The organism is Pseudomonadales bacterium (assembly GCA_024234615.1).
In the GTDB taxonomy this organism is placed as follows: Bacteria; Pseudomonadota; Gammaproteobacteria; order Pseudomonadales; family IMCC2047; genus JAJFKB01.
The window spans coordinates 1,846,615-2,026,570 of record JACKNY010000001.1 but is presented as its reverse complement, the minus strand read 5'-3'; the positions used below and the strand labels follow the sequence as shown (position 1 = coordinate 2,026,570).

146 protein-coding genes, 4 tRNA genes and 1 pseudogene are annotated in these 179,956 nt (G+C 48.0%); 104 read left to right on the top strand and 47 right to left on the bottom strand.

Annotation, left to right across the window (positions count from 1 at the left end):
• The 4 genes from H6995_09160 to H6995_09145 form a co-directional block, all read left to right on the top strand.
• Nucleotides 1-267, top strand: a 267-nt coding sequence (locus tag H6995_09160) for a GNAT family N-acetyltransferase (protein MCP5215162.1), incomplete at its 5' end; no start/stop codon positions are given.
• Between the two features lie 408 nt (nucleotides 268-675).
• Nucleotides 676-1,284, top strand: a complete 609-nt coding sequence (locus tag H6995_09155; GenBank protein MCP5215161.1) for a TetR/AcrR family transcriptional regulator — start codon at nucleotides 676-678, stop codon at nucleotides 1,282-1,284.
• Nucleotides 1,281-2,756 carry an HlyD family secretion protein gene (locus H6995_09150; GenBank protein MCP5215160.1) on the top strand — a complete coding sequence of 492 codons (1,476 nt, stop codon included), beginning with the start codon at nucleotides 1,281-1,283 and terminating at the stop codon, nucleotides 2,754-2,756. The genes H6995_09155 and H6995_09150 overlap by 4 nt, the downstream gene beginning before the upstream one ends.
• Nucleotides 2,753-5,860: an efflux RND transporter permease subunit gene (locus H6995_09145; protein ID MCP5215159.1), complete on the top strand. Its 3,108-nt coding sequence runs from the start codon at nucleotides 2,753-2,755 to the stop codon at nucleotides 5,858-5,860. The genes H6995_09150 and H6995_09145 overlap by 4 nt, the downstream gene beginning before the upstream one ends.
• 35 nt (nucleotides 5,861-5,895) lie before the next feature.
• On the opposite strand, the gene H6995_09140 is transcribed toward H6995_09145, so the two are convergent.
• Nucleotides 5,896-7,272: a tetrathionate reductase family octaheme c-type cytochrome gene (locus H6995_09140; GenBank protein MCP5215158.1), complete on the bottom strand. Its 1,377-nt coding sequence runs from the start codon at nucleotides 7,270-7,272 to the stop codon at nucleotides 5,896-5,898.
• Nucleotides 7,273-7,381: 109 nt separating this feature from the next.
• The gene (locus tag H6995_09135) at nucleotides 7,382-8,116 is read right to left on the bottom strand and encodes a cytochrome b/b6 domain-containing protein (GenBank protein ID MCP5215157.1); all 735 of its coding nucleotides are present in this window, start codon (nucleotides 8,114-8,116) and stop codon (nucleotides 7,382-7,384) included.
• Between the two features lie 326 nt (nucleotides 8,117-8,442).
• Between H6995_09135 and H6995_09130 the strand changes: the two genes are divergently transcribed.
• The 15 genes and pseudogenes from H6995_09130 (at nucleotide 8,443) to H6995_09060 (ending at nucleotide 22,448) form a co-directional block, all read left to right on the top strand.
• Nucleotides 8,443-9,870 (top strand): F0F1 ATP synthase subunit beta, encoded by a 1,428-nt coding sequence (locus H6995_09130; GenBank protein ID MCP5215156.1) that lies wholly within the window; start codon nucleotides 8,443-8,445, stop codon nucleotides 9,868-9,870.
• Nucleotides 9,867-10,277 (top strand): ATPase, encoded by a 411-nt coding sequence (locus H6995_09125; protein MCP5215155.1) that lies wholly within the window; start codon nucleotides 9,867-9,869, stop codon nucleotides 10,275-10,277. Before H6995_09130 ends, H6995_09125 begins: the two co-directional genes overlap by 4 nt.
• Complete coding sequence (locus H6995_09120; GenBank protein ID MCP5215154.1) at nucleotides 10,274-10,576, top strand: AtpZ/AtpI family protein; 303 nt, start codon at nucleotides 10,274-10,276, stop codon at nucleotides 10,574-10,576. Before H6995_09125 ends, H6995_09120 begins: the two co-directional genes overlap by 4 nt.
• Nucleotides 10,576-10,887, top strand: a complete 312-nt coding sequence (locus H6995_09115; GenBank protein MCP5215153.1) for an ATP synthase subunit AtpR — start codon at nucleotides 10,576-10,578, stop codon at nucleotides 10,885-10,887. The genes H6995_09120 and H6995_09115 overlap by 1 nt, the downstream gene beginning before the upstream one ends.
• A complete protein-coding gene (locus H6995_09110; GenBank protein MCP5215152.1) occupies nucleotides 10,887-11,585 on the top strand; it encodes a F0F1 ATP synthase subunit A in 699 nt (232 codons plus the stop codon). Before H6995_09115 ends, H6995_09110 begins: the two co-directional genes overlap by 1 nt.
• On the top strand, nucleotides 11,582-11,860 hold the full coding sequence (locus H6995_09105) for a F0F1 ATP synthase subunit C (protein ID MCP5215151.1): 279 nt from the start codon (nucleotides 11,582-11,584) through the stop codon (nucleotides 11,858-11,860). The genes H6995_09110 and H6995_09105 overlap by 4 nt, the downstream gene beginning before the upstream one ends.
• A gap of 8 nt (nucleotides 11,861-11,868) precedes the next feature.
• On the top strand, nucleotides 11,869-12,639 hold the full coding sequence (locus H6995_09100) for a F0F1 ATP synthase subunit B (protein ID MCP5215150.1): 771 nt from the start codon (nucleotides 11,869-11,871) through the stop codon (nucleotides 12,637-12,639).
• Nucleotides 12,640-12,671: 32 nt separating this feature from the next.
• A complete protein-coding gene (locus tag H6995_09095; GenBank protein ID MCP5215149.1) occupies nucleotides 12,672-14,234 on the top strand; it encodes a F0F1 ATP synthase subunit alpha in 1,563 nt (520 codons plus the stop codon).
• A complete protein-coding gene (locus tag H6995_09090) occupies nucleotides 14,218-15,114 on the top strand; it encodes a F0F1 ATP synthase subunit gamma (GenBank protein ID MCP5215148.1) in 897 nt (298 codons plus the stop codon). Before H6995_09095 ends, H6995_09090 begins: the two co-directional genes overlap by 17 nt.
• Nucleotides 15,115-15,287: 173 nt before the next feature.
• Entirely contained in the window at nucleotides 15,288-15,845 is a 558-nt protein-coding gene (locus H6995_09085) for a transposase (protein ID MCP5215147.1), read from the top strand.
• A gap of 32 nt (nucleotides 15,846-15,877) precedes the next feature.
• A pseudogene (locus H6995_09080) lies at nucleotides 15,878-16,258 on the top strand (enoyl-CoA hydratase).
• On the top strand, nucleotides 16,255-17,466 hold the full coding sequence (locus H6995_09075; GenBank protein MCP5215146.1) for an acetate/propionate family kinase: 1,212 nt from the start codon (nucleotides 16,255-16,257) through the stop codon (nucleotides 17,464-17,466). Before H6995_09080 ends, H6995_09075 begins: the two are co-directional and overlap by 4 nt.
• A gap of 268 nt (nucleotides 17,467-17,734) precedes the next feature.
• Nucleotides 17,735-19,159 (top strand): dihydrolipoyl dehydrogenase, encoded by a 1,425-nt coding sequence (locus tag H6995_09070; protein ID MCP5215145.1) that lies wholly within the window; start codon nucleotides 17,735-17,737, stop codon nucleotides 19,157-19,159.
• 273 nt (nucleotides 19,160-19,432) lie between these two features.
• Nucleotides 19,433-21,811, top strand: a complete 2,379-nt coding sequence (locus tag H6995_09065) for a PAS domain S-box protein (GenBank protein ID MCP5215144.1) — start codon at nucleotides 19,433-19,435, stop codon at nucleotides 21,809-21,811.
• Nucleotides 21,804-22,448, top strand: coding sequence for a response regulator transcription factor (locus H6995_09060; GenBank protein ID MCP5215143.1), 645 nt, complete (start codon nucleotides 21,804-21,806; stop codon nucleotides 22,446-22,448). The genes H6995_09065 and H6995_09060 overlap by 8 nt, the downstream gene beginning before the upstream one ends.
• A 27-nt stretch (nucleotides 22,449-22,475) precedes the next feature.
• Here H6995_09060 and H6995_09055 read toward each other — a convergent pair whose 3' ends face one another.
• The 3 genes from H6995_09055 to H6995_09045 form a co-directional block, all read right to left on the bottom strand.
• On the bottom strand, nucleotides 22,476-22,802 hold the full coding sequence (locus tag H6995_09055) for a carboxymuconolactone decarboxylase family protein (GenBank protein MCP5215142.1): 327 nt from the start codon (nucleotides 22,800-22,802) through the stop codon (nucleotides 22,476-22,478).
• A gap of 72 nt (nucleotides 22,803-22,874) precedes the next feature.
• Entirely contained in the window at nucleotides 22,875-23,675 is an 801-nt protein-coding gene (locus tag H6995_09050) for a 2-oxo acid dehydrogenase subunit E2 (GenBank protein MCP5215141.1), read from the bottom strand.
• A gap of 83 nt (nucleotides 23,676-23,758) precedes the next feature.
• A complete protein-coding gene (locus H6995_09045; GenBank protein MCP5215140.1) occupies nucleotides 23,759-23,917 on the bottom strand; it encodes a hypothetical protein in 159 nt (52 codons plus the stop codon).
• Nucleotides 23,918-24,226: 309 nt separating this feature from the next.
• Here H6995_09045 and H6995_09040 point away from each other — a divergent pair, with 309 nt between their 5' ends.
• The 6 genes from H6995_09040 (at nucleotide 24,227) to H6995_09015 (ending at nucleotide 30,872) form a co-directional block, all read left to right on the top strand.
• Entirely contained in the window at nucleotides 24,227-24,676 is a 450-nt protein-coding gene (locus H6995_09040) for an Hsp20/alpha crystallin family protein (GenBank protein MCP5215139.1), read from the top strand.
• A 59-nt stretch (nucleotides 24,677-24,735) separates the two neighbouring features.
• Nucleotides 24,736-25,239: a hypothetical protein gene (locus H6995_09035; GenBank protein ID MCP5215138.1), complete on the top strand. Its 504-nt coding sequence runs from the start codon at nucleotides 24,736-24,738 to the stop codon at nucleotides 25,237-25,239.
• Between the two features lie 293 nt (nucleotides 25,240-25,532).
• Nucleotides 25,533-27,278 (top strand): phosphoethanolamine transferase CptA, encoded by a 1,746-nt coding sequence (gene cptA / locus H6995_09030; GenBank protein MCP5215137.1) that lies wholly within the window; start codon nucleotides 25,533-25,535, stop codon nucleotides 27,276-27,278.
• 405 nt (nucleotides 27,279-27,683) lie between these two features.
• Nucleotides 27,684-28,472, top strand: a complete 789-nt coding sequence (locus H6995_09025) for an alpha/beta hydrolase (protein ID MCP5215136.1) — start codon at nucleotides 27,684-27,686, stop codon at nucleotides 28,470-28,472.
• Between the two features lie 149 nt (nucleotides 28,473-28,621).
• Complete coding sequence (locus tag H6995_09020; protein MCP5215135.1) at nucleotides 28,622-29,569, top strand: helix-turn-helix domain-containing protein; 948 nt, start codon at nucleotides 28,622-28,624, stop codon at nucleotides 29,567-29,569.
• Nucleotides 29,570-29,870: 301 nt separating this feature from the next.
• A complete protein-coding gene (locus H6995_09015) occupies nucleotides 29,871-30,872 on the top strand; it encodes a carbon-nitrogen hydrolase family protein (GenBank protein ID MCP5215134.1) in 1,002 nt (333 codons plus the stop codon).
• Between the two features lie 113 nt (nucleotides 30,873-30,985).
• On the opposite strand, the gene H6995_09010 is transcribed toward H6995_09015, so the two are convergent.
• Nucleotides 30,986-31,429: a hypothetical protein gene (locus H6995_09010; GenBank protein MCP5215133.1), complete on the bottom strand. Its 444-nt coding sequence runs from the start codon at nucleotides 31,427-31,429 to the stop codon at nucleotides 30,986-30,988.
• Between the two features lie 379 nt (nucleotides 31,430-31,808).
• Between H6995_09010 and H6995_09005 the strand changes: the two genes are divergently transcribed.
• On the top strand, nucleotides 31,809-33,131 hold the full coding sequence (locus H6995_09005; GenBank protein MCP5215132.1) for a hypothetical protein: 1,323 nt from the start codon (nucleotides 31,809-31,811) through the stop codon (nucleotides 33,129-33,131).
• A 15-nt stretch (nucleotides 33,132-33,146) separates the two neighbouring features.
• Nucleotides 33,147-34,106, top strand: coding sequence for a 1-aminocyclopropane-1-carboxylate deaminase/D-cysteine desulfhydrase (locus H6995_09000; protein MCP5215131.1), 960 nt, complete (start codon nucleotides 33,147-33,149; stop codon nucleotides 34,104-34,106).
• Here the strand turns inward: H6995_09000 and H6995_08995 are convergent.
• Nucleotides 34,072-34,971: a DUF1853 family protein gene (locus H6995_08995; protein ID MCP5215130.1), complete on the bottom strand. Its 900-nt coding sequence runs from the start codon at nucleotides 34,969-34,971 to the stop codon at nucleotides 34,072-34,074. The genes H6995_09000 and H6995_08995 overlap by 35 nt on opposite strands.
• Before the next feature lie 111 nt (nucleotides 34,972-35,082).
• On the opposite strand from H6995_08995, the gene H6995_08990 reads away from it, so the two are divergent.
• The 6 genes from H6995_08990 to pepN are packed head-to-tail and all read left to right on the top strand — an operon-like array spanning nucleotide 35,083 to nucleotide 41,688.
• Entirely contained in the window at nucleotides 35,083-35,976 is an 894-nt protein-coding gene (locus tag H6995_08990; protein MCP5215129.1) for an NAD(+) kinase, read from the top strand.
• 10 nt (nucleotides 35,977-35,986) lie between these two features.
• The gene (locus H6995_08985; protein MCP5215128.1) at nucleotides 35,987-36,973 is read left to right on the top strand and encodes a metallophosphoesterase; all 987 of its coding nucleotides are present in this window, start codon (nucleotides 35,987-35,989) and stop codon (nucleotides 36,971-36,973) included.
• Between the two features lie 8 nt (nucleotides 36,974-36,981).
• On the top strand, nucleotides 36,982-37,815 hold the full coding sequence (locus tag H6995_08980; GenBank protein MCP5215127.1) for a rhomboid family intramembrane serine protease: 834 nt from the start codon (nucleotides 36,982-36,984) through the stop codon (nucleotides 37,813-37,815).
• A gap of 35 nt (nucleotides 37,816-37,850) precedes the next feature.
• Nucleotides 37,851-38,132, top strand: a complete 282-nt coding sequence (locus H6995_08975) for a DUF1315 family protein (GenBank protein ID MCP5215126.1) — start codon at nucleotides 37,851-37,853, stop codon at nucleotides 38,130-38,132.
• 52 nt (nucleotides 38,133-38,184) lie between these two features.
• Nucleotides 38,185-39,015: a DUF2797 domain-containing protein gene (locus H6995_08970; protein ID MCP5215125.1), complete on the top strand. Its 831-nt coding sequence runs from the start codon at nucleotides 38,185-38,187 to the stop codon at nucleotides 39,013-39,015.
• A 60-nt stretch (nucleotides 39,016-39,075) separates the two neighbouring features.
• Nucleotides 39,076-41,688, top strand: a complete 2,613-nt coding sequence (gene pepN, locus H6995_08965) for an aminopeptidase N (protein ID MCP5215124.1) — start codon at nucleotides 39,076-39,078, stop codon at nucleotides 41,686-41,688.
• A gap of 25 nt (nucleotides 41,689-41,713) precedes the next feature.
• On the opposite strand, the gene H6995_08960 is transcribed toward pepN, so the two are convergent.
• Nucleotides 41,714-42,025: a hypothetical protein gene (locus tag H6995_08960; GenBank protein ID MCP5215123.1), complete on the bottom strand. Its 312-nt coding sequence runs from the start codon at nucleotides 42,023-42,025 to the stop codon at nucleotides 41,714-41,716.
• Between the two features lie 5 nt (nucleotides 42,026-42,030).
• Entirely contained in the window at nucleotides 42,031-42,621 is a 591-nt protein-coding gene (locus H6995_08955; protein ID MCP5215122.1) for a PilZ domain-containing protein, read from the bottom strand.
• A 124-nt stretch (nucleotides 42,622-42,745) separates the two neighbouring features.
• Between H6995_08955 and H6995_08950 the strand changes: the two genes are divergently transcribed.
• Together H6995_08950 and lolD are read left to right on the top strand one after the other, a co-directional pair.
• Nucleotides 42,746-43,987, top strand: a complete 1,242-nt coding sequence (locus H6995_08950) for a lipoprotein-releasing ABC transporter permease subunit (GenBank protein MCP5215121.1) — start codon at nucleotides 42,746-42,748, stop codon at nucleotides 43,985-43,987.
• Nucleotides 43,980-44,669 carry a lipoprotein-releasing ABC transporter ATP-binding protein LolD gene (gene lolD, locus H6995_08945; protein MCP5215120.1) on the top strand — a complete coding sequence of 230 codons (690 nt, stop codon included), beginning with the start codon at nucleotides 43,980-43,982 and terminating at the stop codon, nucleotides 44,667-44,669. The genes H6995_08950 and lolD overlap by 8 nt, the downstream gene beginning before the upstream one ends.
• A gap of 28 nt (nucleotides 44,670-44,697) precedes the next feature.
• On the opposite strand, the gene H6995_08940 is transcribed toward lolD, so the two are convergent.
• Nucleotides 44,698-45,138 (bottom strand): acyl-CoA thioesterase, encoded by a 441-nt coding sequence (locus tag H6995_08940; protein MCP5215119.1) that lies wholly within the window; start codon nucleotides 45,136-45,138, stop codon nucleotides 44,698-44,700.
• A 246-nt stretch (nucleotides 45,139-45,384) separates the two neighbouring features.
• Here H6995_08940 and H6995_08935 point away from each other — a divergent pair, with 246 nt between their 5' ends.
• Nucleotides 45,385-45,852 carry a MarR family transcriptional regulator gene (locus H6995_08935; GenBank protein ID MCP5215118.1) on the top strand — a complete coding sequence of 156 codons (468 nt, stop codon included), beginning with the start codon at nucleotides 45,385-45,387 and terminating at the stop codon, nucleotides 45,850-45,852.
• 13 nt (nucleotides 45,853-45,865) lie between these two features.
• On the opposite strand, the gene H6995_08930 is transcribed toward H6995_08935, so the two are convergent.
• Nucleotides 45,866-46,846 (bottom strand): AraC family transcriptional regulator, encoded by a 981-nt coding sequence (locus H6995_08930; protein MCP5215117.1) that lies wholly within the window; start codon nucleotides 46,844-46,846, stop codon nucleotides 45,866-45,868.
• A gap of 182 nt (nucleotides 46,847-47,028) precedes the next feature.
• Between H6995_08930 and H6995_08925 the strand changes: the two genes are divergently transcribed.
• The 3 genes from H6995_08925 to H6995_08915 are packed head-to-tail and all read left to right on the top strand — an operon-like array spanning nucleotide 47,029 to nucleotide 51,466.
• A complete protein-coding gene (locus H6995_08925; protein MCP5215116.1) occupies nucleotides 47,029-49,326 on the top strand; it encodes a TonB-dependent receptor in 2,298 nt (765 codons plus the stop codon).
• A gap of 13 nt (nucleotides 49,327-49,339) precedes the next feature.
• On the top strand, nucleotides 49,340-49,885 hold the full coding sequence (locus tag H6995_08920; protein ID MCP5215115.1) for a hypothetical protein: 546 nt from the start codon (nucleotides 49,340-49,342) through the stop codon (nucleotides 49,883-49,885).
• Between the two features lie 27 nt (nucleotides 49,886-49,912).
• Nucleotides 49,913-51,466 (top strand): GMC family oxidoreductase, encoded by a 1,554-nt coding sequence (locus H6995_08915; GenBank protein ID MCP5215114.1) that lies wholly within the window; start codon nucleotides 49,913-49,915, stop codon nucleotides 51,464-51,466.
• A gap of 137 nt (nucleotides 51,467-51,603) precedes the next feature.
• Here H6995_08915 and H6995_08910 read toward each other — a convergent pair whose 3' ends face one another.
• The 3 genes from H6995_08910 to H6995_08900 all read right to left on the bottom strand — a co-directional run bounded on the left by H6995_08910 (nucleotide 51,604) and on the right by H6995_08900 (nucleotide 55,085).
• Nucleotides 51,604-52,770 carry an acyl-CoA dehydrogenase family protein gene (locus tag H6995_08910; protein MCP5215113.1) on the bottom strand — a complete coding sequence of 389 codons (1,167 nt, stop codon included), beginning with the start codon at nucleotides 52,768-52,770 and terminating at the stop codon, nucleotides 51,604-51,606.
• Nucleotides 52,771-52,776: 6 nt separating this feature from the next.
• Complete coding sequence (locus tag H6995_08905; protein MCP5215112.1) at nucleotides 52,777-53,598, bottom strand: enoyl-CoA hydratase/isomerase family protein; 822 nt, start codon at nucleotides 53,596-53,598, stop codon at nucleotides 52,777-52,779.
• A 116-nt stretch (nucleotides 53,599-53,714) separates the two neighbouring features.
• Nucleotides 53,715-55,085 (bottom strand): hypothetical protein, encoded by a 1,371-nt coding sequence (locus tag H6995_08900; protein MCP5215111.1) that lies wholly within the window; start codon nucleotides 55,083-55,085, stop codon nucleotides 53,715-53,717.
• Between the two features lie 624 nt (nucleotides 55,086-55,709).
• On the opposite strand from H6995_08900, the gene H6995_08895 reads away from it, so the two are divergent.
• From H6995_08895 to H6995_08870, 6 genes are all read left to right on the top strand, one after another.
• Nucleotides 55,710-57,983 carry a TonB-dependent receptor gene (locus H6995_08895; GenBank protein ID MCP5215110.1) on the top strand — a complete coding sequence of 758 codons (2,274 nt, stop codon included), beginning with the start codon at nucleotides 55,710-55,712 and terminating at the stop codon, nucleotides 57,981-57,983.
• Between the two features lie 103 nt (nucleotides 57,984-58,086).
• The gene (locus H6995_08890; GenBank protein ID MCP5215109.1) at nucleotides 58,087-59,625 is read left to right on the top strand and encodes an AMP-binding protein; all 1,539 of its coding nucleotides are present in this window, start codon (nucleotides 58,087-58,089) and stop codon (nucleotides 59,623-59,625) included.
• A gap of 27 nt (nucleotides 59,626-59,652) precedes the next feature.
• Nucleotides 59,653-62,400 (top strand): molybdopterin-dependent oxidoreductase, encoded by a 2,748-nt coding sequence (locus H6995_08885; GenBank protein MCP5215108.1) that lies wholly within the window; start codon nucleotides 59,653-59,655, stop codon nucleotides 62,398-62,400.
• A gap of 37 nt (nucleotides 62,401-62,437) precedes the next feature.
• Entirely contained in the window at nucleotides 62,438-62,965 is a 528-nt protein-coding gene (locus tag H6995_08880) for a peroxidase-related enzyme (protein MCP5215107.1), read from the top strand.
• Nucleotides 62,966-63,027: 62 nt separating this feature from the next.
• Entirely contained in the window at nucleotides 63,028-63,678 is a 651-nt protein-coding gene (locus H6995_08875; GenBank protein ID MCP5215106.1) for a 4Fe-4S dicluster domain-containing protein, read from the top strand.
• Nucleotides 63,675-64,538, top strand: coding sequence for a phenylacetyl-CoA:acceptor oxidoreductase (locus H6995_08870; protein ID MCP5215105.1), 864 nt, complete (start codon nucleotides 63,675-63,677; stop codon nucleotides 64,536-64,538). The genes H6995_08875 and H6995_08870 overlap by 4 nt, the downstream gene beginning before the upstream one ends.
• A gap of 105 nt (nucleotides 64,539-64,643) precedes the next feature.
• On the opposite strand, the gene H6995_08865 is transcribed toward H6995_08870, so the two are convergent.
• The gene (locus H6995_08865; GenBank protein MCP5215104.1) at nucleotides 64,644-65,186 is read right to left on the bottom strand and encodes a DUF2062 domain-containing protein; all 543 of its coding nucleotides are present in this window, start codon (nucleotides 65,184-65,186) and stop codon (nucleotides 64,644-64,646) included.
• 42 nt (nucleotides 65,187-65,228) lie between these two features.
• Between H6995_08865 and H6995_08860 the strand changes: the two genes are divergently transcribed.
• From H6995_08860 to H6995_08830, 7 genes are all read left to right on the top strand, one after another.
• Entirely contained in the window at nucleotides 65,229-67,523 is a 2,295-nt protein-coding gene (locus tag H6995_08860; protein ID MCP5215103.1) for a DNA internalization-related competence protein ComEC/Rec2, read from the top strand.
• A gap of 106 nt (nucleotides 67,524-67,629) precedes the next feature.
• Nucleotides 67,630-68,094: a pyridoxamine 5'-phosphate oxidase family protein gene (locus H6995_08855; GenBank protein ID MCP5215102.1), complete on the top strand. Its 465-nt coding sequence runs from the start codon at nucleotides 67,630-67,632 to the stop codon at nucleotides 68,092-68,094.
• Between the two features lie 272 nt (nucleotides 68,095-68,366).
• Nucleotides 68,367-70,217: an indolepyruvate ferredoxin oxidoreductase subunit alpha gene (iorA, locus tag H6995_08850; protein ID MCP5215101.1), complete on the top strand. Its 1,851-nt coding sequence runs from the start codon at nucleotides 68,367-68,369 to the stop codon at nucleotides 70,215-70,217.
• Nucleotides 70,214-71,143 (top strand): 2-oxoacid:acceptor oxidoreductase family protein, encoded by a 930-nt coding sequence (locus H6995_08845; GenBank protein ID MCP5215100.1) that lies wholly within the window; start codon nucleotides 70,214-70,216, stop codon nucleotides 71,141-71,143. The genes iorA and H6995_08845 overlap by 4 nt, the downstream gene beginning before the upstream one ends.
• A gap of 17 nt (nucleotides 71,144-71,160) precedes the next feature.
• Entirely contained in the window at nucleotides 71,161-72,315 is a 1,155-nt protein-coding gene (locus H6995_08840; GenBank protein MCP5215099.1) for a 2-oxoacid:acceptor oxidoreductase subunit alpha, read from the top strand.
• On the top strand, nucleotides 72,308-73,150 hold the full coding sequence (locus H6995_08835; GenBank protein MCP5215098.1) for a 2-oxoacid:ferredoxin oxidoreductase subunit beta: 843 nt from the start codon (nucleotides 72,308-72,310) through the stop codon (nucleotides 73,148-73,150). Before H6995_08840 ends, H6995_08835 begins: the two co-directional genes overlap by 8 nt.
• Nucleotides 73,143-73,748 carry a 2-oxoacid:acceptor oxidoreductase family protein gene (locus H6995_08830; GenBank protein ID MCP5215097.1) on the top strand — a complete coding sequence of 202 codons (606 nt, stop codon included), beginning with the start codon at nucleotides 73,143-73,145 and terminating at the stop codon, nucleotides 73,746-73,748. Before H6995_08835 ends, H6995_08830 begins: the two co-directional genes overlap by 8 nt.
• 18 nt (nucleotides 73,749-73,766) lie before the next feature.
• Here H6995_08830 and H6995_08825 read toward each other — a convergent pair whose 3' ends face one another.
• On the bottom strand, nucleotides 73,767-74,216 hold the full coding sequence (locus H6995_08825; GenBank protein MCP5215096.1) for an NUDIX hydrolase: 450 nt from the start codon (nucleotides 74,214-74,216) through the stop codon (nucleotides 73,767-73,769).
• 5 nt (nucleotides 74,217-74,221) lie between these two features.
• Nucleotides 74,222-74,782 carry a pseudouridine synthase gene (locus tag H6995_08820; GenBank protein MCP5215095.1) on the bottom strand — a complete coding sequence of 187 codons (561 nt, stop codon included), beginning with the start codon at nucleotides 74,780-74,782 and terminating at the stop codon, nucleotides 74,222-74,224.
• Nucleotides 74,783-74,966: 184 nt separating this feature from the next.
• On the opposite strand from H6995_08820, the gene icd reads away from it, so the two are divergent.
• From icd to clpA, 3 genes are all read left to right on the top strand, one after another.
• Nucleotides 74,967-76,226, top strand: a complete 1,260-nt coding sequence (gene icd / locus H6995_08815) for an NADP-dependent isocitrate dehydrogenase (protein MCP5215094.1) — start codon at nucleotides 74,967-74,969, stop codon at nucleotides 76,224-76,226.
• 218 nt (nucleotides 76,227-76,444) lie between these two features.
• Nucleotides 76,445-76,795 carry an ATP-dependent Clp protease adapter ClpS gene (gene clpS / locus H6995_08810; GenBank protein ID MCP5215093.1) on the top strand — a complete coding sequence of 117 codons (351 nt, stop codon included), beginning with the start codon at nucleotides 76,445-76,447 and terminating at the stop codon, nucleotides 76,793-76,795.
• 12 nt (nucleotides 76,796-76,807) lie between these two features.
• Nucleotides 76,808-79,090: an ATP-dependent Clp protease ATP-binding subunit ClpA gene (gene clpA / locus H6995_08805; GenBank protein ID MCP5215092.1), complete on the top strand. Its 2,283-nt coding sequence runs from the start codon at nucleotides 76,808-76,810 to the stop codon at nucleotides 79,088-79,090.
• A 50-nt stretch (nucleotides 79,091-79,140) separates the two neighbouring features.
• On the opposite strand, the gene infA is transcribed toward clpA, so the two are convergent.
• The 4 genes from infA to trxB all read right to left on the bottom strand — a co-directional run bounded on the left by infA (nucleotide 79,141) and on the right by trxB (nucleotide 81,896).
• A complete protein-coding gene (gene infA / locus H6995_08800; GenBank protein ID MCP5215091.1) occupies nucleotides 79,141-79,359 on the bottom strand; it encodes a translation initiation factor IF-1 in 219 nt (72 codons plus the stop codon).
• Between the two features lie 99 nt (nucleotides 79,360-79,458).
• Nucleotides 79,459-80,166, bottom strand: a complete 708-nt coding sequence (locus H6995_08795; protein ID MCP5215090.1) for an arginyltransferase — start codon at nucleotides 80,164-80,166, stop codon at nucleotides 79,459-79,461.
• Nucleotides 80,167-80,181: 15 nt separating this feature from the next.
• A complete protein-coding gene (locus H6995_08790; protein ID MCP5215089.1) occupies nucleotides 80,182-80,868 on the bottom strand; it encodes a leucyl/phenylalanyl-tRNA--protein transferase in 687 nt (228 codons plus the stop codon).
• Nucleotides 80,869-80,948: 80 nt separating this feature from the next.
• Nucleotides 80,949-81,896, bottom strand: a complete 948-nt coding sequence (gene trxB / locus H6995_08785; GenBank protein MCP5215088.1) for a thioredoxin-disulfide reductase — start codon at nucleotides 81,894-81,896, stop codon at nucleotides 80,949-80,951.
• A gap of 189 nt (nucleotides 81,897-82,085) precedes the next feature.
• Between trxB and H6995_08780 the strand changes: the two genes are divergently transcribed.
• The 3 genes from H6995_08780 to H6995_08770 are packed head-to-tail and all read left to right on the top strand — an operon-like array spanning nucleotide 82,086 to nucleotide 84,351.
• Complete coding sequence (locus H6995_08780) at nucleotides 82,086-82,334, top strand: glutaredoxin family protein (GenBank protein MCP5215087.1); 249 nt, start codon at nucleotides 82,086-82,088, stop codon at nucleotides 82,332-82,334.
• Complete coding sequence (gorA, locus tag H6995_08775) at nucleotides 82,334-83,692, top strand: glutathione-disulfide reductase (protein ID MCP5215086.1); 1,359 nt, start codon at nucleotides 82,334-82,336, stop codon at nucleotides 83,690-83,692. The genes H6995_08780 and gorA overlap by 1 nt, the downstream gene beginning before the upstream one ends.
• A gap of 56 nt (nucleotides 83,693-83,748) precedes the next feature.
• Nucleotides 83,749-84,351: a tRNA-(ms[2]io[6]A)-hydroxylase gene (locus H6995_08770; protein MCP5215085.1), complete on the top strand. Its 603-nt coding sequence runs from the start codon at nucleotides 83,749-83,751 to the stop codon at nucleotides 84,349-84,351.
• Nucleotides 84,352-84,376: 25 nt separating this feature from the next.
• Here H6995_08770 and H6995_08765 read toward each other — a convergent pair whose 3' ends face one another.
• Both H6995_08765 and H6995_08760 read right to left on the bottom strand, forming a co-directional pair.
• Nucleotides 84,377-85,108 (bottom strand): UDP-2,3-diacylglucosamine diphosphatase, encoded by a 732-nt coding sequence (locus tag H6995_08765; GenBank protein ID MCP5215084.1) that lies wholly within the window; start codon nucleotides 85,106-85,108, stop codon nucleotides 84,377-84,379.
• Between the two features lie 7 nt (nucleotides 85,109-85,115).
• Nucleotides 85,116-85,616: a peptidyl-prolyl cis-trans isomerase gene (locus tag H6995_08760; protein MCP5215083.1), complete on the bottom strand. Its 501-nt coding sequence runs from the start codon at nucleotides 85,614-85,616 to the stop codon at nucleotides 85,116-85,118.
• A 207-nt stretch (nucleotides 85,617-85,823) separates the two neighbouring features.
• Between H6995_08760 and H6995_08755 the strand changes: the two genes are divergently transcribed.
• The 12 genes from H6995_08755 to H6995_08700 all read left to right on the top strand — a co-directional run bounded on the left by H6995_08755 (nucleotide 85,824) and on the right by H6995_08700 (nucleotide 98,464).
• The gene (locus H6995_08755; GenBank protein ID MCP5215082.1) at nucleotides 85,824-87,506 is read left to right on the top strand and encodes a glutamine--tRNA ligase/YqeY domain fusion protein; all 1,683 of its coding nucleotides are present in this window, start codon (nucleotides 85,824-85,826) and stop codon (nucleotides 87,504-87,506) included.
• A gap of 3 nt (nucleotides 87,507-87,509) precedes the next feature.
• Complete coding sequence (locus H6995_08750; protein ID MCP5215081.1) at nucleotides 87,510-88,910, top strand: cysteine--tRNA ligase; 1,401 nt, start codon at nucleotides 87,510-87,512, stop codon at nucleotides 88,908-88,910.
• Between the two features lie 121 nt (nucleotides 88,911-89,031).
• A tRNA-Pro gene (locus H6995_08745) sits at nucleotides 89,032-89,108 on the top strand.
• 26 nt (nucleotides 89,109-89,134) lie between these two features.
• Nucleotides 89,135-89,211 (top strand) — tRNA-Arg (locus H6995_08740).
• A gap of 39 nt (nucleotides 89,212-89,250) precedes the next feature.
• A tRNA-His gene (locus H6995_08735) sits at nucleotides 89,251-89,326 on the top strand.
• A gap of 109 nt (nucleotides 89,327-89,435) precedes the next feature.
• Nucleotides 89,436-89,520, top strand: a tRNA-Leu gene (locus tag H6995_08730).
• Between the two features lie 39 nt (nucleotides 89,521-89,559).
• Nucleotides 89,560-90,930, top strand: coding sequence for a trigger factor (gene tig, locus H6995_08725; GenBank protein MCP5215080.1), 1,371 nt, complete (start codon nucleotides 89,560-89,562; stop codon nucleotides 90,928-90,930).
• 103 nt (nucleotides 90,931-91,033) lie between these two features.
• Nucleotides 91,034-91,663 carry an ATP-dependent Clp endopeptidase proteolytic subunit ClpP gene (clpP, locus tag H6995_08720; GenBank protein ID MCP5215079.1) on the top strand — a complete coding sequence of 210 codons (630 nt, stop codon included), beginning with the start codon at nucleotides 91,034-91,036 and terminating at the stop codon, nucleotides 91,661-91,663.
• Between the two features lie 112 nt (nucleotides 91,664-91,775).
• A complete protein-coding gene (gene clpX, locus H6995_08715) occupies nucleotides 91,776-93,068 on the top strand; it encodes an ATP-dependent Clp protease ATP-binding subunit ClpX (protein ID MCP5215078.1) in 1,293 nt (430 codons plus the stop codon).
• Between the two features lie 256 nt (nucleotides 93,069-93,324).
• Nucleotides 93,325-95,739 (top strand): endopeptidase La, encoded by a 2,415-nt coding sequence (gene lon / locus H6995_08710; GenBank protein ID MCP5215077.1) that lies wholly within the window; start codon nucleotides 93,325-93,327, stop codon nucleotides 95,737-95,739.
• A gap of 170 nt (nucleotides 95,740-95,909) precedes the next feature.
• Nucleotides 95,910-96,197, top strand: coding sequence for an HU family DNA-binding protein (locus H6995_08705; protein MCP5215076.1), 288 nt, complete (start codon nucleotides 95,910-95,912; stop codon nucleotides 96,195-96,197).
• Nucleotides 96,198-96,571: 374 nt separating this feature from the next.
• A complete protein-coding gene (locus tag H6995_08700) occupies nucleotides 96,572-98,464 on the top strand; it encodes a SurA N-terminal domain-containing protein (GenBank protein ID MCP5215075.1) in 1,893 nt (630 codons plus the stop codon).
• Nucleotides 98,465-98,543: 79 nt separating this feature from the next.
• On the opposite strand, the gene H6995_08695 is transcribed toward H6995_08700, so the two are convergent.
• The 7 genes from H6995_08695 to H6995_08665 form a co-directional block, all read right to left on the bottom strand.
• Nucleotides 98,544-99,335: an enoyl-ACP reductase gene (locus H6995_08695; protein MCP5215074.1), complete on the bottom strand. Its 792-nt coding sequence runs from the start codon at nucleotides 99,333-99,335 to the stop codon at nucleotides 98,544-98,546.
• Nucleotides 99,336-99,445: 110 nt separating this feature from the next.
• Nucleotides 99,446-101,041 (bottom strand): ABC transporter ATP-binding protein, encoded by a 1,596-nt coding sequence (locus tag H6995_08690; protein ID MCP5215073.1) that lies wholly within the window; start codon nucleotides 101,039-101,041, stop codon nucleotides 99,446-99,448.
• 10 nt (nucleotides 101,042-101,051) lie between these two features.
• A complete protein-coding gene (locus H6995_08685; protein MCP5215072.1) occupies nucleotides 101,052-102,080 on the bottom strand; it encodes an ABC transporter permease in 1,029 nt (342 codons plus the stop codon).
• Nucleotides 102,080-103,177: a microcin C ABC transporter permease YejB gene (locus H6995_08680; GenBank protein MCP5215071.1), complete on the bottom strand. Its 1,098-nt coding sequence runs from the start codon at nucleotides 103,175-103,177 to the stop codon at nucleotides 102,080-102,082. Before H6995_08680 ends, H6995_08685 begins: the two co-directional genes overlap by 1 nt.
• 33 nt (nucleotides 103,178-103,210) lie before the next feature.
• Nucleotides 103,211-105,037: an ABC transporter substrate-binding protein gene (locus H6995_08675; protein ID MCP5215070.1), complete on the bottom strand. Its 1,827-nt coding sequence runs from the start codon at nucleotides 105,035-105,037 to the stop codon at nucleotides 103,211-103,213.
• Nucleotides 105,038-105,103: 66 nt separating this feature from the next.
• On the bottom strand, nucleotides 105,104-106,981 hold the full coding sequence (locus H6995_08670; GenBank protein MCP5215069.1) for an ABC transporter substrate-binding protein: 1,878 nt from the start codon (nucleotides 106,979-106,981) through the stop codon (nucleotides 105,104-105,106).
• A gap of 30 nt (nucleotides 106,982-107,011) precedes the next feature.
• The gene (locus H6995_08665) at nucleotides 107,012-107,485 is read right to left on the bottom strand and encodes a MaoC family dehydratase N-terminal domain-containing protein (protein ID MCP5215068.1); all 474 of its coding nucleotides are present in this window, start codon (nucleotides 107,483-107,485) and stop codon (nucleotides 107,012-107,014) included.
• A gap of 168 nt (nucleotides 107,486-107,653) precedes the next feature.
• On the opposite strand from H6995_08665, the gene hrpA reads away from it, so the two are divergent.
• The 4 genes from hrpA to H6995_08645 all read left to right on the top strand — a co-directional run bounded on the left by hrpA (nucleotide 107,654) and on the right by H6995_08645 (nucleotide 114,264).
• Complete coding sequence (gene hrpA / locus H6995_08660) at nucleotides 107,654-111,532, top strand: ATP-dependent RNA helicase HrpA (GenBank protein ID MCP5215067.1); 3,879 nt, start codon at nucleotides 107,654-107,656, stop codon at nucleotides 111,530-111,532.
• Between the two features lie 158 nt (nucleotides 111,533-111,690).
• Entirely contained in the window at nucleotides 111,691-112,410 is a 720-nt protein-coding gene (locus H6995_08655; protein ID MCP5215066.1) for a VacJ family lipoprotein, read from the top strand.
• A gap of 221 nt (nucleotides 112,411-112,631) precedes the next feature.
• A complete protein-coding gene (locus H6995_08650) occupies nucleotides 112,632-113,795 on the top strand; it encodes a SpoIIE family protein phosphatase (protein ID MCP5215065.1) in 1,164 nt (387 codons plus the stop codon).
• Nucleotides 113,782-114,264, top strand: a complete 483-nt coding sequence (locus H6995_08645; GenBank protein MCP5215064.1) for an STAS domain-containing protein — start codon at nucleotides 113,782-113,784, stop codon at nucleotides 114,262-114,264. The genes H6995_08650 and H6995_08645 overlap by 14 nt, the downstream gene beginning before the upstream one ends.
• Before the next feature lie 26 nt (nucleotides 114,265-114,290).
• Here the strand turns inward: H6995_08645 and H6995_08640 are convergent, their stop codons facing one another.
• The 3 genes from H6995_08640 to dusA are packed head-to-tail and all read right to left on the bottom strand — an operon-like array spanning nucleotide 114,291 to nucleotide 116,749.
• Nucleotides 114,291-114,761 carry a TerB family tellurite resistance protein gene (locus H6995_08640; protein ID MCP5215063.1) on the bottom strand — a complete coding sequence of 157 codons (471 nt, stop codon included), beginning with the start codon at nucleotides 114,759-114,761 and terminating at the stop codon, nucleotides 114,291-114,293.
• Nucleotides 114,733-115,722 carry a transaldolase gene (gene tal, locus H6995_08635; protein MCP5215062.1) on the bottom strand — a complete coding sequence of 330 codons (990 nt, stop codon included), beginning with the start codon at nucleotides 115,720-115,722 and terminating at the stop codon, nucleotides 114,733-114,735. The genes H6995_08640 and tal overlap by 29 nt, the downstream gene beginning before the upstream one ends.
• Nucleotides 115,723-115,780: 58 nt before the next feature.
• Nucleotides 115,781-116,749: a tRNA dihydrouridine(20/20a) synthase DusA gene (gene dusA, locus H6995_08630; protein MCP5215061.1), complete on the bottom strand. Its 969-nt coding sequence runs from the start codon at nucleotides 116,747-116,749 to the stop codon at nucleotides 115,781-115,783.
• Nucleotides 116,750-116,975: 226 nt separating this feature from the next.
• Here dusA and H6995_08625 point away from each other — a divergent pair, with 226 nt between their 5' ends.
• Genes H6995_08625 through H6995_08610 form a run of 4 tightly spaced genes read left to right on the top strand, consistent with a single transcriptional unit; the run spans nucleotide 116,976 to nucleotide 121,715 of the window.
• On the top strand, nucleotides 116,976-118,262 hold the full coding sequence (locus H6995_08625; protein MCP5215060.1) for a molybdopterin molybdotransferase MoeA: 1,287 nt from the start codon (nucleotides 116,976-116,978) through the stop codon (nucleotides 118,260-118,262).
• A gap of 47 nt (nucleotides 118,263-118,309) precedes the next feature.
• The gene (locus H6995_08620) at nucleotides 118,310-120,442 is read left to right on the top strand and encodes a TonB-dependent receptor (GenBank protein MCP5215059.1); all 2,133 of its coding nucleotides are present in this window, start codon (nucleotides 118,310-118,312) and stop codon (nucleotides 120,440-120,442) included.
• Between the two features lie 9 nt (nucleotides 120,443-120,451).
• Nucleotides 120,452-121,186: an ABC transporter substrate-binding protein gene (locus H6995_08615; protein MCP5215058.1), complete on the top strand. Its 735-nt coding sequence runs from the start codon at nucleotides 120,452-120,454 to the stop codon at nucleotides 121,184-121,186.
• Nucleotides 121,131-121,715, top strand: coding sequence for a hypothetical protein (locus H6995_08610; protein MCP5215057.1), 585 nt, complete (start codon nucleotides 121,131-121,133; stop codon nucleotides 121,713-121,715). Before H6995_08615 ends, H6995_08610 begins: the two co-directional genes overlap by 56 nt.
• A 95-nt stretch (nucleotides 121,716-121,810) precedes the next feature.
• On the opposite strand, the gene H6995_08605 is transcribed toward H6995_08610, so the two are convergent.
• The 3 genes from H6995_08605 to H6995_08595 all read right to left on the bottom strand — a co-directional run bounded on the left by H6995_08605 (nucleotide 121,811) and on the right by H6995_08595 (nucleotide 126,063).
• The gene (locus H6995_08605; GenBank protein MCP5215056.1) at nucleotides 121,811-122,599 is read right to left on the bottom strand and encodes a hypothetical protein; all 789 of its coding nucleotides are present in this window, start codon (nucleotides 122,597-122,599) and stop codon (nucleotides 121,811-121,813) included.
• Nucleotides 122,592-125,018, bottom strand: coding sequence for an AAA family ATPase (locus H6995_08600; protein MCP5215055.1), 2,427 nt, complete (start codon nucleotides 125,016-125,018; stop codon nucleotides 122,592-122,594). Before H6995_08600 ends, H6995_08605 begins: the two co-directional genes overlap by 8 nt.
• Before the next feature lie 100 nt (nucleotides 125,019-125,118).
• On the bottom strand, nucleotides 125,119-126,063 hold the full coding sequence (locus H6995_08595; protein ID MCP5215054.1) for a patatin-like phospholipase family protein: 945 nt from the start codon (nucleotides 126,061-126,063) through the stop codon (nucleotides 125,119-125,121).
• A gap of 199 nt (nucleotides 126,064-126,262) precedes the next feature.
• On the opposite strand from H6995_08595, the gene hflB reads away from it, so the two are divergent.
• The 3 genes from hflB to H6995_08580 all read left to right on the top strand — a co-directional run bounded on the left by hflB (nucleotide 126,263) and on the right by H6995_08580 (nucleotide 133,703).
• Entirely contained in the window at nucleotides 126,263-128,170 is a 1,908-nt protein-coding gene (hflB, locus tag H6995_08590) for an ATP-dependent zinc metalloprotease FtsH (protein ID MCP5215053.1), read from the top strand.
• A gap of 291 nt (nucleotides 128,171-128,461) precedes the next feature.
• Nucleotides 128,462-132,226, top strand: a complete 3,765-nt coding sequence (putA, locus tag H6995_08585) for a bifunctional proline dehydrogenase/L-glutamate gamma-semialdehyde dehydrogenase PutA (protein ID MCP5215052.1) — start codon at nucleotides 128,462-128,464, stop codon at nucleotides 132,224-132,226.
• Nucleotides 132,227-132,350: 124 nt separating this feature from the next.
• Nucleotides 132,351-133,703: an aminotransferase class III-fold pyridoxal phosphate-dependent enzyme gene (locus H6995_08580; protein MCP5215051.1), complete on the top strand. Its 1,353-nt coding sequence runs from the start codon at nucleotides 132,351-132,353 to the stop codon at nucleotides 133,701-133,703.
• Nucleotides 133,704-133,729: 26 nt separating this feature from the next.
• On the opposite strand, the gene H6995_08575 is transcribed toward H6995_08580, so the two are convergent.
• The 3 genes from H6995_08575 to H6995_08565 all read right to left on the bottom strand — a co-directional run bounded on the left by H6995_08575 (nucleotide 133,730) and on the right by H6995_08565 (nucleotide 137,164).
• On the bottom strand, nucleotides 133,730-134,365 hold the full coding sequence (locus tag H6995_08575; protein ID MCP5215050.1) for a TetR/AcrR family transcriptional regulator: 636 nt from the start codon (nucleotides 134,363-134,365) through the stop codon (nucleotides 133,730-133,732).
• A 99-nt stretch (nucleotides 134,366-134,464) separates the two neighbouring features.
• A complete protein-coding gene (locus tag H6995_08570) occupies nucleotides 134,465-135,682 on the bottom strand; it encodes an MFS transporter (GenBank protein ID MCP5215049.1) in 1,218 nt (405 codons plus the stop codon).
• Nucleotides 135,683-135,838: 156 nt separating this feature from the next.
• Nucleotides 135,839-137,164 carry an MFS transporter gene (locus H6995_08565; protein MCP5215048.1) on the bottom strand — a complete coding sequence of 442 codons (1,326 nt, stop codon included), beginning with the start codon at nucleotides 137,162-137,164 and terminating at the stop codon, nucleotides 135,839-135,841.
• A 395-nt stretch (nucleotides 137,165-137,559) separates the two neighbouring features.
• Here H6995_08565 and H6995_08560 point away from each other — a divergent pair, with 395 nt between their 5' ends.
• From H6995_08560 to H6995_08500, 13 genes are all read left to right on the top strand, one after another.
• Entirely contained in the window at nucleotides 137,560-137,949 is a 390-nt protein-coding gene (locus H6995_08560; protein ID MCP5215047.1) for a MerR family DNA-binding transcriptional regulator, read from the top strand.
• Nucleotides 137,950-137,984: 35 nt separating this feature from the next.
• Complete coding sequence (locus H6995_08555; GenBank protein ID MCP5215046.1) at nucleotides 137,985-139,151, top strand: isovaleryl-CoA dehydrogenase; 1,167 nt, start codon at nucleotides 137,985-137,987, stop codon at nucleotides 139,149-139,151.
• A gap of 79 nt (nucleotides 139,152-139,230) precedes the next feature.
• Complete coding sequence (locus H6995_08550; protein ID MCP5215045.1) at nucleotides 139,231-140,838, top strand: methylcrotonoyl-CoA carboxylase; 1,608 nt, start codon at nucleotides 139,231-139,233, stop codon at nucleotides 140,836-140,838.
• 45 nt (nucleotides 140,839-140,883) lie between these two features.
• Complete coding sequence (locus H6995_08545; GenBank protein MCP5215044.1) at nucleotides 140,884-141,678, top strand: enoyl-CoA hydratase/isomerase family protein; 795 nt, start codon at nucleotides 140,884-140,886, stop codon at nucleotides 141,676-141,678.
• Between the two features lie 7 nt (nucleotides 141,679-141,685).
• On the top strand, nucleotides 141,686-143,704 hold the full coding sequence (locus H6995_08540) for an acetyl/propionyl/methylcrotonyl-CoA carboxylase subunit alpha (protein ID MCP5215043.1): 2,019 nt from the start codon (nucleotides 141,686-141,688) through the stop codon (nucleotides 143,702-143,704).
• Between the two features lie 2 nt (nucleotides 143,705-143,706).
• Nucleotides 143,707-144,609, top strand: a complete 903-nt coding sequence (locus H6995_08535) for a hydroxymethylglutaryl-CoA lyase (protein ID MCP5215042.1) — start codon at nucleotides 143,707-143,709, stop codon at nucleotides 144,607-144,609.
• Between the two features lie 87 nt (nucleotides 144,610-144,696).
• Complete coding sequence (locus H6995_08530; GenBank protein ID MCP5215041.1) at nucleotides 144,697-146,661, top strand: acetoacetate--CoA ligase; 1,965 nt, start codon at nucleotides 144,697-144,699, stop codon at nucleotides 146,659-146,661.
• A 424-nt stretch (nucleotides 146,662-147,085) separates the two neighbouring features.
• A complete protein-coding gene (locus H6995_08525; GenBank protein ID MCP5215040.1) occupies nucleotides 147,086-147,784 on the top strand; it encodes a TetR/AcrR family transcriptional regulator in 699 nt (232 codons plus the stop codon).
• Nucleotides 147,784-148,830, top strand: a complete 1,047-nt coding sequence (locus H6995_08520; GenBank protein ID MCP5215039.1) for an efflux RND transporter periplasmic adaptor subunit — start codon at nucleotides 147,784-147,786, stop codon at nucleotides 148,828-148,830. The genes H6995_08525 and H6995_08520 overlap by 1 nt, the downstream gene beginning before the upstream one ends.
• Nucleotides 148,831-148,858: 28 nt before the next feature.
• Nucleotides 148,859-150,700, top strand: coding sequence for an ABC transporter ATP-binding protein (locus tag H6995_08515; protein MCP5215038.1), 1,842 nt, complete (start codon nucleotides 148,859-148,861; stop codon nucleotides 150,698-150,700).
• Between the two features lie 8 nt (nucleotides 150,701-150,708).
• Entirely contained in the window at nucleotides 150,709-151,839 is a 1,131-nt protein-coding gene (locus H6995_08510) for an ABC transporter permease (GenBank protein MCP5215037.1), read from the top strand.
• A 9-nt stretch (nucleotides 151,840-151,848) separates the two neighbouring features.
• On the top strand, nucleotides 151,849-152,958 hold the full coding sequence (locus H6995_08505) for an ABC transporter permease (GenBank protein ID MCP5215036.1): 1,110 nt from the start codon (nucleotides 151,849-151,851) through the stop codon (nucleotides 152,956-152,958).
• A 182-nt stretch (nucleotides 152,959-153,140) separates the two neighbouring features.
• A complete protein-coding gene (locus H6995_08500; GenBank protein ID MCP5215035.1) occupies nucleotides 153,141-154,538 on the top strand; it encodes an FAD-dependent monooxygenase in 1,398 nt (465 codons plus the stop codon).
• Nucleotides 154,539-154,543: 5 nt separating this feature from the next.
• On the opposite strand, the gene H6995_08495 is transcribed toward H6995_08500, so the two are convergent.
• The 7 genes from H6995_08495 to H6995_08465 form a co-directional block, all read right to left on the bottom strand.
• Nucleotides 154,544-155,233 (bottom strand): peptidase S8 and S53 subtilisin kexin sedolisin, encoded by a 690-nt coding sequence (locus H6995_08495; GenBank protein ID MCP5215034.1) that lies wholly within the window; start codon nucleotides 155,231-155,233, stop codon nucleotides 154,544-154,546.
• Nucleotides 155,226-156,944: an ABC transporter ATP-binding protein gene (locus H6995_08490; GenBank protein ID MCP5215033.1), complete on the bottom strand. Its 1,719-nt coding sequence runs from the start codon at nucleotides 156,942-156,944 to the stop codon at nucleotides 155,226-155,228. Before H6995_08490 ends, H6995_08495 begins: the two co-directional genes overlap by 8 nt.
• Before the next feature lie 80 nt (nucleotides 156,945-157,024).
• Nucleotides 157,025-158,185: a quinohemoprotein amine dehydrogenase subunit beta gene (peaD, locus tag H6995_08485; protein MCP5215032.1), complete on the bottom strand. Its 1,161-nt coding sequence runs from the start codon at nucleotides 158,183-158,185 to the stop codon at nucleotides 157,025-157,027.
• Between the two features lie 11 nt (nucleotides 158,186-158,196).
• Complete coding sequence (gene qhpC / locus H6995_08480) at nucleotides 158,197-158,523, bottom strand: quinohemoprotein amine dehydrogenase subunit gamma (GenBank protein ID MCP5215031.1); 327 nt, start codon at nucleotides 158,521-158,523, stop codon at nucleotides 158,197-158,199.
• Nucleotides 158,523-159,968: a quinohemoprotein amine dehydrogenase maturation protein gene (gene peaB, locus H6995_08475; GenBank protein ID MCP5215030.1), complete on the bottom strand. Its 1,446-nt coding sequence runs from the start codon at nucleotides 159,966-159,968 to the stop codon at nucleotides 158,523-158,525. Before peaB ends, qhpC begins: the two co-directional genes overlap by 1 nt.
• 21 nt (nucleotides 159,969-159,989) lie before the next feature.
• A complete protein-coding gene (peaA, locus tag H6995_08470; GenBank protein ID MCP5215029.1) occupies nucleotides 159,990-161,588 on the bottom strand; it encodes a quinohemoprotein amine dehydrogenase subunit alpha in 1,599 nt (532 codons plus the stop codon).
• Between the two features lie 456 nt (nucleotides 161,589-162,044).
• Complete coding sequence (locus tag H6995_08465) at nucleotides 162,045-162,683, bottom strand: TetR/AcrR family transcriptional regulator (GenBank protein ID MCP5215028.1); 639 nt, start codon at nucleotides 162,681-162,683, stop codon at nucleotides 162,045-162,047.
• Between the two features lie 228 nt (nucleotides 162,684-162,911).
• Between H6995_08465 and H6995_08460 the strand changes: the two genes are divergently transcribed.
• The 10 genes from H6995_08460 (at nucleotide 162,912) to H6995_08415 (ending at nucleotide 178,468) form a co-directional block, all read left to right on the top strand.
• Complete coding sequence (locus H6995_08460; protein ID MCP5215027.1) at nucleotides 162,912-165,134, top strand: TonB-dependent receptor; 2,223 nt, start codon at nucleotides 162,912-162,914, stop codon at nucleotides 165,132-165,134.
• A 163-nt stretch (nucleotides 165,135-165,297) separates the two neighbouring features.
• Nucleotides 165,298-166,923, top strand: a complete 1,626-nt coding sequence (locus H6995_08455; GenBank protein MCP5215026.1) for an AMP-binding protein — start codon at nucleotides 165,298-165,300, stop codon at nucleotides 166,921-166,923.
• 68 nt (nucleotides 166,924-166,991) lie between these two features.
• Nucleotides 166,992-168,662 carry an AMP-binding protein gene (locus H6995_08450; protein ID MCP5215025.1) on the top strand — a complete coding sequence of 557 codons (1,671 nt, stop codon included), beginning with the start codon at nucleotides 166,992-166,994 and terminating at the stop codon, nucleotides 168,660-168,662.
• 74 nt (nucleotides 168,663-168,736) lie between these two features.
• Complete coding sequence (locus H6995_08445; GenBank protein ID MCP5215024.1) at nucleotides 168,737-170,146, top strand: aldehyde dehydrogenase family protein; 1,410 nt, start codon at nucleotides 168,737-168,739, stop codon at nucleotides 170,144-170,146.
• An 89-nt stretch (nucleotides 170,147-170,235) separates the two neighbouring features.
• On the top strand, nucleotides 170,236-171,078 hold the full coding sequence (locus H6995_08440; protein MCP5215023.1) for an MBL fold metallo-hydrolase: 843 nt from the start codon (nucleotides 170,236-170,238) through the stop codon (nucleotides 171,076-171,078).
• Between the two features lie 39 nt (nucleotides 171,079-171,117).
• Nucleotides 171,118-171,933 carry an enoyl-CoA hydratase/isomerase family protein gene (locus tag H6995_08435; GenBank protein ID MCP5215022.1) on the top strand — a complete coding sequence of 272 codons (816 nt, stop codon included), beginning with the start codon at nucleotides 171,118-171,120 and terminating at the stop codon, nucleotides 171,931-171,933.
• A gap of 298 nt (nucleotides 171,934-172,231) precedes the next feature.
• Nucleotides 172,232-174,946: a hypothetical protein gene (locus H6995_08430; GenBank protein ID MCP5215021.1), complete on the top strand. Its 2,715-nt coding sequence runs from the start codon at nucleotides 172,232-172,234 to the stop codon at nucleotides 174,944-174,946.
• A 391-nt stretch (nucleotides 174,947-175,337) separates the two neighbouring features.
• Nucleotides 175,338-176,309: a thiamine pyrophosphate-dependent dehydrogenase E1 component subunit alpha gene (locus tag H6995_08425; protein MCP5215020.1), complete on the top strand. Its 972-nt coding sequence runs from the start codon at nucleotides 175,338-175,340 to the stop codon at nucleotides 176,307-176,309.
• Nucleotides 176,310-176,324: 15 nt separating this feature from the next.
• Nucleotides 176,325-177,329 (top strand): alpha-ketoacid dehydrogenase subunit beta, encoded by a 1,005-nt coding sequence (locus tag H6995_08420; GenBank protein MCP5215019.1) that lies wholly within the window; start codon nucleotides 176,325-176,327, stop codon nucleotides 177,327-177,329.
• An 8-nt stretch (nucleotides 177,330-177,337) separates the two neighbouring features.
• Nucleotides 177,338-178,468, top strand: a complete 1,131-nt coding sequence (locus H6995_08415; protein MCP5215018.1) for an acetoin dehydrogenase dihydrolipoyllysine-residue acetyltransferase subunit — start codon at nucleotides 177,338-177,340, stop codon at nucleotides 178,466-178,468.
• 250 nt (nucleotides 178,469-178,718) lie between these two features.
• Here the strand turns inward: H6995_08415 and H6995_08410 are convergent, their stop codons facing one another.
• Nucleotides 178,719-179,816, bottom strand: a complete 1,098-nt coding sequence (locus H6995_08410; protein ID MCP5215017.1) for a helix-turn-helix transcriptional regulator — start codon at nucleotides 179,814-179,816, stop codon at nucleotides 178,719-178,721.
• Nucleotides 179,817-179,956: the final 140 nt, after the last annotated feature.

Below are 179,956 nucleotides of genomic sequence, written 5' to 3'. Positions count from 1 at the left end.
AAAAGAGCCGCCGAGTTAGCTTTTGCTGTAGACGATGATTTTCAGAGCTTGGGTGTTGGTACAATATTATTTGAAAGAATAGTCACTATTGCACGGGATCAGGGAATTCTTAATTTGGAAGCAGATGTGCTACTGGATAATGAAAATATGTTGGATATATTCAGGCATAGTGGTTTGGAGCTTAATACTACTACCTCAAAAGGCGTGATTCACGTTGAATTCAGTTTAGATGGGCAAGAACTGAACCGATATTATGAGGTGCACTAAGACGATTTATTTAAAACGCGAACTATTTTCTTGAACTCTTTCTATTCCTTCAAACTTATTGTAAAGGTTAGCTTGCTGACCATTCAGTTTGAGTGATAGTGGCAGGCTTTTTACTCAGTACTTTTCGATCGGAAAATATCGCGGATACCAAGTGACAGCCTTCGCGCAGATCGGTCACTGTTACTCAATTTTTTAACGATCAAAGTGCCCCTCTGTATCGATTCTTTAGAGAAGACTAAGTAACTCAACAATCGATGCCATCAATGTAACCCTATGCATGGGGTGAACTATGATCTAAGGAGAGAACGCCCATTATATGATTCAGTTCATATGATCTAATAAAATTATTGACATACTTAGCTCAGAATATGACGATAGTAATTAATTGCTAACATGCTTGAGGGTATTATGTCCGTTCATGGTAAACATCTTCCAGCGCAGGAGCGCCGCACCATCACTGTTGAAACCGTTGTGGAGTTGGCATCGGAGCAGAATCCAAACGATATCACCACGGCCGCCATTGCCAAACGCATGGGATTGACGCAGGGGTCGCTGTTTCGTCATTTCGCCAATAAAGAAGCTATTTTGCAGGCAGTCATGGAGTGGGTGGCTGAGCGCTTGTTGGCCAGAATAGACAAGGCGGCCAAACAGGCTGTTGGTGTGGTTCCGAAGCTGGAAGCAATATTCATGGCGCATGTCGGGTTTGTCTCAGCACATCCGGGTGTCCCCCGTATTTTGTTTGGGGAGTTGCAACGTGCCGAGAACACCGCAGCGAAACGAATGGTGTGCACTCTGCTTAAAAAATACGCTGGTCGATTAACCGTCTTGATGGAGCAGGGCAAAGCCGATGGGGTCATTGATTCAGAGGTTGAAACCGCCTCTGCGGTGATCGTATTTATCGGTACGTTGCAGGGCTTAATTATGCAGTCGCTGCTGGCTGGAGAGGTGGAGCGGATTGCTCGTGATGCGCCGGGTGTGTTTGAAATCTATCTGCGAGGGATTCGGTCCAGCCTGTGAAACAGTTATTACAAAAACCGCTCATTCCAGCCGTTATCGTGCTGGCAGCCCTGCTGTTTGTGTTGTATCAGGTAATGACAAGGCCGCCGATTGAGCATGAGCAGTCATCATTCCCCACACGTAGCGTAGAAGTGATTAGGGTTCAGAAATTACCTTTCAGTAGTCGTGCCATCGGCTATGGTAATGTTGAGCCTGCGGTTTTGTTAAAGGCAAAGACCGAGGTGAGCGGGAAGGTCAGCTATATTCATCCTGCGTTGAAACAGGGCGCGAGCCTGCCCAAAGGTACGTTGGTATTAAGCATCGAGCCGACTACCTTCGAATTTACATTGGCGCAAAGCAAGGCGGGATTAGAAGGCAATCAGTCATTCTTCAAGCAATTGGAAGTGGAAGAGTTAAGTACGCGACGCTCGCTCGACATTGCCAAGCTAAATTTGCAAAACGGTGAAAAGGAGTTGGCGCGGTTGCTGCAAATCTGGGATAAACGACTGATTGCTCGTTCAGCCGTCGATGCGGAAGAGCAAAAGGTATTACAGCTGCGCCAGCAGGTGGAAGAGTTACAGGGAAAGCTAGCCAGTTTTAGCAGCCGTAAGTCCGCGACAAAGTCCCAAATTCAGCAGGCCAAAACACAGCTGGCGCAGAGTCAGGATACCCTGGGTCGAACCGAAATTCGTTTACCCTTCGATGCACGTATCGGCAAGGTGTCGGTCGAACAGGATGAATTTGTCGCGATCGGCAATCAGCTGTTTGAAGCCTTGGGCACACAGGCGGTAGAAATTAATGCGCAGCTGCCCATTAGCCAATTTTATCCGCTGGTCATGGAGCTTGAGCAACGCCAAATTAATCTACAAACCCCGGCCGCGTTTGAGACGATTGTGTCAAAAATTCAATTACAGGCACAGGTCAGTTTGGTTAAGAACGACTGGAACCAAGCAACGTGGCGCGGCGAGTTGCTGCGGATCGGTGAGTCAATTGATCCCGATCGGGATACCATAGGGCTGGTCGTGGTGGTGAATAATCCTTACCAGGATGTGATTCCCGGTATCCGCCCGCCCCTGTTAAAAGGCATGTATGCTGCCGTTGAGTTTTCCTCGCCATTGCGCGAGATGTTAGTCATTCCAAGAAAGGCCCTGCACCAGGGGCGTGTTTATGTGGCCAATGCCGATAATCGACTGGAAATTCGCCCCGTTAGCATTCTTCATAAGCAGGGCCCTTTGGTGGTGATTGATCAAGGTCTAGCGGAGGGTGAAAAAATTATCATCACAGATGTGATTCCGGTGATTGAAGGGTTACCGCTTGCCCCTGTCGTTGCGACTGATTATGAAAGGCAGTTGGCGCAACAGGCGCGCGGAAATGCCCATGCCAAACTGCGCGTGCTCGATCAGATTGAGGAAAACCAGGAACCTACCGAGACAGCTAATCAGAATGAGAGAAAAGCGGCAGCTGAAGCAGTAATCGAAGGTTCCGCGGAATGATCCGCTTTTTTACCAAGCACCCCACGCTCAGTAATATCCTGATGATAGCGATCATCGCTATTGGTTTTTATTCGCTCAGCGAACTGAACAAAGAATCCTTCCCACTATTGAAACCGAGTAGGGTGCAGGTCACGGTCGCTTACCCTGGCGCCAGTCCGATCGACGTCGAAGACGGTATTTGTAATCCGCTCGAGGACGCCACCGATGGCATCAGTTTTTTAAACGAGCAGGAATGCGATGCTCGCGACAATCTGGCAATTTTCACCTTGGAGATGCAGGAGGCCGGCGATATACGAACCTTCACCGATGATATTAAGACTGCCATCGATGCCATCCAAAACTTCCCGGAGCAGAGTGAAGATCCGGTTATTCAACAGCTGGGCAGAATTAACCCGGTGGCTAATATTGCGATCACTTCGGATAACTTAACGACGCCCGAATTAAAAGCCTTGGCGGAACACTACCGTGACCGCCTGATCAGCATGCCTGAGATCCCCATTGTGAGCATGGATGGTTTCTCAGACCATCAACTGCAGGTATTGATACGCCCAGATATTCAACAAAAGTATGGCTTAGGTGTCGAGGATGTCGCCAAGCTGATCGCAGCTCAGGCACTGGATTTGCCCGCTGGCACCCTGGAATCTACGCAAACCTACTATCAGATTCACTTTGATAATACCCGCAGAACAGCTGAGGAACTGGCCAAACTGGTAATTCTCAGCACCCCGGAAAGGGGTGAAATCAGTTTGGGTGATATTGCCAGAATTGAGGATAAATTTGAAAAAGCAGAGGACCGCATTGAGCTAAACGGTAAGCCGGCGGCACTGCTGAAGATTAGTAAAAATACCATCGATGACACCTTGAAAGTGGCCGATGCTCTGACTGAGTTTGTGCATCGGGAGAACAGGATACTTCCCGAGGGGACAAGGTTAACGCTGGTCAATGACACCTCTACCTCGGTGCGGGATCGTTTAAACCTGCTCATAACGAACGGTTGGCAGGGGCTGATCTTGGCAACCGCGATGCTCTTGCTGTTTTTCTCCTGGCGCTATACTTTCTGGATTGCCCTGGGGTTGCCGGTCTCCTTTTTAGGTGGTCTGGCACTGATGGTCGTGTTCGGTGTGAGCATCAATATGATCTCAATGGTCGCCTTGCTGATGGCGATAGGGATATTAATGGATGACGCCATCGTCCTGTCTGAAAATATCGATCAGGAATACCGTAAAGGCAAAGCGCCGCTCGATGCCGCCATTGATGGCACCCGCAAGGTTTTTCGTGGTGTTTTTTCCTCCTATCTCACATCCGCCTTTCTATTTGGCAGCCTGCTGCTAATGAAAGGCGACTTGGGTCAAGTGTTGGGAGTATTACCCGTCGTCTTGCTATCGGTGTTAACCATTAGTTTGATTGAGGCTTTTTTGGTCTTACCGCACCACCTGAAACATACGCTGACACATCAGCGGGAAAAGGCTCCAGCGAAATGGCGCGAACAGTTTGAAGCGCGTTTTCAGCGCTTGACCCACAAAGTGGGCAATGCCGCTCATTTCGCTATTAAGTATCGCTACCTGACGGTGAGTATCGCGCTGGCAATGCTTATTTTTTCGATCGGTCTGATGGCGACAGGAACCATAAAATTTAAAGCCTTTCCTGACCTGGAAGGAAATACGCTGGAAGCCCGAGTGTTACTTGCGCAAGGCACACCCTTGTTGGAAACGGAAAGAGTAGTGGACAAATTGCTGGATGCGTTGCAACAAACCAATACGACGCTGAGCGAAACGGAGTCCCAGCCACTGGTGAAAAATATACAGCTAAGCTATGGTCAGCATGCGGATGTACCGGAAAATGGCACACATTTAGCCACCCTGAGTATCGATCTGCTCAATACTGAATCACGTAAAACCAAGATTTCATCGCTGATTCAGTTATGGCAGAAAAACACCGGTTCGTTACCCGATGTGCTGAGTATTCAATACAAAGAACCCCGATCAGGACCAGCCGGCCGCGCGATCCATATCCGATTAAGTGGTCAGGATTTAGAGCGGCTTTCCAGCGCATCCTGGGAGGTACAGAACTGGCTACGTGGCTATCGTGGCGTCTATAACCTGTTGGATGACCTGCGTCCGGGCAAACCCCAGTACAGCATCAAACTGAAACCCGGTGCGCTGGCTGCCGGAGTGGATTCGCGCAGCGTTGCATCACAGCTGCGTTCAGCCTACCTTGAAGTGGAGATTAGCGAGATTTATCGCGGACGAGAAGCCTATGAAATAGTGGCGAAGCTGGATAGCCAGCAACCGCACGAGCTGCGTGATTTCGACAACTTCAAAGTGTTTGCCAAAAATAGTCGTGAAATTCCCCTATCCAGTATCGCCGAGATTAGAGAGGAGCGGGAGTTTTCCCGAATCGGGCGCATCAATCATCAGCGCACCGTCAATATCTACGGCGACGTGGATTCAGAGCTTGCCAACACTGGCGAGGTCATTACCGGTTTACAAAAACACTTTCTGGCCACTGTGCAGGAACGCTACCCGGATATTACCTTTACCTTCAAAGGCGAAGTGGAAAACGGCACGGAAACACAACAATCCATATTGCGGGGGTTCGGGTTGGGAGCCTTTGGCGTTTTTCTCTTGCTCAGCCTGCAGTTTGGTAATTACCGCGAACCGCTTATTGTAATGACCAATATTCCGCTCGCCCTCATTGGTGCGATCTGGGGGCATTTGCTGATGGGGTTGGACTTTACCCTGCCTAGCATGATCGGTTTTGTTTCCCTTGCGGGCGTGGTGGTCAACGACTCTATCTTGCTGGTGGAATTTGTCAAAATTCGGGCCGAGGAAGGACTGGTGTTTCACGAGGCTGCACAGCAAGCGGTACTGGATCGATTTCGGGCGATATTCCTGACCTCCGTTACTACTGTTGCGGGCATGGCTCCATTACTGTTTGAAACCAGCAGTCAGGCGCTTATCCTGGTGCCGCTTGTCACCAGTATCGTGTTTGGCATGCTGACATCAACATTATTGATCATGCTGGTGCTGCCGGCCATGTATGCCATCATGGAAGATTTGGGTTTTATCAAGCAGGCGGCTGAGTCTGAGACGGTAAATGTTTAGCTGTCGTGGATGCCTTGGCTTTTCACGGTTTAGCGCTATTCCAGTTCTCTGCTGCCGAATTTCCTTGGATCGCCCTCATATCCGAGAGCTTTCCAATTGAGTCGTCCTTTTTCTGCGTGACAATCATGGCACTCAAGCGATTGCTCTTTAGGAACAACCATATGAGTAATCTGCCAATACATTTTCGTTTGGATAAAGTCGTGTTTACCGCTGTAGGGCAGAGCCACGGTCGCCATACCATCGGTGATGGCTTTGTTCCAATCGAAGTGTTGCCAATACCCACCGACTAAATTTGGCACCACCAGGTATTGGTTAAGGGCATCATAGGGCTGCTTGCCCTCCATCACTTTGAAAGGAAAGATTCTGGCATCCACATCCTTGATTGTGCCGATGGGACGGGACAAATAAACAGGTTGATTGGGATCAATTTTATCGCCAAGGATGTAGCGATTTGAACTGCCGTTGTACCATGCGTAGACAGGTGTGATGTTTTTTCCCCACTTGATTTCGCCCTTGTTTTTTGCGTAAAGATCCATACCGTATTGGTCTTTTTCCGGTTTACGATCTGCACCAGCGCTGGACCAATCGCCCCAAATTTTTGTCGGCTGATCCTTTGCGAAGCTCGGAATATGACAAGTCTGACAGGCCACGCTAAGGGCATGCTGGTCTAGCGTTGAACGGTTATGGGGTTTACCGCTGTGACAGCCCGCACACTCGACGCGTTTACCCGCCCCGGTTGATACCGACATAGCCTGTCCGGGAATCTGATGGCGCTTTGTCTGATGGCAGGATTGGCAAGACATATCCAAGCCATCCACACCCATGTGAACATCATAGTCCCGTGACGGATTGATTAGCGAAGTATCAAGATCGCCATGTTTGATATGGTCGCCACCACCGCCAAAAAAGTGGCAGGAGCCACAGGTTTTTCTGCTCGTACGACCTACATGTTTAGCGACTTTTTCCAGGTCAACCCCTGCGGTTGGGATGCCGGCCCCTTTCGGATCTTTGCTGTAGAGCTCAGTGGTGTCGTGGCAGACGAGACAGTCTATATTTTCAATATTGTTAAAATCAAAGGCTGCATTTTTCCAACCATATCCGGTATGACAACTGGTGCATCCCGCCCAATTGGAAGACACAGCTATACAAAAATTGTTGATGCTGTTTTTTTTACCTAGAGCGACAGTTGCCTTGTGGGCAGGGATATAATGCTCGGCGGACCAGGTCCAGTGAACGTCCTTGATAAAATCAGTAGCTTCCTGTTTGTGGCATTTAAGGCAAGCGCGGGTGACATCTGAGCCTTGTTCGAACGGGCCTTCAATTCGATGCAAGTGGCTAGGCTCTGCTTGGCTGCTATTTATTTCAATGGTCGTAGTGAGGAAAATTAATAGAAAAATCAACAGATTATTCATTAGATAACAATCCCGCAGTTGTCATAGCATCAGGCTATCCGTCTCAGCAGTGTAGGCGAGGGAAGCCCGGTAATCCTGATCTATACCTGATTCCGTCTCAATAAACATCCTATCGTTCAGCATTATCCGCTGGCTTTTCACTCAGTATCTTTCGACCGGAAAACATTGCAGATACCAGGCTGCCGCCCTCGCGTAACTCAGTCACCACCACTGCTAGAATATGAATCACAGCGAATATAAGCAGCACATAGAAACCGTAATAATGAACGGTAATGAAGGGTTTGCGAAAGGCGCGCATCGCTTCGTAAGCGACCTTGTCATAGGTTTCCGGCGCATAGGGAAGCAACAGCGCCGGATCAACTTCTGCGGCGGCTACCCAGTTTGCGATCCATGAACCGATGGGCGGATAAAACAGATCCGTGCCCGTCAGTACCAGACCAGTGATGGCCTGTATCACCAACATGAGGAGTAGACAGGTAACTGCAATTCGGCCAAGCGGATTGTGTCCGATAAATTGGCGCGGCCGACCCGCAATAAAATCGGAGATATAGCGACCTAACTCCGTTAAGTAACCACTCCCGCCAGGCAGAATCGCGCGCCAGCGCGCATGCGCTCCACCAATGAAAGCCCAAATCAGTCGCCACAACAGATTTAGCGCAAACACATAACCAATCCAGACATGTACGGTTTTTAGCAGAATTTTACCGTCGTTAGTAACGCCGAGCGCCTTATCGTTAAGAATAGCAACACCGACGGCGATCAGTCCCAGAATACATAACAGATTGAGCCAATGAAACCAGCGTACACTGGCATCCCAGACGGGATAAACTTTTAGGTCGTTCATAAAGAGATTCCTTGTCCAGTTGATTAATCAAAGGCACCTTAGCTTATTAAAATCTTTCGGTAGGTGGTAGGTAATGACAAATATCAACTTTTCCGATAAAGCCTCTATCAGAACTTCAGGTTGACCTCCGCATACTTATCCGGAACTAACCGCTGCCGCTAAAATTGACTTCAACCTTTCGGCGTTTAACGGGTGAAAAGGGGGGCGAGGTCTGGTAGCATTTCGTCACTGCGGATAGTTCCGGATAAGAGCGTAAGAACCCTTAAATTGCTTTGTCAGTAACCCACTGTATTATTTAATAACTTAATCTGTTCAGGCACATTATTATGTCTCGTCAGGTCGCTTACGGTTCCAGCGCTAACAATCCGGATCTGATACTGGACGCTGGCAAAAATGATGTTGGACAGATCGTGGGAATTCGTGGCGGCGTTGTCGATGTAAAGTTTCCGACAACCTCTCCTCGCATTCACGATCTTATCCGCGCCGGTACTCTGGCACTGGAAGTCACCTCGTTGCTCGAGAATGGAGCAGTTCGCTGCATGGCACTGGCACCTGTGCGTGGGCTTGGACTGGGAATGCCTGTGCTGACTACCGGTGCGCCGATTCAGGTACCGGTGGGCGATGCTGTGCTGGGGCGGATGCTCAACGTGTTTGGTGAACCCATTGATGGTAAACCGGCCCCTGCCACCACGGTGCGACGCTCCATTCATCAGCCCGCTCCGGCGCTGCAAGATCGGGTGATACACAGCGGCATTCTGGAAACTGGTATCAAGGCGATCGATTTATTATCGCCCATCGAACGCGGCGGCAAAACCGGGCTGTTCGGCGGCGCCGGGGTAGGCAAAACCGTGTTGATCACCGAACTGATCAACAACACGGTTCAGCACTATCAAGGCGTCAGCCTGTTCTGCGGTATTGGTGAACGCTCGCGAGAAGCTGAGGAGCTGTATCGCGAGATGGGCGACGCCGGTGTGCGGGACAAAACGGTCATGCTGTTCGGGCAGATGAACGAAGCCCCGGGTGTACGGTTTCTGGTGGGTAAAACCGCGCTTACTATGGCGGAGTATTTCCGTGACGACCAGCAGCAGGATGTGCTGTTGCTTATCGACAATATTTTCCGCTTCGTACAGGCGGGCTCGGAGGTCTCAGGGCTAATGGGGCGTATGCCTTCCCGGGTTGGCTACCAACCCACACTGGCCACCGAACTGGCCACACTGCAAGAGCGCATCACCTCTACCCGTAACGGAGCGATCACCTCCATTCAGGCCGTCTATGTGCCGGCGGATGATTTCACCGACCCCGCAGCAGCACATATTTTCTCGCATCTTTCGGCCTCTGTAGTACTTTCGCGCAAGCGCGCCAGTGAAGGCCTCTACCCTGCAGTCGACCCGCTTGGCTCCGCCTCCGTGATGCTGACACCTGCCATTGTTGGCCAGCGCCATTACGACATTGCCCGGGCCGTACGGCGCACCCTGGCCGAGTACGAAGATCTGCGTGACATTATTGCGATGCTGGGCATGGAGGAGTTATCAGCCGTAGACCGCACCACCGTGGCCCGGGCGCGGCGGCTTGAACGCTTTCTCACACAACCGTTTTTCACCGTTGGTGCGCTGACTGGCGACAGCGGCAGGCGCGTGTCCATCAAAGACACTCTGGATGGCTGCGAAACTATCCTGAACCAGACCGAATTCCACGATAACGAAACCGACTATTACATGATTGGTTCGCTGAAGGATCTGGAGAAACAATCATGAGTCTTGCCGACACCATGCAGGTAACGCTGCGGCTGCCAACCCACAAGCTGTTTGAAGGCGACGTGCATCGATTATTTGCCACTGCCCAGAACGGCGCTTTCGGCATGCTACCAAATCATACCGACTTCGTTACAGCGCTGGTGCCCTCGGTGCTGATTCTCACAGCAACAGATGGCACGGAACTATTTTTTGGCGTTGACGAGGGCGTGCTGATGAAAAAAGGCCATCAGGTAGACATCGCAATACGCCGCGGTGTTCAAGGCCAGGATCTCGATTCTCTGAACGAAACCATACAGGACGCGTTTATCGAAGTTGATGAAGAAGAGCGGGTAGCCCGGTCGGCGCTGTCACGGCTTGAAGCGGGCATAGTCCGGCGTTTTGGCGACTTGCGAAAACCAACGATATGAGCTCGAAAAATGATCGCTCTGCAGAACACATTCGCCGCAGTGCCGAGCGCATGAAACGTGCGCTCAGTGAGCCCGACGTAAGCCCTCTGCGGGGACTGGGCGCTTTCGGGATTATCGGCTGGTCGATCGCAGTGCCTACAGTGGGTGGTGCATTCCTGGGATTATGGCTGAACAGGGTGGTGCCACAGAACTTTTCCTGGCCCATTGCTTTGATCCTGGGCGGCGTAGTCGTCGGTGGCATTATTGCCTGGAACTGGATCGACAAAGAAGGGCCGAATCACAAGGGAGATAAAGGGTGATAACGGTAGATTGGCAAGCACTACTGCTGGGATTTTCATTGGGTTTATCCGTCAGCACGTTATTCTTTATGGGGCTGGCTTGGGGGATGCAACGTGCCTTGGGCTCTGATCAGCCAGGGCTCTGGCTGATGGCCAGCTCTTTATGCCGGATTACGATATTGCTGGCTGTTGGTTTTCTGGTAACCGCTGCTACTGAAAGTAGCTGGGCAGTGGCCGGCTACGCGCTTGCGTTTTTCCTGGTTCGGCTGGTTGCTGTACTCTGGGCCAGAGTAAAAAGAACGCCCGTCACCGCCACCGAGGAGGGCGTATAATGCAACTTACCCCCGATGATATTATTGTTTTCACGCTGGCAGGCTGGGAAGTCAACGCCACCATTGTCAACACCTGGATCGTGATGGCGCTGCTGGTGGGAATTTCCATGCTGATTACCCGTAACCTGCGCGCTGATGTACCGCCAAACCGCTGGCGCACGGCGCTGGAAGTGGTCGTGAAGCTGATTCAAGACCAAATCGAAGAGGTAACCCGGAACTCAGCACGCCACGTGATGTACTTTGCCGGCACACTGTTCCTGTTTATCGCATTCGCAAACTTAATGCTGGTCATACCGGGGTTTTCGCCACCCACCTCTTCGTTATCTACTACCGTTGCACTAGCGTTGTCTGTACTGGTAGCAGTGCCGGTGTTCGGGATTGCCAGCGGTGGCGTAGGGCACTACCTAAAGACCTTTATTGAGCCATCGGTCATCATGCTGCCATTCAATATCATCGGTGAATTCTCCCGGGGCATATCACTGGCCATTCGCCTTTACGGTAACGTGATGAGCGGTGCCGTTATCGCAGCCATACTGCTTACTGTCGCACCGTTTTTCTTCCCGGTGGTCATGGACATGCTTGGATTATTAACCGGCATGATCCAAGCGTACATCTTCGCCAATCTTGCTACCGTTTACATCTCATCTGCTACGGCAGACCCAAACCCTTCATCTCCACAGCACGAGGATAAACCATGACCGATCTTGCCATGATTGCGGCCATTTCGATTTTTACCGCAGGCTTTACCATCGCCATCGGCGCTATTGGCCCCGCTCTAGGCGAGGGACGGGCAGCCGCAGCCGCGATTGCCGCCATCGCCCAGCAACCGGATGCAGCCCCGACCTTGTCCCGGACGCTATTTGTGAGTCTGGCGATGATTGAATCCACTGCCATTTACTGTTTTGTAGTGGCCATGATTCTCATTTTCGCCAATCCATTCTGGGACGCAATGCAGGCTACCGCAGGAGGCTAGAACAGATCATGTCCATTGACTGGGTTACTGTTATCGCGCAGATCGCCAACTTCCTGGTGCTGGTCTGGCTGCTTAAACGCTTTCTTTACCGCCCGATCCTTGATGGCATTGATGCCCGCGAAGCTGAAATAACCCGCCGTATGGCCGAAGCCGGAGAGGCAGAGAAAAAAGCGCAGGCGGCCGAAGCGACATATCTCCAGCAGCAAAAACAGCTGCTGTCTGACCAGGATGCCGTGATAGCACGGGCGCTCCGAGATTCGGAAAACCAGCGTGATACATTACTGGCCGATGCCCGCGCCAAACTTGAGCAAGAGCAGAAAGACTGGCACAAACATCTTGAGCGTGAGCGCCAGAAGTTCACCACACAACTACAGCGAGCCGGAGAAGAGACTCTGCTGGAGCTGACCCGCAAAGCGCTGCGCGATCTCGCGGATGAATCACTGGAAGAAGCCATCGTTCGTCATGTCAGCACGCGACTGCGTCCGATTGCGAGCGAGCTTGCAGGTGCCGCTGGTGACAGCACAGAGGCGGTAGCGACCACCCGCGATAGTTTGCCGGAAGCGGCACAGGCACTGCTGCAGGCCGATATCAAAAGCCTGTTGCCAGGTATGACCCTGCGCTGTGAAACCGATTCCAAGCAGGCGCCGGGACTGGTCCTCCGGGTTGGCGGAGCTCAGGTAGCCTGGACAGTCGACAGCTACACCGAAGAGTTCGATGCGCTGTTAAGCGAACGCATGGCTGCCGGTGCTTCCGGGCGGATTCAGTCCGCTGAGGGGTAAACCCGAATGTACACAAAAAAGCTGGGTAAAACATGATGATCGAAACGCCTTCAGCCGAGCAATTCGAGGTATGGCGGGAGGCCCTGCTGGCAACGCCTGCGCCCACCCCGGTAGTGACAGAAGTCGGCAAAGTGACTGAAGTGGGTGACGGTGTTGTGATCGTTACCGGCCTTGCCCGAGCACTGGCGGATGAGCTGCTGGTGTTTGAGAGCGGCGTGCGCGGCATAGTGCTGGATCTGGAGCCTGGCCGACTTGGTGTGATCCTGCTGGGGCCTTCCGAGCTCATTACCCTGGGCGAGGATGTCCGCCGCACACGTAAGGTGGTAAGTGTGCCGGTTGGTGCCGCACTGCTGGGGCGCGTGGTCGATGCCATGGGCCGCCCGAGAGACGGACTGGGGGCTATCGCGGCAGTGGCCGAGCACCCCATTGAGGCGGAAGCGCCGGGCATTCTCAGTCGCTCAGCCATTTTCCGACCGCTGGCAACCGGCATCAAGGCTATCGATGCCGCTGTACCCGTGGGCCTGGGCCAACGTGAGCTGATCATCGGTGATCGTCAGAGCGGTAAAACCTCCCTCGCTATAGACACTATACTCAATCAGGCGCGCTCAGAAGTTACCTGTATCTATTGCGCCATTGGTCAGCGTGGCGATGCCGTTTCCCGGGTAATTGCCGCGCTGAAAAAAGGCAACATGATGGCCCGTAGCGTGGTAATGTCAGCCGGTGATGAAGAGACCCCGGGGTTGGCCTATATCGCGCCTTATGCCGCTATGGCTATGGCCGAGTATTTTTCCGATCAGGGTCGGGATGTGCTGGTGATTTTTGATGACCTGACGCACCACGCTCGCTCCTACCGTGAGCTGTCACTGCTGTTGCGCCGGCCACCAGGGCGTGAGGCTTTTCCCGGTGATATCTTTTACGTTCATGCCCGCCTGCTGGAGCGGGCTGGCCAGTTTACCCAGGAAGCTGGCGGCGGTTCGATTACCGCTTTACCGGTGGTGGAAACCCAGGCCGAGAATCTCGCGGCTTATATTCCCACCAACCTGATCTCCATTACGGATGGCCAGATTTACCTGTCGCCACGGCTGGTGCGTAAAAACCAGTTTCCGGCCGTTGATCTGGGTTTGTCTGTCTCTCGGGTAGGCGGTAAAGCTCAAAGCCGGGCTCTGCGGGAAGTGGCCGGTAACCTGCGGGTTACGCTGTCTCAGTTTGAAGAGCTGGAGGATTTTGCGCGCTTCGGCACACGACTGGATGACGTCACGCGCGCGCGCCTCACCCGGGGTGCAGCCGTTCGCACCGCACTGCGCCAGGCCGAGCGTGATCCGATGCCCGCCGCGGAGCAACTGGCGGTTTTGATTGCGGCACTTGAAGGTCTATTCGATGCTTTGTCAGAGCAACAACTGACCGATATCATGGTCCGCATTCGTGCCGCTGTGCAGAATCAGTTACAGGTCATCGACGAACGTATCAGTGATAACAAAGGATTGAACGAGGAAGACCGGGCGCTGATTATCACGACCGCACGCAATGCGCTTGCTGCAAGTCGTTCTGCCACCACCTCCAATCCAGACGAGGTCAGCCATGGCCCAGACGCTTGAGACGCTTTCCCGACACAGCGACACTCTGACCAGCATTCGTGGTATTGTCCACACCATGAAAACCCTGTCTGCGATTAATGCTGCACCCTATGAGCACGCCGCCCGTGCGATCGAAGCCTTTCACCAGACCATACTCCAGGGGTTCGCTGCCTTCGCATACCGAACCGGCGAGATCGCTCTGCGCCAGGATGACGCGCTTGAGCATCTGACCATTGTGTTCGGCTCTGATCATGGCCTCTGTGGCAATTACAACGAGATTCTTGCGGAGGTGGTAAAGCAACATTTCCAGGTACAAACCACCAGTAAACAATGCCTACTCTGCATTGGTGCGCAGATGAACGATGCTCTGGATGATCAGGGCCTGACGCCCGCAGCCATCCTGTTACCGCCAGCATCTGCCGAAGGCATCGGCCGCCTTGCCGGCGATATCGTCACCCGGATCGATCATTTCAGTCAGGGCCAACCGCTGCATCATCTAGCCGTTACTCTGGCGTTTACCCAACGCGGCGATCAAGGCCTGCGTGAACCGGTGACTCTCAGGCTTCTGCCACTCGAACCTGAGTTGCTGCAGCGGGAGAAACACTGGGATTCACGCTCGTTGCCAGACTACAGCATGGCTGCGGACACCTTGCTGTCATCACTGATTCGCAGCCATATCTTTGCTAGCGTCTTCCGCGCTTCGGCAGAAGCCATGGTCACCGAAAATTCTGCTCGGCTGGCGCTGATGCAGCAGGCCGAACAGTCGGTGGATGAACGCATTGAAGATGTGCAGGGTGAATTAAGATCGGTACGGCAAACCGACATCACCACCGAACTGATGGATGTAATCATCGGTTTTGAGGCATTGAAAAAACCACGAAAACAGCATAGTCCGGGATAATTCGAGCGATGCCCGGAGCCAGTCTGTAGGCCTCCAGATGCCTTTTGGCTTGTTCCCTGCGTCCGCCACGCTACGCCCGTATTTTGACGGTACGTTAAAATAATGCTTATAGGTATGACAGTATTAATCCGGTGTCTCGTCCTGAAATGTGTTTACACATTGAGGACTTTAATATGACTAATACTCCCCCTTCCGGTCGAAAACGCACTCAGCGTGATTATAATCTGGGCTTTAAATTGGCGGTGGTTGAGCAGATAGAAAAAGGCGAAATGACCTATAAACAGGCTCAGAAGGCCTACGGTATCCAGGGGCGGAGCACGGTACTGGTTTGGCTTAGAAAACATGGTAAATTAGATTGGTCAATCCCCACTGAGTTACCCATGAGCCAATCCAAAGAAACTCCCGCACAACAAATCAAACGCCTGGAAAAAGAACTGGAAGATGAGCGCCTTCGTATCCTTGTTCTTGAGGGTATGGTGGATATTAAGCATCATATTCAGCCTTCGATGACGGATGGTTATGATTGTTATCAGAATGCATTGGCTGAACGCGTCAACGGCATTTTAAAACAGGAGTTTTTACTTTATCGCTGTAAAACGTTTGAAGATCTAAGGGTGTTAGTGGCAGAATCCATCGACACCTATAATCGATTGAGGCCGCACTTGAGCCTTGGCATGAAAACACCAGAAGAAGTGCATAAAAAAGCCGGTTGCGAATGGCAACCGGCTTAATCAAAACCGTCAACGTATTTTAGGACGGGACAGAGACGGTACATCCTAAAATAGCTTCCACTGTGGACGCCGCCGCACTGTGCAAAATGGCTGATCGCGGGTAAATCACTGGTGGTATGCTCGACGGACCGCTTGCCTTTGACAATGCTATTTCAAAAACAGCCGCTGAGACCAAGGGCATTGTCTCTGCTGTTGCCGGTGATGCCGATATTCTGGTGGCACCGGATCTTGAAGCCGGCAACATGATCGCAAAACAGCTGGTCTATCTGGCTGGTGCGGATTCTGCCGGTATCGTGCTGGGTGCCCGGGTGCCGATTATCCTGACCAGCCGGGCAGACGGTACGCTTTCACGGTTGGCCTCCTGTGCGCTGGCGCAGCTTTACATTGATAATACGATGAAAATGAGATCATGACTGACACTATCCTGGTACTTAACGCCGGTTCATCCAGCATCAAGTTTGCGCTCTATGCTTCGATGGGGATTGGTCAGCCACCGCTGATTAGTGGCAAGATTACAAGTATCGGACGCGCCCCGGAATTTATTGTTAGTGATTCCAGGGGGAATGCTCTGGCAGAGAGCGGTCTGGGGACGATTGAAAAATCTGCCACCCATGGCGAGTTGACGCTTCGATTTCTGGATTGGCTTAAGCGTCATGATCAGGGAACCCGGCTCGTTGCCGTCGGCCATCGAGTGGTTCATGGTGGCCGTAACTTCACTGGCCCGGTTGTGATCAGTACAGAGGTTGTGGAGGAACTGGAACAGCTGGCATCACTTGCTCCGCTGCACCAACCCCACAATCTGGCGGCGATCAGGGCCATTTCCGACTGGGCTCCCGGGCTCGCCCAGGTCGCTTGTTTTGATACCAGTTTTCACCGCAGCCAGCCGCGCCTTGCACAGCTGTTTGCCCTGCCACGGGCGTTAAGCGAAGAGGGTGTGATCCGGTACGGCTTTCATGGTATTTCCTATCAATACATAGCCAGCCAGTTACCGGATTATCTTGGTGCGCGGGCTGATGGCCGGGTCGTGGTGGCCCATCTGGGTAACGGCGCCAGCATGTGCGCACTGAAACAACGCCGCAGTATTGCCAGTAGTATGGGCTTTACTGCGCTAGATGGGCTGATGATGGGGCAACGCTGTGGTTCGCTCGATGCCGGAGTTGTATTGTACTTGCTGCAAAATCAAGGCATGAGTGTCGACGAGGTGCAGCACCTGCTCTATCACCAGTCCGGTTTACTCGGCGTGTCCGGTATCAGCAATAACATGCAGGTACTACGGGAAAGTTCAGACCCCCGTGCCCGTGAAGCGATTGATCTGTTCTGTTATCGTGCTGCCTGTGAACTTGGCGCACTGATCATCGCATTACAGGGGCTCGACAGCATTGTGTTTACCGCCGGCATTGGAGAAAACGCCGCCGTGGTGCGCCAACTGATTTGTGATCATTTGACCTGGCTTGGCGTTGAGCTTGATCACGCTGCAAATGACGCCAACGCTAGCAGGATTAGCAGCCCGAACTCCAAAGTCGACGTGTTGGTTATACCAACCAACGAGGAGAGGGTTATTGCTGAAGCCACGCACGCACTGGTTGCTAATTCGAAGATTAGGCTGGGAGTAACCAGATGACCATTTCAGGACACATAGAAACATCAGCATAACTATTGTGTTCCCTCATACTTCATTAAAAATAGGCTGATAATTTGTTGATTGGAATCAATTTATGCAGCGGAAATCGGCCCATTTCTATCGCTAAGATAAAGGTTTTAGGCCGGAGCAGAAGCCTGTTTTGAGTAAAGAGAGGGTTGATGCTTTGTAAAAAGGCCAGTCCTCCTAGTAATCGGCTACCCGGCTGTAAAGGTAAATTTTAAGGCGCTTCGCGCCCTGTGGAGAAGTGATGACACGACGCACAAAAGTACTTATTCTTGGCGCTGGAACGGCGGGTCTAACCGCACTCAAGGAAGCGCAACGCTATACCGACGATATCATGCTTGTGAATGCCGGGCCTTATGGTACCACCTGCGCTCGGGTTGGCTGCATGCCCTCGAAAGCGCTGCTCGAAGTTGCGCATGCTGTTGGCCGGCGTGACTGGCTTGCGCAGGTCGGCGTCGGCGGTACTGACGCACTCGCGGTCGATCTGCCGATGGTGATGGCGCATGTGCGGGTGCTGCGCGACCGTTTCATAGCAGGCCCCATCGAACTCGCCAAATCTCTGGGTGAGTGCAGCATTCACGGCAAAGCAACATTTCTCGATCCTCACACGGTCGACGTTGAGGGCGTGCGTATTCAGGCTGAAACGATCATTATTGCGACGGGCACCCGTCCCTTCGTGCCCGATTCCTGGCGAGCTTTTGGATCGCGTGTCGTTACCTCCGACGAGGTGTTTGAACTGAAGGCTCCGAAGCGGCGAGTGGGTGTCGTGGGTCTTGGCCCGATCGGGCTTGAACTCGGTCAGGCGTTTGCGCAGCTGGGCTGCGAGGTGCATGCCTTTACGCGCGGACCACACGTCGCCGGCCTGCGCGATGAAGAGGTCAATGCCAGTCTGGTCGAGGTGCTTACGAAACAGATGACGGTGATTACTGAAGCTGATGTATCTCTTCATGAGGGCGGTGATCACATCATCGTTGAGGGCGGTAATCATCGCGCCGAAGTCGATTGGGTGCTCGCTTCGCTCGGTCGGCGGCCCAATATTGAAGGGCTCGGGCTGGAGTGTTTGGGCGTGGAGCTGGATAGCAGAGGGATGCCGGTTTTTGATGCGGCGACACTGCGGGTAGGTGATTTACCGATCTATATCGCTGGTGACGTGAATGGCCAGCGGCCGCTGTTGCATGAGGCCGCCGACGAGGGTCGTATTGCCGCCTATCACGCGCTTCACCCCGAAGCCGAATGCCTCTCACGACGTGCGCCTTTGGGCATTGTATTCACAGAACCTGGCGTAGGACATGCCGGACAGACCTCCCGCGCGCTCGACGAGGCAGGAGTTGATTTTGTCACCGGCTCTACGCGTTTCAACAAGCAGGGGCGTGCGCTTACGGCGGGGCGTAATTACGGTACGCTCAAGGTTTATGCGGATGCGCACGATGGACGACTACTGGGGGTTGAAATGGTGGCGCCAGACGCGGAACACATGACACAGCTGCTGGCCTGGTCAATCCAACAAAGGCTGACTCTCGATCAGTTATTGCAGATGCCCTTTTATCACCCCACGGTGGAGGAAGGCTTGCGCAGCGCACTGCAGTCAGCGCGACGTGAGCTCGGGAAACGGCGCACACAACCTGATCTGCCACTGTGTCATGACCGCGTCGATTGGGCTTTGGGTTAATCCTTTTGCGGCTCAGCACCCAATAGACGCTAAAGTGCCTATCGACCGCGAGGGGTATGTGGGCTAGTATGTGCCTCTCTTTTCATGCGTTATAAGGTTTTTGTCAGTTATGCAAATTGCACTCAACTGTCCATCATGCCGTTATAGCTGTGAATCAATTCGCGCGCATGTGGGAAAAGTTATTCTTTCCAGGATTATAGATGGTCTGCATTCTAATTAAATCCGGAGCCGCTTTAATCGGCAATAAACTTAAATATGTGCGCGAATTCCAGGTTGGCAAAATTTAGTTATGATTTCGACCATAAAGCAGCAATATTCATTGCGGCACTGGTCGGTATTGTTGCTGCGATTGTCGTTGTGGTGGTGTGGCAACTACTTAATGATCGTGCTCGTGAGCGGATTGATTCAGTCATAGACTATTCCGGACGTGTCGCTGAGCTGCTCATTAATGAAGATATTAATAATCGAATTTTAAGCCTGGATCGGCTCGCACAGCGTTGGAACGCTGCCGGGGGCACGCCGCGTCCTGTCTGGGAAGCGGATGCGGCAGGCTATCTGGAAGACATGCCGGGGTTTCAAGCGATTGAGTGGGCGGACGCCGACTTGCGCATACGTTGGGTTCTCCCTTTCACCGGGTCAACAGCAGAGCGGAGCCTTTTTAAAGGCCAACCGGAATCAGTGCGGTTGGCGTTGAAGGTAGCGCGCGAGCGTCGCGAGATGACCCTGTCTAAACCCTTTGAACTTCCGGAGGGCGGCGTTGCCATTGCGGCATTTACGCCGGTGGAGCGCGACCAGAAATTTGATGGCGTTATCGTTGGCGTATTGCATTTAGAAGCTTGGCTGGGTGATGTCTTCGCACGGCTGAAACACATGGAGCACAATGTGTATGTGTTCGTGGAGGGGCGTGAGGTGTATCGCAACGATCCTGCGCGGCGCTCAATTGATAGTGATTGGACGTCGCGTCACGATTTCAGAGTTCGCGGCATGAGCTGGAGCACGGTAGTGACGCCGACCAAGGAGTTTGTCTCCGCCGTTCACGCGCATGCATCGACATTGAATCTCATCGTTGGTTTGCTGATTAGTGCGCTTATAGCTGCCGTGGTCTATTTGGCGATAACGTCCAGGTTACGCGGGCAACAGCTTCAGAGCACCGCCGGCCAACTTGCCTCATTGCTTCAAAACTTGCCGGGTATGGCATATCGCTGTGTCAATCAGCCGGACTGGCCGATGGGGTTTGTTAGTGAGGGGTGTGAGCGGTTGTCGGGGCATTCGCGCAGCGATTTCCAGGAGCAGCGCGTGTTATGGGGCGAACTAATACATCCTCAAGACAGCGACCGCGTTTGGCGTTCAGTACAGCAATCCGTCGAGGCCAACAAAACAGTCGATATCGAATATCGCATCACCACAAAAAATAAAGAGGAGCGCTGGGTATGGGAGCGGGGGCGAATTGTCCCTTCGGAGCACAATCATGGGGTCTGCCTGGAGGGTTTGATTATCGATATTAGCGACCGAAAGCGCGCAGAAATTGCGTTGCTCGAGGCTCGCAAATTCTCTGAAGCGGTGATAGAAACCGCTGCCGAAGCGGTGATAACGACCGATGTTGAAGGCGAGGTGGAGACCATTAATCGAGCATCGCAGCAGATGTTTGGCTATCCGTTGGCGGAGCTTAAAGGGAAAACTTTCCACCTATTGATAACGCCAGAGTGCTGGGAAAAGTTTGATCAATATATCCGAGCACACACTCAGGAGGAAACGAGTGAGAAGAGGATAGGGAATGGCATTGAAGTTAGTGCGCGGCGAAAGAACGGTTTGATTTTTCCGATTCATCTATCCATCAGTAATGTGCGTTTCAACCCGGTTCAAAAATTTGTTGTCCTGATCAGAGATATTTCAAAGCAACGTGCCGCTGAAATTGAAGCCCGCCAGCACCGGGAGCATTTAGCCCATGTTGATCGTCTGAATATGCTCGGTGAAATGGCGGCGGGCATTGCCCATGAAATCAATCAGCCATTGACCACGATTTCGTTATTCGCGCAAACCGGGGCGCGGCTATACGAAAGTAAGAAATATGACCGTATTCCAGAAATTTTCGATAAGCTGAGTCAACACGCGCTGCGTGCCGGTGCAGTGATTGAGCGCATGCAAACAATGGCGCAACAGCGGGAAAGCACCAAAGAGATGGTCGATTGCAATCTGTTGGTGGATGAAATCGTTAAGCTGGCACAGGCGGAGGCGCATATTCGAGGCGTCGGTATTAGCGTTGAAACGGCTAGCGGGTTACCGAAGGTTGCCGTCGATGTTGTCCAGATACAGCAGGTCGTGCTCAATTTGCTACGCAATGGAATGGAGGCAATGCAAGAAATCAATTATCGTGGTGGCAACACGATTCGTTTGCAAACACGGCTGGTCGATAGCGGCGATATCGAAGTGGTTGTTATCGACAGCGGTTGCGGCGTTTCAGAAGAGGCCGCTAAGAATATGTTCACACCATTTGCGACGACTAAAAAATCTGGATTGGGCCTGGGATTATCTATCTGTCGTGCTATCATTGCGGCGCATGGAGGACAATTGGTCTTTCATAATAATCCACTCGGCGGTGCAACATTTCTTTTTACATTACCTGTCGTAGGGAGCGGAGATCAGGATGGATGACACGCAAACGGTTTTTGTCGTTGATGATGACGAGGGAGTCCGGGAGGGATTATCTATGTTGCTAGAGTCGGTGGGTCTAGCCTGTGAGACCTACGCGTCTTCGCTGGGGTTTTTGGATAAATTTGACCCCCTGCGAAGAGGCTGTTTGGTGCTCGATATTCGGATGCCGCGCATGACCGGGCTTGAGCTGCAGGAAAAACTTAATCAGCTCAAATCAGCCATCCCCATCATTTTTATTACCGGGCACGGCGATGTCCAAATGGCCGTCGAAGCAATGCGGCGCGGAGCGCTGGATTTTATTCGCAAGCCTTTCCGTGAACAGGAGCTTTTGGAGAGTATCAACGAAGCGCTGACGGTTGAAGCGGGCAAGCATAAACGGTTATTCGAAAGAAAGGCAATGTTGGATAAAATCGCGGCATTGTCTGACCGTGAGCGCGAGGTGTTTGAGCGCGTTGCGGACGGTGAGATGAATAAGGTGATCGCCATTGATTTAGGCATTAGCGAAAGAACGGTGGAGGTGCATCGTTCGCAGGTCATGAAGAAGCTGGGCGTGCGCACCTTGGCGCAACTCGTGCGCTTGAATATTGACGCATCCATGCCGCTGCGCGAAAGCGTATCCGGCGGTTCGCCTAAATAGCGCGTTGCATCTCTAGCCGTTTCCGCATTAGCTTATCTGCGCCTCTTGAATTGCTTTGTTGACGAGCGCCTGACAGAGACCGTCAACCCTGGCACCCATCAGGGTTATGATGTTCAGGATGTCGCTAATTTCCTCCGCGCAAGCGCCGGCGTGAATCGCGTTATACGTGTGGAAAGAAATCGCACCCTCATAACCGGCGATGACTGCTATGGTTAACGCGACAATTTCTTCAATTTTGTAGTCAAGTGCGCGACCGCAACTGTGTTGAGTTGAAGGTTGTCGCGTCTGCTGGACAGTGTTGTCGGTTGTAGCCGGTTCGTCAAAGCGATGACAGTTTGTTTGTCCTGTGCTCATGCCAATTTCTCTCCACTCAAGGCTAATTGTCGCCTCAAACAGTTTACGCCGCTTCGCAACGCGCATGTATTCTCAGCAAGCCGTACGGTGTGCTGAAAACTCCCGGTTGAATAGCTCCAGCGGTGATTCTAACCTGTGTCGGAGGTGCGCCATAAAGTGCGCCGCCATGGCTTCGTTAATGGCGCGATAATCATATGAGAGCGATAGGGGTAAGGTGCGGCGCACCAGTAACTCGCCATGACGTGCGACGACTTTATCGATATCCTGGGAGATACCCAGCACCGCCACTTCCGGCGCTTTTATAGTGGGGGAAAAGCCAGTGCCGCCGGCTCCGGTGAGGTTGGTTAAACTGAATGACGCGCCGGCCGTATCGATTACCCTTAGGTTTCCTGATTGGATGCGGGCAGGTAGCTCCGCCGTTGCTTGTTTCAGTTGATCTAGGGTCAAAGTGTCAGCATTTTTGATCACGGGCGCAATCAGGCCGTTTGGCATATCGAAAGCGATGGCGATGTGATAATAGTGTTTAATCAGCAGTGCGTGAGTGGCTTCATTCAGCGCGGCATTAAACTGTGGGAAAGCGCGTAGCGCATCGATAACAACCTGAATGATGAATGGCAGTAACGGGTTATTCCGTTTGCTGAAGTTTTGCACGACCCTGCCTTTGGGCTGGGATTCACTTTGGGCCAGCAGATTATGGATGATGCTGATATCCACCTCGTCATGATAACTGACCTGTGGTACATAGTCTCCCGAGTGCCGTAGCTTACGCAACGTCAGCTTCCTAACTCTTTTAGATGCGGTGTTTTCCGTTTTATTGTCTCGGTTGTCGCCAGATTTCATCATTATGGGTGAACCAGCGGGTGTGTGAGTCATGGCTTCTATTCTCCTTTTTTGTCCACTAATAATGGCGGTCGTCGCCGTTTCCGACGTCAGCCTATTTTACTTAGTCGATGCCGCTAACGCTTTGAAGATACATCTTGCTGCGGGAAATCCACAAGTTCCGTCAGCACTGCAGCGTCGGTTTCCCGGGTTTCCTCCTGTAACTGTTCTTCAAATTCACGCATCGAGGATATTTCTCGGTAGATGTCTAATAACAGTTCTTGGTCGATTTGCATAAATCCGATCCTCCTACAATTGGTGACAGGCGGTGGTGTGGGTGACAGAGCATACAAGGGTGTTAGCGGGTTCGATATAAGGGATTTCCACAGTGAATTGAACGCCCGCGGCAATAGCTGTTATTGATTTCAGGAATGAATAAATTTCCTGAACGGGCACTGCTTTGCTGAGCTATCGTGATGCCTTAAACAAAGGCTATTGGTCAATTGTGGCTATCCACTAGATCGTTGCGGCTATTCCTAATAATAGGCAGGTGTTTTCCCGGTTATGCTGGCGGTTCTAATCAATCATTCTATGGAGATAGCAAAATGAACCTCATTACATGGCGTCCTTTTCAGGAAATGGATGAACTTTTCCGCCGTTACACTCGGCCACTGAGTTCAGGTGTTCCAAAATTAATCGATGATAACGGTCATACGATTGCGTCTTGGACACCCTCCGCCGATATCAGTGAAACCAAGAAGGAGTATTTGGTGAAAGCGGAATTGCCGGACGTGGAAAAATCCGATATTCACATTTCCTTTAATGAGGGAAGCTTGGTGATTGAGGGAGAGCGGAAGTATGAAAAAGAAGAAGAGGACGAAACCTGTCATTTGACTGAAAGTTTCTACGGCAAATTTTCGCGTATGTTTGCACTGCCAAATAATATCGATCAGTCCAATATCAAGGCGGAATATAAAAAGGGTGTGTTACGAGTCCGTCTCCCTAAAACTAAGGAGTCGGAACCCAGCCATCCGATTAAAATTAAGGTCAATTAGCCGCCCGGAAGCGGTATGCTGCGGGCGAATGAAAACAGGTAAAAATTAAGGAGGCAGCAATGAAGTCTAAGTTAGAGTCCAATAAGTTAGTGATCCAGTGGTGGGACAGTCAACAAAAGCTATTTAACCAATGGCTGAATGATAACAAGCCAAACCGCGCATCGCCGTTCGTGGAGATGTTCAATATCGCCACACTATCGCAGGAAAATTTTGTTCATTCTTGTCTGCGGACGCAGGCGGACTGGTCCAAGCAGGTGCGTGAGGCGGTGCAGAAACAGGATCACCTCCCTGAGCTGCTGAAGAATTCCGTTATTCAAGCACAGACAATTAACGATAGTTGGCGGGAACTTCGTGAGACCGTCTGGAATAATTGGTTCGAAATGGTGAAAAGCGTTGATCCGGCGGCTATTGATTCCGGCGTTTCCGAATATGCCAGTAAGACAATCACCGCTTGTCAGGAATCCAGCCGGAACCTGTTTGAAGGCAGCGTCTCGCCCGAGATAATTACTTCGCCACCGGAGACAAAAGCGAAACATAAAGAGAAGGCGAAGGAGGCCGCATAGTTGAACGGCAGATTGTCGGCAAGTTAAAATATTTTAGGAAATAGGCCCTATTGGACGTGCTGCAATGATGAGCGAATCTAATAGGGTCTTTGGTTTATTATGGATTGGCGCCAGTAAATGGATACCTTAAGTCTCAATTTATCAATAACTTATAGCGCCAATTGGCGCCTAAACCAATCGTTAATCTACATGAAGTGTGCGAAGTAAGTGTAAGTAGAGAAACCGGCTTATTAAGGTTGCTTTAAGTAACCCCTGCTACTGTGTAGTACTTGATTTTATTTTAGGTTTTTTCTATGTGCGCATTTGTTCAACGCCACTCGCTGTTATGGGCTTATTTGTTCTTTTTGTACTTTTCACTTGTTTACCAACTGTTAGTTTATTCATCGGGCATGTCAGGGGTAGCGGGCATTCGTCAGTCATTGTTAATGAGTGTGTTATGGCTGCTTCCGCTATTGCTGTGGCCGGCACACAGCAAGTTATTGGCGGCAATCATTGGTTTGGTTCTGTGGGCAGCGTCGTTGGTGGGAGTAGGTTACTGGTTGATCTATGGGCAGGATTTTTCGCAGAGTGCAATTTTTATTATTTTTGAATCTAATCCTGCCGAGGGGAGTGAGTTTATTCTCTCCTATCTGCGTTGGTGGTACCTGTTTGTTTTTTTAGCCTTAAGCATTATTCCGGTATTTATGTGGCGCCTCATGTCGCCGATGATATTGAAACCTCGCCAGCGCGGCATTTATGCCGTGGTTTTTTCTCTGATAGTCGGCTGGCCTTTTTTGAATAGTCTGTTAATTCGACAGCAGGGTGGAGAGGCGGCTCTTTATCACTTAGAAAAACGTCTTGAACCTGCGGCGCCCTGGAATTTGATTGTCGGGTACTTACATTATCGGGATCAGCTTGCCGACATGAATAGGTTGTTGAATAAAAACCGTAGTTTGTCGGAGTTGGAAGATTTCAAACTAAATGCCAGCGCTGCACCTGATACGTTGGTATTGGTTATTGGTGAGTCGACTAATGGGCACCGAATGAGCCTTTATGGCTATGGGCGCGATACCACACCACAACTCAATGCTATTCGTGATGAGCTGGTTGTTTTTAATGATGTTATTTCTCCTCGGCCTTATACCATTGAGGCTTTGCAGCAGGTGCTATCATTCGCTGATTCAAAGCGCCCCGAAGCCTTTTTTGAGCAACCAACATTGCTGAATATAATGAAACAAGCGGGTTACGAAATTACCTGGATCACTAATCAGCAAACACAAACTCGACGCAATACAATGCTTACAACCTTGTCTCAATTGGCTGATCAACAAGTTTATCTAAACAATAATCGAGAGCAGAATGCCAATCAGTTTGATGGTGCCGTTATTGCGCCTTTCCTTGACTCCCTGACAGGCTCTGATGATAAAAAAATGATCGTGGTGCATTTGCTGGGAACGCACCGCGGTTATGACAACCGTTACCCGCTAGAATTTGAAAGGTTTGTGGATCGTGATAGCGCTCCCGGCTGGGTGAGACCGGAGGATTTATACGATTACAACAGTTACGATAATGCCATCAGCTATAACGATTTTGTGGTTGCCGAACTGATAAAAAATCTGCGCAAACAGGATGATAATGCCCTGTTGGTTTATTTTTCCGATCATGGCGAGGAAGTTTACGATACGCCGGGCAAGCCCTTTAGCGGGCGTAACGAAGGAGCGCCAACACCAGCTATGTACACCGTGCCTTTTATTACCTGGACATCGCCTGAGTTCAATGCCAACCATGACTTGAGCCAATGGCAGCGGTCTATTAATCGACCTTTTAGTAGTGCCGATTTTATTTATACGCTCTGTGATATGACGGGCATTAACTTCAAAGGAATGGATTATTCGCGCAGCTTAATCTCCGATCAGTTCGTTCAGCATCCACGCTGGATTGGTAATCCTTTGGCGCCTGACACCCTGCACGATTATGACAAAATTGATTGGGGTACCAAGGTCGTAAAACCATTGTTAGTCGCTAGTAAATTCGCTTTAACAGCCGAAAATAAGTTTTAAACGGGCCTAACGGTGGATTATAAAGATGGTTATTTCGTCCATCAGGGTAAAGCAAAAACAGTTGCAGTTCATCGAGAAAAGATTTACGAGCGGGCTCATAATAATGGGGATTGGCGCCAGCAAATGGACACCTTAACTCTCAATTTATTAATCGCTTACAATTTTACCTGACAAAAACGTAATGTTTTATAGAGAAGTTGATGGAGGCTATTTGGCTCCATTTACTGCGAATAAGTCCAGTCGTTACGGGGCATTTGTATCGTTCATTCTTTTTCTCCATAACTTAGATAAATGTAAGTGACCAAAAACTAGCTGTACTTGTTTATTTAAATAATACTCATTATCCTTTGATTTAATGGTAAAAACGACTAGCAGATACCATAACGAGATGAGAGTAGAGTAAATATGCAAAAGAATAACTTTGAGGTAGAGGGTATATTTGTCGAGCATTACTCTCCAGAAGAATGCTCAAACCGGCCACCCTTAGTCTTTGTGCATGGTGGTTGTCACGGTAGTTGGCATTGGCGCAATTTTCTTGAATATTTTTCCAATGCGGGTTGGGATTGTTACGCGCTAAATTGGTATAACCACTATAAGTCCATGTCATTACCTTTGAATCAATTTATCAACCGAAGCCTTGCTGATGTCACTGAAGAAGTAGGCAAGGTCGTCGAATCTATTGGGGTAGAGCCAATTATAATTGGGCATAGCATGGGAGGCATGGTTGCTCAGCAGTATGCTCAAATCTCACCAGTTAAAGCCTTGGTATTAACAACTTCGGTAATCCCCAAAGAATTAGGTGCGCCCCATATTGAATTACCTGCGCCTATTGATGATACGATCCCTTTTTCACCACCACCTTTTGAATTTGCAAAGGAATTATTTTTCCAGGCAGTAAATGAGGAGCAAGCCCGTCAAGAATACGCGCTCCTTTGCGACGAATCACCTAGGGCCGTGCGTGAGGCGATAGAGCACGGGCTTTCCATTGATAAAAATAAAATTAATTGCCCGGTGCTGGTGATAGGGGCAGAGCTGGATTTGCTGACGCCGGAGGTTTCAATGCGGAAATTAGCTAAATTTTATCAGGCAGAGTACGTTTATGTTGAAGGTAAAGGACACAACCTGCTTACCGTTGAAGGCTGGCAAGAAGTAGCGCAAGCTATCGAGCAATGGTTGCACAAACAGCTGTTCTGAAAGAGCTCAAAATTTTTTTTTGTTAAACCCGGTTAGATGGTTTGTTTAGTGTGGCGGATAATTGTATTGATTAACAAATAGTTGCTGGTGTCTAATAATGTCTTAGTTTGATTGTTGGCATTGTCTTCAATGAAAGGTATAAGCCTACTATGCATAGCTATTTTTCAACCCAAACGGTCCCGGAAGCTGATCGCCTGCAATTTTGGAACGACCTCGTTCGCAAGACTTATGTGAATCTGGAAATTAAACCCAGAAGCCGTGAGCCCTTTTTTGGTTCGATTGAGGTTGAGCCATTGGGTTATACGGAATTATCTATTGTCGATTCCTGTCAGCAATTAGTACGCCGAAAATTTCTGAATACTTCTGCTAATGAAAATGATCTTTACATGCTGGTTCTCCAAGCGCGAAGTTGCGGTGTGTTAAGGCAGGATCATCGAGAGGTCAAACTGACGCCTGGGCATTGGGCGTTGATTGATAGCACACGGCCATACGAAATTTTTGGCAGCGGTCATTTTAGGCATTTGGTGATGTCTATTCCCAAGAGTTACCTGAGCAAATGGCAGCATAACGCGAAGCATATTACCGCCATAGATCTTCTATTAAAATTGCCGCTTGGCACAGTTGTCTCCGAGCATTTAAACCTCCTATTTAAAAACTTAAACAAAGTTTATGCTGAAGAGCGGTTGCTGATAGGTGAATCAGTTCTTAATCTAGTTTCTGGTGCGTTGATGAACGCATTGATAAATAACAAGGATGAGGTTCGTCTTTCAGAAGGTAATAGGGTGGAGGTGATCAAAAGCTATATTCACCGTCATATTCGGGACCCAGAACTCTCCGTAAATTCAATAGCCCTGGCATTGAATGTTTCAAAACGCTACATTCATAAATTATTTGAAGGGCAGGATATTGGTGTGAGCGAGTATGTGCGCAATATTCGTCTTGAGAATTGTCACCGTGAGCTGCAAAGCGCAGCCGCTGACCACCGGGCTATCACCGAAATTGCGTTGAAATGGGGCTTTAACAGCCCCTCACACTTCAGTACGTTATTTAAAAAACGCTTTGGACGGGGGCCGAGAGATGTGCGTAATCAAGCCTGATTTTCAGAGGCTCCCTAGATATATAAAATACTGCGGGTAGTACCGAAACTGACTTCGCTAGTTCGCTTTTTTAAAACTGTTATTCTTTTCTGCGAAAGAATGTCATTCCCTTTTTAGGTAGATTAAGAGTTTGCTTAAATAAGAGCGGGCTCACAGATCCAAGCCAATGCATCCGATGGTAACGGCAGGTGTTATAGCCGGAGTGAGCAGCAGTCCTTTGTCTGTGCAAGATGCCAGATCAAGATCAGCGATATAAGATGCCATTGTTACGACGTGTAAACGTTAAAAGTGAGGTATTGATATGATGGGTGCTCCTTTAAAAGTTGCGGTTGTGCAGGCGGCACCAATTTGGTTCGAGTTGGAGGCCAGTATAGATAAGGCCATTGGCTTAATCGAAGCAGCTGCAAAAAATGGTGCAAAACTGGTCGCTTTTGGTGAGGCGTGGTTACCCGGTTATCCTTTCTGGGTATGGGTTGACGGGCCTTTCACCAATTTTCAGCGATTCGCGCAATATCAGAGCTGTTCTTTGGATTTAAACAGTGAACAGGCGCAGCGCATTAATCAGGCGGCGGCAGACAACAACATATACGTGGTCAGTGGTTACAGCGAATACGATCAGGGTAGCCTCTACCTGGGGCAGGCTATTATCGATGACCAAGGAAAGACCATTGCTTCAAGGCGTAAGTTAAAGCCGACTATGGCAGAGCGCATGGTTTATGGCGAAGGCGATGGTTCGGATCTGAGTGTTTTTGAAACGCCTATTGGTCGTATTGGTGCTTTGTGCTGTTGGGAACATCTCCAACCTTTGAGCAAATATGCCATGTACTCCCAACGCGAACAGATTCATATTGCCGCTTGGCCGGCATTCTGTATTAACCCTGAGCTTGCCTATGCGCTGGGTAAGGAGGTTAACGGTGCAGCAAGTAGGCTTTATGCGGCTGAAGGGCAGTGCTTCGTGCTGGCGCCAACTTCCGTTTTTGATGAGAAAGCTCAGGCATTGATGTCGAGCACTACTGGCGCAATGCAACCTTTCAATCTGGGTGGTGGCTATGCCATGATTTATGGCCCCGATGGCAGGGAGTTGTGTGAAGCACTTCCTGAAACGGAAGAGGGTATCGTTTACGCAGAGATTGATTTAAACGTCATTGATCTGGCGAAAATTGCTGCTGATCCGGCAGGGCACTATTCGCGGCCGGATGTCACCAGACTATGGTTTAATCAAAATCCGGCGCCAGCAGTTCAGACTCCAGCTCAGGCCGAGGTGCTCAGCGACGATCTAGAGGAACCACCGTTTTTTGATTAGGATTGCTTATCGATAATATCGTGATGTGACCGACGAGTCGCATTGGCAACTTTAATTAGCACTCGACCTTAGCCGGTATTCGGTGCGTCATTGGAGCCTCTAGCCGTGCTAGGTTAGTTTTGCAGTAATCGCATTACAAAACCAATCACTAGTACCAGAAAGCCACCCACTTCGCCTAAAATCAGTAAGGATAGAAAAACCAGCTCGCCGGTTGGGTTACTCGGATTCAGATGCTGGTTTTCGGTTTCGTTCTTTATGCCCAGCTGTATATAGCGCAATATCGCCGAAGAAAAAAAGAATAAAAGCACCGCTACTGAACTAAGGTTCAGCCAGTCGGGCAAGGCGCTCAGGCTGGCAAATATCGCCAACAAAATAGCTGAGAAAGAATATAGTAGCGCGGCTCGATGGGCGATGTTCGTGTAATAGGGCGCTTCCGCTTTTGGGCTGGTGCGGATTCCATAATACTTCCACACGCCGGTAATCAGTCCTGTCATAAAAAATACTGCTGCTCCGCACATGGCTAATCGTGCGGCTGGGTCAATGATGAGTTGTTCCATGAAGTGCTCCTTGTTTGCGGGGGCTTAGAGATATCACTATTTAGCTCTTAAAATGGCAAGGTTTTGGTAAAAATTATAATACCTCATGATGCCGCTGAATTACCGGGTAGGTTAATATTTCCAAATGCCGGTAATGAGTTCCGTCATAAAGTAGAGAGCTGCTGTGGGCATTGCCATAGCAGACGCGCGGTTGTTGGTTGATTGGCCCATTTTAAATTTTAATTCTCCGGAACTGAATGCGGTGTCAACAGGTTTAATCGAACGTTATTACCTGTAAATACTAATCATTGATCAATGAAATTTCTTACCTGTTAGTGCATATAACTTTATAAAAGGTGAAGTCAGACTTTTACATATATTCCCAGGTACATTGTTATTCTTGGACTATAATTTGGGAAAGCTCGTGTTAGATACGCGGGCATGGGTATTTGAGTCATTTAGTGTTGGACGTTTGATGGTATTAGGGCAGGATAAATATTTTGCAGAGGCGGTATTTTTCTTTGAGGGCAATCAGGTCGTCAAGGAAATTCTCTATGTTGAGTTTCAAGCGGTTTTGGAAAGCGTCGTGGGTATTCCTGAATATGCGAAAAAGGAATGCCGGGCCGCCTATATCACGGTAGGCTCTTATCTTACGTTAAGTACAGTCGTTCTCTTTAATATTCGGTTTGATAAGCATGGACATGTGATTAAAGAGTGGGACTTGCCGTTACATGCGTTAACGCGCAACGCCGTAGCTGGCCCGGATTTAGGACAAGGCAACATTCTATTGGTAACGCAAAAGACTTGCGAAAATGAATATAAGAACTCTCTTTGGGATGCCGACAAGCATGAACTAGCGGTCTTAACCTCGATTCGTGACTCGGTAAAAAGAAATAAGCTGGGACTTTATGATGGTGGTGACAGGCGTCGTTATGGCGTCAATGCGCACCATAGAGGGGTTCCCAGTCTTGACACCGGAGATGATATCGGCCAATTGTTTAGCGACGATTTCCATCAGGAGCTGATCAAAAATATTGAAGCAACTCTAAGTTTTAAGTACGAGAGTAAGATTAAGCAGTTGCACAAGCAACGGGATGAGATCGTGCGCCAATTGGAGGGTCAAATTGACGCAGTCAAACGGCAAAATATTGAGTTACAGCAGAGTTTGGACAGCATTAAGTTACAAAATAAACAACATGTTGACTTGATTGCAGAAAAATATAAGGCCAAACAGGAAAAAGCATTGGCCGCAATGAGTGATAGCTTTACGGAGCAGCTTGGCGCTAAAGAGTTGGAGTTGAGCTATTGCCAAGAAAATGAGCGCCAATTACAGGAAGAAATGCAACAGTTGAAAGAGAGTGTTGAAGAGGAAAAACAAGCTGACCTGTTAGCCTTTCAGTTGGATTTAATTAACTCAGGAGTAGAGTTGATTGTCACCCAGGCGGGAGTTGGTAGTTACAGCTTAAAGCTGGATCAAATCAGTCGCTATATTGAAAGTCCGACGGAGTTCTGGGCCAAACGCTGTGGCGTCAGCGAAGCGAAATATCTGGCTTGGTACCAGCATTATAAAGATCCGGTTTGCCACGCGGGAAAATCTACGGGGTGTTCCTGTAATGTCGTGATTGACCGTGTCGATAACCCCAAAGAGTTCGTTACAGGCTATAGCGAAATGTGCAAGACGCATCAGCTTAAACAGTCAAAAGATGCGATGAACTCCTACTAGACAGTCAACATACAAATGTTAGATCAAGCTGTTGAGCCAGCGCTAGAGCGGGTCACACATCCATTATTGGAAAAAAAACGCGTTACTTTTTTTGTTCAGCGTGCTGATTTAACGCATCCTCAAATATCCGGTAATAAATGGTACAAACTAAAATACAATCTGCAAGAGGCCAAAGCCCAGGGTTATCGAACTGTCCTGAGTTTTGGAGGTAGTTATTCCAATCATTTGCATGCATTGGCCTTTGCTGGAAATCAATATCAGTTAAAGACCGTCGGTATTGTCCGGGGTGAGGAAAACGAGCCGCTAAACCCAACCTTACAGGACGCCACAGACAGGGGAATGCGATTAATTTATCTGTCGCGTGCAGAGTATAAGCGCCGATTTGAAGCACAATTTCTTGACCGGATAACGCGGGGTTTTGAACCTCATTATCTGGTGCCCGAAGGTGGTGCTAACCAGTTGGCGCTCAGAGGTTGTGCTGAAATCTCTCTGGCGATTGAAAAGCAAATATCAACATTTGATTATCTTTGCGTTCCCTGTGGTACTGGTGCGACCTTGGCTGGTTTAGTGTCTGGGTTAAAGCAATCGGAGGCAAAGGTGCTAGGCTTTTGTGCGCTGAAAGGGTTGCTGGATATTGAAGATAAAGTGATGCGTTGGTTGCAGGACGCAGCAGTTACTCGGCCAGTTCAATGGCAAATTTTACATGATTTCCATTGTGGAGGATTTGCAAAACTCAGCCCTGAATTGGTGCGATTTATGGATGACTGGAGCAGGTTCTCTCCGATTCTGCTGGAACCCATTTATACGGGTAAAATGTTCTATGGTATATTTCGTTTACTGGAGCAGGACTACTTTACGCCTGGGGCTCGCATCGTCGCAATTCATACGGGTGGTTTACAGGGCTTACGAGGGATGCAAAAAAAAATGGCTCGACTACGTGCTAGCTGTGTAAATCCGGCCAATAATCCTGAGTAACAAAATAACGTGCTTGCTCGTTAAAGCACTGCTGCTCAGGAGCCAAAAGCACTAACATTAGAGGAAACTGGTTAACGGCAAAATAAGCGGCTAGATTTTTTTCAAGAGCAGCATGATCTAAAACTTCCCGCTCTTCGACGTGATGAGCGGGAGAGAGCCAAGACGGTTTATCAAGTATTTTCCATAATCCCATTGGCGGCAGGAACTCAAGTTGGCTTCGTTTTAACCAATAGCCACGCAGATGGGTTGTGGCGCATTGCTTGGGTGCCGCACAGTTGGCCTCAAGGGGGTAGAAAAAATAGCCTTTCAGACAAATTTCTGGGCGCAGATTGGTAATGCTAAGCACACTAATCAATTCCGCTCCCTCGGGCGTTAAAGATAACTGACTCTGTTTGCCTAACATATGCGCTAGTTTGATATCGAGACGATCTTTGCAACCAGGACCAATCCATTGCGCCCAGCTTGAAGGGGTTTGACTATTTCCTTGCCTGCCGAGATAAAACTTAACGGCGGTTTCCAGATGGATATAACGTTGGCGTTGTCGGCAATAATAAATAAAATCAAATTCGCCCAAAGTCTGGCCATTGTTGCGCACGGGTAAGTTATGGGAAACTAGTTCAAAAGACGGATGCTGCTCTAGAAAATATCGCCAGAGTATTTCAAAGTAAACACCTAAGCGGGTCGGTTTGCTTTCCGTTAAGTATTGGCTTAGGCGTTCCTTATGCTTGTCGGTAGTAAGCCATTTATACAGTTCAGCGGGTGCGGGGATGGTGGTCAGATTTTGGCTAAGGGCCATGAGGTGAGGGCTGGTGACAGCCCAGACCAAATCATCACACATTTGCTGGGGAGTAATTTGATAACTCATTAATTTTCAAATTTAACAATCGGTTTGTTTTGAGATGAGGGACGCATCGCTATATTATACCGATCAACCAAATTTTAGCCGCACTCCTCTATTGATTAGGCGATTAATCTCATGCATAAATTTAATACGATAGGTATTGTGGGGCGTCGAGAAGCGAATGCGGAAGTTGCCGATACCCTCAAACAGCTGGTGAGCTACCTGAAGGGCCGCAAATTAGCGGTGGTGCTAGAGAGTAACGCGGCAAAAGCATTACCGAAACATGGCCTTCCTGTACATACTCACGATGAGCTGGGTAGTGGATGTGACTTGGCGATCGTGGTCGGAGGGGACGGCAGCATGCTCACTGCCGCACGCGCATTGGCTAAGAACCGGGTGCCGGTAGTTGGAGTCAATAGAGGTGGCCTTGGTTTCTTAACAGATATTTCCCCGGACGAACTTGAATTCCAGTTAGATGAAGTGTTTGCTGGTAAATATACTGTTGAAGAACGTTTTCTGCTGCACACAAAAGTCAGACCCAACGAGCAAAGCCAGCAGCAAAACGGTTATGGGCAAGCGTTGAATGATATAGTGTTGAGTTCAGGAAAATCGGCACGTATGATCGAGTTCGAGCTGTATATCGATGATCAATTTGTCTATAGTCAGCGCTCTAACGGCATCATCGTTTCTACACCAACCGGCTCAACCGCTTATGCACTGTCCGGTGGCGGGCCGATCATGCATCCCAGCCTTGATGCTATTGTATTGGTGCCTATGTTCCCACACACATTGACAGCGCGTCCGGTGGTGGTGGATGGCAATAGCCGGATTAAAATCGTCCCGGGTAATTTGCATGATACTTACCCACTAATCAGCTGTGATGGACATGATAATTTTACCGTAGCGCCTGGAGATGAAGTGTTTATCCGAAAAATGGATGACCCGCTAACCCTGGTTCACCCATTATCTCATGATTTTTATGAAAGCTGCCGCAGCAAACTGGGTTGGGGTAGTCGCTTAGGGGGTTAGTGTCTTAATCGTGAAACAACCAGCCCTAGGATACGATATTATTGGTGACGTCCATGGTTGCTACGATGCGTTAGTGGAGCTTCTTGAACGCTTGGGGTACCAAAAGCAATCAGGGGTTTACCAGCATGCCCGCCGACAGGCGGTATTTCTGGGGGACTTGGTAGATCGAGGCCCGAAGATCAGGGAAACTCTGCACTTGGTTTACAGTATGGTCGAGCGGGGAAGCGCTCAGATTGTACTCGGAAATCATGAAATTAATGTGATTGGATACCATACCAGAGCTAGGCCGGAAAGTGGTCACACTTATTTACGGGAGAGATCTGATCGTCATACACAACAGATTAAACAAACTTTGGAGCAATTTTCCAAATATCCGTCAGAATTGACCGAATTTATTCAGTGGTTTCAAGCACTGCCGTTATTTCTGGAGTTCGAGCATTTTCGGGCGGTACATGCCTGTTGGGATCAATCCCTCATTCACCAATTTAAGGCGACCTACGCAACGCATCGAATATCGACAGAACTATTGCAGCGCACTACGGAACTGAGTAGTTTAGAGTTTTCGCTAGTGAACAGGCTGACCCGCGGCACCAGTATGCTATTGCCTGATAATGAGGTGATTATCGGTAGCGATGGTTTGCATAGACGTTATTTTCGTACAAAATTTTGGGTGCCTGAGCCGAAAACCTATGGCGATTTGGTGTTTCAGCCAGACGCTTTACCAGAACATGTGCACTATCAAGAGCTAAAAGCGCAAGATCGTGATAGGTTGCTCTGTTACGGTGAGTCAGAAGTGCCTTTATTCGTCGGGCACTACTGGTGTTCCGGAAAGCCGCAGTTGGTGCAAAATAATATTGCCTGTTTGGATTACAGTGCTGTGTATGGTGGGCGTTTAATGGCCTACCGTATGGATCAACCCGGCCCGCTTCACCCCCAAAATTTAGTTTGGGTGAATGTTAGCTTAAACGCAGATGAGGCCGCTAATTATAGAGAATGAAAAGTTTAATGATAAAAGCACTTGCTGTACCTACTTCGAAAAACTTACAACCGTTAAGCCGATATTTAGGCGAGCAGCAAGTGACGCACCGCATCAGTGAGCTGGGCTCAAATCAGGTGGTGTGGGTTGCTGATAGAAGTGATGTGGCGCGAGTGAAAAGTGGTTATGAACGATTGCTTTCCGGTGAACTTTGCCATAACGCTGAGGGCCTTTCGTCAAAAGCGCCATCACCATCGGTCAGCTGGTCGCTGTTGCATATATGGCGGTACCTAAAGGCTGCGCCCCTGATTTCAATGCTGATTGTGGCGAGTGTTATTATCAGTCTGCTCAATTACTGGTCCGGGCAGGCGCTCTTTTATGTCCTGCGGGTGGGGTCTCCAGCCTATGTGCTGGAAAGTGGCGAAGTTTGGCGTCTTATTACGCCGATCTTTATGCACTTCAATATTATGCATTTGGTTTTTAATATGCTGATGCTTTGGGTGTTCGGCTTGCAAATCGAAACGCGAGGCGAGCGCTCTCTGCTAGTTATGCTGATCGCTGGTGCTGCTATTTTTTCTAATATTGCTCAATACTATGTCTCTGGTTCTGGATTTGGCGGTATGTCCGGTGTTGTCTACGCGATTTTAGCCTATTGCTGGCTGTGGGATCGACTCATGCCAGATCATGCCTACGGCTTTCCTGCCGCGCTGATGGGCCTTATGATGGGATGGTTAGCGTTGGGTTACACTGATTTTTTACAATGGGCAGGACTTGGTTCGATGGCCAATACTGCGCATTTATCCGGATTGGTATTCGGTATTTTTTTCGCGTTGATGGCGAAAGTGTTGCGCCGATTTAATTAAATCGTACAACCCGATTAAGTGAGTTAAAGGATAATATGGTTAAGCAATTTACTGAGTTTTCACAAAAATTAAGCCCAACAATTTATCAACGTTTAAAGCAGGCGTTAGAACTGGGGAAATGGCCCGACGGCAAACGACTGACTCAGGAACAGCAGGAAACCTGTATGCAGGCGATTATCAGTTATGAAGCCCTGCATGTGCCGGAACAAGAGCGAGCAGGTTATTTAGGGCAGACCTGTAAAAGCCAGGCGGATCAAGTTTCTAATACATCCGTGAATTTTAGTGTCGGTATTTATCCAGAAAAAACAAATAGATGAATGTCTTAGTTAATAATTTTATTAAGTTTAGCTATCCCTTTAAAAGTTACCAATGGAAGCGATAGACACGCGGGGAAGCCTGCATAAAATGCAGGTAGAACTATCGGCGCCGGTTAATTACCAGCTACCCTTGGGGAATCAGCTGGTTCCCCTTAACCCCTATTTGGGGCGAACAATACGGTTATCGTTTAGTGGCGATATAGGCTGTGTTCACTGTGGTAGAGCAACCAAAAAGAGCTTTAACCAGGGCTATTGTTATCCTTGCATGATCAAGTTAGCACAATGTGACCGCTGTATCGTTAGTCCGGAAACCTGCCATTATCATCAGGGTACTTGCCGTGAACCGGAGTGGGGTGAACGCAATTGTATGCGCACACACTATGTGTATTTAGCCAACTCATCCGGCCTTAAGGTCGGTATCACGCGCGCCGAAAATGTTCCGTCGCGTTGGATAGACCAGGGTGCAGTGCAGGCTTTGCCAATACTGGCCGTGCAATCGCGCTACCAGTCTGGCCTGGTAGAAGTGCTGTTTAAGCAGCACATCGCGGATAAAACTAACTGGCGTACCATGCTGAAAGGCCAAGTGGACGAACTCAATTTGATTGAGGCACGTAATGATTTACTGCTCAGGTTGGCGTCAGATATTAGCAGGCTCCAGAATCGTTTTGGGCTGCAGGCAATACAGGCCTGTGATGTCGAACAGCAGACTGAAATTGAATACCCGGTATTGGAATACCCCGTCAAAGTGGCGTCACTTAATTTTGATAAAACCGCCTTAATTGAAGGGACGTTATTGGGTATAAAAGGTCAATACTTGATATTGGATATCGGGGTCTTAAATATCCGCAAATTTTCGGGTTATAAAATTAGTTTTGCCGCCTAGATGAATTAAAAATATAGCTCCGATAAAAAATTAACTTAATGATATAACATATTGATAATTATGAAAAATAATCAACCTAAAGAAGTCCGGTTAGCTGAGTATGAAATCCCCAGCTATCTCATTGATACAACGCATTTACACTTTGAGCTGGGAGAGACAGCTACGCTGGTGAAATCGAATTTACAGATTCGCCGGAACCCAAAATGTCAGGTTGAAGGGAGAGTTCCTTTGGTTTTACAGGGAGTTGATTTAGAGCTAAATCAGCTTACCTTGGATGGACATAAGTTAACACAGTCGGACTTTCAGGTGGACGCCGAAACCCTGGTTATCCCGCAGGTGCCGAGAAATTTTGAACTGGAATGCGTAACGTTAATTCGTCCTGACCAGAATACTTCTCTGGCGGGGCTGTATAAATCCAACGCGCTTTTTTGTACTCAATGCGAGGCCGAAGGTTTTCGTAAAATAACCTACTACCTTGATCGTCCAGACGTGATGTCCGTTTTCACCACCACTATTGTGGCGGAGAAGGGAAAATATCCGGTACTTTTATCGAATGGAAATGATATCGACAGAGGCACGCTCAATGGTGGTCGACACTGGGTTACTTGGCATGACCCCTTTAAAAAACCAGCTTACCTGTTCGCTCTGGTGGCCGGTGATTTGCAATCTATTGATGATGAGTTTATTACCTGTTCCAAGCGGAAAGTTCAGTTACAAATTTTTGTCGAGCCGGAGAACATTGATAAGTGTGCATTTGCGATGGATTCGCTCAAACGTGCAATGTCTTGGGATGAAAAGGTCTACGGGCGTGAATATGACCTCGATAAATTTATGATTGTTGCGGTTAATGATTTCAACGCGGGAGCGATGGAGAACAAGGGCTTAAATATCTTCAATTCTTCCTGCGTGCTGACCAAACCGGAAACGGCGACGGACTCTGCCTTCCAGCGCGTGGAAGCGGTGGTGGCCCATGAATATTTTCATAACTGGTCCGGAAATCGCGTTACCTGCCGTGATTGGTTTCAGCTCAGTTTGAAGGAAGGCTTCACTGTTTTTCGTGACCAGGAGTTTTCAGCCGATATGGGGTCAAGCGTCGTCAAACGCATCGATGACGTGAGTCTGCTGAGAACGGTACAGTTTGCCGAGGACGCTGGTCCTATGGCCCATCCGGTACGCCCCGATTCCTATCTGGAGATTTCAAACTTTTATACCGTTACCATTTATGAAAAGGGCGCGGAGCTGGTGCGTATGATGTACCACATGCTTGGCGAGCAAGCTTTTCGTAAAGGCACGGATTTGTATTTTAAAAGACACGATGGTCAGGCGGTCACCACGGATGATTTTGTCAGCGCGCTGGAGGATGCCAGTGGTGTTGATTTACAACAATTTCGGCAATGGTATCGGCAGCCGGGTACGCCGTTGTTGACGGTGAGTGACAGCTATGATCCGCAAGAACAGGTTTATCGAATGACGGTAAAACAAACCTGTTCAGCCAGTGTCGTTAAGGTTGATTATCAGCCCTTGCACATACCTTTTTCGATGGCGTTGTTGAATGAAAACGGTGACGAGCAGGAAGTTGCGAGCCTGGATATTACTGAGCTGGAGCAAACCTTCGTGTTCGATAAGATTACATCCAAGCCAATACCTTCTTTGCTACGCGGGTTTTCCGCGCCAGTCAAATTAGCGTACCCCTATAGTCGTGATGACTTGATGTTTTTAATGAGTCATGACAGCGACGGTTTTAATCGCTGGGATGCCGGACAAAAGCTTGCGATTGATATCATGCGGGAGATGATTCAAAACCATCAGCAAGGTGATGTTTTAAGGGTTGATCAGCGTCTGATCGTAGCTTTTAGAAAGGTATTGTTGGATAAGTCTTTAGACCAGGCGATGGTTGCACGTATGCTCGTGTTGCCCTCTGAAGCCTATTTAAGTGAACTCTCTGAGCAGGTTGATCCACACGCCATTCATCAGACGCGTCAGTTTGTGCGCACTGAATTGGCGCAGCAGTTAAAGCAAGAATTATTGGACTGTTATCTGAAAAATCAAAACGAAGTCCCTTATGTTCCCCGTGCCGAGGATATTGCACAACGTAGTTTGAAGAATGTTTGTTTACATTATTTGATGCTGTTAAAAGAACCTGACCTATTGGCGCATTGCCAAAAGCAGTTCAGCGATAGCAACAATATGACGGATACCAATGCGGCGCTGACGGCATTAGTACATGCAGGTTATATAAGTGAAGGGCGGCAAGCGCTGGATAATTTTTATCAGCAGTGGCGCAAGGACCCCTTGGTGATTGATCAATGGTTTTCGATACAGGCATCCAGCCCTGCTGATGGTACCTTTGAGCATGTGAAAGGGTTACTCCAGCATGAAGCATTTAGTATGAGGAATCCCAATAAAGTGAGGTCATTGGTTGGCGTATTTTGCAATCAAAATGCGACTGGGTTTCATCGCCATGATGGTGCTGGTTATGCCTTCTTGGCGGATCGCGTGCTTGAGTTAGATTTGATAAACCCCTCTATCGCAGCGCGATTGTTGATACCACTCACCAAGTGGCGGCATTATATCCCTACTCTGAGCGTGCTGATGAAAAAAGAGTTGGAGCGGGTGAGGGCTAAGGAGGCTCTATCAAAGGATGTATTTGAAATCGCCTCCAAAAGTCTGTAGGTTTTTGGGCGTCTGCTTAATGGTATTAATCAGAGGCTTCTGAAGAGTTATCTTTGGCTTGATAGCTTAATACGGTATGAATCACCGTATTAAACTCAAAATAAACGACGTAGTTCTGGTAGCGCCATTTGCTGATTGGTGGGTTACCAACAGGCTCGCTTATTTCCTGCGGCGGGCCGAATTTGGATTCGACATCCTCTTTCGTCATGCCATTGAGCGGACGCTCAAGTTCCTGAAGCTCTGGCGCTTGTTTTGAGATGCTAATCTGTAATACTTCTGCTGAGGCAAGAGGAACAAATACAAGCGCTGCGCTTAGCAATAATACTGAGGTTTTCATACCGATTATTTCTCCGTGGGTTCTTGGTCTTGATTAGAGCGGCGTTCTTTCGCTTGGAATTGCAGCACATGGCGTGCAATCAGTTGTCGATCCGATTCAGCTAAACGTTCAAAGACAAGGTTGATCAAAAAGTTACCGCTAATATGTTCGTTACAGTTGACTACCCGTCCGAGTAATAACAAGCCAATGTAGGAGGGTAGTAATACCAACTTTACTGCTAAGCATGTTGCCAGAGGTATTGATTTTTTATAGGTAAAAGAAATGCCGCCCTCACTGAGAGTGACTTCCTGTGGCGTCAGCTCTTCCAAATCGCTGCTTTTTTGCACGATAGTCTGCGCAATTAGCTCAATTTTATGATTAAGACTTTTCAGGTAGCTGGCAATGCTGCGTTCCCTTTCAGAGATAGAACGCAGTAGTGCGCTGGTTTCATTGTCTATGCCATGCAATTCATTGAGAAGATAAAACTCTGGTGAGATCGGCATGGGGAAATCGATCTGGTTAGCTTCGAGCATCTGCGGGTCTATTTTCGTAAACTCTAAAATAGCCCGATCCTGGATGCGATAAAAATCCCTATTATCCTGTACACCCTGTGTCATTCGGTTAAAATCCGCTAGGTTTGCAAAATTTCCTTAAGTATAACAGTAAAATGAAATCTTTCAGCCCAATCGTAAAATTGCTGAAGGCGGCAAAACTCCTATTTTATTCAGAGATTTATTGAGCATGTTCAAACCTTTATCCCTGTTTATTGGGTTGCGATATACCCGCGCCAAACGCAGGAATCACTTTATTTCCTTTATATCGCTCACTTCGATGCTGGGGATGATTCTTGGCGTTGCGGTGCTGATACTGGTGTTGTCGGTGATGAATGGTTTTGATCGGGAATTACGCGAACGCATTTTGGGGATGGTGCCACATGCCACCATTAATGCCCATGGTCCGATGCTGGATTGGCGGGAAATTGCGGCACAAGCACAACAGGATAAAACGGTCATCGCAACTGCACCCTATATCCAAGGGCAGGGGATGTTAACCCATGCCGGCCGTGTCCACGGGGCAATCATTAGCGGTGTGCTGCCAGAAATGGAAAGAAAGGTCTCCATTATTGGTGATCATATGGTTGCGGGTAGTTTGGATGATTTGCGCGGTGGTGAATTTGGCATTATTTTGGGTGATTTGCTGGCCAGCAACCTGCGCGTAAAATTGGGAGATAAAGTGACTTTAATTTTACCGGAAGCCAGTGCTTCTCCCGCAGGCGTGTTACCGCGACTGAAGCGCTTTGAGGTCAAGGGCGTGTTTAAAGTCGGAGCACAACTCGATAGCAGCATGGCCCTGGTACATCTGGCGGATGGCGCTAAACTTTATCGGCTAGGCGAAGGGGTTCATGGCATACGTTTAAAGTTGACCGACCTATTTCAGGCGACTGATACCGCGTGGCGAATAGCGACAAATTTACCCGGAAGTTATTGGGCGAGTGATTGGACGCGTACGCAAGGGAATTTGTTTCAAGCGATCAAATTGGAAAAAACCATGATTGGTTTACTGCTGTTAATTATTGTTGCCGTGGCCGCTTTCAATATCATTTCGACCTTGATTATGGTGGTCACGGATAAGCAAGCGGATATTGCCATTTTGCGCACCATGGGTGCGAGCCCAGGCACTATTATGAAAACCTTTATGGTGCAAGGAGCAGTAATCGGGATTGTGGGTACCTTTGTGGGAACGCTGTTAGGAATTCTGCTGGCATTATCTGTGAGCGATGTCATTGCCTGGCTTGAGTCTGCACTGAATATCCAGTTCCTTAACGCGGAGGTTTATTTTATTAGCTATATCCCGTCGGAGTTGCGTTTAGGGGATATTCTGGTCGTCATTACTTCCGCCTTAAGCTTGAGCTTCTTGGCAACACTTTATCCCTCGATGCGAGCGGCCAAGGTGCAGCCAGCGGAGGCGCTACGCTATGAGTGATGACATAGTGCTGCGCTGTGAAAACTTGCATAAAAGCTACCACGAGGGACCGCAGGATTTAGCGATAATAAAAGGGGTAAGTTTTTCGGTGCGAAGAGGTGAACGAATGGCGATTATCGGCTCATCAGGGTCGGGTAAGTCAACGCTATTGAATTTGCTGGCGGGAATTGATCGCCCTGATGAGGGGGCAGTCTATCTGGGTGGAAAAAACCTCGCGCAGATCAGTGAAAAAGAGCGTGCGGTGCTACGTAATCGTAACCTGGGCTTTGTTTACCAGTTTCATCATCTGCTGCCTGAGTTTAGCGCGCTGGAAAATGTCTGTATGCCGTTGCTGATTGGAAAAGTAAGCGTCGCAGAGGCAACAAAGCGGGCACGCGAGATATTATTTAAAGTAGGCCTAGCCGAGCGGGCAGAACATAAGCCCGCAGAATTATCGGGTGGAGAAAGGCAAAGAGTAGCAATTGCTCGTGCGCTGGTAACCACCCCAGACTGTGTTTTGTTGGATGAGCCAACCGGAAATCTGGATCGAAAAACAGCGGAAGCGATTCATCAACTGTTGCTGGACCTTAATCATGAGTTTTCAGTCAGTTTTATTATCGTGACGCATGACGCGCAACTGGCAAGCCGTATGGACTGTACTTATGAGCTGGTGGATGGGTTGCTCAACCTGGCAAGTAGTTGATTAGAAAATATAACACCGCTTAAGCCAATTATTCGTCTTTCACCGGGAGTAGGGCTCGTATTTTTTCCGGTAGTGGGATAGAGCGGCCCTTCTCAAAATCCAACCAAACCATTTTGGTGCTCCCGACGGTATAGAGCTGGCCGGTTTTGTCGTCATGCAACTCATAAAAAAGTTCGGCACTTGAGCGGCCTGGGGCGCCACCGTAGAGAGTTAATTTTAGATTACTGGGATAAAGGATTTGCGCCAAAAATTGGCAGTGAGCATCGACAATGGTCGGGCCTTCTGTCAATTGGTTAATTGTCAGAGGGTAGCCTAGTTCAGTCATCCAGTCTGCGCGAATTTGTTCAAAATAGCGGAAATAGATGGCATTGTTGACATGTCCGAAGGCATCAATGTCGCTCCACCGAATGGGAAATCGATTTTCGTGGAGTAATACTTTTTTCGTTGGTTTATCAATTTGGTCTGTCATCAATCGTGTTCCGTTAAATGGATTGAAATAAAATAGTGCTCTTTCGAAAAAGGGTGCCCGTACCTGCCGAAAAGGCCGAGTTTGGTTTTCGTCCTGCAATTCACCGCTTCTTATACAGAAAAAGCCCAATAGAGATTTGATTGGCCGTCAAAGCGCACAAAAATTAGTTTAGCGATAATGCATAATTTATAGTATTCCCTTAAGATGTGCCAAATTTAAACGACAGCTTACTGATGGAAATAAACTATGGCGAAGTATAGCTTACGCAGGTCTCCCGGGCCTCTAATTCGAAGAGTTCACCAGATTGGGGTTTCAATTTTCGCGGACGAATTTAAAGAAAAAGATATTACTCCATTACAATTTTCCATACTCTGGGTACTTACTACCCACTCAGGAGAAGATCAAGCTTCTCTCGCCCAGTATGTTGCGTTGGATAGAACCACTTGCTCCAATATTGTTTCGAGATTGGAGGAGAGGGGGTATCTGCGGCGTGAAGTTGACCCTGAAAACAAGAGGGCTAAATTGGTCTATATTACCGATGCAGGAAGGGAGTTGTTTCGGGAGGTTGAAGTGCTTATGGAAAAAGTATCGAAAAGATTGTTAAAGCCGCTTAACCCGGAAGAAAGAAAAATATTTTTAAACCTTCTGCAAAAACTTGCTGAAAGTAATAATGAATTGAGCCGGGCGCCAATGCGGTATTTACCGCTCAAGTAAACCGGATAAGCTCCTAGACTGTCTTTCTGAGCGATTGCGAAGGAGTTTCACCAAACCTTTTTTTATATTCCTCAGAAAATCGCCCTAAGTGCTTGATGCCACAGTCAAGCGCTATATTTGTAATGCTGGCGTCGGCAGAGGCGCTATTAAGCAGCTTATGGGCCCTATCCAGTCGTTGCATTTTCAAGTAGTACATAGGTGATGTCCCATAGCATCGATGAAAGGCATTACGTAATGTGCGGGCTGTTGTCTTTGCCGCTATCGCAAGATCTTCAAGTGCTATTTCCTTGCCTAGGTTTTCCCTCATAAAGGCTTCGGCTCTTTTTACGTAAGGTGTAACCTGCGTAGGCTTACTGATTTCTAGGAGGTTTGAGTAATTGTGCTGATGAAGTTCAATCAACATGGACGCTAATGTTTGTTCGAAGCAGCGATAGGTGGGAGATGTGCTTGTTTTGTCAGTTATAAGATTGAGTTCGTTGAGTAAAAAGTGGATATAGTAGCGAATGGCTTGGCCGCCACGACTACTGAAATCAAGTACGGATTTAAAATTTAATGCGTTATTTGATCGATCTGGCAGAGAAATCGCTAATTGTTGATCAATTAACTGCTTATCAATTTTTATAGATAAAAAGCGACAGTCTGCCGAAGCGACAATTTTAATAGGTTCGTTCGGATTAATCAGCGTTGCTTCCCCTGCGCTGGCGACGTGCGTCTGTTCTCGGTTCGATACTCTGGCTTGACCCGCAAGCACTAACTGCAGTAAGTAAAAACTCTCTAAACAGCCCGGTGTAATGGAGACCGGTGCGCCGTAGTCCAGGTAGACGAGCGAGAGACTATTCATGTTCAAGTGGTGCAAACGGGTATTCATTTTGGCGTGATGATCCGTTATGCCTAACTGATGTTGGCAAAATAAACTACTCACATAATCTCGAACAGAATTCAGGTCAGTCGATGAAAATACGTTAAATCGGCTGAGAGGTAAATTTGTACTCATTACCATTCCCCTCATGTGTAGTGCTTATTATATTTAGTATGCTGACAATTAGTATGCTGATCAATATTGTATAGATTTTACCCTTTTTGGACAAACTTATTCCGTTACCGGATAGCCGCTTAATCTAGGGCGCGTAGAATTTTCTCGAATATAAAAGAGCACTTTCCAAAGGGGGGAGGACGATGAGTAAAAAAAATCAATTATCGGTAACTATGACGGGCCTAGCCTGTGTTCTCGATATGCTGGTGTCTGCCAGCGGAGTCGCTGCAGCGGAGGAATCAAAAAGTAGGGGCTTTTATGTGTTGGAAGAAATTGTGGTCACGGCTCGCAAACGTCAAGAAAGTCTGCAGGATGCACCTATTTCAATTACCGCCTTTAGTGGAGAAGGGTTAGAACAGCGTAATATCACCGCGTTAGCGGATATCAGCCAGATTACGCCCAATCTAGTGTTTAACGCCAGCGCGCCGATTTCAGGTAGCAGCGCGACGGCGTCCGTATTTATCCGTGGTATCGGACAAAACGATTATACTCTGGTCACCGAGCCGGGTGTTGGAATCTATGTTGATGGTGTTTATATTGCCCGCTCTGTGGGTGGCGCTTTAGACCTGGTTGATATCGAACGAATAGAGGTGCTGAGAGGTCCGCAGGGCACACTGTTTGGTCGAAATACTATTGGTGGTGCAATTAGTATTACACCGAAAAAGCCCAATGAAGAACTAGGTGGCAAGATACAGTTAACCTTGGGAGATGATGAGCTGATGGGTTTTAAGGCTAAATTGAATCTTCCCTTCAGTGAGAGATTGATGAGCAGTATTGCCGTTTCGTCAAAGCAGCGCGATGGCTTTGTGAAGAACGTACAGACTGGGCGCGATCTTGGTGATGATAATTCACTTTCTGGCCGGGCGGCGCTTCGTTGGTTACCCTCGGATAATGTTTCGATAGACTTTAATGTTGATGCAACCAGGGAGCGTGAAGATGGAGCTGCGTCATTTGCCGTGGCGGCAGATGGTCTGTCTCCTCTAGGCGCTGCAAATAATGTCGTATTTTTAGGCCATTTGGGCTGTGCGCCTCCACCGGGGCCAATAGACAATAGCAACTGCTTCAATAGTCAATGGGTAACCAATGGCAAGCGTATTAGCAATGGTACTCATCCCCAATACAGCGAGTTAGATATATGGGGCGCCGGTTTAGCGATCGAGTGGGAGATTTCGGAAAGCTTAACGCTCAAATCGATAACTGCCTATCGGGATTTGGATAGCGCATTTTCGCAAGATGCGGACAATTCTCCGATTTTAGAAGACCATATTACGCACACCTATAATCAAAACCAGTTTAGCCAAGAGTTTCAGCTGTTGGGTAGCTTTATGGATGATCGCCTCAAGACTGTTTTGGGGCTGTATTATTTTGAAGAAGAGGGGGAGGACGTCAATATAGTTAGCTTCCCGGTGGTGCTATTGCATAGCGGGGGATCGATTGATAATGGAAGTAAAGCTATTTTTGGGCAAGCAACCTTTGATATTACCGACGCCTTGAGCGTGACGCTTGGGTTACGTTATACCGAAGATGAGAAGGTATTTTTACCCGATCAGTATGTACTCGATCCACGTTTATCGGGAGCGCCACCTCCCTTTGGTTTCGGTTATGTTCCTGGCACTCGTATGCTACCGCTGGAGGAGGTACCGACCGATATTAACGAAGTAACACCGATGGTGAACTTATCCTATAACATTTCTGATGCAGCGATGATTTATCTGACCTATTCAGAGGGCTATAAGAGTGGTGGGTACGACCAGCGAGTGTTTCCTCGTACCTCTGACTTTAAAGCGCCTTCTTTCGATCCTGAATTCGTTAAGTCCTATGAGTTAGGCTTTAAGTACAATAGCGATGATAACCGCTTGCGCGCTAACGCCGCGCTATTTTTTATGGACTATTCTGACCTCCAGATTGCGGTTGTGAATAACAGTGTTGATGTGGTTACCCGCAACGCAGGAGAGGCCGAGATCAAAGGTCTTGAACTGGAACTGGCTTTTATTCCTGCTGATAATTGGATGTTAGAGGCTTCGGTTGGTTATACCGACGCCGAATACACCCAACTAAGTCCGGGAGCGGTTCTGGCGGGATTGTCTAAAGACCATGAGCTGGTGAACACGCCGGAATGGTCGCTGAGTGCAGCGGTTTCCTATACGCATCCCTTCGATAGTGGCGCATCACTTGCTTTTAGACTCGATGGCAGTCATCGCAGCGAAGTCTTCTTTGATATTACCAATACCGACGTAATCACCCAGGATGATGTAGATCTAGTAAACCTTAGTGTTAACTTCCAAAGTGATGGGGCGTGGAGCCTGGGCTTCGGTATCTCCAACCTGGGTGATGAGGACTATCATGTCAATGCGTTCCAGCATTTGAACCCCTTTGGCATAGCCTACGTTAACCCTGCGCGTGAAAGAGAGTGGTGGGTTCGCGTTGGTTATGAGTTCTAAGTGGCGTCTTGCGATGTCAGATTCCGGAATTAGTCGGCGCCGCTTAATTCAAGCTACGGTTGGGATAACGGTGTTATTAGCAGCGGCAACGGATGGGCAGGTGTTATTGACCGCCAATGCCAATGCCAATGACGATAAAGCAAACGCCGAACGGTTGGTAGTACACGAAGCGGATACGTTACGCCAAATGGTAAAGCGTCTTTTCCCTTATCGAAATCTGAGTGAAGAACCCTACCGGTTAGTTGTCAATCAGGTGCGAAATGAAAAAAGTGTTGCCGATGTGGCGACCCTGTTAAGAGAAGGAGTCGGCGTACTGGATTCCGGTGTGACAGGGAAGCAGTGGTTGGCATTGTCTAAAGCACAACAGATTGAGGTAATGAAGAGAATCGAAACCAGTGCTTTTTTTCAACTGATGCTTAATACCAGTATTCATAGTTTGCATGCTAATCGAGAAGTGTGGCACTTGATAGGGTACCCGGGATCTTCGGTAGAGTATGGCGGTTATATTAACCGCGGATTTAACGATATCGATTGGTTGCCAGAAGGGTCAGTTAATTGATGTTTATCCGGTTTGAAGGGGACAGGTGTGGCGCACTTTGATTTAACCGATTCGTCTGCGGTCGTCGTGATAGGTTCGGGCGCAGGTGGCGGCACCTTGTCCAACGAGCTTGCTCAAAAAGGTGTAAAGGTAGTCTGTCTGGAGGCTGGCCCCAGATTAAGTTTGGCAGATATTGTGAATAATGAAGGCACCATGTTTAAGAAAATGAGCTGGCTTGATCCGCGTAAAGGCACCGGCCAACTGCATCCACAATTTCCCTCCTGGAGCTGTAAGACGGTGGGTGGCACTACCATGCACTGGGAAGGGCAGTGCCCGCGTTTGCAAGAACATGAGTTAATGGCACAAACCACTTATGGAGAGGTGGCAGACACCTCTTTCATCGATTGGCCCTTGGGTATGCAAGAGTTGTCCTCTTTTTATGCTAAGGCAGAGGATAAGATGGGGGTCGCAGGCACAAATGGACGTCCGTTTTTGCCGGGCAATAACAATTATAAGGTAATGGCGGCGGGTGCCAGGAAGATTGGCTACCAGGATGTTGATACCCAACACATGGCGATTAATTCCACAGTAAGGGATAACCGCCCCTCCTGTCAGCAAATAGGGTTTTGTAATAGTGGCTGCGCGATCGGCGCCAAGTGGTCGACGCTCTATACGGAAGTGCCTAAAGCAGAGGCAACCGGCAATTTTGAGCTACGTGCTGAGTCTATGGTGGTGCGAATTCATCATGACGCACATGGCCGGGTAACGGGTGTCGATTATTACGATAAAGGAGGTGTGTTAAGACATCAAAAGGCGAGAGCGGTTTGTGTGGCGGGAAACGCGATTGAAACCGCACGCCTATTACTAAACTCGCATTCGGATTTGTTCCCTGGCGGATTGGCCAACTCGAGTAATCAGGTGGGCAGAAACTATATGACACATTTCACTATCTGTGTCATCAGTCTAATGCCTAAGCCGGTTAATTTTCATCGCGGTACGCAGATGGCCGGTGTGGTAAGAGATGAGATGCGGCATGATTTATCGCGGGGTTTCTGGGGTGGCTATTCGATTAATCCGGTACCTTTCCCCCCCGAGTTTTTGGCGGCTCATATGCAGCATGGCGGTTGGGGAGAGGAACTAACCGCGAGTCTACAGCAATATGATCATTTGGCCGGCCTGATGATGATGGGAGAAGACCCTCCTCAAGCGACTAATCGCATAACACTTGATCCCGAAGTTACAGACCAGCGGGGTATGCCGATCCCTGTGGTTCACTATAGCGACCATCCCAATACGACAAAAATGAAAGCACACGCGTTACGCCAGGGTAAAGCAATTCATTCGGCGTTGGGCGCAACAAAATCCTATGAAATCACCTCGCTCCCAGCTACTCATAATCTCGGAACGGCACGCATGAGTGAAAGAGTAAATGACGGGGTGTGCAACAAATGGGGACAAACTCACGATATCAAAAATTTATTTGTATCTGACGGAAGCCTATTCAGTACTTCTGGCAGTGCAAACCCAACGCTAACCATTGTCGCACTCGCTATTCGCCAGGCCGAATTTATTAAGTCTGAAATAGAGAAGGGCAATATTTAGAGACAAATCACACCGATCATCTCGCAGGATGACCTATCCATCCCTCCCTTTTCCTATCTCAGGAAAATCGGGTAGGTCGTCCTTTTTTCTAAAAATAAGTGCCTACATTGAGCCTTGTTTGTCCTGGCTCATTGGCGTTAAGCAAGGAATTGCCTGGCGATGATTTCTTTCATCGCTTCGTTAGGGCCTCCCCAAAATGCCATGCCACGTACATCTGACCAGAGCTGCGCAATGGGATACTCCGCCATAAATCCGTAGCCTCCGAAAAGCAATGCACACCTTTCGACAATGGCCATGACCATTTGTACTCCCTTTAAACGTGCGATGGAGGCTGCTTCAGACGAAAGCTGTCCATAATGCATTTGACGGATTGCCGACGAGATAAAAGCATCCAGCAAACGCCAATCAGCAACCATATCAGCCATTTCAAAACCTGTGTTTTGTAATTGGCTCATCGGTTTGCCGAAAAGTACTCGGTCATTGACGTAATCCTTAGTCAGTTTGAGCGCACCCTCGCAAATGGCAGACGCACAAATACCGGCATAGCAGCGTTCTCTGGGTAAGCCCTCCATCAACAGGGTGACACCCCCGTCAAGTTCTCCGAGTATGGATTGTTCCGATACGACGACATCGTTTAAAAATAGTTCAGCTGTGTCTGCGGCCTGCATGCCAATCTTAGATAAACTATTGCCGACTTCAACCCCTGGCGTGTTTGCGTCAACCAAAAATAGGGTCAACCCTTTACGGTTCTCGGCAATTGGCGTGGTTCGTGCGGCGAGAATAAAAATATCTGCGAGGTGTGCATTGGAAATGAAGGTTTTCGAACCATTAATGATATAACCGTTATTGACCCGCTTGGCTTCGCAGCGAATGTTTAACAGATCGCTACCGCCTTGCGGTTCCGTCATTGCGAGCGCGGGAATAATATCTCCTGCTGCAACCAGAGTTAAAACCTGTTCTTTGATTTGGGTCGAGACACGTGGGCTATTCAGCATATGGGCAACCATAAGCTGTTGAGAAATCAATAGGCCGCCGTGTACAAAGTGACCCTCACGACAAAAAGCCTTTATAATCTCAGCAGAATAGGCAAAGCCAGCATTGCTTCCACCATAAGCTTCTGGCAGATCGGAGCTAAAGTAACCGGCGTCACCCAATGCCTTAATGTAGGATCTAGGAATCGTTTTTTGCTCAACCCATGTTGGCCAGTTATGTTGTACCTGTTGTTGTATAAAGCGGTTGACCGACGCCTTTATGGCATCAATCTCTTCGCTATTGAGCATCTCATCAACCGCAATATTTGTCATAAGAAGTTAACCCTTTGCTGTATAGGATTCACCCGTACCGGTTTTAATTTCTTTGTTCTTAAACTGCTGTAATGCAATCTTGACCATTTCACCTTCGCTCAAAAAGTAGTTCTCATGAATGTGAGCCATTTCAATTTTGATGGCTTCCCATAACTGCATGTAACGGGTCATACGGCACATACTTTTGGCGGTGGCATAGGCATTGGGATGTTTGTTGGCCAGTTTCGTTACCATGTTCCATGCGCTTTCTTCCAACTCTGCGTGTGGAACAACTTTGGTCACTAACCCCATGCGATAGGCTTCATTCGCGTCAATACGGTCACCGCTCAGGCACAGGTATTCGAAATGTTTCGGTAGCAAGAAATGTGATGCCGCCCAAGTGCTGCCACCAGCGGGAAAGTGAGCGAAATTGATTTCCGGTAGCCCAAACCTAGCTTGATCAGAAGAGATGGCTATATCACACAGCGAGACAGGAACAAATCCACCGCCGTAAGCGTGTCCATTCACAGCTGCTACTGTTGGTTTTGGCAGATCGTAAAGTTTTTGATACCAACCAAGAATTGGATCCATTACCTCACGAAAGTTATTCGAATTAGATTCCTCCATCGTTTGCAAAAAAGACATATCGAGGTCCAGGCCAGCTGAAAAGCTATCCCCAGAGCCAGTGAATATAACACCTCGTACGCTCTTATCTTTGGCAATCTCGGTGACAATCTCCAAAATTTCCGTACTCATTTTCGGTGTGAAAGCGTTTTTCTTTTCGGCGCGGTTGAGCCTTATTATTCCGATATTGTCACTTTTTTCATATATCACTTGTTCATATGCCATGGCATAAACCTCTTTATCTATTTTGGTTGGGGTTAATTACAATCAGTATGCTGACAATAACATTTCAGTCGATAACCATCAAGTCTGTTATTGTTACTACAATTTGGGTGTTGCAATTATTCAGGTTTCATTGCTTGGTTTTCCCATCCTGCCAATAGCCAAGTGCAGAGCACTGCAATGGCAAGACCTATCCAGGGGGTAAAGGTTGCGAGGGCAATTGCCGACAAAAAGACCGCGCCATTGGCAAAGGAAGATCTGGATTTTGCCATGGCGACACCGGCACATGCGATTCCTGTGAGCACAAGCGTTAAGGCCAGCGCAATTGGGAGCAAAGGTTTTAAGAAAGTAATCCAGGGGTAAAACAGCATCAAAATCGGTAAGCCGCAAACATAATACGAACTGATGCCGCTATACAAAGATTGCATTTTATCGGGGCCATCTTTCCAGCGATTAACAATAACAACATGAACACCCGCCCATAGGCATCCCTGGCTTGGGAAAAAAGGTGCGAATATCGACATCACCACATTTCTAATGGCTAGTGAAAAATGCGTGCGATTTGAATTAAAGTCAATAGGATCATCCGGGCGATGAGGGCTGGCTTCCTTGACAATAGCCATACCGGTAATAATATCGCCAAACACGATAATGTAAGCAATAAATGCCAGCGGAAGGGCCGTAAGAAACATATTGACGTCTGGCCACCCTATTGCGAAGGGGGAGGTTTTAGCCCAAAGCGATGCAAATGGAGGAATCAGAAATCCTGGTTTTATGTCGTAAGAAATTTCATTCATGATTGGACCGATAAGCGCGGCCACAAGAAAGCCTGGAAGCAAACCAAATTTCGCAAGATTGGACAGGAGTTTTGAATGCTGTTTGAATCGATTGAATGGGTTGGAGAATGAAAGTAATAGGCAGACGACGATGGCACAGCTTGTAGATACCGGAGCTGACATATACTTGTCGATATCGTCGATAAATACGCGTTGTAACGCAGCTAAGCCAGCGCCCAGGATAATGCCGGCTTTTAATGTTTCAGGCATCCACTGAATAATTCGGCTGCCTATGCCGGTTATGCCAAAAATAAAAAGAATAAGTGCCAGGTCAATGGAAAGCGCCGTCATCGCCTGAAAGCGCTGGGTGGGGTCTTCAAAGGTTCCCATCACATAGGCCAGTGCCAAAGGCAGCGCTGGGGTGATCCAGCCGCCAGCGTAGGGCTCGCCAAATATTATGGGGCTTGCGCTGACAAGTAAGTAGTGTATCAGCGATACGGTAACAGCCTCATCGAAACTCAGTCCAAAGCCTATCATCAGCAAGGGGGTTAAGGCCATTGAGGTGGAGAGTGTAATAGCGACACCCTGAGTGAGTTCAGGCCATTCCAAACGAGTGTGGAGCACGGGGATTCTAAAAGTAAAGGGCCCCCATTTAATACCTGGGTGAGCTTTTTTTCTGGAACTAGCCGTGCTTAAAGATATTTTTTTATCCATAACTAGCGGGCCTCCTTTGTGGTTGACCGGTATTTCGCGGAGTGATCCGGTCTGGTGAAAGCGCGTACAGTTAAGCGAACCTATCTGTGTAAACGCTGTCGTTATGGGTGTTGATATTAGCAAAAAGCATCAGTATACTGATTAATAATTAAGTTAGCGATAATAATTCCAGGTGAGTTTTTAAGTATGTTTTTAAGGGTGCTTTTCATGGAATGCATTATTTGCAGGCTTAAGAGTGATTCTTTGAGCTGTATTATAGAGTGATTTTTACTTAATACTAATCAAGTCTATTGATTAATTTTATCATCGATAAATATTATTAGAAATAGTGCTGATAATCAGTATACTATTCAAAGTATCGACAATGGTTTTGTTTTTGTTGATACGGTAATGAGTTGTCGCAACGTAATTTGTTGTAAAAGTGGGACAGTCTTATTGATGCAGTTGTTATGATGCAGTTGTTATAAAGTCGAATAAGATTGGTGTGGGGTGAATACAAGGAAGTGATATTCGCTGAAGTAAAAGACATGGATGGGGTTGCTGTAGGCTAATACTCAGTATGCTGAAAATAATTATACTGTTTATTGTCTCAGCGTAATGGTTGATTAAAGAGGGTAGGGGCAAATGAAAATTAGTAAGTACAGTAGCTTTGCGTGTAAAAAACAAAAATTTTATTGGCTCGCTTTTGCTATCGGTCAAAGCGTAGCCTTAACCAGTGTTGGTGTGAGTGCAGCGGATGGCGGCTCAAGCAAGCCACGATTAATGTTGGAAGAAGTCGTAGTGACGGCCCGTAAGCGAGAGGAAGGGCTGCAAGACGCACCAATTGCTATCAGTGCATTTAGCGGAGAGGATTTAGAAGCTCGGCAAATGGATGATCTTTCCGGTATAGGTGCTTCCACTCCGAACCTCGTATTTGATACAGCAGCGCCGATCTCCGGCAGTAACGTTGCATCATCGATATTTATACGTGGTATCGGTCAGCTTGATTTCAGTTTTACCACAGATCCCGGTGTTGGTCTTTATGTTGACGGCGTTTATATCGCCCGATCTGTCGGTGGAGTTCTAGATCTATTGGACCTTGAACGTGTGGAGGTATTGCGAGGGCCTCAGGGTACCTTATTTGGTCGCAATACCATCGGTGGTGCTATTAGTTTGGTGAGCAAAAAACCGGCAGAAGAATTTGGTGGGAAAGTGGGGCTGACAGTGGGTGACGATAACCGGATGGATTTCAAGGGAAGTGTGGATATTCCATTATCGGAAACTGTACATTCAAAGTTCTCAGTTGCGACCAAGAAGCGAGATGGTTATGTAAAGCGGCTGTTTGATGGAAAGGAGTTGGGAGATGACGACAGTATATCGGCCCGCGCTAGCTTCCAATGGATGCCTAGCGATGCCCTTGAGGCAAATTTCGCTGTAGATGTGTCTAAAGCGAGAGAAGAAACAGCGCCCAATACGCTAATTGGTATAAATGGAACTGCCATGCCATTTTCAGGGCTATTTAATAATGTCATCGTTGGTGGCAGTTGTGCTCCGGCTCCCGGCTCATTGAGCAATCCGGCCTGTTATAACGAGCAGTGGTTGGTTGGGCGTGATAAAACCTGGGCCTCCTCCGAATCACGCTCAGATTATGACGTGACCGGTGCAGGCTTAACGGTTGAATATGATCTCGGTTGGGGGGCAGTTAAATCAATCACCTCTTATCGGGAAATGGAAGCACAGTTTTATCGTGATGCCGACGGTTCCCCTCATATCATTTTTGAAACCGAAAATGATATGGAGCAAGAGCAATTTAGCCAGGAGTTTCAACTGACAGGTGTCGCTATTGATGATCGGCTTAATTGGATTGTTGGCCTTTATTACTTTGAAGAAGAAGGTACTGATGTTAACGACATCCGCACCTCCATCATTGAATTTCAAAGTGGCGGCGATATTGAAAACGATAGTTCGGCCATTTTTACTCAGCTGACTTTCGATATTACCGATAATTTTAGTGTGACAGCTGGTTTGCGTTATTCCGATGAAACGAAAAGGTTTACGCCGGATACATTCGTAACAAACAGCGGGTTCCTGGGTGTTCCTTTGGGTACAAGATTGTTGCCCTTTGTTGAAGGAGAGGTATCTATCGAGGAGGTTACTCCTATGATTAATTTCTCCTATCGCTGGAGTGAAGAGGTAATGACTTATTTTACCTATTCAGAGGGCTTCAAGAGTGGTGGTTTTACTCAGAGAGTATTTCCTGGGCGTAAAGATATCCCATTTTTTGTTCCAGAGTTTGTTGAAGTTTATGAGTTAGGCATGAAAGCTGACCTGTTTAATCGTCGCGCCCGGCTCAATGCGGCAGTTTTCTTTACCGATTATTCAGATATGCAAGTGTTGGTACAAGACGGTATTGGCTCTTCAACCAGAAATGCTGCCGAAGCGGAAATTAAAGGCTTCGAGCTTGAGTTAAAGGCGCTGTTAACCGAAAACATGGGGCTTGATGCTGGGATGGGCTACTTGGATGCGGAATATACCACGGTATCTGCAGCGGCCAGCGAAATTACCACGGATAAAGAGTTTGCAAACACACCGGAATGGACCGCGAATGCGAGCCTCTATTACGATATTTCATTGGGTGAATTAGGTACGTTAACACCCAGAGTGAATTGGTCTTATCGCAGCAAGGTATATAACAACACCATCAATTCCGCCAATATCGTTCAGGATAGTTTTGATGTCATCAATGCCAGTATTACCTTCCGGGACAATAACGGTGACTGGCAGGCGGTTTTGGGGGTTACTAACCTAACCGATGAAGATTATTTCACTTCCGCCTATAACAACCCAAGTATTGGCTATTCGGAAGCACTGTGGGCGCGACCGCGCGAATGGTCACTCTCTATTACACGTAACTTCTAGTAGATAAGCAGCCCGGCTGGGAAATTAGCAATAGTTTCTCAGCCCTTATTTTTTGCTGGGGTTTTATTCATTTGAAATATAGGGGTTATAAAAAATGCTAACTATGACGTCAGTTTTGGACCGTGCACGAAGATTATACGGTCATCGAACTGCCATCATCGATAATGATCGCGAGTATAGCTGGGCCGAATTTTATGATCGTGTTTCCCGTGCGGCTGCGGCTATTGCTAAGTTGGGAATTGGTCAGGGTGATCATTTTGCGATCATCAGTCATAACTCCTTCAGGCAGGCGGAGCTGATTTATGCCGGGTACTTTTTGGGTGCAGTTGCGGTGCCTATTAATTATCGTCTCGCCGTTCCGGAAGTTACGTTTATTTTGGAAGATTCTGGCAGCAAACTATTGATTGTTGAAGATTCGTTATCTGGCATTCTTCATGATAATGCAATCAAGCCTTGGGCTGATAATGCTATTTATCTGTCTGCAAATTCGGCTGAGGTGCCCTGGCTGCAATACGAGGCGCTGCTTTCCGATGCAGAACCAGTTGCTCCATGCCAGGCTGAAGAAGGCGATGATGCAATACTGTTCTATACCGGTGGCACTACCGGGCGTAGTAAAGGGGTGCGGTTAACCCATCGTAACTTGGCTGGGAATGCTGTTCAAATTGCGAATTGTATGAACCCTGAGTGTGACGACAGGTATCTTCACATTGCCCCAATGTTTCACACTGCGGATATGGTGGCGAATGCTTTTACGCTGAAGGGCGCCGCGCATTATTACATCGCCAAGCCAACCGCGCGTGGCATTCTGGAAGCAATAGACAAATACCAAATTACGGTAACGATGATTCCTCCTACTCTCATTATTATGATTCTCGAGGAGGAGGGTTTCTCGGAATTTGATATCTCAAGCCTTAAACAGTTTGTCTTTGGATCCGCACCAATGACACCAAAGTGGATTAAGCGTGCGTTGGAAGGGTTTGCCAAAACTGATATTTGGCATGGCTATGGGCTCACCGAAACATCCCCCATGGTGACGCTTTCCTGTCTTCGGCGTGAGGGTGAGGAAGATGAATCTGGCTATGTTGAGCGCTGGAAATCGGCAGGGCAACCAGTAGTCGGTACTGAAGTGCGAATACTGGATGATAACGATAATGAAATGCCGATCGGGCAGGTCGCAGAAGTAGTTTGTAAAGGACTGCAAATCGCCAAGGGTTACCTTAATTTACCGAAAGAAACCGACGAAGTCTTCAGTAATGGCTGGTTCCGCACAGGAGATGTGGGCAAGGTCGATGAAGAAGGGTATCTGTATCTGTTGGATCGTAAAAAAGACATGGTTATCACGGGTGGAGAAAATGTTTATACGGGCGAGGTCGAAGCCGTGCTTTGCGCACATCATAGCGTTCTCGAAGCAGCCGTTTTCGGTATTCCCGATGATCTTTTCGGAGAGGCGTTGGTAGCTGCAATAGTACGACGTGCGGGCGATGCGCTAACGGAAGCGGACGTTATTCAACATTGCAGAGGAATGATTGGTGGCTACAAGATTCCCCGCATCGTATTTTTTATCGATGAGCTACCCAAAAACGCCGTGGGCAAAGTATTGAAGCGAGACCTGCGCGGCCACTATTTAGGTTCAGTTGCATAATCACTTTGTATAACGGGAGTTTGCTGTATGGCCAAAATCATTACGTCAACTGAGGAAAATAAAAATCGTCGTAAACAACGAAAATTTGTACCGACGTTTTGTTTTCAGTGCAACGCTGGTCCAGATTTACTCAAAGTCACCGTCGAAGATGGCGTAGCCACCTGCGTGCAACCGAATTTTGATGCAGCGGGAATGCACCCCGCCAATGGCAGGGTTTGTGTTAAAGCCTTTGGACTTGTTCAAAAAAGCTACAATCCGAACCGAATCACTACCCCGATGCGTCGCACCAACCCCAAAAAAGGACGCGACCAGAATCCAGGATTTGAGCCAATTTCCTGGGATGAGGCTTATGAGATTATTGCGGAAAAACTGAATGGGATTCGAGAGAAGGGTTTGTTGGATGAATCCGGGTATCCACGCCTAGCAGCGAGTTTTGGTGAGGCGGCAACACCGGTTTCACATATGGGAACTTTCATTCCTTTTTTAGCGGCCTGGGGTCCGATCGATTACGGTATTGGGGCAGGGCAAGGCATTAAATGCTACCACTCCGAACATTTGTTTGGTGAATTTTGGCATCGCAGTTTCACTGTTACCGCAGATATGCCCTACTGTGACTACGTCATTTCGTTAGGTGCTAATGTTGAAGTCTCTACTGGCGTCATTGGTGTTTCGCGCAATGCCGATGCCCGTGCTCGTGGGATGAAACGCATTCAGGTTGAACCACACTTGTCCGTTACCGGCGGCGTGGCGGCGGAATGGGTACCGATTAAACCGAAAACTGATCCGGCCTTTTTATTCGCGATAATTCATGTGCTGTTGTTCGAGCACGAAACAGCTGAGCTTGACGTGCCTTTTTTAAGAGACCGGACAGCCTCTCCCTATCTGCTAGGACCAAATGGTTATTACCTGCGTGACCCCGAAAGTCGAGAGCCCTTGGTCTGGGACCTCAACACCGGAGGCGCGGTACCTCAAAATATGAAAGGAATTTCACCCGCCTTAGAAGGAGAGTATCAAATAGATGCTATTGAACTGGGGCCGGACGATGAGTGTTGGCAACATAGGCAAGTAAAGTGCGGTACTGCCTTCAGTGCGTTAAAAGAGCATGTTAAGGCGTATACCCCTAATTGGGCTGCCGGCATTTGTGATATCAAGGAAGATGTTATTCGACGGATAGCCAATGACTTTCTTAGCCACGCAAAGATAGGTGAAACTATCGAAATTGACGGTGAAGTCCTGCCGTTGCGCCCGGTATCCGTAGTGCTTGGAAAAAGTGTTAATAACGGCTGGGGTGCTTACCCCTGTGTTTGGGCGCGCACGGTTTTGGCTACTCTGGTTGGTGGTCTGGAAGTACCTGGCGGTACTATCGGAACGTCTACGACGCTGAATCGTCCGGCGAACCGAGTAGATAGTGTCCATCCTGGTGATGATGGCTTTATGAATCTTAATTTTAATCCCACCGATAAGGAGAATTGGACGGACAAGCCAAAATGCCGTAACGCTTACAATGTCTTGATACCTTTAGTCGGTGATGGCGCTTCCAGTCAGGCGTTAGGGCCAACGCATTTGCCCTGGTTATTTCAGGATGAACCAGCGCAGCATTTGCCGCCTTTTACCTTGCCGGGAGTCTGGATTGTTTATCGTACTAATCCAGGTGTTTCTAGCTGGGATACGCCCGGTGTTACTCGAAAAATGGCGGCCTACCCATTTACCGTGGCTTTTGCCTATACGCTTGATGAAACCAATTATATGGCAGATATCCTGTTGCCGGATGCGATGGACCTGGAAAGTACTCAGCTAATTCGCATGGGAAGCACCAATACCATGGAGCAGTTTTGGCGCCATAAGGGTTTCGGTTTACGCCAGCCAGTCGTAAGTCCGCCGGGAGAAGCGAAAGACTTTACAGAGATTTCGCAAGAACTGGCCAAACGCACGGGCTTGCTTCCCCTGTATAACAAAATGATCAATAAAGGCTTGGCGGGTGTCAGGCTCAAGGGGGAAAACTATGATTTTAGTCTCGACGAGACTATTGAGCATAGCGTCGATGAAGTGTGGGACCGAATTTGCAAGGCCGCCAGTGCCGAACTAACCGATGGCACAGAGACCGATGGCCTTGCTTGGTATAAAGAGCACGGCTTTAAGTTTGGGCCATATTCGCAGCTCAATTGGTATCTTTACCCGCGTATGAAGTCCTTAAATTTACGCTTTGAAATGCCCTATCAGGAACGTTACCTACGTGTTGGCCAGCAGTTGGGAAATCGCCTGCATGAAAAAGACATCCATTGGTGGGATGACCAACTGGCAGAGTACGAAGCATTTCCCGAATGGCGGGATTTTCCGAAAATCTGGGAGCAAGGTATTCTGCGCAGCGGTAAAAAACCGGAAGAATTCCCCTTTTGGTTAGTGACAGCAAACTCCATGCAATATGCCTGGGGATCCAATCTGAGTTTACAGCTGATTAAGGAGCTGGCGGACAATGTGGCGGGCCATTCCGGGCTCGTGATGAATGCTCAGGCAGCAGCAAAACTGGGTCTGCAAGAGGGCGATCGGGTTGAACTGACCTCTTCGCTTCGCTCCGCATCAGGAAAACTTGTGTTACGCCAGGGAATTCGCCCAGACACTCTTTTAGCTGTGGGTAAGTTTAATCACTGGATTACGCCGATTGCCAAGGATATGGATATTCCGAACTTGAATGACCTAACACCCATTTCGCTAGAGCTAACCGATGCCATGGGGTCCGGCACCGATTTGGTAAGAGTGAGCATTCGTAAGCTCTAAAAATTTTTACTATTGAAAGAAGTAGGAGAGAAAGAATATGAGTTATTTGAGTTATTTTCCTGATGGTACGGTATTAGAAGACGTTTTTAGCGCTCGGCCTGAACGTTATAAGGGCTTTAAAGACTATTGCCAAGATGTCATGCGAGGGGAGTCCTCCGAACTGACCGCCAATGAGAGAGAGCTTATTGCCGCCATCGTTTCAGGCACAACAGGAAGTATTTATTGCTACAGCGCACACAGCAAAGTTGCTGAGGCCTTTGGTTTTTCGAATGAGGTAGTGGAAGAACTACTCTCAGATATCGATAGTGCACGGGTTGATGACAAACTCAAACCGCTTCTGCACTTTGTACGTAAATTAACGCTAACCCCTCAGAAAATGAGCGCCGAGGATGTAGCGAATGTCGTGGCGGCTGGCTGGACTGAAAAAGCCCTGGAAGATGCTATCGCCGTGTGTGGATTATTTAATCTTGCGAACCGAATGACCCTGAGTTACGGCCTGAGCAGTAAATGGACCGGTAAGCGCGCGCAACATATCGATGACATTGTGAATAAAGGATACGTCTGAGAAACGACGCCGATTAAGGCTCAATAATTCAGCGAATCGATTTTGGAAACGAGGAAGTATTAATGACACGTTACGTAATGGTGGCGGATTTAAATCGGTGTGTGGGTTGCCAAACTTGTACGGCGGCATGCAAACATACCAATGCGACCCCGCCTGGTGTGCAATGGCGGAAAGTACTGGATGTGGAAGTCGGTGAATATCCCGATGTCGATCGGATTTTTATGCCCGTGGGATGTCAACATTGCGCTGAACCACCCTGCATGGAAGTTTGCCCCAGTACCGCGACCGGAAAGCGTGATGATGGCATTGTCACCATTGACTACGATATCTGCATCGGCTGTGCTTATTGTTTCGTGGCCTGTCCCTATCAAGCACGCTACAAAGTCAGCAAACCCAGTTTTGCTTTTGGCGATAAGCCTACCGAAAATGAAGCCGAGCGCTTTGATGAGGCGCGCATCAACGTAGCGATGAAATGTAATTTTTGCTCTGACAAAGTGGACTCCGGTAAAGAGAAGGGGCTCATACCCGGTATTGATCCCGATGCAACACCGGCCTGTGCGAACGCCTGTATTGCCGGAGCACTGCATTTCGGTGATATCGAAGATGAAGAGAGTAATGTGTCCAAATTGGTTGACGAAAATCCCCATTTCCGGATGCATGAGGAGTTGGGAACGGATCCCGGATTCTACTATCTTTGGGATGGAGCGGAATGATGCAACAGCATAGTTTTGGAAAGGTTTTGCAGGATGTTTGGGATTGGCGTGCCGCAGGTAATTTCATGTTTGGTGGCACGGGCAGTGGTTTATTGTTTCTCGTCGCCGCTTTTAGTTTTCCCGGCAACCCTAATTTTATGGTGGGGTTACTGGCTTTGTTTTTTGTTGCGCTGGGCTTAACTCTGGTGTGGCTCGAAATTGGTCGCCCGTGGCGTTTTATCAACGTTTATTTTAACCCCTGGACTTCCTGGATGAGCCGCGAAGCATTTGTTGCAGCGGTTGTTTTTGGTTTGGCGTTTATCGGTATCTTGTTTGAGATTCCGATAGTGACCTTATTAGGTGGGCTAGCAGGCCTCTTTTTCCTTTATTGCCAAGCGCGAATTTTGAAGGCGTCAAAGGGAGTGCCTGCCTGGAGAGAGCCAGCCATTATGCCGTTCATTCAGGTTACGGGGCTTACTGAGGGTGCGGGGCTACTTGCTTTTGCTTATGCTGCTTTAGGGGTTAACGATCAATTTTTGTTAGGGCTTTTTGCCTTGTTGCTCATTCTGCGAATGGTTGCTTGGGTGCATTATCGCCGTCAACTAAAAGTACATGAGGCGCCAGCAGCAGCTCAGGCGGTTCTGGCTCAAATTAATACTTTGACGATGATCATAGGTAATCTACTACCTTTGGCGCTAATCGGCGCGACCATTGCGATAACCGCATTCGAGCAACAGGCATTATGCGCTGTGGCTGGCGTATTAGCTGTGTTAGGAGGATGGCTGGTTAAATTTACTATCGTGACTAGGGCCGCTCATTATCAGGGCTATGCCTTTGCTAAGCCGATAAGAGGAAAAGCGCAGAGAAAGCAAACTGTCTGATATAAGAAAATTCTTAAGGTTTAATGGTTCCCTATTGTAGGGAGCGGGGCTGCATTCAAATAATTTAACGCTGCTTTTCCTTAAGCGGGGCAATATTCTATACCCTTAGGATTTTAATTTTGAGTTCCGGTTGCGTCGTTCTTTGCGTTCTCGCCAACGCGTTGTGACTCGCCAAAACCAAAACAGGTGAATTGCTAAGTAGCTTAAATAACCGAAGACTAAGCCGCAAACAACGGATCCTAAAAGCAGCGGTTTGCCAATGGTATCAAAGTTAGCTAATAATCGACTCCAAATGTCATGAACAACTAATTGTTCGTAGATGACTGGCGCGTTTAACACTAAATTGCCAACCCAATAATTAAAGTAGAATATCGGCGGCATGGTAATCGGGTTGGTGATAAAAACGAGGGCGACGGAAAGCGCTATGTTGCGTTTGAAAATAATAGCTAAGAACGCTGCCAATAAAGATTGCAGCGGGATTGGGAGAAAAGCACAAAAAACGCCGATAAAAAATGCCCCAGCAACTGAGTATTTGGTAAGGTGCCATAATTCGGGGTCGTGAATTCTTTTGCCTAATAATGCGATCCAACGGTTGTGCTTGATTTTTGCCGGATCCGGTAAAAAACGCTTAAAAAATTTGCGTGGCATGATCTAATAGTCTGTGCTCAGTTTGGAGAAGGAACTCTACTAATGCGATGGATGATTGCCTGTTGTTTTGGCGTAGGCGCTGTCAGCTTTTTCCCTGTAATACCTTCGCTTCTCTGGTTGTTGCCATTGGCGGCACTGGGGTTGATTGCCATTAAGTATAAACTATTAAAATTTGTTGGCGCATTAAGTTTCGGTGTTATCTGGGGGATATTGTCTGGCTGGGTTGGGCTTCAGCATCAGTTACCTGAATCTCTTGAAAATATCGATCTCAATGTGGTAGGTCAGGTTGTCGGCCTGCCAGCAACGAGCGAACGTAGACAACGCTTTGATCTTAAAATAAAAACTATTGGTTTAGCCGTTGGTGACAACTTCTTGGCCGCACCTAAACGTATCCGAATCAATTGGTATCAAACTGAAACCTTAGTATTGCCCGGAGAAATCTGGCAATTCACAGTGCGTTTAAGACGCCCTCATGGCTTTGCGAACCCGGGTATCTTTGATTATGAAACCTGGCTATTTCAGCAGGGCATTGACGCCACCGGATATGTTCGTGAAGGTGAGCAAAACCTGCAGCTAAAGCAAGCGGGCTTAGCACGCTTGCTCGACCAAATCCGATTTTCACTTTATCAGAAGTTAAACCAACTTCCCGCAGGATATCAGTACAAGGATGTGCTGATTGCGTTACTCATGGGCGAAAGATCGGATCTTGGCGGTGATCTATGGCAGATCTTTACTCGCACTGGCACTAATCATCTGTTTGTTATCAGCGGATTACATATTGGTTTTGTGGCTTTATGCTGCTATCTGTTGGTTATGCAAATTGGCCGTTGGATACCTCTAGGGGCTCCAGTGATCGCTCTTCAGCAGGTAGCGTCAGTGGCAGCAATTTTGGCGAGCGTGGGATACAGCGCACTGGCTGGTTTTGCGCTACCGACTCAGCGTGCCCTTATAATGCTGACATTGCTGATGTCGGGGAAAATTTTAAAACGTGATATCAACATTGTTACCAGCTTTGTTATTGCGCTGCTGTGCGTATTGCTGCTGGACCCACTGGCACCTCGGACTGTTGGGTTTTGGCTGTCTTTTGGTGCAGTGGGGGCGTTGCTGCTAGGCTTCGCAGGTTATACATCACATCAGGGTTTTTGGTGGCGTTGGGGGCGGCCGCAATGGTTAGTCTTCATAGCATTTATTCCTTTATTGCTTTTTTTCTTCAAACAATTCTCTGTCATATCACCCTTAGCAAATCTGGTGGCGATACCGTTGCTGGGTTTATTAGTCGTGCCCTTATGCTTGCTGGCTGGACTATTGCTCTTAGTCGATGAATCACTGGCGGCGGGTGTTTTGTGGGTAGCTGATAGAGCGATTTGGGGACTGATCACGGGGTTGGAGTTTGTCGCTGAAACGCCTTTTGCCGTGGTGCAACTAAGCCCGAGTGTTGCTGCGGTCGTGGTGGCATCCTGTGGTGCGATTGTGTTGTTGGGCCCGCGTGGATTGCCAGGGAGATGGTTGGCATTATTTTGCTTCATTCCGCTGTTCATCTATCAACCGCCGCTCAAGGTGGGCGACTATCGTGTCAGTTTTTTTGATGTTGGCCAAGGTTCATCGGTGCTGGTGGAAACCAGCGAACACCGTTTGCTTTACGATGTCGGGCCTGCTTACGACGACAAATTCAATGCGGCAACCAGCGTTTTACTGCCTTATTTTCAGCACCGTGGGATAGGGCGGTTGGATCGAATACTCATTAGTCATAGCGATAATGATCATGCTGGCTCACTACCTTATCTGCTCGACCATATTGATTACGGAGATATTGTTTCTGGCTCTGTACTGAAACAATATACCAAACTGCCAATTGATGCTTGCCAGTCGGGGGAAAGCTGGCAATGGGATGGTGTTTCTTTTCAATTAATGCAGGCTAGCCCCGAATATTGGACTAGCGAAAATAACCGCTCCTGCGTACTCAAAATCGATAATGGTAATTTTGCTGTATTGCTCACTGGCGATATTGAGCGAGAGGCTGAGCAGTCATTGCTAGAGCAGTTTGGTGATGGGTTAAAAGCAGATTTTATGTTGGCCCCGCATCATGGTAGTAGAACCTCATCGAGCTTAACGTTTATTCAGCAGGCAGCACCAAGTTGGGTTATTTTTACCATAGGCTATAAAAACAGGTTTGGTCACCCTAAACCTGATATTGTTGAGCGTTATCGACTGGCGCAGATAAAAACTCTGGATACGATCAGTAGCGGGTTGATCAAAGTTACGGTTGCCGCTGAGCATTCACCAGTGTTAATCGAATCTTTTCGCCAGTCCCAAATGGGCTATTGGTATCCTAAGTGACAACCCAATAAATAGTCAGGTCAATACTCTAGAATAGCCATGGATTTCATTTGTTTCGCAGTTTATGCTTATCGCGGAACAGGCCTAAATATTGAAGGAGTAAAAGGTGAACGATGCTTTAGCGCAAAGCGTGCTAGCTTATATCAAAGATAAGCATGTGATGACCCTCGCCACCACTGGTCCAGAAGGCCCCTGGGCTGCGGCAGTATTTTTTGTCAATGATGGCTTCGAGTTTTATTTTTTATCGGCACCCTCAACACGGCATGGCGAAAATATGTCGAAATGCTCGCAGGTCGCCGCGACCATCCAGCTGGATTACGATAATTGGCAGGACATTAAAGGCGTGCAGCTAGAAGGTGAGATTAATGTTCTCAACGGTGCGGCAAAAGCCGCAGCGATGGCGTGTTATGCGAAAAAGTTTCCAGTCATACAAACAGCACTTAAAGCGCCATCAGCAATCAGTAAAGCAATGGCGGGGGTAACTTGGTATAAGCTGGTACCACGACGACTGTACTTCATTGATAATGCCAAGGGATTTGGACATCGAGATAAGGTTAAGTTAAGTCAATGAATAGACCAGAGGTTCCTTCGGTAGAATTTATTTTGTGCCACATCAGAGGACTGGTTTTTCCTGTCATTTGGTACTCAGCATAGTCCTTCGCAACAGCCTCCTTCGCCGTTAGCGGCGATAAAATACGCCCCAACATAGCCAAATATTCATGATACAAATCATGACTCCTACTTTTTGAATTCTGTACCATAGCTGTCCTTTTGAGAGGGTTACGCGCAAGCGTGATAGATCAACGCGGTTGCGATATAAAACAATGAAATGAAGTAGATTATATGTCAGAACTAGCTGAACTGAGCAAAGCATCAAAACCTACCAGTATCACTTCAGGTCCAGAGACTAAACAAATATTACGGCCAATGATGGGCAATGAGGCAATTGCCCGTGGTGCTTGGGAAGCTGGCGTGAAAGTGGCGGCAGCCTACCCCGGTACGCCTAGCACAGAAATCATGGAAAATCTGGCTAAATACCCAGCGGCGGATTTACATGCGGAATGGTCCACCAATGAAAAAGTCGCTTTGGATGTAGCGATTGGTGGTTCTTTCGCAGGAGTTCGTTCCTTTACATCAATGAAGCATGTCGGCTTGAACGTTGCTTCAGACTCGCTGATGTCACAAACCTATATTGGCGTGAATGGTGCATTGGTATTGGTTGTTTGTGACGACCCCGGTATCCATAGCTCGCAAAATGAACAGGACACGCGCTATTTTGGACAGTTGGCAATGGTCCCCATTTTAGAACCAACTGATGCGCAAGAAGCGCTCGATTTTACCAAACTGGCATTTGATATCAGCGAAGAATTTGATACGCCAGTGATTGTACGCAGTACCACGCGATTGTCACATACGCGTAGTTTGGTGCAAACCGGCGAGCGTGTAGAGAACCCCGGTAAAGGTTTTCTCGAGCTGCCAACCAAGAATGTCATGATTCCCGGCCATGCTCGGATAAGACACAGGGCACTGTTGGAGCGGGAACAAAAATTACAGGAATATTTTGAATCTTCGGAGTTGATTCGCTGGGAGCCGAGTAGTGAAGAAATCGGTGTCATCACTTTAAGCACCGCTTATACCTATGTGAAAGAAGTTCTACCCGAGGCCAGCGTATTAAAACTGGGTGTTTCTTATCCATTGCCTGAGGCAAAAATACGTGATTTTTGCGCTTCCGTAAAACGGGTTATTGTTGTCGAAGAACTCGAACCTATGATTGAAAATCAATTAAAGGTGATAGGACTTGGTGTTGAAGGGAAGTCGTTATTTCCGCGTGAGGGCGAATTCTCGACAGAAGTAGTGCGTGATGGCTTTGAATCAGCAGGCTTGCTACCACCGACGCCAAAACTTGAGCTGATTGATATCCAGCCTATGGCGCGCCCACCTTTATTATGTGCAGGCTGTCCACATACCACAGCTTATATGGCATTGCGAGCACTCAATTCACGTGTCTCGGGTGATATCGGCTGTTATACCTTGGCGGCGGTTGAGCCGTTAAAGGCCATTGATACCTCAGTGGCGATGGGATCCAGTATCGCTAACGCAACAGGTATCGCGCTTTCCGGCACAGAAACACGACCGGTTGTCGCAACCATTGGCGACTCCACCTTTTTACACGCGGGGATTCCGCCTTTGATCAATGCGGTTTACAACAACGCTAATATCACCGTAGTGCTTTTAGATAACCATATTACCGCGATGACCGGAGGGCAGGATCACCCTGGAACGGGAAAAAACCTGCGCGGAGAAAAGACGCACAAAGTTGATTATGAAGCACTGATTAAATCGATTGGCGTGAAGTGGTTAAAGAAAATTGATTCCTACAATATGGGCAGTGTTTATCAGTCGTTACGTGAAGCGACGCTATACAAGGGTGTTGCCGTTATTATTCTCGATCGTCCCTGCGTACTGGATCCGGTTAAATTAAAAGGTCCGGCTTTCCAGGTTAAGGCTGAAAACTGCACAGGTTGTCAGGCCTGCATGAACTTGGGTTGTCCAGCTATCTCCTGGAGCGACGAGATGTTTGAGGGGCACCATAAGGTAAAAATAGACGAGGCTGCCTGTATTGGCTGTAGTCTGTGCGCTCAGGTGGGTTCGACCAACTGTATCCAACCCGCCGATGCAGGTCAGCTACAATGAGTGATTCCACCCTAATTCAAGCTGAAGTCTCACCGACGTTGAGACAGCCGCAAGCGATGAAAGTGCCCACTAACGTATTAGTGGTTGGTGTTGGTGGCCAAGGTGTCATCATGGTATCCAAAGTGTTGGCTGCGCTATGCCAACAACAGGGGTTTCAGGTGAAGCAAAGTGAAGTGCATGGCATGGCCAAACGCGGTGGTTCCGTCTTCAGTCATGTACGTTTTGGAGAGCAAGTGTATTCTCCAACTATCCCGGTGGGGCAGGCTGATGTGTTAGTGGCGCTGGAGTGGGCTGAGGGTCTACGTTGGTTGCCATACCTAAAACCTGAAACTGGGATTTTTATCGCGGATACGCAACAGATTGTACCACCCTTTGCTTGTCGTGATCGAAAACACGGGGCGCGCAGTGGTTACGCAAAAGAGTCGGTAGCGGATATCTCAGAATTGATTAGCAATTGCTTTGCCGCCGATGCAGGCCATATGGCGACTGAGCTAGGTAATGCCAAAGCGGCGAATACGCTTTTGCTGGGAATGTTATCTACCGCCTTGGATTTCCCTGCGGATGACTGGAAACAGGTGATCGCACAATTCGTGCCGCCAAAGACCGTTGATATCAACATGGAAGCTTTTACCCAAGGTAGAGACTGGGTGGAACGTTATGATCCGTTGGTACTAAAAGGAGGCAAAGGTAATAACGAGGGGTTGGCGGGATCGCATACACCTCACGAAGTCCAATTTGAGCTACCGGTAATCACCGAGGCTTGGTGTAAAAGCTGCGATATCTGCGTTAAATTTTGCCCGGAACGCTGCCTTAGTCTAAATGAAAATGGCATTGCGGAACTAACCAAACCAGAACTCTGTACCCTCTGTAGAATTTGCGAACGGCTTTGTCCTGATTTTGCAATTTCGTTGAATTATAAAAACTAATTTTTATGGCAATCCCTATGTCCAAATTATCTGAACCTCGCCTGGTTAATATAGAAGGTAATCATGCCTGCGCGATGGGTGCTATCGCTGCAGGATGTCGTTTTTACGCCGGCTATCCGATCACACCTTCCTCAGAAATTGCCGAACGCATGTCTTTGGAGTTACCCAAGGTGGATGGTATTTTTATCCAAATGGAGGATGAAATTGCCTCAATGGGGGCTATTCTTGGCGCGTCCATGGGGGGGCTGAAAGTGATGACAGCTACCAGTGGCCCTGGATTTTCTTTGAAACAAGAAAATTTAGGCTATGCTGCCGGGGCTGAAATTCCCTGTGTCATCGTCAATGTGATGCGGGGTGGGCCGAGCACCGGATTGCCCACGCGCCCCGCGCAAGGCGATATTATGCAGGCACGCTGGGGTACCCACGGTGATCATCCTATTATTGTTATCACGCCAGCCTCGGTACCGGAAATTTATGAGCAAACTATCCGTGCGTTTAACTTGTCGGAAACCCTGCGCGTCCCAGTAATTTTGCTCTATGACGAAGCTATCGGTCACCTGAGAGAAACGGTTGAGCTGAAAGAAAGTGCAGAGATTGAGTTGCATAACCGTAAGTGGGCGGCTGAAGTCTCGGCGGAATTCAAACCCTATGCAGCAGGGGAGGATAAAGTTCCCGAGATGGTGCGTCCTGGTGATGGGTTTCGAACTCATACCACCGGGTTAACCCATGCCCCGGATGGATTCCCCACTCAAGACCCTGTACTGGTAAATGAATACATGCAGCGCCTGCTGGGCAAACTTCAACACCACAATGCGTTGGTGGAGAGCTTCGAAGCAATCAATACGGAGGATGCGGAAATATTGGTGGTGTCCTACGGAATTACCTCTCGCGCGGCACGACGCGCAGTTAAGTTGGCGCGCAATGAAGGTATTAAAGTGGGCATGTTTCGACCCATCACCCTGTGGCCATTCCCTGCCGAACCGTTAAAAGCAATTCTAGGCCCGGTAACAAACCTACTGGTGCCGGAAATGAATGCGGGGCAGTTGATTCAGGAGGTTGAACGTTATCGCCCCACAAGTTGCCGAGTTGAAGGCTTGAACCGGATTGACGGCGAAACTATTACGCCCGAGCAAATCCTACATAGAATAAAGGAGCTAGCATCTAATGAGTGACGTTGATAGCCAATTCAATATACGCGACTATTTAAGAGAACACCTGTTTCCACATTTTCTCTGCCCCGGTTGTGGACATGGTATCGCGTTAAGGGCACTGCTTTGGGCTATTGATGAGCTCGAAATTCCGAAGGATAAGTTGGCGTTCGTATCTGGAATTGGGTGCTCGGGACGTCTCGGGGCCTATATCGATGCTAATACTTTTCACGTCACTCACGGTCGACCATTGGCCTTTGCGACCGGCTTGAAGTTGGCTCGTCCGGACTTAGAAGTTATCGTCATCACTGGTGATGGTGATTGTTTAGCGATTGGTGGCAATCATTTAATCCATGCTTGTAGACGTAACCTCAATATTACTTGCATGATGCTAAACAACGAGGTTTATGGTATGACGGGCGGCCAGGTTTCACCCACCACCAGTAATGATCGTTTTACCACCACCACGCCCAATGGTAACTATGAGCCTACCTTTGATGCCTGCGCCTTAGCGCAAGCGGCAGGAGCTGGTTTTGTCGGACGCGAAATCACGCTGCAAACCCCCGCGTTAAAAAATGTACTTAAGGAAGGTTTAGCTCATTCCGGCTTTTCCTTTGTTGAGGTTATGTCAGACTGCACAGAAGTGTTTGGTCGTAAAAATGAACTAGGCGACTCGGCTGAAATGGTATTGACGCAGAAATCATCGGTGCGACCGGATGTTTATGATAATCAAGTCGATCAGCCATTTCGTCCGAATTTCCTGAAAACGGGTGTCATGGCACGCAATAACCGGCCTGAGTATGCAGCGGCTTATCGTCAGCATATATTAACGATGCGAGAAGGGGAAAATAATGGCTGAGCTAGAAATACGCCTTAGCGGTAGCGGCGGGCAGGGTATTTTGCTGATAGGTCGAATTCTTGGGGAGGCGTTGACACAGAAGAAGTTCAAGGTCGCTCAATCCCAAAGTTATGAACCAACTTCCCGTGGGGGATTAAGCCGATCTGACCTGGTCGCCAGCGATCATGACGTCGACTACCCCTTGGCAACCTCCCTGGATTATCTGGTGGTGTTGCATAAAATCGCAATTGGTGCCTCCGACCAGTTACTGAAACCCTCGAGTTTGATAATTATCGACAGTCCATTGAGTGAACTTTACCGTCCAAATAATGGGCAATGCGTATTCTTGCCTATCAGTGAAACGGCAAAACGTTTGGGCAGTATTCGTTCCACCAATATGGTTGCACTTGGCACGTTGTTGGCACTGTCTGATATTTGCGATGAAGTTACTCTGTTCGCCGCAATTGAACAGGTTGCACCGGCAAAGCTGGTAGAGTCTAGTCTCGAAGCGGTGAAAGAAGGCTATCGGATCGCACAAAATAGCCAAACTGCGGATCAAGCTGACCTTGACCTAGTAGAAACTAGCCTGGCAGAACGAGTACCGTTGGTGTCGTTGTAGATAGCCAGCGCAATAGCGTTATAGTAAATAAGAAATACTATCTAAAGCGAAACGCTGCCCTTTAAGATAGTCTTCGATACAGGTCAGTACCAGAGGACTGCGTAAGTGGTTCTCAATAGCCTTTATTTCTTCATAACTTAGCCACAGCGTACGAATGATGCCATCATCCAAATCCCGGGTGACCTGTTGTTTAACTGTGCCATTAAAGCAACATCGGAAATAGGTAATGTCATTGTGTGGAGAGTGATACTGGTAAAAGCCCGTAATACTTTGTAGCTCGACATGCCATCCGGTTTCTTCAAGGGTCTCGCGCAGTGCCGCTTGAATTAGGGTTTCACCTTTTTCGACATGGCCTGCAGGCTGGTTGATAACCTGCATACCATCCGACCTTTCTTCAATCATTAGAAACTTTCCATCGCACTCGATGATTGCTGCCACGACCAGATGTGGGTACCAAGGTTTTGGCATCGTTTTTATCTCATTCCAGTTGAGTCATTTAATGTTATTTTCCTGTATTCACCCGGCTGTATGTTTTCTAAGGTCCACTTGCCGATGGCGAACCGTACCAGCCTTAGGGTCGGGAACCCCACGGCAGCTGTCATACGGCGTACCTGCCGGTTTCTACCTTCGCTGATTTTTAATTCAATCCAGGAGGTGGAAATATTGGCCCTAAATCGAACTGGCGGATCGCGTGGCCAGAGGCTTGGCTCGGTAATGCCGCTAACCTTAGCGGGGTTGGTCAAGCCGTCTTTGAGGTTGACGCCTGTTCTCAAAGTGTTGATTGCTTCGGCAGTAATTTCACCTTCTACCTGAGCCCAGTAGGTTTTTTCAAGTTTATGCTTGGGGTGGCTAATGCGGTGCTGTAACGCGCCATCATCCGTTAGAATTAGGAGACCTTCGGAGTCGTTGTCGAGTCTGCCGGCTGGATATACGCCGGGAATATCGATGAAAGATGAAAGTGTGTGCTGACCGGGATCACCCGTAAATTGAGATAGGACACGAAAAGGTTTATTAAATAGGATAATTTTTGCCATAGCCTGGATGATTTCACTTAAACCCTATATCATTTGCAGCCCTCGGCAGGGGCGATCAAATGGAAATATTGATTCAAATTTACCTGATATTTATATTACGCAGCCGCTATTCTAATAAAAGTAATGGGGTTCAGGTAGAAAGATTAAAGAAGATAGGTAAAAGTAGTTTTTGACGGAGACCAGTATGTCATATCAGCACATTTCAGTTCCACAAGACGGTGAAAAAATTACCGTCAATTCAGATCATTCCTTAAACGTTCCCAATCGACCCATCATACCTTTTATAGAAGGTGATGGCATTGGTGTTGATGTCACTCCCCCGATGATCAATGTTGTCGACGCAGCGGTTGAAAAGGCCTACGGTGGCCAGCGTTCAATTGCTTGGATGGAAGTTTACTCTGGTGAAAAGGCCGTTCGTGTCTATGGTGACGATCAATGGTTGCCGGAAGAGACTCTACAAGCTTTCACCGAATTTACTATTGGCATTAAAGGTCCTCTGACTACGCCAGTTGGAGGCGGTATTAGGTCGCTTAATGTGGCCTTGCGTCAGGAATTAGATCTTTACGTGTGTCAGCGCCCGGTGCGTTGGTTTGAGGGCGTTCCCAGTCCGGTGAAAGAGCCTGGCAAGACTAATATGGTAATTTTCCGAGAAAACTCTGAAGACATCTATGCGGGTGTCGAGTGGGCGGCTGGCAGTCCAGAAGCAGACAAATTGATCAAAATTCTGCAAGAAGACTTTGGTGTAACCAAAATACGTTTCCCTCAAGAGTGCGGTATCGGCATTAAACCGGTGTCTAAAGAAGGGACGCAACGTTTAGTGCGTCGCACTATCCAATATGCCATCGATCAGAATTTGCCGAGTGTCACCTTGGTGCACAAAGGCAATATTATGAAATTCACCGAAGGTGCGTTCAAAGAGTGGGGCTATGAGTTGGCTCGCGAAGAGTTTGGCGCTGAGCTGCTGGACGGCGGTCCCTGGTGTGTATTGAAAAATCCTAAAACCGGCAAAGATATCATTGTCAAAGATGTAATTGCTGATGCCATGTTACAGCAAATTCTGCTACGTCCAGACGAATACAGCGTCATTGCGACCCTAAATTTGAATGGTGATTACCTGTCTGATGCACTGGCGGCGCAGGTTGGCGGTATTGGTATCGCGCCAGGCGCCAACATCGGCGATAAAGTAGCGATTTTTGAAGCAACTCACGGTACGGCACCTAAATACGCAGGTCAAGATAAGGTAAATCCGGGTTCTCTGATTCTATCTGCTGAAATGATGCTACGTTATATGGGCTGGAATGAAGCGGCGGACCTTATTATCAAAGGTACCGAAGCGGCAATAGCAGCCAAGACCGTCACCTATGATTTTGAGCGTTTGATGGAAGGCGCTTCCTTGGTTTCTGCATCTCAGTTTGGAAAAGAAATTATTAAACACATGGGTTAACTATTACTCTGTGGCGCTATCCAGTCAGCCGGGTTCATTAATATTTGAGCCCGGTTGCCCCCTTCTTTTGAGATGTTTCTCAAATCTTTGTTAAGTCATCACCGAATAAACTATAAACTTATTATCGCTTGCTCTAAACTTGTTTTACAGAGCGGGGTCTAGTGCAATATTATGGTTTTGTATCGATTCCTAAGCGATCAGATTTTTTAACTGAAATTATGAGTAATTCCTTGAAGATTGAACTAACCTTAAATCAAGGCGATCAAAAAGACGATGGCAATTTGGCGCTGGAGCATGCCAAGCCCAAACTTAAGCAGCCTTCGATGTACAAAGTGATTATGTATAACGATGATTACACCCCCATGGAGTTTGTCGTCGAAATACTAGAGACTTTTTTTAACATGGATCGAGAAAAGGCGACTCAGGTTATGTTAACGGTACATACTCAGGGTAAAGCGGTGTGCGGTGTTTATACGCGTGACATCGCGGAAACGAAGGTAATACAGGTCAACCAGTTTGCCAGCGAAAGTGAACACCCCTTATTATGTGGAATTGATAAAGTAGACTGATTGAGGTCTCATATGTTAAGCAAAGATCTTGAAATCACCCTAAACTTGGCATTTAAAGATGCGCGTGAGAAACGGCATGAATATATGACCGTAGAGCATCTGCTGCTGGCGCTGCTGGATAATAGTTCGGCGGTAGAAGTTTTGCGCGCCTGTGGCGTGGACTTGTCAATTCTACGTCGTGAGCTTAATGCCTTTGTCGATGCCACGACGCCAGTAATTCCAGATGCCAGAGCCGAGGTAGAAACTCAGCCGACTTTAGGGTTTCAACGGGTATTACAAAGAGCCGTGTTTCACGTCCAATCGTCTGGTAAAAAAGAAGTTACTGGCGCAAACGTGCTGGTCGCTATTTTTAGTGAGCAGGAAAGTCAGGCCGTTTTCTTGTTGAAACAGCAGAGTATTAGTCGAATTGATGTGGTCAACTACATCGCGCATGGCATTCCCAGCTCTAAGGTGGGAGAAAATGGCGAACAAGATGAAATAGGGCATGACCAGCTTGATACGGATTCTGGTAGAGAGGGCCAAGGACAAAGTGCTTTGGTTCAATACGCGACGAATTTAAATAAGCAAGCGAAGCTGGGCTTGATTGACCCGTTGATTGGGCGCGATGAGGAAATTAGTCGTGTCGTTCAAATTCTCTCACGGCGTCGTAAGAATAATCCTTTGCTGGTTGGAGAGTCCGGGGTTGGCAAAACAGCTATTGCTGAGGGGTTAGCGAAGCTAATTGAAGATGGTCAAGTGCCGGATGTGATTAAAGAAGGTGTCGTATATTCTTTGGATATGGGGGCGTTACTGGCAGGCACTAAATATCGCGGTGACTTCGAGAAGCGCTTTAAAGCACTATTATCTGAACTGAAAAATCAGCCTCATGCCATTCTATTTATTGATGAAATTCATACCATAATAGGAGCGGGCGCCGCCTCTGGTGGCGTCATGGACGCTTCTAATCTACTGAAACCGGTATTAAGTAATCGTGGGATTCGTTGTATCGGCTCTACAACCTATCAGGAATACCGTGGAATTTTTGATAAAGACCGCGCGTTGTCACGACGTTTCCAAAAGGTTGATATCGAAGAGCCGAATGTTGAGGATACTTACAAAATTCTTAAAGGTCTGAAAGGACGTTTTGAAGAGCATCATGAGGTTCGATTTACCGATAAATCACTGCGCACGGCGGCTCAATTAGCGGATAGATACATAACTGATCGTCATATGCCCGACAAAGCCATCGACGTGATTGACGAAGCGGGTGCTTTTCAACGGATGCGGCCTGAAGGAAAGCGCAAAAAAGTGATTGGCGTACATGAAATTGAAAATATCGTTGCTAGTATCGCACGAGTGCCTGCGCAAAGCGTTTCATCCTCTGATAAAAAGCTTTTGAAGACTATTGATCGTGATCTAAAAATGGTTGTCTTTGGGCAAAATGACGCGATAGATGCTATCAGTACCGCGATTAAACTATCACGTGCTGGGCTTAAGGATATCGAAAAACCTATCGGCTCTTTCCTCTTTGCAGGCCCGACGGGTGTCGGTAAAACCGAACTAACGCGCCAATTAGCAAAGGTAATGGGAGTTGAGCTAATTCGTTTTGATATGTCTGAATATATGGAACGACACACTGTCTCGCGTCTGATTGGGGCTCCTCCCGGCTATGTTGGTTTTGATCAAGGCGGTTTGTTAACTGAGGCGATCACTAAACACCCCCACTGCGTGCTGTTGCTTGATGAGATAGAAAAAGCGCACCCGGAAGTCTTTAACCTGTTACTCCAGGTGATGGATCACGGCACCTTGACAGACAACAATGGCCGTAAAGCGGACTTTCGTAATGTGGTCATCATTATGACGACGAATGCTGGCGCTGAAATGATGAGTCGACGTTCCATTGGGTTTACTAATCAGGACCACAGTACCGATGGTATGGAAGAAGTGAAAAAAGCCTTTACGCCGGAGTTCAGAAATCGATTAGACGGTATTATCCAATTTAGTGCACTGGATGAGCGGGTTATTAAAAATGTCGTTGATAAGTTCTTGGTTGAGCTGCAAGCTCAACTCGATGATAAAAAAGTACATATCGATGTCGATGAGGCAGCACGCGCTTGGTTGGCAGAACACGGATACGATGAGAAAATGGGCGCTCGACCAATGGCGCGGCTTATTCACGATAAGCTGAAAAAACCTCTTGCGGAAGCAATCTTATTTGGTGAGTTAGCTGAAAAAGGTGGTTCTGTGCTAGTGACAGTTGAGGATGATGAATTGGTCTTCAGCCTCTGTGCAGAAGAGGCGGCAGCCGAGCACTAGAGTTTTTTGAGCTGTGTGATGAAATGAATTGGATTAATTATACCTTCAGCCTACCTTGCACGATAAGTAATACGGCCTTTACTAAGATCGTAAGGAGTTAATTCTACGGTTACTTTATCGCCGGTAAGAATTCGAATGTAGTTCTTACGCATTTTACCTGAAATATGCGCAGTAACGATGTGACCATTTTCGAGCTTCACTCGAAACATGGTGTTAGGTAAGGTGTCGATGATTTCACCTTCCATTTCAATTTGGCCTTCTTTAGCCATACGGAATGACTGCTCCTGTGTTTTTATTTAGAGGCGTGCATTCTGCCTAAATGCTTCGGCTTAATCAACTTTTTTATGAGAGGGAAAACCAGAGGTTAACTAGCTGAGCAGAGTCCATTGATCATTTACTAGGAGTTCTATTGGGCGGTATTGCAGCTTATAGTTCATTTTGCGGCACTGCTTGACCCAATAGCCCAGGTAAAGGTGATCGAATGCTGCCTTTTTGGTATGTTCGATCTGTGCCAGTACCGAATATACACCTAAACTACGTTGCGTTAGTTCTGGTTCAAAAAAGGTATAAACAGCGGAATAGGCGTTTGTTAGAATATCGGTTACAGCCACAGCAACTAATTTACGTTTTAGCCTAAACTCCAGAAAAAAACTATCCACATAACTCTCTACTAAAAAACTGTGATATTGCTCTTTTGTGGCAGGGTGCATATCTCCATCTGCGTGACGGGTTTCGATATACCTTTGATAGAGGTCGTATATTTCATCTGTAAACTGCGGTTCTGCGAGGGTGATAGCTAAATCCTGGTTGCGCTTCCATACGCGTTTCTGAGTTCGATTTGGAGTGAATAAGGTGACAGGGAGTCGCGTTGAAATGCAGGCGGAACAGGTTTCACAATTGGGTAGGTAAATGTATTCTCCGCTGCGGCGAAATCCGCGTTGGGAGAGGTAAGTCAGAATTTCAGGTGTAACTTTCAATTCAGGGTCAACAAAAAGGGTACTCGCCAGCTGATCGTTTCGATAACTGCACTGGTGTGGAGCTGTTTGGTAAAGCGTAATTTCTTCAATGGTCGACATGAGATACAACCAAGCCTAGCGCCAAAGTGACAGATGGGAGTCTGGTATAGCTTCCTTCAAATGCGCTATAAATGTTTGTCTGGGTATGCAGACCGCGCCAAGTGATTCTAGATGTGGGTTATAAACTTGGCAGTCAATTAAAGTAAAGGCTAACGCACGTAACTTTTCAACTAAATAATAGAGCGCAACTTTGGAGGCGTTGGATTTAGTACTAAACATGGATTCGCCAAAAAACACGCTCCCCATGGCGACACCGTAAACGCCACCGACCAGGCTATCATCCTGCCATACCTCTACTGAGTGGCCGAGCCCGAGAAGATGTAACTCGCTATAAGCAAATTTAATTTCCGGAGTGATCCAAGTGCCCTGGTTCTTTTTACGTTCTCCGGCACAGGCATTTACTACGTGGGCAAATGCCTTATCAAAAGTGACGGTGAAAAGATTTTTATTCAGGGTTCGACGGCGCAAGCTTTTAGAGACATGGAAGTCATCGAGAAACAACACGCAGCGTGGATCCGGGCTCCACCACAGAATCGGCTGGTTTTCCTCATACCAAGGAAAAATACCAGCCTGATAGGCACTGAGTAGCCTCGTATGAGTTAGGTCGCCGCCAACGGCTAGCAATCCATTAGGGTCACTCATGGCGCGCTCAACACTGGGGAAGTCGGTGCGATTTTCGCTTAAAAGCGTTATTTCTGACATTTCAATAGTATCGATATTCTGCAACAGAATCTAAACCGCTGGCGTCAGTCCTGCGGCCGCTTTAGAGCAAAGAATGTTTGTTACTCATCCAAATACTTTTCAGCATCCAGTGCGGCCATACAGCCGAATCCGGCCGAAGTTACCGCTTGGCGATAGACTTGGTCAGCCACGTCGCCTGCTGCAAATACCCCGGGAACGCTGGTCGCCGTCGCATTACCGTTGAGACCGCTCTGAATGTTAATGTAGCCATTATTCATTTCCAGCTGGCCTGCAAATATTTCGGTATTGGGTTTGTGCCCGATCGCAATAAAGACACCCTGTAGTGCGATTTCCTGAGTTGCGCCCGTTTCGGTACTTTTGACTCGCATTCCGGTGACGCCCATATCGTCACCCAGTATCTCATCCAGCGTATGATTCCATAAAAGCTTAACGTTGCCGCTTTTTGCCTTTTCAAATAGCTTGTCTTGAAGAATTTTTTCCGATCTTAATTTATCGCGACGGTGAACTAAGATGACTTCCTCAGCAATATTAGATAGGTAAAGCGCCTCTTCGACAGCGGTATTACCACCACCGATGACGGCGACCTTCTGTTTGCGATAAAAGAAGCCATCGCAGGTGGCACAAGCACTCACGCCTTTACCGGCAAAGGCGTCTTCTGATGGCAGACCTAAGTATTGTGCAGAAGCGCCGGTAGCAATAATGAGGGCATCGCAGGTGTAAGCATTTGTATCGCCAAATAACCGAAAAGGACGGTTCTCTAGATCAACCTTATTAATATGATCGAAAATAATTTCTGTATTAAAGCGTTCTGCGTGGCGTTGCATGCGCTCCATCAAATCCGGACCCTGCAAACCTTCCACGTCGCCTGGCCAATTATCGACGTCGGTGGTGGTTGTCAATTGTCCGCCAGCTTGCATGCCGGTTATTAACACCGGATTAAGATTGGCGCGAGCCGCGTAAACGGCGGCTGAGTATCCGGCAGGCCCGGAACCCAGAATTAGTAGTTTGCAGTGTTTTACTTCACTCATTCCTGTGTCCTAATGCGTTATTGGGTTAGAGTTCGCTATAACCCGCTATGATAATGGAAACCGGTTAGCATGGGCACCTAAGCTAGGATAAAAAGTATGAGTTAATTAATGAAGGCGGGTTAAATAGCAGTTTTAAATACTGAAGTGACTGTTTATAGTAACGCGTTTTATCATTATCGGCCCATTTTAATGCAACTCGTACTTTATACCACCGAATACTGTCAGCTTTGTGAGAAGGCGCAAAGCCTTATTTACAGTGAGTGTGAGGGGTTCGATTACGAGTTAAAGCTAATAGATATCAGTGATAGCGATGAGCTTATGGCGCGTTATGCCATTAGAATACCGGTACTGGCAATGGTGGGCTCTCCAGTAGAACTGGATTGGCCCTTTGATGCCGAGAGTTTGTTGGAATATATCAAAAAGTTGAGGTTAGCTTAATGGCGCAATACGATTATGATCTGTTTGTAATAGGTGCGGGTTCCGGTGGTGTTCGTGCGGCAAGAATGGCGGCGACGCTGGGTAAGCGAGTGGCCATTGCGGAAGACCGATACCTGGGTGGTACCTGCGTGAATGTAGGCTGTGTACCGAAAAAGCTATTTGTCTACGGGGCGCATTATAGTGAGGATTTTCACGATGCGAATGCTTATGGCTGGCAGTTGGAAGGCAGCCCCAGATTTAATTGGACGATGCTAAGAGATAATAAAAATAAGGAAATTGAAAGGCTAAATAAAATCTACGCTGGCTTGCTCGAAAACGCAGGTGCTAAATTGATTAATGGCTATGCAAGCTTGCACGATGCCCATAGCGTCATAGTAAACGGTCAACATTTTACGGCTGAGACAATTTTAGTTGCTACCGGCGGTTGGCCATTTGTGCCCGATTTTCACGGTTCCGAGCATGTCATTACTTCCAACGAAGCCTTTTATTTGGAACGATTTCCAGAAAAGGTGTTGGTGGTGGGTGGGGGATACATAGCCATCGAATTTGCAGGTATTTTTAATGGCTTAGGCGCTGATACCGAGCTGATCTATCGTCGTGATTTATTCTTGCGTGGCTTCGATAAGGATGTGCGCGAGTTTGTGCGCGATGAGGTGAGCAAAAAAGGTGTTAAGCTGGCGTTTAATGCAGATATTGAAAGCATCGAAAAGTTGGCGGATGGGCGCTTGAAGGCGCAGTTGAACAACGGCGAAACTAGGATAGTTGATACCATCCTCTACGCGACGGGCCGTAAACCTAAAATCGAGGGATTGGGGCTAGACCGGGTTGGTGTCGCGACGGGTAAAGATGGCGCTATTTTAATCGATAATCACTTCCAAACCAGCGTGCCATCAATTTATGCGCTGGGTGATGTAGTGGGGCGCATTCAGTTGACACCGGTTGCCTTGGCGGAAGGGATGGCCCTAGTGAAGCATTTATACCAGGGGGATGACAGTTTACTTGATTACAATGCGATTCCAACGGCGGTGTTTTGTCAGCCTAATATTGGCACTGTCGGTCTTAGCGAGGAAGAAGCACTGGAGCAAGGGTTCAATGTTGCCATTTTCAGTTCCACTTTTCGGGCGCTAAAGCATACCTTGAGCGGTAGTGATGAACGTTGTTTAATGAAAATGGTAGTGGATAAATACACGGACAAGGTATTGGGCGTACATATGGTCGGGGCGGATGCGGGTGAAATTATGCAGGGCATTGCTGTAGCAATAAAGGCCGGAGCGACCAAAGCCATATTTGATCAGACCATTGGGATTCATCCAACCTCGGCGGAGGAGTTCGTTACTATGCGTGAGCCAGTTCGCTAAACCAACAGCAAACTGAGTTATAGAGCCTATCAATTATCTAGAATAAATTTAAATAAATGCCGCAACTTTCGGAAATAAAAGAATTTTTAATCTGCGAAACACCACAAGAATGGATCGATAAAGCGCTTCAGAATATTGAGCTCCTGCTAATTGATCATGCTCATTGCGAGAAGAAAGCAGCGTCCACCGCAATGAGTTTGATTTATCGGTATGTTGATCGTGTGGAGATGCTGCATAAAATGGCGCAGCTTGCCCGTGAGGAGTTATTACACTTTGAGCAGGTCATGGAGATTATGCGCGAGCGTAATATCGAATACCGGCACCTAACGCCTTCTCGATATGCCAGTGGCTTGCGTGCCTTGGTTCGTACCCATGAACCGGCGCGCTTTGTTGATATTTTGATTGTCGGCGCATTTGTTGAGGCACGTTCCTGCGAACGCTTTGCTATGCTTGCGCCCCACTTGGAAGCGCCGTTATCTAAATTTTATCGTTCTTTATTACGTTCTGAAGGTCGGCATTACCAGGATTATCTGGCTTTGGCGGAGCTTTATAGTGATGAGCCGATTAAAGATCGAATTGAGTTATTTGCTGAGAAAGAGGGGCAGTTGATTTTAGCGCCAGATTCGGAATTTCGATTTCACAGTGGCACACCCGTGTAAGCAACCGTCGTTGCTATCGATAGGGTTATCCCTGCACAATGTTAAACTGCTCCAGTTGATACGTAGTAGGATCAACCTTTAAAACCCAGCCATGCTTATCCCAGTCACCGAGCACAATACGCTCAGCTGGCGTGTTTGCGATACTCAGTTGGTGCACCTGTGGGCGATGGGTATGCCCATGAATTAATCGCTGCACCTGATGCTCAGACATAACTCTTTCCACTTCAGATCGAGTGACATCCATAATTTGAGCCGTTTTTCCGCCTGTTTTTTCCTTGCTGACATCGCGTAGGTTTTGCGCGATGGCAAGACGATCTGGGATAGATTTCCCCAATAACTCTTTTTGCCAATCAGGATTACGTACCATTCTGCGAAATTCAAGGTAGGCGGTATCATCAGTGCACAGGGTGTCGCCATGCATTAACAGAGTAGGGATTCCGTAGAGATCAATCAATGTCGGATCGGAGAGTATCTGGCAGCCAGTTTGAGTGGCGAATAGCTCGCCGATTAGAAAGTCACGATTACCATGAATCAAAAAAACTGGAACGTCGCGTGCTCTGAGGGAAGACAATGCTGCTTTGATCGCATCGCTAAAAGCGTTATTGAAATCGTCGCCAATCCAGGCTTCAAACAGATCACCAAGAATATAGAGGGCGTCGACCTCCTGTGTTTGAGTCCGGATAAACTGCAAAAAAGCCTGCACAACAGCAGGCTTTTGCGGTTGTAAATGCAGGTCGGATATAAATAACGTAGTCATTTGACTGTTAAAAATCATCCACCAATTCAACGGATTCGATAATTACGTCATCAGCGGGTACATCCTGATGCCCAGATTTTACCGTCGTGTTAACGGCTTTTATTTTATCGACAACTTCCATACCCTCAACCACTTTGCCGAAAACGGCATAACCCCAGCCCTCAGTAGATTTGGAGCTGTGATCGAGGAAAGTATTATCTTCCAGGTTAATAAAAAATTGAGCTGTAGCTGAGTGTGGCTCCATTGTTCTCGCCATGGCGATGCTGCCGCGAAGATTACTTAGGCCATTATCAGCTTCGTTTTGAATAGGGTCATTGGTGGTTTTTTGTTTCATGCCTACCTCAAAGCCACCGCCCTGAATCATAAAGTTTTTAATAACACGATGAAATATAGTGCCATTATAAAAGCCACTTTTTGCGTAGGCCTTAAAGTTTTTTGAGCTGATGGGTGCTTTTGAACTATTCAACTCGATTCGAATATCGCCAAAATTAGTGTGCAAAATGATCATCAAGGACTCCCGTTGTTCGACGTGATGATGTAAACAAAGTTATTTCTTATTTTCTTGTGCTTTGCTCTAGCAGCATTGCGCAAGGCAGTTATAATGTCTGGTCTTATTTTTAAGGTATTTCTGGCGGATTGCTAGGCTGACTGATTCGTTGCAGTCTAGATTTCCTGACTAGAAGACATAGCTGAGACTTTATCGCGTTTATTTATGATGAACAATACTGATACAACAAGCAAATCTAACTTTATTCGCAATATCATTGATGACGATTTGCGCCAAGGCAAACATAACGGAAAAGTAGTCACCCGTTTTCCGCCGGAACCAAATGGTTTTCTGCATATTGGTCACGCCAAATCGATTTGCCTCAATTTCGGTATTGCCAAGGACTACGCTGATGGACGCTGCAATCTGCGTTTTGATGACACTAATCCGGAAAAAGAAAGCACTGCGTATGTGGAAGCTATTGAGAGCGATGTTAGATGGCTCGGGTTTGAGTGGGATGGTGAAGTTAAATTTTCTTCTAATTATTTCGAGCAACTATTTGATTTTGCAGTAGAGTTGATTGGAAGAGGTAAGGCCTATGTGTGCAGTCTAAATAATGAACAGATGCGTGAATATCGCGGTACACTAACGCAACCCGGTAAAGATAGTCCCTATCGAACCCGTAGTATTGAGGAAAATTTGGACTTGTTTAAGCGCATGCGCGCTGGTGAGTTTGCCGATGGCGCACATGTCTTGCGTGCGAAAATCGATATGGCGTCGCCCAACTTGAATATGCGCGACCCCATTATTTACCGCATTCGCAGGGTAACTCACCATCGTACTGGCGACAAATGGTGTATTTATCCGATGTACGATTTTACTCATTGCATTTCCGATGCGCTTGAAAATATCACGCATTCTCTGTGTACCCTTGAATTTGAAGATCATCGCCCACTTTATGATTGGGTGCTGGATAATATCAGCACGCCTTGCCATCCTCAGCAAATCGAATTTGCACGCTTGAACCTCAGTCATACGCTTACCAGTAAGCGTAAACTTAAGCGCTTAATTGATGAAGGCATAGTCACTGGTTGGGATGATCCGCGGTTGCCGACCATCTCTGGTTTGCGCAGGCGTGGTTATACTCCCGCGTCGATTCGCAAATTCTGTGACAATATAGGGGTTACTCGAAGCGATGGTATCGTCGACGCTGCGATGCTGGTGCATAGTATACGTGAAGACTTGGAAGTGAATGCGCCGCGTGCAATGTGTGTGCTGCGACCAATTAAGGTGAGCATCACCAATTACCCTGAAGACAAAGAAGAGTTGTTAGTTACACAAGCCCACCCCGATGACGCAGCGATGGGCGAGCGTACGTTACCTTTTTGCCGGGAAATCTATATTGATCAGGACGATTTTATGGAAGACCCGCCAGCTAAATATTATCGCTTGGCACCCGGTAGAGAAGTACGTCTGCGCAATGCCTATGTGATCCGTTGTGATGAAGTCGTAAAAAGCGAGCAAGGTAATGTGGTTGAGCTGCGCTGTAGTTATGATGACAAGACGTTAGGGGCTAACCCAGAAGGTCGTAAGGTCAAGGGCGTGATACATTGGGTGTCAGCGAAACACTCAGTCGACTGTGAAGTTCGTCTTTACGATCAACTCTTTACCGAAGAAAGCCCGGATAGTGATGACTTTTTGGTACACCTGAATCCGGATTCAGTGGAAATTCTCCAAAATTGTAAAGCGGAGCCGGGATTAGCCAGCGCCGAACCGGAGCAGCGCTACCAATTTGAGCGGTTGGGTTATTTTTGTGCGGACAGATATGATTCGAAACCGGGAAAACTAGTGTTTAATCGAACCGTCGGGTTGCGCGATTCATGGGCAAAAACTCAGCAGAAGCAAGGCTAGGCTGTGCTAAAAATCTATAACTCATTAAGCGGTAGGAAAGAAGCGTTTAAACCACTGGTTCCTGGGCAGGTCAGAATGTATGTCTGCGGCATGACGGTCTATGACTATTGTCATATTGGGCATGCGCGCGGAGTGATGGTTGCTTTTGATGTAATTACCCGTTACTTGAGATATAAGGGTTACCAAGTCACTTATGTGCGCAATATCACGGATGTAGATGATAAAATTTTTAAGCGTGCCGCAGAAAACGGTGAGCCTTATCAACAGCTTACTGAACGATTTATTGCGGCGATGCATGAGGATGAGCGCGCGTTAGGTGTGCTGCCTCCCGACTTAGAGCCGCGTGCCACCGCTCACATGGATCAGATTCTCAATATGATTGGGACGTTAATAGCGAAGGGTTATGCCTATGCGGCTGCTAATGGCGATGTCTACTATCGGATTGATAAGTTTAAGGATTATGGCAAATTAAGTAAGCGCAACCTGGAAGACTTGCGAGCTGGCGCGCGGGTGGAGATTGACGAGGCGAAACAAAGCCCATTGGATTTTGTGCTGTGGAAAGCAGCCAAGCCGGGTGAAGCAGCCTGGGAGTCACCCTGGGGACCTGGACGACCTGGTTGGCATATCGAATGCTCGGCGATGAGCACCTGTTGTCTGGGTGAAACCTTTGATATTCATGGCGGCGGGCCTGATCTGAAGTTTCCTCATCATGAGAATGAGATTGCGCAGTCGGAAGCCGCTACCGGAAAACCCTATGTGCAAATTTGGATGCATGCTGGTGCAGTGCGAGTGGATAACGAGAAAATGTCCAAGTCATTGGGTAATTTCTTTACCATTCGTGATGTGTTAGCAAAGTATAATCCGGAAGTAGTGCGTTACTTTTTAATCTCCAGCCATTACCGCAGCCCAATTAACTATTCTGAAGAGAACCTGAAGCAAGCGCAGCAGTCCTTGGAGCGTTTTTATACTGCGTTGCGTCAGGCGGCTGTTTCAGCTGGTGTTAAAGGTCAGTTCGTGGACGCAGAGCGGTTAGAGGCCTACCGAAACCGTTTTATTGATGCGATGGATGATGATTTCAATACCCCGGAAGCGCTCGCGCTTTTGTTTGAGTTGGTAAAGGAGATCAATAAAGCACCCGATAAAAGTGCGCAACTGGTAGATTTGCTTAAGGATTTGGCCGGTTTATTAGGCTTGTTGCAGCAGTCTCCGGAAGCGTTTTTGCAGGGAACCGCGGCACCGGGAATTAGTGCTGAAGAGGTTGAAGCCTTGATTGCTGCTCGCAACGCGGCTCGTGCGGCAAAAGAGTGGGCGAAGGCTGACCAATTGCGCGATGAGTTAATAGCAAACGGCATATTATTAGATGATGGCAGAGAGGGCACTAGCTGGCGTCGACAGAGTACTTAATGCTCACTAAGTTAAGTCTCAGTTAGTTACCGATAATTATGCGGTGAATAGTTGACTGACCTTGTCTAGCTGAGTAATATGCCGTCCTCCAAGCTGAGACGACTAAGTAGCAGTAGAGAATCGGGGTATAGCGCAGTCTGGTAGCGCGCCTGCTTTGGGAGCAGGATGTCGGGAGTTCGAATCTCTCTACCCCGACCAATTTTTATGCGGCCCCAGGCACTAATGCGCCCGTAGCTCAATCGGATAGAGCATCGGCCTTCTAAGCCGAGGGTTGCAGGTTCGATTCCTGCCGGGCGCGCCATTAGTCGTGGTGCGAATTGGTCTGGAATCAAAGTTTATGGTGAGTGTAGCTCAGTTGGCAGAGCTCCGGATTGTGATTCCGGCGGTCGTGGGTTCAAGCCCCATCACTCACCCCATTTATTGGTTATTCTCCCTGTCGCCGCTTTAGTTTGAATAAGGTATGATGCCAAATTCCAGTTGGCAACGCCAATTACTTATCAACGGTGGAAGCAGCTACCAAATTATGCGGATGTGGTGAAATTGGTATACACGCTAGATTTAGGTTCTAGTGCCGAGAGGCGTGAGAGTTCGAGTCTCTCCATCCGCACCACTTTTCAAACTCAAGTCAGAATTATTCGTAGAGGAAATCATGCAAGTTTCAGTTGAAACCCTAAATAACATTGAACGACGTATTACTGTTGGCGTACCTGCAGAACGTATCGAGTCAGAAGTTGAAACGCGTCTTAAAAAAGCGGCGCAAAATGCACGTATTGATGGGTTTCGACCAGGGAAAGTCCCCTTTAAGGTAATTAAGCAGCGCTATGGCACTGGTGTGCGTCAGGAAGTGCTGGGCGAAGTGATGCAGAAATCTTTCTATGATGCAGTGGTGCAAGAAAAATTAAATCCCGCTGGTATGCCTCAGATCGAGCCGAAAGTGATGGAAGAAGGCAAAGATTTAGAGTTCGTCGCTACTTTTGAGGTTTATCCTGAAGTGGTCATCGGGGATCTAAGTAGCATCGAAATTGAAAAGCAAGTCGCCACTATAGAAGAAAGCGATATAGACAAGATGGTTGAGCAGCTACGTAAGCAACAAACCAAAATGGAGCCGGTCGATCGCGCCGCGCAGGATGGTGACGAGGTCACAATAGACTTTAAAGGGATCATGAATGGCGAATCCTTTCCGGGTGGTTCCGCTGAAAATACGCTTTTAGTATTAGGCTCGGGTCGTATGATTCCAGGGTTTGAAGACGGTGTTGTGGGTATGAATGCCGAAGAAGAGAAAGTGTTACAGCTGTCTTTTCCTGAGGAGTACCATGCTAAGGAATTAGCGGGTAAAGCGGTTGAATTTACTGTCAAAGTGCATGCGGTAAAAGAACCAGTCATTCCTGAAATTAACGATGATCTTTTCTCACTGTTTGGTGTAAGCGAAGGTGGGGAGCCTAAGTTCCGTGAAGAAATTAAAAAGAACATGGAACGGGAGCTGAAAAGCGCCGTCCGGAATAAGGTGAAAAGCCAGGTTATCGTTGGCCTGGTTGATTTGCATAAAATTGAATTGCCGAAAGCATTGCTTGACCAGGAAGTTGATCGCTTGCGTCAGGAAATGATGCAGCAGTATGGTGGTGGGCAAGGCTTTGACGTGTCGATGTTGCCTGCAGCGCTATTTACTGATCAAGCAACACAGCGTGTTTCGATAGGGCTGATTATGAGCCAGTTTATTAAGGATCATAAAATTGAACTTGATGATGCGCGTGTTGAAAAGATGATTGAAGATATGGCTCAGAGCTACGAAAGCCCAGAGGAAGTGGTTGAGTATATTCGAAGTAATGAACAGCAATTGAATCAGTTAAAATCTGTTGCATTGGAAGAGCAGGTGATAGACCGTGTACTGGAAAGTATGAAAGTGACTGAAGTGGCAACCTCTTATGAAGAGGCTGTCAAGCCACCAGCTCCAGCGAAGCCAGCTAGTGCATCAGATGATGATTCAAAAGCTGCAACAGCTGAGGATACTGGAGAAAAATAATTTTTTGCCAAAAAAGATTATTAAAAGTAGGCGCAAGCCCGATCATGTTCTAGTATTTATTAAAGCTGTCCATTAAATAGATGCGCCGTGCGCTGGGTAATAAATGAATAAAGAACTAAATCCTAACTATTCCGATCTTGTCAGTCAGTTAGTGCCTATCGTGGTCGAGCAAACCGCTCGAGGCGAGCGCTCCTATGATATTTATTCTAGGCTATTAAAAGAGCGTGTCATTTTTTTGGTTGGCCAAGTTGAAGACCACATGGCCAATCTAGTCGTTGCACAGATGCTTTTTTTGGAGTCAGAAAATCCTGATAAAGATATCCATCTCTATATCAACTCCCCTGGTGGCTCAGTAACCGCTGGTTTGTCAATATACGATACCATGCAGTTTATTAAACCTGACGTTAGCACTATGTGTATTGGTCAGGCAGCGAGTATGGGGGCATTGCTTCTAGCGGGTGGAGCAAAAGGCAAGCGTTATTGTTTGCCACATTCTCGCATGATGATTCACCAGCCTCTGGGCGGATTTCAGGGGCAGGCGACAGACATTGAAATTCATACCAAAGAAATTCTCTCAATTCGTGATAAACTCAATAAAATCCTCGCTAGCCATACTGGTCAAAAACAGGATGTGATTGCGAAAGATACTGATCGTGACAATTTCATGGATGGAGAAACAGCCATTAAATATGGTCTAATTGATACGATCATGGAACAGCGGACTCAAAAGTAGAACTTGTTTAAGTTTCGCCATGGACAATGGCGTTTAATTTGGATTCGCAGCCTTGTGGATTACAGGGTAAAATAGACGACGAATTTGACAGAGTTAATGACGGGGTAGAAGAATGTCCAACGATAACATCATCGGTGGCGACGAAAGCGGCAAACTGCTGTATTGCTCGTTTTGTGGAAAGAGCCAACATGAGGTTCGTAAGCTAATTGCGGGACCTTCAGTCTTTATTTGTGATGAGTGTGTTGACCTTTGTAATGATATTATTCGTGAAGAAATAGAAGAAGCTAACCCCGAAAGTAGCGAAGACAGACTTCCTTCTCCTAAAGAAATTAAAGCAAACTTAGATGAGTATGTCATCGGGCAGGAACGTGCCAAGGTCGTGCTTTCGGTGGCTGTTTATAATCATTATAAGCGGCTCAAGTCAGAAGATACCAAAGATGACATTGAGTTGGGTAAAAGTAATATCCTGCTCATAGGCCCCACGGGCAGTGGTAAAACATTGTTAGCGGAAACGTTAGCTCGTATGCTCAATGTTCCTTTCACGATCGCTGATGCAACCACTCTGACGGAAGCGGGTTATGTTGGAGAAGATGTAGAGAACATTATCCAAAAGCTGTTACAAAAGTGTGATTACGATGTCGATAAAGCACAACGAGGCATCGTCTATATCGATGAAATAGATAAGATTTCTCGCAAATCCGATAACCCTTCAATTACCCGCGATGTGTCTGGAGAAGGTGTGCAGCAAGCATTGCTAAAACTGATCGAAGGCACCGTAGCCTCGGTGCCGCCACAGGGTGGACGCAAACACCCGCAGCAAGAATTTTTGCAGGTTAACACTTCTAATATTTTGTTTATTTGTGGTGGCGCCTTTGCTGGTCTGGATCAAATTATTCGGGATCGATCTGAAAAAAGTAGCATTGGTTTTAGCGCTGTTGTGAAAAGCAAAAGTGATCAAAAATCGATCAGTGATAGTTTGGCCGAAATTGAGCCGGAAGATTTGATCAAATATGGACTTATCCCTGAGTTTGTCGGTCGTTTGCCTGTTATCGCGACATTACGAGAGCTTGATGAAAGTGCCTTGATGCAAATATTGACAGAGCCAAAGAACGCACTGACAAAACAGTATAAAAAACTGTTTGAAATGGAAGGGGTTGAAATCGATTTCCGAGAAGAAGCCCTGATTGCTGTTGCTCGTAAGGCGATGGAGCGAAAAACTGGTGCGCGTGGACTACGCTCAATTTTAGAGTCCGTATTGCTGGATATTATGTACGAAATCCCTTCTCAGAACGAGGTGTCTAAAGTTGTCATCGATGATTCCGTCATTAACGAAGGGACGGAACCGTTAATGATCTACGAAAATGCTGAGCCGGAAAAGCTCGCTGCGAAAGAATCGTCGCGTTAAAACAGTCTAAGTTGCTCCGCCTGCTTACTATTGGCAGGCGTTGCTAATAATAGGTTGGTGGCTTAATCCTCTGGTTACTAATACAGACTAAGACATTTCTTAAAATCCCCTTTGTATTAGTCATCCTGTCGTTGGATACGTTAATTTTCAGATATTTTTCCGTATTTCCTCAGTGTGCATTCCTTGTAATTTACAGAGCGAATCCCCATGATAGAGCTTGTAGTATCTATTCAATAGCTTTTGTGGATTATCTTTTATGACTTCAGTAAGTAGTACTCAACTGTCTCCCCAGAAAATGCCTCTGCTGCCCTTGCGGGACGTGGTTGTGTTTCCCAGTATGGTCATCCCACTGTTTGTCGGGCGCGATAAATCGATTGTGGCGCTAGAGGAGGCAATGGAGACCGATAAACAGATACTACTGGTTGCGCAAAGAAATGCGACAGAAGACGACCCGAAGGAAAAAGATATATTCCAGGTCGGCACAGTCGCGACTATTTTGCAATTATTAAAACTGCCGGATGGTACGGTAAAGGTGCTTGTGGAAGGGGACTATCGAGCAGAAATTAAACAGTATCTTGATGAAGACGAGTGTCTTAGAGCAATTGTCGAGCCCTGTCTCTGCGAAGTTTTATCTACTGCTGAAGCGAAGGTATTACCAAGAGCTGTGCTCTCACAGTTTGAAAAATTTGTTAATCAAAGTAAGAAAGTTCCCGCCGAAATTCTGACCTCAATTGCCGATATTTCAGAGCCGGGTAGATTGGCGGACACTATCGTTTCCCATTTGGCTATGCCGGTAGAGCAAAAGCAAAAAATACTGGAGATACTCTCAGAAAAGGATCGTCTTGAGCATCTGATCGGAGTGATGGAATCCGAAATGGACGTGCTACAGGTTGAGAAACGTATTCGTAATCGCGTCAAGCAGCAGATGGAAAAAAGCCAGCGCGAATACTATCTAAATGAACAAATGAAGGCAATCCAGAAGGAAATGGGTGACTTGGATGACGCGCCCAATGAGCTTGCCGAACTGGAAGCGCGTATTCATGAATCTGGTATGTCGAAAGAAGCAGAAACCAAAGCTGTTTCTGAGTTGAATAAATTAAAGCTAATGTCGCCGATGTCTGCAGAAGCAACAGTGGTGAGAAGTTTTATCGATTGGATAGTGAGTATTCCTTGGAAAAAACGTAGTAAAGTGCGTCATGATTTAAACCAGGCCGAAGAGATACTTAACACCGATCATTACGGTCTTGAGGAGGTGAAAGAGCGCATCCTTGAGTATTTGGCTGTACAGAAGCGTGTACGTAAACTGAAAGGCCCTGTGCTTTGTCTCGTCGGGCCTCCGGGTGTTGGTAAGACCTCTCTTGGGCAATCAATAGCTCGGGCGACTAACCGGAAGTACATTAGGATGTCTTTGGGTGGCGTTAGGGATGAAGCTGAAATTCGTGGACACAGACGCACCTATATTGGCTCGATGCCAGGAAAAATTTTACAAAAGCTCTCCAAAGTGAAGGTAAAAAACCCACTGTTTCTTTTTGATGAAGTCGATAAAATGGGCATGGACTTTCGCGGAGATCCGGCATCAGCGATGCTAGAAGTTCTGGATCCTGAACAGAATAACACCTTCAATGACCATTACTTGGAAGTGGATTACGATCTGTCTGAAGTTATGTTTGTTTGCACTGCAAACTCAATGAATATCCCCGCGCCGCTATTGGATAGAATGGAAATTATTCGTATCCCAGGCTACACAGAGGATGAGAAACTCAATATTGCCAAGCGTTACTTGCTTCCTAAACAGATAAAGAATGCAGGGTTGAAGCAAGGCGAACTAGAAATTTCCGATGCGGCAATTTCTGATTTAATTCGCTTTTATACTAGAGAAGCGGGTGTTCGTGGTCTGGAACGCGAAATTGCGAAACTTTGTCGAAAAGTGGTAAAACGTAGCGCGATGAATGCCGATGCTGCTGATAAAACGCTGATTGGGCCGAAGGAGTTGGAAGACTACTCTGGCGTGAGAAAATACAAATATGGCGTTGCTGAAGAGGAAAACCGTATCGGTCAGGTCACTGGCCTGGCGTGGACCCAAGTTGGAGGTGAGCTGCTTTCCATTGAAGCGGCAGTGGTGCCTGGAAAGGGGCGGGTGATCAAGACGGGTTCACTCGGTGATGTTATGCAGGAATCTATACAAGCAGCGCTGACTGTCGTTAGAAATCGCGCTAAATCTTTGGGTATTGCTGAGGATTTCTATGAAAAGAACGATTTACATATTCACGTACCGGAAGGAGCAACGCCAAAGGATGGGCCTAGCGCTGGTACAGGAATGTGTACTGCGTTAGTGTCAGTGTTGACAGGTATACCCGTTAAATCACAAGTGGCGATGACTGGAGAAATCACCCTTAGAGGGCAGGTGTTGCCGATTGGTGGGTTAAAGGAAAAGTTACTCGCTGCACACCGAGGTGGCATTAAAACAGTCATTATTCCTGAAGAAAATCGACGCGACCTGAAGGAAATCCCTGATAATATTAAGGCGGATTTGGATATTCGGCCTGTGAGTTGGATTGATGAGGTGTTACAGATTGCCTTGCAGTATATGCCGGAGGCAACCGACGATGTGGCGGGTATTAAGCCTCCATCGAAGAAAAAGAGCGTAAAAAAGTCAATTAGCACACATTAATGGTGATCTCGCTTGACATATATTTTAGCGAGTTGGTATAAATGGTGCGGCAAAGTCGGGCACCACAGATAGGTGGGCTTGCCGAGAGGTAGTTAACATCTTACTTTGCACTACAACCTGCAGATGCAGGAAAATTTATGTAATTCAACCCAAAACGTATTCAACAACATATAAAGGGGAATAGAGTGAACAAGTCTGAACTTATCGATGCCATTGCTTCTTCAGCGGATTTATCAAAAGCTTCTGCCGGCCGTGCACTTGATGCGGTGGTTGGAGCCATCACAAAAGAGTTGAAAAAAGGTGGTCAAGTTTCATTAGTTGGTTTTGGTACTTATTCTGTGAAAAAGCGTGCTGCCCGCACTGGACGTAACCCGCAGACGGGCGCTGCCATCAAAATTAAAGCGGCAAAAGTCCCAAGTTTTAAAGCTGGAAAGGCGCTGAAAGACGCCGTTAACTAGATTATTTTACTTTATCGCGCTAATTAAGGAATATCAGCGAGTAAGTAAGATACGGCAATTATATTTGAATACAAGTGCAGGGAACGCCAAGCCAAGCCTGGCTCATTTGAGTTCAAAAATAATAATGCGCATCTCATTAGATGCGCATTTTTTATTCAGTCGTGGTGAGTCGCAAGGACCATTGCATTAAGGTTAAATAGGCACCAAAATAATTCAGGCGTTAATTTAAACTGTGTTTTAAACCGAAAGTGCTCTAGCGCAAGATCGGGCGATGATCCGAAATAGTAAGATTAAAACTTGAAATGCAACTGAGATCGAATGGCTCCAAACGCCTCTCTACTTTCCTCGTTGTGTTTATAAACTGAGTGGACCCAATGTCAATACAAAGCATTAGAGACAATTCGCAGAGCGTGCTGGCCAAAACCATCGTTGGTGTGATCGTTGTCACCTTCGCACTATTCGGAGTCGATGCCATTATTGGCTATTCCAGTAATGCGAATAATGTAGCGGAAGTGAATGGTAATGAGATATCAACCTATGAACTTAACCGGGCTACAGAAATGCTTAGGCGTCAAATTTTGGATCGTATGGGGGAAAATGCTGACCCATCGCTGCTGGACGAAAAATTGATCAGGTCACGCGCATTGGATTCGCTGCTAGAGCGCCAAATTCTGCTGCAGGATGCGGAAGAACATAACATATATACATCGCAAGGACGGGTTGAATCTACCATAATGACAACTCCGGGATTCCAAGTTGATGGTGTCTTTAACCCGGCCATCTATGAGGCTGCGGTGCGTAATATTGGTTTGATGCCACGAGAATATAAAAGCCAGCTAGCACTTGATATGCAGGTGCAGCAGCCTCAGTCGGCTATTATGCAATCGGCATTTATGGTCTCATCAGAAGTAAAGCAAATTGCCGAACTCGATCGTCAGCTGCGTAATATTGCTTACCTCAAGGTTAAAACTGAGGATTTATTAAAGGATATCGTTATATCAGATATCTCTGCGAAGGAGCATTATGAAGCCAATCAACAGGAATACATGACCCCCGAACTGGTTCAACTTGAATATCTTGAGTTGAATCGATCAGATTTCATGTCGAAGGTTGATATCAATGATCTGGAAATAAAGCAGCTCTATGAGCAGGAGGTAGAGCGTTATAAACAACGTGAAGAACGTAGAGCAGCGCATATATTAATAGAAATAGGAAAAGATACCGACGAAAAGGCTGCCCGAGAAAAAATGGATGAAGTTCTCGAAAAGTTAGCCGCTGGTGAAAGTTTCGAAAGCCTCGCCAAAGTTTATTCACAGGATCTAGGCTCAGCTAAAAATGGAGGGGATCTCGGTTATGCTGAGCGTGGCGCTTATGACGAAACATTTGAGGATACACTTTATTCCTTGAGTGTTGGCCAAACTTCAGAAGTGATTAAAACGGAATTTGGCTTACACCTGATTCGCTTGTTGGATGCCCGTAAGCTTGAAATTCCATCCTTTGAGGATTTGGCCGCTGAATTAGAGCAGGGTTTGCGTTTCCAAAAGTCTGAAGAATTATTCGTTGAACAAGCCGATAAGCTACAAAATGATAGTTTTAGCGCTGGTGATCTGAGGGAGCCTGCGGCACGGTCGGGGCTGCAAATACAAACAACAGAATTGTTTTCGCGAGAGGGCGGTAAAGGTATTGCTGAAAATGCTAACGTTGTAAAAGTAGCCTTTAGTGATGAAGTATTAACTGAGGGTAACAATAGTGATTTGATCCAGCTTGGTAATGATCATGTAGTGGTAGTGCGAGTAAAACAGCACCAGCCTGCGAAGGTAAAGCCTTACGATGAAGTCGCGGATGAAGTCATTGATTTATTAAAACGCCGTAGGGCCTCACAACAAGCTCAGAAATTGGGAGAGCAGCTATTAGTTGAGTTGCGAGAAGGTAAATCCACTGAACAAATTACTAGTGATTATGGGTTTGAATGGAATATTGTGGATAAAGTTGGGCGTGACCAGCAAGAGCTCGACCCTCAAATCAACGAAGCCGTTTTTAAAATGCCAAAACCAGCAGTGGGGGAAAAATCACTGGATGGGCTCATTATGCCAAATGGAGACTTCGCGGTAATTGCCTTGACCAAAGTCTATGAAGGTGGTCTGACCGAAATAAGCCCTCGTGAAATAGAGGTTTTGGGGCGCATGATAGCCAATCAGTTGGGTCGTTATGATTTTCAGGATTACTTGCTGAACCTAAAGCAGCAGGCAAAGATCGAGAAATATTAGTTTGATTGAAAGTTGAAATTGGATTTGATCTTAACAAAAAAAGCCCCGTACTCGGGGCTTTTTTATAGGACTGAGTACATCATTCGTCGTTTAAGTCACCCATAGCGGTAGTATTAAAGCCGCCGTCCACATAAAGGATTTCACCGGTTATACCACGTGCCAAGTTAGAGAGTAAAAAGGCTGAAGCATCTCCGACTTCATCAATAGTGGTATTGTGTCTGAGCGGCGTTTGCTTCTCATTATAATCGAGCATACGTCGAAAACTCTTAATACCTGAGGCTGCTAGCGTACGAATTGGCCCCGCCGACACGCCATTCACGCGAATGCCTTCTGGACCGAGGCTGCGAGCCATATAACGCACATTGGCTTCCAGGCTCGCTTTAGCAAGCCCCATTACGTTATAGTTGGGCATAGTACGCTCTGAGCCAAGATAAGTTAGGGTTAATAACGAGCCATGGCGTCCTCGCATCATTTCCCGGCCGCCTTTTGCCAGCGCGACAAAACTATAGGAACTGATGTCATGGGCGATTCTAAAGCCCTCGCGTGTGGTGACATCCACATAGTTACCATCCAATTCATGTCCTGGTGCAAAACCAACTGCGTGGACGATACCATCCAAACCATCCCAATACTTGGCTAAATCGGTAAATACGGCGTCTATTTGAGCGTCATCTGCAACGTCACAGGGGAGAGTAATCTGCGATCCCCAATTCTCTGCAAAGCCCTCTACACGGCCTTTAAGCTTTTCGTTTTGATAGGTAAAGGCAAGTTCAGCACCTTCACGATGACAGGCTTCAGCAATGCCTGATGCGATAGAGAGCTTACTGGCAACTCCAACAATCAAAATCTTTTTACCAGAGAGAAAACCCATAGCGAATTCCTTAATGTTTATGACTGATTTGGCAACAAATGCGGGCTAGTATAGCGAAAGCATCGATTAAATTCGATAAAGAGTTGCTGCCGCAAACTGTTCAATTCAGATCAGTGGAACGCTGCTTCGAGTAAGGCCTGAGTATACTGATGTTGTGGTTGTTTAAAGATCAGATCGGCACTACCCTGTTCAACGACTTGACCCTCCTTCATGACGATGATTTCATGGCTGAGCGCCTTCACCACTGCTAGATCATGGCTGATAAAAATATAGCTTAACTGATGCTTTAGCTGTAGCGAGCGGAGTAAATCAACAATTTGCGCCTGTACCGTCCGGTCCAATGCAGAGGTTGGTTCGTCGAGAATGATCAGTTTTGGTTTGAGGATCAGAGCGCGGGCAATAGCAACACGTTGCCGTTGCCCTCCTGAAAATTCATGGGGGTAGCGATGTCGCGTGTCGGGATCAAGGCCGACCTCTTTTAGTACATCAATGACTAAGCGTTCATGTTGTTTTTCGTTGCCTTTATCATGAATGGTCAGGCCTTCCCCAATGATCTCTGCAATAGACATTCGTGGGCTCAAGCTACCAAAGGGGTCCTGAAAAACGATCTGTATTTCACGCCGCAGTGGCCGCATTTGTGACTGAGTTAAGCCACTGATGGTACCTTTCTCGAATTGAATTAATCCTTTGCTTTCGATCAAGCGAATTAGCGCCAAGCCCAGCGTAGTTTTCCCGGAACCGCTTTCGCCGACGATACCAAGAGTATGGCCCTGATGCAGGTCAATATTAATGGCGTTGACTGCCCTGACATAATCGACAACACGGCCCAACACGCCTTTTTTAATCGGAAACCATACATCCAAGGCATTGGTGCTCAATAGCATTTCGGATTGCGCTGGCACTGCTGCCGGTTCGCCTTTGGGTTCGGCGCGCAGCAGCATCATACTGTACTCGTGCTGCGGAGCGGCAAAAACTTTGGCGGTATCGCCTGACTCCACGATTTCGCCCTGGGACATTATGCAGACCTGATCACTATAATGGCGCACGATTCCCAGGTCATGGGTGATGAGTAAAATAGCCATCCCCAATTTCTTTTGCAGTTCAGCGAGTAATTGTAAAATTTGTGCTTGGATGGTCACGTCTAATGCTGTCGTGGGTTCGTCTGCGATCAGTAGTTCCGGTTCGTTCGCCAACGCCATCGCTATCATCACGCGTTGGCGTTGGCCACCCGATAGCTCATGGGGATAAGCAAGTAGTTTTTGCTGAGGATCACGTATGCCCACTAAAGTGAGTAGTTCGAGTACCCGTGCTGTAGCTTCTGTGCCCGTCAAACCTTTGTGTAGAAAAAGAACTTCCCGTATTTGTTTTTCCACTCGGTGTAAGGGATTTAGGGAAGTCATGGGTTCTTGAAAAATCATACTGACCTGATTGCCGCGAATCTTGCGGAGCTGGTCAGTATTGAGATTCATGACTTCCTGACCGTTCACTAGAATGCTGCCACTGGGATGGCTGGCAGTTGGGTAGGGTAGCAACTGTAAAATAGATAGTGCGGAAACTGATTTGCCTGAGCCGGACTCACCAACCAAGGCCAGCGTTTTGCCTTTTTCTAATTGAAATGATACGTTTTTGACCGCATGGACCTGTTTATTGTTGATTCTAAAATCAACGCTCAGATTAGTTACGTTAAGCAAGACCGTTGCGTTCATATTGGCACTCTCACAATAGAGTCTTCCTTGGGTCAAAGGCATCACGTGCCGCCTCACCGATAAAAACCAGCAACGTCAGCATGATGGATAACACCATAAAAGCGGATATGCCTAGCCAAGGTGCCTGTAAATTAGATTTCCCTTGAGACACTAGCTCGCCTAAAGAAGGTGAGCCAGGCGGCAGGCCAAAACCAAGGAAATCCAGCGCGGTCAGGGTGGTGATAGCACCAGTCAAAATAAAAGGCAGAAAGGTCATGGTGGCGACCATGGCGTTTGGTAAAATATGTTTGAACATGATGCTACGATTATCCAGCCCCAGTGCTCTAGCAGCCCGTACGTATTCGAGATTACGGCCACGTAGAAACTCAGCACGCACCACATCCACCAGCGCCATCCAACTGAAGAGCAGCATAATGCCGAGCAGCCACCAGAAGTTTGGCACCACAACGCTGGATAAAATAATGAGTAAGTAAAGGCGGGGCATACTGCCCCACACCTCTATTACGCGTTGGCCAAAGAGGTCAACCTTTCCGCCGTAAAAACCCTGTATTGCTCCAACGGCTACGCCTATGATCGAGCTGATAATGGCGAGTGTTAAACCAAATAAAACAGAAATGCGAAAGCCGTAAATGACGCGTGCGCTAACATCCCTGGCTTGATCATCAGTACCCAACCAGTTTTCCTTGGTTGGTGGCGACGGTGCTGGTCGGTCAAGCGAGTAGTTAATAGTGTCGTAGCTGTAGCGGATGATCGGCCAGAGTGCCCAGCCTTTTTCATCAATGAGTCTGGCGACAAACTCATCTCGATATTCCGCTTCGGTTTCGAACTCGCCGCCGAAAGCGGTTTCTGGATAAACTTTGAAAATTGGCATATAGATGGCGTCGTCGTAGTAAACCAGTATGGGTTTATCGTTGGCGATAAATTGGGCAAACAGGCTGAGTATGAACAGACCGAGGAAAATCCATAATGAATAATAGCCACGCCTATTGGCTTTGAAGATTTCCAGTCGGCGGCTGTTGATAGGATTGAGCTTGGGCATCACGCTTCACGACTCTCAAAATCAATACGAGGATCAACCAGACTATAGGTGAGATCGCTCACCAGCTTGATCAACATACCCAACAGGGTAAAGATAAAAAGAGTACCGAAAAATACCGGGTAATCACGGTTAAGAACAGCTTCAAAGCTGAGTAATCCCAACCCGTCTAAAGAAAAGATAACCTCAATCAATAATGAGCCGGCAAAGAATATTTCGATCAACAGGCCAGGAAATCCGGCGATAATAATCAGCATGGCGTTGCGAAATACATGGCCGTAGAGCACTTTGTTTTCAGCTAATCCCTTGGCACGGGCAGTCATTACATACTGTTTGTTGATTTCATCTAAAAAGGAGTTTTTGGTGAGCATGGTCAGCGTGGCGAAGCCGCCGATTGCCATGGCTGTGATGGGTAACACCAAATGCCAGAAGTAATCGGTGATTTTACCCAGCAGACTCAACTCCTCCCAATTGGGAGAGGTAAGGCCGCGCAAGGGAAACCAATCGAAATAACTGCCTCCGGCGAAAAACACGATCAGGAAGATAGCAAACAAAAAACCGGGAATGGCGTAGCCGACAATGACAAAAGTACTGGTCCAAAGGTCAAACCTGGAGCCGTGGCGAATGGCTTTTTTAATGCCCAGCGGAATTGAGATTAAGTAGATTAATAGTGTACTCCAGAGTCCTAGTGAAATGGATACGGGCATTTTTTCCAGAATCAGATCGGTTACTTTGGCATCGCGATAAAAACTATCACCAAAATTAAAGGTTGCGTAGTTTTTTATCATCAGCCAAAAGCGTTCGTGTGCGGGCTTATCAAAGCCATAGAGGCGTTCGATCTTGGCAATTAATTCGGGGTCCAGGCCCTGCGCTCCCCGGTATTTTGAGTTTTGCTGACTACTGAAGGCCCCGCGTACTTCGCTTGAGCTAGTGCCTCCAATGCGGGAGCTGGCACCACCATGATCTAACCCCTGTATTTTCAAGAGGGTTTGCTCAACCGGGCCACCCGGCGCAATTTGTACGATGGCGAAGTTGATCAGCATGATCCCAAATAAAGTCGGAACCATGAGCAGGAGTCGGCGAATGATATAGGCAGACATTCGGCTAGCTATTGAGTGCGTGCGTTAAAGTTTTTATGGTTTCGCCCACCAGGTGTCTATGCCCAAGCTATATTTTGGCATGATTTGTGGCCGCTCAAATTTATTCCAATAGGCTATGCGGTAGCTGCGATTGTGGAATTGCGGTATCACATAATGACCCCAGAGCAGTACACGATCCAGAGCGCGGGTCCGGGCGACTAAAGCTTCCCGGTCCGGTGCGCTAATGATCTGTTCGATGAGCGCATCCACCACCGGATCTTTAATGCCTATGATGTTTCTACTGCCGGGACGATCTGCCTCCGTCGAGTTCCAATAATCTCTTTGTTCATTGCCGGGCGAGTTGGACTGGCCAAAGACGGATACAACCATATCGAAATTAAACTCATTGATTCGGTTGATGTATTGTTGCGGATCGATAGTACTTACGGTCATATCAATTCCGAGTCGAGCAAGGTTTTTCTTAAAGGGTAGCACCACGCGTTCAAATGTTGGGCTGACCAGTAAAATTTCAAAAGCCATTTCCTGGCCTGTTTTTAGATGCGTGAGTTTATTGTTCTTAATTTGCCAGCCAGCCTGCTTGAGAAGGTTCAGTGCATGACGGATATTACTACGAATATTGCCATCACCCTTGGTGGTCGGTGGTTGATAGAGGGTGGTAAAAACTTCCGGCGGCAACTGTGCTTTATAGGGTTCGAGAATCGCCAGTTCTGCGGGGCTTGGCAGTTCTGTTGCGGCTAATTCGGAGTTGGAAAAATAACTATGGGTGCGAGTATAGGCGCCATAAAAGATATTCTGGTTGGTCCATTCAAAGTCGAAGGCGTACGCCAAGGCTTCGCGTACCTTAGGGTCTTTAAAAATAGAGCGGCGGGTATTATAGGTAAAGGCCTGCATACCAGTGGGGTTATGGTCAGGTAATTCGACTTTAATGAGCTGACCGCTGTCGAACTGAGGGCCGGTGTAGGCAGAGGCCCAGTTCTTTGCTGAGTTCTCAGCGCGTAAATCATACTCACCCGACTTGAGTGCTTCGATGGCGACGTTCTCGTCGCGATAATAATCAAATTTAATACGATCAAAATTATAACGGCCTTTGTTTACGGGTAGATCCTTGGCCCAATAATCCGGGTTGCGACCATAGATAATGGAGCGACCTGGGTCGATTGATTCGATGTGATAAGGACCGCTGCCCAGAGGTATTTCTAATGAAGTTTTGCTGAAATCACGCTGTTGCCAAAAGTGTTTAGGTAACACCGGCATTTCCGCAAGAATTAAAGGTAATTCTTTATTTTTGTTGGTACTGAAGGAGAATTTGACGCTATGCGAGTTCAGCGCTTCAACTTTGGCGACATCCTTATAGTAGTTGGAGAAGAGGGGGTGGCCCTGCTGTGTTAATAGTTCGAAGGTATAGATGACATCTTCTGCTGTTATAGGCCGCCCATCTTGAAAGCGGGCTTGAGGATGCAGGTTGAAAGTGATGAAAGAGCGGTCGTCGGGAATTTCCATCGATTCTGCGATCAGTCCATAGATTGAAAAAGGCTCGTCATCAGCATGCACGCCTAGTGAATCGTAGAGATAGCTCTGCCGTAGATAGGTCATGCCCGCTGCGGGTACGCCTTTGATAATAAAGGGATTAAGACTATCGAAGCCGGAACCGCTGACGACCGGTAGTCTTAACTCGCCGCCCTTAGGAGCCGCAGGGTTGACGTAGTCGAAATGTTTAAATTCAGCACTGTATTTAGCGCTGCCATGCATCGCAATCGCATGTGTTTTGGGTATGATTTCGGCGTTGGTTAGGCTGGAGATGAAAGCAAAAAAGACAAGTGTCAGGTGGATGATGTGTTTTGTTAAGTGCGTTTCAGTCATCTACTCAATTCCAGTGCGAAAAATCTATTTCTGATTTAATTTGCGGCCAGGCCTTCTTTCGAGGCCTTATTCAAGGCGGGTCTCAACCCACCAGTCCCTAAAGTTAAAAGTGTATGGAGGTGTGACCTCAGGCATTCCAAATTTGTTCCAATAGGCGATACGGCGATAACCAGCGAACCATTGAGGGACGCTATAATGGGACCACAATAGTACCCTATCCAAGGCTCTAACGGCAGTCACTAATTCTTTGCGAGAAGCCGCCTGTACTACTTTTTTCAATAACGCGTCAACGACAGGGCTGTTAACACCGCAATAATTTCTTGCACCTATTGTCTGCACCTGATCGGAATGAAAGTAGCCTAATAATTCATAACTGGGGGAAAGACTTTGCGGTAAGACCTCCATGATCATATCGAAGTCAAAACGGTCAACCAGAGATTTATATTGAGTATAGTCAACCAGTCGTAAGTTAGCATCAATGCCCGCTTGCTTTAGATTTTTAATGTAGGGGAGGATTAAATTTTGGGCTTTGACGTTGTCGTGTACTATCTCAATTGTCAATGTCTTGCCGGTTTCTCGATGCCTGAGTTTTCCCTGATTGATAATCCAGCCGGCTTGCTTAAACAGCAGCATGGCTTTGCGTCGATTGTGTCGAAAGGAGTTTGGTGGGTCAGTATTCGGCGGTGCAAATGCCTGGTTAAAAAGTTCTGGCGGCAGTTGCTCCCGATAGGGCGTCAGTAGTGCTAGTTCCTCTGCGCTCGGCAAGCCTGAGGAAGCAAGCTCCGTATTAGGGAAATAGCTATTGTTGCGCTGGTAGGCAGAATAAAACAGCGAACGGTTGAGCCATTCATAGTCCATTAGCAAACCAATTGCTTCACGAACTTTTACATCCTGAAACTGAGATCGGCGAGTATTGATAAAATAAGCTTGGTAGCCGTATGCTTCATGGTGATCTATTTTGGCTTTGGTCACCTCACCGCGGTGAATGGCAGGAAAGTCATAAGCAGTTGCCCAGTTTTTTGCGGTGTATTCTAGGAATAGATCAAATTCATGACTTTTGAAGCCTTCAAATCCGACCTCCATATCACGATAAAAATCATACTTTACTTCGTCAAAATTATAGCGGCCTCGGTTAACGGGTAAGTCTTTCCCCCAATAGTCTTTGACCCGCTCGAAGTTGATATAGCGGCCGGCTTCAAAGCTTTTGATACGGTAGGGGCCACTGCCGAGTGGTGGTTCCATCAGCGTTTTAGTGAAATCCCGGCTTTCCCAGAACTTTTTGGACATAACGGGAAGCTCTGCCGCTCTTAATGGCATCGCACGAGTATCTTCACCGGAGAAAGTAAACTTTACTCGATGTTCATCCAGACGCTCAACTTGCGCCACATTGGCGTACTTTTGCTGGTAGCTGGGATTTCCATGCTCCACCAGGGTGTGAAAGGAGAACTCAACATCAGCGGCGGTGATTGGGCTGCCATCGTGGAAGCGAGCTTGTGGATTGATGGTAAAAATGGCCCAGCGACGATCCTCTGGATATTCGATAGACTCAGCGACCAGCGCGTAAGCGGTCTGGGGTTCATCGCCAGAAGGTGCATAATTGGCCGACCCTACCATTAATGGCTCATTTAGCTCAGAGATGCCGTAGAGATAAAGCCCACGCGTATTAAAAGGGCTGATGCCCTTCAGGGTGTATGGATTTAACGTATCGAAGCTGCCATGCCCCATGAGAACAACCTCACCGCCTTTGGGTGCGTCGGGGTTTACGTAATCGAAATGGTAAAAGCCATTGGGGTATTTGGGTTCACCATAGAGTGCGATGGCGTGGGCAATGGTTGTATCCGCCCCGCTGTGACATGCCACAAAAAACAAAGCGCAAAGGCTATAGAACGGCAAGTTCAACTTGTGTCGAACGCTAAGCCAAGTTGTGAAAGCTATTAATGACATGTAGATATGATTTGCGGCTTTGTCGCTACGTTAGTTAATCTTGATTTCTGGAATTTCGGGACGCTTAACACGCACTTTTTCTGTTGGTGCTAAGACTTCTGCCGTACCGCGAGTCACAGTTTTGCCATCCTGATTAGTTACTTGGCATTTGAATTCCACACGCTTGGTTTTTTCGTTTTTACTGGCTACTTCTACTTCTATTTTGAGGGAATCCCCGATGATCACCGGACGTAAATATTTCAGTGACTGGCTTAGGTAAACAGTGCCGGGCCCAGGCATTACCGTGGCCAGAGTTGCAGAAATCAAGGAGGCTGACCAGGCACCGTGGGCGATACGTTGTTTAAAGCTGGTTTTCGAAGCATAATCCGCATCCAGGTGGATGGGGTTAACATCGCCAGACACGGCGGCAAATAGAACTAAGTCTTTTTCGATCAGGGTACGTTCTGTGCTGGCTTTATCGCCAATATTCAATTCATCAAAAGGAATGTTTTCGAGATAGGGCATAGTTGCGTTGAGTCCTGAACGGTCAAAAAGTGAGACTAGTGTATTTAATTTTAAATGGTGATGTTAGTGATTTGAGAAAAATTCGGGGTTATTTTCGGGTTTGCCCGCTGATGGCCTTTTATTCCTTAAACAACCACTGCACAGAATGATTTTCGTAATTTTATTTTAATGAATAATTTGGAACAAAAAATTAATCAGCAGATTGCTGAGAGTCTGTTGCTTGATCGCCATCGTTTTAGGACGAAACTAGCGCGTCTTCTTGCCGATCGCAATAAGTTAAGATTCGCTGAGCTAATAGCGGTCTTAAAGGCTCAGATTGATAGCTCCTGTGAAAAAACGAGACAGCGTCGTGCAGCGCTACCGCTGGTTAGTTTCCCCGAAGAGCTACCTATTTCACAAAAACGGCAGGAAATTGCTGATGCGATAAAAAAACATCAGGTAGTCGTGATTGCGGGTGAAACCGGTTCTGGCAAAACCACGCAACTACCCAAAGTCTGCCTTGCCTTGGGACGCGGTGTATACGGTATGATCGGCCATACCCAGCCACGCCGTCTGGCGGCGCGCACGGTAGCAAACCGAATCGCCGAAGAGTTAAAAGTGACGGTAGGACAGCAGGTTGGCTATCAGGTGCGCTTTACGGACCAAGTCAGTGAGCAAAGCCACATTAAGCTTATGACCGATGGGATATTGTTAGCGGAAACGCAGAATGATCCTTATCTGAATCGTTACGACACGCTGATAATCGACGAGGCCCATGAACGTAGCTTGAATATCGATTTTTTGCTAGGTTATATTAAACGCATACTCCCTAAACGCCCTGATCTTAAAGTTATTATTACTTCCGCGACAATTGATCTAGAGCGGTTCTCCAAGCACTTTAATAATGCGCCGATCATAGAAGTTTCGGGTAGAACCTATCCCGTTGAGTTGATTTATCAGCCACCCGCTGAACAAGAAAATTCCGGTGATGAAGATCTTAATTCAGCTATCATCCAAGCAGTTGAGACTATTCGTAGTCTTCCCCGGAGACCAGCGGCTAATGATGTTTTGATTTTTTTGCCAGGCGAGCGCGAGATCAGAGATATCGCTCATGCGCTGAAGTCCCAGAATTATCGTCATACTGACATTTTACCGCTCTATGCCCGTTTGAGTAATTCCGAGCAGAACCGGGTGTTCCAGCCGCATTCCGGACAACGTATTGTGTTGGCTACTAATGTGGCCGAAACCTCTATCACGGTGCCTGGTATTGGGTATGTGATTGATCCTGGGTATGCGCGAATCAGCCGCTACAGTGCGCGTTCTAAAGTCCAACGTTTACCTATTGAACCGGTGTCGCAGGCCAGTGCTAATCAGCGTATGGGGCGTTGTGGGCGGATTGCCGATGGCCTCTGCATTCGGCTTTATAGTGAGGAGGATTTTAACAATCGCCCTGAATTTACTGATGCCGAAATTTTACGTACCAATTTAGCTTCTGTCATTTTGCAAATGCTCAATCTCAGATTAGGCGAGATTGAGCAATTTCCCTTTATTGATCCGCCCGATAGCCGCGCCATTCGCGATGGGTTTGAGTTGCTCAGGGAGTTGGGTGCGGTCAATGATCAACAACGCATCACTGCCGTCGGTAAACAAATAGCGCGTTTTCCAGTGGATCCGCGGATTGGCAGAATGGTATTGGCGGCGGCGAAGCGAGGCAGTCTAAAGGAAGTTTCAGTTATTGCCGCGGCGCTGACTATTCAGGAGCCACGGGAACGGCCATTAGATAAACAGCAGGCTGCTGATGAAAAACATCGGGCTTATCAGGACGAGAACTCTGATTTTATTGCTTTTGTTAATCTCTGGGATAGCATCGAATCGCAGCGTCAGGCGCTCTCCGAAAACCAGTTTAAAAAATACTGTCGCACTCAGTTCCTTTCTTATTTGCGTATCAGAGAGTGGCGTGATGTGCATCGCCAGTTAGTGCTGGTGTGCCGCGACATGGGGCTCAAACAGAATCAGCAGGCGGCTGACTATGCGGCTATTCATAAAGCCCTGTTGTCAGGGTTGCTGAGCCATATCGGAGAAAAGCAGGAAAACAAAGAATACAAAGGTGCACGCAACCGGACGTTTTATTTATTTCCGGGTTCAGGGCTGTTTAAGCGATCGCCTAAGTGGGTGATGGCGGCTGAATTGGTGGAGACGACCAAACTGTATGCTCGCGCCATCGCCAAGATTGAACCCGAATGGATTGAGCCAGAGGCGCGCCATTTGATAAAAAAATCCCATTCTGAACCCCATTGGGAAAAGAAACGAGCGCAGGTCATTGCCTATGAGCAGGTTTCCTTGTACGGGCTGATTATCGTGGCACGGCGAAGCGTAGATTTTGGTCAAATTGAAGCTAAGCTGGCGCGTGAAATATTTATCATGTCAGCCTTAGTCGAAGGACAACTGCAAACGCGAGCCTACTTTTATCGCCAAAACCAAAAGCTATTAGAAGAGGTTGCGACGCTGGAAGACAAGTCGCGTCGTCGGGATATTCTTGTGGATGAGCAGACAATTTTTGATTTTTACAACGAGCGTCTGCCAGAAAATATTTGCTCAGGACGCCAGTTGGAAAGCTGGATAAAAAAAGCGGATAAACAAGCGCAAGATTCGTTACTGATAACACGCGAATACTTAATGCAACATAGTGCGGCGGAAATAAATGAAGAGCAGTTTCCAAACAGTTTTGTTTGGCAAAATCTGCGGTTGGCGCTGACTTACTGCTTCCAACCGGGCAGCGCTGAAGATGGAGTTAGCCTGAATGTTCCGCTGGGGTTGATAAACCAACTACCGGGAAACCGTTTAGAGTGGTTGGTGCCCGGTATGTTGCGTGATAAATGTATTGCCTTAGTCAAGGCTTTACCTAAGGCGCTGCGAAAGAATTTTGTGCCGGTGCCAGACTATGTGGATCGGGCACTCAGGGAGATGGAGGTTGATGACAAGCCGCTGACTCAAGCACTTGCTTATGCGTTAAAACGTGTATCCGGCGTTGATATCCCAGCGCAAAGTTGGGACATCGGCCGCCTGGAGGACTTTTACAAAATGCGTATCTGTATCGTTGATGAGGCGGGTGTTGAGATAGGGCAGGGGCGTGATCTTCAGCAGTTGCGTAATCAATTTAAACGTCAGGTTAAAGAAAGCCTGCAAAGTCTCAATCGCTCAGCCTATGAGCGCAAAGGCATAACTGAGTGGGATTTTGGGCGCATCAACCAGGAAGTGGAAATTCGACAAGCGGGAATGGCCATCAAGGCCTATTCGGCGCTCCGAGATGAAGGTGACAGCGTATCACTGCAATTGATAGATACCAGGGAGAAGGCGGAAAATATTAGTCGACAGGCGGTATTGCGACTGTTAATTTTGAATACAGCTCAAGAGGTTAAATACCTCAAAAAAAACTTGCCCGGTCTCAAACAAATAGCACTTTGTTACGCGACATTGGGCAGTTACGAACAGTTGATGGATGATTTGATCAGGGCCATTTATCAGCGAGTGTTCTTGGCCGCCGATAAGTTGCCACAAACGGCAGAATGTTTTTCTCGTTTAATAACGGAGAATAAGCGTGAGCTGATTTCGGTTGGCACAGAAATAGCGGTATTGATAGAGAAAATTTTAATTCACTATCAGCAGCTTGCAAAAATAATCAACGGCAAAGTGCCACCACCTTGGTTGTTTGTTTACTCGGATATCAAAGCTCAGCTGCAGCATTTGGTCTTTGATGGGTTTATCGCTAGCGTGCCCTGGTGTCGGTTAACTCAGTACCCGCGTTATTTACAGGCAATCACCATGCGGTTGGATAAAATTCAAAACCAGTTGGATAAGGAAAAGAGTTGGTGTGCTGAATTTATTCAGCTTTGGCAAGGCTATGATGAACTCAAACAAAAGGCATCTGAAAGTGGTGTAATCAGCGGGAAGGTTGAAGATTTTCGTTGGATGCTTGAAGAATACCGGGTCTCACTCTATGCTCAGAAACTAGGTACCAACGAACCTGTATCGAGGAAAAGACTGGAAAAATACATGGCGTGTCTCTAAAAGAGCCACCAGGTCTGCCTTAATAGCGATTCTTCAAAAAGAATCACTGGTGTGCTAGAGCTAAATAGGTAAAATATGCGCCATCCTTTTAACTAGGAAGCCAACCAAAAAAGCGTATGGAATTTGAGCTTCATTGATATGGAATAGCGAGAACCCAGATGAATTTAATAAAAATGTTCAAGAGATTAGTACGACAATTTTTAGTCGTGTTGCTCATTTTTAATGGCACTCTGGTCTTTGCTAGTGATGAGGACCCCTGGGAAGGATTTAATCGTGGTGTTTTCTCCTTTAATGAGTTTGTCGATAAATACTTATTTAAACCGATTGCAAAGACATATGATTGGTTGACGCCGAAATTTATTGATGACCATATTAGTAATGTGTTCGACAACCTACAGGAAGTGGGTATCTTTATAAACGACACGCTACAAGGGAAATTTGGGGAAGCCTCTACCGATGCGGGGCGCTTCCTTGTCAATTCAACGGTTGGCGTTGCGGGCATCTTTGATGTAGCGACCTCAATGGGATTGGAGAAAAATGAAGAGGACTTTGGGCAGACTTTTGGCAAATGGAAGGTTGGCGCCGGGCCTTATATTGTGTTGCCATTGTTAGGGCCAAGCACGTTGCGAGACGCGATCGGCCGTATACCTGATGCCTATAGTCTGCCACAGCGTTATATCGATCATGTGCCGACCCGCAATAGTGTTTATGGGGTTGATCTAGTAGATACGCGATCCGACTTGCTATCGGTAGAAGATTTTGTTCAAGGGGATAAATACTTATTTATTCGTGACGCTTATCTACAGCGCCGTAAATTTCTTATTGCCGATGGTGATCTGGAGGATGATTTTACTTCCGATGACCTGGAGGATGAGTAACTTGATTCCGCAACGAAACCTGTAACCTATCCGTTATTAACCGGCTTTAACCTTGAGTTCGTCGCTTGGCTATCAGTTTAGATCGAAAATATCTTGAACCCACCACTTGAAGCGCGTATGTTGGCGAGTATAATGCCACCACTTTTCAGTGATACGGACGCTCCCATTAATCCAGTCTAATGGTTATACCGCTAGCTCGTCAGACAAAACATATTCTGATCATGGATCAGGATTCTAAAGCCGAAGAATTATTAATTTCGTGCCTTACCGAAGCTGACTACCAGGTCTCCTGTACCTATGATTCGGGCGAAGCGTTGCGACGTATTAAAGAAGGCAATGTCCACCTCGCTATCGTTGACCTGGATGTTGTCGGAGCCGATACACTTGATTTTTTAGCAAGTATTACCAAACAATTTCCCCTTTTTCCTATTATTGTGATTTCTCATCCAGGTATTGAAGATAAAACGATGGATGCCTTTAAATTAGGCATCGCGGAATACTTGATGAAACCCTTGCGCCCGCATGTTGCGGTTTTATCGGTGCATAATGCCCTGGATCGAGCCCGGTTAAGGCGGGAAAATCTTAAATATCGGGAGCAGCTTGAACAGGCCAATCGTGAGTTGCAAGCTCGATTGGAAGAAATTCAGGCCGATCAGCAGGCTGGTCGTTTAATACAGCAAAAGATGTTACCGCACACACCTAGTCATCTATTTGGATATCGGATTGAACATTTCATCCAACCGGCCAATTATTTGGCTGGCGATTTTGTAGACTATCACCAGGTGAGCGACACCAAATTGGTGTTTTTCCTCTCTGATGTTACCGGCCATGGTGCAGCATCGGCCTTTGTGACTGTTATGATGAAGCAACTTTCTACACGTTCACGTAAACATTACAGCAAGGATCATCGCCATGAAGTCAAATCGGCGGCATGGATGTTAGGCTGGATAAATCAAAATGTGTTAGAGGCGGAACTAGATCGACATATCACTATTTTTTTGGGCGTGATAGACACGGAAAAGAATACCTTGAATTATAGCTATGGAGGGCATTTCCCTCAGGCGATATTTTCTACTCCAGAAGAGACCTATTTCCTTGACGGTAGAGGTTTTCCTGTTGGATTATTCGAGGGTGTGGAGTACGAAGATCATTATTTGGAGCTACCGGAGCAATTTGGCATCACCCTATTTTCCGATGGGATTCTTGAAATATTGCCGCAAAAGGACTTAGCTAGTAAGGAGAGCTTTTTATTAGAAACCATAAGCAAGGGAAATGTTGGGATAGAGACGCTGGTTAAAAAACTGGGAATAACTACGATGAAGCATTTCCCGGATGACATCTCGATCTTAACCCTTTATAGCGACGCCATGCATGAACAGCGGTAAGATTCTAGTAGCTAAAAAACAGGGAGTGTATGTTCTTAAGTTTGTCGGTGACGTGCGGTTAACACTCTGTACGGCATTGGATATTTTTGTTGAACGTATGATGGCGGACCGTGAGCTAAATGCTGTTTTTATCGATCTGTCAGATACTCAAGGCATTGATAGTACTTCGCTGGGCTTTATCGCAAAAATTGCGATATCCACGCAAAAAAATTACGATTGGAAGCCCACTATTATTTCCGTCAACCCCGATATTACTCGAATTCTGTTAAGCATGGGGTTCGATGCGGTGTTCGAGATAATTAATCAGCGCATTGATGATGCCGAGACATTAAATGAGTTGCACGCGCTAGAGTGTACCGAAACGCAAGCCAAAGATAAGGTGATTGAGGCCCATCGCATACTCATGGGCCTTAACGATGAAAATAAGGAAAAGTTTCAAGAATTGGTGGAAATGCTGGAAACTCAGTAAGACGCAACCGGATATTCGGAGCTTCGTTAATTGGACGCAGTGTGTGTACAACTAGCGGCAAGCTTCAAGCGTATAAAGTCCTTATGGGCAACGTAAATAAGCTCCGCAACTTTACGAATCAGATGCTCCTCGTACTTATCTAGGTCACCATCAGCGAATGCCACTTCCCACATCGACTCAATCAGACGTAGCTTTTGCTCATATTCATAATAATCATTGATAAGGCGCGTAAATTGATAGAGCGAACTGGCTTGATGGACTTCCTCTTCCGCCAGCTTGAGCAAGGCATCCAGCGTCATTGCATCGAGCTTGAAAGTACTGCGTAAGGTTTCCACCACTTTGTCGGACTCGAGTTTAGATAACTCAAAGTCCGCTTTAGTCACTTCGATCAATAGCGCCGCCGTCGCAAGATGGATCATCTCCTGTTGCGATAATGCTGCGTCTTTCGCCCCAATTTCCAGGTGAGAACTAAAGAACTGCTTGATGCTGACGAGCATGGTATTCGTCCATATCTAAAATCAATGCTTCTAATCTACTTTGGTCGGCGGCAAAACCGCGGATGCCCTCAGCCAATTTTTCGGTTGCCATCGGGTCTTGGTTCAGTTCCCAGCGAAAAATAGATTCGGTTACCGGCGCTCGACGCGCAATGGTTTCGTAACTCGTAGCGGATAATTTACATTCCAGCTTAGCTTCGTCTTTCTGTAATTCTGACATCAGCTGAGGACTGATTGTTAGCCGATCACAACCGGCCAATTGCTCAATCTCGCCGGTATTGCGAAAGCTGGCGCCCATAATGATGGTGTCGTAGCCGTGCTGTTTGTAGTAGTGATAAATTTTCGTCACCGATAAAACACCGGGATCTTCTGCGGCGGCGTAATGATCGCGGCCAGTATCCTTTTTATACCAATCCAGAATGCGGCCAACGAAGGGTGAAATAAGAGTCACACCGGCTTCCGCGCAGGCCAGCGCCTGGGTGAAGTTAAAGAGGAGTGTTAGGTTGCAACGAATGCCCTGTTTTTCGAGTTGCGCGGCGGCGCAAATACCTTCCCAAGTGGAAGCGATTTTGATTAAAACTCGTTCTTTGCCAATCCCGGCTTGCTGATAGAGTTCGATCAACCTTTGTGCCTGCAGGATGGTTGCGTTGGTATCAAACGATAGCCGGGCATCAACTTCAGTGGAAACGCGACCAGGGATGACCCGCAAGATTTCTGCGCCGATATTCACCGCAAACTTTTGTAGCGTATTTTGTAACCGTATTGCCTCATCCCCCGGTTGCTGCTTTGCCCAGGCGATAGCCTCGAGAATAAAGTCGGTATATTCTGAGTTTTGTGCCACCTTAAATAGCAGCGAAGGGTTGGTGGTTGCGTCCTCGGGCTGGTAAGCCTTAATTGCGTTGAATTCGCCCGTATCGGCGACCACGACAGACATGCTTTTTAACTGTTCTAGTTTATTAGTCATCATTGTTACATACTTTTGGGTTGGGGATTTTTAAATAGTTTCCAATAATTATAGTCGCTTAGGCGGTGGGCACCAGCGTTAATGCCTCTTCTAAGAGATTAATATCAGCGGTTTCTTTATGAATGTTTTCACTGAGAAAGCGCCGAAAGTGACGGGCACCGGGTTGGCCATGAAATAGGCCAAAAGTGTGTTTTGCCATATGTTTCAGTGCGGTTCCTTTGCCCATTTCTTGTCTGCTGTATTCGGTAAACTGTTTGAAAATTTGGTGTCGTTTCGGGGTTGGGGAGGTTTGCCCGAAAATCAGTTGATCCACTGGCGCCAACAGATAGGGGTTGTAATAGGCCTCCCGTCCGATCATTACGCCATCCAGCTTTTTTAAATGCTCTTGAGTTTGCTCTAAACTGGTAATACCGCCGTTAATGATGATTTGAAGTTCCGGGTAATCCTGCTTTAAGAGATACACTCGCTCATAGTTTAACGGTGGGATTTCCCGGTTTTGTTTGGGGCTTAAGCCCTGCAATAGCGCTTTGCGCGCGTGAACGATAAATGTGCGACAACCTGCATCGGCGATACTCTTGACGAATAGATTTAACGCTTCGTAGCTATCCTGATCATCAATACCGATACGACACTTAACCGTAACCGGAATATTCACAGAATTTTGCATGGCATGAACACAATCGGCCACCATTTGCGGATGTGCCATCAAACAGGCACCGATTGCGCCATTCTGCACCTTATTACTGGGGCAGCCGACATTTAAATTGACCTCATCATAACCCCATTGTTCAGCAATTTTTGCCGCCTCGGATAACTCCACGGGATCGCTGCCACCCAATTGTAAGGCTAAAGGGTGCTCGGATTGATCAAAGCCGAGGAGAAACTCGTGGTCACCATGTAACACCGCACCGCTGGTGATCATTTCGGTGTAAAGCAAGGTATACCGGCTAATAAGGCGCAACAGATAGCGACAGTGGCGATCTGTATATTCCATCATAGGTGCCACGGACAGGCGTCGGTCAAAAATATTTTTTTGTATGTCAGTCATTTAAATAACAGCGGTAAAAAACGGTCGCTATTATACCTGCTTTCTCGACGATTTTGTTCTGACAGTTCATGATGACCTTTGATCATAGCGAAGATATAAAACTTATGGTTGGCGTTCTGAGCCGGATTAATAGAATTTGGCTTGCGCGAACTCTATACTTGCGCTTTAACCGACGACACAACTAAATGTGCATGAGAGTTGAATAATGGAGAAATCGATGGAGCGTGGCTGTGGTAGTGAGGAAGATAGCCAACGAATGCCCTTTGATCAGGCCTTGGCGTTTTTACTGTTACGAGCGGCAGAACGGGTATCAGAACAGCCTCGTATGGTGGAAAAGGTAGCGCTCAAAGCTGCACTGGATCGTGTTTTGGCGGAGAGGGTGCAGTCGCCAATCAATGTTCCCGGACATGAAAATTCGGCAATGGATGGTTATGCTTTTCGCCATCTTGACTTGGTAAACTCGGGCGATACTAAAATGCAGGTCATTGAAACCTGGCTGGCCGGGGTGAATCAGGATGTTGCGCTTACGGCTGGACAATGTGTACGCATTATGACAGGTGCCGCTTTACCTAAAGACGCCGACACGGTGATTGCGCAGGAGCTGGTCGAAAGACTGTCAGATGGTTCTGTCCTGATTCCCTTTACGCGGAAAGGGTCGCATGTGCGGTTGGCGGGAGAAGATATTTGCCGGGGTGAAGAGGTGCTGGCTGAGGGTACGGTATTGGGGCCTGCCGAGCTAGGTGTTCTTGCCTCAATAGGGGTGGGTGAAGTTTCCGTCTATAAACCGCCCACGGTGGCCTTTTTTACTACCGGCGATGAATTACGCTCAGCAGAAGAGCAACAACCCAAAGAGCTACCTTATGGCTGCATCTATGACAGCAATAGGTACACACTATACGGCATGTTAAAAAGGCTAGGCGTCGATCTTATCGATATGGGGGTGCTACCGGATAACCCTGATGTGATCAGAAAGAAGCTTACCTCAGTTGCTAGCAAAGCCGATTTGATTCTCACCTGTGGTGGTGTTTCGGTGGGAGAGGCGGATTTCGTAACCCAGGTATTAAAGGAAATTGGCCAGGTAGCCTTCTGGAAAATAGCTATTCGTCCCGGTCGTCCGTTTGCTTTTGGTCAGATCGGCTCAGCCCTATTCTGCGGTTTACCCGGAAATCCGGTAGCGGTGATGGTGACCTTTTATACGCTGGTGCAGCCACTGATTTTTAGTCTGCTCGGTGTAAAGAATGTCTCTCCTAGTTTAGTCAGAGCAAAAGTGGCCTCTGATATTTCGCATCGGCCTGGCCGGGTGGAGTTTCAACGCGGTATTTTTTATTGCAATCAAAATAATGAAACCGAAGTTAAACTGGCAGGGGAACAGGGTTCGGGACGATTGTCCTCCATGTCGCAAGCGAACTGCCTGTTATTGATAGGCGCAGAACTTGATACGCTTAAAGCAGGTGACTGGGTGGATATAATCCCTTTCAGCGGCTTATGTTGATTAAACGATCTGCGGTAGTTTCTTGCACGAGAGGAGAGGCGCAAACTGTGATAGCTAAAGATAGATTCATAAAGTGGATGGAACTCGGTAGCGTCAAGGGAGACTCGTTGCATAGACGAGCGTCCAAATCTGTCAGTTTTGAGGGAGTACGCAATAGGATCGATGACTGTCTAAAGAGTTTTACCGGCCTTTTCTTATTAGCAAACTTATTGTTGAACTATGTCGTTGCGGATGATTATCTGGGCGAAATAGTGGTGGAAGATCGTCAGCCCGTCATATCTCAAATTGCTAACAGCTTTGAGTTGGATAAGGACTTGATGAAACAGCGTGGCGATATCAGCCTACAGCAGGCCCTTGAAATGGTGCCTAACCTGAATGTACGTACTGGCGGCCAGGGCGTTCCGCGAGTCGATATTCGTGGCTTGCGTACCCGTCATATTAAATTGTTAGTCGATGGTATTCCCTTTAATTCGACCTTTGACGGACAGTTTGACCCGACCTTTGTTCCAACTTCGCAAATTGATCGGCTTAAAGTAACAACAGGGAGCGTATCGGAACTCTATGGGCCTGGTGCATTTGGTGTGATCGATGTGCAAACTCGGTTCTTGCATAATGATCAGCTGGAGTTGAATGCTGAATTGGGGGAGGGGGAAAACCAGTATCTGTCGCTACAGGCGGGCGGTCATAATGGAAGGGTAAATTACTATGGCAACCTGACCCATCGCAGTCGTAATTATTTCGAACTGTCCGACAAATTTCAGCCCAGCCCTGAAGAGGATGGTGATAGGCGATTAAATAGCGACATGGAAAGAAATACCGGTATCGGTAAGTTGAGTTATCAGGTCAGTGACAGCCTGCAGTTGGGGCTTAGCAGCTCCTTTCTTATTGGAGAATACGGTATTCCTCCGACGGTTATCAGCGATGAGTTTGCTGCGCGTCCGAGCTATGAACGTATTGAAAATCAGCAAGGGTTTACATTGCAGAGCTCATTCAACTATATCCCAGATGCAAATTATTACCTGCGTGGATGGGCTTACACCAATCATCTTAAGCAGGATGAAAATCGCTATAGTGATGCCAGTTTCAGTGATATTAATGATAAGCAAGTGAAAGGGTCCTATTTAACAACCACCAAGACCGCTATTAACGGCGTAGGCATACAAAGTGGGTATGCTTTCAATAAACAAAGCCGGGCTGCGTTCGCGTTGGACTGGCATCATGACGGATGGGAGCAATCTGGGGTTATTCGTGATATGGCAGAGATAGGTGGCGGCGGAGGTAAAGGTGGTGGTAAGGGCAATGGCAGTGGTGCCGGTACGGTCATTAATTACGGATTGCGACCGCTGGATGAGGATGAGGCGGTAAGCGCCTATTCCTTTGCAGCAGAATATGAAGTTGATTTGAACGAAAATTTGGCAATGGTTGCAGGTGGTGGGCGCCATTGGCAAAGCCCCGAGCACTTAACCGATACCGTTGCCAGTAGCTATTTGCTGGGGTTTCATTATCGAATTAATCAGGCTTTTAACCTACATGGTTCATGGGCACGCAAGATTCGCATGCCGTCCATTCGCAACTTATTTGATGCCTCCCGTGGCAACCCGAATCTTGATCCGGAGTTATTGGAGGGAGCAGAGATAGGGCTACAGTATGATTTTGAACCGATGAAAGTGGTGCTGGATGTGACTTTCTTTCATTATGATATTGAAGATTTCATCCAAAGAGATCGCGTTACTGACCGCTTTGAAAATCTTGAGCAGGCGCGAGTCAAAGGTGCTGAGTTAAGCGCCACCCTACAGCCTTGGAAAAAACTGAGTACTAGGCTGAGCTTCAGTTATCAGGATAGCGAGGACCGCAGTGAAAGTGGTCGTGATGAACTTACCAATACGCCTGGACAAAGCCTCAATATCGATATGGACTATCAAATTAACAAGACATTTGCCTTGCATGCAAAGTATCTCTATGTGGATGAGCAAATTTTTTATACGCGGAATGCGCCTTTCGTGGCAGCACAACTGAAAGAAGTCAGTCGGGTTGATTTGCGCTTACGCTGGCATCCTAGGACAATGCGGTTTTCAGCCTATCTCGGTGTTGATAATCTGTTGGATGAGGATTACGCCGATGAATATGCGTTGCCAGCCCCAGGTCGTGCGATTTTCGTCGGCGTCAGTTGGCAGAAATAGGATACGAAAATGCGCTTGGTGTATATCGGTATCGATGACACAGATAATCTTGAAACCCGTGGCACCGGATTTCGTGCCAGGCAGCTGATAGAACGATTACAGGAGTGTAGGTTAGGGGAGGGTATCGGCGTTACTCGCCATCAGCTCTTATTTGATGAACGTGTACCCTATACCTCGCATAATAGCGCTGCCTGTCTAGTGGTATCGAGTCACAGTGAAATTGTGCAACTGGCGGATTGTTGCCGCGAGTTTTTGCTGGAAATTGCAGCGCCAGGTTCTGATGTTGGGCTGTGTATTTCAGAGGAACAGCAGGCTTCATGGGTGTCGGATTTCGGGAGTCGAGCGCAAACTGATGTGGTAAGCCAACAAGATGCCCATTCCTTGGCTCGCCAATATGGCATTCTATTGGAAGGGTTGACTGGAGATCACCAAGGCATTATTGGTGCACTCTCCGCCGTTGGTTTGCATGCAAGTGGCAATGATGGGCGTTATATTTGGGGACGAGGACTTAGAGATTATGATAACCAAACTCTGGCTATGGGGGTGTTAAAAGCTAACACCAATATTGATAGAGTAACATTGCTGAATGGCGTCGAAGTAGCTGATGAGCACGCTCTGATTGATCTCGGCTCTTGGCCTAGAACAGTTAGAATTAATCGGCAAGCAGTCCTATTAGTGGAGAAACTGTGTGGCGGTAAATATAAGGTCTTGGACAAAGCGGTTATCAAATCTGCATATCCTTGATAATCAAGGCAAATTGTCGCTTGGTGGTTTGTTAGTACTTGGTGTTGTTGCAGGGCTATTGCAGGTGCATCTGCGTTATCCGCTGAATATTCCTGGTCATCACGGCTTGGAATGGATGGCGCTGTTACTGTTTGGGCGCTGCTTAGGAGCACATCGCTATGCGGCGACAATACTCGCCAGCGCAGCAGCAGCTAGTTATTTAATACAATCACCATTTGTGGTGGTAGCCCATAGCATGAAACCCGCTTTTATCTTTTTGCTTACCGGCTTTTGCAGTGATGCACTATATCCTGTTACTCGAAATTATCTGCCGCTCACTGTCAATGCGGGGTTGATTGGCGGTCTAGCCTTTATTGCCAAACCTCTGATGATGTACTTGCTGTTTATGTTGACCAGCTTGCAGGTAGGAATGTTTGTTAAACACCCGGATTACTTACCCTTCGTTACTCATTTTCTATTCGGAATGGTGGGTGGAATTGGTGGCGGCATGATGGCTAGAGTGGTGCAGGCAATAGGGTCTAAGTATTAATGATCAAAACCACTTTGTTGAAACATCCGAATAAAAACAACAGGACAATGCAAAAGTGGCTGCATAGCTACAGGCAATAATAACCCCCGCTGGTTTTAATGTGCTGGGCTGGCCTTGTTGTCGCCTACGACAATGACCGGGCACTGGCTCCATTTAATGATGTTTTTCAGTAGCGTTGTTTCGGTAGTACGCGCAATCAAAACATAGTCAAAAAAATCAGCCCGGTTGATTAAGAGTTGTTCAACCTGGTCTGGATTAACTATAGAAATATGACGTCGTTGTGATAAACCACCTGCCGTGCGCCAGATATTTTCTTGCTCCGACATTAGGCTGGCTCTACTGGCACGAGTAATAAAGAGTTCCAAGTTCGCGGTACTCAGCTTGCGAGAAACCACCTCCAAAGCAGGGTAAAGGTTGGGCGAATGATCTTCAACCAGAAGAATACGTTTGGTTTGTGACTGATGGGTGCTGTGATGCAGGTGTTTGGCGGACTGCTCCAGTATGAGGTAATCAGCGTCAGAATAATCACCCAATGGTAAATCCTGTTTACGGCCGCGCACGGTAGTATAGCTCCATTGCACCACCGATTGCTCCGCCTTTTGTGCGAGCAGCTGACGAAATTGATCGGCCATACTGTTAAGGCGTTTCTGCAGTTGCTGGATGCTGAGTGTTCTTGGTTCCCCAGTGGTCAGACAAATCTCACGGCTGCAGGGTAAACTGGCGATATTAAATAGGTCTATATCTTCGATAAACAACCCCTGTAGTTGAGATTGCATGGCGGCGGCCAGATCAACGGCAAGTTCAATGTTGATCACTTTGTCACAGAGGGCGTCGACCACGAATACCACCCTTTGCGTATGTAAAATGTCAGTTTCGTTAATCATTGTTGGAACCTGATTGGTTGGCTGTTTCGGACGGCTGGCTCTGATCGCTAAAGTGCGTGTGGAGCTGTTGCAGCCGTTCGATGCGGTCCTGAATTAACCGGTTGAAACTGCCTTCGGAATAGCGACCGTTTTGACCTAAGCTACCGATGCTGAGCCCGGACAGTAACGCCATTACATCGTCGACCTGACGGACCGCGTAAATGTTGAACTGTCCTGCTGTCACCGCCTGCCTGACATCCCTGCGTAGCATTAAATGTACCTGGTTAGTAGCTGGAATGATGACCCCCTGCTCACCATCCAAACCCCGCTGTTGGCAGATGTCGAAGAAGCCTTCGATTTTTTCGTTAACGCCACCAATCGGTTGAATTTGCCCAAGCTGATTGATGGAACCAGTGACGGCTAAAGATTGTTTGAGTGGAATATCCGCGATCGCAGATAACAACACACAGAGTTCGGCGGCCGAAGCACTATCACCATCAACACCGCCGTAGGACTGCTCGAACACTAGGCTTGCAGAAAGAGGCAGTGGCCTGTCGTGGGCATAGCGATTGGCCAAGTAGGCGGTAAGAATCAGCACTCCTTTTGAATGAATCTCTCCACCCAATTTTACTTCTCTTTCAATGTCGATTACCTTGCCTTGGCCGAGGCGTGCGGTCGCTGTAATACGTGATGGATTGCCAAAAGCGTAGTCACCTAATTGCATCACGGAAAGACCATTGATTTGAGCCACCTTGCGGCCTTGGGTATCGATTAAATTAATACCACGGGTAATTTGTTCCTGTAGCAGATGTTGAATTCTATTTCTGCGATAACGCTGTTTATCAAGGCTGGTTTCTATGTGCTCAAGTTGGATAGTTTTACTGCCTGCACGCTGCGCCCAATAATCGGCTTCTTTTAGTAAATCATTAACGCCATCAATCTGTAGCGAAAGTTTTTCGCTGTCCTCAGCGAGGCGTGACGCCAGTTCAATAATGCGCCCGACTGCCTTGCGGTCTAGTGGCCTTAAGCCATCACGCTGTTGCTGGGTGGCAAGCATGCGTGCGAACAGCTGGCAGCTATCACCACTGCGAGGGGCGTATGATGAAAAGTCGGCGGCAACTTTAAATAGTCGGCTAAACTCCGGGTCGTACTGCTGGAGTAAATAATAGAGTATTGGCTCTCCGGTTAGCACAACCTTGACATCAATGGGAATGGATTCGGGTTCTAACGAAAGTGTGCTTTCAAAACTGAGCATTTCTTGAATTGATTCGATTTTCACTTCGCGTGATTTGAGGGCGCGTTTCAGACCTTCCCAAGCGTAAAGATTACTTAACACTTTCTGTGCTTCCAGCACCAGATAGCCACCATTCGCTTTGTGCAGTGCGCCAGCTTTAATTAAAGTGAAATCGGTAATCAGTGTGCCCATTTGTGAAATATATTCCACCCGTCCGACCAGATTTTGATAGGTGGGGTTATCTTCGAAAATAATGGGTGCGCCAGTTGCGTTGGTGTTATCGACCAAAAGGTTGACGGCATACATATGGAAAGCCTCAACCTGCTGTTGAATATGTTCCACATCCATGTTGCCCTCTGCGGGAAGAAAGTCCTGTGCGTTATTGATAGCGTTGGTTTTGACCTTATGCAAATAACTGGTGACTTCGGGATGCTGGTGATACTGGTTTTCAATCCAGGCGATAAACTGTTCTACTGTCAGTTGCGTGAATTCCTTATTGAGTGCTTTGATCCGCTGGCTTATCTCGCGCCGCATCAGAGGCAGATCACGCACTATCGTCTGTAACTTTAACTGAATGTTGGCGATTTCTTTTTCAATTTGATTGCGGCGCTCTTCCGGCAATTGCTCAAACTGTTCTGGGGTGACGATTTTATCGTCGATCATGGGTGCCAGAGTGTATCCAGACGGGGTGCGAACTAAGGTTATTCCCCGTTCTTTCGCTTCACTATCGAGCTTTCTGAAAGCTTGATCATAGTGCTCTTTGGATTCATTCTCTATGTCTTGACGCCGGCTATGGTATTCATCGCTCTGGAAAGTGGTAGGCAGTGCCGTCAATAGGTCTTCCACCAGTTGCTTCATGTCCTTGCGCAGTTTTGACCCCATGCCCGCCGGTAGTTTTAATAATTTCGGCCGTTGTGGATTTTCGAAGTTATTGACATAACACCAATCATATTGAGGCTGTTTAATGGCGGCGTGCTGAATCAGTTTTTGCACGACCAGCTGATGCTTACCCAAGCCAGTAGCGCCGAGTACAAACAGGTTGAAGCCTTCCTGCTCGATATCCACTGCAAATTCGATAGCCTCAAGGGCACGTTCTTGTCCTAGAGGTTGATCAAGGGGTTTTAATTCGGCGGTTGATTCAAAACTGAATTGTGTCAGATCGCAAGGACGGTAGAGTTGTTCGATGGTTAAAGGTTTAAGCGTCATAGGTTTGACCAATAAATTTTAGAAAACAATAGTTAACTTAGCCAGTTAAGCCTATTTAGGCAGATAGACATAATGACGCTCGCTCATGGATTGGCCAGCACTATCTTATCAATCTGCTTATTTGTGAGTTAGTATTCTCATCAGGCTCATTGCTGTCGTCTGGCGCCAAATTTGTGAGGGTTTGTTCTGCCCGTTGATAGCCATACTCAATGAGTTGCTCGGCGCGGTCAAACTCAAAAAAACCACATAGGTTACGAGGTATCTCTACTAGAATATCAGGACGATAGGCCGCTAGCTTTAACCTCGCTATGGCATTTTGCATAGTGTCCATGGTGCGGGTAAGGAGATCAAAAACCCCAGGTGATTCAGTTTTGGAATCCAGTTCGTTTTTTGACCACAGCGTATCGATAAAACGATTGATATTGGCGCGGTAGATATTTACATCTTTGGTCGCCGTCACTTTTCTCGCTAGGTTGATTGAGTGCTCTGCCGGGGCACATAGATCTACGGCGATGATAAGATCTGTTTGGTCGTTCAGTGTTGGTGCAATGGGGATAGGATTAATTAAACTGCCATCCACAAGCAATCTGTTACCGCGCTCTACCGGTGTAAATATCATAGGGACAGCAATGGACGCTCGTATGGCACTAAACAGCGGGCCAGTATTGAGCCAAATTTCGCGCTCTTCGTAGAGGGAGGTGGCAACGGCGGTAAAACCAATGGGTAAGTCTTCAATATTGCAGTCGCCAATCAGGTCTCGCAGTACAGAAATAATACGTTCGCCCTTCAATAAGGCACCGCCGCGGAATGACCAATCCATAAGGCGAACAACATCACTCTTTTGGAGTGCTGAAACCCACTGCGTATAGAGGTCTAATTTGCCTGCCGCATAAATGCCGCCAATCAGTGCTCCAATCGATGAACCCGCAATGTAGCGGATGTCATAACCTTGCTCCTCGAGGCAACGAATAACGCCGATGTGCGTTAAGCCTCGGGCACCGCCGCCTCCAAGTACCAATGAAATACTTTGTTTTTTTTGGCTCATTTATATTCGCTCCATGACGAACCGAACAAGAAGAAGTGATCATGATCCTGTAGTCATTATAGAGTGCATACTATGCGACTTAACTTGTCTTCGATCAATATTGGTTTTATAAATAGGTTCACACAAAGGCGCAAAATGGCTGTTAGGGTTGTGGCGGCTACTTTGCCAATTTTAATAGATGATAACTGGAAGATGGATTATGGCCGCGCAGGAAACAAATAAGATGCCTGATGACAAAAATAACGGGCAACTCAAACCGCCAACGCCAAGGTTCGCCAATCTAATGCTCCATCAACTGATATGGATTTTTATAATCCTGATGATGATTTATACCTATTTCGACCTTTCCAAAGCTGTGCCACAGGTGCTTGCATACTCCCAGTTTAAAACAGAGTTAAATCGTGGCAATGTTGAACGATTAAGTGTCAAGGGTGAAGTGCTCAATGGCGTATTTCGCGCTCCTATAACCGAAAGTAAGGGAGGAGGTGCAGCTCAAGAGCTGACACAGTTTCGTACGTTTTTACCTTCCTTCGGTGACGCTGAATTAATCAAGCTGTTGGAGGCACAGCAAGTTATCCTTGAAACACGCTCAACAGAAACGCCCTTTTGGTTGAAGGCGCTGTTCAATATTTTGCCCTGGCTATTGCTGATCATGTTCTTTGTTTACAGCGGAAAAGTGATGCGTAGCAGTATTGGCGGAAGCGGTGGCGCTTTTAGTTTTGGCAAGTCTCGGGCGCGTAAAGTTGCCGCCAACAATATTGAAACCCGGTACACCGATGTGGCGGGCTTGGAAAGTGCCAAACGGGATCTTCAGGAAATCATTGGGTTTTTAAAAAACCCGGAAAAGTATCGCGCTTTAGGTGCCAAAATTCCAAAAGGCATTTTGATGATGGGGCCGCCCGGCAGTGGTAAAACCCTGTTGGCGCGGGCCACAGCCGGGGAGGCAGGGGTGCCGTTTTTTAGCGTCAGTGGTTCCGAGTTTATCGAAATGTTTGTCGGCGTGGGCGCGTCGCGGGTGCGGGACATGTTTCAGCAAGCCAGAGAAGTTGCGCCAGCGTTAATTTTTATTGATGAAATCGATTCAGTGGGGCGAGCGCGTGGCACAGGGTTGGGTGGTGGTAATGATGAACGCGAGCAAACCCTCAATCAAATCCTAGCGGAAATGGACGGCTTTTCTGCCCAAGAGGCGGTGGTAGTGATTGCCGCAACAAACCGACCGGACGTCTTGGATACTGCGCTAATGAGGCCAGGGCGCTTTGATCGCAAACTGGTATTGGAGTTACCACAACGTAATGCGCGTAAACAAATTTTAGAGGTGCATACACGCAAAGTACCTTTGGCAAAAGATGTAGATTTAGATGCGGTAGCTACTGAAACAGTAGGGTTTTCCGGTGCTGATCTCGAAAACTTAGTCAATGAAGCAGCCTTACGGGCGGCGCGTTTCGATAAAAAACTGATAAATAATGAAGACTTTGACCAGGCTCGCGATAAAATCGTGATGGGCGACGAAAGTGGTGAGCTTTTGAGTGAGGAGGAAAAACACAGAGTGGCGGTGCATGAAGCCGGACATGCGTTAGCGGCTTATCTGTTACCCGGCGCGGATCCACTTAATCGGATCACTATTATTCCCCGTGGACGTAGTTTGGGGATGACCGAGCAAATGCCAAAAGAAGAGCGGCATAACTATACGCAGGACTATCTGGAAAACCGTATTGTAATTTTACTGGGTGGTCGGGCGGCGGAAAAAATACGTTTTGATGATATCAGTTCTGGGGCCGCCAACGATCTCAAACAGGCTACTATTTTGGCCCGACAAATGATATCGGAGTGGGGTATGAGTGAACGCATTGGGCCGGTCAATTTTCAGCAAAGCGAGGAACATCCTTTTTTGGGACGCGAGATTGCTGTGCCTAAAAACTTTAGTGATGCCTCAGTTGAGCTGATTGATGAAGAAATAAGCCGTCTGATTAAGAGCTGTGAAACCAAGGCCCTTGAATTACTCAAAACGAACCGAGCAAAGCTAGAGCGATTGGCGCAGCAGCTGGTGCAATTAGAAACTCTGGATGAGCAGCAAATTAAGGAAATTCTTTCGACCGAGCTAGCTTAGTTCAGCGATAGAGCAGCAGGTGCCAGTTGGATAGAGGGCCTGTTTAATTGGTTCGATAACAGCGCAGGTATGAGTTCTTGTCACCCAGAATGAAGCTGCTTCAATAGATAATCAAAGCCACTAGCGACCCTCCCAGTACTCCTCTACTTCCGGTTTGGCTTTCTATAAAAACAAATTTTACTAGTCCCAAAAATAACCGCATAAAATATTGAATAAATGGGTGATCAGCAATCTAAAAGTCAGTAAAAATCATTATTATTCGGAAGAGATAACGCTTCCAGGGTTACCGTTATGTTGTTCATTTCGCCACGACAAACCGATATATCGCGAGCGGCTATGCGGTCGAGTTACCGGGAATCGGAAGACAAAGTATTAGCTCGCCTGTTACCTCAAGCGGAACTTACCAGCTCGGCAAACTATCGGGTCAGTGAAGAGGCGTTGCGTTTAGTGTCAGCTATTCGTAGTGCACGCACTGCCAACACTGGTATTCAGGATTTACTTAATGAGTATGCGCTTTCCACTAAAGAGGGTGTGGTGCTGATGTGTTTGGCGGAGGCTTTGCTGCGGGTGCCGGATGATATTACTGCGGATCGCTTGATTAGAGATAAGCTCTTGGACGGTAACTGGTCATCCCATTTAGGCAACAAAGATTCGCTTTTTGTGAACGCCTCAGCCTGGGGGTTATTGTTGTCTGGAAAAATCATCGGTTTCAATCAAGAGGGGGTTGAACCCGATGTCGGTCTGCTTAAGAAGGTCGTGGGTCGGTTGGGCGAGCCAGTGATTCGTGCCGCGATGAAACAGGCTATGCGGATTATGGGGACGCAGTTTGTACTCGGTCGCGATATCGAGGAAGCGATCGCCAATGCACGAAAGCAGGAGTCCAAGGGTTATCGCTATTCCTACGATATGTTGGGGGAAGCCGCACGCACCATGGCGGATGCGGACGCCTACGAACTTGATTATCGACGGGCGATTGCGGCTATCAGGCAAGCATCACAGGGCAGTAATCCCATTGATAGCGCGGGAATATCAATTAAATTATCGGCGTTGCATCCGCGCTATGAGTTTGCACAATCGCAGCGGGTGATGTCTGAGCTGTTGCCGCGTGTGAAGTCGCTGGCGCTACTGGCGAAGCAGGCAAATATCGGTTTTACCATTGATGCAGAGGAATCTCAGCGCTTGGAGTTGTCGCTGGATCTTATCGAACAACTTTTTAGCGACTCGGATTTAGCTGGTTGGGACGGCTTTGGCATGGCAGTTCAGGCCTATCAAAAACGAGCGCTAGCGGTTGTCGAATGGGTGCTTGAGCTTTGTCGGCACCACCGTAAAACAATGATGGTGCGTTTGGTAAAAGGGGCCTATTGGGATACCGAGATCAAACTGAGTCAGCTCGATGGCCTGGCGGATTATCCGGTGTTTACCCGTAAGGCATCGACTGATGTTTGCTACCAGGCTTGCGCAAGGTTATTGCTCGCCAACCGAGACCTGGTTTACCCGCAGTTTGCCACCCATAACGCCTATTCAGTTGCGGCAGTTATGGAATTGGCTGGAGATAGTGGGGGATTTGAGTTCCAGCGCTTGCATGGCATGGGTGAAGAGCTTTATGACTTGCTGCTAAAGGAATACCAAATACCCTGTCGTATTTATGCTCCTGTCGGAGAGCATGAGAACCTATTAGCTTACCTAGTGCGACGGCTGTTGGAAAATGGCGCGAACACTTCCTTTGTGAATAATATTGTTGACGATCAGGTACCTATCGCCGAACTCATTCAAGACCCTGTGGCGAAGGTGAAAAGCTGGGTACAGAAAGCCAATCCGCAGATTCCTTTGCCGGGGGATATTTATGGGGCAGAGCGCCGCAATTCGCGCGGGTTGGATTTGACCGAAGTGCAAGCGCTGATCGAGGTTAAGGATGGCGTTGAAAGCTGGTGCAAAACGAATATTCGGCATGATAAAGATGCCAGTGGAGAGGCGTTTCGTTGGGCCATTAATCCGGCGAACAACGACGAGATATTAGGCCGGTTAGTGGTGACTAAAACTGAAAACTTTGCGACGATGCTAGAATCCGCCTCACTAGCTTTTCAAGAATGGTCTGCACGCACTGTCGCAGCTCGCGCCAGTTGTCTTTATCGCTTGGCCGACATGCTCGAACAAGAACGCGATGAATTAATTGCACTCTGTATCAAAGAGGCCGGTAAAACCCTCAAGGACAGTATCTCAGAAATTAGGGAGGCGGTAGATTTTTGTCGTTATTATGCGCAGCAAGCCCAGCAAATAGCTTCGGCGCATGGCAATGGTTTGATACCACGCGGTGTGGTGCTCTGCATTAGTCCTTGGAATTTTCCATTGGCGATCTTTCTAGGGCAGGTCAGCGCTGCCATCGCAGCGGGTAATGCCGTTATCGCCAAACCCGCCGAACAAACCGGACTCATCGCACAGCGCACCCTGGAGCTTATGCAGCGCTGTGGTTTTCCGACAAAACTGGTGCAACTGGTTCATTGCCCTGGTCGTGTTGTGGGAGAAATACTGATTCCTGATCCCTGCATCCAGGCGGTTATGTTCACGGGTTCGACTGCAACGGGGACTTGGATTGCGCGAGTGTTAGCGAAGCGTGCGGGAGAGCCGATTCCGTTGATCGCCGAAACGGGTGGGCAAAACTGCATGCTGGTTGACTCGACCGCATTGCCGGAACAGGTAGTGGCCGATGTTATTGCCTCTGGCTTTCAAAGTGCAGGGCAGAGATGCTCGGCATTGCGAGTGCTATTTTTACAGGAGGAGATTGCCGACAAAATTATTGCGATGCTGATTGGTGCGATGCGCGAGCTGAAGGTCGGCGACCCCGCATGGTTAAACACAGATGTTGGTCCGGTCATTGATAAGAAAGCCTTAACCGCGCTCAATAGCCATGTTGAGTATTTACAAGAAAAAGTCAAGCTGCTCTACGCCTGCGAGCTAAACGAGGAGTGCACACGGGGTACATATTTTGCGCCAAGGCTTTACGAAATTGAACATATTGATGTCCTTAAGGAGGAAGTTTTTGGCCCGGTCGTGCATGTCATCAGATATCGTGCCGAGGCATTGGAAGAGGTTTTTTCTGCAATGAACAGTACCGGTTTTGGCTTAACCTTTGGTCTGCACTCGCGGATTCAGGCGACGGCGAATAAAGCGGTAGCGAGAGTTAAAGCCGGTAATATTTACGTTAATCGTAATATGGTTGGCGCGGTGGTGGGCGTACAACCCTTCGGAGGGCATGGCCTGTCGGGTACCGGTCCAAAGGCGGGAGGGCCGGACTATTTGTACCGGCTGATGCGCACTACGGGATTAGCTGTGCCGACTGAAGCGGAGGTTCCGTGGTCGAATTCAGTTTTCGAACAAACGGGTACAATCGATAAATTGCTTGAGCAACTTGAACAAGGCTACGCACACTGGCGGTATCAGCCGGTAGTCGCAAGAGCAGCGCTATTGCGAGCAGCAATTGAAGCTGGTTTTGATGAGAATAAGCAAGCCAATTGGATGCACCAATACCAGCTGTTGGCCGACGAAGTTTGTAGGTTTCAACAGGAACCGATGACATTAGTTGGCCCTACCGGAGAGCTGAACCAACTGATTCACGAGCCGCGTGGGCTGCTGCTCAGTCTTGATTTGCGCAGTCATACTGAACAGGAAGACGAATTAAATAGACAAGTGCTGACAGCGTTGCTGGCGGGCAATACGGTATTGCACCTGTGCCGGGAGGGTGGGTTTTCCGTGCAACAGCAAGCAAAGTTAAATAGTAAAGGTAGCCTATTGATCCAACAACCCTGGACGTTAGACGAACTGAGTTTGCGGCGGCTCATACTGGCTAAGCAAATAACTGGGGTGCTTATTCAGGGTAGCCCTGAGCAAAGTCACTGCATTTATCAGATGCTGTGCCAACGCGAGAATGGGCTGCTACCGCTTATCACAGAAATGGCAGAACCTTTGCTGTTACGACGGTTAATGCTGGAGAAAGTTGTTTCTACAAATACCACCGCTTCGGGAGGGAATCCTTCCCTGCTAGCCCTGAACGAGGATTAAAACATCATACGTATTAGCCTAACCGAGCAAGATTATTGACAAAATAGGGCGATTGAGCTAATAATTGCGACTGTTTTATCAATCGTACTACTAGGCTTATCTTTCAAAGCGTGAGGAACGAATAATGAAAATAGAAGATATCAAAGCGAATAACGCCAAGCAGATGCTGCACCCCATGACGGCGCCCTATATGACCAAGGCTAATAAGCCGATGATTATTGCTCGTGGTGATGGTGTTTACGTCTGGGATATCGACGGTAATAAGTATTTGGATTCCCAAGGTGGCCTGTGGTGCGTCAATGTCGGCTACAACCGCCCAGAGATGATTAAGGCGATTACCGAACAGGTTTCCACTTTGCCTTACTACCAAACCTTCACTGAATTTTCTAACCCCCCGGCGATTGAACTGTCGGCCAAATTAATCAGCATGCTTGAGCCGGAAGGGATGCGCAAAGTGCTGTTTACCTCGGGTGGTTCAGACTCGGTTGAAACAGCGTTGAAAATGAGCCGTCACTATTGGAAGTTAAAAGGTCAGCCGGAAAAAACTAAGTATATTTCTCTTAAAAATGCTTATCATGGCGTCCATTTGGGGGGGACTTCGGTCACGGATACTGGTGTGCATAAGCGCGCGTTTGAGCCGGTGTTGCCGGGTTGTTATCAAATTGATAGCCCCTTTACCTACCGTAATCCCTGGACTGAAGATCCCGAAGAGTTGGGTGCTATTTGCGCGGGAATTTTAGAACGCGAAATTCAATCTCAGGGGCCGGATATGGTTGCCGCCTTTATCGCCGAACCAGTTCAGGGGGCCGGTGGAGTGATTGTGCCGCCAGCCAACTTCTGGCCGTTGGTGCGGGAAGTCTGTGATCGTTACGATGTGCTACTCATCGCTGATGAGGTGGTCACTGGTTTTGGCCGTACCGGTAATCTGTTTGGAAGCCGAGGTTGGGGAGTTAAAGCTGATATCATGTGCTTCGCGAAGGGTCTGAGTTCAGCCTATGTGCCGCTCGGTGCCGCGGTGTTTAACGAAAAAGTCGCCGCCGCTTTTGATTTGGAATCGCCACATGCGATGATTATGCATGGTTTTACCTATTCCGGACATCCAGTGGGCTGCGCAGCAGGCTTGGCGTCGCTCGGTATCGTTGAGAAAGAAGCACTGCCCGATAACGCGCGTGTGGTAGGTGCGTACATGATGGAGCAACTCAAACCATTTGAAGAACGCTATCGCTCGGTGGGTGAGGTGCGCGGAAAGGGTTTGATGCTGGCGTTGGATCTTGTTGTGGATAAGAAAACCAGGCAATCGGTTGATCCGCTAGGTGGTTTTTCAAAGAAGCTGGCAAACGTGGCAGAGCGCGAGGGTGTACTGGTCAGGGCTGTTGGACCGAAGTTGATCATATCCCCACCGCTAACCTTTACTTGTGAAAATGTGGATGAATTAACGGCGGCGCTAACCAAGGCCTTTGATGAAGTTGATAAGTAACTGAGTTGAAATGGGTGCTTGGTTCCCTAGCGGTTAATAATATCCAGCACCTGATCGGCTAAAATGGATTCGATGTCATCGAATTGGGCGAGAAACTTTTTGCTTGAACCAAAGATAACATTGAGTCCTTCGATCAAGCTCATCAGTAGAAAACTTCTGTTCAGAAGCTCTTGCTGGTTCAATTCGGGGCGAGCTGCCTCTAGCTGAACCAATACTTGGCTCAAAAAATGATGATATACGTGGTCACGTAGTTCGGCGGCAATTGAGCTGTGGATGGACAATCCCCAAAGCTGGTAAAAAAAACTCCTCGATTCCTGAACCTGCGCATCGGCAATTAAGTAATGAAAATAGGCGGTGATTCTCTTGTCGGGCGCATGCGGGAATTTCGCTGCTTCTTTTTCAAACTCCTCATCGTAGCGTGTTAATCTATCTTCAATCAGCGCTTTCAATAACACCTCTTTATTCGCAAAATAATAGGTGACATTGCCATTACTAATGCCCATGTGCTGAGCGATTTTACGCAGACTTAAGCAGTGAAAGCCCTCAGTGACCAAAATATGCTGAGCGGATTTAAGAATCTCTTTAATCCTACGCTGGCTGCGCTCCTGGCTACCGGTGATTTTACCTTGACTTAAGGCTATGGCTTTGGGGGCTGACTTCATCGCTGATCTCTAACAAGTAATCTCTGTAGCAAAATCATATTAACCTAATTTTCTAAAAGCGAGCATTGTTTAAAGCTGTTTAGTTTTTGGTAAAGCCGGTTAGGATAAACCTTTCAGCTCTTCAACACTGGGAGATACTGATGATGTATTTTTTTGTACCTTGAGTGCGGGCAGTAAGAAAACCCAGCTTAAAACAAAAAGAACTGCACCAGCAAGGTTTACCAGGTCGTACATTCCTGTGCCTGATTCGCGCAACAGGTTGGCTCCGATGTAGGGGCCTACCGCAAAGCCTACCATCTGTAATGCTACTCCGCGCACAATCATTTTTCCGCCATCGGCGAAGCTCGCCATGAGTGCGAGCAGGTAGGGCTGCGCGATGTTCCAAAGAAAGTTAAACAGGTAAACCGCAAGTGAGTAGAGGAAATAGGTGACGTCGCCTAACAACAAGGAAATTCCAGCACCGCAGCCTATCACGGCAATAGTCAATGGAATAAAACGACCTATGCGAGCTGCTAGAATGGCGGCTAAAAATGCACCGGCAACGCCAAGGAACTGTGATATCGTCAGTACATTAGCGACACTTTGTTCCGACAGTGAGGCGTTGGTTCCTACCAGAAATAGGTAGGCCCAGACAATACCGATAGCTGAGTTGAATATTAAAATAGCGAGCAAGGTGGAGGCTTTCACTGTAGTGGAGAAATGATCGGTGAGTAGGTGCTGCTCGACATGATCGTTTGCTCGTTTCGGTAAATAGCGGATCAGAAAAATACCGCCAGCGCAAAAAACGGCGAAGAAAATAATAACGCCATCAAGCTGAATAGTGCTAAGCGCTAACGGCATCACGAATAATCCAAGTGCTCCATAGATTAGCACCCAGGTCACGATAAGGCCGAAGTTGCGGTCGGGGTTCTGGGTTAACCCCATCATTGCAAAAGGCAGAGAAATCATGCCTCCCAGACCTACGCCGGTAAGGGTACGGAAAAGGCCAAGCATCAAGGGGTCTTTTTGTCCAATGGAGGCGAGGTTGCCAATAACAGCGATGAGCAGAAACCAGAAGGTTAACTTTTGCCAGTCGAAACGCCCAACAAAAAAATTAAGCAGGATAGTAGTCGCGGCTAATCCCCACATTTCTGCTGAAGCAATATATCCGGCTTGCTCTGGCGTTAAGCCCAGCGATTCGACGAGACCCTGCACAAATCCAGGTTGCACGATAAAAACACAAACTCCGACCACTGCTAAATAAATAATCGAAGCGATAGAACGAGTGGAATTAACATCAAGCTTGTTGGTTTCGTCGCTAAAGAGCAGTTTTATCATGTAGATTTGCCCCCGTTTATAGTTGTAGTTATAGATATGGTTTGACAACGGATAGTGATTGAACACAGGCAGATTAAAATAGTCCAATCGAGCTAAAAAGTAAAGAAAGCAACCTCTCTGCGTAATTTTATCTACGCAGAGAGACCTTAATCTGAATTAGCGAACGGCTAAGGTGTAGGCGATCAGGCCGCTCAGAATTAGGGGGATAGCGAAAATGATGAAATTCACTTCCATGCTAATTCCCTGGGCGATGAAGAGCCCGCCAAAATAAGGGCCAAGCACCGCGCCCATTCGTCCCAGTCCGATTGCCCAGCCAACGCCGGTACTGCGTAATTCGGTCGGGTAAATTTTTGCCGCGACGGCATAGAGACCCACGAAACCGCCCTGCAACAAAAAGCCGATGACGATGAGATATGGAAACAGGTGTGTGACGCCGTCGGCATAGGCGAAAATAATCATCATCGCGGCGGATGTGGTCAGGTAAGTACCGATCAGTTTGGAAAGACTAATGCGTGCGGAAATCCAACCCAGCGTGATGATCCCAATGACTGCTCCGCCGTTAAAGGCGGCGGCTGCATAGACGCTAAAGGATTCAGAGAAACCTGCGTTGATAAGCAGTTTGGGAATCCAGCTCATCATAAAATACAGGCTCATAAAACAGAAAAGAAAGCTTGCCCAGAGTGTCAGCGTTCTACTTCTACGTCCCGGCGTTAAAAGGCTTAAAACATTCGCCTTATCTTTTTTGGCTTGGATGTCTATTTCCGGCAGCGTGTTAAGTGGCGGTCGCTTAAGTCGGGCTAAAACAGCGTTAACTTGCGGCAGAGAATTCTCCCGGCGTTTCGCGAGGAGAAATTGTAGGGATTCTGGGATGAAAAAGTAAACTAGTATTAGCATTGCTAGTGTCGCCAGTCCACCAGCAAAAAACACGCTTTCCCAACCATAAACAGGGATCAGTGGTGCGGCAATGAAGCTGCCAAGGGTTGCGCCAAAAGGATAACCGGCGGTGATGACCATGACGGCTAGGCTGCGATATTTCGCTGGGGTGTACTCGGCGCTTATCGCCGCCAAACTTGCCAGCATCCCCCCCACACCCAAACCGGTAATGGCGCGATAAAAAATGAGTTCCCAGAGGGTCGTGGCGATGCCGGTCGCACACATGCTGAGTCCGATCATGCTGACGCATATTATAATCATTTTGCGGCGGCCCAGGATATCGGCAACCGGAGCGAGGAACATAGCGCCGACCATCATACCGGCAAGTGCTACGCTAAAAACAATACCTAATTGACCTGTTGCTATTTCTAGTTCTTGGCCGATACCATGTACGGTAAATGCCATTGCCGTGACATCAAATCCGTCCAGCATATTCAAAATAAGAGCAATTAAGATAACTAAAATCTGGGCGCGGGTAACGCCGCCTTCATCGATCACTTTACGGATAAAATTAAGCTCTTCGCTATCGGATACAGCTCCGGTTGCCATAGTTTAAACCTCTTTGTAATTATTCTAGGAAGCTTTGGCTTCTTTCCCATGCTCACTGGCTTGAGTGCATGCCGTTGTTATTATTGGCTTCAATGATTATCGTTATTATGGGTGCGAGGCCAACGAACCTTCGCATTTTTTCTGAGTTCCGTCCAGTGTTCGATTGGTAATAGTGTGATGCCACCGATGCTCTCATAGGAGGGCTAGCCCGACCATTTGGAGGTTGGTGTTATCTGCATGTTCACTCTAATTAAACGCTGTAACGTGAAGCGACCTCAATAAAGTCTGAGTTATTTCTTAAGTGGTGTAAATTTATGCTATTAACCTTTACGTTAACGTAAACTTTGTTGTATATTTTGCGCTGTTACCAAAAAATCACCTTTATTGGCTCTTGTATGACCGACAACTACTCAATTTCCGATTTAGCTAAAGAGTTTGATGTGACGACTCGAACCATCCGTTACTACGAGGATGAGGGCCTGCTGTCTCCGGTAAGGCGCGGGCAGACGCGAGTTTACAGTAACCGTGATCGAACTCGATTAAAGCTGATTCTACGTGGGCGTCGGTTAGGTTTAAGTCTTGAGGAGGCTGGACAGATCGTCAACATGTATACACCGGGTTCCGATAACCTTGAACAGCTGCAAGCGCTGATTGACAAAATTGAGCAGCATCGCAATCAACTTTATCAAAAACGTAAGGATATCGAGGTGATGCTCAAGGACTTGAGCGAAGTTGAAAAGATTTGCCAACAGGCGATGGTGGAAAAACGACAGCAAAGCAAATAGCCGCCACTAACAGTTAACTCCAGGAGATAAAACGCATGAGTACTTACCATTCCCTGAACTTCGATTTAGGTGAAGAAATTAATATGCTGCGCGACATGACGGAGAGTTTTTCACAGGCAGAATTGGCGCCTATCGCCGCGCAGGTGGATGAGGAAAATGAATTCCCCAATCAGATGTGGAAAAAGTTTGGGGATTTGGGACTGCTGGGTATCACCGTCGATGAAGAATTTGGCGGTAGCAATATGGGTTATTTGGCGCATGTGATTGCGATGGAAGAGATCAGTCGCGCCTCAGCCTCCATCGGCTTATCCTACGGTGCTCACTCCAATCTTTGTGTCAATCAAATACATAAAAACGGTACTCAGGCGCAAAAGCAAAAATATTTACCCAAACTTTGTTCCGGCGAGCATATTGGTGCATTGGCGATGAGTGAGCCCGGTGCGGGTTCCGACGTGGTTGGCATGAAACTGCGCGCTGAAAAAAAAGGTGATCGCTATATTCTCAATGGCAACAAAATGTGGATTACCAACGGTCCTGATGCGCATACCTATGTGATTTACGCAAAAACAGATATCAGTGCTGGGGCGCCCGGCATTACCGCGTTTATCGTTGAAAGAGACTTCCCCGGCTTTAGCCAGGCACAAAAGCTCGACAAGCTGGGTATGCGCGGGTCGAATACCTGCGAACTGGTATTTCAGGATTGCGAGGTGCCGGAGGAAAATATCCTTGGTGTTGAAGGGCGCGGCGTGAACGTGCTGATGTCCGGGTTGGATTATGAGCGCACGGTGCTCTCCGGCGGGCCAGTCGGCATTATGCAGGCCTGTATGGATGTGGTGATTCCTTATATTCATGACCGTAAGCAGTTCGGCCAGAGTATCGGTGAGTTTCAGTTAATGCAGGGTAAAGTGGCGGATATGTACACCCGCTTAAATGCCAGCCGAGCGTATCTCTACGCGGTTGCTAAGGCCTGTGATCGTGGTGAAGAAAGCCGCAAAGATGCCGCCGCGGTTATCCTTTACACCGCAGAAGCGGCGACGCAACAGGCACTCGAGGCGATTCAGGCGTTGGGTGGCAATGGCTATATCAATGAATTTCCCACGGGACGTTTTCTACGCGATGCCAAGCTTTATGAAATCGGCGCGGGTACTTCGGAAATTCGCCGCATGCTGATTGGCCGCGAATTGTTTAACGAAACTATTTAAAGAAACCATTTAACAAAATAGTTTAGAAAAACCAGTTAACTCCTTGATAACAGACACTCTCTATAACGGAAACTATCTTATGCCTGTTATAAAAAGCAAGATAAACACCAATTCGCAGGAATTTCAGGAAAATGCAGCCGCGATGAAAGCGCTGGTGGCGGATCTGCAGTCGTTGCTGGAACAGATCAAACTCGGCGGTGGCACGGCGTCGCAACAGCGCCATTTGGCGCGTGGTAAGTTACTGCCACGCGATAGAATACAAACACTGCTGGATGAAGGCTCGCCTTTTTTGGAAATCGGCCAGCTGGCCGCCTATCAGGTATATGATGATCCAGTCGCCTCCGCCGGAATTATTGCCGGTATTGGGCGCGTGTCGGGCCAGGAATGCATGATTGTGGCGAACGATGCCACTACCAAGGGCGGCAGCTATTTCCCGCTCACCGTGAAGAAACACCTGCGCGCGCAAACGATAGCCGAGCGCAGTCATTTGCCCTGCATTTATCTGGTCGATTCCGGTGGTGCCAATCTGCCGACCCAGGACGAAGTATTTCCGGATCGCGACCATTTCGGCCATATCTTTTTCAATCAGGCCAATATGTCGGCCAAGGGTATTCCGCAAATTGCCGCGGTAATGGGTTCCTGCACGGCGGGTGGGGCTTATGTGCCCGCGATGTCGGATGAAAGCATTATCGTGAAGGAACAGGGCACTATCTTTTTAGGCGGGCCGCCCCTGGTGAAAGCAGCCACAGGTGAAGTCGTCACGGCTGAGGATTTAGGCGGCGCGGACGTACATTGCCGCACTTCCGGTGTGGCTGATCACTACGCGCAAAATGACGAGCACGCCCTGCAATTAGTACGCAAAGCGGTGGCGCGATTGAACCGCCATAAGCCGGCTTGTCTGGATGTGCAGCCCAGCATCGAACCTTTGTATCACCCAGAAGAAATTTACGGCATCGTACCCAACGATATTCGCAAACCCTACGATGTGAGGGAGGTAATTGCACGGATCGTGGACGGTTCCGATTTTGATGAATTCAAGCAGCTCTACGGAACCACACTGGTGACCGGTTTTGCCCGGATACATGGCTATCCGGTGGGGATTGTCGCCAATAACGGCATCCTGTTTTCTGAGTCGGCCCTCAAAGGAGCACACTTCGTTGAACTCTGTGCACAGCGCAAAATTCCACTGATCTTTTTGCAGAACGTGACCGGTTTTATGGTGGGGCAAAAGTATGAAGCAGGCGGCATTGCCAGAAATGGAGCGAAAATGGTGACGGCGGTAGCCTGCGCGAAAGTGCCGAAGTTTACCGTTATTATTGGCAGCAGCTTCGGCGCGGGTAACTATGGCATGTGCGGTCGTGCCTATGATCCCAATATGCTGTGGATGTGGCCCAATGGCCGTATTTCCGTGATGGGCGGTGAGCAGGCGGCCGGAGTGCTGGCGCAGATCAAACGTGACGCGATGGAAAAACGTGGTGAAACCTGGGCTGCCGAGGATGAAGCGGAATTCAAAAAACCGGTGATGGCGATGTATGAAGAGCAGGGACATCCTTACTATGCCAGTGCGCGGCTTTGGGATGACGGTGTGATCGACCCTGCACAAACCAGGAATACCCTGGGGTTAGCGTTGTCAGCGGCGTTAAACGCACCGATTGAAGAGACCAAATTTGGCGTGTTTCGTATGTAGGTTTGGCTTTAGCCGGATAATGTGGCTGATGAGGAGTTTTAAACAATGACAGTCCAGAATTTAATCATTCAAACAGATGATCGCGGCGTTGCCACCATTAGTCTGAATCGACCGGAGCGGCACAATGCCTTCGATGATCAGCTGATTGCAGAGTTGACCCGGGCATTGGAGCAGGTTGCCAGCGATGACCAAGTACGTGTTGTGGTGCTGGCCTCGGAGGGTAAGAGTTTTTCCGCCGGGGCCGATCTGAATTGGATGCAACGCATGGCTCAATACAGCTTTGAGGAAAATCTTGCTGACGCCAGCGCTTTGGCCAATTTACTTCGCGTGTTGAATTTTCTGCCCAAGCCGACGCTGGCACGGGTACAGGGTGCTGCCTTCGGCGGTGCGGTCGGGCTGGTAAGTTGCTGCGATATGGCGGTGGCCTCAACGCGCGCCAAATTTTGTTTGAGCGAAGTGAAGATTGGCATAGTGCCCGCAACCATCAGCCCCTATGTGATTGCAGCGATCGGGCAGCGTGCGGCCAGACGTTATTTTACTACTGCTGAAGCCTTTGATGCGGCCACCGCTGAGCAGCTTGGTCTGGTGTCCAAAGTGGTTGAAGAGTCAGAGCTTGATAATGCCCTGAACGCGATGCTTGATCAGTTGTTGGCAAATAGCCCAGCGGCAATTTATGCGGCTAAAAAGCTGGTTTTTGAGGTGGCGGAGCAGCCAATCAATGACGTATTAATTGCACGAACCAGTGAGTTAATCGCCGAAATACGGGTGTCCGCTGAGGGACAGGAAGGACTATCCGCTTTTTTGGAAAAACGCACACCTAACTGGCTTAGGAATAAATAGGGCGCCTATGTTTAATAAAATTTTAATCGCAAACCGCGGTGAGATTGCCTGCCGCGTGATCCAAACGGCCCATAAAATGGGCATTCGTTGTGTGGCAGTGTATTCAGAGGCGGATGCCAATTCGATGCATGTGGCGATGGCGGATGAAGCCTATTGTATTGGCCCGGCGGCGAGCGTCGAGAGCTATTTACGCGGCGATAAAATCCTTGACGTAGCGAAACAATCGGGTGCTAGCGCGATCCATCCCGGTTATGGTTTTTTGTCGGAAAATGCCGCCTTTGTGAAAGCCTGCGAAGCGCAGGGTATCTGCTTTATCGGGCCACCGACAGAAGCTATCGAAGCCATGGGGTCGAAAAGTGCAGCCAAGACCATTATGGAAAAAGCCGGTGTACCACTGGTGCCGGGATATCACGGTGATGATCAATCTCCAGCGATACTTAAACAGTCCGCTAATCAAATGGGTTACCCAGTGTTGCTGAAAGCAACGGCCGGTGGTGGTGGTAAAGGTATGCGTGTGGTTTGGTCTGAACCGGAGTTTGATGACGCGCTGGTCTCAGCCAAACGCGAAGCGATGAAAGGTTTTTCCGATGATCGCATGTTGGTTGAGAAGTATCTGACGCAGCCGCGACATGTCGAAATTCAAGTGTTCGCCGATCAGCAAGGTAACGCGATATATCTGTTTGAGCGTGATTGCTCGGTACAGCGTCGTCATCAAAAGGTATTGGAAGAGGCTCCCGCCCCGGGCATGACCGAGTCGTTACGGCAGCAGATGGGTGATGCGGCAGTAAAAGCGGCACAGGCGATTCATTATGTCGGTGCCGGAACGGTCGAATTTTTGCTCGACAAGGACGGCGCTTTTTATTTTATGGAAATGAATACGCGCCTGCAGGTGGAACATCCGGTGACGGAATTAATTACCGGGCAAGATCTGGTGGAATGGCAGTTACAGGTGGCGGCGGGAAACAGTCTGCCGCTAACTCAGGAGCAACTGGTGCTGCATGGCCATGCACTGGAGGCGCGGATTTACGCGGAAGACCCGGATAACGAATTTTTGCCCGCCACCGGGCAGCTGGTGTATCTGCGTACACCTTCGGAAAACAAACATATCCGCGTCGATACCGGCGTCAGGGAAGGGGATATGGTTAGCCCCTATTACGACCCGATGATTGCTAAATTGATTGTCTGGGATGTGACGCGTGAGCGTGCCTTGCAGCGTATGTCGCAGGCGCTACTTGAATATCGCGTAGCCGGAATGAAGACCAATACCAGCTTTCTGCGCCGTTTGGTTGATCATCCAGAGTTTCAACGGGCCAACCTGGACACCGGTTTTATTGAAAAGCATAGCAGCGGGCTTTTTCCGGTAAATAAAGTGGCGGCGGATCAAGAGCAGATAAATCTGGCAAAGGCGGCGCTCTATGTGCTGATTTCGCAGCACCAGCAAAGAGTGAAGGATGCCGCTGCCAGCAGTGATCCATACTCTCCCTGGTACAGTCTCAGTGGTTGGCGGCTCAACGAATCAAACCAGCTGCGGGTGGAATTGAGTCTGCCCGATACGGAACAACCTAGTGTTGAGGTGATCGCTGAGGTCAGCGGTGAAGGTTATCTGCTGAAATTGGGGAATGAGAAAATTCTGGCCAGTGGGCGCTTGCGAGATGATCGACTCACTGTTGTGCTTAACGGCCACCAATCCACGGTCTGGGTTGCTGAGCACAATGCCCGGATTACCCTGTTTACTGAAACCGGTGCTACAGAATATGTCTGGTGTAAACCGGGCTTGGAAGAGCACGCATTTGAAGAAGATGCCGGTAATCTTGGCGCGCCGATGAATGGTACGATTGTGGCGGTGCTGGTCGCAGCTGGGGCGAAGGTAGCAGCAGATCAGGGTTTGGTGGTGATGGAAGCAATGAAAATGGAATACACCATCAAGTCTCCGGCAGCAGGGACGGTGACAGAGGTGTTTTTCAAAGAAGGTGATCTGGTTGATGAGGGCGCGCAACTGGTTACCTTCACGGCGGATGAGGAATAGCAATGGCGTTACCTAAACAGGTACGAATGGTCGAAGTTGGTCCGCGCGACGGCTTGCAAAATGAGCCCGGCAAAATAAGTACCGCTGTCAAAGTGGAGCTGGTCAATCGCTTAGCCCAGGCGGGATTGAAAACCATTGAGGCGGCCAGTTTCGTGTCGCCGAAATGGGTGCCGCAGATGGCTGATTCAGCTGAGTTGATGCGACAAATTCAGCGTTATCCGGGCGTCACCTATACAGCATTGACCCCTAACCTCAAAGGCTTTGAAAATGCGCTAGCCTGTGGTGTTGATGAGGTCGCCATATTTGCGGCGGCTTCGGAACAATTTTCGCAAAAGAATATTAATTGCAGTGTAGCGGAAAGCTTGCGACGTTTTGAGCCGATAATGATGGCAGCGAAAGCACAAGGAATAAAAGTACGAGGCTATATTTCCTGTGTCTTGGGTTGTCCTTATCAGGGAGAAGTGCCTGTTTCAGCGGTCGTCCAGGTGGCGAAACAGCTAGTGTCCATGGGCTGTTATGAGGTTTCTCTTGGCGACACTATTGGGGTTGGCACGCCACGCAAAACGCAGCAGATGGTCGAGGCTGTTGCGAAGGAAGTAGCCATCGAACAGCTAGCAGTGCATTGTCATGATACCTACGGCCAAGCGCTGGCGAATATTTATGCGGCACTGGAGTTAGGCATCGCGGTTATTGATAGCTCGGTAGCGGGTTTAGGTGGTTGTCCCTATGCCAAGGGTGCTTCCGGCAATGTGGCGAGCGAAGATGTGCTTTATATGCTCAATGGTTTAGGTATTGATACCGGCGTTGACCTGGAGAGTCTTATAGCGGCCGGCCAATTTATTATGCAGGCGTTGGGGCGTCGGACGGGCTCCAAGGTGGCTAATGCATTGATTAGCAAAAATTAGTTTCACTATTTCATTGTGGAAATACTCCATCTAGATGTTTATCATCAGACTCTGTTTATCGTATCCGACTGATGCCAGGAATAAACTATGTTAACCCCTCTCTGGACCCCAACCGCAGAACGCAAAGAATCGGCCAATATCACTAAATTTGCACACTGGTTAAAGGATCATGGTGCTGTTGACGCAGAAAGCTATCAAGCGCTGCACCAATGGAGCGTGACACAGCCCGAAAAGTTTTGGGATGCAGTGTGGGATTACACAGGAGTGATTGGTGAGAAAGGCAGTGATCGTGTATTGCTTGATGGTGACAAAATGCCGGGAGCGCAGTGGTATCCGGACGCCAAGCTTAATTTTGCCGAAAACCTGCTGCGCACGGTAGATGAAAAGGTGGCTATTGTTTCGCGCTTGGAGAATGGTGAGCGTCATGTGCTGAGCTATGCCGAACTTTATCAAAAGGTTGCCCAATTGGCCGCAGCACTACGTGCTGCGGGTGTCGTTGCGAATGATCGAGTGGCGGCCTTCATGCCAAACGTTGCAGAGACCGTTGTCGGCATGTTGGCAACCGCAAGTATCGGCGCAATTTGGTCTTCCTGTTCTCCGGACTTTGGGATTAATGGTGTCATGGATCGCTTTGGGCAAATCCAACCTAAGGTGTTATTTGCTTGCGACGGTTATTTTTATAATGGCAAAACCATCGACTCTCTTCCTCGTATTGCTGAAATTCTGGGCAAAATTGATTCAATCGAAAAGCTGGTTCTTGTGCCCGTTACACATCGTTCGGTGCCGCAGGATTTGAATATTGAGACATTACCGAAAGTCGTACTCTTTGACGATTTTTTAATCAAGGAAAACACTCCGGGGCTGGTATTTGAACAGATGCCTTTCAGCCATCCGCTGTACATTATGTATTCCTCCGGTACCACCGGCGTTCCTAAATGTATCGTACATAGCGCGGGCGGTACGCTATTGCAGCATTTAAAAGAACATACTTTCCATGTTGATTTGAACTTCGACGATGTGCTTTTTTATTTCACCACCTGCGGCTGGATGATGTGGAATTGGCTAGCCAGCGGCTTGGCGCGTGATGCAACGCTGGTATTGTACGATGGCTCACCTTTTTACCCTGAGCCAAAGGCCCTTATTGATATGGTGGACGAAGAGGGGATCTCAATCTTTGGCACTAGCGCCAAATATATTGCAGCCTTGGAAAAGGCTGGTGTTACGCCAAAAAACTCGCATCAATTGACTGATTTAAAAGCCATCCTGTCGACCGGTTCGCCGCTGTCCCACGAGAGCTTTAATTACGTCTACCGGGACATCAAAAGCGATCTTTGTCTGTCTTCTATTTCCGGTGGTACCGATATTCTTTCCTGTTTTGTTTTGGGTTGTCCAACGTTGCCGGTATACGCCGGTCAGTTGCAATGTCGTGGCCTGGGGATGGCGGTGGAAATATGGGATGACAACGGTAAGCATATCGAACAGAAAAAGGGGGAGCTGGTATGCATCAAGCCTTTCCCTTCGATGCCGGTTGGCTTTTGGAATGACCCGGAAGAGCAGAAATATCGATCCGCTTACTTCGAGCAATACCCCAATATCTGGGCGCATGGTGACTATGCGGAAATTACTGAAGAGGGTGGTGTAATTATTCATGGCCGCTCTGATGCGGTGTTGAATCCCGGCGGTGTACGCATCGGCACAGCAGAAATCTATCGCCAAGTGGAAAAGGTCGAAGAGGTGCTCGATAGCATCTGTATCGGACAGGAATGGGATGATGATGTGCGCGTCGTGTTATTTGTAGTACTGCGTGAAGGTATCCACTTGACCGATCAATTAAAACAAAAAATCCGTCAAACCATTCGTGCTAATACCACACCTCGGCATGTGCCCGCCAAACTTATTCAGGTGGCGGATATTCCGCGCACCATCAGTGGTAAGATCGTCGAATTAGCCGTACGCCAGGTAGTGCATGGGCAGAAGGTAAAAAATACTGATGCCCTGGCCAATCCGCAGGCGTTGGCGTTGTTTAGGGAATTGGAAGAGCTAAAAAACTAGCGTGGCATAATTATCATGAACAAAACATAACAGTCATCACAGCCCTTCGTCTGTTGTTACGCAGGATGTTTGTTGTTAAGAAATAGGCGCTCTTTACGAATAGTTATAAAGACGAAGGTGATACCCACTCATTTTATAAAAAACATTTCCAGGTTTCCCTTTTGCAGCTTCGCTTATTGGTTGGTGGGTCATGTTTGGTTATAGCAACACGCTGGCCATATACGCCGACACCTCTGCCTCTTAGTCTATCAGTAGTTTTGTTTTCGCCAATAACGAGGTGATTCGAAAACTTGTCGGCGTCGTCATTGTTATCTTTACACTGATTAATCTCTGGCGTGTTACAGGCGCCAGAACAAGCTTTACTTGAATTTTATAACTAACTGAAGCAGTATATTAATCAAACAATTAATTAATTTTGTATATTATGAAACTAGCTAAAAATAAACACGTATCTGGAGTCAGGAAAAAACAGGAAAAGATACGCCGGGCCGGTCGCCCGGTTGGCCAAAATCAGGAGCAAGCAATACGTGCAGCCCTCCTGCAGGCAGCGCGTGAACAGTTTGCACGATGTGATTTTAAAGCCGTTTCAATACGCCAGATTGCGGCCACGGTAGGCGTAAATCCAGCAATGGTGCATTATTATTTTGGCAATAAAGAAGGCCTTTACCTGGCGATGCTGGAGACAAGTTTTGCACCACTGATGGCGCAACTTGAAGTGCTACAAGACAACGAAAGTGAGAATAGTCGTGATGCCATAGCCGCTTTTCTGAGGAGCTATATGAAAACTCTTTTAGCAGAGCCTTGGTTGCCCAATCTCATCGTGCGGGAAATATTGTACCGAGAAGGCGGTTTACGTGAGCAGTTCATCAGGCTCTTTGGTTTGAAAGTGGATAGTTTATTGCTGAGATTACTGGAACGGCGGAAACAGGAGGGATATCAGGTTGCCGTCCTGCAACCTCAACTGAGCGCTCTGTCGTTGATCAGCATGGCAGCGTTTCCGTTCATCGCGCGGCCGGTAGTTGAGCAAGTGTTCCAACTAAAACTTGACGAAGAGTCGGTAGAACAAATGATAGAGCACATACTGTCGTTATATTATCCAGATACCCTTGTGGGAAGCGCATAATGAAAATTAACCGACGCCGAGTAATATTCCTGATTTTGATTTTAGTCGCTGTCACAGCCGGGCTCCGATGGTGGTTGACTGGCGTGCACCGAGCACCGGAAAACCAGCTGACACTTTATGGTAATGTTGATATTCGGGAAGTTGATCTTGCGTTTAATGGTAATGAACGCATCGCTACTATGATGGTGGTTGAGGGCGAGCAAGTCGAAGCAGGACAGCAACTCGCCCAGCTTGATACACAGCGATTGCAGGCGGCGGTAGTCAGGGCCGAAGCGCAGGTGTTGGCACAACGGCAGCTTTTACATATTTTAGAAACCGGTAGCCGTCCTCAGGAAATTAAAAAGGCGCAAGCTGATGCCGATGCAGCTCAGGCCGAAGCGCAAAATGCAGATGCGAATTATCGACGAGCACTGGAGTTACAACAAAAAAACCTTGCTTCAACACAGCAACGTGACGATGCCAAGACGGCGGCAACTGCATCCCATTCTCGAGCCAAGGCAATGCAGGAGGTGCTGAAGCTAGTCTTAGAGGGGCCGCGTCAGGAGAATATTGCTGCTGCCAGAGCAACCTTACAGGCACGCCAAGCGGAGCTTGTGATTGCGCAACGTAACCTTGCGGATGCCTCACTTACTGCGCCAAGCGCCGGTGTTATCCAAAACCGTATGCTGGAACCCGGCGACATGGCTTCGCCACAAAAGCCGGTTTACAGTCTCGCGTTGACCGATCCGGTGTGGGTGCGTGCTTATGTCGAAGCGCCTGATCTCGGTAAAATTAATCCAGGTATGCTCGCTAACATCCATACCGACAGTTACCCCGATAAATCCTATCGTGGTTGGGTTGGCTATATTTCGCCAACGGCAGAATTTACCCCTAAATCGGTCGAGACCACAAGGGTACGAACGGACCTGGTCTTTCAGGTGCGCATTTATGCGTGCAATCCTAACAATGAACTGCGCCTCGGAATGCCTGCGACAGTTAGCATTGAGCTGGATCAGCATCGTTCCTCGGCGATTACATCCGACAACCATCCCTGCGACCAACTTTAATGCTCTCAGATTTAATGGCGTTGACATAATGAAACCTCGAAGCCAAAGGGCCGGTGTGAAAGATCAAAGGGTTGGAGATCAGGACACCAACCTAGCCCAGGACGACGAAATCGTATTGGAATGTAAGGATGTCAGTAAATCCTTTCAACAAGGGGCTGCGACGGTTCAGGCATTGCAAGCCATTAATTTAAAAATAAAACGCGGTATTGTCACCGGTTTGATCGGCCCGGATGCGGCCGGTAAAACCACCCTGATGCGTCTGAGTGCAGGGCTTATGCAACCGGATCAGGGTTATATCAGTGTGCTTGGGATTGATACGATGCAAGATGCACTAACGGTGCAATCCCGCATCGGTTATATGCCACAGCGCTTCGGCCTGTATGAGGATCTCAGTGTTCAGGAAAATCTCGATTTGTACGCTGATCTACAAGGTATTTCGGTCTTTGAGCGAGCCCCCCGGTATCAGGAGCTACTACGCATGACCGGGCTGGGAGATTTTACTGACCGTCTGGCCGGGAGACTATCCGGTGGTATGAAACAGAAGTTGGGATTAGCCTGTACACTGGTGCAGTCACCCGAGTTGCTGTTGCTTGATGAACCAACGGTGGGAGTTGATCCAGTATCACGACGTGAGCTCTGGGCTATTGTTTATCGGCTGGTACAAAATGAAGGGATGAGCGTCTTGCTGAGCACGGCCTATCTGGATGAAGCTGAACGTTGCGCGGAAGTCATCCTGCTCCATGAGGGTCGAATACTCGGTTTTGATACACCGGAAAAATTTAGTGACGACTGTAAGGGGAACGTATATAGCGTTTCGTTACCTGGCATGACAAAGCGGCAATTGCAGGGCCAACTGGCCACACTGGAAGGTGTAATGGATACGGTCATCCAAGGTGAGCAAGTCCGGGTGGTCATGGCGTCTGAAGCTGTACGACCTATCGAAATACAATTGGCCGAGAGGCAATATTCTTCAATAAACGACCTAAAGGTAAGCCCCGTATTACCCCGCTTTGAAGATAGTTTTATTACCTTGATCAAAACTGACCGTGGCCATCAGAAAGTGACTTCAAAGCTGTTGCAAGACGACTTTAAACAGAGCCCTGAACCTAACCAGGCCGTTATTGAGGTGGAAAACCTGCAACGCCGCTTCGGTGAATTTTATGCGGTTCGGAATTTGAGTTTCGATGTGAGACACGGAGAAGTTTTTGGACTTCTGGGCGCTAATGGTGCGGGTAAAACCACGACTTTTCGTATGCTTTGCGGCCTGTTGCCAGCCAGCGCTGGTCGTCTCCAGGTAGCAGGCGTGGATCTTCGTCATGCCGCTGCAACTGCACGGGCTCGTATTGGTTACATGTCACAAAAGTTTTCCTTATATGGCAACCTCAATGTAGTCCAGAACCTGAATTTCTTCGGCAATGCCTACGGTCTGTCTGCCAAACAACGAGCAGAACGGATTGAATGGGCTTTAACGCAGTTTGATCTGACTGCCTTTGCCAACAGTGAAAGTCATAGTTTGTCATTAGGCTATAAACAACGCTTGGCGTTGGCCTGTGCACTGTTGCACAAACCCGAAATATTATTCCTCGATGAACCGACCTCAGGGGTGGATCCGCTGGCACGTCGCGAATTCTGGCAACGCATCAATAGCCTTACCAATATTGGTGTAACCGTGTTGGTGACGACGCATTTTATGGAGGAAGCCGAGTATTGCGACCGTTTGGCGATTATGGCGGCAGGAGAATTGCTGGCCTTGGGCACACCACTGGAAATCAAAAATAAGGTGGTGGATGAGCAGTCACCCGAACCCAGCATGGAAGATGCATTTATTCGTTTGATCGAAAACCACGAACACAAGCAGGACGCAGCGTGAGCGCAAAAATGTTCAGCTCAAAGGCAAGTATCATGCGGTTGCGAGGTTTGGTGCGCAAAGAGTTCCTACAGATTCTTCGTGACCCCAGCAGTATTGCTATCGCTTTCGTGATGCCGGTGGTGTTGCTGTTATTATTCGGTTATGGGGTAACCCTGGATGCCAAGCATGTGCCGGTGGCACTGGTCGTCGAACAGCCCAGCGTTGAGACGGCCAGTTTTGTCTCTGGATTCCACAAAAGTACTTATTTTATCCCGCTATCGATGACCAATCGACAAGCCGCAGAGCATGCGATGATGGCTGGTATGGTCGATGGTATTGTTGTTCTACGTGCTGATTTCGCTTCGTTGCTGACGCGGTCTCAAGGTTCTCCGATTCAGGTGATTGTCAATGGTGTGGATGCCAACAAGGGGCGTCTTGTGCTCGGTTATGTTCAGGGAGTTTTGGGCAACTGGTTGCAGCAGCAGGCGCAATTAACGGGCCGAGAGTTAAAACTACCGGTGCAATTACAGCAACGGATCTGGTTTAACAGCGAACTGCGCAGCCGTGATTATCTGGTGCCAGGGCTGATTGTCGTGATTATGACCCTGATCGGCGCCTTGTTAACTGCGTTGGTCATGGCCAGAGAGTGGGAGCGAGGCACAATGGAGGCTTTGATTGTAACGCCGGTAGCCATGTGGGAAGTCTTGCTAGGCAAACTGATACCCTATTATCTACTCGGTATGGGGAGCATGCTGTTATCGGTAATAATGGCTTTATGGTTGTTTGAGGTGCCCTTACGCGGTTCACCTTGGCTCTTATTAATAACCAGCTCGCTATTTTTATTAGTTGCCCTTGGCATGGGTTTGCTGATTTCCATCTTGGCAAAAAATCAGTTTGTCGCGGGCATGATGGCAATTATCACGACTTTTCTCCCCGCATTTATTCTTTCCGGATTTATTTTCGATATTGGTAGCATGCCGGGTATCGTCCAGATGGTGACCTATTTAATTCCAGCCCGTTATTTTGTCGCTATTCTGCAAACGGAGTTTCTCGCCGGGGATGTATGGGCAGTGATTCTTCCCAACTCTGCAGCGTTGCTGTTAATGGCTATTTTTTTTCTGGGATTGAGTCGCCTCAAATCCCATAAACGGCTCGAATAGGCGGCGCGCATGTGGCAACGTATTTATGCCTTGATCATTAAAGAGTTCCTGGTGTTACTCAAGGATAAAAAAAGTCGTGTTGTCATTATTGTCCCGCCGATCATACAGACTTTGATTTTCAGCTATGCAGCGACTTTTGACCTCAATCATGTACCCTTTGCCGTTTACAACGAGGATAAAGGGGCTGCCTCACGACAATTGATTGCACATTTCCGGGGTGCTCCCAATTTCAGGGAAATCGGACAAATTTCCAGGCAGGGCCAAATCCAGCCGCTGCTCGATGAGAAGAAAGCTTTGTTGGTGTTGCATATCGATCCTCAATTTAGCCGACAATTAAAACTACAACAGAGCGCACAATTACAGCTTATTATTGATGGCCGTAACTCGAATACAGCACTGATCGCTCTAAACTACGCACGTGATATCGTTGATCGATTTAACCATGAATGGTTGCAACAGGCAGGGCAGGGTGCGCCTCCAGCACGTCTGGAAACGCGTGCCTGGTTTAATCCTAACCTGGAAAGCCGCTGGTTTATCGTGCCGGGTATCGTTGGCTTGTTAACGCTGGTAGTAGCTATGCTGGTCACTTCACTATCGGTCGCTCGCGAGCGCGAGCAGGGAACCTTCGATCAGTTGCTGGTAACCCCCATGCGCCCCGTTGAAATCCTAATCGGCAAAGCGGTGCCGGGATTTGTGATTGGCACTCTGGAGGCGACATTGATTGTGATGATTGTTGTCTTTTGGTTCAAGATACCACTGCAAGGCAGTCTAGTCGCACTCTACATTGGCATTCTCTTATTCCTATTGTCCGCGATTGGTGTCGGCTTGATGATTTCATCATTGGCTGTCACCTTGCAACAGGGGCTGTTGGGGGCCTTTCTGTTTTTGGTGCCTGCGATTATTTTGTCAGGTTTTGCAACACCTATTGCGAACATGCCTGCGCTGGTGCAGGATCTGACGCTGATTAACCCGCTGCGTTACTTTATGACGATCCTGCGTGGTGTTTTTCTTGAAGGCACCCCCTTGGCACTACTCATCCCCCAGTTTTGGCCGATGGCATTGATTGGGGTTATCACCTTGAGCCTCGCAGGATGGTTATTTCGCCACAGAATGCATTGAACAGGTTAACCGCCGCCTATCATCAGTATAATTGGGCTCATACTGAGAGTTTCTGCAACTCGGCAGTGGGGATTATTTTTATTCACGGAATGACACCTATCTTTTTGAAACCCAATGTACCTTACTTTTAGTGACAACTTTTTAGTTCATCTAAACAAAGATTGAGCACGCTTACGGCGGGCATGCTAGCATTAAATCTGGCTCATTTCAGAAGAGTATCAGGCATCGCAAATTTACAGATTTTAGTACTGGGTGGTGGCCCCGGTGGGGCGGCCACGGCTATTGGGCTTGGTCGGTTAGGCTATGGGGTTAAATTGATTTCGTCGGCGCGCACTTTCGCAGCCTGCGAAGGAATATCTGCCCGTACCCTGGCGGGGTTGCGTAATGCGGGTTGCCAGCAGGCCGCTGCTAGTGTGGTGGCGCCTTCTCCAAGGGTGGCCAGTTGGAATGGCAGTACTAATCAGTACAACACTGAGCAACTGGTCTACCGCCCTGATTTCGATACTGCGTTAATAAGAGATATGCAGGACTCAGGTGTGGATGTCTTTTCCGGGGTCGTTCAAACGATTGATGAGCTGGAGCAAGGCTGGCGGGTCAGTGTGGCTGATGGCAATCAGGGGCAGACAGTATTCGAGGCTGATTTTCTGGTTGAAGCGCGGGGTAGGTCGACACCGCTTAAGGCAAAAAATAAAGTAAGAGGCCCGGAAACGGTTTCACTATTACAACGCTGGCAGTTGTCCGAAGTAACTCAGCAAGCCAAGTCGATGGCCTTGAGCTTTCGCCATGGTTGGGCATGGCTCGCGCAATTCGGTAATCAGCTTTACACCCAAATTACCGTTGCCGCAACTGACCCAAGATTACCGAAGAAGGCCAGGTTGAAGGAATTTCTGTTAGCTGAGTTGGCTAGTTTGCCATCGACCCAGAGTTGGATAGAGGGAGCGGTTGCTGTTGCAGATACGGTGGCGCGTAGCAGTACGAGTATTCTGGCCGGTGATCTGGTGAAACGGCGCTATCTGCGGGTTGGCGATGCAGCGCTGGCGGTTGACCCGTTATCCGGTAATGGAATTTTTCAGGCGCTTTCATCAGGGTTGGTGGCCCCGGCGGTGATTAATACCCTGATACGCTACCCACAAAGAATTTCACTCGCCACTGAGTTTTATCAGCAAAGGTGCCAGCACGCTTTTTTACGTTTTGCTCGAATTGGTCGAGATTTCTACGCCCAGGAACAGCGCTGGGTGGATGAACCCTTTTGGCAGGAGCGTAATCGCTGGCCAGATTTAAAGTCAGCGCACGGTGATGATGACCTATCAAGAATTCAGATTTTGGAGCGTCCGGTGGTCATGAATAATGAGATTCTTAGCAAACCTGTCGTTGTTATGCCAAGCCAGCCGCTTGGGGTATGGCAAGTAGCAGGCATTGAAATTGCGTCGATCTTTGAGTGGTTAAATGAAAACCCATCCGGCAATTCTGAACAGATTAGAGCGCAGCTTGAATCATCACAACAATATGGAGAGCATCAAATAACAGCGCTGATCGGCTGGATGCTGGAGCAGCAGCTGTTAAAAGAACGGCCAGACTAGGGTGTTTAACTACTGACCTTACGTTCGATACCGCAGTATTTGGATTGGGCGATAAGCGCTTTGAGTACATCGCTGCACGGGGTTTCTGGTTGCTCGCAGAGTATATGCGCTATGGCGCGAGTCACATAAGCACACCCCACGCTAGCACCCGCGATTTGGCCGTGTTCTGAACGTACAAATCCACCAAAATCCGCCTGTGCTGAATTGAGATAAGAAATATCTCCAGGCTGACAACGCGCATCGCCGGTGGCTCGGATAACCCCGGGATAGCTGGCCGGGTAGACGCTTTCTCCTCTGGCGGGAGAGGCCGCGACCAGCATCACACCAGCGGCAACGGCGCGGGCACAGGCGTCCTCAAGTACGGGTCGATCGGTGCGCAGGCCAAAGCTCATATTAATCAATCTTGCTCCCTGCATCACTTGCCAATCCAGCGCCGCAGCAATTTGTTCGGGCGCGCATAGTAGCCTGTCAAAGAAGACTTTGGCCACTAGCAGTTTTAGTGAAAGCGACGAAGCACAGAGAATATCGGTTAGCGCAGCGCCGTGTCCCATCTTGTCTAGTACGGAAGCGTTGGTCAGGACAATGCGATCATCCTGCCAATTGACACAACACCCCGCCAACAGATGAGATTTAGACGCTGGGGAGATGCCACTATCGATAATGCCAACTTTGAGCGGTGCGTTGACGTTAGGCATGGTGCTGAGTTTTGACAGAGCGGACTGAATGGGTCGTTGGCTCGCTAAGCTGAATTTGTCCGTTGACCAAGGTTAAAAAGAGATCAGCATCCAGAATTGGCGTTTCGCGATGGCTAATAACCAGGCGTGTGATATTTGCAAACAGGCGATCAACTTCGGCCATCAACTGCTGCTCGTTACTAAGGTCAATGGCCGAAGTTGCTTCGTCAAATATCACTAAAACGGGTTTTTGTAGGAGTGCGCGCGCCACGGCAATACGCTGCTTTTGGCCACCGGAAAGCTGAGAGCCTCTTTCTCCGATAAGGCTGTTTAATCCCTGAGGCAGAGTGCCAATAAATTCGCCAAGGTTGGCGCGAGCTACCGCTTGTGCGACCTCCTCATCACTGGCCTCGGGTACGCTATAGCGTATGTTATCGGCGAAGGTGCCGCGAAACAGCACGATATCCTGAGCAACCAAGGCGACATGCCGCCGCCAGCCACGCAAATCAAATTGGGCAATGTCGTGGTTGTCCACCAAAATACGTCCTGCGGTGGGCGAGAAGTGGCGCATTATTAAGTCGGCCAGGGTACTTTTGCCAATGCCCGACGGGCCATAGATGCCGACTTTGCTGCCAGCTGGAATCTGGACTGTCGTCTTTTCAAGAATAGCCGTGGCTTGGTCGTTATAGCTAAAACTGACCTGTTCAAATTTCAAATCACCCTTGAGCGTTGTGGGCACCGGGTGGCTATCGCTGGCAACGAGATCCGGCTGATAGTCCATTAAGTGCTGCACTCGTTCCAGGCTGACAGTAAAGCGTTGCCATGCCATATAGATGCCAAGCAGGGTTTGTACCGGGCCAACCGCCATGCCGAGGTAAGTGACGAACGCAATTAATGAGCCCAGTGCGAGCTGTCCCTGGATCACCCAGTAGCCGCCCATCACAAAGGCTGCCGCGCGAGTGAATGAGGTCAGGGAGGAGGGGATCGCAGAGGTGGCGAATTCAATCCACTGCAGTTTTAGCAAATCCTTAAGGTAAAACTGATTGAGGTTACTGAGACGGTTTAGCTCACGATCTTCGGCGACCGAAGACTGAATCTGTTTCATACTGGGTAGGGTTTCTGCAAGAAATGACGAAATATCCGCCGAGCGCTCACGCATTTTGCGCGTTTGCCGCTCAACTTTTGGTCGCATTAGGCGCAAATAGAGCCATTGTAGTGGAATTAGCAGTAGCAGTAGCAAGGCCAATTGCCAACTGAGTAAAAACATCATCGTGACAGCGCCGATCAGGCCCAAAATACCGCTGACCGAAGCGAACAGACCGTCCACCGCAAATCGTTGCAGTTCTGCAATATCACCGTCCATGCGTGAGAGCAAATCACCAGTGCGTTGTTGCGCGTAAAAGTTTGGCGATAAGCGTTGTAAATGGCTATACACCGATTCGCGCAGCTTGAACAAAATGGTACCGGACAGGCGCGTGTGCAAATAGCGATTCACGCCCGCTAACCCGGTGGAAGCAAAACCCACCAGTAGAATCGCCATCACGGTGGACACTAGCGTGGCGAAGGATTTGCCGAGCAGCCCATCATCAATCAGTATTTTGGTGAGGTAGGGCTGTAATAACACCAGCGCAGAGGCGAAGAATGACAGCAGTAACAGCCTGAAAATTTGAGGCTGATGAGGTTTGACAAAACCGTAAAGCCAGGTCAGGCCTTGTTTTTTACTGCTGTGCATGAAAACCTCTTTGCCCTAAGACCCAACCTTCAGCTGTGCTTGTTTTGACCTTGTGGGTGCGACTTCAGTCGCATGTTCCATTAAATCTCCCGCGCAAATATCTGCGTTGGTGACAACGACATATCACCACCCTCCAGTTGAATATTGCCGAGTTTCTCGAGAGTATCCGCATCGTAAATGGCTATGTCGTTGAAGGTGCCCGCCAAATATACCTTGCTGCCGTCAGTTGAAAAATTGATGCAATAATAGGTATGTTCGAGGTCGACAGACATGAGCTCTTGTTGCTTGGCGACATCAAATTTTTTCAGTTGGGTGAGTACGGCATACATTTGGTTTTTGTCACCGGGCCGGGTCATACCGCTAAATAACACCACCTCCAACGGGCCAAATTCCCGCGCTTCCGCTTCGCCGGTGTTTAGATCAATACGTTCATAGCCCCACATCCAATCGGCGGTTGCCAGGTTTTGTGATTCATCTTTGTATTTGGCGGTGGTGTACATACGAATGAATTCGTTCGATACCGAACCGATGGGCCACACGGTGAGCGAATCGCGCTGGCTAAAAAGGGGGTTTTGCAAGCCGCGACTCTCTATGACCATGCGGGTTTCGCCTGTTGCCGGGTTCATGGCGTAGATATCCGGCGCACCTAGGTAGAGCGTGCCGCTTTTGTCGGTGACCATAATGGTGACCTGACGCGGCGCGGGGTAGGTTCTGACCGGCTGGGCTTTTAAACCATCGCTGGTGTTAAACACGGCAACCTGTGTGTCCATCACCTCAAAATGATCACTGAGCAATCGGGTCGGATTTTGGTGGGTGTATAGCTCTTTGCCGTCGGGACTGATGGCAATAGACCCCAATGATTTAATACGAATGTTGGAATAAGACTGGATTGCCGAAAATACCAGCTCGCAGTTGTCGAGGTTGATGCCGTAAACATTGGAAAAATGGTCTGCTAGCACGTAGGCGATACGCTTATCAGGACTCATGACGACGGTGCCTGGCGCGGACGTGCCCGGCAATTGGCAACTGCGTTCTACCTGGTTGGTGGTCAAATCAATCAGGTTGATTCGATTGGGCCGGTTAACGACTACCATATAGTCTTTAGTGGTCGTTGATGCACTATTTTTCTGTTCATCTTTTAGTACTGTTTGTGAACAGGCGCTCAACAACAGCAGTGCCGCAGTCACCATTAAAGTGCGGAGCGATAGATAGAAATGGGGAAACGTTAATGTGGTTACCATACTCATGCGCCTTATTTACTTTCCTTGGGAAAAACGGTGTCGAGTTTGCGCCAGTCGCTACCAGCGGAGGGGGCATTTTTATCCCAATCCGGGTAGGTGTTCATTAGATCCGGCACCTGCGCTGGCCACCAACAGGGATCGGCGCAACCGTAGAGGTCAGCCTCCATCGGTTGACATAGTCCGGCGACACTGCCAAACATATCGACCTCCCAGCCGGGATCGGTAGTTGCGGTGCAACCCGCCACATTTTGCATGGCGACGACTTCATCTACCCGTTGATCAACGACGGCTTGCTCCAGCCGCTCAGCTTTTTTGTTGAGGGGTTTTAAATGTTTCATCAGTGGGCTCTCCGGGGTGAAATGTGCTGCTCAAAAAAGGCAGGATTATGGGCCATGATTTCGCTATAAACGTGGATGCCGAAATCCACCCAATCACGTAGCAGGTCACAGTAGTGATAGGTAGGTTTGCTGGGGTCGTTATAGCGTGCGTAACTCTCGTGATAACAACCGCCGGAACAGAGGTTGCGAATGCGACAGCTATTGCAGCCGGTATGGGTTCGATCCATACGTTGCTCTAAGAAACGTGATAGCTGTTGATGATTCAGCCCTTGCTTGACGTCGCCAAACAGCGGCATATCAGAGCCGGTGAAACGATGACAAAGATTAACGCCACCATCCTTGTCGATGGCAACCATGCCAGCACCGGCACCGCAGGGTAGGGCTTTTTTGTTGCCTTCAAAGATATCTGTCATCAGCTGATGCATATTGGAAAAGCCGATATTGTGGTTTTGTAACGCGGCTTCCAGGTAACGCTGGCCAAGTTCTTTCATGTTACTAAAAACCTGTGCGAGTTCTGCTTCCGAGAGATTATAGGTGTCGATATCGCCAGAAGTAACCGGCGCGAAACCTACCTCATGAAAGCCGAGATCGTTAAATAAATGATCCCAAATCGCCATGATATCGGTGACGCCTTTGGTTAGGGTGACCCGCGCACCGACCGGGCGAGAATCGTACCTTTGCAACAGGTGCCTGACTTTATCGGCCACTACATCGTAAGTACCTTGACCGCCGACGGTAATGCGATTGCGGTCATGAAAAGCCTTGGGGCCGTCCATGCTCACCGCAATGCCAAAACGGTGCTGGTTAAGATAGTCGATTACATCGTCCTTGAGCAGGGTGGCATTGGTGGTCATGGAAAAATCGACCTTCTTACCAATAGCGGCGAAACGGTGTTCGGCAAATTCAACCACCTGCTTAATAAGTGGCAGATTTGACAGCGGCTCGCCGCCAAAAAAGACGAGGTTATAGCGCGGCTGATCTGGTGATTCCTTGAGCAGCATTTCGATGGACTGCGTTGCCGTCTCCAGACTCATTTTTTCGCCATTAGCGGGGGTGGCTAGATCCTCTTTATAACAATAGCTACAGCTCAGATTGCAGCCGGTATTAACGTTCAATACCAGCGTGGTCAGGGGAAAATTAGTGAGTGTCAGCTTGGCCGTTTCCGGCGTCAGCGGTTGGCCATTGGAGATCACTTCCAGGCTTTGTAGTTCGCTGAAGGTGGTGCTGATATCCGCTGCTTCAAAGCGCGGCTGCATGGCGTGAAGCACTTGATCTGGTGAGCGATCTGGCCATTTTTTGAAGAGATCAATGAGTTCGCCGCTGAGTTCGTCCAACTGAAACAAACTGCTACTCGGGATATGAAATAGCAGGCGGCGACTGTCGACGCTAATCTCGTGGATATTGCGTTCAACCAGGTGAAAATTTTGTTGCGTTGGTAACGTCATATTAGTTATTTCAACTCTTTATTAACGAATAGGAGGGTTATTCCAACGTTGCACCGTGACCAGCAACTGCCCTTGCCCCGTAACCTCGGTTGTGCCCTCTAGAATACTTGCCACTACCGCTAGGTTACCCGCGTTATTGGTGCCATATTTACGTTGTGGATTGGGGCCTGCAGCGGCGGGGGTAAAAATGCCGGTGTTTTTATCGATGGTGCCAGCGAATTTAACGTCCTGATCCAGCTCTGCTTGTTGATTAAAAGCCTTGACTGACCATTGGGCTGGGAGATAACCAATACGCAGATCATCCGCAGTATTGGATTGCCCGTCGACTCCGGCGCTAAAGGCCAGGGCTTGAAAAGACGCCAGAGTTTTGCGGGTAGAACCACCATTATCGCCAACACGGGCTACGGCGTAGCTAGGTTCTACCTGGAGATGGCTGACGCGATCATAAACCACCAGTGCATTCTTGAGTTGCGTCTTGCCAACCTGGATATTTCGATGGCCAATCACAGTATCTTTTGCGGCTTTGACCCTGAGCAGAATATTTTTATTGTCGCGGCTGATGAGTTTGGTAATCCTGAGGCCTTGCCCAAGTTCGATATCGCCAGACATTGCTGTGCCGACTAATCGTATAGTTTGCTCTGTGCCCGCTTTAATATGGTTGGGTATTGCGCCGAGCACGTGGCTTGTGCCATTCATTTTGCTCGCGGTCAACTGAATGCCTGTTTCTTCGTGATCACGCAGGAACATGCGACCGCTCATACTTTCGCCTGAGCGATCAGCAGCAATCACCTGGTTGAAAACTTGCCCGCCGAGGGTGAGTGTGGCGCGCCACTCGTAACCGGTATAGACGATCGCCGAACCCTCACCGCTAATGGCTTCACCATTCGCATAGCTACCGCTAACAGTGAGTGAGTAATTATCTGTTTCAGTGGCTGTGGCGGTCATCACCCCCTGAAAATCTCCTTTGCCGGGCTGATTGCCCAGCAGCCGCCAACTACCATCGAGCTTGGGTTTCTTGGTTTGTTGCCAGTCCTGCCAAGCTTGGGTGTCTAAGGGATAGTTTTCAGTGAGATAGGGCACGGTGTTTTTCAATGCGATTTCGAACCAATTTCTATCGCGTCCACCAGCGGAGTACTCAGAAGTAGGGAATTGGCCCAGATGAAAATGTACCAGATGCTTCCATTCTTCCTCAGTTCGACGTTGCAGCGCCACCCGCGCGCCGGAATGACAGCGGGCACACATCACTGCAAACTCGTCATCCTCATGTTGCTCGACTACATTCAGGCGCCGTTCCAGTATGTAGCGATATTCTGTAGTTTCGCTGGGCGCTAAACCTTGTCGGTCAGCAAAATACTTGACCAACTTCTGAATTACTTCGTCCGTGATAGGGATTTCCTGATCACTAATACGCACATGATGCATCAGCTGCATCCGCGCGATGGTCATTTCCCAGCCCTCCGGGGTGCGGCGTTGGTAACTGATCCGGCTTAATTTATCATCGCTCTCGGGAATGTGGCAGCCGACACAGTTATTACGAATAATTTGCTCGGGAGAGCCCGCCTGGGCAGAAAAGGCAAAACCAGAAAGAGCGGCTAATAGCGCACCATGAAAAGTTGCAATGAGAAGATGTTTACGCAAAAGGGAAACCTCCGAATAATCTTTTATGTGCTCGGTTGAATAGTCGGTATCAGATAATGAATACTTATAATAATATACGAACGACCTAAAAAATACTTGAGCGGCTGAAATGTATTACAAACGACCTATATTGTCAATAGTGGCAGAGCACCAAAATGACACTGAGATAAAACAGTCGGGCTACCTGCAGCAGGATATAGCAAATACGCTTTCACAAAACGTTCGAGCCAGGTTGGTAACAAAGGAAGGTATCTTGATGCTTTCCTTTGATTTTTTGCCTAATGGGAGTGCTTCCTGTTGAACTAAGGAGCAGGTATGCCTTGCGCTATGCTGGAGAAATTTCGAGTTGTCAGTTTAACTTCAGGTCACCCACTTAAACCCTATTGCTCTATCGATACTGGTGCGGATAATTCGGCGGTTTTGGCGCTCAAAACACCTTTATTCTGGAATATCACCTTTTTCAATGAGCCATAAAAATGACTGGATCGCCATATCGATGATGTTCTCAGTTTCCTTTATCCAAGGCTTACGATAACCAATAAACATGGTGTGGCCTTCATGCGAAGAGCAGATAAAGAGGGAAATACGTTGCGCTTGCGCACGAGTTAATCGCGGATTAATACGTAATATAATTTCATCGAGCTGCTTTCGGTACTGACCGTACATGGAGTCCAAATACTGAGTCATATGGGTTTCATGGTTGGATAGAGACCAAACTTCTGGGAAAAATACCGTAGTTTTTTTATTGTTGAGGTCGTAAAAAACATGTTTCAAAACATTTTTGAACAATGTTTTAGGATCATCGCCTGAGCTTTCACTCAGTTCGACGAGGTCATCGAGATAGACCTGGATGACCTGATCAAGCATGGTTTTTACAAGTTCATCTTTAGTTGGAAAATAGTACTGCAAATTACCTAATTTAATACCCGCAGCAGCGGCAACCTTGCGTAAGGAAAAGTTATGGTAACCCTCTTCGATCAAGACATTTTCCGCGGCGGCGACGATGGACAACACGCGGCGCTGGCCCTTTGAATAAATCCCGGTACGAGAGGTTTTTTTGGTAGGAGCTTCTGACACTTTGGTTGCACCGCTTTGAAAAGCGCAAATTGTAACGAGATTAAGGGGGAAATGGTATGACTAAGCTTCAATTCTCTTGTTGTCATCAGCTTAGGCCCAACTATTAAATCCGGAACATATTAGAGTCAAAATATTTCAGCTGACCTATAAAAAACAATATAGTACATTCGACCTGGAAACTAATAAATAGGTAATTAATAAACCTGTGACAAAACCTTGGAGGGGAAAATGAAGTTTAACAAACGATCAGTACTCACGAGCGCAGTTTGTGCTCAAGTAGCTTTACTGTCAGGTGCAATGAATGCTGCCGTATTAGAGGAAGTGGTAGTTACCGCTCAAAAGCGTGAGCAGAGTGTGCAGGATGTAGGTATTGCGGTTTCTGCGTTTACGGGCAAACAGATGGAAGCATTAGGTTACACCAATGCGCAACAGGTAACTGCGATGGCACCTGGTGTCAGCACCATTCAGCCGAACGGTGAAGCAAATTACGCGATCGGTATTCGCGGTGTGGCCAACAGCGATTTCACCACCAACGTCGAAAGCCCTGTGGCGATTTATCTTGATGAAGTGTATATCAGCCAGATGTCTGGAGCTGGATTTGCACTGTTTGATATGGAGCGGGTAGAAATTTTACGCGGACCACAGGGCACCCTGTTTGGGCGCAACGCCACTGGTGGTCTGGCACATTTTATTTCTAAGAAACCAACAGAAGAAGCAGAAGGTTATGCCAAGTTAACTTTGGGCGAGTATGACCAAGTTAAATTTGAAGGTGCTGTCGGTGGAACACTGATAAAAGATACCCTGACAGCGCGTCTTTCCGTCGCCACACACGATAATGATGGTTATATCGAAAACCGTTTAGGCAAAGATTTAAATAACGCTGAAGACCGAACGGCTCGTTTACAGTTTCTGTTTACACCTAACGATGACGTTAAGTTGTTACTGAATTTCAGAGGTTCAGAGCAGGATATCCGTACCGGTTTTTTTGAAAATGTCTCATCGGTTGGAGCACCAGGTGAATTGACGCCTACCACGCCAAACCCGGTGTTAGGCGGATATATAGATAACGACGGTGATGTGTGGGCTGGCGATTATGATGACCCTGGATATAATGATTTAGAAACAAGAGGTTATAGTGCTACGCTCACCTGGGATTTTGAAAAATTTACACTGACGTCCATTACTGATGTGTCAACTGTGGAACGTCGTTATATAGAAGATTCTGATGCGTCTCCGCTTTCTTTCTTTAACTTCTTTCTGACCACGGATGCCGATCAAAAGTCGCAGGAAATTCGTTTGAACGGTGTTACCGATAACTTCAAATGGGTAACGGGCTTTTATTATATGGATCTGGAAATTGATGATTCCAATGGGGCTGTTACCGACCCTTTCATTGGACCAGCCCCAACTCCTGGCGCTGAAGGTGGTTTAAACAACCCCTACAGTTCTAGCCTGGAATCCTATTCCGTATTTGGGCAGGTAGAATTTAACCTTTCTGAACAGCTGTCGGCGGTGATTGGTCTGCGCGCAATCAAGGATGAGAAAGAATTTGACTATAAGATCGAAGCGGTTGAATTTTTGAACCCTGATATTCGCAACTTCGACTCGCCCAGTAATCTTAATTCATTGGGTGTTCTGGCTACCTATGCCGGTGATAGAAAAGATGATGAGTGGTCAGCAAGGGCACAGCTGGATTGGCGGCCAAACGATGATGCCCTGGTTTATCTGAGTTGGAATCGTGGTGTTAAAGGTGGTGGTTATAATGCGCCAATTTTCCCGCTTAACCCACCCGCTACTGATTATAATGACGCCACCATGAGCTACGACCCCGAGCAGCTAGACGCTTATGAAATAGGTTTTAAATACACCTTTATGGGTGGTTTGGCGCGTTTAAACGGTGCCGTATATTACTATGATTATTCGGATTATCAGGCGTTTAATATTATCGGCCTAGATACGCTCACTTTGAATGCAGAAGCAGATAGCAGCGGTTTTGAGTTAGAGCTTCAGGCGTCGCCAATAGAAGGGCTGGATATCTTACTTGGCGCTGCCTACAACGATATTGAGGTCACCCTGCCTTCCGGTCAAAACACAACTTCCGTGCAGTCCCCCAAATGGAACCTTAATGGTTTAGTCCGCTATGAGTGGGAGATAATGGGTGGTCATGTGGCAGTGCAGGCGGATGCAGTGTACCGCTCGGAGCATCTGTTCGCATTATCGGAATTGGATAACGTGACAGAAGATGGCTATGTGCTGAGTAACGCTTCACTGACCTATACCACGGCAGATGATAAGTGGATGGCCTCGGTATTTGTTAACAATTTAACGGATAAAGAGTATTTAGTGCAGACCTTTGACCTCTCAACTACCGGTGTGTTTGGGTTGACAGAGCAGTACTACGGTCGTCCACGCTGGTGGGGTGCTTCTTTAACCTATCGTTGGGGTAATTAAGTCATAGAGATTTGAAGAACCACCATTTAGAACAGAAGCTGATTTTACAGGGCTTCTGTTCTATTTTTTAGTTCTTATTATTTGAGTCAAATTACCTATATTTTACGACGTCTTGTCTGCGCTAAACTAAATCAGTTTGCCAAATTCCGAGTAGGCCAAAATAATGAATTATTCTGAACTCTACCGATCTTTTCAATGGCCCCGTCCAGAGCACTTTAATTTTGCGACTGAGGTCATTGACCATTGGGCACAAGACCCCGGCAAGCTTGCCATGCTTTGGGTTGATGATGCTGGTAATGAGATTAACAAGACCTTTGCCGATATTAGCCTTGCCTCATGCAAGCTTGCCAATGTGTTGACAACGGCTGGGGTAAAGCGCGGTGATACCGTGGTTATCGTGTTGGGGCGTCAAATCGCCTGGTGGGAAACAGTCACCGCCTGTTTGCGCATGGGTGCTATTGTTTCTCCCGGCACCATGCAGCTCGCGCCCAATGATTTGGCTTATCGTATTAATACGGCTGAAGCAACTTGTGTTGTCACAGATAGTGTCGGGGCTGCTAAGTTAGATAAGGTCTTAGACCAATGCCCCAGCTTAAACGCTAAATTACATATCGGTGGTGAGCGCGCAGGTTGGGTTGATTTCGAGGCAGCCGTAGAACAGGCCAGCGATGACTTTGTTGCCGCCGATACTGGCGCTGACGAACCCGCATTGTGTTACTTTACCTCCGGCACCACCGGTTATCCTAAGATGGCCATGCATGCGCAAAGTTATGGCCTGGCGCATTCGGTTACCGGCAAATACTGGTTGGATTTGAAGCCTGACGATCTGCACTGGAATATCAGTGATACGGGTTGGGCGAAAGCCGCCTGGAGTAGTTATTTCGGCCCCTGGAACTGTGGTGCAGCCATTTTTGTGCATCACTCCAGTGGCTTTAATGCCGACCAAACACTTAAGCTGATGTCGCAGTACCCGGTCACCACAGTATGCGGCGCGCCCACTATTTACCGTATGCTGGTACAACAGAATCTATCCCAATATGACTTTGCTAGCTTACGCCATTGTGTTGCGGCAGGTGAACCGCTCAATCCCGAAGTCATTAATGTCTGGAAAAAAGCAACTGGAATTACGGTGCGCGATGGTTACGGTCAAACTGAAACAGTAATTCTTTGCGGTAATTTCCCCGGTATCGAACCACGGTTTGGTTCGATGGGTAAACCAACCCCCGGTATTGATCTGCAAGTTATCGATCATGAGGGGAATATTGCGGCAGTTAATACGGAGGGTGATATTGCGGTTAGGGTCAAGCCGCAACGGCCATTAGGTTTATTTAAAGAATATAAGAATCAGCCAGAGAAAACTGCCAAATGCTTTAAGGGTGATTGGTATCTGACGGGTGACCGGGCTTATGTCGATGAGGATGGCTATTTTTGGTTTGTGAGCCGATCCGATGATGTGATTCTATCCTCCGGTTACCGTATTGGCCCGTTTGAGGTGGAAAGCGCTTTGTTGGAGCATCCGGCGGTTGCAGAATCGGCGGTGGTGTCGAGTCCGGATAAAGACCGGGGTGAAGTAGTGAAAGCCTTTGTGGTACTGGTGTCGGGTTATGAGGCAAATGATCTGTTGAGCCAGGAATTGAAGACCCATGTCAAAACGGTGACTGCTCCCTACAAGTATCCGCGTAAGATCGAGTTTGTCACGGAATTGCCGAAAACCATCAGCGGTAAGATTCGACGAATAGAGTTGCGCGAGCGTGAGTGGCGTGATCAGAACACCGGAGTGGAGGGTTAGGAGAACAGTGATGTTTGGTACTTGTATAATTACACACACTGCATCCGGTTGAGAGAAATAAGCACGTGGTGAATCGACAAAAAAGTTATTTCCGTGGGCCTGAAACAACGCTGTTATTGCAGCAAACCATTGGCGCTCGATTTGATCAGACGGTCAGCCAATATCCAGATCACCCGGCGTTGATTTCGCGCCATCAGGGTATTCGCTGGAACTATCGCGAGTATCAGCAGCAGATCGAACAGTTTGCGGCGGGTTTACTGGCGATTGGTATCGAAAAAGGTGACCGCGTGGGGATTTGGGCGCCCAACTGTTATGAGTGGTGTCTGACCCAATTCGCGACTGCTAAAATTGGCGCAATTATGGTTTGCATTAATCCAGCTTATCGCTTGTATGAGCTGGAATATGCGCTGAACAAGGTGGAGTGTAAAGCCATCGTCAGTGCCGAACGATTCAAGAGCAGCGAATACCTGCAAATGTTACAGGCATTGGCACCGGAATTAGCTAACTCAAACCCTGGCCAACTACAATCGAAAAAGTTACCCCATTTACGCAGCGTGATTCGTATGGGTAATGCGATAACTCCCGGCATGTATAATTTTGCCGAGGTTGCCAGTCGTGGCGGTGAGGCGGAATTTCAGCGTATCAAAGCGCTTAAGGCTGAGCTTTTACCCTCGGACCCCATCAATATTCAGTTTACTAGCGGTACCACCGGCAGCCCCAAAGGGGCAACGCTGACGCATATTAATATCCTCAATAATGGCAAAATTGTGGGTGACGGCATGCGCTTAACCGAGCGAGATAAACTCTGTATCCCGGTGCCGCTTTACCATTGTTTCGGCATGGTGATGGGTAACCTGGCCTGTATTACCCATGGTTCGGCGGCAGTTTTTCCGGGTGATGCTTTTGATCCCCTCAGTACCTTAACCACGGTCGCCGAGGAGCGTTGTACAGCCCTGCATGGAGTGCCCACCATGTTTATCGGTGAACTCGAACATCCACAATTCAAAGAGTTTGATTTGAGCTCACTCAGAACCGGTATTATGGCAGGTGCACCCTGTCCCATTGAGGTGATGAAACGGGTGTTGCGTGATATGCACATGTCCGAAGTGTTGATTGCCTATGGCCAGACCGAAACCAGCCCGGTGAATCACATGACCGCCGTTGACGACCCGATCGAAAAGCGCGTCAGTACGGTGGGTCAACCCGGGCCCCACCTGGAAATAAAATTATTGAACGAACAGGGTGAGATAGTGCCGATTGGTGAGAAAGGTGAAATTTGTTGTCGAGGTTATTCGGTGATGCAGTGTTACTGGAATGATGCCGAGAAAACCGCTGAAACTATTGATCAAGACGGCTGGCTGTATTCTGGAGATATCGGCATTATGGACACAGGTGGTTATGTGCAGATTGTTGGCCGGCTCAAGGATATGATTATCCGCGGTGGTGAAAATATTTATCCGCGTGAGGTGGAAGAATTTTTATACACCCATCCCAAAATTCAGGACGTCCAAGTATTCGGTGTCAAAGATGAACGTTTTGGCGAGCAGGTGTGCGCCTGGATTCAGACACATCACGGCGAGTCGATGACAGAGCAGGAAGTCAAAGAGTTTTGTCAGGGTAATATTGCACACTTTAAGGTGCCGCAATACGTTCGTTTTGTTGAGGAATACCCGATGACGGTCACCGGAAAAATTCAAAAATTTAAAATGCGTGAAATGATGGAGCAAGAATTAGATTGACAGGTTTGGCCGATATATCTCTCGGGTTGGGCCGTTAGTGGGGCAATATGAACTACTCTTTAGGAGACAGAACGATGAGTGAGTACAGACTACTAATTGATGGTGAATTAGTCGCCGGAAGCGGCACTATGGATGTGATAAACCCAGCCAATGAAACAGTGCTGGCGCAGTGTCCGCTGGCAGATGTTGGTCAACTGGAGCAAGCAGTTGCCGCGGCGAACCGCGCTTTTCCTGCCTGGAGTCAAACCCCAATCGCCGAGCGCAAACAAAAATTATTACAGGTGGCTGATGCGATCAAAGCTAACGCCGAGCGCGTCACCAAAGTGCTGACGGGCGAGCAGGGTAAACCGTTGGAGCAGGCCGCTGCAGAAGTTGGCTTTGCTGAAATTTTTTGTCGGCATTTTGCGGCGCAGGATTTACCTTCTGAAGTGTTGCTCGAAGATGAGAATCAGCGTGTCGAAATCCACCGTAAACCCTTGGGTGTGGTGGCGGGTATCATGCCCTGGAACTTTCCTTTTCTGATTGCTGTTTATAAGTTGGCTCCCGCGCTTTTAGCCGGCAATACGCTGATTCTTAAACCCGCGCCGACCACACCCTTAACCGCACTGATGTTGGGAGCAATGATCAAGGATATATTACCGCCGGGCGTGCTCAATATTATTGCCGATAATAACGATCTCGGTGCCGCACTGACCAAGCATCCCAAAATTGCCAAGATTTCCTTCACCGGATCAACGCCAACAGGAAAAGCGATTATGGCAAGTGCCGCGGGCACACTCAAACGCCTGACGTTGGAATTGGGTGGCAACGATGCGGCTATTGTGTTGGATGATGCCGACCCGAAAAAGATCGCCGCTGGTATTTTTGGTTCGGCGTTCTTGAACAGCGGTCAGGTCTGTATCGCGCTAAAACGTTTGTATGTGCATGAAAGTATCTACGACAGTCTGTGCGATGAAATTGCAGCCATGGCAAACAGCGCCGTGGTGGGTGATGGCATGGAAGCAGGCACTCAGTTCGGCCCAGTACAAAATAAAGCACAATTCGACAAGGTTTGTCATTATGTCGAAAGTGCCAAACAGACTGGCAAGATTATTGCGGGTGGTGATATTCCCAACCGACCAGGTTATTTTGTGCCGCTGACGGTGGTGAGAGATATTGAAGATGGAACACCTTTGGTGGATGAAGAGCCGTTCGGACCGGTACTGCCGATCATCAAGTATACTGATCTGGAAGATGTCATTGCCCGTGCCAACAGTTCACCCTATGGTCTGGGTGGATCGGTCTGGTCGAGCAATATGGAGCGTGCGCAGCAGGTAGCTTCGCGCATCGATAGCGGCACCGTCTGGGTCAACCAGCATTGCGCCTTTGGCCCGCATATTCCATTCCCTCCAGCGAAAGAGTCCGGTGTGGGAGTCGAGTGGGGCAAGGAGGGTTTGGAAGAGTTCACTGCCATGCAAGTAATTAATATTAATAAAGCAGGTTAGCTATTATTGGGAATTTTTTCTGAGCGGGGCGGCGTAATAGTCGCCCTTTTTGCTTGAAACCGCCCTGACCAATTGAGTTGTTCCTATAAATGAAACTAACAGCAATAGAAGGCAATACCCAAAGCCTGGACGGGGGCGCGAGTTTTGGCAATGCACCCAAAGCGGTGTGGACGAAATGGTATACGCCCGATGTTCATAATCGGATTAAATTAGCAACCAGAACATTGTTGGTTGAGTTTGATGATGGCTTGAAAGTGCTATTTGAAACGGGTGTAGGCGCTTTCCTAGAACCTTCTTTAAAAACGCGTTATGGCATCGATGATTCTGCTCACCAGCTCTTGGAAAATCTTTCAAAGCATCATCTTCAGCACGAGGAAATCGACGCGGTGGTGCTATCCCATTTGCATTTCGATCATGCCGGAGGATTGTTAAGCACGTGGCAAGAGGATAAAAAGTCGGAGCTATTATTTCCGAATGCGCGCTATATCGTTTCGGCAAAACATTGGCAGCGTGCAGTAAAACCGCATCCCCGGGATCGCGCATCTTTTATTCCCGAGTTACCACAACTACTGCTTGATTCAGGGCGCTTGGAATTGATTGACGGTCAGCAAAGCTCGATCCTCGACGGCAAGGTCAAAGTCCTGTTTTCCGATGGCCATACGCCGGGATTGATGCTTTCAGAGATCGCTTCTCCCAACGGGCCACTGGTCTATAGTTCGGATTTAGTAGCGGGTGCGCCATGGGTGCATATCCCGATCACTATGGGGTATGATCGTTTCCCTGAGCAGGTGATCAATGAAAAAGCGGAACTACTCGCTGACCTTTATCAACGTGATGGGCGCTTGTTTTTTTGCCACGACCCTAATATGGCTTGCGGCAAATTACTAAGGGACGAGCAAGGTCGATTTTCCGTCTGTGCTGATCCGCTGTGATTGCCGTTACACCACACTTCAATTTATAAGGACTCATCAATGAGCGAATCCACCCCCGCTAAGACTATTAGCTTTGAGACTATCGAATACTCAGTAGCCAACCAGGTCGCCCACATTCGTCTAAACCGGCCGGATGCGGCCAACACACTCAACCTGCAATTGGCGCAGGATCTGCATCAGGCGGTGCTGGCCTGTGAAGAGGATAGTGATGTAAGAGCGGTATTACTCAGCGCGGAAGGTAAGTTATTTTGCGCTGGAGGTGACTTAGCTTCCTTCGCCGAGAAGGGCGACGCCATTTCGGAGGAATTAAAAAAAGTAACTTTTTATGCCCATGACGCCTTCATTCGCTTAATGCGTATGCCTGCGCCGGTAGTCACCGCGGTGAACGGTGCAGCGGCTGGTATTGGATTAAGTTTAGCGTTGATTGGTGATTACACGATTGCCTCGAGCAAAGCCTCATTTACTTCCGCCTACACCGCCGCCGGCCTATCGCCCGATGGCGGATGCACCAGTTTACTTGTGGAATTAGTGGGCAGTAAACGAGCCAAAGAATTGATGCTGCTCAATCGGCGTTTAAGCGCCAACGAAGCATTGGACTGGGGCATGATAAATCGTGTGGTGGAGCCGGAAGAACTAGCCGCAGCGGCACTGGAATTAGCAACTACCTTCGCCAATGGGCCGACTCTGGCCTATGGTGCGGTGAAACGTTTGGTGTCGGGTGCCGCCAAGAATAATATCGAAGCGCAAATGACATCGGAATCGCGCATGATAGCGGCTAATGCCAAAACCAAAGATGGCAAAGAAGGGATTAAGGCGTTTTTAGAAAAGCGCAAACCGCATTTTTCGGGTCGCTAGCCAAGGCTTTAATTCCCTCTGGTAGCGTCAACTGGTCACCTATTTAACTGTCGGCCATTTAAAGGCTTGACTCATGTTGGCGTTTTGCCGAGCCGTTGGATTTGCCATAAAGTGAGTATCACCAGCCTAACACATCCTAAATAAAGTAAGCTGCGCATGACCCTGTGTTAAGTGATTTCCTAATTCACCGAGCGTATTATTTGGTTAATCCCTGGTTAGCGGTTATTGTTTCACCACATTGATTCGTGCACCCTGTCATAGACGGCGGATACTCAGTGAATTATTGGCATGAAATTGAATGCTAGATAGATTACCACTCATTAGTACAAAGCTTTCTCCACCGAATCCTTCGGCGGGAGAAGTGCCGCGCGAAAGGCTTGTCGGTTTTTGCGATAACTTTTTGGGATCGACACTGGTTCTGATAACGGCCCCCCCGGGATCGGGTAAAACGACGCTGATAGGACAATGGTGTCGCCTGATTAAAAGTAAAGATAGGCGAGTGTGTTGGGTTAGTTTGGGTAAAGAGGAAAGTATCGAGCGTAACTTTGTCGATTACCTAAGCCATGCACTGCTCTCTTTAGACCTGGAGTGGGACAAGGCCTTTCTAGAGTTGATCAGCAAACCAAAAGAAGTGTCTCTCGAGTTACTGCTGGTCTCTTTGGTTAATGCGCTTAACCAGCTGGAAGAAAAGGTGTTTATTTTTCTGGATGACTACCATCTCGTTAATTCCGATAAGATTAATAAACCGTTGGGAGCCTTCCTGCTGCTCGCGCCTGAGAATGTGACATTGACGATTAGCAGTCGGGAACGGGTAGGACTTCCTCTGAATAAGTTAAGAGCGGATGGCCGACTCCAGGAAATCGGATTCGATGAATTACGCTTTAACTTTCTTGAGGCCTGCGACTATCTAAAAGCCACCTCATTGAATCTCACGATAAGAGATGTTGAGCAATTGCTTGAGGTCACGGAAGGGTGGGCTGTGGGGTTACAACTGCTCTGTCTTTCGCCAGCAATTCGGGCTAACCCGACGAATTTTATCGAAAGGTTTTCGGGCGTAAATAAAAACGTTAAGTCTTATATCGAAGAGATCGTGTTGACGGCGTTACCGGAAAATGAAATTGCGTTATTGCTTCGCACATCAATTCTGGATCGCCTCTGTGGTCCTTTGTGCGAGGCTGTCGCTGGTACCGCCAACGCCGCCGAAATCCTCAAGGATATCCAGTCCAAATCTATGTTTGTCACCGGCCTGGACGAGGAGGGTTACTGGTATCGCTATCATCACATCTTTGCTGCGGTATTACTCAACATGCTGCAAACTAGGTACCCCAATGAATTACAGACTTTGCATGCGCGCGCCAGTCAGTGGTTTTTGGATAATAACCTGCTGTCGGAGGCGGTGCGTCATGCTATAGCGTCCGAACGTATTGAAAATACCATCGAAATTGCTACTCAGGCTGCGGGATCATTAGCCGACGAGGGTGACCTGGAAACGCTTGAGAGTTGGTTGCAGTCCATCTATGTGGAGGATGAACATCAGCGCTTTCATCTAGGATTGATTCGTGTGTGGGCGCTGGCCCACAGTCTCAAGTTGGCTGAAGCAAGAGCTTTGCTGAAAAGCATTCACAGCGGTATTAAGGAATCGGATATTACCCTCAGTGAGACCGAGCAAGCCGAACTGCATGTAGTCGAGGGAATTGTCGCCAATATATCGGACGATACCGCGATGGGTATCATGCAAATGGAACCCTGCGCAGCGAGCCTACCGATTGATCGGCCTTGGGTAGTTTGGCTGTTATGCAATGCATTAACCTTTGCTTTGACCAGCGCTTCACGCTATGAGGATGCACGAAAAGTCTATATGTTGTTGCCGGAGCAGCTGGAGAGAAATCCAAAAAGCGTATTTGTTAGCGTCTACCGCAAATATGTTTGGAGTATCTACCATAAACGGCAAGGCAGTATTGATATGGCGATACTTCTGATCAAGGAAGGTTTGGCCCTCGCCGAAGAAAAAACGGGTTACCATTCTAATGGTGCCGCTCTGGCTGCTGGCTATTTGGCGGGTTTGTTGTACGAGAAGGACGAGTTTGAGCAACTGGAACGTGTCTTGGCTGGTCGTCTGGATGTCATCAAGAAAACCGCATTATTGGATCCATTACGCGGTGCTTATCTGGCGTTATCCCGGGTCAGACGGCGACAATATTTGGCCCCCGATGCCGATAAACTGCTCGAAGAAATGGAGCACTTTGGCGTCGTTCGGAACTGGCCGCGGCTACTTGCCTCTGCGTTATATGAGCGATTGTGTCTGGCCACAAGGGACAATGAATTAGCCGATGCGGAAAAACTGCTTGAGCAAATGCAAGGGCTGCTGGCTGATGTCCCGGAACAACGTTGTGCTTTGTCGGAAATCAAAGATCTATATCAACTCGCGCAGGTACGAGTTCTCTTGCTAAAACAGGATTATCAGAGGGCAATTGAGATATCGACGAGTGAAATTCGCGAGCATAGGCTGTTGGGTAATATGACGAGAGCATTGCTGTCTCAGCTGTTATATGTGCAGGCCTTGGCGCTGGCGGGCGATGAGAAAGCTGCGCTCAAGAATCTAGCGCAGGTGCTAAAAAATGCAGAAAAAGCGGGGCTTCTTCGGTCAGTTATGGACGATATTAAACCTATTTCGTTGCTATTTAATAAGCTGGTATCGGAGCAGCCGCAAATTGTCTCGGCTAGCTATTTGGCAAAAATGCTCGAAGTCTGTAGAACGTCGATATCAGAAAATAATGCAAGTCAAAAACCTGCTGCCAAGCGGGTTAGCCTCAGCCCTCGGGAACAAGACATGTTGCGGCTGCTACGCACGGGTAAAGTGAATAAAGAAATCGCCCGCGAGTTGAATCTATCCCTAGAAACGGTCAAATGGCACCTCAAAAACCTCTACTCAAAGCTGGGCGTCGCTAACCGGTTGCAGGCCATCAGCCAAACAGACGTGCTGTTAACCGGTGATAACCCGATCCACCACTAGTCACTTTTGTTTTTTCGAGCGCTAACCCCTCTTTTTCGCATTTAGACCCCACACCTGTGAGGGGGGGTATTTCGTATGGTGCGATGTTATCTTTTAGCTGGCGATATAGATAAGGTAAAGCGTCCGAACCATGTCATAACCAGATAATAAGGTGCTAGCGGTGGTGCAGTAGCATCATCTTGTACGAAACAGGCTTTGCCGGTTATCTTTGCGGAGATTAGCCATGATCGCTATGAAGGAATTGCACGTTAAATCCATGGTTTATGTAATCCACCGACGGGCTGGATGTGGGTAAAAAGGTGTTGTCGGCTGTCATCGTCAGAAATCGTCAAGCGCTTTCTGACGATGAGTCGGCAGAGGCGGAATGATGACGAGTCACAAGGGGTAAATTATGGGGCTGGATAAAGCGCAACTGCTGGATGCTTACGCACGGATGAAAACGATCAGAGAGTTTGAAGAGAGAATACACAGGGAAAACACGACGGGCGATATCCCCGGGTTTGTACATCTTTATGCGGGCCAGGAAGCCATTGCGGCGGGTGTCTGTATTCATTTGCGTGATCAGGATTATATAGGCAGTACCCATCGTGGTCATGGTCATAGCATCGCCAAGGGTTGCGACGTGCACGGCATGATGGCGGAGATCTTTGGTAAAAAAGACGGGCTGTGCGGTGGCAAAGGTGGCTCGATGCATATTGCTGACCTGGAACTGGGTATGTTGGGAGCCAATGCCATTGTCGGGGGTAATCCTCCCCTAGCCGTGGGCGCGGCGCTCTCGGCGAAGGTGCAAAAAAACGCTGGCGTTGCGGTGTCCTTCAGCGGTGACGGGGCGTCAAATCAGGGAACCACTTTCGAAGCGATGAATATGGCTGTGGTGTTGCAATTGCCCGTGGTATTTGTGTTTGAGAACAATGGCTATGGTGAAGCCACCGGTTGCAGTTATGCGGTCGGTGGCAGCAGCATTGCGGAACGCGCCGCGGGATTTGGGTTGCCCGCTGTGACGGTGGACGGTACTGACTTCTTTGCTGTGGAAAAGGCCGCAAGCGAAGCGATTACCCGTGCACGGGAGGGGCAGGGACCAAGTGTGATCGAGGCTAAAGCCATGCGGTTTTATGGCCATTTCGAGGGAGATCCTCAAGCCTATCGGTCCCGTGAAGAATTACAGCGTATCAGGGAGTCCGGTGATTGTTTGAAAAAGTTTAACGCGATGGCCCAGGCTCAAGCGGCGATTACAAAAGAGGAATTCGAACGCATTGATGCCGATATTCTACAGTTGATCGATAGCGCGGTAGAACAAGCGCGAGCGGCGGAGTTCCCGCAAGTCAACGATCTGTTGACGGATGTTTATGTTGCCTATCAATAATTGGAGTAATCAGCGATGAGCCAAAAAACCATTCGTGAGGCGCTAAACGAAGCGTTGCGCCAGGAAATGGAGCGCGATGAAAGGGTGATTGTCATCGGGGAAGATGTTGCCGGAGGCAAGGGTGGCAGCGGCATCGATGACGCTTACGGCGGACCGCTGGGTGTGACTAAGGGGTTGACGGGGATTTTCGGCAACGACCGCGTAATCGACACGCCGATAACGGAATCAGCTATTATGGGTGCCGCCGCTGGTGCCGCGATGACCGGCCTAAGACCGGTTGCGGAACTCATGTTCGTGGATTTTATGGGCGTTTGCTTCGATCAGATTTTTAATCAGGCAGCCAAATTTCGCTATATGTTCGGCGGTAAAGCACGCACGCCTTTGGTGATTCGAACCACCATCGGTGCTGGCATGCGGACGGCGGCTCAGCATTCGCAATGTCTGTACCATATGTTTACTTCTGTACCGGGCTTGAAATGCGTGATGCCAAGTAATGCCTATGATGCGAAAGGGCTACTGATAGAAGCCATCAGAGATGACGATCCGGTGATCTTTTTTGAAAATAAACTCCTCTACGATTTGACAGCAGAGGTGCCGGATGAAGCCTACTCCATACCCTTTGGCGAGGCCAATATCGTGCGCGCAGGGCGGGATGTCACGATAGTGGCCTTCTCACGCATGGTTCACGTCGCCGAGCAGGCTGCGCAAAAACTGTCAGAGCAGGGAATATCCGTTGAGATCATCGATCCCAGAACCAGTTCGCCTTTGGATGAAGAGACAATTTTGGAATCGGTAGAGGCAACTGGCCGTTTGATAGTGGTTGACGAGTCCGCCGCCCGCTGTGGGTTAGCCGCCGATGTGGCTGCTCTCGTTGCGGAGAAGGGCTTCGGCAGTCTGAAAGCGCCGATTATTAAAATAACGCCCCCCCACACCCCAGTTCCCTTCTCACCACCGCTCGAAGATGCGTATGTGCCCGATGTTGCCCGGGTGATAGAAGGTGTCCGTCAGGTGCTCAATTAGGAGGGGAAATGATCAAAGCAATTACTGTCCCCAAATGGGGGCTATCGATGGAAGAGGGCGAGTTGCTCAGTTGGTTGGTCGCGCCAGGCGATAAGATAGGCCTGGGGCAGGAAATCGCGGAAATTGAAACCACCAAAATTACCGGTACCGTTGAGGCTCAGGTTGCCGGCATTCTGCGTAAGCTGGTGGCACAGGAACAACAAGTTTTGCCGGTGGGCGCATTAATGGCGGTGGTCACTGACGGCGATGAGAGCGAGCAAGAGATAGATGAATTTATTGTGGGGTTTCAAAGCGCCGAAATTGAGAGTTTGCATAACAGCGTTAGCAAAGAGGTCGTCAGTGGACGCGTGGCGTTAGATGGCGTAGAAATATTTTATCTGGATTACCAAGCGGAGCAGGGGGATCAGGCTAAGCTGCCACTCTTGCTGGTTCACGGCTTCGGCGGTGATTCCGGAAATTGGCTATTTAACGCTGAAAAATTAGCTTCGAATCGAAGGGTGGTTGCCATTGACTTACCGGGTCATGGGCAGTCATCGAAAGGGGTTATAGATGGTACTATCGTCGGCTTGAGTAAAACCCTAAGGTTATTTTTGGATCACCTCGAGCTGCCCCGTATTCAGGTTATGGGGCATTCCTTAGGTGCCGCGGTGGCGTTGCAGTTGGCGTTGACTGAGTCTAAGCGAGTTGCTGGGCTAGTATTGATTTGTCCCGCGTTGATGGGTAAAGCAGTGGACCCGGAATACCTTAATTCCTTCATTCATGAGCGCACCAAAAAACAAATGAAACCTCTATTGCAACAGCTCTTTGCTGATTCAGCCTTGGTAACCAATGAAATGGTTGAAAATTTATTGCGTTATAAACGTTTGGACGGTGTTGATTCGGCGTTGCAGACTATAGCGGCAGCCAGTCTGTTACAGGGTGAAACAGCGTTTGATGCGGATGAGGTGGAGCGACTAGATAAGCCGGTTCTTCTCATTTGGGGAGAGCAGGACAATGTGCTCTTGGAAGGTGACACCAGCGCGGTGATCAGAAGGCCGACGGCGGAATACTGGATAAAGCATTCTGGACACATGCCGCACCTGGAAAACTCGGGAATGTTGAACGGCTTCGTCAAGCAGTATCTATCGTCCGCCGATTGAACGCAAAGCACTTGAATGATGATTTGACTGGAGCAGTAGGGGCTAACAGCTATGTGGATACTACCATCCAGATTTAGGCCTTCACGGCATTTTTTGATGTGCCGTAAAATTGTTTGATGTACAAAAGAACAGGATGGTTTTTTTGCGGATTACGCAACGAGCTGGAGTGTGTGCGTGCCTCTTTCCTTCGGTGGAGGAATAGCTTGAAAGTGAACGCCGCTCTTCAAGAGCAATAGTATAGAAAGAAGGGCTACTGCTTGTGATCGCTCGACAGATGGTAAATTAAACTAGTACGGTTATGTACACCCACCTTTTCATAGATCGAACGCAAATGGTTGTTGACGGTGCGAACACTAATATAAAGCTTTTCCGCGATTAGCTGGCTGGGTAATCCTATCGCTAATAGTTCAGCAACATCCATTTCACGCCGGGATAAACCCTGTGCCTGCATGCGGCTACGCATTGACTGTGTGCAAGAGGTAGTCTCGCCGCTGGTGCCAAAGCGCACGATGAAGCGCTGACGGTTTTGTTCACCTGTCGTGTCTATTTCCACTTGGATAGGGCGGCCTTGGTGTATAAATTTAAATGTGTTGGGCTCTTGTGATGAGCTTGGTTGGCTTAGGCTGCTCGCGCATTTGAGAATAAAGCTATCGGGCAAACTAGAGCCGTCTCCCCCGCAAAGTAGTTGTGCTTTTTGGCTGATAAAAACAGGTTCCAAACGATGGTTGAGTACAGCAATACCGTCACTGCATAAACTATGGGCAAAAGTCTCGGTAATCCTGCGGCTTTCCTGCAGCATATCCTGCGCCAAGACTCTTTGAAATGCGCCCTTTAAGTGCGGAGCCAATAGGTTCGCCTTGGCAACTTCTCGCGCTGAAAATGCGGGCGCATGAATGGATCGGTGTAGCCCATAGACGCCGACGGGTTTGTTGTCATCAGATTTTAAACCGATGATCATCACATGATAGATGGATTGCGGCTTCATAAATTCGTTGTAGAACGCCGTCGAGATGTATTCTTTGTGGCTAATGACTTCGCTGGAGATGATGACGTTGCTTGGTTGGGTTGAAAGCCTCTCCAGGTAACGGTGCATGAATGGATCGGAAGAGTGGAATTCAGAGCACCAGCGTGCCATTGCGCCTTCTGGAACACCGTGTTCGGCCCCCTCAGACAGCTGGATTTGTTGGTGATTCTTGGTTATCTGGGCGTAAACACTACTGCGCGCGCCAAGCGAATGCTCCATCAGCGTGAGCGTTTCCTGTTGAAGCGCTTCCATACTATTGCACTCAAGTGCGCGCCGACTTACTTCAATAACATCTTTTAAATCCTGGGTCTGCAAGTTAACCACGGTTAGCCCCTGTCTTAGCAAACCGGATGATCAAATGAAATGTAACTTTGTTCAACCGGTAAGAAGTCGTTCCCGTAAATCTTAATTCAAACCGCTCAATAGCTCTCTCGATAACGCTGAACCAGCAGTATATACAAAAT

What these genes read in the sequence shown, in the direction of transcription:
- H6995_08760 (MCP5215083.1), bottom strand. Translation starts at nt 85,616, where the DNA reads ATGATCATTTTGCACACTAATTTTGGCGATATTCGAATCGAGTTGAAT.
- H6995_08860 (MCP5215103.1), top strand. Translation starts at nt 65,229, where the DNA reads ATGCGATGGATGATTGCCTGTTGTTTTGGCGTAGGCGCTGTCAGCTTT.
- cptA (MCP5215137.1), top strand. Translation starts at nt 25,533, where the DNA reads ATGTGCGCATTTGTTCAACGCCACTCGCTGTTATGGGCTTATTTGTTC.
- H6995_09000 (MCP5215131.1), top strand. Translation starts at nt 33,147, where the DNA reads ATGTTAGATCAAGCTGTTGAGCCAGCGCTAGAGCGGGTCACACATCCA.
- H6995_08460 (MCP5215027.1), top strand. Translation starts at nt 162,912, where the DNA reads ATGAAGTTTAACAAACGATCAGTACTCACGAGCGCAGTTTGTGCTCAA.
- H6995_08820 (MCP5215095.1), bottom strand. Translation starts at nt 74,782, where the DNA reads ATGGCAAAAATTATCCTATTTAATAAACCTTTTCGTGTCCTATCTCAA.
- H6995_09010 (MCP5215133.1), bottom strand. Translation starts at nt 31,429, where the DNA reads ATGGAACAACTCATCATTGACCCAGCCGCACGATTAGCCATGTGCGGA.
- H6995_08955 (MCP5215122.1), bottom strand. Translation starts at nt 42,621, where the DNA reads ATGACACAGGGTGTACAGGATAATAGGGATTTTTATCGCATCCAGGAT.
- H6995_09015 (MCP5215134.1), top strand. Translation starts at nt 29,871, where the DNA reads ATGATGGGTGCTCCTTTAAAAGTTGCGGTTGTGCAGGCGGCACCAATT.
- H6995_08770 (MCP5215085.1), top strand. Translation starts at nt 83,749, where the DNA reads ATGCCGCAACTTTCGGAAATAAAAGAATTTTTAATCTGCGAAACACCA.
- H6995_08840 (MCP5215099.1), top strand. Translation starts at nt 71,161, where the DNA reads ATGTCCAAATTATCTGAACCTCGCCTGGTTAATATAGAAGGTAATCAT.
- H6995_08570 (MCP5215049.1), bottom strand. Translation starts at nt 135,682, where the DNA reads ATGATAAAACTGCTCTTTAGCGACGAAACCAACAAGCTTGATGTTAAT.
- H6995_08455 (MCP5215026.1), top strand. Translation starts at nt 165,298, where the DNA reads ATGAATTATTCTGAACTCTACCGATCTTTTCAATGGCCCCGTCCAGAG.
- H6995_09045 (MCP5215140.1), bottom strand. Translation starts at nt 23,917, where the DNA reads ATGCAAATCGACCAAGAACTGTTATTAGACATCTACCGAGAAATATCC.
- H6995_09120 (MCP5215154.1), top strand. Translation starts at nt 10,274, where the DNA reads ATGAGCTCGAAAAATGATCGCTCTGCAGAACACATTCGCCGCAGTGCC.
- H6995_08670 (MCP5215069.1), bottom strand. Translation starts at nt 106,981, where the DNA reads ATGTCATTAATAGCTTTCACAACTTGGCTTAGCGTTCGACACAAGTTG.
- H6995_09125 (MCP5215155.1), top strand. Translation starts at nt 9,867, where the DNA reads ATGAGTCTTGCCGACACCATGCAGGTAACGCTGCGGCTGCCAACCCAC.
- clpX (MCP5215078.1), top strand. Translation starts at nt 91,776, where the DNA reads ATGTCCAACGATAACATCATCGGTGGCGACGAAAGCGGCAAACTGCTG.
- H6995_08535 (MCP5215042.1), top strand. Translation starts at nt 143,707, where the DNA reads ATGGCGTTACCTAAACAGGTACGAATGGTCGAAGTTGGTCCGCGCGAC.
- H6995_08825 (MCP5215096.1), bottom strand. Translation starts at nt 74,216, where the DNA reads ATGCCAAAACCTTGGTACCCACATCTGGTCGTGGCAGCAATCATCGAG.
- H6995_08680 (MCP5215071.1), bottom strand. Translation starts at nt 103,177, where the DNA reads ATGTCTGCCTATATCATTCGCCGACTCCTGCTCATGGTTCCGACTTTA.
- clpA (MCP5215092.1), top strand. Translation starts at nt 76,808, where the DNA reads ATGTTAAGCAAAGATCTTGAAATCACCCTAAACTTGGCATTTAAAGAT.
- H6995_08595 (MCP5215054.1), bottom strand. Translation starts at nt 126,063, where the DNA reads ATGAGCCAAAAAAAACAAAGTATTTCATTGGTACTTGGAGGCGGCGGT.
- H6995_08515 (MCP5215038.1), top strand. Translation starts at nt 148,859, where the DNA reads ATGAAACCTCGAAGCCAAAGGGCCGGTGTGAAAGATCAAAGGGTTGGA.
- H6995_08645 (MCP5215064.1), top strand. Translation starts at nt 113,782, where the DNA reads ATGAACAGCGGTAAGATTCTAGTAGCTAAAAAACAGGGAGTGTATGTT.
- H6995_08875 (MCP5215106.1), top strand. Translation starts at nt 63,028, where the DNA reads ATGACACGTTACGTAATGGTGGCGGATTTAAATCGGTGTGTGGGTTGC.
- clpP (MCP5215079.1), top strand. Translation starts at nt 91,034, where the DNA reads ATGAATAAAGAACTAAATCCTAACTATTCCGATCTTGTCAGTCAGTTA.
- H6995_09025 (MCP5215136.1), top strand. Translation starts at nt 27,684, where the DNA reads ATGCAAAAGAATAACTTTGAGGTAGAGGGTATATTTGTCGAGCATTAC.
- H6995_08580 (MCP5215051.1), top strand. Translation starts at nt 132,351, where the DNA reads ATGAAAATAGAAGATATCAAAGCGAATAACGCCAAGCAGATGCTGCAC.
- H6995_09055 (MCP5215142.1), bottom strand. Translation starts at nt 22,802, where the DNA reads ATGAGCACAGGACAAACAAACTGTCATCGCTTTGACGAACCGGCTACA.
- H6995_08755 (MCP5215082.1), top strand. Translation starts at nt 85,824, where the DNA reads ATGAACAATACTGATACAACAAGCAAATCTAACTTTATTCGCAATATC.
- clpS (MCP5215093.1), top strand. Translation starts at nt 76,445, where the DNA reads ATGAGTAATTCCTTGAAGATTGAACTAACCTTAAATCAAGGCGATCAA.
- H6995_08895 (MCP5215110.1), top strand. Translation starts at nt 55,710, where the DNA reads ATGAAAATTAGTAAGTACAGTAGCTTTGCGTGTAAAAAACAAAAATTT.
- H6995_08575 (MCP5215050.1), bottom strand. Translation starts at nt 134,365, where the DNA reads ATGAAGTCAGCCCCCAAAGCCATAGCCTTAAGTCAAGGTAAAATCACC.
- H6995_09100 (MCP5215150.1), top strand. Translation starts at nt 11,869, where the DNA reads ATGTCCATTGACTGGGTTACTGTTATCGCGCAGATCGCCAACTTCCTG.
- H6995_08445 (MCP5215024.1), top strand. Translation starts at nt 168,737, where the DNA reads ATGAGTGAGTACAGACTACTAATTGATGGTGAATTAGTCGCCGGAAGC.
- tig (MCP5215080.1), top strand. Translation starts at nt 89,560, where the DNA reads ATGCAAGTTTCAGTTGAAACCCTAAATAACATTGAACGACGTATTACT.
- H6995_08490 (MCP5215033.1), bottom strand. Translation starts at nt 156,944, where the DNA reads ATGCACAGCAGTAAAAAACAAGGCCTGACCTGGCTTTACGGTTTTGTC.
- H6995_08415 (MCP5215018.1), top strand. Translation starts at nt 177,338, where the DNA reads ATGATCAAAGCAATTACTGTCCCCAAATGGGGGCTATCGATGGAAGAG.
- H6995_08995 (MCP5215130.1), bottom strand. Translation starts at nt 34,971, where the DNA reads ATGAGTTATCAAATTACTCCCCAGCAAATGTGTGATGATTTGGTCTGG.
- H6995_08700 (MCP5215075.1), top strand. Translation starts at nt 96,572, where the DNA reads ATGTCAATACAAAGCATTAGAGACAATTCGCAGAGCGTGCTGGCCAAA.
- H6995_08420 (MCP5215019.1), top strand. Translation starts at nt 176,325, where the DNA reads ATGAGCCAAAAAACCATTCGTGAGGCGCTAAACGAAGCGTTGCGCCAG.
- H6995_08690 (MCP5215073.1), bottom strand. Translation starts at nt 101,041, where the DNA reads ATGAACGCAACGGTCTTGCTTAACGTAACTAATCTGAGCGTTGATTTT.
- hflB (MCP5215053.1), top strand. Translation starts at nt 126,263, where the DNA reads ATGGCCGCGCAGGAAACAAATAAGATGCCTGATGACAAAAATAACGGG.
- H6995_08885 (MCP5215108.1), top strand. Translation starts at nt 59,653, where the DNA reads ATGGCCAAAATCATTACGTCAACTGAGGAAAATAAAAATCGTCGTAAA.
- H6995_08970 (MCP5215125.1), top strand. Translation starts at nt 38,185, where the DNA reads ATGGAAGCGATAGACACGCGGGGAAGCCTGCATAAAATGCAGGTAGAA.
- H6995_08940 (MCP5215119.1), bottom strand. Translation starts at nt 45,138, where the DNA reads ATGACAGACCAAATTGATAAACCAACGAAAAAAGTATTACTCCACGAA.
- tal (MCP5215062.1), bottom strand. Translation starts at nt 115,722, where the DNA reads ATGACTAATAAACTAGAACAGTTAAAAAGCATGTCTGTCGTGGTCGCC.
- H6995_09110 (MCP5215152.1), top strand. Translation starts at nt 10,887, where the DNA reads ATGCAACTTACCCCCGATGATATTATTGTTTTCACGCTGGCAGGCTGG.
- H6995_08930 (MCP5215117.1), bottom strand. Translation starts at nt 46,846, where the DNA reads ATGAGTACAAATTTACCTCTCAGCCGATTTAACGTATTTTCATCGACT.
- H6995_09035 (MCP5215138.1), top strand. Translation starts at nt 24,736, where the DNA reads ATGAAGTCTAAGTTAGAGTCCAATAAGTTAGTGATCCAGTGGTGGGAC.
- H6995_08880 (MCP5215107.1), top strand. Translation starts at nt 62,438, where the DNA reads ATGAGTTATTTGAGTTATTTTCCTGATGGTACGGTATTAGAAGACGTT.
- H6995_08605 (MCP5215056.1), bottom strand. Translation starts at nt 122,599, where the DNA reads ATGATTAACGAAACTGACATTTTACATACGCAAAGGGTGGTATTCGTG.
- H6995_08675 (MCP5215070.1), bottom strand. Translation starts at nt 105,037, where the DNA reads ATGACTGAAACGCACTTAACAAAACACATCATCCACCTGACACTTGTC.
- iorA (MCP5215101.1), top strand. Translation starts at nt 68,367, where the DNA reads ATGTCAGAACTAGCTGAACTGAGCAAAGCATCAAAACCTACCAGTATC.
- H6995_08920 (MCP5215115.1), top strand. Translation starts at nt 49,340, where the DNA reads ATGTCAGATTCCGGAATTAGTCGGCGCCGCTTAATTCAAGCTACGGTT.
- H6995_08665 (MCP5215068.1), bottom strand. Translation starts at nt 107,485, where the DNA reads ATGCCCTATCTCGAAAACATTCCTTTTGATGAATTGAATATTGGCGAT.
- H6995_09155 (MCP5215161.1), top strand. Translation starts at nt 676, where the DNA reads ATGTCCGTTCATGGTAAACATCTTCCAGCGCAGGAGCGCCGCACCATC.
- H6995_08975 (MCP5215126.1), top strand. Translation starts at nt 37,851, where the DNA reads ATGGTTAAGCAATTTACTGAGTTTTCACAAAAATTAAGCCCAACAATT.
- H6995_08905 (MCP5215112.1), bottom strand. Translation starts at nt 53,598, where the DNA reads ATGGCATATGAACAAGTGATATATGAAAAAAGTGACAATATCGGAATA.
- H6995_08695 (MCP5215074.1), bottom strand. Translation starts at nt 99,335, where the DNA reads ATGGGTTTTCTCTCTGGTAAAAAGATTTTGATTGTTGGAGTTGCCAGT.
- gorA (MCP5215086.1), top strand. Translation starts at nt 82,334, where the DNA reads ATGGCGCAATACGATTATGATCTGTTTGTAATAGGTGCGGGTTCCGGT.
- H6995_08565 (MCP5215048.1), bottom strand. Translation starts at nt 137,164, where the DNA reads ATGGCAACCGGAGCTGTATCCGATAGCGAAGAGCTTAATTTTATCCGT.
- H6995_08835 (MCP5215098.1), top strand. Translation starts at nt 72,308, where the DNA reads ATGAGTGACGTTGATAGCCAATTCAATATACGCGACTATTTAAGAGAA.
- qhpC (MCP5215031.1), bottom strand. Translation starts at nt 158,523, where the DNA reads ATGAAACATTTAAAACCCCTCAACAAAAAAGCTGAGCGGCTGGAGCAA.
- H6995_08495 (MCP5215034.1), bottom strand. Translation starts at nt 155,233, where the DNA reads ATGCCTAACGTCAACGCACCGCTCAAAGTTGGCATTATCGATAGTGGC.
- H6995_08615 (MCP5215058.1), top strand. Translation starts at nt 120,452, where the DNA reads ATGCGCTTGGTGTATATCGGTATCGATGACACAGATAATCTTGAAACC.
- H6995_08555 (MCP5215046.1), top strand. Translation starts at nt 137,985, where the DNA reads ATGAGTACTTACCATTCCCTGAACTTCGATTTAGGTGAAGAAATTAAT.
- H6995_08655 (MCP5215066.1), top strand. Translation starts at nt 111,691, where the DNA reads ATGAATTTAATAAAAATGTTCAAGAGATTAGTACGACAATTTTTAGTC.
- H6995_08795 (MCP5215090.1), bottom strand. Translation starts at nt 80,166, where the DNA reads ATGTCGACCATTGAAGAAATTACGCTTTACCAAACAGCTCCACACCAG.
- H6995_08640 (MCP5215063.1), bottom strand. Translation starts at nt 114,761, where the DNA reads ATGCTCGTCAGCATCAAGCAGTTCTTTAGTTCTCACCTGGAAATTGGG.
- H6995_09130 (MCP5215156.1), top strand. Translation starts at nt 8,443, where the DNA reads ATGTCTCGTCAGGTCGCTTACGGTTCCAGCGCTAACAATCCGGATCTG.
- icd (MCP5215094.1), top strand. Translation starts at nt 74,967, where the DNA reads ATGTCATATCAGCACATTTCAGTTCCACAAGACGGTGAAAAAATTACC.
- H6995_08650 (MCP5215065.1), top strand. Translation starts at nt 112,632, where the DNA reads ATGGATCAGGATTCTAAAGCCGAAGAATTATTAATTTCGTGCCTTACC.
- H6995_08430 (MCP5215021.1), top strand. Translation starts at nt 172,232, where the DNA reads ATGCTAGATAGATTACCACTCATTAGTACAAAGCTTTCTCCACCGAAT.
- H6995_09095 (MCP5215149.1), top strand. Translation starts at nt 12,672, where the DNA reads ATGATGATCGAAACGCCTTCAGCCGAGCAATTCGAGGTATGGCGGGAG.
- H6995_08865 (MCP5215104.1), bottom strand. Translation starts at nt 65,186, where the DNA reads ATGCCACGCAAATTTTTTAAGCGTTTTTTACCGGATCCGGCAAAAATC.
- H6995_08550 (MCP5215045.1), top strand. Translation starts at nt 139,231, where the DNA reads ATGCCTGTTATAAAAAGCAAGATAAACACCAATTCGCAGGAATTTCAG.
- lolD (MCP5215120.1), top strand. Translation starts at nt 43,980, where the DNA reads ATGAGTGATGACATAGTGCTGCGCTGTGAAAACTTGCATAAAAGCTAC.
- peaD (MCP5215032.1), bottom strand. Translation starts at nt 158,185, where the DNA reads ATGGTAACCACATTAACGTTTCCCCATTTCTATCTATCGCTCCGCACT.
- H6995_08935 (MCP5215118.1), top strand. Translation starts at nt 45,385, where the DNA reads ATGGCGAAGTATAGCTTACGCAGGTCTCCCGGGCCTCTAATTCGAAGA.
- H6995_08830 (MCP5215097.1), top strand. Translation starts at nt 73,143, where the DNA reads ATGGCTGAGCTAGAAATACGCCTTAGCGGTAGCGGCGGGCAGGGTATT.
- H6995_08525 (MCP5215040.1), top strand. Translation starts at nt 147,086, where the DNA reads ATGAAACTAGCTAAAAATAAACACGTATCTGGAGTCAGGAAAAAACAG.
- H6995_08925 (MCP5215116.1), top strand. Translation starts at nt 47,029, where the DNA reads ATGAGTAAAAAAAATCAATTATCGGTAACTATGACGGGCCTAGCCTGT.
- H6995_08910 (MCP5215113.1), bottom strand. Translation starts at nt 52,770, where the DNA reads ATGACAAATATTGCGGTTGATGAGATGCTCAATAGCGAAGAGATTGAT.
- H6995_09105 (MCP5215151.1), top strand. Translation starts at nt 11,582, where the DNA reads ATGACCGATCTTGCCATGATTGCGGCCATTTCGATTTTTACCGCAGGC.
- H6995_08870 (MCP5215105.1), top strand. Translation starts at nt 63,675, where the DNA reads ATGATGCAACAGCATAGTTTTGGAAAGGTTTTGCAGGATGTTTGGGAT.
- H6995_09060 (MCP5215143.1), top strand. Translation starts at nt 21,804, where the DNA reads ATGGATGACACGCAAACGGTTTTTGTCGTTGATGATGACGAGGGAGTC.
- infA (MCP5215091.1), bottom strand. Translation starts at nt 79,359, where the DNA reads ATGGCTAAAGAAGGCCAAATTGAAATGGAAGGTGAAATCATCGACACC.
- H6995_08845 (MCP5215100.1), top strand. Translation starts at nt 70,214, where the DNA reads ATGAGTGATTCCACCCTAATTCAAGCTGAAGTCTCACCGACGTTGAGA.
- H6995_08765 (MCP5215084.1), bottom strand. Translation starts at nt 85,108, where the DNA reads ATGACTACGTTATTTATATCCGACCTGCATTTACAACCGCAAAAGCCT.
- H6995_09070 (MCP5215145.1), top strand. Translation starts at nt 17,735, where the DNA reads ATGACACGACGCACAAAAGTACTTATTCTTGGCGCTGGAACGGCGGGT.
- H6995_08520 (MCP5215039.1), top strand. Translation starts at nt 147,784, where the DNA reads ATGAAAATTAACCGACGCCGAGTAATATTCCTGATTTTGATTTTAGTC.
- H6995_08950 (MCP5215121.1), top strand. Translation starts at nt 42,746, where the DNA reads ATGTTCAAACCTTTATCCCTGTTTATTGGGTTGCGATATACCCGCGCC.
- H6995_09090 (MCP5215148.1), top strand. Translation starts at nt 14,218, where the DNA reads ATGGCCCAGACGCTTGAGACGCTTTCCCGACACAGCGACACTCTGACC.
- H6995_08600 (MCP5215055.1), bottom strand. Translation starts at nt 125,018, where the DNA reads ATGACGCTTAAACCTTTAACCATCGAACAACTCTACCGTCCTTGCGAT.
- peaB (MCP5215030.1), bottom strand. Translation starts at nt 159,968, where the DNA reads ATGACGTTACCAACGCAACAAAATTTTCACCTGGTTGAACGCAATATC.
- H6995_09135 (MCP5215157.1), bottom strand. Translation starts at nt 8,116, where the DNA reads ATGAACGACCTAAAAGTTTATCCCGTCTGGGATGCCAGTGTACGCTGG.
- H6995_09145 (MCP5215159.1), top strand. Translation starts at nt 2,753, where the DNA reads ATGATCCGCTTTTTTACCAAGCACCCCACGCTCAGTAATATCCTGATG.
- H6995_09020 (MCP5215135.1), top strand. Translation starts at nt 28,622, where the DNA reads ATGCATAGCTATTTTTCAACCCAAACGGTCCCGGAAGCTGATCGCCTG.
- lon (MCP5215077.1), top strand. Translation starts at nt 93,325, where the DNA reads ATGACTTCAGTAAGTAGTACTCAACTGTCTCCCCAGAAAATGCCTCTG.
- H6995_08440 (MCP5215023.1), top strand. Translation starts at nt 170,236, where the DNA reads ATGAAACTAACAGCAATAGAAGGCAATACCCAAAGCCTGGACGGGGGC.
- H6995_08505 (MCP5215036.1), top strand. Translation starts at nt 151,849, where the DNA reads ATGTGGCAACGTATTTATGCCTTGATCATTAAAGAGTTCCTGGTGTTA.
- H6995_08500 (MCP5215035.1), top strand. Translation starts at nt 153,141, where the DNA reads ATGCTAGCATTAAATCTGGCTCATTTCAGAAGAGTATCAGGCATCGCA.
- H6995_08510 (MCP5215037.1), top strand. Translation starts at nt 150,709, where the DNA reads ATGTTCAGCTCAAAGGCAAGTATCATGCGGTTGCGAGGTTTGGTGCGC.
- H6995_08560 (MCP5215047.1), top strand. Translation starts at nt 137,560, where the DNA reads ATGACCGACAACTACTCAATTTCCGATTTAGCTAAAGAGTTTGATGTG.
- H6995_09040 (MCP5215139.1), top strand. Translation starts at nt 24,227, where the DNA reads ATGAACCTCATTACATGGCGTCCTTTTCAGGAAATGGATGAACTTTTC.
- H6995_08990 (MCP5215129.1), top strand. Translation starts at nt 35,083, where the DNA reads ATGCATAAATTTAATACGATAGGTATTGTGGGGCGTCGAGAAGCGAAT.
- H6995_08780 (MCP5215087.1), top strand. Translation starts at nt 82,086, where the DNA reads ATGCAACTCGTACTTTATACCACCGAATACTGTCAGCTTTGTGAGAAG.
- H6995_08980 (MCP5215127.1), top strand. Translation starts at nt 36,982, where the DNA reads ATGATAAAAGCACTTGCTGTACCTACTTCGAAAAACTTACAACCGTTA.
- H6995_08890 (MCP5215109.1), top strand. Translation starts at nt 58,087, where the DNA reads ATGACGTCAGTTTTGGACCGTGCACGAAGATTATACGGTCATCGAACT.
- H6995_08530 (MCP5215041.1), top strand. Translation starts at nt 144,697, where the DNA reads ATGTTAACCCCTCTCTGGACCCCAACCGCAGAACGCAAAGAATCGGCC.
- hrpA (MCP5215067.1), top strand. Translation starts at nt 107,654, where the DNA reads ATGAATAATTTGGAACAAAAAATTAATCAGCAGATTGCTGAGAGTCTG.
- H6995_08790 (MCP5215089.1), bottom strand. Translation starts at nt 80,868, where the DNA reads ATGTCAGAAATAACGCTTTTAAGCGAAAATCGCACCGACTTCCCCAGT.
- H6995_08545 (MCP5215044.1), top strand. Translation starts at nt 140,884, where the DNA reads ATGACAGTCCAGAATTTAATCATTCAAACAGATGATCGCGGCGTTGCC.
- H6995_09050 (MCP5215141.1), bottom strand. Translation starts at nt 23,675, where the DNA reads ATGACTCACACACCCGCTGGTTCACCCATAATGATGAAATCTGGCGAC.
- H6995_08435 (MCP5215022.1), top strand. Translation starts at nt 171,118, where the DNA reads ATGAGCGAATCCACCCCCGCTAAGACTATTAGCTTTGAGACTATCGAA.
- putA (MCP5215052.1), top strand. Translation starts at nt 128,462, where the DNA reads ATGTTGTTCATTTCGCCACGACAAACCGATATATCGCGAGCGGCTATG.
- H6995_09085 (MCP5215147.1), top strand. Translation starts at nt 15,288, where the DNA reads ATGACTAATACTCCCCCTTCCGGTCGAAAACGCACTCAGCGTGATTAT.
- H6995_08540 (MCP5215043.1), top strand. Translation starts at nt 141,686, where the DNA reads ATGTTTAATAAAATTTTAATCGCAAACCGCGGTGAGATTGCCTGCCGC.
- H6995_08625 (MCP5215060.1), top strand. Translation starts at nt 116,976, where the DNA reads ATGGAGAAATCGATGGAGCGTGGCTGTGGTAGTGAGGAAGATAGCCAA.
- H6995_09075 (MCP5215146.1), top strand. Translation starts at nt 16,255, where the DNA reads ATGACTGACACTATCCTGGTACTTAACGCCGGTTCATCCAGCATCAAG.
- H6995_08425 (MCP5215020.1), top strand. Translation starts at nt 175,338, where the DNA reads ATGGGGCTGGATAAAGCGCAACTGCTGGATGCTTACGCACGGATGAAA.
- pepN (MCP5215124.1), top strand. Translation starts at nt 39,076, where the DNA reads ATGAAAAATAATCAACCTAAAGAAGTCCGGTTAGCTGAGTATGAAATC.
- H6995_08685 (MCP5215072.1), bottom strand. Translation starts at nt 102,080, where the DNA reads ATGCCCAAGCTCAATCCTATCAACAGCCGCCGACTGGAAATCTTCAAA.
- trxB (MCP5215088.1), bottom strand. Translation starts at nt 81,896, where the DNA reads ATGAGTGAAGTAAAACACTGCAAACTACTAATTCTGGGTTCCGGGCCT.
- H6995_08900 (MCP5215111.1), bottom strand. Translation starts at nt 55,085, where the DNA reads ATGGATAAAAAAATATCTTTAAGCACGGCTAGTTCCAGAAAAAAAGCT.
- H6995_08960 (MCP5215123.1), bottom strand. Translation starts at nt 42,025, where the DNA reads ATGAAAACCTCAGTATTATTGCTAAGCGCAGCGCTTGTATTTGTTCCT.
- H6995_09140 (MCP5215158.1), bottom strand. Translation starts at nt 7,272, where the DNA reads ATGAATAATCTGTTGATTTTTCTATTAATTTTCCTCACTACGACCATT.